General features: G+C 69.8%; 197 protein-coding genes and 2 pseudogenes (1 of these 199 cut by a window edge). 86 read left to right on the top strand and 113 right to left on the bottom strand.

What is annotated here, in order from left to right; genetic code table 11:
* A protein-coding gene (locus tag BLS95_RS19360; protein ID WP_245765155.1) for a TetR/AcrR family transcriptional regulator crosses the window boundary here: on the top strand, nt 1-44 show its 3' portion. The gene continues 538 nt to the left of window position 1, outside the view; the window shows 44 of its 582 coding nt (coding positions 539-582); the start codon falls outside the window, past its left edge; the stop codon is at nt 42-44.
* Nucleotides 4-216: pseudogene (locus BLS95_RS59835) on the top strand (hypothetical protein); the annotation flags it as partial. The gene BLS95_RS19360 and the pseudogene BLS95_RS59835, both read left to right, overlap by 41 nt.
* 369 nt (nt 217-585) lie before the next feature.
* On the opposite strand, the gene BLS95_RS19350 reads toward BLS95_RS59835, so the two are convergent.
* Both BLS95_RS19350 and BLS95_RS19345 read right to left on the bottom strand, forming a co-directional pair.
* Nucleotides 586-939 (bottom strand): DoxX family protein, encoded by a 354-nt coding sequence (locus BLS95_RS19350; RefSeq protein ID WP_090933137.1) that lies wholly within the window; start codon nt 937-939, stop codon nt 586-588.
* Nucleotides 936-1,496 (bottom strand): cupin domain-containing protein, encoded by a 561-nt coding sequence (locus tag BLS95_RS19345; protein ID WP_218135852.1) that lies wholly within the window; start codon nt 1,494-1,496, stop codon nt 936-938. The genes BLS95_RS19350 and BLS95_RS19345 overlap by 4 nt, the downstream gene beginning before the upstream one ends.
* Nucleotides 1,497-1,575: 79 nt before the next feature.
* Here BLS95_RS19345 and BLS95_RS19340 point away from each other — a divergent pair, with 79 nt between their 5' ends.
* Nucleotides 1,576-2,085 (top strand): MarR family winged helix-turn-helix transcriptional regulator, encoded by a 510-nt coding sequence (locus tag BLS95_RS19340; protein ID WP_090933135.1) that lies wholly within the window; start codon nt 1,576-1,578, stop codon nt 2,083-2,085.
* Between the two features lie 47 nt (nt 2,086-2,132).
* Here BLS95_RS19340 and BLS95_RS57975 read toward each other — a convergent pair whose 3' ends face one another.
* The 3 genes from BLS95_RS57975 to BLS95_RS19330 form a co-directional block, all read right to left on the bottom strand.
* On the bottom strand, nt 2,133-2,369 hold the full coding sequence (locus tag BLS95_RS57975) for an alpha/beta hydrolase family protein (RefSeq protein WP_245765154.1): 237 nt from the start codon (nt 2,367-2,369) through the stop codon (nt 2,133-2,135).
* Nucleotides 2,363-3,946 (bottom strand): S9 family peptidase, encoded by a 1,584-nt coding sequence (locus BLS95_RS19335; protein ID WP_245765153.1) that lies wholly within the window; start codon nt 3,944-3,946, stop codon nt 2,363-2,365. Before BLS95_RS19335 ends, BLS95_RS57975 begins: the two co-directional genes overlap by 7 nt.
* A gap of 103 nt (nt 3,947-4,049) precedes the next feature.
* Nucleotides 4,050-4,931, bottom strand: coding sequence for a helix-turn-helix transcriptional regulator (locus BLS95_RS19330; protein WP_090933449.1), 882 nt, complete (start codon nt 4,929-4,931; stop codon nt 4,050-4,052).
* Between the two features lie 141 nt (nt 4,932-5,072).
* On the opposite strand from BLS95_RS19330, the gene BLS95_RS19325 reads away from it, so the two are divergent.
* Both BLS95_RS19325 and BLS95_RS19320 read left to right on the top strand, forming a co-directional pair.
* Nucleotides 5,073-6,089: an aldo/keto reductase gene (locus tag BLS95_RS19325; RefSeq protein ID WP_090933133.1), complete on the top strand. Its 1,017-nt coding sequence runs from the start codon at nt 5,073-5,075 to the stop codon at nt 6,087-6,089.
* An 81-nt stretch (nt 6,090-6,170) separates the two neighbouring features.
* Nucleotides 6,171-6,737, top strand: coding sequence for an NUDIX hydrolase (locus BLS95_RS19320; RefSeq protein ID WP_090933447.1), 567 nt, complete (start codon nt 6,171-6,173; stop codon nt 6,735-6,737).
* 25 nt (nt 6,738-6,762) lie between these two features.
* Here BLS95_RS19320 and BLS95_RS19315 read toward each other — a convergent pair whose 3' ends face one another.
* Genes BLS95_RS19315 through BLS95_RS19290 form a run of 6 tightly spaced genes read right to left on the bottom strand, consistent with a single transcriptional unit; the run spans nt 6,763 to nt 17,795 of the window.
* A complete protein-coding gene (locus BLS95_RS19315) occupies nt 6,763-9,534 on the bottom strand; it encodes a glycosyl hydrolase family 95 catalytic domain-containing protein (RefSeq protein ID WP_090933131.1) in 2,772 nt (923 codons plus the stop codon).
* 53 nt (nt 9,535-9,587) lie between these two features.
* Nucleotides 9,588-10,352, bottom strand: a complete 765-nt coding sequence (locus tag BLS95_RS19310) for a DUF7158 domain-containing protein (protein ID WP_090933129.1) — start codon at nt 10,350-10,352, stop codon at nt 9,588-9,590.
* Nucleotides 10,349-14,620: a glycoside hydrolase family 38 N-terminal domain-containing protein gene (locus BLS95_RS19305; RefSeq protein ID WP_218135851.1), complete on the bottom strand. Its 4,272-nt coding sequence runs from the start codon at nt 14,618-14,620 to the stop codon at nt 10,349-10,351. The genes BLS95_RS19310 and BLS95_RS19305 overlap by 4 nt, the downstream gene beginning before the upstream one ends.
* Before the next feature lie 46 nt (nt 14,621-14,666).
* Nucleotides 14,667-15,500: a carbohydrate ABC transporter permease gene (locus BLS95_RS19300; RefSeq protein ID WP_218135850.1), complete on the bottom strand. Its 834-nt coding sequence runs from the start codon at nt 15,498-15,500 to the stop codon at nt 14,667-14,669.
* Nucleotides 15,501-15,537: 37 nt separating this feature from the next.
* Complete coding sequence (locus tag BLS95_RS19295) at nt 15,538-16,500, bottom strand: carbohydrate ABC transporter permease (RefSeq protein WP_090933127.1); 963 nt, start codon at nt 16,498-16,500, stop codon at nt 15,538-15,540.
* Between the two features lie 8 nt (nt 16,501-16,508).
* Nucleotides 16,509-17,795: an ABC transporter substrate-binding protein gene (locus BLS95_RS19290; RefSeq protein WP_090933125.1), complete on the bottom strand. Its 1,287-nt coding sequence runs from the start codon at nt 17,793-17,795 to the stop codon at nt 16,509-16,511.
* A gap of 186 nt (nt 17,796-17,981) precedes the next feature.
* Between BLS95_RS19290 and BLS95_RS19285 the strand changes: the two genes are divergently transcribed.
* Complete coding sequence (locus BLS95_RS19285) at nt 17,982-18,998, top strand: LacI family DNA-binding transcriptional regulator (RefSeq protein ID WP_218135849.1); 1,017 nt, start codon at nt 17,982-17,984, stop codon at nt 18,996-18,998.
* Nucleotides 18,999-19,230: 232 nt separating this feature from the next.
* Here BLS95_RS19285 and BLS95_RS54275 read toward each other — a convergent pair whose 3' ends face one another.
* The 3 genes from BLS95_RS54275 to wrbA are packed head-to-tail and all read right to left on the bottom strand — an operon-like array spanning nt 19,231 to nt 20,676.
* The gene (locus tag BLS95_RS54275; RefSeq protein ID WP_143043793.1) at nt 19,231-19,584 is read right to left on the bottom strand and encodes a hypothetical protein; all 354 of its coding nucleotides are present in this window, start codon (nt 19,582-19,584) and stop codon (nt 19,231-19,233) included.
* A 32-nt stretch (nt 19,585-19,616) separates the two neighbouring features.
* A complete protein-coding gene (locus BLS95_RS19280) occupies nt 19,617-20,033 on the bottom strand; it encodes a YybH family protein (RefSeq protein ID WP_090933123.1) in 417 nt (138 codons plus the stop codon).
* 1 nt (nt 20,034) lies between these two features.
* Nucleotides 20,035-20,676: an NAD(P)H:quinone oxidoreductase gene (gene wrbA / locus BLS95_RS19275; protein WP_218135848.1), complete on the bottom strand. Its 642-nt coding sequence runs from the start codon at nt 20,674-20,676 to the stop codon at nt 20,035-20,037.
* A gap of 141 nt (nt 20,677-20,817) precedes the next feature.
* On the opposite strand from wrbA, the gene sigJ reads away from it, so the two are divergent.
* Nucleotides 20,818-21,732, top strand: a complete 915-nt coding sequence (sigJ, locus tag BLS95_RS19270; protein WP_090933118.1) for an RNA polymerase sigma factor SigJ — start codon at nt 20,818-20,820, stop codon at nt 21,730-21,732.
* Nucleotides 21,733-21,780: 48 nt separating this feature from the next.
* Here sigJ and BLS95_RS19265 read toward each other — a convergent pair whose 3' ends face one another.
* Both BLS95_RS19265 and BLS95_RS19260 read right to left on the bottom strand, forming a co-directional pair.
* The gene (locus tag BLS95_RS19265; protein WP_090933439.1) at nt 21,781-22,728 is read right to left on the bottom strand and encodes an ornithine cyclodeaminase family protein; all 948 of its coding nucleotides are present in this window, start codon (nt 22,726-22,728) and stop codon (nt 21,781-21,783) included.
* A gap of 78 nt (nt 22,729-22,806) precedes the next feature.
* Nucleotides 22,807-23,775 carry a GlxA family transcriptional regulator gene (locus BLS95_RS19260; RefSeq protein WP_090933116.1) on the bottom strand — a complete coding sequence of 323 codons (969 nt, stop codon included), beginning with the start codon at nt 23,773-23,775 and terminating at the stop codon, nt 22,807-22,809.
* 100 nt (nt 23,776-23,875) lie between these two features.
* On the opposite strand from BLS95_RS19260, the gene BLS95_RS19255 reads away from it, so the two are divergent.
* The gene (locus BLS95_RS19255; RefSeq protein WP_218135847.1) at nt 23,876-24,475 is read left to right on the top strand and encodes a DJ-1/PfpI family protein; all 600 of its coding nucleotides are present in this window, start codon (nt 23,876-23,878) and stop codon (nt 24,473-24,475) included.
* Nucleotides 24,476-24,505: 30 nt separating this feature from the next.
* Here the strand turns inward: BLS95_RS19255 and BLS95_RS19250 are convergent, their stop codons facing one another.
* Nucleotides 24,506-25,096, bottom strand: coding sequence for a TetR/AcrR family transcriptional regulator (locus BLS95_RS19250; protein WP_245765152.1), 591 nt, complete (start codon nt 25,094-25,096; stop codon nt 24,506-24,508).
* 117 nt (nt 25,097-25,213) lie between these two features.
* On the opposite strand from BLS95_RS19250, the gene BLS95_RS19245 reads away from it, so the two are divergent.
* Nucleotides 25,214-26,128, top strand: a complete 915-nt coding sequence (locus BLS95_RS19245) for an NmrA/HSCARG family protein (protein ID WP_218135846.1) — start codon at nt 25,214-25,216, stop codon at nt 26,126-26,128.
* Nucleotides 26,125-26,991: a TIGR03620 family F420-dependent LLM class oxidoreductase gene (locus BLS95_RS19240; protein ID WP_090933110.1), complete on the top strand. Its 867-nt coding sequence runs from the start codon at nt 26,125-26,127 to the stop codon at nt 26,989-26,991. The genes BLS95_RS19245 and BLS95_RS19240 overlap by 4 nt, the downstream gene beginning before the upstream one ends.
* Here BLS95_RS19240 and BLS95_RS19235 read toward each other — a convergent pair.
* Nucleotides 26,983-28,752 carry an alpha/beta fold hydrolase gene (locus BLS95_RS19235; RefSeq protein ID WP_090933108.1) on the bottom strand — a complete coding sequence of 590 codons (1,770 nt, stop codon included), beginning with the start codon at nt 28,750-28,752 and terminating at the stop codon, nt 26,983-26,985. The two genes, BLS95_RS19240 and BLS95_RS19235, sit on opposite strands and share 9 nt — an antisense overlap.
* Before the next feature lie 106 nt (nt 28,753-28,858).
* Complete coding sequence (locus BLS95_RS19230) at nt 28,859-29,929, bottom strand: hypothetical protein (protein WP_143043792.1); 1,071 nt, start codon at nt 29,927-29,929, stop codon at nt 28,859-28,861.
* 162 nt (nt 29,930-30,091) lie between these two features.
* Here BLS95_RS19230 and BLS95_RS19225 point away from each other — a divergent pair, with 162 nt between their 5' ends.
* Together BLS95_RS19225 and BLS95_RS19220 are read left to right on the top strand one after the other, a co-directional pair.
* Nucleotides 30,092-31,282 (top strand): sensor histidine kinase, encoded by a 1,191-nt coding sequence (locus BLS95_RS19225; protein WP_090933104.1) that lies wholly within the window; start codon nt 30,092-30,094, stop codon nt 31,280-31,282.
* A gap of 1 nt (nt 31,283) precedes the next feature.
* Nucleotides 31,284-31,964 (top strand): response regulator, encoded by a 681-nt coding sequence (locus tag BLS95_RS19220; RefSeq protein ID WP_090933102.1) that lies wholly within the window; start codon nt 31,284-31,286, stop codon nt 31,962-31,964.
* 72 nt (nt 31,965-32,036) lie between these two features.
* Here the strand turns inward: BLS95_RS19220 and BLS95_RS19215 are convergent, their stop codons facing one another.
* Nucleotides 32,037-32,615 (bottom strand): TetR/AcrR family transcriptional regulator, encoded by a 579-nt coding sequence (locus tag BLS95_RS19215; protein WP_090933100.1) that lies wholly within the window; start codon nt 32,613-32,615, stop codon nt 32,037-32,039.
* Between the two features lie 91 nt (nt 32,616-32,706).
* Between BLS95_RS19215 and BLS95_RS19210 the strand changes: the two genes are divergently transcribed.
* Nucleotides 32,707-34,116: an MFS transporter gene (locus tag BLS95_RS19210; RefSeq protein ID WP_090933098.1), complete on the top strand. Its 1,410-nt coding sequence runs from the start codon at nt 32,707-32,709 to the stop codon at nt 34,114-34,116.
* Between the two features lie 120 nt (nt 34,117-34,236).
* Here BLS95_RS19210 and BLS95_RS19205 read toward each other — a convergent pair whose 3' ends face one another.
* From BLS95_RS19205 to BLS95_RS19195, 3 genes are read right to left on the bottom strand one after another with little or no spacing between them, the layout of a single operon-like run.
* Nucleotides 34,237-34,773: a GerMN domain-containing protein gene (locus BLS95_RS19205; RefSeq protein ID WP_176993270.1), complete on the bottom strand. Its 537-nt coding sequence runs from the start codon at nt 34,771-34,773 to the stop codon at nt 34,237-34,239.
* Complete coding sequence (locus tag BLS95_RS19200; protein ID WP_090933096.1) at nt 34,770-36,242, bottom strand: sensor histidine kinase; 1,473 nt, start codon at nt 36,240-36,242, stop codon at nt 34,770-34,772. The genes BLS95_RS19205 and BLS95_RS19200 overlap by 4 nt, the downstream gene beginning before the upstream one ends.
* Nucleotides 36,243-36,249: 7 nt before the next feature.
* Nucleotides 36,250-36,924 (bottom strand): response regulator transcription factor, encoded by a 675-nt coding sequence (locus BLS95_RS19195; protein WP_176993269.1) that lies wholly within the window; start codon nt 36,922-36,924, stop codon nt 36,250-36,252.
* A 190-nt stretch (nt 36,925-37,114) separates the two neighbouring features.
* On the opposite strand from BLS95_RS19195, the gene vanY-N reads away from it, so the two are divergent.
* Nucleotides 37,115-37,687 (top strand): D,D-peptidase/D,D-carboxypeptidase VanY-N, encoded by a 573-nt coding sequence (gene vanY-N / locus BLS95_RS19190; RefSeq protein WP_090933092.1) that lies wholly within the window; start codon nt 37,115-37,117, stop codon nt 37,685-37,687.
* A gap of 35 nt (nt 37,688-37,722) precedes the next feature.
* Entirely contained in the window at nt 37,723-39,768 is a 2,046-nt protein-coding gene (locus tag BLS95_RS19185) for an ATP-binding protein (protein ID WP_090933090.1), read from the top strand.
* Nucleotides 39,769-39,867: 99 nt separating this feature from the next.
* Here the strand turns inward: BLS95_RS19185 and BLS95_RS19180 are convergent, their stop codons facing one another.
* The 6 genes from BLS95_RS19180 to BLS95_RS19155 all read right to left on the bottom strand — a co-directional run bounded on the left by BLS95_RS19180 (nt 39,868) and on the right by BLS95_RS19155 (nt 47,265).
* Nucleotides 39,868-40,560, bottom strand: a complete 693-nt coding sequence (locus BLS95_RS19180) for an aspartate/glutamate racemase family protein (protein WP_090933088.1) — start codon at nt 40,558-40,560, stop codon at nt 39,868-39,870.
* A gap of 27 nt (nt 40,561-40,587) precedes the next feature.
* Complete coding sequence (locus tag BLS95_RS19175) at nt 40,588-41,982, bottom strand: UDP-N-acetylmuramoyl-tripeptide--D-alanyl-D-alanine ligase (RefSeq protein ID WP_090933086.1); 1,395 nt, start codon at nt 41,980-41,982, stop codon at nt 40,588-40,590.
* Nucleotides 41,979-42,935, bottom strand: coding sequence for a D-alanine--D-alanine ligase family protein (locus BLS95_RS19170; RefSeq protein ID WP_090933084.1), 957 nt, complete (start codon nt 42,933-42,935; stop codon nt 41,979-41,981). The genes BLS95_RS19175 and BLS95_RS19170 overlap by 4 nt, the downstream gene beginning before the upstream one ends.
* A 260-nt stretch (nt 42,936-43,195) precedes the next feature.
* Nucleotides 43,196-44,308 (bottom strand): AAA family ATPase, encoded by a 1,113-nt coding sequence (locus BLS95_RS19165; protein WP_090933082.1) that lies wholly within the window; start codon nt 44,306-44,308, stop codon nt 43,196-43,198.
* Nucleotides 44,305-44,898 carry a nicotinamide riboside transporter PnuC gene (gene pnuC, locus BLS95_RS19160; RefSeq protein WP_245765151.1) on the bottom strand — a complete coding sequence of 198 codons (594 nt, stop codon included), beginning with the start codon at nt 44,896-44,898 and terminating at the stop codon, nt 44,305-44,307. Before pnuC ends, BLS95_RS19165 begins: the two co-directional genes overlap by 4 nt.
* Before the next feature lie 51 nt (nt 44,899-44,949).
* Entirely contained in the window at nt 44,950-47,265 is a 2,316-nt protein-coding gene (locus tag BLS95_RS19155) for a KOW domain-containing RNA-binding protein (protein ID WP_090933078.1), read from the bottom strand.
* A gap of 203 nt (nt 47,266-47,468) precedes the next feature.
* On the opposite strand from BLS95_RS19155, the gene BLS95_RS19150 reads away from it, so the two are divergent.
* Together BLS95_RS19150 and BLS95_RS19145 are read left to right on the top strand one after the other, a co-directional pair.
* Nucleotides 47,469-48,599, top strand: coding sequence for a HupE/UreJ family protein (locus tag BLS95_RS19150; RefSeq protein ID WP_090933076.1), 1,131 nt, complete (start codon nt 47,469-47,471; stop codon nt 48,597-48,599).
* Nucleotides 48,600-48,630: 31 nt separating this feature from the next.
* Nucleotides 48,631-53,361, top strand: a complete 4,731-nt coding sequence (locus BLS95_RS19145) for an outer membrane protein assembly factor BamB family protein (RefSeq protein ID WP_090933074.1) — start codon at nt 48,631-48,633, stop codon at nt 53,359-53,361.
* Nucleotides 53,362-53,422: 61 nt separating this feature from the next.
* Here the strand turns inward: BLS95_RS19145 and BLS95_RS19140 are convergent, their stop codons facing one another.
* Nucleotides 53,423-54,070, bottom strand: coding sequence for a TetR/AcrR family transcriptional regulator (locus BLS95_RS19140; protein WP_090933072.1), 648 nt, complete (start codon nt 54,068-54,070; stop codon nt 53,423-53,425).
* A gap of 113 nt (nt 54,071-54,183) precedes the next feature.
* On the opposite strand from BLS95_RS19140, the gene BLS95_RS19135 reads away from it, so the two are divergent.
* The 3 genes from BLS95_RS19135 to BLS95_RS19125 all read left to right on the top strand — a co-directional run bounded on the left by BLS95_RS19135 (nt 54,184) and on the right by BLS95_RS19125 (nt 56,523).
* Entirely contained in the window at nt 54,184-54,999 is an 816-nt protein-coding gene (locus BLS95_RS19135; protein ID WP_090933070.1) for an SDR family NAD(P)-dependent oxidoreductase, read from the top strand.
* A gap of 154 nt (nt 55,000-55,153) precedes the next feature.
* Nucleotides 55,154-55,900 (top strand): ErmE/ErmH/ErmO/ErmR family 23S rRNA (adenine(2058)-N(6))-methyltransferase, encoded by a 747-nt coding sequence (gene erm / locus BLS95_RS19130; protein ID WP_425434743.1) that lies wholly within the window; start codon nt 55,154-55,156, stop codon nt 55,898-55,900.
* Nucleotides 55,901-56,037: 137 nt separating this feature from the next.
* A complete protein-coding gene (locus tag BLS95_RS19125; RefSeq protein WP_176993268.1) occupies nt 56,038-56,523 on the top strand; it encodes a nuclear transport factor 2 family protein in 486 nt (161 codons plus the stop codon).
* Between the two features lie 24 nt (nt 56,524-56,547).
* On the opposite strand, the gene BLS95_RS19120 is transcribed toward BLS95_RS19125, so the two are convergent.
* From BLS95_RS19120 to BLS95_RS19100, 5 genes are all read right to left on the bottom strand, one after another.
* Nucleotides 56,548-57,117, bottom strand: coding sequence for a CGNR zinc finger domain-containing protein (locus BLS95_RS19120; RefSeq protein ID WP_090933065.1), 570 nt, complete (start codon nt 57,115-57,117; stop codon nt 56,548-56,550).
* Nucleotides 57,114-57,692: a hypothetical protein gene (locus tag BLS95_RS19115; RefSeq protein WP_090933063.1), complete on the bottom strand. Its 579-nt coding sequence runs from the start codon at nt 57,690-57,692 to the stop codon at nt 57,114-57,116. The genes BLS95_RS19120 and BLS95_RS19115 overlap by 4 nt, the downstream gene beginning before the upstream one ends.
* A complete protein-coding gene (locus tag BLS95_RS19110; RefSeq protein ID WP_090933061.1) occupies nt 57,689-58,585 on the bottom strand; it encodes an alpha/beta fold hydrolase in 897 nt (298 codons plus the stop codon). The genes BLS95_RS19115 and BLS95_RS19110 overlap by 4 nt, the downstream gene beginning before the upstream one ends.
* 68 nt (nt 58,586-58,653) lie before the next feature.
* The gene (locus BLS95_RS55760; RefSeq protein ID WP_176993267.1) at nt 58,654-58,839 is read right to left on the bottom strand and encodes a hypothetical protein; all 186 of its coding nucleotides are present in this window, start codon (nt 58,837-58,839) and stop codon (nt 58,654-58,656) included.
* Between the two features lie 270 nt (nt 58,840-59,109).
* Nucleotides 59,110-59,517: a MerR family transcriptional regulator gene (locus BLS95_RS19100; protein ID WP_090933435.1), complete on the bottom strand. Its 408-nt coding sequence runs from the start codon at nt 59,515-59,517 to the stop codon at nt 59,110-59,112.
* Between the two features lie 59 nt (nt 59,518-59,576).
* On the opposite strand from BLS95_RS19100, the gene BLS95_RS19095 reads away from it, so the two are divergent.
* Nucleotides 59,577-60,284: an SDR family oxidoreductase gene (locus tag BLS95_RS19095; RefSeq protein ID WP_090933057.1), complete on the top strand. Its 708-nt coding sequence runs from the start codon at nt 59,577-59,579 to the stop codon at nt 60,282-60,284.
* A gap of 139 nt (nt 60,285-60,423) precedes the next feature.
* On the top strand, nt 60,424-61,551 hold the full coding sequence (locus BLS95_RS19090; protein ID WP_090933055.1) for a DUF3466 family protein: 1,128 nt from the start codon (nt 60,424-60,426) through the stop codon (nt 61,549-61,551).
* 43 nt (nt 61,552-61,594) lie between these two features.
* Here the strand turns inward: BLS95_RS19090 and BLS95_RS19085 are convergent, their stop codons facing one another.
* From BLS95_RS19085 to BLS95_RS19070, 4 genes are read right to left on the bottom strand one after another with little or no spacing between them, the layout of a single operon-like run.
* Entirely contained in the window at nt 61,595-62,260 is a 666-nt protein-coding gene (locus tag BLS95_RS19085) for a response regulator (protein ID WP_090933053.1), read from the bottom strand.
* Nucleotides 62,257-63,561 (bottom strand): sensor histidine kinase, encoded by a 1,305-nt coding sequence (locus BLS95_RS19080; RefSeq protein WP_245765150.1) that lies wholly within the window; start codon nt 63,559-63,561, stop codon nt 62,257-62,259. Before BLS95_RS19080 ends, BLS95_RS19085 begins: the two co-directional genes overlap by 4 nt.
* 22 nt (nt 63,562-63,583) lie before the next feature.
* Nucleotides 63,584-64,360, bottom strand: a complete 777-nt coding sequence (locus BLS95_RS19075) for an ABC transporter permease (RefSeq protein ID WP_245765149.1) — start codon at nt 64,358-64,360, stop codon at nt 63,584-63,586.
* A 46-nt stretch (nt 64,361-64,406) separates the two neighbouring features.
* Nucleotides 64,407-65,333: an ABC transporter ATP-binding protein gene (locus tag BLS95_RS19070; RefSeq protein ID WP_090933051.1), complete on the bottom strand. Its 927-nt coding sequence runs from the start codon at nt 65,331-65,333 to the stop codon at nt 64,407-64,409.
* A 234-nt stretch (nt 65,334-65,567) separates the two neighbouring features.
* Between BLS95_RS19070 and BLS95_RS19065 the strand changes: the two genes are divergently transcribed.
* Complete coding sequence (locus tag BLS95_RS19065) at nt 65,568-66,107, top strand: MauE/DoxX family redox-associated membrane protein (protein ID WP_090933049.1); 540 nt, start codon at nt 65,568-65,570, stop codon at nt 66,105-66,107.
* A gap of 17 nt (nt 66,108-66,124) precedes the next feature.
* Here the strand turns inward: BLS95_RS19065 and BLS95_RS19060 are convergent, their stop codons facing one another.
* From BLS95_RS19060 to BLS95_RS19045, 4 genes are all read right to left on the bottom strand, one after another.
* Entirely contained in the window at nt 66,125-66,592 is a 468-nt protein-coding gene (locus BLS95_RS19060) for a S26 family signal peptidase (protein ID WP_090933429.1), read from the bottom strand.
* A gap of 2 nt (nt 66,593-66,594) precedes the next feature.
* Nucleotides 66,595-68,415: an ABC transporter ATP-binding protein gene (locus tag BLS95_RS19055; protein ID WP_245765148.1), complete on the bottom strand. Its 1,821-nt coding sequence runs from the start codon at nt 68,413-68,415 to the stop codon at nt 66,595-66,597.
* A gap of 11 nt (nt 68,416-68,426) precedes the next feature.
* Nucleotides 68,427-68,999 (bottom strand): TlpA disulfide reductase family protein, encoded by a 573-nt coding sequence (locus BLS95_RS19050; RefSeq protein ID WP_090933047.1) that lies wholly within the window; start codon nt 68,997-68,999, stop codon nt 68,427-68,429.
* A gap of 94 nt (nt 69,000-69,093) precedes the next feature.
* Nucleotides 69,094-69,294, bottom strand: a complete 201-nt coding sequence (locus BLS95_RS19045) for a hypothetical protein (RefSeq protein WP_090933045.1) — start codon at nt 69,292-69,294, stop codon at nt 69,094-69,096.
* A 145-nt stretch (nt 69,295-69,439) separates the two neighbouring features.
* Here BLS95_RS19045 and BLS95_RS19040 point away from each other — a divergent pair, with 145 nt between their 5' ends.
* Complete coding sequence (locus BLS95_RS19040) at nt 69,440-72,274, top strand: AfsR/SARP family transcriptional regulator (RefSeq protein ID WP_090933043.1); 2,835 nt, start codon at nt 69,440-69,442, stop codon at nt 72,272-72,274.
* Nucleotides 72,275-72,328: 54 nt separating this feature from the next.
* Here the strand turns inward: BLS95_RS19040 and BLS95_RS19035 are convergent, their stop codons facing one another.
* On the bottom strand, nt 72,329-75,169 hold the full coding sequence (locus BLS95_RS19035; protein ID WP_176993266.1) for an AfsR/SARP family transcriptional regulator: 2,841 nt from the start codon (nt 75,167-75,169) through the stop codon (nt 72,329-72,331).
* A gap of 363 nt (nt 75,170-75,532) precedes the next feature.
* On the opposite strand from BLS95_RS19035, the gene BLS95_RS19030 reads away from it, so the two are divergent.
* Together BLS95_RS19030 and BLS95_RS19025 are read left to right on the top strand one after the other, a co-directional pair.
* Nucleotides 75,533-76,933: a M23 family metallopeptidase gene (locus tag BLS95_RS19030; protein WP_090933039.1), complete on the top strand. Its 1,401-nt coding sequence runs from the start codon at nt 75,533-75,535 to the stop codon at nt 76,931-76,933.
* Nucleotides 76,934-77,019: 86 nt separating this feature from the next.
* Nucleotides 77,020-78,459: a hypothetical protein gene (locus tag BLS95_RS19025; protein WP_143043789.1), complete on the top strand. Its 1,440-nt coding sequence runs from the start codon at nt 77,020-77,022 to the stop codon at nt 78,457-78,459.
* 548 nt (nt 78,460-79,007) lie between these two features.
* Here the strand turns inward: BLS95_RS19025 and BLS95_RS19020 are convergent.
* From BLS95_RS19020 to BLS95_RS19010, 3 genes are all read right to left on the bottom strand, one after another.
* Nucleotides 79,008-79,238 (bottom strand): DUF6289 family protein, encoded by a 231-nt coding sequence (locus BLS95_RS19020; RefSeq protein WP_090933034.1) that lies wholly within the window; start codon nt 79,236-79,238, stop codon nt 79,008-79,010.
* A 129-nt stretch (nt 79,239-79,367) separates the two neighbouring features.
* Nucleotides 79,368-79,730: a hypothetical protein gene (locus BLS95_RS19015; RefSeq protein WP_090933032.1), complete on the bottom strand. Its 363-nt coding sequence runs from the start codon at nt 79,728-79,730 to the stop codon at nt 79,368-79,370.
* A gap of 58 nt (nt 79,731-79,788) precedes the next feature.
* Nucleotides 79,789-81,315, bottom strand: coding sequence for an alkaline phosphatase D family protein (locus tag BLS95_RS19010; protein WP_176993265.1), 1,527 nt, complete (start codon nt 81,313-81,315; stop codon nt 79,789-79,791).
* 251 nt (nt 81,316-81,566) lie between these two features.
* On the opposite strand from BLS95_RS19010, the gene BLS95_RS19005 reads away from it, so the two are divergent.
* Nucleotides 81,567-83,117, top strand: a complete 1,551-nt coding sequence (locus BLS95_RS19005; RefSeq protein ID WP_090933028.1) for a M4 family metallopeptidase — start codon at nt 81,567-81,569, stop codon at nt 83,115-83,117.
* Between the two features lie 248 nt (nt 83,118-83,365).
* Here BLS95_RS19005 and BLS95_RS19000 read toward each other — a convergent pair whose 3' ends face one another.
* Both BLS95_RS19000 and BLS95_RS18995 read right to left on the bottom strand, forming a co-directional pair.
* Nucleotides 83,366-84,634 carry an MFS transporter gene (locus tag BLS95_RS19000; protein WP_143043788.1) on the bottom strand — a complete coding sequence of 423 codons (1,269 nt, stop codon included), beginning with the start codon at nt 84,632-84,634 and terminating at the stop codon, nt 83,366-83,368.
* Between the two features lie 123 nt (nt 84,635-84,757).
* A complete protein-coding gene (locus BLS95_RS18995; RefSeq protein ID WP_090933026.1) occupies nt 84,758-85,546 on the bottom strand; it encodes an MBL fold metallo-hydrolase in 789 nt (262 codons plus the stop codon).
* A gap of 86 nt (nt 85,547-85,632) precedes the next feature.
* Between BLS95_RS18995 and BLS95_RS18990 the strand changes: the two genes are divergently transcribed.
* The 4 genes from BLS95_RS18990 (at nt 85,633) to BLS95_RS18975 (ending at nt 88,672) form a co-directional block, all read left to right on the top strand.
* Nucleotides 85,633-86,232: a CGNR zinc finger domain-containing protein gene (locus BLS95_RS18990; protein WP_090933024.1), complete on the top strand. Its 600-nt coding sequence runs from the start codon at nt 85,633-85,635 to the stop codon at nt 86,230-86,232.
* A gap of 90 nt (nt 86,233-86,322) precedes the next feature.
* Nucleotides 86,323-86,655 carry a PadR family transcriptional regulator gene (locus tag BLS95_RS18985; RefSeq protein WP_245765147.1) on the top strand — a complete coding sequence of 111 codons (333 nt, stop codon included), beginning with the start codon at nt 86,323-86,325 and terminating at the stop codon, nt 86,653-86,655.
* Entirely contained in the window at nt 86,652-87,575 is a 924-nt protein-coding gene (locus BLS95_RS18980; RefSeq protein ID WP_090933020.1) for a hypothetical protein, read from the top strand. The genes BLS95_RS18985 and BLS95_RS18980 overlap by 4 nt, the downstream gene beginning before the upstream one ends.
* Before the next feature lie 104 nt (nt 87,576-87,679).
* Nucleotides 87,680-88,672 carry a DUF5937 family protein gene (locus BLS95_RS18975; protein ID WP_090933018.1) on the top strand — a complete coding sequence of 331 codons (993 nt, stop codon included), beginning with the start codon at nt 87,680-87,682 and terminating at the stop codon, nt 88,670-88,672.
* A 4-nt stretch (nt 88,673-88,676) separates the two neighbouring features.
* Here BLS95_RS18975 and BLS95_RS18970 read toward each other — a convergent pair whose 3' ends face one another.
* Nucleotides 88,677-89,060: a RidA family protein gene (locus tag BLS95_RS18970; protein WP_090933016.1), complete on the bottom strand. Its 384-nt coding sequence runs from the start codon at nt 89,058-89,060 to the stop codon at nt 88,677-88,679.
* 356 nt (nt 89,061-89,416) lie between these two features.
* On the opposite strand from BLS95_RS18970, the gene BLS95_RS18965 reads away from it, so the two are divergent.
* Nucleotides 89,417-90,400 (top strand): serine hydrolase domain-containing protein, encoded by a 984-nt coding sequence (locus BLS95_RS18965; RefSeq protein ID WP_176993264.1) that lies wholly within the window; start codon nt 89,417-89,419, stop codon nt 90,398-90,400.
* 97 nt (nt 90,401-90,497) lie between these two features.
* On the opposite strand, the gene BLS95_RS18960 is transcribed toward BLS95_RS18965, so the two are convergent.
* Nucleotides 90,498-91,379, bottom strand: coding sequence for an SDR family oxidoreductase (locus tag BLS95_RS18960; protein WP_090933012.1), 882 nt, complete (start codon nt 91,377-91,379; stop codon nt 90,498-90,500).
* Between the two features lie 125 nt (nt 91,380-91,504).
* Here BLS95_RS18960 and BLS95_RS18955 point away from each other — a divergent pair, with 125 nt between their 5' ends.
* Entirely contained in the window at nt 91,505-92,044 is a 540-nt protein-coding gene (locus BLS95_RS18955; protein WP_218135844.1) for a TetR/AcrR family transcriptional regulator, read from the top strand.
* A gap of 62 nt (nt 92,045-92,106) precedes the next feature.
* On the opposite strand, the gene BLS95_RS18950 is transcribed toward BLS95_RS18955, so the two are convergent.
* Nucleotides 92,107-93,072 carry a zinc-dependent alcohol dehydrogenase family protein gene (locus BLS95_RS18950; RefSeq protein WP_090933007.1) on the bottom strand — a complete coding sequence of 322 codons (966 nt, stop codon included), beginning with the start codon at nt 93,070-93,072 and terminating at the stop codon, nt 92,107-92,109.
* 146 nt (nt 93,073-93,218) lie between these two features.
* On the opposite strand from BLS95_RS18950, the gene BLS95_RS18945 reads away from it, so the two are divergent.
* The 4 genes from BLS95_RS18945 to BLS95_RS18930 all read left to right on the top strand — a co-directional run bounded on the left by BLS95_RS18945 (nt 93,219) and on the right by BLS95_RS18930 (nt 96,747).
* Nucleotides 93,219-93,860 carry a TetR/AcrR family transcriptional regulator gene (locus BLS95_RS18945; RefSeq protein WP_176993263.1) on the top strand — a complete coding sequence of 214 codons (642 nt, stop codon included), beginning with the start codon at nt 93,219-93,221 and terminating at the stop codon, nt 93,858-93,860.
* 81 nt (nt 93,861-93,941) lie between these two features.
* The gene (locus BLS95_RS18940) at nt 93,942-94,811 is read left to right on the top strand and encodes a helix-turn-helix transcriptional regulator (protein WP_090933006.1); all 870 of its coding nucleotides are present in this window, start codon (nt 93,942-93,944) and stop codon (nt 94,809-94,811) included.
* A gap of 26 nt (nt 94,812-94,837) precedes the next feature.
* A complete protein-coding gene (locus tag BLS95_RS18935) occupies nt 94,838-95,590 on the top strand; it encodes an SDR family NAD(P)-dependent oxidoreductase (RefSeq protein ID WP_090933004.1) in 753 nt (250 codons plus the stop codon).
* Between the two features lie 152 nt (nt 95,591-95,742).
* Complete coding sequence (locus BLS95_RS18930) at nt 95,743-96,747, top strand: coiled-coil domain-containing protein (protein ID WP_090933002.1); 1,005 nt, start codon at nt 95,743-95,745, stop codon at nt 96,745-96,747.
* Between the two features lie 94 nt (nt 96,748-96,841).
* Here the strand turns inward: BLS95_RS18930 and mltG are convergent, their stop codons facing one another.
* The 3 genes from mltG to BLS95_RS18915 all read right to left on the bottom strand — a co-directional run bounded on the left by mltG (nt 96,842) and on the right by BLS95_RS18915 (nt 99,669).
* The gene (mltG, locus tag BLS95_RS18925) at nt 96,842-97,792 is read right to left on the bottom strand and encodes an endolytic transglycosylase MltG (protein ID WP_090933000.1); all 951 of its coding nucleotides are present in this window, start codon (nt 97,790-97,792) and stop codon (nt 96,842-96,844) included.
* Nucleotides 97,789-98,301 carry a SigE family RNA polymerase sigma factor gene (locus tag BLS95_RS18920; protein ID WP_090932998.1) on the bottom strand — a complete coding sequence of 171 codons (513 nt, stop codon included), beginning with the start codon at nt 98,299-98,301 and terminating at the stop codon, nt 97,789-97,791. Before BLS95_RS18920 ends, mltG begins: the two co-directional genes overlap by 4 nt.
* 84 nt (nt 98,302-98,385) lie before the next feature.
* Entirely contained in the window at nt 98,386-99,669 is a 1,284-nt protein-coding gene (locus BLS95_RS18915) for an MATE family efflux transporter (RefSeq protein ID WP_090932996.1), read from the bottom strand.
* A 258-nt stretch (nt 99,670-99,927) separates the two neighbouring features.
* Between BLS95_RS18915 and BLS95_RS18910 the strand changes: the two genes are divergently transcribed.
* The gene (locus BLS95_RS18910) at nt 99,928-100,425 is read left to right on the top strand and encodes a SigE family RNA polymerase sigma factor (protein ID WP_245765146.1); all 498 of its coding nucleotides are present in this window, start codon (nt 99,928-99,930) and stop codon (nt 100,423-100,425) included.
* Nucleotides 100,422-101,468: a hypothetical protein gene (locus tag BLS95_RS18905; protein ID WP_090932991.1), complete on the top strand. Its 1,047-nt coding sequence runs from the start codon at nt 100,422-100,424 to the stop codon at nt 101,466-101,468. Before BLS95_RS18910 ends, BLS95_RS18905 begins: the two co-directional genes overlap by 4 nt.
* A 133-nt stretch (nt 101,469-101,601) precedes the next feature.
* Here BLS95_RS18905 and BLS95_RS18900 read toward each other — a convergent pair whose 3' ends face one another.
* Nucleotides 101,602-102,516, bottom strand: a complete 915-nt coding sequence (locus BLS95_RS18900) for a hypothetical protein (protein ID WP_143043786.1) — start codon at nt 102,514-102,516, stop codon at nt 101,602-101,604.
* 345 nt (nt 102,517-102,861) lie between these two features.
* On the opposite strand from BLS95_RS18900, the gene BLS95_RS18895 reads away from it, so the two are divergent.
* From BLS95_RS18895 to BLS95_RS18880, 4 genes and pseudogenes are all read left to right on the top strand, one after another.
* A complete protein-coding gene (locus BLS95_RS18895; RefSeq protein WP_245765145.1) occupies nt 102,862-103,908 on the top strand; it encodes a trypsin-like serine peptidase in 1,047 nt (348 codons plus the stop codon).
* A 103-nt stretch (nt 103,909-104,011) separates the two neighbouring features.
* A complete protein-coding gene (locus tag BLS95_RS18890) occupies nt 104,012-104,203 on the top strand; it encodes a hypothetical protein (RefSeq protein WP_090932988.1) in 192 nt (63 codons plus the stop codon).
* Nucleotides 104,200-104,478 (top strand): hypothetical protein, encoded by a 279-nt coding sequence (locus BLS95_RS57970; protein WP_143043785.1) that lies wholly within the window; start codon nt 104,200-104,202, stop codon nt 104,476-104,478. Before BLS95_RS18890 ends, BLS95_RS57970 begins: the two co-directional genes overlap by 4 nt.
* Nucleotides 104,418-104,813, top strand: a pseudogene (locus tag BLS95_RS18880) (5'-nucleotidase C-terminal domain-containing protein); the annotation flags it as partial. The gene BLS95_RS57970 and the pseudogene BLS95_RS18880, both read left to right, overlap by 61 nt.
* Nucleotides 104,814-105,145: 332 nt before the next feature.
* On the opposite strand, the gene BLS95_RS18875 reads toward BLS95_RS18880, so the two are convergent.
* A complete protein-coding gene (locus tag BLS95_RS18875) occupies nt 105,146-106,006 on the bottom strand; it encodes a hypothetical protein (RefSeq protein ID WP_143043784.1) in 861 nt (286 codons plus the stop codon).
* A gap of 363 nt (nt 106,007-106,369) precedes the next feature.
* Between BLS95_RS18875 and BLS95_RS18870 the strand changes: the two genes are divergently transcribed.
* Entirely contained in the window at nt 106,370-106,564 is a 195-nt protein-coding gene (locus BLS95_RS18870) for a hypothetical protein (RefSeq protein ID WP_090932981.1), read from the top strand.
* On the opposite strand, the gene BLS95_RS18865 is transcribed toward BLS95_RS18870, so the two are convergent.
* Together BLS95_RS18865 and BLS95_RS18860 are read right to left on the bottom strand one after the other, a co-directional pair.
* Nucleotides 106,543-107,403, bottom strand: a complete 861-nt coding sequence (locus BLS95_RS18865) for a hypothetical protein (RefSeq protein WP_143043783.1) — start codon at nt 107,401-107,403, stop codon at nt 106,543-106,545. The two genes, BLS95_RS18870 and BLS95_RS18865, sit on opposite strands and share 22 nt — an antisense overlap.
* Nucleotides 107,404-107,718: 315 nt before the next feature.
* Complete coding sequence (locus tag BLS95_RS18860; protein WP_218135843.1) at nt 107,719-108,930, bottom strand: ROK family transcriptional regulator; 1,212 nt, start codon at nt 108,928-108,930, stop codon at nt 107,719-107,721.
* Nucleotides 108,931-109,014: 84 nt separating this feature from the next.
* Between BLS95_RS18860 and BLS95_RS18855 the strand changes: the two genes are divergently transcribed.
* From BLS95_RS18855 to BLS95_RS18830, 6 genes are all read left to right on the top strand, one after another.
* A complete protein-coding gene (locus tag BLS95_RS18855) occupies nt 109,015-109,866 on the top strand; it encodes a LacI family DNA-binding transcriptional regulator (RefSeq protein ID WP_218135842.1) in 852 nt (283 codons plus the stop codon).
* 138 nt (nt 109,867-110,004) lie between these two features.
* On the top strand, nt 110,005-111,321 hold the full coding sequence (locus BLS95_RS18850; protein ID WP_090932976.1) for an ABC transporter substrate-binding protein: 1,317 nt from the start codon (nt 110,005-110,007) through the stop codon (nt 111,319-111,321).
* Between the two features lie 72 nt (nt 111,322-111,393).
* Nucleotides 111,394-112,260 carry a carbohydrate ABC transporter permease gene (locus BLS95_RS18845; protein WP_090932974.1) on the top strand — a complete coding sequence of 289 codons (867 nt, stop codon included), beginning with the start codon at nt 111,394-111,396 and terminating at the stop codon, nt 112,258-112,260.
* On the top strand, nt 112,257-113,072 hold the full coding sequence (locus tag BLS95_RS18840; RefSeq protein WP_090932972.1) for a carbohydrate ABC transporter permease: 816 nt from the start codon (nt 112,257-112,259) through the stop codon (nt 113,070-113,072). The genes BLS95_RS18845 and BLS95_RS18840 overlap by 4 nt, the downstream gene beginning before the upstream one ends.
* 26 nt (nt 113,073-113,098) lie before the next feature.
* Nucleotides 113,099-115,639, top strand: a complete 2,541-nt coding sequence (locus BLS95_RS18835; RefSeq protein WP_090932970.1) for a glycoside hydrolase family 2 protein — start codon at nt 113,099-113,101, stop codon at nt 115,637-115,639.
* 13 nt (nt 115,640-115,652) lie between these two features.
* A complete protein-coding gene (locus BLS95_RS18830) occupies nt 115,653-122,267 on the top strand; it encodes a discoidin domain-containing protein (RefSeq protein ID WP_218135841.1) in 6,615 nt (2,204 codons plus the stop codon).
* Between the two features lie 159 nt (nt 122,268-122,426).
* Here BLS95_RS18830 and BLS95_RS18825 read toward each other — a convergent pair whose 3' ends face one another.
* Genes BLS95_RS18825 through BLS95_RS18815 form a run of 3 tightly spaced genes read right to left on the bottom strand, consistent with a single transcriptional unit; the run spans nt 122,427 to nt 124,695 of the window.
* Nucleotides 122,427-123,278 (bottom strand): 5-oxoprolinase subunit C family protein, encoded by an 852-nt coding sequence (locus BLS95_RS18825; protein ID WP_090932966.1) that lies wholly within the window; start codon nt 123,276-123,278, stop codon nt 122,427-122,429.
* Nucleotides 123,275-123,883 carry a carboxyltransferase domain-containing protein gene (locus BLS95_RS18820; RefSeq protein WP_176993287.1) on the bottom strand — a complete coding sequence of 203 codons (609 nt, stop codon included), beginning with the start codon at nt 123,881-123,883 and terminating at the stop codon, nt 123,275-123,277. Before BLS95_RS18820 ends, BLS95_RS18825 begins: the two co-directional genes overlap by 4 nt.
* A gap of 5 nt (nt 123,884-123,888) precedes the next feature.
* Nucleotides 123,889-124,695 (bottom strand): LamB/YcsF family protein, encoded by an 807-nt coding sequence (locus tag BLS95_RS18815; RefSeq protein ID WP_176993262.1) that lies wholly within the window; start codon nt 124,693-124,695, stop codon nt 123,889-123,891.
* A 130-nt stretch (nt 124,696-124,825) separates the two neighbouring features.
* Between BLS95_RS18815 and BLS95_RS18810 the strand changes: the two genes are divergently transcribed.
* The 4 genes from BLS95_RS18810 (at nt 124,826) to BLS95_RS18795 (ending at nt 128,207) form a co-directional block, all read left to right on the top strand.
* Complete coding sequence (locus BLS95_RS18810; protein ID WP_090932960.1) at nt 124,826-125,524, top strand: DUF969 domain-containing protein; 699 nt, start codon at nt 124,826-124,828, stop codon at nt 125,522-125,524.
* Nucleotides 125,521-126,489 (top strand): DUF979 domain-containing protein, encoded by a 969-nt coding sequence (locus tag BLS95_RS18805; RefSeq protein WP_090932958.1) that lies wholly within the window; start codon nt 125,521-125,523, stop codon nt 126,487-126,489. The genes BLS95_RS18810 and BLS95_RS18805 overlap by 4 nt, the downstream gene beginning before the upstream one ends.
* A gap of 64 nt (nt 126,490-126,553) precedes the next feature.
* Entirely contained in the window at nt 126,554-127,198 is a 645-nt protein-coding gene (gene pcp, locus BLS95_RS18800; protein ID WP_090932956.1) for a pyroglutamyl-peptidase I, read from the top strand.
* Nucleotides 127,182-128,207: a DUF2891 domain-containing protein gene (locus BLS95_RS18795; protein WP_218135840.1), complete on the top strand. Its 1,026-nt coding sequence runs from the start codon at nt 127,182-127,184 to the stop codon at nt 128,205-128,207. The genes pcp and BLS95_RS18795 overlap by 17 nt, the downstream gene beginning before the upstream one ends.
* A 31-nt stretch (nt 128,208-128,238) precedes the next feature.
* On the opposite strand, the gene BLS95_RS18790 is transcribed toward BLS95_RS18795, so the two are convergent.
* From BLS95_RS18790 to BLS95_RS55755, 11 genes are all read right to left on the bottom strand, one after another.
* Entirely contained in the window at nt 128,239-129,456 is a 1,218-nt protein-coding gene (locus BLS95_RS18790; RefSeq protein ID WP_090932954.1) for an ROK family transcriptional regulator, read from the bottom strand.
* A 19-nt stretch (nt 129,457-129,475) separates the two neighbouring features.
* A complete protein-coding gene (locus BLS95_RS18785) occupies nt 129,476-131,308 on the bottom strand; it encodes a glycoside hydrolase family 9 protein (RefSeq protein WP_090932952.1) in 1,833 nt (610 codons plus the stop codon).
* Nucleotides 131,305-132,273: an N-acetylglucosamine kinase gene (locus tag BLS95_RS18780; RefSeq protein WP_090932950.1), complete on the bottom strand. Its 969-nt coding sequence runs from the start codon at nt 132,271-132,273 to the stop codon at nt 131,305-131,307. Before BLS95_RS18780 ends, BLS95_RS18785 begins: the two co-directional genes overlap by 4 nt.
* A complete protein-coding gene (locus BLS95_RS18775) occupies nt 132,270-133,532 on the bottom strand; it encodes a 6-phospho-beta-glucosidase (protein ID WP_090932947.1) in 1,263 nt (420 codons plus the stop codon). The genes BLS95_RS18780 and BLS95_RS18775 overlap by 4 nt, the downstream gene beginning before the upstream one ends.
* On the bottom strand, nt 133,529-134,410 hold the full coding sequence (locus BLS95_RS18770) for a carbohydrate ABC transporter permease (RefSeq protein WP_245765144.1): 882 nt from the start codon (nt 134,408-134,410) through the stop codon (nt 133,529-133,531). Before BLS95_RS18770 ends, BLS95_RS18775 begins: the two co-directional genes overlap by 4 nt.
* Nucleotides 134,407-135,348 (bottom strand): carbohydrate ABC transporter permease, encoded by a 942-nt coding sequence (locus BLS95_RS18765; RefSeq protein ID WP_245765143.1) that lies wholly within the window; start codon nt 135,346-135,348, stop codon nt 134,407-134,409. Before BLS95_RS18765 ends, BLS95_RS18770 begins: the two co-directional genes overlap by 4 nt.
* Entirely contained in the window at nt 135,348-136,694 is a 1,347-nt protein-coding gene (locus tag BLS95_RS18760; RefSeq protein ID WP_090932943.1) for an extracellular solute-binding protein, read from the bottom strand. Before BLS95_RS18760 ends, BLS95_RS18765 begins: the two co-directional genes overlap by 1 nt.
* Before the next feature lie 248 nt (nt 136,695-136,942).
* Nucleotides 136,943-138,406 (bottom strand): cellulase family glycosylhydrolase, encoded by a 1,464-nt coding sequence (locus BLS95_RS59535; RefSeq protein WP_342742730.1) that lies wholly within the window; start codon nt 138,404-138,406, stop codon nt 136,943-136,945.
* Between the two features lie 205 nt (nt 138,407-138,611).
* Nucleotides 138,612-141,353 (bottom strand): glycosyl hydrolase family 95 catalytic domain-containing protein, encoded by a 2,742-nt coding sequence (locus BLS95_RS18750; protein WP_218135839.1) that lies wholly within the window; start codon nt 141,351-141,353, stop codon nt 138,612-138,614.
* 451 nt (nt 141,354-141,804) lie between these two features.
* Nucleotides 141,805-142,824, bottom strand: a complete 1,020-nt coding sequence (locus BLS95_RS18745; RefSeq protein WP_090932940.1) for a DUF4331 family protein — start codon at nt 142,822-142,824, stop codon at nt 141,805-141,807.
* 239 nt (nt 142,825-143,063) lie between these two features.
* A complete protein-coding gene (locus BLS95_RS55755) occupies nt 143,064-143,363 on the bottom strand; it encodes a TOBE domain-containing protein (protein WP_176993261.1) in 300 nt (99 codons plus the stop codon).
* Nucleotides 143,364-143,906: 543 nt separating this feature from the next.
* Between BLS95_RS55755 and BLS95_RS18735 the strand changes: the two genes are divergently transcribed.
* Nucleotides 143,907-144,887 (top strand): AraC-like ligand-binding domain-containing protein, encoded by a 981-nt coding sequence (locus tag BLS95_RS18735; protein ID WP_143043782.1) that lies wholly within the window; start codon nt 143,907-143,909, stop codon nt 144,885-144,887.
* Between the two features lie 336 nt (nt 144,888-145,223).
* Complete coding sequence (locus BLS95_RS18730; RefSeq protein ID WP_090932934.1) at nt 145,224-146,489, top strand: right-handed parallel beta-helix repeat-containing protein; 1,266 nt, start codon at nt 145,224-145,226, stop codon at nt 146,487-146,489.
* Nucleotides 146,490-146,686: 197 nt separating this feature from the next.
* Here BLS95_RS18730 and BLS95_RS18725 read toward each other — a convergent pair whose 3' ends face one another.
* Both BLS95_RS18725 and BLS95_RS18720 read right to left on the bottom strand, forming a co-directional pair.
* Nucleotides 146,687-147,298: a class I SAM-dependent methyltransferase gene (locus tag BLS95_RS18725; RefSeq protein WP_090932932.1), complete on the bottom strand. Its 612-nt coding sequence runs from the start codon at nt 147,296-147,298 to the stop codon at nt 146,687-146,689.
* Nucleotides 147,299-147,393: 95 nt separating this feature from the next.
* Nucleotides 147,394-147,945, bottom strand: a complete 552-nt coding sequence (locus BLS95_RS18720) for a helix-turn-helix transcriptional regulator (RefSeq protein ID WP_218135838.1) — start codon at nt 147,943-147,945, stop codon at nt 147,394-147,396.
* Between the two features lie 295 nt (nt 147,946-148,240).
* Between BLS95_RS18720 and BLS95_RS18710 the strand changes: the two genes are divergently transcribed.
* Nucleotides 148,241-149,221 carry a hypothetical protein gene (locus BLS95_RS18710; protein ID WP_143043781.1) on the top strand — a complete coding sequence of 327 codons (981 nt, stop codon included), beginning with the start codon at nt 148,241-148,243 and terminating at the stop codon, nt 149,219-149,221.
* A gap of 69 nt (nt 149,222-149,290) precedes the next feature.
* Here BLS95_RS18710 and BLS95_RS18705 read toward each other — a convergent pair whose 3' ends face one another.
* The 3 genes from BLS95_RS18705 to BLS95_RS18695 all read right to left on the bottom strand — a co-directional run bounded on the left by BLS95_RS18705 (nt 149,291) and on the right by BLS95_RS18695 (nt 152,343).
* On the bottom strand, nt 149,291-150,277 hold the full coding sequence (locus tag BLS95_RS18705; protein WP_143043780.1) for a hypothetical protein: 987 nt from the start codon (nt 150,275-150,277) through the stop codon (nt 149,291-149,293).
* Between the two features lie 50 nt (nt 150,278-150,327).
* Nucleotides 150,328-151,053, bottom strand: a complete 726-nt coding sequence (locus BLS95_RS18700; RefSeq protein ID WP_143043779.1) for a hypothetical protein — start codon at nt 151,051-151,053, stop codon at nt 150,328-150,330.
* 408 nt (nt 151,054-151,461) lie between these two features.
* The gene (locus tag BLS95_RS18695) at nt 151,462-152,343 is read right to left on the bottom strand and encodes an arginase family protein (protein WP_090932921.1); all 882 of its coding nucleotides are present in this window, start codon (nt 152,341-152,343) and stop codon (nt 151,462-151,464) included.
* Nucleotides 152,344-152,371: 28 nt separating this feature from the next.
* Between BLS95_RS18695 and BLS95_RS18690 the strand changes: the two genes are divergently transcribed.
* Entirely contained in the window at nt 152,372-152,923 is a 552-nt protein-coding gene (locus tag BLS95_RS18690; protein WP_090932919.1) for a CGNR zinc finger domain-containing protein, read from the top strand.
* A 51-nt stretch (nt 152,924-152,974) separates the two neighbouring features.
* Here BLS95_RS18690 and BLS95_RS18685 read toward each other — a convergent pair whose 3' ends face one another.
* A complete protein-coding gene (locus tag BLS95_RS18685) occupies nt 152,975-153,562 on the bottom strand; it encodes a TetR/AcrR family transcriptional regulator (RefSeq protein ID WP_090932917.1) in 588 nt (195 codons plus the stop codon).
* A 285-nt stretch (nt 153,563-153,847) separates the two neighbouring features.
* Nucleotides 153,848-154,321 carry a hypothetical protein gene (locus BLS95_RS18680; RefSeq protein WP_090932915.1) on the bottom strand — a complete coding sequence of 158 codons (474 nt, stop codon included), beginning with the start codon at nt 154,319-154,321 and terminating at the stop codon, nt 153,848-153,850.
* 126 nt (nt 154,322-154,447) lie between these two features.
* Between BLS95_RS18680 and BLS95_RS18675 the strand changes: the two genes are divergently transcribed.
* A complete protein-coding gene (locus BLS95_RS18675) occupies nt 154,448-154,651 on the top strand; it encodes a hypothetical protein (RefSeq protein ID WP_090932913.1) in 204 nt (67 codons plus the stop codon).
* A 192-nt stretch (nt 154,652-154,843) separates the two neighbouring features.
* On the opposite strand, the gene BLS95_RS18670 is transcribed toward BLS95_RS18675, so the two are convergent.
* Entirely contained in the window at nt 154,844-156,175 is a 1,332-nt protein-coding gene (locus BLS95_RS18670) for a hemolysin family protein (protein ID WP_090932911.1), read from the bottom strand.
* A 431-nt stretch (nt 156,176-156,606) separates the two neighbouring features.
* Here BLS95_RS18670 and BLS95_RS18665 point away from each other — a divergent pair, with 431 nt between their 5' ends.
* Nucleotides 156,607-157,155, top strand: coding sequence for a DUF6939 family protein (locus tag BLS95_RS18665; protein WP_090932909.1), 549 nt, complete (start codon nt 156,607-156,609; stop codon nt 157,153-157,155).
* On the opposite strand, the gene BLS95_RS55750 is transcribed toward BLS95_RS18665, so the two are convergent.
* The 3 genes from BLS95_RS55750 to BLS95_RS18655 all read right to left on the bottom strand — a co-directional run bounded on the left by BLS95_RS55750 (nt 157,149) and on the right by BLS95_RS18655 (nt 159,564).
* On the bottom strand, nt 157,149-157,313 hold the full coding sequence (locus BLS95_RS55750; protein WP_176993260.1) for a hypothetical protein: 165 nt from the start codon (nt 157,311-157,313) through the stop codon (nt 157,149-157,151). The two genes, BLS95_RS18665 and BLS95_RS55750, sit on opposite strands and share 7 nt — an antisense overlap.
* A 452-nt stretch (nt 157,314-157,765) precedes the next feature.
* Complete coding sequence (locus BLS95_RS18660) at nt 157,766-158,980, bottom strand: NAD(P)-binding domain-containing protein (protein ID WP_218135868.1); 1,215 nt, start codon at nt 158,978-158,980, stop codon at nt 157,766-157,768.
* A gap of 35 nt (nt 158,981-159,015) precedes the next feature.
* The gene (locus BLS95_RS18655) at nt 159,016-159,564 is read right to left on the bottom strand and encodes an OsmC family protein (RefSeq protein ID WP_090932905.1); all 549 of its coding nucleotides are present in this window, start codon (nt 159,562-159,564) and stop codon (nt 159,016-159,018) included.
* Nucleotides 159,565-160,011: 447 nt separating this feature from the next.
* Between BLS95_RS18655 and BLS95_RS18650 the strand changes: the two genes are divergently transcribed.
* From BLS95_RS18650 to rox, 3 genes are all read left to right on the top strand, one after another.
* Nucleotides 160,012-163,164 carry an amidohydrolase family protein gene (locus BLS95_RS18650; RefSeq protein WP_176993259.1) on the top strand — a complete coding sequence of 1,051 codons (3,153 nt, stop codon included), beginning with the start codon at nt 160,012-160,014 and terminating at the stop codon, nt 163,162-163,164.
* A gap of 118 nt (nt 163,165-163,282) precedes the next feature.
* Nucleotides 163,283-164,224, top strand: coding sequence for a hypothetical protein (locus BLS95_RS18645; RefSeq protein WP_090932902.1), 942 nt, complete (start codon nt 163,283-163,285; stop codon nt 164,222-164,224).
* Between the two features lie 380 nt (nt 164,225-164,604).
* Nucleotides 164,605-166,035, top strand: a complete 1,431-nt coding sequence (gene rox / locus BLS95_RS18640; RefSeq protein ID WP_218135867.1) for a rifampin monooxygenase — start codon at nt 164,605-164,607, stop codon at nt 166,033-166,035.
* Between the two features lie 546 nt (nt 166,036-166,581).
* On the opposite strand, the gene BLS95_RS18635 is transcribed toward rox, so the two are convergent.
* Nucleotides 166,582-167,376 (bottom strand): class I SAM-dependent methyltransferase, encoded by a 795-nt coding sequence (locus BLS95_RS18635; RefSeq protein WP_176993258.1) that lies wholly within the window; start codon nt 167,374-167,376, stop codon nt 166,582-166,584.
* A 358-nt stretch (nt 167,377-167,734) separates the two neighbouring features.
* Here BLS95_RS18635 and BLS95_RS18630 point away from each other — a divergent pair, with 358 nt between their 5' ends.
* The 7 genes from BLS95_RS18630 to BLS95_RS18600 all read left to right on the top strand — a co-directional run bounded on the left by BLS95_RS18630 (nt 167,735) and on the right by BLS95_RS18600 (nt 179,061).
* Entirely contained in the window at nt 167,735-169,108 is a 1,374-nt protein-coding gene (locus tag BLS95_RS18630) for an FAD-binding oxidoreductase (RefSeq protein ID WP_090932896.1), read from the top strand.
* Nucleotides 169,109-169,233: 125 nt separating this feature from the next.
* Nucleotides 169,234-172,140, top strand: coding sequence for a hypothetical protein (locus tag BLS95_RS18625; RefSeq protein WP_143043778.1), 2,907 nt, complete (start codon nt 169,234-169,236; stop codon nt 172,138-172,140).
* 187 nt (nt 172,141-172,327) lie between these two features.
* A complete protein-coding gene (locus BLS95_RS18620) occupies nt 172,328-175,138 on the top strand; it encodes an AfsR/SARP family transcriptional regulator (protein ID WP_090932892.1) in 2,811 nt (936 codons plus the stop codon).
* A 357-nt stretch (nt 175,139-175,495) separates the two neighbouring features.
* Nucleotides 175,496-176,449 carry an AraC-like ligand-binding domain-containing protein gene (locus BLS95_RS18615; protein ID WP_090932890.1) on the top strand — a complete coding sequence of 318 codons (954 nt, stop codon included), beginning with the start codon at nt 175,496-175,498 and terminating at the stop codon, nt 176,447-176,449.
* 382 nt (nt 176,450-176,831) lie between these two features.
* A complete protein-coding gene (locus BLS95_RS18610) occupies nt 176,832-177,458 on the top strand; it encodes a dihydrofolate reductase family protein (RefSeq protein ID WP_090932888.1) in 627 nt (208 codons plus the stop codon).
* Between the two features lie 44 nt (nt 177,459-177,502).
* Complete coding sequence (locus BLS95_RS18605) at nt 177,503-177,826, top strand: YciI family protein (RefSeq protein ID WP_090932886.1); 324 nt, start codon at nt 177,503-177,505, stop codon at nt 177,824-177,826.
* On the top strand, nt 177,823-179,061 hold the full coding sequence (locus BLS95_RS18600) for an RNA polymerase sigma factor (protein WP_090932884.1): 1,239 nt from the start codon (nt 177,823-177,825) through the stop codon (nt 179,059-179,061). Before BLS95_RS18605 ends, BLS95_RS18600 begins: the two co-directional genes overlap by 4 nt.
* Before the next feature lie 350 nt (nt 179,062-179,411).
* On the opposite strand, the gene BLS95_RS18595 is transcribed toward BLS95_RS18600, so the two are convergent.
* Nucleotides 179,412-180,032, bottom strand: a complete 621-nt coding sequence (locus tag BLS95_RS18595) for a TetR/AcrR family transcriptional regulator (RefSeq protein ID WP_143043777.1) — start codon at nt 180,030-180,032, stop codon at nt 179,412-179,414.
* Nucleotides 180,033-180,148: 116 nt separating this feature from the next.
* Between BLS95_RS18595 and BLS95_RS57955 the strand changes: the two genes are divergently transcribed.
* The 3 genes from BLS95_RS57955 (at nt 180,149) to BLS95_RS18585 (ending at nt 182,265) form a co-directional block, all read left to right on the top strand.
* Nucleotides 180,149-180,343: a hypothetical protein gene (locus BLS95_RS57955; RefSeq protein WP_245765141.1), complete on the top strand. Its 195-nt coding sequence runs from the start codon at nt 180,149-180,151 to the stop codon at nt 180,341-180,343.
* Entirely contained in the window at nt 180,340-181,905 is a 1,566-nt protein-coding gene (locus BLS95_RS18590; protein WP_245765140.1) for a carboxylesterase/lipase family protein, read from the top strand. Before BLS95_RS57955 ends, BLS95_RS18590 begins: the two co-directional genes overlap by 4 nt.
* 153 nt (nt 181,906-182,058) lie before the next feature.
* Nucleotides 182,059-182,265 (top strand): YciI family protein, encoded by a 207-nt coding sequence (locus BLS95_RS18585; protein ID WP_143043776.1) that lies wholly within the window; start codon nt 182,059-182,061, stop codon nt 182,263-182,265.
* Between the two features lie 117 nt (nt 182,266-182,382).
* Here the strand turns inward: BLS95_RS18585 and BLS95_RS18580 are convergent, their stop codons facing one another.
* The 4 genes from BLS95_RS18580 to BLS95_RS18565 all read right to left on the bottom strand — a co-directional run bounded on the left by BLS95_RS18580 (nt 182,383) and on the right by BLS95_RS18565 (nt 185,244).
* Nucleotides 182,383-183,003 carry a dihydrofolate reductase family protein gene (locus tag BLS95_RS18580; RefSeq protein ID WP_090932876.1) on the bottom strand — a complete coding sequence of 207 codons (621 nt, stop codon included), beginning with the start codon at nt 183,001-183,003 and terminating at the stop codon, nt 182,383-182,385.
* On the bottom strand, nt 183,003-183,509 hold the full coding sequence (locus BLS95_RS18575; RefSeq protein ID WP_090932874.1) for an SRPBCC family protein: 507 nt from the start codon (nt 183,507-183,509) through the stop codon (nt 183,003-183,005). Before BLS95_RS18575 ends, BLS95_RS18580 begins: the two co-directional genes overlap by 1 nt.
* Nucleotides 183,509-183,856, bottom strand: coding sequence for an ArsR/SmtB family transcription factor (locus BLS95_RS18570; protein WP_090932872.1), 348 nt, complete (start codon nt 183,854-183,856; stop codon nt 183,509-183,511). The genes BLS95_RS18575 and BLS95_RS18570 overlap by 1 nt, the downstream gene beginning before the upstream one ends.
* A gap of 575 nt (nt 183,857-184,431) precedes the next feature.
* Nucleotides 184,432-185,244, bottom strand: a complete 813-nt coding sequence (locus BLS95_RS18565) for a YwqG family protein (protein WP_090932870.1) — start codon at nt 185,242-185,244, stop codon at nt 184,432-184,434.
* A gap of 244 nt (nt 185,245-185,488) precedes the next feature.
* Here BLS95_RS18565 and BLS95_RS18560 point away from each other — a divergent pair, with 244 nt between their 5' ends.
* On the top strand, nt 185,489-186,619 hold the full coding sequence (locus BLS95_RS18560; protein WP_143043775.1) for a hypothetical protein: 1,131 nt from the start codon (nt 185,489-185,491) through the stop codon (nt 186,617-186,619).
* 258 nt (nt 186,620-186,877) lie between these two features.
* On the opposite strand, the gene BLS95_RS55745 is transcribed toward BLS95_RS18560, so the two are convergent.
* From BLS95_RS55745 to BLS95_RS18540, 4 genes are all read right to left on the bottom strand, one after another.
* The gene (locus tag BLS95_RS55745) at nt 186,878-187,207 is read right to left on the bottom strand and encodes a hypothetical protein (RefSeq protein WP_176993257.1); all 330 of its coding nucleotides are present in this window, start codon (nt 187,205-187,207) and stop codon (nt 186,878-186,880) included.
* 464 nt (nt 187,208-187,671) lie between these two features.
* On the bottom strand, nt 187,672-187,947 hold the full coding sequence (locus BLS95_RS55740) for a hypothetical protein (protein WP_176993256.1): 276 nt from the start codon (nt 187,945-187,947) through the stop codon (nt 187,672-187,674).
* A gap of 384 nt (nt 187,948-188,331) precedes the next feature.
* The gene (locus tag BLS95_RS57950) at nt 188,332-188,601 is read right to left on the bottom strand and encodes a hypothetical protein (RefSeq protein WP_245765139.1); all 270 of its coding nucleotides are present in this window, start codon (nt 188,599-188,601) and stop codon (nt 188,332-188,334) included.
* 1,118 nt (nt 188,602-189,719) lie between these two features.
* Nucleotides 189,720-190,718, bottom strand: a complete 999-nt coding sequence (locus BLS95_RS18540) for an IS481 family transposase (protein WP_090932862.1) — start codon at nt 190,716-190,718, stop codon at nt 189,720-189,722.
* A 1,219-nt stretch (nt 190,719-191,937) separates the two neighbouring features.
* On the opposite strand from BLS95_RS18540, the gene BLS95_RS54255 reads away from it, so the two are divergent.
* Nucleotides 191,938-192,288 carry a hypothetical protein gene (locus BLS95_RS54255; RefSeq protein WP_143043774.1) on the top strand — a complete coding sequence of 117 codons (351 nt, stop codon included), beginning with the start codon at nt 191,938-191,940 and terminating at the stop codon, nt 192,286-192,288.
* Nucleotides 192,289-192,521: 233 nt separating this feature from the next.
* Here the strand turns inward: BLS95_RS54255 and BLS95_RS18530 are convergent, their stop codons facing one another.
* The 5 genes from BLS95_RS18530 to BLS95_RS18510 form a co-directional block, all read right to left on the bottom strand.
* Nucleotides 192,522-193,010 (bottom strand): VOC family protein, encoded by a 489-nt coding sequence (locus BLS95_RS18530; RefSeq protein WP_090932858.1) that lies wholly within the window; start codon nt 193,008-193,010, stop codon nt 192,522-192,524.
* Between the two features lie 70 nt (nt 193,011-193,080).
* Entirely contained in the window at nt 193,081-194,034 is a 954-nt protein-coding gene (locus BLS95_RS18525; protein ID WP_090932856.1) for a helix-turn-helix transcriptional regulator, read from the bottom strand.
* Nucleotides 194,035-194,581: 547 nt separating this feature from the next.
* Nucleotides 194,582-194,806 carry a hypothetical protein gene (locus BLS95_RS18520; protein WP_090932854.1) on the bottom strand — a complete coding sequence of 75 codons (225 nt, stop codon included), beginning with the start codon at nt 194,804-194,806 and terminating at the stop codon, nt 194,582-194,584.
* Nucleotides 194,807-195,119: 313 nt separating this feature from the next.
* Complete coding sequence (locus BLS95_RS59040) at nt 195,120-195,719, bottom strand: STM3941 family protein (RefSeq protein WP_281250016.1); 600 nt, start codon at nt 195,717-195,719, stop codon at nt 195,120-195,122.
* A 206-nt stretch (nt 195,720-195,925) separates the two neighbouring features.
* Nucleotides 195,926-196,519 (bottom strand): TIGR03086 family metal-binding protein, encoded by a 594-nt coding sequence (locus tag BLS95_RS18510; protein ID WP_090932850.1) that lies wholly within the window; start codon nt 196,517-196,519, stop codon nt 195,926-195,928.
* A 128-nt stretch (nt 196,520-196,647) separates the two neighbouring features.
* Here BLS95_RS18510 and BLS95_RS56870 point away from each other — a divergent pair, with 128 nt between their 5' ends.
* The gene (locus BLS95_RS56870) at nt 196,648-196,911 is read left to right on the top strand and encodes a S1C family serine protease (RefSeq protein WP_218135837.1); all 264 of its coding nucleotides are present in this window, start codon (nt 196,648-196,650) and stop codon (nt 196,909-196,911) included.
* 136 nt (nt 196,912-197,047) lie between these two features.
* Here the strand turns inward: BLS95_RS56870 and BLS95_RS18500 are convergent, their stop codons facing one another.
* Nucleotides 197,048-198,037 carry a helix-turn-helix transcriptional regulator gene (locus tag BLS95_RS18500; protein WP_090932846.1) on the bottom strand — a complete coding sequence of 330 codons (990 nt, stop codon included), beginning with the start codon at nt 198,035-198,037 and terminating at the stop codon, nt 197,048-197,050.
* Between the two features lie 92 nt (nt 198,038-198,129).
* Here BLS95_RS18500 and BLS95_RS18495 point away from each other — a divergent pair, with 92 nt between their 5' ends.
* Together BLS95_RS18495 and BLS95_RS18490 are read left to right on the top strand one after the other, a co-directional pair.
* Nucleotides 198,130-198,528, top strand: coding sequence for a VOC family protein (locus BLS95_RS18495; protein WP_090932844.1), 399 nt, complete (start codon nt 198,130-198,132; stop codon nt 198,526-198,528).
* A 147-nt stretch (nt 198,529-198,675) separates the two neighbouring features.
* Entirely contained in the window at nt 198,676-198,861 is a 186-nt protein-coding gene (locus tag BLS95_RS18490) for a hypothetical protein (protein ID WP_090932842.1), read from the top strand.
* Nucleotides 198,862-198,966: 105 nt separating this feature from the next.
* On the opposite strand, the gene BLS95_RS18485 is transcribed toward BLS95_RS18490, so the two are convergent.
* The 4 genes from BLS95_RS18485 to BLS95_RS18470 all read right to left on the bottom strand — a co-directional run bounded on the left by BLS95_RS18485 (nt 198,967) and on the right by BLS95_RS18470 (nt 206,417).
* On the bottom strand, nt 198,967-199,281 hold the full coding sequence (locus tag BLS95_RS18485) for a hypothetical protein (protein ID WP_090932840.1): 315 nt from the start codon (nt 199,279-199,281) through the stop codon (nt 198,967-198,969).
* A gap of 272 nt (nt 199,282-199,553) precedes the next feature.
* The gene (locus BLS95_RS18480) at nt 199,554-201,188 is read right to left on the bottom strand and encodes an OmpL47-type beta-barrel domain-containing protein (protein ID WP_090932838.1); all 1,635 of its coding nucleotides are present in this window, start codon (nt 201,186-201,188) and stop codon (nt 199,554-199,556) included.
* An 83-nt stretch (nt 201,189-201,271) separates the two neighbouring features.
* The gene (locus tag BLS95_RS18475; protein WP_218135836.1) at nt 201,272-205,228 is read right to left on the bottom strand and encodes a ThuA domain-containing protein; all 3,957 of its coding nucleotides are present in this window, start codon (nt 205,226-205,228) and stop codon (nt 201,272-201,274) included.
* 199 nt (nt 205,229-205,427) lie between these two features.
* Complete coding sequence (locus BLS95_RS18470; protein ID WP_218135835.1) at nt 205,428-206,417, bottom strand: multicopper oxidase domain-containing protein; 990 nt, start codon at nt 206,415-206,417, stop codon at nt 205,428-205,430.
* Nucleotides 206,418-207,326: 909 nt separating this feature from the next.
* Here BLS95_RS18470 and BLS95_RS18465 point away from each other — a divergent pair.
* From BLS95_RS18465 to BLS95_RS18450, 4 genes are read left to right on the top strand one after another with little or no spacing between them, the layout of a single operon-like run.
* Complete coding sequence (locus BLS95_RS18465) at nt 207,327-208,247, top strand: ABC transporter ATP-binding protein (protein WP_090932834.1); 921 nt, start codon at nt 207,327-207,329, stop codon at nt 208,245-208,247.
* Nucleotides 208,244-208,948: an ABC transporter permease gene (locus tag BLS95_RS18460; RefSeq protein ID WP_090932832.1), complete on the top strand. Its 705-nt coding sequence runs from the start codon at nt 208,244-208,246 to the stop codon at nt 208,946-208,948. The genes BLS95_RS18465 and BLS95_RS18460 overlap by 4 nt, the downstream gene beginning before the upstream one ends.
* A gap of 7 nt (nt 208,949-208,955) precedes the next feature.
* Nucleotides 208,956-210,200: a sensor histidine kinase gene (locus BLS95_RS18455; RefSeq protein ID WP_090932830.1), complete on the top strand. Its 1,245-nt coding sequence runs from the start codon at nt 208,956-208,958 to the stop codon at nt 210,198-210,200.
* On the top strand, nt 210,197-210,832 hold the full coding sequence (locus tag BLS95_RS18450) for a response regulator (protein WP_090932828.1): 636 nt from the start codon (nt 210,197-210,199) through the stop codon (nt 210,830-210,832). The genes BLS95_RS18455 and BLS95_RS18450 overlap by 4 nt, the downstream gene beginning before the upstream one ends.
* A 112-nt stretch (nt 210,833-210,944) precedes the next feature.
* Here BLS95_RS18450 and BLS95_RS18445 read toward each other — a convergent pair whose 3' ends face one another.
* From BLS95_RS18445 to dnaE, 4 genes are all read right to left on the bottom strand, one after another.
* Nucleotides 210,945-211,739, bottom strand: a complete 795-nt coding sequence (locus tag BLS95_RS18445; protein ID WP_143043772.1) for a hypothetical protein — start codon at nt 211,737-211,739, stop codon at nt 210,945-210,947.
* Nucleotides 211,740-212,034: 295 nt separating this feature from the next.
* A complete protein-coding gene (locus BLS95_RS18440) occupies nt 212,035-212,568 on the bottom strand; it encodes a mismatch-specific DNA-glycosylase (protein ID WP_090932824.1) in 534 nt (177 codons plus the stop codon).
* A gap of 95 nt (nt 212,569-212,663) precedes the next feature.
* Complete coding sequence (locus tag BLS95_RS18435) at nt 212,664-213,194, bottom strand: anthrone oxygenase family protein (protein ID WP_090932822.1); 531 nt, start codon at nt 213,192-213,194, stop codon at nt 212,664-212,666.
* 195 nt (nt 213,195-213,389) lie between these two features.
* The gene (dnaE, locus tag BLS95_RS18430) at nt 213,390-216,935 is read right to left on the bottom strand and encodes a DNA polymerase III subunit alpha (protein WP_176993285.1); all 3,546 of its coding nucleotides are present in this window, start codon (nt 216,933-216,935) and stop codon (nt 213,390-213,392) included.
* 109 nt (nt 216,936-217,044) lie between these two features.
* Here dnaE and BLS95_RS18425 point away from each other — a divergent pair, with 109 nt between their 5' ends.
* Entirely contained in the window at nt 217,045-218,037 is a 993-nt protein-coding gene (locus BLS95_RS18425) for a LysR family transcriptional regulator (RefSeq protein ID WP_218135834.1), read from the top strand.
* An 18-nt stretch (nt 218,038-218,055) separates the two neighbouring features.
* On the opposite strand, the gene BLS95_RS18420 is transcribed toward BLS95_RS18425, so the two are convergent.
* On the bottom strand, nt 218,056-220,104 hold the full coding sequence (locus tag BLS95_RS18420) for a heavy metal translocating P-type ATPase (protein WP_425434740.1): 2,049 nt from the start codon (nt 220,102-220,104) through the stop codon (nt 218,056-218,058).
* A gap of 66 nt (nt 220,105-220,170) precedes the next feature.
* Here BLS95_RS18420 and BLS95_RS18415 point away from each other — a divergent pair, with 66 nt between their 5' ends.
* A complete protein-coding gene (locus BLS95_RS18415; protein ID WP_090932816.1) occupies nt 220,171-220,554 on the top strand; it encodes an ArsR/SmtB family transcription factor in 384 nt (127 codons plus the stop codon).
* A gap of 140 nt (nt 220,555-220,694) precedes the next feature.
* Here the strand turns inward: BLS95_RS18415 and BLS95_RS18410 are convergent, their stop codons facing one another.
* Nucleotides 220,695-221,324, bottom strand: a complete 630-nt coding sequence (locus BLS95_RS18410; protein WP_218135833.1) for a TetR/AcrR family transcriptional regulator — start codon at nt 221,322-221,324, stop codon at nt 220,695-220,697.
* An 84-nt stretch (nt 221,325-221,408) separates the two neighbouring features.
* Between BLS95_RS18410 and BLS95_RS18405 the strand changes: the two genes are divergently transcribed.
* A complete protein-coding gene (locus BLS95_RS18405) occupies nt 221,409-222,182 on the top strand; it encodes an SDR family oxidoreductase (RefSeq protein ID WP_090932812.1) in 774 nt (257 codons plus the stop codon).
* A gap of 417 nt (nt 222,183-222,599) precedes the next feature.
* On the opposite strand, the gene BLS95_RS18400 is transcribed toward BLS95_RS18405, so the two are convergent.
* Both BLS95_RS18400 and BLS95_RS18395 read right to left on the bottom strand, forming a co-directional pair.
* Complete coding sequence (locus BLS95_RS18400) at nt 222,600-223,211, bottom strand: hypothetical protein (RefSeq protein ID WP_090932810.1); 612 nt, start codon at nt 223,209-223,211, stop codon at nt 222,600-222,602.
* A 71-nt stretch (nt 223,212-223,282) separates the two neighbouring features.
* Entirely contained in the window at nt 223,283-229,153 is a 5,871-nt protein-coding gene (locus BLS95_RS18395) for an Ig-like domain-containing protein (RefSeq protein WP_143043771.1), read from the bottom strand.
* 467 nt (nt 229,154-229,620) lie between these two features.
* On the opposite strand from BLS95_RS18395, the gene BLS95_RS18390 reads away from it, so the two are divergent.
* Nucleotides 229,621-230,049 (top strand): hypothetical protein, encoded by a 429-nt coding sequence (locus BLS95_RS18390; protein WP_143043770.1) that lies wholly within the window; start codon nt 229,621-229,623, stop codon nt 230,047-230,049.
* Nucleotides 230,050-230,348: 299 nt separating this feature from the next.
* On the opposite strand, the gene BLS95_RS18385 is transcribed toward BLS95_RS18390, so the two are convergent.
* On the bottom strand, nt 230,349-230,686 hold a 338-nt coding region (locus tag BLS95_RS18385; protein WP_143043769.1), incomplete at its 5' end, for a transposase family protein.

Here is a 230,686-nt window from a genome sequence, read left to right as displayed (position 1 = left end):
CCCTTGCCAATCCGCCAGACCTTGGGCCCAACCTACACCGGTGATCCCTTGCGGGGGCGGCCTGTCGGGTGGCCCCCCACGCATCCCAACCCGGGCTTCCGCAGAACTGCCGACGCGGGCGGCACACTGATCGACGCGGCGAACTGCTACGCGTTCTGGTCCGATCCGGATGGCGCTGGCGGGCACAGCGAACGGGTGATCGGCGCATGGCTGGCCGGGCGTCCCGGTATGCGCGACCGCGTGCGTCTCAGCGCAAAGGCGGGCGCCCAGCCGGTCGGCGGCGGCGAGTGGCCGGCCAACCGGGAAGGGCTCTCGGACCCGGCGATCAAGACGGCAGCCAGCGCGTATCCGATGGCCAAGCTATACCGCATTGCAGCTACGACACTCGTATCTCAGCCCGCGCCCCGGCGCGTCTGTTCCTGGCCACGCTCTTCTACCGGGGCACGCATTCCCCCGCGTGCTGGGAACGAAAGTTCCACCGCTCCCTGCCCATGCTCCTCAGTTCCGTGCGCCGCTGACGGCGCCCGACCCTCGTCCTTCCCGCACACCTCGCCCGGTGTCGCCGTCCGGGCGAGGTGTGGGCCGTCAGGCGGCGGCGGTCTGGATGAGGGCGGTGATGATCGCCAGGCAGGCGACGGCGATCGGCGCGGCGGTCTTGGCCGGCGCATCTCCGGCCCTGAGGTGTACGGCCACCGCACCGGCCATCAGGCAGACCAGGCCGGCGGCCGCGGCGATGCCGATCGGCCATCGGGCCAGGCCGGCGAGGAGACCTGCGGCGGCCAGCGCCTCGCTGAGGCCGATGAGCCGGTAGGCGGAATAGGACAGGCCGAACCGCCTCGCGTCCTCGCGCATGGAGCGGGCCCCCGCGAGTTTGGCGGCGCCGCCTGCCAGCGACGCGCCCGCCAGCACGATGGACAGGATGACGGCCGTCACGTTCACCGTGCGTCTCCTTCCCTGGCAGGGGGCGCGTCGTCACTCGGCGGCAGGACGAGGAGACGGCTCCCGGCTTCAGTGCCGCGGAAGTGGCGCCAGACCACGCTGTCGTGGAAGTGGTTGTCGTAGAGGTCCTGGGCGTCGAGGATCTCCTTCGGACTCGCCTCGCCCCGGCGGACGCGGTCTCCCAGCCGGAAGTAGCCGAAGCGCTCGGCGCCCGGCTTGAAGATCAGCATGTCCACGCCTGTGTACTCCGGAGTGCTGAACGCGTGCGGGGTCTGCGGCGGCACGAGCAGGAAGTCGCCCGTCCCCACGGTGACGACGTGCTCGCCGGTCAGGACGTGCAGGCCGCCGTCGATGATGTAGAAGATCTCGGCCGCCTCGTTGTGGTAGTGCGGCGGCGGCCCGTCGGTGTTCTTACCGATCTTGCTGCGGATCGCGCTGACCCGTCCGCCTGTGGTCTCGGCGTCCGCCAGCAGTTCCATCATGTTCGGGGGCTCGCCGAGGATCTCGGCCTCGCCCGCCCGCACCAGCACCGCTTGGGTGTCATGGGGATCGATCACAGTCAATGCCACTCCCTAGGTAGTTCGTGGCACGATAGTACGACGTCTAACTATCTCTTGTCGAATAGAATCTGGCGACATGACGGCAGAAGCAGACCCGGAACCCAGAGACGCGATCGACGCGATCCTTGAACAGTGGCGGCACGAACGCCCCGACCTGGACCTTTCGGCCATGGGTGTCCTCGGCCGCCTGTCGTTGCTCACCCGCGCTGTGGAGGCGCAGGTGGAGGGCGTGCTCGGGCGTCACGGCCTCGGTCGCGGGGAGTTCGACGTGCTCGCCGCCCTCCGCCGCTCGGGCCCGCCGTACACCCTGACCCCCTCGGAGCTGTCGGCGACCCTGATGATGTCGCGCGCGGGCATGACCAGCCGACTGGACCGCCTGGAAGCCGTCGGCCTGGTGGAGCGCAGCCTCGACCCGGCCGACCGCCGCAGCTTCCGCGTCACGCTGACCGACGCGGGCAGGGCGATCATCGACGCCACGCTCACCGACCACGCGGCCACCCTCAAGCGCCTGACCTCTGGCCTCGCCTCCGAGGACATCGCCACGATGACGCGCATCCTCCGCACCATGCTGGACACCGTCACCTGACCGTACAGTTGATCGTCGTACCGGTTCGGTGACGGCACCCGTGTGCGTCAGTACGTGGCGGCGCGGGTGTGGGCTTCCAGCGAAGGGTCGGCGAGCCAGCGGTCGAACCACGCGCGGGTGCGCCGCAGCACGTCGATCTGGTGGCCGCGCTCCTGGATCGAGTGGCCTTCACGCGGATAGACGACGAACTCGTGCTCGACACCAAAGTGTCGCAAGGCGCGATGGAAGTACGTGGCCTGGCCGACCGGCACGTTCGTGTCGTCCTCGCCATGCAGGATCAGCACCGGCGTGCGGATCTTCGAGGCGTGGGAGATGGGGCTGAGCCGGTCGTGGTCATGCGGGCCGGTTCCTTCCCAGCCGCAGCTCCCGCTGAGACCTGGTCCGGATCGGCGACGCCATCGGCGATCAGCAGGTCGATGCCGCTGACGATGTCCGTCCATTCGTCCATGCCGACCGCGCCGGCCACGGTCGCCGCGAATTCATGGCCGTGGCCCTCGCCGCCCCGTGGATTGGGCAGGAAGACCGCATATCCCGCGGTCGCAAGCCATTGCCCCGACGGCATCACGCCAAGCATGAACCGGTCGGCGTACCTGTCGTACGGGCCGCCGTGCACCAGCGTGATGAGCGGAAACGGGCCGTCGCGACGGCTCCTGCCGACCGGCAGGATCAGCAACCCGTCAAGGTCGAGCCCGTCGGCCGCCTTGTAGGAGAGGCGTTCCTGCCTTCCCCACCTGATCCCGCGCAGTTCCGGCCTGGTGTCGCTGAGCCGCACGAGCCGATCGGCAGGCGGCCCGGCGTGGACGTTCATCGGCTCATACGCCGTGCTCGCCACCGCGGCGACCACCTCGCCAGACTGACTCGCGGTGAGCCAGGCGGCCAAGCCCTCCAGGGAACACATCGGTTGGAACCGCTGTGTTTCCGGATCGAGCCGGTAGATCGCGGTGTCGAGCCCGTCGGCGAACAGTGCCAGCGGCGGCCCGTCCGCGACCTCCGCCAGGCCGGACGGGCAGACGGTCATGCCGCTGGTCAGGTTGCGATGCTCTCCTGCTGCGCCGGTCCCGGGCACGGCCAGGTCGAAGACGGCCCGCCCCCCGACCGGCCCGGGCAGGGTCGTCGCCAGGTAGCACAGGTGCCAGTTGCCGTCTGTGTTCCACCAGGTGGGCGAGGACGCCTCCAACGCGGCCCGGCCGAGCGGCTGGACCCTGCCGGTCTCCAGGTCGACCGCATGCACCTCGCAGGACGAGCAGCCAGGGTCGAGCTCCGAGGTCGCCCAGCTGAGCACTGCGAGGGGACCGCCATCCGGACGTTGCGCCAGTTCGACGACATGCCTGTCGCCGAGCCCGTTCACCACGAGCGCCCGGCCGGAATTCAGTTCGAGCAACCACAATCGGCCGTAGGGCGCCTGTTCTCCCCACACCTTGGCGTCGTCGCGCCCGGCCGTCCTGCGCTCGCCCTCATCGGCCGGCGGCTCCGTGGCCACTAGCGCGATCCGCCGGCCGTCGGCGAGTGGAAGATAGTCGGAGATTCCTCCTTGCCAGGTGGTCAGCGTCTCCGCCTCGCCGCCCTCAACGGATATCCGATACACCTGGATGGTGCCTCGTCGCGCCCGGTCCGATCCGAAGAAGAGCGAGGTCGAATCCGGCGCCCAGCGTGGGATGAAGTCTTTCGCCGTTCCCGCGGTCAGCTTCCTGGGTGATGAGCTTTGGTCGGTCGCGGCGATCCAGATCGCACTGCCCGGATGGTCCTCTGCCCGTCCGACCGGGGCGACCGTGTAGGCGACCCAGCGACCGTCCGGGGAGATCACCGGGTGCAGCGGTAGGGCACCATCCACGACCAGTTGCGGCGTGACCTTGCTCAGCAAACCTGTCCTCCAGCGTCAAGGCGATGACCGGCACGACAACGATCATGCTGCAATCTCGCGCTGCTCGACGCACATCCACGACCACAGGATCGTGCCGGATGGCTCAGGCCCGCGGTGTGCGAGTTCCGGCTACCGACTTCTGCTCCGTGGGGCCGGTCCAGCTGGCGAGCAGTTTCAGGCGTTCCGCGGAGGGCGAGCCGGGTTCGACCGTGGAAACGCCCAGGGTCTGCTCCGGGTCGTCGGCCGCGGTGAACGCCTCGTAGCCCAGGACGAGCTCGCCGACGAGGGGATGGTGGTAGCGCTTGGTGCCGTGCGTGCGCTCGAAGACGTCGTGGTCGGCCCACCAGCCGCGGAAGTCGGCGTCGCGGATGGAGAGTTCGCCGACCAGCTCGGCCAGGGCGGGGTCATGCGGGTGGCGTCCGGCGTACAGGCGCAGGGAGGAGACGACGCCGCGGGCGGCGTCGTCCCAGTCGGCGTAGAGCGACCGGAAGGAGTCGTCGAGGAAGATCAGGCGGGCGACGTTGCGGTCGCGGGCGGGCAGGGCTTCGAAGTCGGTGTACAGGGCCCGGCCCAGGCGGTTGCTGGCCAGTATGTCCATGCGCCGGCCCAGCACGATGGCCGGGACCTCGGTCAGGCTGTCCAGCAGAAGCCGCAGGCCAGGGCGGACGCGTTGCGGCGGCAGCGTACGCGGCCGCCTGCGGGTCGGCCGGGCGAGCCGGAACAGGTGCGCCCGCTCCAGCTCGTTGAGCCGCAGGGCACGCGCGATCGCGTCCAGGACCGATTCGGAGACGTTCACATGGCGGCCGCGCTCCAGCCGGACGTAGTAGTCGACGCTGACGCCGGCGAGCTGGGCGACCTCCTCACGCCGCAGCCCCGGAACACGCCGGGCGCCGGGCTGCGGCGCCAGGCCCGCCTCCGCCGGGGTGATCTTGGCGCGGCGGGTGTGGAGGAAATCCCGCAGCTCCGTGTTCGGTTCCGTGCCCATGACACCACGGTAGACCAGCACTTACGCGACACCGGCCGCCAGAGGGGGTCTGCCGGACCCCCGGTCCCACCGAGCCTCCCACCCCGGCCACGAGCGGTGCTTGACTGCCCGCACAGCCATCAAGCACCAGGAAGAAGACGGATGAAGCACAGGATTCTCGGCGGGACCGGCCTGTCGGTAAGCGAATACGCGCTCGGCGCGATGATGTTCGGCGCGATGGGCAACACCGACCACGACGAGTCGATCCGCATGATCTACACGGCGCTGGACGCCGGTATCAACCTCATCGACACCGCCGACGTGTACTCCGGCGGCGAGTCGGAGACGATCGTGGGCAAGGCGCTCAAAGGCCGCCGGGACGACGTCGTGCTGGCCACCAAGTTCGGGCTGCCGATGGGCGAGGACCCCAACCGCCGCGGAGGCTCGGCACGCTGGATCCGCCAGGCGGTCGAGGACAGCCTGCGCCGCCTGGACACCGACCACATCGACCTGTACCAGATGCACCGGCCGGATCCGCGCACCGACGTCGACGAGACCCTCGGCGCCCTGTCCGACCTGATCCGCGCCGGGAAGGTCCGCGCCATCGGCGGCTCGTTCTTCGCTCCCGAGGAGATCGTGGCGGCGCAGTGGACGGCCGAGCGCCGCGGACATCACCGCTTCCGCACCGAGCAGCCGCCGTACTCGCTGCTCACCCGCGGGGTGGAGGATCGCGTGCTGCCCACCGCCCAGCGGTACGGCATGGGCGTGCTGACCTTCAGCCCCCTCAACGCCGGCTGGCTGTCCGGCCGCGCCGACCCCACCGCGGGGCACCGCAACGCCGGACTGGGCGCGAGGGTGTTCGACCTCTCGCAGCCCGGCGTACGGGCCAAGGCCGCCGCCGTACAGAAACTCAACGCCCTGGCCGACGAGGCCGGCCTGCCGCTCTCGCACCTGGCGACCGCTTTCGTCCGCGCCCACCCCGCGGTCACCGCGGTGCTGATCGGCCCCCGCCGCCCCGAGCACCTCGACGATCTCCTCGCCGGCGCCGAGGTGGAGCTCGGTGACGACCTCCTCGACCGGATCGACGACATCGTGCCTCCTGGCGTCGACGTCAACCCGGGGGACCTCTACATCGATCCCACCCCTGCCATCACCGACAAGCGCCTGCGCCGCCGCTGACGATAGCCATCATGGCCCTGACCCGGCGGGGCAGGGTAGTCATACAGTGACTGGCCTGGGAGGCTGGTGTGGGGGTGGCCCGTGGCGATCAGTGATGTGGACATCTCGAGCGCGCTGTCCGCCTACCTTGAGCGTCACCCGGGCGAGGCCGGGCCGCTGTCTGAGCCCGTGCAGCTGCTGTCTCAGGGATCCGATTTCGCATCGCGGCGGAATTTTCCGATGCACGTGACTGTCAGCGCGCTGCTGGTCCGCGGTGCCGAGATCCTGCTGGTGGAGCACCGCGCGTACGGGATCCTGTTGCAGCCGGGAGGTCACCTGGAGCCGACCGATGCCACGCTGATCGGCGCGTCAGTGCGCGAGCTGGCGGAGGAGACCGGTGTCGACCCCGGCAAGGTCTTCCCAGCGTCGCCGATCCCCGTCTACATCGAGTACGGCAGGGTTCCGGCTCGGCCTGCGAAGGACGAGCCGGATCACTACCACCTGGACATCGGGTTCGCTTTCGTGACAGATGCGGACGTGGGGCGCATCCAGGAGTCCGAGGTGAGGGGTGCCGCCTGGTACCCGCTCGCCGAGGCCGAGCGCCTTGTCGGGCGCCGCATCGGGCGAGCGGTCAGCGCACCGGCCCGCGGCGCGCTGTGGGGTCAGTGAGGCGCGGGGCGGGGCGTTGGGGTGGTCAGCCGGGGGTGATCGTGTAGGTGGCTCCCTGCTGGGTGGGGAACGACACGACGTCGCCGCTCACCGTGGGCGTGACGGTGCCGCCGCCGACCCTCGTGACCACGACCGGTCGTCCGGGCCATGGGTTGGCCAGCCGTACGGTCCGGCCGGCCTCGCTGGTGACGTCGACGTAGCCGACCTGGCCGCCGGTGCGGGCGCTGGAGACCACCAGGCCGTCCTTGGCGCGCAGCTTGACGAACGACGCGTCCCTGCCCGCGGGCCACACCGGGAAGACCCGCATGACGCCCCCGTCGGTCTGCAGCAGCAGATCGTTGACGGCCTCGACCGCCCCGGCCTTCTCCAGGCCGTGATGGGGGTCGATGATCCGCAGGTTGCCCGCCAGCCTGGTGGAGATCTGGCCCTTCAGCCGGTCGATCAGGCTCTGCGCCGGGTAGCCGACCCTGGCCGCCTGGGTGAACACCTTCGGGAAACTGTTGTCCTGTCCCCAGGAGTTCATCACGTCGAGCGTGGCGACGGCGGCCTGCCGGTCGGCGGCGGGGGAGCCGAGCCCGAGCACCTCACCGGGGTGGACGAACTCCAGGTTGACCGTGTTGTCACCGGGACGGATCGCCCGGCCGTCGCTGATCGTGCCGGGGTCGCCCAGCGCATAGACGGACCGGCCGTCGACCGTGGTCCTGGGCTGCGGGGCCAGGCGGTCGAGCATGCCCTGCCAGGTCGCGCGGTCCGCGGCGTCGGCGCCCAGCTCCACGCTCGCCGAGATTGTGGCCGACAGCAGCCGCCTGAGCAGCCCCAGGTCGGGGCTGGAGTTACGGGCCCACGTCCCCTCGTGCGGCCCCGACCACAGGTTGTAGCGCTGCGAGCCGGCGTCCCACTCCAGCCAGTACCTGAAGAACGTGGCCACCTCCTTCATCAGCGGGTACGCCGTGCCCGACAGGAACGCCCGGTCCCGCGTGTACTCGTAGAAGGAGATGTACTGGGTGGCCGTGAACAGCGAGTTGGCCACCTGCTGGTGGTAGTTGTCGTCGGCGGTCGCGCCGAAGGGAGCGATCCCCACGGGGAACAGCACGCCGCCCGGCAGCCCCCCGCTCGGGAACCGCGCGGAGACGTAGTCGGGCTTGACCCGGGCGAGGTCCTGCCTGGCCCGTCGCCTGGCCTCCGGCAGGTAGGCCGCCACCAGGTCGAAGTACGGCAGCGCCAGCTCCGGCCGGTTGCTGGAGTAGACACCGTAGAAGTTGGCCATCCAGTTGTAGTTCAGGTGCATGTCGCCGTTGAACTGCGGATGGTCGGTCGTGGCCCAGATCCCGTACAGGCCGGGGGCCGTCTTCCCGGCCCGCGACGCCGAGCCCAGCAGGTAGAGCGAGCCGTAGTAGTAGCGCTGGAGCACGTCGTCGCCCAGGTCGACGTACGACTTCAGCCAGTAGCGCTTCCACCAGTCCACGTGCGCGGCGTAGAGCGAGTCGAGCGACGCGGAGGTCTGGGCGGCGGCCAGCGAGCGGGCGGCGGGACCGGGATCGGCGGGGTTCTGGCCGCCTCCCGCGACGGCCGTCACGATCGTCGCGGTCTGCCCGGCGGGCAGGTCGAAGACGATCCGCCCGGCGGCCCCTCCCGAGGTGGGCGAGCCGACCGGGGTGCCGCCGAGCACGCGGGTGGCCAGCGACGCCCGCGACACCCACCGGGACCCGGAGGCGGTCTGGCGGGTGGCCCACACGGTGCCGCCGTCGACTCCGGAGGTGCTGGTGAAGCCGGGGCGCGGGTCGGGCGCGCCGGTGGAGGTCTGCGCCTGGAGCCGTACGGACGCCGAGCCGAGCGACTGGATCCGGGTCACCAGCAGGTTGCTGTCGGCGGCGGTCCAGGTGCGCATGGACACGGGGGTGCCGCCGATGGTCATCGAGGTGTCGATGTCGCCCTTGAGGATGTTCTGCTCCTCGGCGAACGGTCCGGAGGGCTGCGTCGGGCCGTTGCCCGAGTACAGCTCGATCTGGCCGATGCGGGCGCGCGGGTTGGCGATCGTGTCGGGGTTGCTGCCCTGGGTTGGCTCGGTGATGTTCAGCCGTACGTAGCGGGCGGTGACCTGGGCGAAGCTCCGGTCGGTGACGTTCGCGGCGTTGCCGGCGACGGTGTCGACCGTGCGCCAGGCCGAGCCGTCGGAGCTGACCGAGAGGGTGAAGTCACGGGTGTTGTGGGCCGTCTCGGCGGGCCGGGCCGCGCCGTCGTGCCGCACGACGTACCGGTCGAAGGTCTTGGCGGCGCGCAGGTCGAGGGTGAGTGACTGGACCTTGCCGACGGCCGAGACCCAGCCCTCGTAACCGGGTCCCCACTGGCCGCTGACCGCCCGGGCGGGCGGGAAGGACCCGTCGGAGCTGGAGGCCGTGGCCGTGGCGCCGAGGGCCAGGTTGGCCTGGCCGGTCCCGGAAACGGGGGTGATCGTCACCGCGCCGAGCGAGACGAGCGACGGGTTGGGGTTGCCGGTCCAGAAGTTGCCCTTGGAGACGTAGAAGGTCTTGTAGCCCTCGCCGCCTCCGGAGGTGACGCCGATGTCGCCGTTGCCGAGCAGGGCGGTGTCGGGCATCGTGTTGCTCACCGCGTTGGTGTACGCCTGGGTGGTCCAGCGGCCCTTGATGCCGCCGACGATCTGCTGGATCCGGGTCCACTGCTGGTCCGGGGTCGGGGTGTCGGCGCCGGCCGCTCTGGCAGGGGCGGATCCGAGCAGGGCGGCGACGAGGGCGGCGGTGAGAGTGGCGGCCAGGAGGCCGCCGGGGGGTCGTTTCACAGGGGGTGCCTTTCAGGTGGGGGGTTTCCTGTGGCTCTGTGGTGGGACGGGGGTCAGTGCCGGTGGGTGTGGTCGGGGTGGCGGATGTCTCCTGGATGCTCGAAGCCCGGCGTCAGTACGGCCTGCGCGCAGCGGGCGTCGGCCCAGAGGGCGAACCGGCGGCGCCGCCGGGCGTCGAGCAACGCGGCCCTGATCGCGGGGGCGGCGTGCTCGAAGGGGGCGCCGTGCTCGCGCAGCGGGCCGACGTCGAACGTGTGACCGTCGATCGGCCCGACCCGGGCGCCCTCGGCGGCGCCGAACACGGCATGCCGTACGGGTTCGGCGAGTTCGGCGGCCGAGACCGGGTAGCGCCTGCCGCCGTTGACCGGCCGGCCGTGGTGCCAGTGCACGACCAGCCGGGTCCGCCGGGTCCGGTACCTGTCCTGGTTGGCCCGGTAGTAGCGGCGTACCTCGTCGTCGCCGACCGTGATGTCGCGGGTCAGGTGCCGGTAGAGCGCCCGGGCCGGCGGGTAGCCGGTCAGCACGGCCGCGACGACGCTGCCGAGCTCCAGCCGGGCGGTGGCGTCGAGGTCGAGGGGCGGGTCGAGGGATGGGTCGAGGGGCGGGTCGTCGGCGGGGGAGAGCCCGCGGGCGACGGCCTCGGCGGCGACGACCCGTTCGGCGATGAGGACCTGGACGGTCCAGCGCCTGAGCTGGCGGCCCTCGGCCGTGTCGGGGGCGGGCAGCAGCTCGCCGCGCGGTCCGCGGCGCAGCACCGCGAGGCGCTCCTCCGCCTCGGCCAGTGTGACGGGCGTCCCGCCGACGAGCGCGACGATCATCCCGCCTCCCCGGTCCGTGGGAGCGCGGACGGTGCTTCCCCGGTCCGCGCGGGTGCGGCCTCCGCGATCCGCAGGGGTACGGCCGGAGAGTAGGACACCTGGCCGAACCACATGCACTTGACCAGTGCCCACCACTCGCCCGGCCGCGCGTCCGGCGGGACGTCCAGGGCGACGGCCAGCTCCGCCTCCCCGCCCGGGGGCACCTCGATCGCGTGGACGGCGGTGTCCACCACGTTCCAGGTGCCCCACGGGCTGATCACCTGGGCCTCGCCCCTGATGCCGAATCCCGCGAGATTGCGCAGCCGTACGGTCCAGGTGGTGCGGTCGCCGGGGGACAGGGTCAGGCCCTCCGCGGGCACGTCGACGGCGAGGAGGCCGGGGTCGCAGCCGGCGGCCGGGCGGCCCTGGCCGTCGACGAAGACGACGTCCTCGTGGGAGTTCCCGGCCGTCTCCAGCCGTACGGCGACCGGCCAGGGACCGGGATCCGCGTCCGGCGGGGGAGCGAGGTCGACGTCGAAGGCCGTCCAGCCGCCGGGGCCGAGCCGTACCGGCCGGTCGGAGGGGGAGGCGTCCCAACCGGGGGGTGCGATCACCCGGATCTCGCCCTCGGCGTCGGCGTCGGTCAGGTCGGACGCCAGCGTGACGCGCAGCCGCCCGTCCCCTTCGTGGCCGGCGAACACGCTCAGCGGCTGGTAGCCGATCGGCGCCGAGCCCCGGTTGTGCAGCCAGAACCGCGAGTACACCGGCTGGGCGGGCTCGGCGGCACGGGCCAGCGGCATGCCGGGCTCACCGGCCCCTGCCAGGTCACCGTCCTCCCGGGGCCGCAGGACGAACGTGGCGATCTCGCTGGGCGCCAGCTCGGCGTGCAGGACGCCGTCGCGGATCTTCGCCTCGGGGCCGGCCACCTCCAGGACGTCGGCGACGGCCGCCTCGCCGAAGGGGACGGCGGCCGAGACCCGGACCGAGACCTCCTCGCCGTGCGGCTCGTAGAGGCGGGCGGTCACCCCCTGGCGCGGGTCGGAAGGCCGGGTACGGCCGTGCGCGATCGGGTTCCCGGCCGCCTTGAACGCCGCCAGCACCGCGGCGCCCGCCGGCTCGACGGTCACCAGCGACGCCGTGGCCGGCAGCGGCCCGTCGTGGGGCCCCTGGACCACCGCGCGCAACGGATGGTTGTAGTCGTGCGCGCGGGCCACGATCCCGGCCCGCCGCCAGTCGCCCTCACCGGCGGCCAGCGCGTAGTCGAAGGTGTGGCTCCAGTGCTGGAGCTGGAAGGCGCTGCCGTCGGGCGCGGTCCGCCTGGGCGGGTCGATCCACATCCCGGACGGCCAGCTCGTGCAGGACCGCATGAGCGACAGGTGCATCCGGCCCTCGGCGTCGACGGCGAAGCCGGGCACGCCGCGGTTCAGCACCGCCACCGTCCGGTCGGCCAGGCCGGGCTCCCGGCCGGTCACCTCGGCGACGTGCTCGATGACATGGTCGCCGAGGTCGGCCACCACGGCGGCCACCGCCTCGCGCAGGTCGGCCCCGGCGATCACCAGGACCGGCAGGTCGCCGGGGCCGCGCAGGTCGGCGTCCGGGTGGAAGGTCTCGGCCGCCGGCCGCCCGGCGGGCACCCACAGCAGCGCGGGGCCGCCCGCGGCGAGCGCCCTGTCCAGCTCCCGCCGGTGGCGCGGGTCCGCGCCCTCCAGCAGGGCCGCGGTGAACGCGTTGTCGTCCGGGCCGCCCACCGCGATCCGCACGTCGGGCAGGTTGGAGTCGAACGCCAGCAGGCCGTACCGGTTGCCCTCGGCGTGCGTGCAGGTCGCGGTCACGCCCGAGCGGGCCAGCCGCACGGCCAGGTCGCGGCCCAGCGGGGCGGTGTCCTGCTCGGCCGGGACGACGATCTCCGCCACGCCGATGGCGTGCTGGACCGTGCCGCCGTCCGGAGTGCGCAGCGCCACCCTGGCCGCCGAGCTGAGCCCGAACCACTGGTGGGCCGGGTTGTCGAGGGTCCAGGGATGGCGGGCGGTGTCGACGTCGGGGAAGGCGAACGACCGGCCGACCACGGCGTGCCCCACCTCGGAGACCGGCCTGGCCCCCGGCACCGCGCACGGCCAGCGCAGCCGTACCAGCTTGTCGGCCCCGTCGAAGCGGTCCACGTGGGTGGCGCAGTCGACCCGGTCCACGCCGCGCCACAGCGTGATGACCTGGGTGTAGGCAAGCGGGCCGACGGACCCGGTGACGGTGACCCGCTCGCCCAGCGGCGAGCGCTCGACGGCGACGGAGGTCGCGGGGGCCGCCGCCGACCCGGCCGAGGTCCCGGTCGGCAGCAGGTGCCAGGGGCCCTCCCGGTACGTTGGATGCTCGGGGTACTCGTCGTAGACCACGATCTCGTTGCCGATCTCGCCCGGGGTGATCAGCTCCTCCCCGGTGGCCAGGTCGACCAGGCTCGCCACGGCCCCGCCGCGCGCCGGATCGACGGTGAGCCGGTAACGGTCGTTGGCGATGGCCGTGCCCTCGCCCTGCCGCCACCCCTCGCATCGCCCCTCGGGGGCCAGGCGGTAGGCGCGGTGGCCCACCGACGGCACGTCCCCGGCCAGGAACGCGATCCGCACCCGGCCCCCGCGCTCGCCCTCCACCACCGCGGGCACCGCGTCGCCGTTCTCGTCGAGCAGCCCGTGGAACGGCGCGGCCACCTCGGCCCTGACGACGTCGGTGCGCGGCCAGGCCAGCGCGTTGAACACGACCACGGCGCCGTGCTCCCCGGTCGGCACCCGGGCCGCGAGATGCCGGAGCGCGCCCTCGTGCACCTCCCTGGCCAGGTCGAACGCCTCCCGCCAGCCTGCCAGCAGGTCGACGTACACCTGGTCGGACTCGGTCCCGGTGAGCGCGTCGTGGTGGGCGCCGAACACGAGCTGCCGCCACGCCTTGTCGAGGGCGGCCTCCGGGTAGGCCGCGTCCCCTGCCAGGCAGGCGAGGGCGGCGAACCGCTCGGCGTCGAGCAGTTCGTTCTCGGCCGCCCGGTGGGCCTGCTTGGTGTCGATGTAGGAGACGTCCTTGCCGGTGTAGACCGGGTTCATGTCCCTGGTCTGCGGCGACAGCCGGGCTCCTGAGGCGGTCAGCTCGGCGGCGACGGCCGCGAAGAAGTCGCGTGGCAGCGCGCACACGAACCGCGGCCACAGGTAGCGGGAGTTCCAGTCGCGGTGGATCTCGGTCAGCCACTTGTTGGGCGGGCTGTAGTCGGTGCCCACCGGGACCAGCACGTTGCGGGTCGCGGCGACCTTCCTCATCCGCAGGAACAGCCCGTACACCGACTCCTCGGCGGCCTCCAGCGACTGCGCCGAGTCCATCGACCAGCCGGCGCTGTAGTGGGCCGCCATGTAGTGGGTGAGCAGCCCCCGGCCGGACGGCGAGATCCACTCGAACTCGCTGCGGAACTGCATCCCCGACGGATCGCCGTGCGGGGTGTCGTAGGTGCCCATGGACAGCGACGGACCCCACTGGTGGAAGGGGCCGCGCGCCCAGGCGCTGGAGGTCAGCCCGGCGTCCGCCATCAGCCCGGGGAACTGCGGGTCGTGCCCGAAGGCGTCGAGCTGCCAGGCGGTGGCCGGCTCGCCGCCGAGGACGTCGCGCTGGAACCCCACCCCGTGCACGGCGTTGCGGATCGTCGTCTCGGCGCCGGTCAGGTTGGTGTTCGGCTCGTTGTAGGTGCCGCCCATGATCTCCAGGCGGCCCTCCGCGACGAGCGTACGGATGATCTCCCGGTTCTCCGGAACGGCGTCCCAGTAGGGCTTGAGGTAGTCCACCTCGGCCAGGACGAACCGGTAGTCCGGGTCGCGCCTGGCCAGCTCCAGATGGGCGTCGATCAGCTGGAAGGCGGTGAACTGGAAGCTCATCCGCACCTCCTGGGCCTCCGGCTGGGCGTCCCACTGGCTGGCGTAACCGGCCTGGGTGTTCCACCACACCGGGTCGTAGTGGAAGTGCGAGACCAGGTGCACGGTCCAGCCGGGCTCGGCTACGACCAGGGTGGCGGTGGCGCTCGCCGTACCGGAGGGGCCGGTGGCCCGGACCGTCACGCCGAGCGCGGTGCCGGGCGTGGCGGCCGCCGAGACCGGCACCTCGTGCACGCCGGTGCCGGGCACGCCGGAGACGGAGCCGTGCGCGCCTCCGGAGACGGTCACCTCGATCGGGCCCTCCGGCGCGCTCGTGGTGACCCGGAGGATCTGCAGGGGCGCGTCGTCGTGCCCGACGAAGAGCTCGGTGGACTCGACGGCGTCGATGGTCAGCATGAGGGGCCTTTGCGGGGAGAGGGTGCGGAGGTTCGCGGGCGGGCCGTCATCCCTTGACGGCCCCTCCCGTCAGGCCCTTCACGAAGTTCTTCTGCAGGGCGAGGTAGAACACGAGGATCGGCAGCGTGGCGAGGAACATGAAGGCGAACACCGCGCCGAAGTCCGACTGGTGCTGGCCGATCGCCCGGTAGACGCCTACGGTGACGGTGGTGCCGCTGTCGGGGCCGAGGACGATGAGCGGGGTGAGGAAGTCGTTCCAGATCCACACGCCGAGGAAGATCAGCACGCTGGCCGAGGCGGGCCGCAGCAGGGGGAAGACCACCTGCCAGAAGACCCGGGCCTTGCCGGCGCCGTCGAGCTCGGCCGCCTCCTCCAGCTCCCGCGGCACGGCCTTGACGAACCCCGAGAACAGCAGCACGCCGAAGGGCACGTAGTAGCCGACGTTGACCAGCACGAGCCCCTGGAGGGTGGTCATCAGGCCGAGCGTCTTGAGCACGCTGGTCACCGGAGCCAGGATCACCGGCGCCGGGATCATCAGCCCGCACAGCAGCACCACCATGGCGACCTTCGCCAGCACCCGCCGTGACCTGGCCAGATAGTGGCCGAGCATCGCCGACACGACGGTCAGGATGGTGATCGACAGCGCGGTCACCGCGATGCTGTTGACCAGCCCGAAGGTGAACAGGTGGTCCGGCCGCGACAGCACCGCCTCGATGTTGGCCAGGGTCGGCGGCAGCGGCAGCCCCGCCGGATCCGGGACGATGTCGGCGCCCGGCTTGAACACGTTGACCAGCACGAGATACAGCGGCAGGAAGAACACCACGCCGACGAACAGCGCCACCAGGGGCCGCAGCCAGGAGTGCGTACGCTCGTCGATCACAGCCCCGCCTCCTGACGCCGGAGCATCCGCGGATTGTTCACTGCTCCACCTCCCGTCGCTGCAGCACGCGCAGGACGATCACCGAGACGGTCGCGACCACGGCGAGCATCACCGCCGCCATGGCCGAGGAGTAACCGATCCGGTTGCCGGTGAAGGCGGTCTGCACGACCTGGAACGCCATGGTGGCGGTGGCGCCCGTGCCCGGCCCGCCGTTCGTGATCACCTGGATCTGGTCGTACGCCTTGAACCCGGTGATGAGCAGCATGACCGTGTTGATCGTCAACGCCGGGGCCAGCATCGGCCAGGTGACGTTGCGGAACCTCTCGACCGGCCCGGCGCCGTCGATCGAGGCCGCCTCCCTGAGCTCGCGCGGCACGCCCTGCAGCCCCGCCAGGTAGACCACCACGCAGAAGCCGAGCATCTGCCAGGTGATGATCCAGGCGATCGAGTAGAGCGCGATGCCGGGATCGGACAGCCAGCCGGGCGGATCCGACACCCCGACCGCGCGCAGCAGCGAGTTGAGCAGCCCGTCGTCGGTGAGGATGGCCTGCCAGATGACGCTGATCACGACCGAGCTCAGCACCACAGGCGTGAAGAACACGCCGCGCAGGGCCAGGTAGAGCTTGGTCGGCCGGTCGAGCAGCGTCGCGATGACAAGGCCGCCCACGTTGGCCAGCACGGTCACGATGGCCGTGATGATCACCGTGTTGCCCAGGGCCTTGAGGAACTCGGGGTCGCCGAGCAGCTCGCCGTAGTTGCGCAGGCCCACGAACCGGGTGGGCGGGTTGAACGGGTTGCGGTTGGTCAGGCTGTAGTACGCGGTCATGCCGATCGGCACCAGCACGAACAGCCCGTACGCCAGCAGCCCGGGCAGGGCGAACAGTGCCGCCCGGCCCAGCTTCGCCGGCAGTCTGGATCGGTTGGAGGGCCGGCGCCGGCTGGCCGGATCGCGGTCGGCGCGCGGCGGCACGGTCCGGATCACCTGGTCGATGTCTGCCATGTACAGTCCTACTGGGTGGCCTTGGCCCACTGGTCGTCGAGATAGGCGCCGAACTGCGCTGCCGTCTTCTTGCCGGTGATCAGGTCCTGGACGGCGAGCGCCGCCTTGTCGGCCAGACCGGGGGGCAGCGAGCCGTCGCCGGTCTCCTGGGAGAAGGCGTTGACGATCGAGTTGTCCTTCATGCCCTGCTGGTAGATGTCGACGGTCGCCTTGTAGACCGGGCCCATGTCGGCGGGCGGGGTGTAGCCCTTGATCGCCGGGATGGAGCCGTCGGCCTTGACGAAGGCGTCGTTGTTCGCCTTGTCCTCGTCGAAGGCGAGCGCCCACTTCTTGGCCAGCTCGACGTTCTCGGCCGTGGCGCTGACCGAGGTGCCGCCGCCGGTGAAGGTCGGGGTCACCGGGGAGCCGTCGTCGGAGGGCCAGGGGAAGGCGCCGACCTCGAAGCCCGGCTTGTCGTTGTCGGCCGAGGTGGCGAACCACGACCCCATCGGATACATCGCGCCCTTGCCGTCGCGGAACGCCTGCTCGGTGTCGGCATACGACCGGCTCAGCCCGGCCGGGTCGATGTAGCCCTTCGCGGCCAGGTCGGCGACCTTCTGCACGGCCTTGGTGAAGTCGGGGTCGGTGAACTTGACCTTGCCGGCGGCACGCTGACTGAGCCAGTCGGGCGTCCTGCTGTAGACGTCGGTGGCGACGGTGCCGGTCAGCGGATACATGTCGGCCCAGGTGTCGGCGCCGCCGCCGCCCAGGACGAACGGCGTGACGTCCTTCGCCTTCAGCTTGGCGCAGACGTCGAGCAGTTCCTGGTAGGTCTTGGGGGTCTCGGTGATGCCGGCCTTCTCGAAGGCGTCCTTGTTGTAGTAGACGACCGGGATGACCTGGGTGTTGTAGGGAAGCTGGTAGACCTTTCCGTCGATGGCGCCGGCCTTGGGCGCGATGAAGCCCGAGAGCTCCTGGTCGGTGAACGCGGCGAACTTGCCCGCCTGGGCGAAGCCGGCCGGGTTGACCGACTGGAGGATGTCGGGGAGGTCGCCCGACGCGTCCAGCTGCTTGGCGTAGCCGGTCCGGTCGACATTGGGGGTCACCAGCTTCTTGATGGTCACCCCGGGCACCTTGGCCGAGGCTCGCGCGATCGCGGCGTCCCAGAACGCGGCGTCGAGATTCGGCGTCTCGAACACGAGGAAGGTGAGCTCGACCTTGCCGCCGCTCGCCTGCGTGCCCGCCTGCTGGGCGCCCACCCCGCACCCGGTCACCGACAGCAGCGTGACCAGGCCGAATACCAGGGATCTGCGCACTGCACAGCCCTCCTTGCTCCGATTTCGGCTCCCCGAAGCCGGATGGGATAACGTTATCCCGTAACCGTAGAGCCTTCCCGATGGGTTGCAAGACAGGCGTGGGCAACAAATTGGTCACGGCGGCGAAACACAGATTCGCGTAGCCCCGGCGTGGCGAAGAGTGCCGATCATGCCCATGATGTCCACATGGAGGAGAAGTTGAACAGCAGGCGACCACGCCGGCCGACCATGATCGACGTCGCCCGCGAGGCCGGCGTGGCGCTGCGCACCGTCTCGCGGGTGGTCAACCGCGACTCCACGGTGGGGGCGGAGCTCGCCGAGCGCGTCAACGCCGCCATCGCCGCCCTCGACTACCGCCCCGACGAGCGTGCCCGCCAGCTCCGCCTCGGCACCACCGGCACCCTCGGCGCGGCCGTCCGGCAGCTCTCCCACGTCAACCCGGTCCTGCGGGCCGTCGAACGGGCCGCCAGGGCCGCCGACCTGATGGTCCTGGCCGCCTCCACCGACGACGACGAGCAGCTCGAACGCCAGGTCGTCGAATCGATGTGCCGGCGCCGCTTCGACGGCATCATCCTCGAACCGATCGGCACCGACCACGGCTACCTCGTCCCCGAACTCGCCGCCGGGCTCTCCCTCGTCGCCGTCGACCGGCCCGTCCTCGGGCTCGACGTCGACTGCGTGATCTCCGACAACGAGGCCGGCATCCGCACCGCCTACGCCCACCTCGCCGCCCACGGCCACGAACGTGTCGTCTACGTCGGCGACGACGAGCGCATCTACACCGCCCAGCAGCGGGCCACCGCCTTCCGCGACTGCGTCGCCGGGCGCGGCGCTCCCGCCGAAGGCACCGCCTACACCGGCCCGATCGACCCCGCCCGCATCCGCGCCGCCGTACAGGCCGCGCTCGACGGTCCCACCCCGGCGACCGCGATCATCACCGGCAACGCCACCATCAGCGTCGAGGTCCTGCGCTGCCTGGGCCCCGACTCCGCCAAGGTCGCCATCGTCGGCTTCGACGACTCCGAACTCGCCACCCTCCTGCGCCCGGACCTCACCGTCATCGCCCAGGACGACGCGGCCATCGGCGGCACCGCCATCGACCTCCTCCGAGCCCGCATCGCCGACCCCTCCCGCCCCATCCACCGCGTCACCGTCCCCGTCAAACTCATCCCCCGAGGCTCCGGCGAGACGGCCCCGTCCTGATCTCCGCCGTGCCGGAACCCCGGCCTCGGGCCGGCCGGTCATCGAGTCCTCGTCCCACGGGTCGTCCGGGCTCGAGCCGAACTCCATCGCCACCGCCCCGGTGTTGATCACGGTGAAGCCGTCCGGGCCACCACCGGCCGTGCGCACCCGCGCCGACCAGTCCCGGCGGTACGGCGACCAGGGGGTGTGCCCGCTCAGGGAGATGACGTTGGGGTAGCGGCCGATGATCTGCTCAAGCTCGTGGTTGCCGATCGCGGGCAGCAGGGTCGGCAGGCGCTCGTGGGCGGCGAAGATCGCGCTGACCTCGTCGCACTCCTGGACCTGCTGTTCCTGGTCGTTCTCGTGCGGGCCGCTGATGCTGGTCGCCGGCGACCAGCATCGCCCCGGCCTTGGGGGCCTCGCGGTCCAGCAGGTCGAGGGCGTCGTCCAGGTACGGCAGGCCCTCGCCCTGGATGTCGCTGAACACCTGGAGCGCCGTCGCCTTCGCCCTGCCCGGCAGCGGGGCCAGCGGGGTACGGACCACCACGTCGTCGACGGCCCAGTAGATGATCAACCTTCGGATGAGCGCCGCGCTCCCGCTCGCCATCGACGCGATGAGGTTCGGTCGTTAGCGTCCCCTCACGCTTCTGAGCCGTCGAGGGGCCAGGTGCCGGGCATGGAGATGTGTTCGTGCGTGATCGACCACTTGCCGCCTGACCGTCGGCAGCAAACGGTTGATCGTATCCATACCGCGCCGTCGATTCCGTTCGTGCGCGTTCCGCTGTCCAGATGAAGCATGTGAACGAAGGCGACATCACCGCTCACCGCGATGTTCAGGTCGTGTGTCTCCAGGCCGATCGGACCGTCGTACTCGTCGAACCACCGCAGGAAATTGCGGCGGACCTCGGCGGATCCGGTGAACTGGAGAGGGGGTACGACATCGAAATAGACAATGTCGGGGGAGTAGAGCGACATGAGTTGGTCGATGTCCTTCTTCTGGCAGGCGTCGACCCGGCCGGCCAGAAGCGCCCTGATCTCGGAATCGTTCGACGTCATTTCAGCCTCCGTTCGAGAAGATTCGAGCGCGCCCCTCTGAGGGTCGGCCGGCCTTGAGGGCGACCGCCGTGGTGACGGCGCGGCGAGCCTGGTGGCGGGCTGCTTCCAGGACCACCTCAGAGGGAGGGCCGTCGCCGGTCACGTGGGAGGCGCCGTAGGGATTGCCGGACTGGAACAGGACGGGGTCGGTGTAACCGGGAGGAACGATGATGCCTCCCCAGTGGTAGAAGACGTTCCCCAGGGCCAGGAGGGTGGATTCCTGGCCGCCGTGGGCGGTATTGGAGGCGGTGAAGGCCGAGTACACCTTGTCGGCCAGCCCGCCCTGCGCCCACAGTGGGCCGACGCTGTCGATGAACTGCTTGAGTTGGCTGGATGGCGTGCCGAAACGGGTGGGGGTGCCGAACAGGACCACGTCCGCCCAGGCCAGGTCGTCGACGGTGGCCTCGGCGACGTCGATGGTGTCCTGTTGGTGCCGGGCCCAGGCCGGGTTGGCGTTGATCGCCTCCGGTGGGGCCAGTTCGGCGACCTTGCGCAGGCGCACGTGTGCCCCGGCCTTTTCCGCGCCCTCGGCGGCGGCCTGAGCCAAGGTATGCACGGTGCCGGTGGCACTGTAGTAAATGATCGCGACGTTAACGGATTCCACGATTGATTTCCTTCCTCAGGTCCTACCAGTACGACAACGCAACTCCCGGAAATGTCAGGCTGAGGCGTTGACCTCACAGTTCGGGGTCCTGTCCTGTCGTACTGATGAGGGCTGGACGCGACCGAAGGAACGGACGACACCATGACCACCCCATCCGATCCGAGCCTGAACGCGATCATGAGCGAGAGGTCTCAGCTGATCAATCTCGCGTACCGGCTGCTCGGCTCCCTGGCCGATGCCGAAGATGCCGTCCAGGAGACCTACACCCGCTGGTTCGCCATGTCCCGGCGGGAACGGGAGGCCATCGAATCTCCCGGTGCGTGGGTGACCAGGGTCGCCGGCCGGGTCTGCCTCAACCTGCTCGACTCCGCACGGGCCAGGCGAGAGAGGTACGTCGGCGAGTGGCTGCCCGAGCCGCTGCCCGATCGTACGGAATGGATCAGCCTGCCCTCGGGCGGCGCCACGGCCGACCCGGCCGACCGGGTCACCCTCGACGAGTCGGTGAACATGGCCTTCCTCGTCGTGCTCGACTCGATGACACCGGCCGAACGCGTCGCGTTCATCCTGCACGACGTCTTCCGCTACCCCTTCGCCGAGGTGGCCGAGATCGTCGGCCGGACCCCGGCGGCGTGCCGCCAACTGGCCTCCTCGGCCCGCCGCCGCGTCCGCGAATCGCGGCCTTCCACCACCCCGGCGAGCCGGGAGGCCGGCATCGTCAGGGACTTCAAACGGGCGTGGGAAGCCCGTGACATCGACGCCCTCATCGGCCTCCTCGCCCCCGACGCCACGGCGACCGGCGACGGCGGTGGCCGGGCCAGCGCCGAACTCCACCCCGTGGAAGGCGCTGAGCACGTGGCGCGCTTCTTCGCGGTTCGGGCTGGCGCGGCGCCCGGCCTGACGATTCTGGAGCGCACCGTCAACGGCCGGCCCGGTCTGGTGGCGCGGCAGGACGGCGTCACCGTGACGGTTTACGCATTCGAGGTCTCAGGCGACCGGATCAGGCACATCTGGGCGGTACGAAACCCGGACAAACTCCGGCCATGGACGGCCGGCTGAAGCGCCGCCACGCCGCCACGCCGCCTCGCCGAAGGGCGATGGTCGCGGTCAGGGCGTGGACAGGAAGTCGATCGTGGTGCCGAGGTCACGCCGTTCGGACTCGCGGTAGGCGAGCCAGCTGAGAACGAGATCCTGCCAGGGAAGGCCCACCGGGCCGTACACCGTGATCTGGTCGGGATGGGTGCGGCCCGGATGGTCGGCGCGCAGGATCTCCCCCAGGGTGGCATGGGCGTCCTCCGCGGGAAGGCCGGCCGCGGCCAGCATGCCCATGGCGGCGGCCAGCGGGCGGTGGTCGACTGCGAGCACCGCGGCGGCCTTCAAGACCGAGCGCGACAGTTCCTGTTTGCCGGGCTCGTCGGCGCCCAGGGTGGTCAGGTGGTGGCCGGCGCGGACGTCGGGCAGGTCCAGGAGCGGGATGCGGGACCAGGTGGCGAGGACGACGATGTCGGCCTGAGCGGCGACCTCGGCGGCCGAGCCTGCGATGCTGCCACCATGACGGTCACAGAAGGCCGAGGCCCGCTCCGGGGACAGGTCGTGGACGATCAGGTCGCTCAGAGGACGTAGTCGCCGTAGGCCCGTGACCACCAGGTCGGCCTGAGCGCCCGCGCCGATGACGCCTACGACGGCGTCCTGCTGTGGGGCCAGAGCATGGGTGCCGAGAGCCGCTGCCAGCCCCGTACGCCAGGCCGTGACGGTGGCCGAATCCAGCAGCGCGAGGACTTCGCCGTCCAGGCCGCTGTGCAGGCAGATGATCCCCCGCAGCGCCGGGCCGGCCGCCGGGAACTTGGCGTTGACCTTCACCGTGTACGCGTCGATCCCGGGGACGAGCCCGGGGATCAAGGCGGTGGCCGTGCCGGGGAACGGCAGATCCGTCCGTACTCTCTGTCCCGCGATCGCCCCGCTGTCGGCGTGCATGAAGCCGTGGCGCAGAGCTTCAAGGCAGGCGTCCACGTCGAGCAGGGCGAGCAGGTCACTGCGGGTAAGAAGGCGGGTCACGCAGATCATGGTTTCAGATCGGGTCAGGGGTGTGTCGGCGGGTGCCGTTCGTCACCGTCGGTGGCCGACCCGGCTCGCTCACCGGCCGGCTTCGTGGACGCCGCGGAAGGTGTGGCGGTAGGTCTGTGGAGTGGTGCCCGCGTGGCGGGTGAAATGCCTTCTGAGCACGGCGCCGGAAGCGAAGCCGACACGTTCGGCGATGACCTCGACCGGCAGGCCGGTAGTCTCCAGCAGCTCCTGCGCCCGCTCGACGCGGGCCCGCAGCAGCCACTGCAGGGGACTCGTCCCGACCTGCTCCTGGAACTGGCGGTTGAGGCTTCGTGTGCTGTAGCCGGCGTGTTCGGCGATGTCACGCAGGGTGAGCGGGGCGTCGAGGTTGCGGTGCAGCCATGCGAGAGTGGACTGCAGCCGGCCTTCCCGCTCTTCCGGGCTGGGGTGTTTGATGTACTGCGCCTGCCCGCCGTGGCGCTGGGGCGGAGTGACGGTGTAGCGGGCGGTGTCGCCGGCGACGGTGGCGCCGTGGTCGCGGCGCACCAGATGCAGGCACAGGTCGAGGCCGGCGGCGATGCCCGCGGAGGTGAGCAGGGCGCCATTGTCGACGTAGAGGACGGAGGCATCGACAACGATCGTCGGATGCCTGCGCTGAAGCTCGCCGGCATAGTGCCAGTGCGTGGTGGCCCTCATGCCGTCGAGCAGTCCGGTCGCCGCCAGGATGAACGCTCCGGTGCAGATGGACGCGATACGCGTACCTCGCGCCGCTGCTTCCCGCAGCAGGTCCACAGTCTCGGCGGGCGGGGGTTCGAGGCAGTTCGCATGGCCGGGGATGACGATCGTGTGGGCCTGAACCAGCGACTCCAGGCCCCAGGGGGTCTCCAGGCGGAAGCAGTCGGCCCCTCGCGCGGTGGTCCGCGCTCCCGGAACGGCGCACACACGGACCTCGTACGGGACGCGCCCGTCAGGCAGGCGTGCCCCCGCGAAGATCTGGCACGGCGCCGCCAGATCGAATGCCACAACCTGATCGAGCGCCAGAACGGCCACCACGTGCATGGCCAGAATAGTACGTACCTTGTCATTCCCGCCGCTGTCGGCGAACGGCCCGGAGAACCAGGCTGGAGGGCGAAGCAACCGGTCAGGAAGGGTGTTCGTGGTGCGCACGCAGATCGTGATGTTCGACGGAGTGGAGGAACTGGACGCCTTGGCGCCGCTTGAGGTGCTGGGCTGCGCGGCCACGCTCGGCCACGAGATCGAAGCCGGCCTGGTGACGCTCTCCCCGGGACGGGTCGTCGCCCGCTACGGAACCGAGGTGGAGGTCGATCGGGTACTGTCCCCAGCGGACGCCGACGTCGTGATCGTGCCGGGCGGCGGGTATGCCAACCGGGCGCCGCGGGGCACCTGGGCGCAGATCCAGCAGGGCACCCTGCCGGCTGTGCTGCGCGACGCGGTACGGCCGGGTCTCACGCTCGCCTCGGTGTGCAGCGGGACGATGCTGCTCGCCGCCGCCGGACTCACCGAGGGCCGGCCGTGCACGACCCATCGCACGGCCCGAGATGATCTCATCGCCGCCGGTGGACAGTGGATCGAGGCCAGAGTCGTCGACGACGGGGACCTGGTCTCATGCGGCGGCGTCACCTCCGGCCTCGATCTGGCGCTGTGGCTCCTCGAACGTCATCTCGGCCCCGCGGCGGCCTGCGACGTCGAACGATTTCTGGAGTACGAACGCCGCGGCACCGTCTGGAGGTCGGCGTGACGGCCTCCCGCCAGGTCCCCCGCGACACTTCTACTTGGGGTGCACTCCGGTCAGCGCGAGGGTGAGCAGCCGGTCGGCCTGGGCCGCGCTGTCGGGTTCCTGCTCGACGGCCAGGCAGATGGCGTTGACGAGCTTGAGCAGGTCCGTGATGGTGACGTCGGGTCGTACGGCGTTCGAGCGGTGGGCGCGGGCCAGCAGGTCCGATCCGGCATTGATGATCATCGTGTGGCAGGTGGCGCCGAGGGTGGGATCGCCGTCGTGGGCCCCCCGCATCAGCGAGGCGGCCAGGCCCCGGTTGGAGACGGCGTGCCTGGCGACGGCTCCCAGCCAGGTCGCCAGCGCGTCTCCGGGATCGGGGGCGGCGGCCAGGTCGGTCGCGGCGGCGCACAGGGTCTCGACCTTGTCGCGGAAGACGGCCTCCAGCAGGCGCTGCCGTGAGGGGAAGTGCCGGTGCAGCGTGGCCGAGCCGACGCCGGCACGCCGCGCGATCTCCTCCAGGGACGCCTCGGCCCCGTACTCGGCAATGGCCTCGGCGGCCGCGGCCAGGATGCGGTCGTAGTTGCGGCGCGCGTCCGCGCGCATGGGCCGCGCGGGCGAGGTCGTACGGCTGTCTGGCGGCATGTGATCTCCGGCGGGCTTGCAAAACGGGGTGGCCCTCCATATTGTACTCACACAGAACCGGAGGGCCACCCCAGTTATGCGGGTGGCCTCCGCATGCCTACCGTCTGGAGAAATATCGTGAAGACCATCGTGGTGATGGGGGCGACCGGCCTGCAGGGCAGGGCCGTGACAGCGCAACTGCTCGCCGAGGGCTGGCGGGTGCGAGCGGTGACGCGCGATCCTGACGCCCCAGCGGCCCGGACCTTGGCGCAGGCGGGCGCCGAGCTCGTTCGCGCCGAGATGGACGACGTCGCCTCGCTCGTCGCCGCGGCCGAAGGGGCCTACGGACTGTTCAGTGTGCAGCCGACCGTCGGTTCACCGGGCACCCCGCCGGGCTTCTCCGCCGAGGACGAGGTCCGCTGGGGACGCAACATCGCCGACGCGGCACACGCCGCCGGTGTGCGGCACCTGGTCTACGCCTCCCTCGCCGGCGCCGGCCGCCACAACACCGAGAAGCTGCCGGTGAACGCGATCAACAAGTGGCGGATTGAACAGCACATCACCCGGCTGGGCCTGCCCGCGACCTTCCTGCGCCCGGTCTCCTTCATGGAGAACTACACCGGCGCCTACCACCTGCACGACGGCGCCGTGGCCACCGGGTTCGCCCCCGACGTGCCGCAGCAGATCATGGCCGTCGACGACGTCGGCGCCTTCGCCGCACTGGCGTTCGCCCACCCGGGCGAGTGGATCGGCCGCGCGGTGGACCTGGCCGGGGACGAAGTGACCCCACGCCAGATCGCCGCGGCCATCTCCGAGGCCATCGACCGGCCGCTGCCTTACCTCCAGATCCCGATCGAGGCGATCGCGCAGATCGGCGAGGACTTCGCCTTCGCCTACACCTGGCTCAACGAACGCGGCTATCGCGCCGACGTCGCCTTCACCCGCGCGCTGCATCCCGGCCTGATGGACCTGAGCACCTGGCTGCGGCGGACCGGAGCGGCCCAGATCGCCGGCTTCCTGACCGCCCAGGAGACCGCCGAGCAGGACCAATGAACGCCCTCGACCTCGGACGGGTCGGCATCTGGGCGGGGAATATGGACCTCTATCCCGCCCCGGTCCTACGCCGGGCGGCCGCCGCCGTCGAGGACCTCGGCTACCCGGCCCTGTGGTTCCCCGAGATGACCGGCCGCGAGGCCATGGCCCAGGCCGCCCTGCTGCTGTCGGCCACCCGGCAGACGGTCATCGCCACCGGCGCCGCCGGCATCTACGCCCGCGACGCGATCACTGCCGCGGCCGCGCAGCGCACCCTGGCCGAGGCGTTCCCCGGGCGGTTCCTGCTCGGTCTCGGCGTCAGCCACCCCGCCCTGGTCACCGACGTGCGCGGTCACCGCTTCGGCCCGCCGGTGGCGACCATGCGCGCCTACCTGGACGCGATGGACACCGCCCCGTTCGGCCCGGCGATCCCCGCAGCGGCCCGGGTCCTGGCCGCGCTGGGCCCGAAGATGCTCCGGCTCGCCGCCGAGCGGGCCTGGGGCGCCCACCCTCTGGGCATGCCGGTCGAGCACACCCGCCAGGCCAGAAGCCTGATCGGGCCACAGGCGATGCTGGCGGTCACCCAGCTCGTCGTCCTGGACCCATCATGCCCCCGTGCGGCCGAACTGGCCCGCGCCCACGCGGCCGCCGCCCTGCCCAACCGGCTCACGCTGCTGCGCGACCTGGGATTCGACGATGCAGAATCCCTCGACGACCGGCTGGTCGACGCCCTGGTGGCCACCGGCGGGCCCGAGGACGTCGCCCGGCGGGTCGAGGAGCATCTCCACGCCGGTGCGGATCATGTCAGCCTGCACGTGCTGACGGCCACACCGGACGAGCCGCCACTGCGTCAATGGCGGCAGCTCGCCGCACAGTTACTTTGAGCGGTCGAAGGGGATGCCGTCGAAGGTGCCCGACAGGGAAGGCCGGGTGGAGAATGCCGTCCAGGCCAGCGTTACCTCGTGGGCGCGCCCGCCGGTCTCGGCCCGGAGCGTGGCGGTGGCACGACCGTCGGGCGTGAGGTTGATCGTGCCGCTGACCCGCAGGTCGCGTACGAACCGTACCTCGTCGAGGGTGATGTCCCGGCCGAAGGTGACCTGGCCGCCGCGCAGCCCTGGCTCGTTCTGGAGTCGTGGATAGAGGTTGCCGTTGGGGTTGCGGCGGGCGGTGGCGTCCGCGGCGGTGGCGAAGGTGGCCGCGAGCACCCGCCGCTGGGCGACGCTCAGCTCGCGGACCGGAGAGGGTGGCACGGCCCCGACCGTCCGGGGGAAGGCGCCGAGGGCGCGATAGTTCTCGCCGGTGCAGTGCCGGTCGGTCACCTGCTTGGTGGTCAGGAAAGTACGCAGCATGCCGCGTACGCACTCACCTATGGGCGATGCGGGATAGGTCAGCGCGTGCGGCCCGAACGGGACCCGCACCACGGTCGCGTTCGGAAAGGCCCCCAGCGATCGGGCCACCTCGGTGGGGCTGTTCAGGTCGAGTTCGCCCGCCATCACCAGGACGGGCACGGCGGGCAGTGCCTGTCCGGTCGGGCGCGGCGGGCTGTGACGCGGAGTCGGCCAGTCAATGCACGGCTCCACGCTGCCGATCCCAGAGAAGATGTCGCTGATCTGGTACGGCGCCAGCGGACGCACCCGCTCGTGGTAGTGCTCGGCCTGGGCCTGCCGTTCGGCCGCCGACGCCAGCCGGTCGAAGGGGAAGGTGCCGTCGCCGCAGCGAAACCCCAGATACCCGGCGAAATTCGGATCCGTGGCCGGTGGAAGCGTCGCGGGTATCAGCCGGGCCAGGCGGTGCAGCGGAGCCGGGTCGCCGCGCAGGTAGGCGTCCGCGGCCGCGGTGACCTCCCGGCCGAACACCGGCTCGGACACCTGGCTGAGAGCCAAGGTCTGGAACACCGACACCTTCGCATCGGGCCGCTCCCGCAGCCGGTCGACCAGCCGGGTCCAGGTGCCGGAGGCGCTGCCCGGCAGCGCGTCGCACGCCGCCGACCGTCCGCAGACGAGGTCGAGTTGGCGGAGCCTGGACCAGTGGTTCTTCCAGCTCGCGTACCCGTCGCGGTTCACGATCACAGAGCTGTCCAGGAAGATCGCGTCCAGGCTTTCCGGATACCGGGCGGCGTACGCCTGGGCGTACAAGGTGCCGTAGGAGTTGCCGTAGAAACCGACCTTGCCCAGCCCGAGCGCCCTCCGGATCGCGTCAAGATCGTGCGAGGCTTGGTCAGCGGTGAAGTACGCGCCCCGCGGCCCCACGCTCCTGGCGCAGGGGGCGATGGTCTCGGGCTTGTCGAGGCCGGCTCCCGGGCAGAGCAGGGGCGAGGACTTCCCCATCCCGCGCGGATCCATGACCAGGAGGTTCTTGCGTTCGAGCACAGGTCCGAAAATTCGCTGTATCTCGGGTACGGCCGGCAGAGCCGGCAGTGGCCCGCCGAGATTGGCCACCACGGTCCCGTCGGGGACCTTGGCCGGAATCCAGGTGAAGGCCACGGAAATGCGTTCGGAGGAGGGGTCGTCCCAATCGAGGGGGACAGCGATGCTGCCGTCGCAGCGTGTGGTCGCGCTCGCGCACTCGTGGAGGTCGGTCGGAGCGGTGGGGGTGACGGGCAACAGGGTCGCGGCCAGTGCTGATCCCAAGGCTTTTGTGATCATGCCGATAGCCTCGTCTCCCGTGCTACCGATTTCTTCGGCCTCGTGAAGGATTCTCGGCTGGGAGCCTGCTCCCAGAGCCGCCAGTGACCCTGGGAGGATCTCGGCGCTACCGCTCGCTTGTCGCCTCCTGGGTTCGCCGGACTCGGCGGCCGAGCAGCGCCAGCAGACCTACCATGACCAGCCCCAGGGCGGACAGTCCCAGCTTGTCGGCGAGGGTGACGGCGTTGGCCACCACCCCGAACACGGTGTGCCCCACCAACGCCCCACCGGCCAGGTAGAGGCTGTGCCGGTCGGTCCACCCTCCGCTCGCCGTCCACCGGCGTAGCAGCCACCCGGCCAGCACCGCGACCACCGCCGCGCCCAGCATCGGCGCCGCCACCCAGCCGCCGTGAGTGAAGGCGGGCTGACCGGCGCCGCCGAACGGGAACAGCAGCGCCAGATACCCGAACCCCGCCAACACCCCGAAAACCCCCACCACCCGGGGTCCGGGAAGCGCCCCCACCGGCGTATCGTCCACCGTCGCCCGGGAGGCGGCGGACGCTTCGGCTGCGCGTGAAGCGGAAGTCACGGGCGCGGTGGGCGGAAGGACACGTAGGGCCACCACCGCCAGCAGTGCTACGGCGGCCACGCATCCTGCCAGCACCGCGACCGGTGCCTGGTAGCCAGGGTCGATTGAGGTCGCCACGGTCACCCGCAGCAGCAGCCCGCCCAGCACGAACACCACTCCGGCCACCACGACCCCCGTCCGCTTCAGATACGGCCGGTCGCGCAGCGACGGGAACGCCACGTCGGCCAGGAGGATCGGCAACGCCACGCTGAACACGGCGTGGTAGGGCAGGTTGAGCTCGGCATAGGCGCTGTTCAGCCCGAGGAACCTCGGCGCCCACCCCGCCACCCCGTACATGGTGGGGCTGCTGAGCGCCTGCAACACCAGTCCCTCCTCGACGATGCCGTACGCCAGTCCGAGCAGCAGGATCGACGGCCAGCCCCCGCGGCGCCGTCGTACCAGCTCCCGGATCAGCACCGTGCCGGCGCCGTAGATCGGGATCCACAGGAGCATCAGCCAGATCTGGCTGAGCGGCGGGTTGCCGAGGGTGAGCTCGGCGATGACCGGGGTGATCACCGCGAGCAGCAACGCGGCGCGTCGGCCGCCCTTGGGTAGGTCGGGTGCGTTCACGAGGCCAGCGTGCCGGGCGGCGGGAGCCTGCCGCTGCTGGCGGACGGCCGGAACGTGGCAGCCCAGGTTGCTTCCGCGAGACACTTTTGCTGACTTTGGTTGCGGTCCACGGTGGACTTCGGTTGCCAGGCGAGGCTCCGGGGCGGGCTACGATCGGCGGTTGTGACCCTGACCAGCGCGGATGAGGTGCGGATCGGCCGGCTGCGGTCGCGGCGCGGCTGGGTCGTGGGCCTGGCCGGGTTCGTGCCCGCGCTCGCCGGAGCGGTGGCGGTGGTCCTGGGGGATCTGGCGGGCGGTCCTGGCTGGCACCTGGTCGCCGACCTGGTGGGTGGCGCGCTGGCCTGCGCGGGTGTGTTGCTGTGCAGGAGATGGCCCGTGTCCGCGGGGCTGGCGGTGATCGCGCTGTCGGTGCCCGCCGCCTCGGCGTCGGTGGCGGCGGGGATCGCCGCGCTGATGGCGGCCCTGTATCGGCGGCCGCGCGTGGCGATCGCGGTGGGGGCTGCGGGGGTGGGGGCGACGCTGGTCAGGTTCGCGTTGCGGCCGCCCGGGCTGGCGCCTTATGCGGTGTGGGCGCTGGTCGGGGTGCTGTTCGGGGTGGCGGTGACCGCGTGGGGGCTGCTGGCGCGTACCCGCCGGGAGCTGTTGCTGTCGCTGGCCGAACGGGCTCGCCGGGCGGAGGCCGAGCAGCGGCTGCGCGCCGAGGAGGCCCGCCGCGCCGAACGGCTCGGGATCGCCCGGGAGATGCATGACGTGCTCGCTCACCGGTTGTCGTTGCTGGCGGTGCACGCGGGGGCGCTGGAGTTCAACGCGGACGCGACGCCGGGCGAGGTCGCGGAGGCGGCCGGGGTGATCCGGTCGAGCGCCCGCCTGGCGCTGGAGGAGCTGCGGAGCGTCATCTCGGTCCTCCGCGATCAGGAACCACCGCCATCGCCCGGCACCGGGTCGCCGCCCGGCGGCGGGGTGGATCTCGGGGCGCTCGTGGAGGAGTCGCGGCAGGCAGGGATGCGGGTCGAGGTGCGCGATCATGGCGTGCGTCTGTCCGAGGTGCCGGATGGGGTGGGGCGCGCCGCGTACAGGATCGTGCAGGAGGGGCTCACGAACGCGCGCAAGCACGCGCCCGGTCAGCCCGTCACGGTGCTCGTGTCGGGCACGAGGGGGGCTGAGCTGGTGGTCGAGGTACGCAACCCGCTGCACAGCGGCCCGGCACCCGCGACGACCGGGGCGGGGGCGGGGCTTGCCGGGCTGGCGGAACGGGCGTCGCTGGCCGGTGGCCGGTTGGAGTGCGGGGAGACGGCGGACGGCGGGTTCCGGCTGGTGGCCCGGCTGCCGTGGCCGCGGTGCGGGCCTGGCTAGCATGGCCCGGGTGAGAGCCGATGGGAGCGCGCCGATCCGGGTGCTGATCGTGGACGACGACGCCCTCGTACGCGCCGGTCTGACGTTGATGCTCAAAGGCGCTCCCGACCTGCACATCGTCGGCGCGGTGGCCGACGGCGGCGAGGTGGAGAGCGCCGTGGCGGAGCACGGTCCTGACGTGGTGCTCATGGACATCCGGATGAACGGCCTCGACGGCATCGAGGCGACCCGGCGGCTGCGGGCTCGATCGGGGGCGCCCGAGGTGGTGGTGCTCACCACGTTCGACGCCGACGAGCTGGTGTTCAGGGCGCTGCGGTCGGGGGCGAGCGGGTTCCTGCTCAAGGACACCCCGCCGGAGGGCATCGTGGACGCCGTGCGGAAGGTCGTGGCGGGGGAGCCGATCCTGTCGCCGAGCGTCACGCGCAAGCTGATCGCCCACCTGGTGCCCGAGGAGGAGAGCCGACGGCGTACCGACGCCCGTCAGGTGCTCGCGCGGCTGAGTGAGCGGGAGCGCGAAGTGGCTCTGGCGGTCGGCCAGGGGAAGCCGAACGCGGTGATCGCGGGGGAGCTGCACATGAGCGTGGGGACCGTGAAAGGGTACATCTCCCGCATTCTCACCAAGGCGGGCCTGGACAACCGGGTCCAGCTAGCCCTCATCGTCCACGACGCCGGGCTGGGTTAAGAGGCGCGGAGGACGGGGTATTGCCTGCACAAGTATGTATTTACTTTGTAAAGGCGCTCGGGTCGCAAAAGCCTAACTCGACAAGGCCGCCTGGATGGACTTCGTCACCACGTCGGCGGCGTCCTGCGCCGGCAGGCGTCCTACGCGTACCTCGTTGGTCGCGCCGTGCAGGATGTAGTGGGTGAGGCTGACCAGCCAGGTGGTGGGCAGGTCGGTGCGGAAGACGCCTTGTTCCTGGCCGCGGTGGATGAGCTCGGTCATGCGCTGAACGGGTTCGGCGTGCAGTTCTCGTACCCGTCCTGCCGGGAGGACTCCTTCGGCGGCGGCCAGCAGGGCCCCGGATTCGGCCAGGAGCTCCCAGCTTGACGCCAGCAGGCGGGTCATGGCCTCGCGGGCATCTCCGGTCAGGTCGATGGAGGCCAGGGTTTCCTCGCCGGCGCGCAGCGCGTCCGTGAGCGCGGCCTCGATGAGGTCCGCCCGGGTGCGGAAGTGCCCGTAGAGGGTCATCCGTCCGACGCCGGCGGCCTGGGCGATGTCGTCGGTGGTCGCGTTCGGGTCCGAGCTCATCAGTTCGCGTGCCGCGGAGACGATGCGGGCGATGCTGCGCTCGGCATCGGCGCGGCGTCTGGAGCGCGCGGAAGGTGCGGCCATGCTCGCCACTCTATCGCGTATGTGCGTGTACGACTTATAGTGGGCGGACAAACTCGTATATGGATGTACGAGTTACTGTCTGGAGGATTCGATGTCCCGACCCACAGTGCGACCGACGGCGCCCCATGAGCCGCATCCGGCGCGGTGGCGCGTTCTCGGCTTTCTCGGCGTGGCGCAACTCATGCTGATCCTCGACGTCACCGTCGTGGCCATCGCGTTGCCTCACATGGAGACGGATCTCGGCCTCAGTCGTGAGGCACTGACCTGGACGGTCAGCGCCTACACGCTCACCTTCGGCGGGCTGATGCTGCTCGGCGGGCGCATCACGGACTTGGTGGGCGCCAAGCGGGTCGTGATCGCTGGGCTGTTGTTGTTCACCCTGGCGTCGCTGGTCACGGGGCTGGCCGGATCAGCGGGCATGCTGCTGGGTGGTCGCGTGGCGCAGGGGGTCGGGGCCGCGCTGTTGTCGCCCGCGGCTCTGTCGCTGGTGGTGGCCCTGTTCGACGGGGAGGAGCGTAACAAGGCTCTGGGCGTGTGGTCCGCGCTCGGCGGTGGCGGTGCCGCGCTCGGCGTTCTCCTCGGTGGCCTGCTCACCGCCGGGCCCGGGTGGCCGTGGGTGTTCCATGTCAACGTGCCCATCGGGCTGCTGATCGTCGTGGTGCTCGCCGTACTGCTTCCGGCACGGGTGCCTACCTCCGCCGACCGGCCCCGGCTCGACGTTCTCGGCGCGATCCTGGTGACGTCCGCCAGCGGGTCGTTGATCTATGCGCTCATCGCCGCCGGTGAGCGGGGGTGGCTCAGCGCGCTCACCGGATGGCTCGTGCCGGCGGCTGCCGTGGGTTACGTGCTGTTCGTGCTGTGGCAGCGGCGGGCGCGCTCGCCCCTGATGGATGTGCGACTGCTGGCCCGGCGGCCCGTGGCGATCGGCGCCTTTCTCATCCTGATGGCGACGGCGCTGATGATCGCGGTGTTCTTCCTGGGGACGTTCTACTTCCAGCACGCTCTGAAGTACGGCGCGTTGCAGGCCGGGCTGTTGTTCCTGCCGGTGGCGCTGGCGACGATGCTCGGCGCCAACCTGACCGGACGCCTGCTCGGCCGATGGGGCGGGCGTGGCCTGGCCGTCGCGGGCCTGACGGTCGCGGCGCTCGGCATGGCCGTGCCGGCCGTGTCGATGAACCCGGTCAGCGTCGTGATAGGCGTGGCCGTCGCGGCGGCGGGCACGGGGGCGATGTTCGTCATCGCCTCGGCGACGGCGCTCGGTCAGGTGGCGCCGCATGAGGCCGGGATCGCCTCCGGTATCGTGAGCACTTTTCATGAGTTCGGCGCCTCCATCGGAGCCGCCGTCATTTCCAGTGTCGCGGCCGCGAGCCTGGCCGGGGACACGTTGAGCGGGTTCACCAGCGGGTTCACCGTGGCCGCTGTCGCGTCGGCGGTCGGCGCCGTCATCGCCGCGCTGGTGACGCCCGGCCGCTCAACGGCACCGGGGCACGCCACCTCGTAGGGAGCGGTGCGGCGGCCAAGTGGGTCCCGACGGACATCGGCGTCGCATCCAGCCGGGCGGCCACGGTCGAGAGCGCCGAGGACCGGAGTGGGCTGAAGCCGCCGAGCGACACGCTCCCCCTCAATCTGACGAGGGCGACGGAGGTATGTCCAAGGGAGGGGGCACGTCGCCACCGGTACCCGGGCAGTTCCGGAGGCTGACGCTCCGCCCGGCACCGACGACGGAGACCTGGGCGGGGGTTACCGGCGTCGCGGCGGCGGCCGTGCACCCGATCTGCTCGACGGCCAGTTTCGACAGGTCACCGGCCGGAGTGGACGGGTTCACCACCAAGCGGCCGGCCGGCCGGACGGTCACCGAGAACGGGCCGGCGTCGGGCGGGACGTCGGTGGTGAGTCCGTGCGCCTGTTCTGTCGCGGTGGGTCCGGCCGCCAGCAGCGCGAGCGTGTCCGCTGGGGACGGTCCGGGACCGGGCCGCGTCACCGGGCTGAGCCGGCCGGCTTTCACCAGGTAGATGGTGATCTTCCGGGTCGGTTGGACGAATCCGCTCGGCGGGTCGCCGGCGGGGATGGCGTCGCTGGGTCGCACGCCGCAGCCGGCCACGGCGAGGAGCGACACGAGGCCCGCGGCGAGCGCGCGGCGGGGGAGCGCGGTCCTCATTCGGGGCCTCCGTCCGGATCGGGTGCCCGGCGTGGCAGGCGCAGCGTGAACACGGCGCCGCCGTCCGGGGCGTTGGTGACGGTGAGGTCGCCTCGGTGCAGGCGCGCGTTCTCCCGGGCGATGGCGAGTCCGAGGCCGCTCCCCTCGGACCTGGCCCTGGATGCGCTGGCCTTGTAGAACCGGTCGAACACGTGCGGCAGCACCGCCTCGTCCAGCCCCGGTCCGTGGTCGCGGACCTCGAGGGCGATCCAGTGCGGGTCGGCGGAAAGCCGTACCGACACCGGTGGCTCGCCGTGCCGCAGGGCGTTGCCGACCAGGTTGGCGAGGATGACGTCCACGCGGCGTGGGTCCAGCCGTGCCGTCACCCCGGGGGGAAGCTCGGTGTGCACCGGCTCCGTCCAGCCCCGGGTACGCAGGGTCGCGCGCACCAGCTCGGCCACGTCGATCTCGTTCAGGGCGAGGGCGGCGACGCCGGAGTCGAACCTGCTGATCTCGATGAGGTCGTTGACCAGGCCGGTGAGGTTGAGCGTCTCCTGGCTGACCAGCCTGGCGGCCCTGCCGGCGGGCTCGGGCAGCCGGGTCGCCTCCTCGTCGAGGATGTCGGCGACCGCCGCGAGCGCGGCCAGCGGGGTGCGCAGTTCGTGGGACACGTCGGCCACGAACCGGCGGGCGTCGGCCTCCATCTCGCGCAGCTGCCTGACGTGCCGTTCCAGCTCCGCGGCGGTGGTGTTGAACGTGCGTGCCACGTCGGCCAGCTCGTCGGAGCCGCGGACCTCGATCCTGGTCCGCATCTCGCCCTTGCCCAGCAGGCGTGCCGCCCGGCCGAGCTCGCGCACCGGGCGGAGCACGCCGCGGGTGGCCAGCAACGCCAGGACGACCGCGAACGCCAGGGCGGCCCCGCCGGTGAGCCAGGCGAACGCGGCGAGCCGGTCGATGCTGTGCTGTTCGGGGAGCAGGTTGCGTGCGGTGTAGATCTCGATGCCGGACACCCGCGTCGTGCGGTCCGGCTCGGCGATCAGCAACGGCGAGCCGATGATCAGGATGGGTTGGCCCTGCCACACCACGCGTTGCCAGGCCATGTCACCGCCGGCCACCACGCGCCGCAGCCCCGAGGGAATCACCTCGGGAGTCAGGATGGGCCCGCCACCGGGCGGCCTCCGCCCCCCTGGCGGCGGGCGGGTCACCGAGTGCGCCTCGTGGTAGACGGCGACCACGGGGCCGTTGCCGTCCGTCACGATGCGGACGATGTCGTCGAGCTCGGCCGGGCCCGGAGTCGCGGTCTCCAACGGGAAGAGCGCCTCCATGCGGGTCCTCATCGCCTGCACCGCGGCGTCCTGGGCCCGCTGCAGGATGGCGTTGCGTGCCTCGACGTAGATCGCGCCGGCCACCGCCGCCGCGGTGACCACGCACAGCAGTGCGAACGCGAACAACAGCCGGGCACGCAGCCCCAGGACCGGCCGAGGCGTCATCGGCGACTCACACCGGCCCGAACCGGTAGCCGAACCCCCGCACCGTCTGCACGTAGACGGGCGCCGTCGAGTCGTCCTCGATCTTCGCGCGCAACCGCTGGACGCACGCGTCCACCAGACGCGAGTCGCCGAAGTATCCGTGGTCCCACACCGACTCCAGCAGTTGCTGGCGGCTGTGCACCCGGCCGGGCGTGGCGGACAGTTCGAGCAGCAGGCGCAGTTCGGTCGGGGCGAGGCTGACCGGCACGCCGTGGTTGGCGACCACCAGCCCGGCCCGATCGATGGTCAGCTCCCCGTGCCGCTCCAGCTCCGCCTGGTCCCGGCCGATCCGCCGGAGCACCGCGCGAATGCGGGCGTCGAGCACCCTGGGCTGCACCGGCTTGATCACGTAGTCGTCGGCGCCCGCCTCCAACCCGGCCACCACGTCCATGTCGTCGCCGCGCGCGGTCAGCATGATGATCGGTACGTCTCCGGTGGCCCGGATGCGGCGGCAGACCTCGAATCCGTCCATGCCGGGCAACATCAGGTCGAGCACGACGACGTCGGGAAGGTCCGCACGCAGCCGGTCGAGCCCCTGCTCGCCGGACTCCACCGCGCGCACCCGGTGCCCGTGCCGGGTCAGGGCCAGCTCAAGGCCCTCCCGCACGGCCGGGTCGTCCTCGATCAACAACACTCGCGACACGCCGCCGACCATCACAGCACGCTCCGTAACTTCCCCGCCGGTCAACTCCTCCACTGTCGTCCGGCTGTGTCCCCGCCTCGTCCGCGCCATGTCATGGTTGTGTCACGGCCGCGCGGACGGTGACAGCCGTCGAGAAACGGTGACATGCGGCGGACGACGCGCGCACATTCGGCGCCAATCGTAGTTCGTCATGGACGAACCACGTACCATTCCACCCCGGCCCCGAGATCGGCTGTATGCCGTGGTCACGCTGGTGATCGCCGTGCTCCTGCTGCCCGCGGCGTTCGTCCGCCGGCCCGGCCGCGCCCGAGAACTGGCCTGCTGCTGGGCGTTGTGGATGCGATTCCCCGCCGAGGACCTCACCGGGCTCTCCGACGGCGCCAGGGCGGCGTTCACCGCGGCGCGTACCGAGGCGCTGTGGCGTCACGGCCAGCTCATCGGCCTCACCTCGGGATATCGCGATCCCCTTGTCCAGCAGCGGATGTTCGAGGAGGAGGTGCGCCGCTCCGGCTCCCCGGCCTTGGCGCGCATGCTCGTGCTGCCACCGGCGGAATCCAGCCACGTCAAGGGCATCGCGCTGGACGTGCGCCCGCACGAGGGCGCTCGCTGGCTTGAGGAACACGGCGCTCGTTACGACCTGTACCGCCTGTACGACAACGAGTGGTGGCATTTCGAGTACCGCCCGGACTGCGGCGGCACGCCGCCACGCCGACGGCCCCACCCCGGCGTGGGCTACGTGAGCGAGAACGGGGACCAGCTGTAGCCCGGGTCCGGGCGTTCGGAGAGGGAGTCAGGAGTATGTCATCGGGGAGCGACATCAGGTCCGGATCGCTGGGACGGCGCCTGCAGGCAGCGCGCGAGACGGCGTTCGTGGGGCGGGAGGAGGAGCTCGCGGTTTTCAGCGCGGCGTTGCACGGCGGCGGCTGCAGCGTCCTGTACGTGCACGGTCCCGGCGGCATCGGGAAGTCGGCCCTGTTACGGCGGTTCGCTCAGGAGGCCGCGGCGGCCGGGCGGCCGGTGTCCCTGCTGGACGGGCGCATGCTGGAGCCGGCGGCGTCCAAGGCCGAGCCGGTGATCCGCGACGCGGACGCGGTGCTGCTGGTCGACGACTTCGAACCCCTTCAGGGCCAGGAGGGATGGCTGCGCGAGCGGTTCCTGCCACGGCTGCCCATGGGGGCGCTGGTGGTGATCGCCGGGCGAAACCCGCCGGACATGCGGTGGCGGGCGGACCCGGGATGGGCGGGGGCGCTGGAGGTGCTGCCGCTGCGCGGCCTGCGGGCCGGAGAAGCCCGGGCCCTGATGGACTCCACCGGGGTGCCGGCCGAGGCGCGCGAGCCGCTGCTGGCCTTCGCCGGTGGTCATCCGCTGGCGCTGCTGCTGGGGGCGGCCGTGGCGGTGAAGGACGGCGGGGCCGGCAGACGGTGGACGCCGCATCAGGACGTGGTGGCCACGTTGCTGGATCAGCTGGTGGGCGAGGCGCCTTCGGCGGCGCACCGGCATGCTCTGGAGATCTGCGCGCATGCGTACAGGACGACGGAGGACCTGCTGAGGGCGGTCCTGCCGGAGGAGGCCGGGACGTTGTTCCGGTGGTTGCGGCGGTTGCCGTTCGTGGAGTCGAGCGGTCTCGGGCTGTTTCCGCATGACGTGGTGCGGGAGGTGCTGGAGGCGGACCTGCGCTGGCGCGATCCCGAGGGGTACGCGGTGATGCGCGACCGCATTCACGCGCATCTGGCGGCGAGGGTGCGTACGGCGAGCGATGCGGACGTGCCCGGCGCGGTGGCGGCACTGCTCTACCCGCATCGCGGCGACAGGGCGCCGGCCGGTTTCCACGGCCGCCACGACGAGGGCGAATTCCAGGAAGAGGTGCCACGGGAGGAGGACGTCGGCACGTTGCTCCGCCTAGCGGCGGAGGGTACGGCGTCCGCGGCCTGCGCCGCCTTCTGGGCGGAACGTCAGCCGGAGGCGTTCCGGCTGTATCGGCGGGCAGAGACCGGCGAGCCCGTGGCCTTCTCCGCGTGGTTGCGGCTGGCGGAGCTCGATGAGGAGGAGCTGACCGCCGATCCCCTCGTGGCCGAGGCGTGGGCGCATGCGCGTGCCACCACGCCGTTGCGCGCCGGTGAACACGTGGCGGTCAGCCGGGTATGGGCGCTGCCGCCCTGTCGCGGGAGCTCGCCGGTGATGGACGTGATCCAGTGGCGAGTGATCGGCGACTGTCTGCGGTCCGAGCGCATGGCATGGTCATATATCGAGGTACGGCATCCGAACCACGTATGGGCGGAGCGGTTACGGCATTACGGGATGCGTGACATCGCCGAGCAGCCGCGGCCGGGGGAGGAGGCGTACAGCCTGTTCGCTCACGACTGGCGCGCGGTGCCGGCGTGGGCGTGGCTGGAGCGGATGAACCGGCCGCTCGTCGCCGGGCCTGCCGGCGGCCCGGGCGCCGCGACGGCGCACCTGGCGGTGCTGTCCCGGGCGGAGTTCGCCCAGGCGGTGCGCAAGGCGTTGCGCCAGCTGCCGCGGCCGGACGCGCTGGCCGCCTCCCCGCTGACGCGCACCAGGCTGATCGCCGAGCGGGCCGGGCAGAACCCGGCCACGGCACTGGGTGACCTGCTGCGCCAGGCGATCGACGACCTGCGTGAGGATCCGCGCTCGGCCAAGTCCCACCGGGCGCTGTCGGTCACGTTCCTGCGCGGCACGCCCACCCAGGAGCTGGCCGCGGAACGACTCGGCCTGCCTTTCACCACCTACCGCCGCCACCTGGCGGCCGGCATCGAACGCCTCTGCGCCGACCTGTGGCACCGGGAACTGTACGGCACCACCGCACCGGCCCACCGACCCACCTGAGCCGCCGCCTCGTGCCGGCGCGGGCGCGCGGGCCCCGGCCTCGTGCCGGCGCGAGTGCGCGGCCTCACCGCCGTGGACGAACCCGACCGAGGGCGCGCGTCAGTCGGCAAGCGCGAAGCCGGCCGCCGCCTTCGCGTGCAGCCGAGCGCTCGGCAGCACCGGGATGGCGCTGTCCTTCTCACCGATCAGCAGCTCGATCTCCGTGCAGCCGAGGATGACGCCTTCAGCTCCGTCGCCGGCGACATCCTCGATGATCCGGGCGTAGGCGTCCCTGGACGATTCCCTGAGCACCCCGCGCACCAGCTCGTCGAAGATCACGCGGTGGACCAGTTCCCGCTGCTCGCGCCGCGGGACGACCACGTCGAGGCCGTGGGCGGCCAGCCGATCGCGGTAGAAGGGCTGCTCCATGGTGAAGCGCGTGCCCAGCAGGCCGACCTTGCGCATGCCCCTGGCCCGGATCTCGGCGCCCAGGGCGTCGGCGATGTGCAGCACGGGCACGCTCACGGCCCGCTCCACGTCGTCGCTCACCCGGCTGAAGGTGTTGCTGCAGACGAGCAGGAGATCGGCGCCGAGCTCCTCCAGTTTCCTGCCCGCACCGGTGAGCAACGTGCTCACCTCGTCCCAGCGGCCGGCGAAGATGAGGTTCTCGACGGTCGTGTAGTCGACCGACCAGATGAGGCTGTTGGCGGAATGGCTGCCGCCGAGTCGCTCGCGTACCCGCTGGTTGATGATCTGGTAGTAGATCACCGTAGATTCCCAGCTCAACCCGCCGATGAGACCGATCGTGCGCATGGAACTCCGTTTCGCTGGTTCTGTTGTTCACTGGGCCTTCGGCGACGCGTCGGCCAGCGCGCGGGCGCAGGCGCCGAGCCCGATCTCGCTGGAGGCCTTGACGAACACCACGTCTCCCGGTTCGACCAGCGCGGTGGCCAGGCTGAGGGCCCCGGCCACGTCCTCGACGGCATGGACGGCCACGCCCTGGTTCGAGCACTCCGCCGCCCACGCCATCGCCAGCGGATCCCCTGCTCCGACCGTGATCAGCACGTCGAAGCGGAGGTCGGCGACGAGCCGGCCCATCTCCGCGTGCCGGGCGCGGGAGGCGTCCGCCTGCTGCCCCATCGCGCCGAGCACGGCGACGGTACGGCGGCTGCCGGCCAGGGCCTTCACCGCCCGCAGCCCGGCCCGCATGGATTCGGGGTTGGCGTTGTAGGCGTCGTTGACGATGGTGACGCCGTCAGGTCGTTCGACGATCTCCAGCCGGCCCGCGGAGCGCCGCCGTGCCGCGTTCAGCCCATCGGCGATCTCGGCGACGCCCAGGCCGAGCACGGTGGCGACGGCTGCGGCGGCCAGGGCGTTGCTCACCTGGTGCTCACCGATGAGGTCGAGCCCGACCGGGGCGCGGCCGGAGGGCGTCACCAGCTCGAACGAGGTTCGCGCCCGGTCGTCCATCCGCACGGCTTCGGCTCGCACCTGCGCCTGCGGCGACCTGCCGTACAGCACGATGTGGGCCCTGGTGCGGCCTGCCATGCCCATGACGTACGGGTCGTCGGCGTTGAGCAGGGCGAACCCGTCCGCCGGGAGCGCCTCGACCAGCTCCCCTTTGGCCTCGGCCACGTCGGCCGGGCCGCCTCCCATCCGCTCCACATGCGCGGTGCCGACATTGAGCACCAGCCCGACCTGGAGCGGTGCGAGCCCGGTCAGGTACGTCAGGTCGCCCTTCCTGCCCGCACCCATCTCCAGCACCAGGTACCGGGTGGTGGCATCGGCGCGCAGCACGGTGAGCGGCAGCCCGAGCTCGTTGTTGAACGACCTGTCGGTGGCGACCGTCGCGGCGTGCCGTTCGAGCACCTGGGCCAGCAGGTCCTTGGTCGTGGTCTTGCCCACCGAGCCGGTCAGGCCGATCACGGTCGGGCTGAGGTGTTCGAGCAGGTGCCTGGCCAGCAGGCCGATCGCGAGCTGGACGTCCCCGACCACGAGGGCTGGCACGCCGACGGGCCTTGAGGCCAGCACGGCGACGGCGCCGCCCGCGATGGCGCCGGCCGCGTAGTCGTGACCGTCCACGCGGGCGCCTACCGTCGCGGCGAACAGGCCGCCGGGCACCACCTCGCGGGAGTCGACCGCCGAGGGCGCCGTCACCAGCGCCCGCGGGTCGGGCACGTCATCCAGGGTCGCGCCGACGACCTGCGCGATCTCGTGCAGCGTCATGGGGATCATGAGCCGCTCCTGGCGAACGCGAGATCGATGAGGCGGCGCAGCAGGTCCGGGTACGGGACACCGCTTGCCTCCCACGCCCTGGCGTAGACGGAACGGGAGGTGAAACCGGGCATGGTGTTGATCTCCAGTACGTACAGGCGTCCTGTGTCCTCCTCATAGAGGAAGTCGACACGGGACAGGCCGTAGCCGCCGATCGCCCGGAAGGCGCGCAGGGACAGCTCGCGCACGTTCTCGGTCACCCGTTCCGGGAGCACGGCGGGGATGACGGCGATCTCGGCCTGGCTGAGGTACTTGGCCGCGTAGTCGAGCCAGTCGCCGGGCACGATGAGCTCGCCGGGCACCGAGGCGTCCGGAGTGTCATGGCCGCCGAGCACGCCGCAGATGAGCTCGCGCGCGGTCACGGCCTGCTCGACGATGATCACCCGGTCGTGGGCCAGCGCCAGCTCCACACCCGCGCGCAGCTCCTCCATGGAGGTGACCCGGGAGATGCCGATGGAGGAGCCCATGCCGGCCGGTTTGACGTACATCGGCCAGTCGAGCGACTTCACCAGGCCCCAGTGGTCGGTGGTGGTGCGCCATTCGTGCTCGGTGAACCACACATGTGGGGTGACCGGAATGTCCTCCGCCAGGAACATGCGCCGCATCGCGACCTTGTTCATGGCCACGGCGGAGGCCATGACGCCGCAGCCCACGTACGGGATGCCCAGCGTCTCCAGGTGCCCCTGGACGACGCCGTCCTCGCCGAACGGCCCGTGCAGCACGGGGAAGACCACGTCCGGCGGATCGCGTCGCAGGTCCACCGGCCACCTGCCCCGCCGGTCGATGATGACGGCGACGGGTTCGTACAGCTCCCTCGGCAGCGCGTCGAGCACAGCCTGCGCCGACTGCAGCGACACCTCATGCTCGGCGGACGGCCCACCCGCCAGCACAGCCACGCGTACGCGTTCGGTCACGATCGATCAGCCTTCCTCAGCGGAGACAGCACCGCCGGCGACACGGTGTTCGCCGCCGCGGGACCAGCCCGCCGAGTGTCGGCTCCTCGCCTGACCAGTTCCCAGGCCATTCGCTGTCCAGTTCCCGGCCGAAGCCCGCCTGCGACTGCGCAGCTCTGCCACGGATGGAAGCCGTTGTCCTCCGCATGGGAGCTCCATGAGCACACGAGACGCCCGACAGCGGCGGATGAGAGCCACGACAAGGCCGCGGCCCGGTGACGCTAGGAATGTCCCGACGGTCGCGGGCCGCCGGAGCGCCGTTCGGGGAGCGGGTCGGCGAGGTCCCAGCCCTTGGCCAGCAGCGCGTCGACGGCGGCGACGGCCGCCGTCAACCGCTGCTCATGGGAGCCGCGGAGCCTGACGTGGGGACGTCCGGTGCGTTCAAGTTCCTCCTGGAAGCGTGCGGTCATCCAGGGGCGGAGGTGTTCCCCGTCGCGCAACCCGTCGTCCTCGAACGGCACGCCCTCGTGGTCGGTCAGCAGCCACAGATGCTGCCGTCCGCGGCCGGCGATCCGGGCGACCTCCGGATGGCTCCCGCCCACGTAGCGCTCGTGCCAGATGGTGGTGGCGAACGCGTCGGTGTCGCAGAACAGGACCGGGCTCCCCGACCGGGCGGCGGCGTCCTCCTCGCGCTCCTGACGCCGGGCGATGTGCGGGAAGTCGTCGGAGGCGAGGATGACGTCGGCCCACCGCGAGCCGGGCCGGACGGCCCTCAGCGCCGCCAGCCGCTCCGCGCAGAACGTCCGCCCGTACTCCGGCACCCACGTCGTGGCGGCCCACGGGCCGCCGCGCCGGCGGTAGTGCTCGGCGAGCGCGCGCGTCATGGTGGTGGTGCCGGAGGACTCCGCGCCCAGGACGACCACGCGGCGAGCGAGGCCCGCCCGTACCGCGGGGGCGAGGAAGTGCCAGGTGCCGGCTGGGTCGCGGCGCACCGCGGTGCCGGACACCGGCTGGGCGAGGCGCTCCGGGTCCACGCACACCGCGGTGGCGCCGAACCTCCTGCCGAGTTCCTCTCCGTAGTCCTCAGAGGTGAAGACCGCGTCGACCGGCTCGGGGACGGCCTGCCGGAAGACAGCCATGTGCGCGTCCCAGACGGCCGGGTCGCCGGTGTCCACGGGGTGGTCGTCCACGGCGCCGACGACCCTGACCCCGGGGTGGATGTCCCGCATCCAGCCGACCCGGTCGCCGAGCGGGATCGACTCGACGGTGGCCGCGCACACCAGGACGGTGAGCCGTTCGCAGCGGGCCGCGGCGGTCCTCACGAGGTGGTGGTGGCCCGCGTGCGGCGGGTAGAACTTGCCGAGCACCAGGCCGTGGCCGAACCGCCGGGTCACCTGACCGCCCCGGCCGGGGCGCTCACGTCGGGCGCCATGTCACGCCGCCAGCCGCGCAGGCCGAGGACGCACAACGTCAGGAAGCCGACGTACAGGATCGCGGTGAGGTAGAGCTCCTTGTACGCGTAGAGCGGTATGTAGACCAGGTCGGCGGCTATCCAGAACCACCAGGACTCCAGCCGCTTGCGGCACTGGCCGTAGGTGGCGGCCAGTGACAGGCACGTGGTGAGGGCGTCCCAGAAGGGCACGGTGGAGTCGGTCGCCCGGGCGAGGAACACGGTCAGGACGGCGACACCGGCGGCAACGGAGACGAGCAGCCAGATCCACTCGGCGCGGCTGGTGCGGCGCACCGGGAGCACCTGGCCGGGGCCGCCGCCGCGGGCCCAGGTCCACCAGCCGAAGCAGGCCAGGGCGATGAAGACGATCTGCAGGCCGGCGTCGGCGTACAGCCCGGTCCGGGTGAACAGGACGATGAAGAAGATGTTGTTGGCGATGCCGATGGGCCAGTTGGCGATGTGCTGGCGTGCCACGAGCCAGACGCACAGCGCCCCGGTGGCGAACCCGAGGATCTCGGTCCATGTGAGGTTCACACCCCACCCCCTTATGGTCAAAGTGACTATAAGAGCTGGGGCGGGGTCGCGTCACGGGCCGAAGATGAGGTCGGTGCCCGTGCTGTCGAGCCAGTCCCAGAACTGCTTGTGGCCGCCGACCTCCCACTCCTTGAACGCCCAGGTGGCGACCACGGGATTGCCGGCGCCGTCCAGCACGTCGAGGTCGAGGACGTAGTCGTCGTAGTCGGCCCGGCCGACGGAGTGGATGAACCGGTCCGGTGGCAGCCCGCCGAGCCGCTTGGCCGCCATGCTCCAGGTGTCGTCCTGGAAGAACTCCAGGGTGTTCCTGGCCAGCGCGCCGCCGACGCTGTCGCCATGGGCCGGCTTCAGTACGTGGTGGATCGCCCAGAAGTCACGGATCGGCCGGGGCACCGGCCCGGCCAGCAGCGGCACCCTGGCGGTCGGGTCGGCGTGGTGCGGTGCGGCTCCGACGACGACGGACAGGTGGTAGTCGATGGCCGGGTCGGCGAACCGGTCAAGGCTGTCCGGTGCGGGGATGAGCGCTCCGCTGCCGTCGTCGTCGCGGTACCAGGCCAGGTAGCCGAGCGCGGTCGTGCCGTCGTCCCGGCTGAGCAGGGCCAGGGCGAGAGTGCGATCCCGGACGGCCGCGACGAACCGCGGCGCGAGCTCGGCGACCGGCGCCCAGACCCGCGTGAGCGCCGCGGGGAGCCCGTCGTCGGCCGGGATGTCCCACGGGTTGTCCGGGAACGGCACGTCGCCGATGCCGTCGCGCAGGAACAGCCCTGCCACCGTCGTGCCGTCCTTGACGATCGGCTGAACCAGGTCGAGACGGCGCCCGGCGAGCATCGCCCGCTCAAGCCGTCCCTTTCTGCGCCAGTCGTCCCCGGCGGCGTGGAACTCGGCGAGGAGCGCGGCCGCCGGCTCGTCGGCCAGCGGACCTGCCGTGGTCGCCGCGGTACTGGGGTCGAAAGGGGCAGGAGCCAGTTCGCCGACGCCTTCGAAGGTGACCCCGGGCACCCGCTCCGGGAGGTCGCCGAGGTCGGCGATCCCCGTGTGCCTGAGGTTGACGAAATGCAGCGCGGGCAGGGTGGTGACCACCGACAGGTCCCGTACCGGGCAGGCGACCAGTCCCAGCACCTGCAGCGTTTCCATACCGGCCAGCGGGGACAGGTCACGTACCCGGGTCCGATACACGAACAGCCGGGTCAGGCGAAGCCCGGCCAGCGGGGTCAGGTCCTCGAGCGGACCGTCGCACACGGACAGATCACGCAGGTGCGTCGCGGCGGCCAGGGGCGACAGGTCGGTGACCAGGGTGCCGTCCAGCGTGAGGTTGGCGACCTGGGTCAGCCGGGCGAGCGGGCCGAGGTCGTCGACCGGGGCCTCGACCGTCAGGTCGCGCAGGTTTCGCATCGGGGCGAGGATCGACGCGAGCGCCGCCACGTCGATCGCGACGGCCGAGTGCAGCGCCAGCCACCGCAGGTTCGGCAGCTGCGCGAGCGGGGACAGATCGGCCGGCCGGTACAGGTCCAGCCGGAGCCCGTCCACCGCCGTGAGCGCGTCCGGCGGGATCGGGCCGTCGCTGATCCCGGTGGTGGAACGGATCGCCAGCTCGACACCGCGCTCCTCGGGCAGGCTGACGTCGGCATGGGCCGCTCGCGCGTAGGCGTACCGGCTGGGGTTGCCGCGCGACGGGCCGGCCCGGCGCTCCTCCTCGGACCGGGCGGCCTCCCACCGCTCGTAGTCCCGGTCCTCAGCCGCCATGCGCGCCCGTTCGAGACGTTCGCCGGCCCGGTCGACCGGTGAGCCCTCCTCTGCCGCTGAGCCTTCCGCGGCCGCTTCGCCGAGGATGGCGGCGAGCAGGCGCTGCTCGGCGTCGGGCTCCGGGGCACGTTCCCGCTGCTCGGCGGCGGCTGCGCGCCCCGGCAGCCAGTACGCGGGGTCGGTGTCGACCACCCGGCGGGCCTCGTCGGCCGGGAGGCCGGCGAGCTCGCGGCCGAACCGCTCCAGCGCGGCCTGCTTGCGTGCCTCGGCCCGCGCCCGGACCTCGTCGCGATGGGCGACGTAGCCGTCCCACTCGGCGGCCGGATCGCACTCGGGCGTGCCGACGCGGTCGAGGAAGAACCTGAACGCCTCCGTCTCGGCGAGCCGGTCGTGCTCGACGGCGATCCGGTCGCGCAGCGCCGCGTGCGAGCCGGTGACGATGTCCACGTCCCGCGGCCGCGAGGTGGTCCCGGCGATGCGCACCTGGCCGGGGTGCAGCTCCAGCGGGACCTGCCGGCCGAACACGATGACGTGGACCAGCACCCGGTCACCCTCGTGCGACGTGAGCAGCGCCTCGAATCCGGTGAAGGGGCCGTCGATCACGGTGACCCGGATGTCGTCCATACCGGATCTTGACACAACCCCGGGACTTCGCCGTCCCGTGGCACCGCGGGACACAGGCGGCCTCTTCGGAACCCGGCTTCAGGCCGGGCGGTGACCGGTAGCGGAAGGGTCGGTGAATTGGGCCGTAGCCGGTTGCCGGGTGTGGAGCGAGCACTGCAGGGTTGGGGAACGACCGCCGTTCCCCCACGACGGAAGTGCCTGCTGTGCGTCTACTGGCGTTCCTCGCCGCCCTTGTTGCCGTGTTCCTTCCCGCCGCTCCGGCGCAGGCGCACATCCGCGCGACCTCGGTCGCGGTCGACCTGCGCGGCCAGGGCGACGGCGTCGCCGCCGTCGTCGACGTGGAGTACGACGTCCTCGCCCGGCTGCTGGGCCTCGACGGAGCCCTGAGCCCGGACGCGGTGGGCGTGGACGGCGCGCCCGCCGAGGTGCCGACCGAGGTGCGGCGCGGTTCGCTGGACGCGCACGCGAGCGACGTGGCGGCGTACGTCGGCGGGCGGCTGCGGCTGAGCCGCGCCCTGATCGGATGCACCGCTGAGGACGGCGCCCGCGTCGAACTCGCCGACTCCGGCACGGTGCAGGTCGCGCTCGCCTACGACTGCCCGGCCTCCGGCGCGCTCACCGTCCGCAGCGACATCTTCCGCGCCTCCGACGGCGTCGTCGACGAGACCACCACGATGGTGGCCTACGACATCGATGGCCGCCGCGGTTCGACGTTGCTCGACGCCGCCCGCACCAGCGTCACGGTGGGGCACACCGACCTGCTCAGCGAGATCCCGCGGTTCGTCCGGCTCGGGGCGGAGCACCTGCTCTTCGGGCTCGACCACGTGCTGTTCCTGCTGGCGCTGCTGCTGGGCGCGAAGCGGCTGCGCGACGTCGTCGAGGTCGCCACGGCCTTCACGGCCGCGCACTCGGTGACCCTGGTGCTGGCCGCGATCGGCTGGGTCAGCGTGCCCGGGTGGATCGTCGAGCCGCTCATCGCGCTGTCGATCGCCTTCGTCGCGCTCGACAACCTGCTCGCGCCGCGGATGAGCCACCGGCTGCCCGTGGTCTTCGGCTTCGGGCTGCTGCACGGGCTCGGCTTCGCGGACGCGCTCACCGTCGACGGGCCGCTGTCGGCCTCGACGCTGGCCGGCCTGGTCTCCTTCAACGTCGGCATCGAGCTCGTCCAGCTGACGATCATCGCGCTCGCTTTCCCGGCGCTGCTGTTCCTGCGCAGGGTCGCGACCACGCCGGTCGCCGCTCGCGCCCTCACGCTCGGCACCGTCGCGGCGACCGTCGCCGTCGCCGGTGCCGGTCTGGTCTGGTTCGTGGAACGCTCCCCGCTCCTTGCCTGACACCCTCCCTCCCTCCTCCCGAAGGATCCCGATGTCCGCGTTAACCTGGACACGCGCGCGCCTGCGCGTCGTCCTGTACACCACCACGCTGGCGCTCGCCGCCAGTGTCGTGGCGGGCCCGCTCACGTCGTACGCGGCGAACGCCATCGACCCGCCGGAGGCCATCGTCAGCGGCGCCGTGTACGTCGACGCCAACGGCGACGGCCGGCGCAGCCCCGACGAGGCCGGCCTGGCCGGCGTGCGCGTCTCCGACGGCAAGGTCGCCACCACGACCGCCGCCGACGGCTCCTACTCGCTGACGATCTCCACCGACCGCCGCAAGACGGACATCGTGTGGGCCGGCCAGCCGCGGGGCTACCGGTTCGGCCTGGACCAGTACAAGGAGCCGAGATTCTGGGCCAACCTCGGCGAGCTCGCCGACGACGCCACGCCGACCGCGGACTTCGCGCTCGTCCGTGACGAGCCGTCCGACGGCGACACCTTCTCCTGGGCCAACATCGCCGACCCGCACGTCAACGCACAGCTGCCCGACCAGATCCGCGAGATCAACTCCACCGGCACCGACCTGCGCTTCATCGCGGTCAGCGGCGACCTCACCAACGACGCCAGCCAGGCGCAGTTCGACACCTACCGCCGCGGCACCCAGCAGTCGGCCGTCGGCGTGTGGCCGGCCGTCGGCAACCACGAGTACGCGGCCGGGTCGGCGTACGCGGACAAGATCGACAACTACCGCAAGAACGTCGGTCCGGAGTGGTACTCGTTCAACTACGGCAACCGGCACTTCGTGGTGCTCGAGAACAACGGCTCGGCGCCGTTCGACGAGGAGCTCGCCTGGCTCAAGGACGACCTCGCCGCGAGCGTTCCGCTCGACGACGACCCGAGAAACGACATCGAGGTCGTCGTCCTCACCCACCAGCCGATGAACGTCCCCTTCGGCTCGCCCTCGGAGTACGACGCCTTCGGTGACGTGCTGGAGACGTACCAGGCGCAGCTGATCCTGGTCGGCCACGAGCACTCCAACCACGTCGAGAACGACTCGGCGTTCGCCTCGACCGCCAAGCACATCCAGACCGTGTCGAGCTCGTACACGATCGACAACGCGCCCCGCGGCTTCCGCTACATCCACATGGCGGGCCCGGGCTTCGACAACCCGTTCCGGATGTACGGCGAGAACGAGCACCTCACCATCGTCAGCCCCGCGCCCGGCTCGACGGTGCCGGCCGCGGACTTCCCGGGCATCCAGATCAACGCCTACGACACCGGCGACGAGGTCGTCTCGGCGCGCTACCGGATCGCCGGCGACAAGAACTGGATGCCGCTGCACCACAGCGGCGAGTTCACCTGGCAGGGCAACCTGCCCAACAGCCGGCAGAAGCCCGGTAAGTACAGCATCGACGTGCAGGTGGTCGACGCGGCGGGCAAGACCTGGACCAAGTCGGCGGACTTCACTTTCACCCGCGAGCCGGCGCTCAAGCCGGTCGCCGCGGGTGACTGGGACCAGCACCACGGCAACATGGCCCACTCCGGTGTCGCGCCGGCGCAGGAGGCCGGCCGCCGCCTGGCCTGGAGCTTCCGCACCGACGGCACCTTCCTCACCGGGTCGCCGGTCATCCACGACGGCGTCGTCTACGCGGGCACCCGCGACGAGAACGGCGACGGCGACAGCCGGATCCACGCCGTCCAGCTCAAGAACGGCAAGGAGCTGTGGAACGTCAAGGTGCCGCAGTCGATCCACGGCAGCCTCGCTTACGGTGACGGCCTGATCTTCGCGCCGACCCTCGGCTCGGAGCTCTACGCCGTCGACGCCGAGAGCGGCAGGCTGCGCTGGAAGGCCGTGCCCGAGCAGGCGCCGGCCCCGAACAACCAGCGCACCTACGGCTATTACTCGCCGGCCGTCTCCGGCCACACGGTGCTCTGGCCGTACCAGACCCGCTTCGGCATCGGCAGCCAGGGCGTCCTCAAGGCGCTCGACACCCGCACCGGGCGGCAGATCTGGGCCTCCCCCATGTCCGGCGCGACCATGAGCGACGGCACGCCCGCCGTCATGGACGGCACCGTGTACGTCGGCAACGAGACCGCCGACCGCGTGCTCGCCTACGACCTGGCCACCGGCGCCCGCAAGTGGACCGGAACCGAGTCGCTCGGCAGTTGGCAGGACGGCGTGCCGACCGCGGCCGAGGGAAAGGTCTTCATCGGCGCCAACAACGGCATCGTCGCGCGTGACGCCAAGACCGGCGCGACGCTGTGGACGTACAAGAGCTCGCGCTCCTCGCTCGTCTCCAGCGGCTCGACCCCGAGCGCCGCGGCCGTCGAGCAGGGCGTCGTCTACATGGGCTTCCCGAGCGGCGCCGTCGTCGCCCTCGACGCCCAGACCGGCGACGTCCGCTGGGAGCGGGCGCTGCCCGGCGACATCTACCACGGTGGCGTCATGTCCAGCCCGGTCGTGGCCGGCGACACGCTCTTCGTCGGCGCCAACAACGGCAGGTTCTACGCGCTGGCCTCCGACACCGGCCAGATCCTGTGGAGCCACGAGATCGGCACCTGGGTGGGCGCCGGCCCGGCCGTCAGCGGCAACACCGTCGTGGCGGGCGCCTGGGACGGCAACCTCTACGCCTACGTGCCCGGCGGCGAGTCCGCGAAGCGCTGGGCGACCGTGACCGGCACGGTCAGCGACCCGGAGACGGGCGCCCCGATCGCCGGCGCGAAGGTCACCGCCGTCGCCGACGGCCAGGACACCGCGGTGACCACCACCGACGCCCGGGGCCGCTACCGGATCGGCCTGCCGGCGTCGACCTGGACCGTCACGGCGGCCAAGCGCGGCCTGATCGCCGACGGCCGCTCGACCGCCACCGCCACGGTCGGCGCCACCGGCGACACGACGGCCGACCTGAAGCTCATCAAGGTGGTCCACCCGACCGCCGGCAAGTCGACGTACGCGCCGGACTACGGCAGCGGCAGCACGCGCACGGACGTGGTCACCGGCAAGGAGTACTACTACCTGGCCAACGACAAGATCCGGGCGTCCGTGACGCCGTACGCCGCCGGTGACAACGGCGTCGGCGGTAACAACCTCGCCGGTGGCCTGGGCCAGGGCGCGCTGACGGACGTCATGCTCAACGACGCCAACGGCGCCGAGACCCTCGACTGGGGCGAAATGCTGCTGCGTCCGAGTCTCACGCCGCCCGACTCGTGGGACCGGCCGAACGACCAGCTCGACCTGCCCGACCTCGCGGTCGACGGCGCCGCCGTGGTCGGCAACGGTCAGTATCGGGCGGACCCGGCCATCAAGGCGCAGGTCCGCTACGAGACCCTGCCCGATTCTCCGATCGTGAAGATGACGGTCAAGCTGACCAACACCGGCACGACGGGTTACCAGGGCTACTTCACCTACATGATCGACCCCGACAGCTCGGCCGACAACGGCCGGATCCCCGGGTTCAGCGGCGTCAACCCGGGTCTGAAGACCTCGGGCTGGACCGGGAACTACGTCTACGTGGGTGCTGACGCGGCCACCACGAACGGCCAGGCCGCCCACGGTCTCGCGTGGGCGCTGGACACGCCGACGGCGGTCGGCGCGTACGGCTACATCGAGGGTCTCTACTACGACGCCACGATGGCGCCCGGTGCCACCAAGCAGTTCAGCTTCTACCACCTGACCGACTACGCGACCGCCGGCGGCGACCCCACCGGCAACATCGCGAAGTGGGCCGACGAGATCGACCTGCACGACGCGGCCGTCCCGGACGCCGCCCGCGCGGCCGGCACGATCACCGCGGGCGGCGCCGCCGTCGCCGGTGCTCGCGTCGCCCTGGAGCAGGCCGGCAGGGCGGTCGCGAGCACGGGCACCGACGCCCAGGGCAGGTACCTCCTCAAGGCCCCGGCCGGTCAGTACGACGTCCGGGTGTCCAAGCTGGGCTACCAGACGGCCACCGGCACGGCCACCGGCACGGTCACCGTGCCGGTGGCCGGCAGCGGCGTCGCCGACGTCGCGCTGAGCCCGGTCAAGGTTGAGGCGGGCTACGGCAAGCAGATCGGCTCGGGTCTGGTCGAGGCGGGCTACGGCGACATCATGATCGAGAACGACAAGCTCTCGATGGCGATCGCCGACGCCTACAACGACTCGCAGCTCTCCGGTGGCACCCGCGGCAAGCCGGTCGACCTGGCCGTCCGCGGCATGGCCGACCAGTTCGACTGGATCAACCTGCCCTACGTCTCGGCGACCCAGCCGACGGGCGGTAGCGCGTGGGACATCCGGACGGTGGCGGCGACCGACGTCCAGATCGTCCAGGCGAGCGGCGACAAGGCCGTCGTCCGGGTATCGGGGCCGGTCAAGGGCATCACGGGCCTGACGGCGGCGACGACGTACACGCTGAAGCCGGGCGACGACTTCGCCACGGTCTCGACGGAGCTGAGCAACTCCGGCTCGGCCCCGCTCAGCGTGTGGACCGGTGACGCGATGGACCATGACGCGGCCGGGCAGGCCAGTGTCATCCCGGGGCCCGGCATCGTGACGCCGGGCGCGACGGCGGCCTACACCCCGACCAAGCCGTACATCGGCATGACCGGGACCGACCCGCAGGTCTTCGGTCTCGTCTACGGCACGCCGGCCAGTGCCTTCGACGTCTACGCCGCGGGCAACTGGGTGATGAGCCGGTTCAACGTCGACGTGCCGGCGGGCGGCTCCTACACCCTCACCCGCAAGCTCGTCGTCACCCGGGGCACCGACGCGGTGAGCATCCTCGACGGCGTCCCCGCGCCGTAACCACCACACCACACAGGGCCGGCCCGGATTCCAACCGAGCCGGCCCTGTGTGCGTGGAATTTCATCCGCTCTTCTCCAGCTTGGCAGAGTCCTGGGCGTCCGTGAGTTGGTCGACGTCCGGCCGCATGGCCTTGAGAAAGACCTCGACGAGGGCGTCGGCGTATGCAGGGGTGAGCGGTCCTGAGCGGAACAGCCAGCGCTGGTAGAGGGGCGCGTACAGCAGTTCGAGGGCCAGGTCGAGGTCGGCGTCGGCGGCGAGCTGCCCGGCTCGCTGCGCGCTGCGGAGCCGGGCCCTCTTGGCCTCCTCCACGGGGCCCGCCAGCCTGGCCCGGTATTGAGCGGCCAGGGCGGGGTCGTTGATGATCTCGGTGTTGAGTGCGCGGATCGGGCCCTCGAACGCGGGGTCGGCGAACTCGGCCACCGTCGCCCGCATCACCACCTTGAGGTCGGCCTCCAGGTCGCCGGTGTCGGGCAGCGTCATGCTGTCCTCCGGCCCGCTCTCACTGAGCGCCAGGAACGCGTCCAGGACCACCGCGCCCTTGGAGGGCCACCAGCGGTAGATGGTCTGTTTGCCCACGCCGGCCCGGGCCGCGATGGCCTCGATGGACAGCTTGGCGTATCCCACCTCGGAGACCAGCTCGCGGGCCGCGGTGAGGATGGCCTGCCGGGAGCGCTCGCTGCGGCGGGCGGGGTTGGGCTGTTTGACCATGTCCCGGATTGTACCACGACCACGAGACGAGACGTTCCGTCTTGACACTGTCGCGAGGCGAGACGTACCGTCTTGTCTCGTCACAACGGATCCGAGCAAGGGGAGGTGGAGCCATGAGCCGGGTGTGGTTCATCACGGGCGCGTCACGAGGACTGGGCCGGGCGTTCACAGAGGCGGCGCTGCAGGCGGGCGACCGGGTGGTCGGGGCCGCCCGCAACGTCGAACCGCTCGCCGACCTCGCCCAGCGCCATCCCGGCGACCTGGTACGGCTACCGCTCGACGTCACCGACCGAGCGGCCGTGTTCGCGGCGGCGGAGCAGGCGGCCGCGGCCTTCGGCAGGCTCGACATCGTGGTCAACAACGCCGGCGCCATGCTCCTGGGCATGCTGGAGGAGGCGACGGAGGAGCAGATCAGAGCCCACTTCGACGTCAACCTGTTCGGCGCGATCTGGGTCACCCAGGCCGTGCTGCCGTACCTGCGCGCCCAGGGCGGCGGGCACATCCTGCAGATCACCACGATGGGCACCGGCGGCGGCTTCCCCATGGTCGGCCTGTACGGGGCCGGCAAGTCGGCGCTCGACTCGGTGAGCGACGCCGTGGCGATGGAGGCCGAGCAGTTCGGCGTCAAGCTCACCATCGTCCAGATGGGCGGCTACGACACCGGCCTGTTCACCACGGGCACCACGATGACCACGCCCGACCCGCACTACCAGGAGCTGCGCGACAAGCTGATCGAGATGTGGGGCGACGAACCCGGGCCCGCCCCGGACACCGCCGCTTCCGTGATCATGGAGCTGGTGGACCTGCCGGAGCCGCCGCGGCGTCTCATCGTCGGCGCCGCGTCCTACGACATGGTCCAGCAGGACCTTCAGGACCGGGTGGAGAAATACCGCGCCTGGGAGCACCTCAGCCGCAAGGCGCCCGGATGACGTTCACGCGGGACGAACGGTCGGGCGGCGGGCCTCACCGCCGTGACCCCCTGTCGAAGCCTCTCGGAAAGGCGGCAGTGTGACGCGCGGTCACGCCTTCGCCGGCCGCCCGCACGCCAGGAACCCGAGCACGACCGTCGGCGCCCGCACCTCGGTGGACCGGGCACGGCGCACGCTCTCGCAGAACTTCCTGACCGACCGCCACGCCATCGAGCTCGTCATCAGCGCAGCCGACCCGACCGGCCTGGTGCTGGAGCCGGGTGCGGGCACCGGAGCGCTCACCCTGGCACTGGCCAGGACGGGCGCGCACGTCGTCGGCTACGAGATCGACCCGCGCCTGGCCCGGCGGCTGGCCGCACGCACGCGCGGCGCCGCCCGCATCGAAGTGGTGCAGGGTGACTTCACCGCCGCGCGGGCCCCCGGTCGGCCGTTCGCGGTCGTGGGGAACATCCCGTACTCGGTGACGTCGAAGATCGTGAACTGGTGCCTGCGGGCGCCGTCCCTGACCTCGGCCACGCTGCTCACCCAGCGCGAGTACGCCCGCAAACGCGCGGGCGGCTACGGCCGCTGGAGCCGCGTCACGGTGCAGTCGTGGCCATGGTTCCACTGGCGGCTCGGCCACACGGTGGGCCGGGAGTGCTTCCGGCCGATACCGTCGGTCGACTCGGCGATCCGGCGGATCGAGCGCAGGCCCGAACCCCTGGTGCACGGCCGCTGGACCTACCAGGAACTGGTCGAGCTGGGCTTCAGCGGAATCGGCGGCTCGGTGCGCGCCTCGCTGAAGACCCGCCACCGAGGAGTGGACGCCGCCCTGGCGGCGGCCGGCGTGGCCCGCGACGCCGTCGTCGGGTACGTCCACCCCGACCAGTGGATCACGCTGTGGCAGCGCCTGTGCCGATGACCTGACCCGGACCGCCGGCCTAGTCATCGCCGGCACCCGTGACGGGAACCGTCGATCCGGGCATAACCATCGGTTATCGCCATGGGTCTTGGACGGCAGGGGTGGCTCCGGCGGAGCATGAACGCATGATGATCAGAATGCGTGGCGATCTGTTGGCATGTGCGGCGGCACTGGCGCTGGGGACGACGGCGGGGTGCGCGGGGGAGGAGCGCCCCACGGCAGCCACCGCGTCCACGTCGGCCGCGGCCTCGCCGACGGCGGCTTCTCCGGGGGAGACCGCCGCAGCCGCGGAGCCCGGGCACCGGGAGCTCGTCGAGCGGTTCGTGGCCGCGATCAACGCGGGTGACGAGGCGGGCGTGCGCGACACGTTCGCCCCCGAGGCCAGGTTCGACAGCGTGGGCCGCATCTACGACGGGCGGGACGAGATCATGGACCGCTTCCTCGTTCCCGAGGTGATCGAGGCGAAGGGACAGTACCGGCTGCTCTCCCTGACCCCGGGCCAGGGAGAGCGGGTCGTGGCGGAGTACGACTTCAGCACCGGCGGCGGATCCCGCGAACACTTCACCTACGACTGCTCCGTACGCGCCGACCGCTTCGCCGACTGCGTCGGCCGCTACGTGTGAGCGGCCGACGCACGGGCATGCTCGTCAGCGGTGGGCGGAGCGGTAGCGGGCCGCCTTGCTCTGGTTTCCGCAGGTTTTCATGCTGCACCAGCGACGACGGCGGCCACGGGAGGTGTCGACGAAGAACCAGCCGCAGCCGTCGCAGGCGCGTACTCGCTGGGACGGCGGGCTCAGCGCGAGCTTGATCCCCCGCAGCGCGAGCGTCGCGCACGCGCCTTCGGCGGTCAGCGGGATGATGGAACCGTCGGAGTTCACGGCGACGCCGCGGGCACCGCGACGAGCGATGTCGAGGAGGCCGGCCAGAGCCTGCGCGGGTAGCTCGCGACCGTTCCGCTGAGCGTCGAAGATCGCCCAGAGCAGTTCGCGTAGCGTGCGTGCCTGGCGCAGGGCGGCATCGGGGTCGTGGAGGATGTCGCGTGGCTCGCCGGTCGTCGGCAGCAGTCCCGCCCTGGCGAGCCACGTGGCGAGGGCGCCGGCGTCGCCGAGCAGATCGGGTCCGGGTTCGGGTGTGCGGCGGTAGACGGTGTTCGCGAAGTCGAGCGCGACGTCGCCGGCGATGAAGTGGTCGTCCGTCCAGGTGGTGACCGTGTTCATCGTAGTGAGTACCGCATCACGGGGCGATCGGTCCGAGGTCGCGCGACCTCGGTGAATCCGGCGGCGAGGAACGCGCTGGCGATACCGGTCATGGCGTTGTCCGGCCCTGCTCTGCGTCCTTCGACCGGCTCGACCGGGTATGCCTCAATGGTGCCTGTCTCGCAGGTTTCGCCCAGGTAGTCGCACACGGCGGCGATCAGTTGCGCGGACCGTCCTTCGCCGCGGTGGCCCTTCTTGATGAGCAGGCAGGTCAGTGAGATGACCGGCTCGTCATCGACGGGCTTCAGCAGCGCCGAGCGCTGCATGCGGGGAAAGTCCGAGCGGTCCCCGAACCCGCACCAGGCGATGGGATCGTCATCGAGATAACCCACGACTCCCGGCGGTGTCTTACGTGCGGCGAGTTTCCGCATCGCGGCCTTGTTTCCGGCGCCCTTGCCCTCCATCCACTCCTGCATGCTCAGCCGCCAGTGCATGCACCAGCAGCCGCGGGCTCCGCCGTTGGCGCCCATGACCGTCTCGAAGTCGTCCCAGGTTTCCCTGCTCAGCGGTTTGACCGTAAGTTCCGCCGTGCTCATGAGCGCGCTCCCGAGCGGTCGAGGACGTCGTCGAGGAAGGTGACGAGGGCTGCGGCGACTTCGGCGGCGTGGGTCTCCAGCAGAAAGTGCCCGGCGTCGTAGAGGTGGGCGTCGAGGGTGGTCATGTCCTGGTGGTAGGCCAGCACCTCGGCGATGTCGTAAAACGTGTCGTGCCGGCCCCAGAGCACCAGGCACGGAGGCTGATGCTCCTTGTGATAGGCCGCGATCTCCGGGAAGCGCGCCACGTGGTTCCGGTAGTCGTAGAAGAGCTGGAACTGGATGTCGAGGTTGCCGGGCAGGGAGAGCCGTTCCCAGTCGAGATGCCACGACTCGCGCGGGTGCAGGTCCCGCAGTTCCTGCCGCAGTCCGCTGAGGTACTGATCCCGGGTGCCCGAGAAGTTCAACCAGTCCGGCAGCGCGGCCCTGTTCTCCTCGCTGGGCTCCGCCCAGAACCGGCGCGGCGCGTCCCAGCCCTCGTGCAGCCCCGCCTCGTGGGTGTTGCCGTTCTGCACGACCAGGCCCAGCACGCGCTCCGGATGACGCATCGCCATGCGGTACCCGACGGGCGTACCGAAGTCCGTCACGAAGAGCACGTAGCGCTCCACCCCGAGGTCATCCAGCAGGGCCTCGATCACATGTGACAGGCGTTCGAAGGTGTACTCGTACTCATCGAGCGGCGGTGCGTCCGAGAACCCGAAGCCCGGAAGGTCCGGCGCGATCGCGTAGACGTGCTCGCCCAGGGCCGGGAGCACATCGCGGAACGAGTACGAAGAACTGGGAAAGCCGTGGAGCAGGAGAACCGCGGTCGATGACGGCACCCCCGCTTCGCGGTAGTGCACCTTGACGCCGTCCAGCTCCCGGTACAGATGCCTGGTCTTGGCTGCGCGTTTCACAGTGCTCCCTTCGATGGCAGGGGCCGTCGATGCCTCCTAGTAACCCTATAACCGGGATTTATCGGTTATCACGCGCCATCGGATAAGGGATGCCCTGCGACCGTCAACGCTCCCACCTCGGTGCGAATACGGACCGAATAGCCGGGGCCACGGCGGATGTTCCGTCCTGTGGCGAGGGCCAGGCGGACGACCTCGTCCCCAGCGATGCGCAGGATGTCGGCGAGCCGTCCGGGCACGCCGAGCGCCACGTCCACCTGTCGAGCGAGCGCTTCCTCCAGCTCACCGGGGCGCCCCATGGTTTTCCGGCGGCCTCGGGTGCCAACGGGCTGTCGGTGCGGCACAGCGCGCTGGCGATCAGTAGGGACGCGGGCGGTGACACGCCGGAGACGCTACGCGTCCGCTTGGTAGGCCGAATGCGGCACGGTCGGCTCGGCACCCGGTGGCAGGCGCCGCCCGGGTGATGGCTCGGTCAGTGCGCCACGACGTCGTGGTCTTGGCGGCGAGTCCGAACGGGGCCGCGGCGTTCACGATGTCACAGAGTGACCCGCCTCTGCGGCGACGTCCCGGTCCGGGACGTAGGTACAGCCGCTCTCCGGGCTTTCGGAGATCGCGATGACCGCGTCCAGGCGATCACGGGTCCGGGTCAGCGCGGCGATCTGGGCCTCGATGCGATCACGCTCGGCGGCGAGCCGGGCACGCGACTCCGGAGTATTGACCCTGGCCTCGACGCAGGGCAGCAGTTCGGCGATGGTCTTGCTCGACAGGCCCGCCGCGTAGAGCATCTGGATCAGCTGAACGCGGTCGGTCGCCGGCTCGGGGTAGTGGCGCTGTCCGGAGTAGCTCCGGGTCGCCTCCAGCAACCCCTGCTCCTCGTAGTAACGCAGGGCCCGCACGCTGACGCCCGACTTCGCCGCCAACTCACCGATACGCACTGTGGCCTCCGTCACCAGACTTGCCTCTGACGTCAACGTCAGGTTTTAGCGTATCCGGCATGCAGATCAATGGAGCACATGTGCTGGTGACCGGCGCCAACCGGGGCCTGGGCCGGCAGTTCGTCCTGTCCCTTCTCGAGCGTGGCGCCGGCAAGGTGTACGCCACCGCCCGCCGCCCGGACCTCATCGACGTACCAGGAGTCATCCCGCTGCGCCTCGACGTCACGGATCCGGCATCGGTGGCCGCCGCGGCCCTCGCGGCGCCCGACGTCAAGATTGTCATCAACAACGCGGGCATCGCCACCGGGGCGAACCTGGTCACCGGGGACTTGGACACGATCCGCCGCGAGATGGACACCCACTTCTACGGGACCCTCCACGTGGTCCGCGCCTTCGCGCCCCAGCTGGCCGATGGCGCGATCCTCAATGTTCTCTCGGCGCTCTCGTGGCTCGCCAACGACGGTGCGGGCGCCTATCACGCGGCGAAGGCCGCCGAGTGGGCGCTCACCAACAACGTACGTCTGGAGCTGGCCGGCCAGCGCACCCTCGTGACGGGTCTGCATCTGGGCGCCGCGGACACCGACATGATGGCCTGGTACACCGGCGACAAGAGCGCCCCCGAGGTGATCGTCGCGGAGGCCCTGGACGGCATCGAGGAGCACCGGTCCGAGGTGCTCGCCGACGACTGGAGCCGCCAGGTGAAGGCGTGGCTGTCGGACGACCCGAGCGTCATCTACCGGAAGGCGTCAGAAGCCCTCACGACCTGAGGATTTCCCCACGGTGCCCGCGAGTACGGCGAGTCGCGGGCACCCCGGCTCCGGGAACAGATAATCACCCCGTAAGAATCTTCGCCAAGAACGCCCGCAAAATCATGGTCACCCCTCATCCACCGAAAGGGACACCTTGATGCCAAGGCGAAGCGTGGCGTTCTCCTCGGTTGCACTCTGTCTGCTCGCGGGCTCGCTCGCCGGTCCACCAGCGGCGGCGGCCAATACCGCGTCCGGTCCGGCCACCTACACCTACGTCAACCTCGGCTGGCTCGGGAGCCTTCCCGTCGGCCGGCCATGGAGCGAGGCGTGGGACGTCAATGCCGCCCGGCAGGTGGTGGGATCGGGCTCCAACACCGTGAACCCGGCCGGCCATGCCTTCACCTGGCAGAACGGGCAACTGACGGCGCTGCCCGCGATCTACGCGCCCGGCGAGAATGTCGCGGCGTCCATCAACGACGCCGGGGACGTGGCCGGGCACACCCATGTCAATCGCACCGACCCTCCGCACGCGTTCATCCGCCGGAACGGGAGCACGATCGATCTGGGCACCGGATGGGGCAGCGGAAGCGGGAGCGCGGCCAAGGCCATCAACAATCAGGGTGTCGTGGTGGGGACACGTTTCCAGTACCAGGGCGGCCCGGTGCGGGCCGTACTGTGGTCCGCGAGCGGCCGGCTCCGCGACCTGGGAACGCTCGGCGGCAGCAGCGACCGTCCGTGGTCGACCGAGAGCGAGGCCCACGCCGTCAACGACAAGGGCCAGGTCGTGGGCACCGCCCTGGCGCGCAGCGGCCCTGCGCTCCATGGCTTCCTGTGGGAGGACGGCCGGATGACGGATCTCGGATCGCTCGGCGGCACCACGGAGGCCACCGTGGCGCGCGGCATCAACGAGAAGACCCAGATCACGGGTTCCTCGCAGAACGCCGCAGGGGAGATCCACGCGTTCATGTGGGACCTGGGCGTCATGCGTGACCTGGGCGTGCTGCCGGGAGGCACCAGCAGCTTCGCCTACGACATCAACGAATCCGGACACGTCGTGGGCACCTCCCGTACCAGTGCCGACTACTACGGCGCCCACGCCTTCGTCTGGGAGGGCGAGCGCATGGTCGACCTCAACACGGTGGTCACGAACCTTCCCTCGGACGTGGCACTGGAGCACGCGTTCGCGATCAATGACGATGGAGTGATCGTCGGCAGTACGTGTTACTACTGCGAGCCGGGCAAGACCGCTGACCAGCACGCGTACATGCTGATCCCCAACGGCTAGCCGCACCGCGCGTCCTTCCCCGGGTGGAGGATCGCCGGGGGAGTCAGGGCTGTTCGGGCGTTCGCGGGACGAGCAGCCTCCGGTTGAACGCCTCGGTGACGGCGGCGGCGCGGTCGTTCACCCCGAGCTTGGCGTAGATGTTCAGCAGGTGGCTCTTGACCGTGGCCTCGGTGATGAACAGGCGGGTGGCCGCCTCCTGGTTGGTGTTGCCGGCCGCCACGAGCTGAAGGACCTCCAGCTCCCGCGGGCTGAGCAGTTGCGGCGCGGGTGTCCTGACCCGGTTCATCAACCGTGCCGCCACCGAAGGCGACAGCACGCTCTCACCCCTGGCGGCGGCCCTCGCGCCCCGCAGCAGGTCCTCCCGAGGTGCGTCCTTGAGCAGGTAGCCGGTCGCGCCCGCCTCGATCGCCGGCAGCACGTGGGTGTCGGTGTCGTAGGTCGTCAGCACCAGCACCCGCGCGGTGACGCCGAGCCTGGTCAACTCGGTGATCGCGGTCAGCCCGTCCATGCCGGGCATGCGCAGGTCCATGAGGATCACGTCGGGCTGGAGCTCCTGGGCGAGCCGTACGGCCGCGGCCCCGTCCGCTGCCTCGCCCAGCACCTCGAATCCGGGCGCGGAGGCGAACATGCTGCTCAGCCCATCCCTGACGACGGGATGGTCATCCACGATCAGCAGCCGGATCAGGTCCTCGGCCGCGCGATCGGTCATGCGTGGCTCCCGGCCGGCAGGAAGGGGACGCAGGCCGAGATCCCGGTGCCGGCGCCGGGCGCGGACTCGATCCGCAGGCTCCCGGACAGCCCTTCGACGCGCTGACGCATGATGGACAGGCCGAACCCACCGCCGCGGGACGACGGCCCCGGACTGCCGTTCGCGGCCGTGCCGGCTTCGAGACTCACGGGATCGAAACCCCTGCCGTCGTCACGTACGTCCAACGCCACCTCGTGCTCCAGATAGGACAGCGTCACCCCGACCCTGGTCGCGTGCGCGTGCTTGGCCACGTTGGCCAGGGCCTCCTGTGCCGTGCGCAGCAGCGCGAACTCGACCTCGGGCGTCATGGCCCGCACCGTGCCGGTCGTCGTGACCTGGACGGCGAGCCCGTGCAGCTTCGACCACCGGTCGGCGACGTCGGCAAGGGCGTCGTTCAGGCGCGAGGTCTCCAGCGGCTCGGGCCGCAGCGCGTCGACCGAGCGCCGGGCCTCGGACAGGCTCTCCCTGGCCAGTCTCTTGACGGCGTCGAAGGGCCGGCGCCACTGTGCCGGGACGTCGTGCATCTGCTCGGCCGCCTGAAGCTGCGCGATGATCCCGGTGAGCCCTTGGGCCAGGGTGTCGTGGATCTCGCGGGCCATCCGCTGGCGCTCCTCGAGAACTCCCGCCTCCCGGGCGTGGGCGAGCAGCTGGGCGTGCAGGCCGGCGTTCTCGGCGAGCGTCGCCTCCAGCACCCGATTCGTCCGGCTCAGCTCGGCGAGGGCCTGCTCGCGCTGCTCCCTCTCCTGCTCGACGAGCCGCAGCACCCAGGCGGTGACGCCCATGAGGCCGACGTTGGCGACGACGATGGTCAGGTGCAGGGTCAGACCGAGCGCGGTCGTCACGTCGACGGTGGAGGCCTGCGCGATGCCGGCCAAGACCGCCACGGCGGCCACGCTCGGAAGCCGCCATGGCCAGGGCAGGACAGCGAAGGCGTAGATGTACGGCGCAGGGGTGAACAACCCGAACATGGGATCCCGTATAACCAGGATCGCCGTGATCACCAAGAGGCCGGTGAAGAACACCGCCATGATGCGTGGCCGCTCCCACCAGGCGGGACGCAGGGTGAACATGCCGAGCATCCACGCCGCGGCCAACCCGCACAGGCCGAGATCGACGAGCAGGGAGTCGTCCGCCGAGGGCCCTCTCATCACCTTGAAGCCGACAAGCGCGGCAAGCAACGTGTACGGCACCGCGGTGACCAGGAGGAACGGTGGCTGCTCTCGCGCCGCGGACCACTGCTCGGGCCGCCTCCACCTGCTCAAGATTCCCTCCTCCTCGCCGAGTCTATTCCCAGCGGAACCAGTGGACCGCGATGACCGCGCACCCGGCCGCGTACGCCGCCAGGATGACGAGGGGGAGCGCGGACGGGAAGTGGCCCAGGTAGGCGTCCTGGAACGCCTGCATGCCGGCGCCGAGTGGAGTGTAGTGGCTGATGGTCTGCAGCACCGGCGGCATTTGCGCGATCGGCACCCAGAGCCCGGCGAAGAACATCATCGGGAAGAACAACACCGTGCCGATCGCCGAGGCCGAGCTACGTCCGGGCACCAGTGCGGTGATCAGCAGGCCGATGGCGAGCAGCGCGGCGGCCGCGAGCAGCCAGGCCACGGCGAAGCCGATGAGGTGCCGCGGCAGGGCGACGCCGAAGCCGAGCCCGGCCACCGCGAGGAACAGGATCATCGCGACGAGCGCGATGGCGAGGTTGGCCACGAGCTGGGCGGTGAGCAGGCGGGCCGGGCCGACCGGCGTGGCCTGCATGCGTCGCAGTACGCCGTTCTCCCGGTAGCCCGCGAGCGTGGCCGGCAGCGCGGTCATGGCCAGGATGGCCAGGTTGAAGATGATCAGGACAGGGACGTACATGTCGAAGATGGTCAGGCCGCCGGCGGCCTCCAACGGTTTCCGCAGGACGGGGAGGCTGCCGAGAATGATCAACACGATCAGCGGGCAGCCGACGCCCCAGATCGGCGCGACCTTGTCGCGGAGGCACAGCTTGCTCTCGATTGTGACGAGCCTCCACGTGGCCGATCCGCGCGTGGCGGCGACCGGGGATGCGGCGGCGTTCATGGCTGACACCTGCATGTTTCCTCTCTCTGTGGTCTTCGTGGTCGCGCTAGTTGGGGTCGGAGACGGTGTCGAGACGTTTGCCGGTGAGCTCGACGAACGCGTCCTCCAGGCTCGTCTGCTCCACCCGCAGCCGTTCGGCCACGATCTGGTTGCGGGCCAGCAGGGCGGTGACGGCGTTGAGCGCGTTGTCGTTGCCCTTGACGAAGACCAGTTCGCCCCGGCGGGTGACGCTGGAGACGTCGGGCAGGCTCGCCAGCAGCCGGTCGTCCATCGGCCGGGACGGGCGGAACTGGATCCGCTGCTCGATGCGGGCCCGTTCGGTGAGGCCGGCCGGGGTGTCCACCGCGACGACGCGGCCCGCGTCGATCAGCGCCAGCCGGTCGCACAACCGCTCGGCCTCCTCCATGAAGTGGGTGACCAGCACGATCGTCACGCCGCGGGAGCGCACACCCTCGATCAGGTCCCAGGTGTCGCGGCGTGCCTGCGGGTCAAGGCCCGTCGTGAGCTCGTCGAGTATCGCCACCCGAGGGTTGCCGACCAGCGCCAGCGCGATCGACAGCCGTTGCTTCTGGCCGCCGGACAATTTGCCGTAACCGGTTTTCGCCTTGTCGGCCAGGCCGAGGCCGTTCATCAGCGCGCGCCAGTCGGCCGGCCTGGGATAGAAGGAGCTGTACAGTTCCAGGGCCTCGGCGACCTGCAGCCGGTCGGGGAGCTGGCCGGCCTGCAACTGGACGCCGAGCCGCCGGGTCATCTCGGCGCGGTCCCGGCGGGGGTCGAGCCCGAGCACCGTGATCTCGCCCCGGTCCGGCGTGCGGAGGCCCTCGATGCACTCCACGGTCGTGGTCTTGCCGGCGCCGTTCGGGCCGAGGATTCCGAAGATCTCACCCTCCTGCACGGTGAGCGAGACATCGTCGACCGCGACCTTGTCGTCATAGCGCTTGTGGAGGTTGCGTACCTCGATCACCGGTGGCATGCGACGTCCCTTTCGGGCTTGGCTCATGAGGCGGTTGGTTGCGTTCAGCCTGCTACGACGAGCACTTGGGCCAACACCGGCCAGTGGACGGGAGTTGGCTGCCGAATGGTGGGGCCGTCGAGTCGACCGAGCGGATGGTGGCGATCCACCGATCGGTGGATCGCCACCCGGACGATGAGGAGAAATAATGTTTCCGGCAGCCACCTCGACAGGCCGCGGTGATACAGAAGAAGCATGATGGATTACGTGATCCTGGGTTGTCGCCTGCTGTTAGTCGGGATATTCCTGACGTCCTTGGCCGGCAAGGTGCGCAGTCGTCAGGCGTTCCGTGAGTTCCTCACGGCGACCGCGACGTTGCTGGACGTCGCTCCCGAGCCGGCCCGAAGGCTCGGCATGCTCGCGATGGCGGCGGAGGCGGCGATCGTGGTGCTGGTCATCGTGCCGGCCACCGTGCCTTTCGGGTTCGCCCTGTCGGCCGTCACGCTCGGCGGCTTTGCCTACGCGCTCGTCCGTGCCCTGAAGCGCGGCAATGCGGCCCCCTGCCACTGCTTCGGCGCGTCCGCCGCGCCCGTCCGCAAGCTTCATGTGGTTCGCAACGTGGTGTTGATCGTGCTGGCCCTCATGGCGCTGGTGGCGACGTTCGGCGGGATGTCACACGCCGTCGAGATCCCGGGCGTCGTGATCACAGCGCTGGCCGCGTTGGTGTGCGTGATGCTCGTCGTACGCCTGGACGATCTCGCGGAGTTGTTCGGCCCCACCGCCGCGCGGCGCTGACGGCGGCCCGAGCACTCTCACCAAGATGGCGGCCGCACCGCGAGCTTGTCCCCTCCGAGCCGGCGGATCGCGATGCCGAGCACGCGCTCGGCCGGGACGGCGCCGAAATGCCGTGAGTCCCTGCTGACGGCATGATTGTCCCCGAGCACCAGCAGCATCCCGGACGCGACCACGCCGGTGCCCCGGGCCCACCGGGGAAGGAAGTCGGGCTCGGGATCGCCGGGCAGGGCGACCACCCGCTTGACGATCCATGGAATGCCGCGGGCACCGGTCGGGTCGCCCGGCCGGCAGGGGCCCGACTCCCGCACCACGACCACGTCACCCAGGCGTACGCCTGCGAGCGGCACCCGCCGCACCAGCAGCCGGTCGCCCGGGTGAAGCGTGGGTATCATGCTGGGCCCGCTGACCGACACGATGACCATCCGGCGCCGTATCCCGAGCACGGCGGCCACCAGCAGCACCGCACCGATGCCGATGAGGAGCATGGTCACGCCATGGCCTCCGGGGCGGACGAGCGATAGCCGGCCGCCTGGACCGAGAACAGCCGGGCGTACGCCCCGTCGAGCGCGATCAGGTCGTCATGGGTTCCCTCCTCGGCGATCCGCCCGTCCGAGAGCACGACGATGTGGTCCGCCTCACGGACCACGCCCATTCGGTGGGAGATCAGCAGGCTCGTCAATCCCTGGCGGTGCGCGCGCAGCCGGGCATGCACCTCGCTCTCCGCCTCGGCGTCCAGCGCGGAGCTGGGCTCGTCGAGAATGAGCAGGTCGGGGCGGTCGAGGACGAGGCCGCGGGCGATCGCCAGCCGTTGCCACTGCCCGCCGGACAGAACGACCCCGGTGCTGGGATCCTCACGGTCGGCCTCGGAGAAGAAGAGCCGGGTCAGCAGCGTCTCGTATCCCTGGGGCAGCGCCGCCAGAACGTCGTGGACGCCGGCGCGCCGCGCGGCCCCCTCTATCCGGCTCTGGTCGTGCAGCGCGGTGAGGTCGCCCATGGCGACGTTCTCCCGCGCCGTCAGGTCGAATGCCGTCGCGTCCTGGAAGACGGCGCGGATCCGGGTCCGCAGATCCGCCGGATCAAGGTCGCGCAGATCGACACCGTCCCAGAGCACGGCGCCCCGGACCGGGTCGTAGAGCCGGCACAGCAGCTTCACCAGCGTGGACTTGCCGGCGCCGTTGAGCCCCACGACGGCTGTGGAGGCCCCGGCCGCAAGCACCAGGTTCACTCCGCGAAGCACCCACGGCTGGTCGTCGGCGTACCGGAACCAGACGTCGCGCAACTCGATGCCCTGCCGCAAAGGCGGCGCCGGCCGCGGCTCGGCCCGAACGGGCAGGTCGGGTGCCGCGTCGACCACCAGCAGGTAGTGCCCGAACAGGAGCAGCGCCTGGTGCGCCACGACGATCTCGTTGACCAGGCCGGCGAGAGCCGCCTGAACCGCGCCGACGGCGGCCACCACGAGAGCGACGTCTCCGACGGTCAGCGCTCCGCTCACCGCCGAGCGCACCGTCCACAGCAGCAGCGCGCCGGCCACGACCGCGCCGAACGCGGCGAGCGCACCCTGAACGGCCACCTCACGCCGGTCGATGCGGCGGTGCGCCCGGTTGATGGTGCTGATCTCCTCTGCCATGCGGCGCCACAGGTACGGTCCCACGCCGAAGAGCCGCACCTCCTTGGCCGCGTCCGGGTCCGTGAGGAGACCCGCGTAGAAGAGCCCCCGCCGCTCCGCCTGACCGACCCGCGCCACCATCTCGGCCCGGCGCCGGCTCAAGGCCAGCTCGGCCAGGACCGCCGGCACCGCGCTCAGCAGCACCGCCACGGCGATCCAGGGACCGAGGAGCAGCAGGGTGCCCGCGAAGCCTGACACCAGGAGCAACGCCCTGACGACCCCGATCCCCGCGTCGACCACCGCTCCAGGACTGGTGACACCGGCGGACCGTGCGATCTGCACGTGGTCGAGAAACTCCGGGTCCTCGAAGCGGCGCAACCCGGCGAAACGGTCGACCGCGGCGTACAGGCGCGCCGTCGACTCCATGGTCACCAAGCGCTCGGTCTCCGCTCGCAGGTAACGGGCGGCGTGCGGGACCAGCGCGGTGACGACCCCGGCGACGCCCAGGGCGACGGTGAGCCCGAGGACGTCCGCCCACCGCATCACCCCGGCGGCAAGGTGATCGATGACGGCCTTCGTGAGCCAGGCGATGGCCAGGGGCGCGATCCCGCCGAGAGCCGCGAGTGCCAGGTATCCGGCGACATGGCCGGGTGCGGCACGCCGGGCGAGCTCCAGCGCGCGAGCGGCTGAGCGGAACTTCATGGGCGAGCGGATCAGCCGGCGGCCGGGAGGACCACGGCGTCGCGGGCGGAGATGGACGTCAACTCGTAGTCCGAGGCCCGAACCACGCCGTCCTCGACGAGCATGAACACCGGGAAACCGGTGACCTGGAACGCCTGCTGCACGGGGCCCTGATCGGGCTCGACCACGACGGTGGCCACCGGCAGGAGCTGTTCGACCAGGTCGGCTGCCGTTTCGGGCGTGCCGGTCACCACGGCGAGGATGGCGTCAGGGCCGGCGGGCCTGCTGGCCGCGTACTCGATGAACGCGGGAAGGCGCTCCTTGCACGGGCTGCAGCTCGGAGAGAAGAAGCCGATGAGGGGGTGATCGCCGAGCGTGTCCAGCGTGACCGGGCGGCCGTCGACGCTCTCGGCGGTGAAGGCGCCGGCCGGCGCTCCGGCGGCGAGCGCGATGTCGCCTGCGCCGCCGGGGAAACCGCTGCCGCCGCGCAGTTCCGCGAGCTCGGCGGTGTGCTCGCGAAGCCGGCGGATTATGCCCAGCGCGAGCAGCAGGTTGGCGATGGCCAGCACCGCTACCAGGGCGGTGGCCACGGTGAGATAGTGCATCGGGGCTCCTTCCGGTGGAGGACGAAGGGGGATGGCTCGTACGGGCCGGTCGCCCCCCGGATCGCTGGCGACCGGCCCGGCGCATGTGGTTCTCTCAGCAGCCGTTACCGACGAACCTGCAGACGTAGCACTCGTACTTGCCGTTCTGGTAGCAGCACTGCTTGGCGAAGTACCTGGCCCCTTGGCAGTAGCAGAAGACCTCTGAGCAGATCAGCGCGGCCGCCGCGGACGCGTGTGCCTTGGGTGCCACCATGCCGACCAGCCGATCGGCGAGCTTGTTGACGAGCCGGGTCATGAGTTCCTCCAGGAAATCGAGGCGTGCGTTGATCTGGAAGAAGCTTAGAAATGCCCGTTTATACATTGGCTTGTCGTGTGCTATGACTATCCTTCGCGGCTCGCTGAGCGTGCACTGCGTCACACCTGACGACCGGGGAGGTTGATTGCGGTTCGGCATCCTCGGGCCGGTCGAGGTGATGGGTCCGGGAGGCCCCACCGCGATCGGGCGTCCCAGGCACCGCGCCCTGCTGGCCTACCTCCTGCTGCACGCCGACAAGGTGGTGGCACGCGACCGGCTGATCGAGGCGATCTGGGGTGGCGCCGAGCCGGGCTCCGCGCGAGCCCAGATCCACGTGGCCGTATCCGAGTTACGCCGCGCCCTGCGGCAGCAGGGCCTGGAGAAAGTCATCGTCACCCAACCAGGCGGATACCAGTTCGTCCTGGCTGACGGTGACCTTGATCTGGACGTGTTCAATCGTCAGGTCAAGGCGGCTCATGACCTGGAAAAGCACGACCTGGAGGAATCGGCTCGCGGGCTGCGCGCGGCGCTGCGGTTGTGGCGGGGCGAGGCGCTGGCCGACATCACGGCGTCGTACGCCCGCCCGGCCCGGCAGGGGCTGCACGAGCAGTGGCTTCGCGCGCAGGAACTGCTGGCCGACGCCGAGCTCGCGCTGGGCCGTCACGACTCCCTGATCCCCGAGCTGACCCGGCTGTTCGAGGCCCACCCCGCGCGCGAGCGCCTGGCCCGCAAGCTGATGCTCGCCCAGTATCGCGCGGGCCTGCAAGCCGAGGCGCTGCGCACGGCCAGACGGCTACGCGCCCGGCTCGTCGAGGAGCAGGGGCTCGACCCGAGCGCACAGTTCTGGCTGCTGGAAAAGGCCGTACTCAACGCCGACCCCGCGCTGGACCCGGAGCCGGAGCCCCCCGTGCGTGCGGGCGCCGTCGCACCGGCCCAGCTTCCCTTCGACACGGGAGGCTTCACCGGCCGGGAGCGCGAGCTCGCGGAGCTGGACGTGCTGGCCGACGTGCGCGACAGGGCAGCGGTGGTGCTGATCGTGGGTACCGCGGGGGTGGGTAAGACCGCCCTCGCGGTGCGCTGGGCCCACCGCCACCGCGAGCGGTTCCCCGGCGGTCAGCTGTACGTGAACCTGCGCGGGTTCGACCCGGATCGGCCACCGCTGCGGCCCGGCGAGGTGCTGCGCCGCTTTCTGTCCTCGCTGGGGGTGGAGCAGGGGACCGTGCCCGATGACGTGGACGAGGCCGCCGCTCTGTTCCGGTCGGTGCTGGCGCGGCGGAGCGTACTGGTCGTCCTCGACAATGCGGCCGATGCCGAGCAGGTACGGCCGCTGCTGCCCGGCTCGGCGGGCAGCGCCGTCCTGGTGACCAGCCGCAACCGGCTGCGCAGGCTGGTGGCCGTTGAGGGCGCCGGCTCCCTGCACCTCGACCCGCTCACCGAGGAAGAGGCGGTCGGCCTGCTTCGTGGCACGCGGACGGACGCGACCGACGACGAGGAGTCGGTCCGGCAGGTGGCTCTGCGGTGCGCCTGCCTGCCGCTGGCGCTGCGGCTGGCGGCGGCGCAGATGGCGGGCCGGCAGGGGCTCACCTTCGCTGATTACGCCCGGGAGCTCGCCGCCGACGACGCACTGTCCGTACTCGACGAGCACGGGGACATGGGAGGCGCGGTCAGCGGCGCCTTCCGGCTCTCCTACCAGGCGCTCGCCCCGGCCTCGCGGCGTCTGTTCCGGCTGCTGAGCCTGGTGCCGGGGCCGGACTTCCCGCCCGTCACGGCGGCCGCCCTGCTCGGCGTCACCCCGTCCGGGGTACGCCGTCCCCTCGAAGAGCTGTGCATCGGTCATCTGGTCTCCGAACACGCGCCCGGCCGGTACACCATGCACGACCTGCTCCGCCGGTATGCCGCCGGCGCATGCGCGAATGACGAGCCGGAGTCCGGACGGGAGGAGGCGGCGCGGCGCCTGGTGGACTTCTACGCGGAGACCGCGTTCGAGGCGTACCCGCTGCTCCAGCCCCGCCGGCTGGAAGGCGACCGCGCGTTGACCTACCTCCCCCGGCAGCCGCTGCGCTTTGCCGACAGGGCCTCCGCCCTGGAGTGGCACGACCAGGAGCGCGAGAACCTCGTGGGAGCCATCGCCATGGCCGCCGAGCGCGGGTGGTACCGGACGGCATGGCAGCTGACGGCCGACCTGCTCGCCTACTTCGTCATCCGCCGCCGGTGGCCGGAGTGGCTGTCCGCGCTGCGAGCGGGGCGGCTCGCCGCCGGGCGGAGCGCCGACCCGGTGGCCGTGGCGCACATGGAGAACGCCCTCGGGATGGTCCACAAGCAGATGGGCAGGTACGCCGCCGCCCGTACGCACTACGCGCGTGCCATCGAGCTGGCCTCGGCCGCCGGCGACCGGCGCTCGGTCGCCAGATCCAACGCCAACCTGGGCGGGCTCTGCGTCACCGAGGGCGATCTCGAGGCCGGCGTGCGGCACCTGTGGACCGCCCTGGACATTCCCGAGTACGGGCAGCAGCCGCAGCATGCGGTCGCGGCCCACATCAACCTCGGATGCGCGCTCATCGACATGGAGAGGTATCCGGAGGCGACCGACGCGCTCGATCGTGCCCTCGCGTTCGCCGCCGAGATCGACGACGTGCAGCAGGCCGCCTACTGCCATCACAACCTGGCCGAGATCGCACTGCGCCGCGGCGACCAGGTCATCGCTCGTCGGCACGCCGACAGGCAGTTGCGGCTCGCGGAGGCGATCGGCGACCCCATGCGCCGGGCCGCCGCCCTGGACTGCCTCGCCTCGGCCCTGGCCGCCGAGGATCGAGCCGCCGCCCGGGAGCACTGGTCGGCCGCGCACCGGATCTACCAGGGCCTCGGCCACCACATCAGCACGGTGCTGGCGGAGTGGCTGCGGGTGTTCGACTCCCTCGATCCCGCCGAGTTGGCCGCCGCCGACGAGGCCCGCCGCCGCAGGTGCCGCCGCCTCATCTGACCAAGTGGCGAAAGCAGAAGACAGGGAGGCGTGGCTGCCGGCGGGCGTTGCGGATCACGAGGGCGGGGGCCGGTGGAGTTTGGGGCGGATCGCGTCGGCGGCGGGATGACGGAGCTCGTCGAGGATGTCCAGGGCCTGCCGCCAGTCACGGCGGGCGGCATCGTGATCGCCGACCCTGTGATGGGTGTCGCCGAGGTGGTCGAGGGTCTCAGCCTCGTAGAGGCGGTCACCGGAGATCCGGACCAGGCGAAGGGAGGTCTCGTAGCACGTGATGGCCTCCTCGTACCGGCCCAGGTGATGGTAGGCGAATCCCAGGCTGTCCCACGAAGCCGCCTGGCCGTTGTAGGCCCCGATCTCCTCATGCAGGCTGATCGCCTGCTGGAAATAGGCCAGGGCCTGGTCGTGGTGGCCCAGTTGGGCCAGGCACCAGCCGTAGGCGTTCAGGGAGTTGGCCCGCCCGTAGCGTTCTTCTGTGCCCTCATAGAGGTCGAGGGACCGCCGGGCATGAGGGAGCGCCTGCTCGTAGTCGCCGCGTACCAGGGACAGCCAGCAGAAGTGGTAGTGGGCGAGGGCCTGTCCTGGGACGTCGCCGAGCTCGTGCAGGAGGTCCAGTCCGCGCCGCAGATGGTGGACGGCCTCGTCGTGGCGGCCCAGATGGGTGTAGGCCACGCCGAGCCCGTGGTGGGCCAGAGCCTGCCCGGCCCGGTCGGCCAGCCGCTGGGCGGCGCTCAGGCCGGCGTGGTGGGTGGCGGCCTGGTCCTGCCAGTGCCCACGCCGCTGGAAGAAGGTGAACAGGGCCCAGGCCAGTTGCCAGACGTGCGTGTCGAACCCGGTAGCGGCGGCCTGTTCGATGACGGCGAGCAGCACGGAGTGCTCGGCGTTGAACCAGGTCATCGCCTGCTCGCGGTCGGCCAGTTCCTCCAGCACGACGCCCTTCCGCGCCGGAACGAGCGTGATGGGCTCGCGGTGGGGGTTGAGAAGCAGGGCGGCGGCATGCCCGGTGTGCAGGTAGTGGTCGAGCATGCGGTGCCTCGCGGCCTGCACGTCGTCCTGGTTCTCGGGTTCCTGGGCCTGCTCGGCGGCATAGGCGCAGAGCAGGTCGTGCAGGCCGTACCGGCCGGGATTGACCTCGTTGATCAGGTGGGCGCGGGAGAGCTCGGTCAGCAGCGCCCGCGTCTCTCTGAGCGGGAGCCCGGCGAGGCTGGCCGCGGCCGGTAACGGGATGTCCGGACCAGGGTGCAGGGAGAGCAGCCTGAACAGGCGGGCCGCCCCTTTGCCGAGGGTGTGGTACGACCACGAGAACACGGCCCGGACGTCGGTGGCGCTGTCTCCGTCGGCGAACGCGTCCAGCCCGCCCCTGGACTCCCTCAGCTCCCGGGCGAGCGCCGCGAGGGGGAAGGCGGGATACATGGCCGCGCGGGCGGCCACCACGGACAACGCCAGCGGCAGCCGGGCGCACCGGGTGATGATCTCCGCCACCGTTTCCGGTTCGGCGCCGACCCGCTCCTGTCCGAGGCGGGCGGCCATGAACTGGTATCCCTCGGACTCGGTGGGCAGGTCGAGGATCAGCGGCTGGGCGCCTTCGAGGGCCACCAGTCCGGAGAGCCGGTTGCGGCTGGTCACCACGACATGGCAGCCTGGCGCCCCCGGCAGCAGCGGCCGGACCTGTTCCGCGTCGCGCGCGTTGTCCAGCAGGATGAGCACGCGCTTGCCGGCGATCGAGCTGCGATAGAGCCCGATCTGGGCGTTCAGGTCGGTGGGGATCTGGGCATTGGCCACCCCCAGTCCATCCAGCAGGCAGCGAATCGCCTCGGACGGGGGCATGACGGACTCCGAAGGGCCGAAGCCCCGCAGGTTCACGTACAGTTGCCCGTCACTGAAGCGATCCCTCGTCCGATGCGCCCAGTGGACGGCCAGCGTCGTCTTGCCCACCCCGGCGGTGCCGGAGATCGCCGAGATCACCATGGCGGCCGGCTCGCGGGCGGTGTCGTCCGGCAGGTGTGTCTCCAGCTTTTCGAGGTGGGTCTCGCGACCGGTGAACTCGTTCAGATCGGGAGGGAGCTGCGCGGGCAGCAGATAGGAGGACGGGGGCTTCAGCTGCTGCGGGGGAGCGGCCGGCGCGGGCACCTCGTCCGGCTCCGCCGCCGGCCTGCGCGCGGCGGTGATCCGTTCTCGCGGGTCCGCGCCGCTCGCCGTGAGATCCAGTTTCTCGCTGCTGATCGTCATGAGGGTCTCGTCGTCCCGGAGCACGGCTTCGTGAACCCATCTCAGCAACGGGCCGGGTTCGACGCCGAGCTCGGTGTCGAGGGTCTGACGCGTCTCGCTGTGCACCTCCAGCGCTTCGGCGCGGCGTCCGGACCGATAGAGCGCGAGCATCAGGTACGCGCGCAGCCGCTCGTGGTACAGGTGGGTCCGGGTGATCTCGGGCAGGTCGACGGCGAGTTCGGCATGCCGGCCCAGGTCCAGTTGCACGGCCACGAGTTCCTCGTACGTCAGTACGCGCTGCGCCTCCAGATAGCGGGCCTGGGCGTCGATCAGCGGTATGTCGTCCAGGCCGCTGTAGGCCGGGCCCCGCCACAGTGCCAGTGCCTGTCGTAACGTCGTACCGGCCACTTCCAGGTCACCGCGGTGCCGCGCGGCCCGGCCCTCCGCGACGAGGCCGGTGAAACGCCGGGCGTCCATCTCCTCCGGCGCCATGACGATCGCGTAACCCGCGGCGCTGTGGACGATGCGGTCGCCGTCGCCGAGGGCGTGCCGCAGCCGGTGCACATAGAGCTGAGCGGTCTTCCGCGCGCTTCGCGGCTGGTGCTCGTGCCAGAGGGCGTCGATCAGGTCATCGATCGTCGTCACCTCGCCCGCCCTGCACAACAGGACCGCCAGCATGCGACGCCACATCTCCGCTCCCAGCATCACGGGAGCGCCCTGACGTCTTACCTGCAAGTCACCCAGAACGCGAAATTCCAGCGCGTGCAAACGCCCCCAGCCCTTCGTGATGAGAGGCCGACATGTATGCCCTCTTCACCACGTTGCCAAGCACGCTTTCTCTTGCAACAAGAAGAGTTTGCGAGATGTCCGGGTTTTTGTCCTGATTTGGTGCTGTGCTATCGGCACTGTACCCGAAACCCGGATGACAGTGGCGCGAAAACCACGCGAAAACGCGACTCAGCCAGTGGTCCGCATACTTCCGATCAAGAGCCTTGAAGGCACGAAGAAGCTGACCTGCTTCTTCTCGTACGCGCTGTCTCTGTGAGGACCCCGATGACGAGAACCACCATCCCTGCCCGGCTTCGCCGTACGGTCGCCGTGAGCACGCTCGCCCTGGCCGCGCTCGCGGTGGCCCCCGCCTTACCCGCGAACGCCGCCGTGCCCGCGTTCCAGCTGCCCTTCCCCTGTGGCCAGAAATGGCAGCTGAACAGCTGGGCACACGCTCCCGCGCTGGACATGGTCAAGGAGCCCGACCAGGTCGGCACCGAGGGCGCCCTGCTCGTGGCCCCGGCCGGCGGGACGGTCCGCCAGTCCTACTTCCACCAGAACGCCGGCAACATGATCCAGATCGATCATGGCGGCGGTCATTTCACCACCTACATCCACCTTCAGTCCCGGGCCGTCAACGTCGGCGCGCGGGTCCAGGAAGGACAGACCATCGGCCGGGTGGGCGCCACCGGCCCGACCTCCAACGGCCACCCCCACCTCCACTACGAGCAGGGCTTCGACGCCAACGGCGACGGCCGCGTGACGTGGGGAGCGGCGGGCACCGAGCGGGTCATCGCCACCTTCAACGGTGTCCAGTACGGCCAGAGCAACGGCCGCCAGTGGGACAACGTCACCAGCGCCAACAGCTGTCAGAGCGTGACGCCGGTGGACGGGCGGCTGTACCGCGAGCCGAGCGGGACGATCGCGGTGATCGCCGGTGGTGCCCCGGTGCGGTTCGCCAGCATGGACGAGCTCAGGGCCGCCGGGTACGGGAGTGCTCCGTTGATCGGGGTGCCGGCCGGTTGGCTGAACAGCCTGCCGCAGGAGCCGCGTGACGGGACCTTCTTGCGCGACGCCGCCAACGGTGCCATTTCGGTCATCGCGGGTGGCGCCAAGTACGGGCTGACCCTGGCCGAATGGGAGGCCATGGGCAGGCCGGGCTCGATCAACGTGCCCCTGCGGGTCATCAACGAGTACGGGCGGATTCCGGCGGACGGAACTCTGCTGCGTAACCACACCGACGGAGCCATCTCGGTCGTAGCCGGTGGCGCCAAGTACGGGCTGAGCCTGGCCCAGTGGGAGAGGCTCGGCAAGCCGGCCTCGGTCAACGTGCCGATCGGTTTCATCAACACCCTCGGAAGCGACCCGCGGCCCGGCACCCTGCTGCGTGACGTCGCCAACGGTTCCATCTACCTGACGATCGGCGGCGCCAAGTACGGGCTGACCTGGGCCGAGTACGAGCGCCTCGACAACCCGCCGTTCGCCAACGTGCCGATCGAGTGGATCAACACCTTCCGGGCGATCCCCCGCGACGGCAGCTACCTGCGCAACGTCGAGGACGGCACGATCTACGTGATGACCGGCGGCAAGAAGGACGCCCTCAGCTACGAGGAATGGGACCGCCTCGGCAAGCCCGCCTCGACCAACGTCCCCGTCGGCTTCCTCAACCAGATCCCCAGCGCCTGACCTTCCTGAACCTCCGGAGGGCCCTGGCACCCGACCCTGCGGGCGGGCCCTCCGGATCACGACCCCTCTTGACCTTGGAGTATGTCTTGAACCGACGATTTCTCTCGCGCGCCGCCGTGGCGGCGCTGGCCGTCATGGCCACCGGGCTGTTAGCCGCCCCCGTCCATGCCGCCACCGACCCGACCCCCACCCCGAAAGCACCCGGGAACGACCTGAGCATCGCCTGGGCCACGGTCGCCTGTGATCCCCGGGGCACCACCGCGGCGGACGCGGCCGCGGCCAGCCGGCTCAACGGCGTCCTGCAGGGCAGGCTGCGTGGCTACATGACGGCGTACCGGGTCTCCTGCGCGCGCATGGTGATCAAGGCCGTGCAGGACCGGGACCTGAACACGCGGGCCGCCACCATCGCCATCACGACGACGATCGTCGAAAGCAACATCGAGAACATCAGCGAGATGGTGGACCACACCAGCCTGGGCCTGTTCCAGCAGCAGGACAACTGGGGCTCCAGGGAACAGCGGCTCAACCCCGCCTGGGCCACCAACGCCTTCCTCGACAAGATGATCAGGAAGTACCCCGGCAACGCGTGGATGACCGCCCCGATCGGCGAGGTGTGCCAGGCGGTCCAGGTGTCGTCCTATCCCACCCGCTACCAGGAGCAGGCCGCCGACGGCCAGCGCATCGTCAACGAGGTCTGGCCCCTGGTCTCCGCGCCCGTCACGGCGGTGGAGGGCCGGTTGTACCGCGAGCCGAGCGGGACGATCGCGGTGATCGCCGGTGGTGCCCCGGTGCGGTTCGCCAGCATGGACGAGCTGGCGGCTACCGGGTATGGCAGTGCTCCGCTGACCGCGGTGCCGGCCGGTTGGCTGAACCGGCTGCCGCAGGAGCCGCGTGACGGGACGTTCTTGCGGGACGCGGCCAACGGTGCGATTTCGGTCATCGCGGGTGGTGCCAAGTACGGGCTGACCCTGGCCGAATGGGAGGCCATGGGCAGGCCGGGCTCGATCAACGTGCCCCTGCGAGTGATCAACGAGTACGGGCGGGTTCCGGCGGACGGGACTCTGCTGCGTAACCACACCGACGGGGCCATCTCGGTGGTGGCCGGTGGCGCGAAATACGGGCTGAGCCTGGCGCAGTGGGAGAGGCTCGGCAAGCCGGCCTCGGTCAACGTGCCGATCGGCTTCATCAACACCCTCGGGAGCGACCCGCGGCCGGGCACCTTCCTGCGTGACGTCGCCAACGGCTCGATCTACCTGACGATCGGCGGCGCGAAGTACGGGCTGACCTGGGCCGAGTACGAGCGCCTGGGCTACCCCGGGTTCGCGAACGTGCCGATCGAGTGGATCAACACCTTCCGGGCGATCCCCCGCGACGGCAGCTACCTGCGCAACGTCGAGGACGGCACGATCTACGTGATGACCGGCGGCAAGAAGGACGCTCTCACGTACGAGGAGTGGGACCGCCTCGGCAAGCCCGCCTCGACCAACGTCCCCGTCGGCTTCCTCAACCAGATCCCCAACGCCTGACCAGAACAAGAGGCGATGATCCGCCGCTGACTCCCGGCATGCCCGGGGTCGGCGGCGGACCTCTTTACGCCGGTTCGGTGGCGGCGAAGCCACGGGTATTGCCGTTTCCCCCCGACGGTAATCCGGCGGCCTACGGGGTGGCGCTGTCGCAAGTGCCTGGTCACGCTTGTGAATGGGGCACGCCTCATATGGCCCAGTTCAGGCCGGCTCATCTAGACGCGCTCCGAGGTGGCGGCCAATGATGGGAGTCAGCTTCGCCTCGTGCGAATGCGAATGGGAGAGGAGATGCCCATGTACGCAGGACTCATGATCGCTCTTCGACCTCCTCCTCGCCGCCGCCAACGCGAGCGCATGCGGAACCCCGAAAAGTACCGCTACCGGCGCCGCCGTCAGTTCCGTCAGCACCGTTAGTGAGGACCTAGGCTTCAGACCCTCACGACGAACTGACCGTGTCGATGGGCTCGGGGAAATCCGGGCCCATCGCTCGGATCAGGCCTCCTCGGCGCCGTCCCGAGGAGGCCGTCCCGAAACAGCCTGCGAAGCCGTCGTCAGCAGGGAATCTCCGTGAACTCGGGGTAGATGCTGCGGACCCCCCAGCTCTGAGCGTCGCCGGCGCAGCCCTCGTACTTCTGGCCTACGACACTGGTGTAGGCGCTGTCCGAGTAGTACGTGGTGACGCAGTAGTGGTCGGGGAAGCAGGGTCGCGCCTGCGCGGGCGCCGCGGTGACGGCGATGGTGGCGATGCCGAAGAACGTGGCCAGGAGGGCGCGGCGAATCATGTCGATCCTTCCGGTGGGGGCTGCTTTGATGATCGGTTGATTCGGCACCCGGCTCAAGATGAACTGCGGTCGTGGCCGTATCCGGACACCAGGAACCGGGCGCGCGGCCGCCTTCAGGGCAAGGACCTGTCAGTGCAGCGGAGCGTACGGCTCCCACAAGGCCGCGAGCGCCGCCACGGCCGCGAAGGCCGTGAGCTGCATGACCACGATGCCATGACGTCGGCGCCGCCAGGCGGCAACCACAGTGACGATCAAGATCAAGGCCATGACCGTGAAGGAGCCGTAGGCGACGGTGGAGCGAAAGGCCATCTCCGCCTGCCACTGCGCGGGGGAGGGGTCTTCGCCCGAGCAGAGCACAGTGGCGCCGTCGCACAGCACGCCCCGGTTGCGTGCCCGGTCGATGGCGAACCCTATCGCCATCAACAGAACCACGTCCCCAATCAGCACTGCGACAGCGGCGACACTGCGCCCGGTTAAGTCGTCCCTCTTCACAGGCAAAGCCTAGAGACCGCAGATCCGGCGCGCACCTTCGCCAACGGTCCGCGGGGTGTCAGAGCCGGCGCACCGATCCGACCTCGGCGCCGGCGTCCAGGAGCCAGCGGTCGGACACGCTCACGGCGCCGTTCGGCCGGTCCACCTGGTTGCCGAGCACGTACGCCGACGTCCAGGTCGAGGAGGTGAGCGCGCAGTCCAGGTAGCCGCGGTACGCGTTCAGCTCCCCGTTCTGGGCGTAGGCGTAGGAGGCGCGGTAGGCGCCGGTGTCGGCGTTCCTGTCGTAGTCGGTGGCGCTGTTGCTGCTCACCGGGGGGCCGACGAACTCGGTGGCGACGAGCGCGGACATCGTGTCGCGCTGCTGCCGCACGTGCGTGACGATCCCGCGGTGGGTGTCGCCGCTCAGCACCACGGGATTGAAGGCGCGGCGCCGGCGGGCCGCCAGCCGCTTGGCCAGGGCGTCCGTCAGCGCGCCGCGGTCGGCGTCGAAGCCGGACCAGCCGCCGCCCAAGTTCGGGAACCACGAGACCGGCTGGCTCGAACCGATGGCCGTCCAGGTGGCGTGCGAACCGGCGACCGTGTCGAGCAGCCAGTCCAGTTGCTCCCGCCCGAGGATCGTGCCCGGCGCCCGGTACTGCCGCCCGTCGGTGAGCAGCAGATCCAGGTTCGAGCCCCACTTGACGCGGCGATGGAGCGTCAGCTGCATCAGCCCGGACGCGGTGTCCAGCACCGGCGGGCCGCCGCGCAGCGGCATGTTCTCCCAGTACGCCTGCAACGCCACCGCAAGCTGGGCCCGCTCCCCGGGAGTCATGCCGGGGGCACGGCCCTGTACGTCGTTCCAGAACTCGTGGTCGTCGGGCACCGCGTAGGTGGGGAACCGCGCGTGCATGTCCAGCAGCGCCAGCCGCGACTTGTACTGCCCGTACCGGATCCGGTAGTCCGACAGTGACACGATCTGCCGGGGCGGGAGGTGGCCCGGCCGGCCGAAGTCGTAGATGTAGTCGCCGAGGTAGGCCACGAAGTCGATGTCGTCGCGGGTGGCGAGGTCGGCGATGCCGTTGAAGTAGAAGATGCCGCTGCCGGGCTTGGCCATGTTCTGGCAGCTGAGGATGGCGAAACGGACCGGGACGTCGGCCGAGGGCACCGGGGTGGTGTGGGTACGGCCGACCGGGCTGACCCAGTCACCGACGCGGAACCGGTAGTGATACGTGGTGTCCGGATGCAGGCCGGTGACGTCGACGTGTACGGCCCAGGCGTACTGCGGCTCGGCGACGAAGACACCGGTCGCGTGCGGACGGCTGTCGAGGGCCTCGGGCGTCTCCGCGACCGTCCACTCGACCGGGATCGGGCCCTGCCCGTCCATGCCCAGCCCGGGCTCGGTCGGCTGGGTGGTCAGACGCGTCCAGATCACGACGGCGCCCGGCAGCGCGTCACCGGAGGCGACGCCGACGGTGAACGGGGTGGACGGGAACGCGGCGGCGGAGGCCGGGGCCGCCTGCCACAGGGCGCCGACGGCCAGACCGCCGGCGGCGATCGCGGCACCTCGGGCGTTGACGAGGAACGTCCTGCGACTGAGCTCGGGCATGTTCGACCCGCTTTCTTGCATGAGGGTGAGAGCGGATCTACGAGTACGCGGGGCCGACGAATATCAGCCCAACCGCGCGTGGTCGCTCGACGAACTCCTCATGGCACAGCCGGCCCGGACACCCTCGTCATCCATACCACCGCGTTATGGGCAAACTGAGAGGTATCGCGTAGGTCACGCGCGATGCACTCTGAGTTCATCCCCAGCCGGCCGGGGCTCGTCCACTCCACCCCCCTGAGGAGCAACGAGCCGTGAACTCCAAGCTCAGGTTGGGCGCTGCCGCCACCCTCGCGTTAGCCCTGACCGTCACCGCACCGGTGGGCCTCACAAGCGCGAACGCCCAGGTGGCCGACCCGCCCTCACCGTCGGAGCGCCGCACCGCGGTGGCGACCGCGCAGAACGTCATCGCGTCCAGCAGGACGCAGCTCCTGGCCGCCGACCAGGACGCCTTCTCCCTGTCGTCGGCCATCGCCGGCGTCAACGGCATACAGCACCTCACGTACGCCCGTACGTACGCCGGCCTGCCCGTCTTCGGCGGCGAGGTGGTCGTCACGACCGACAAGGCAGGCCAGGCCGTCAGCACGATCGACACCGGTCAGCAGGCGAAGATCGCCCTGGACACCAAGCCGCGGATCGCCGCGCAGGCGGCGGCGGACACCGCCCGCAACGTGGCGCCCAAGGCCGCCTCGATCAGCACGCCGGCTCTCGTGGTGCACGCCGCCACGCCCACGCCGCGCCTGGCGTGGGAGGTCGTGGCCGCCACCGAGGACGAGTCCAGCATCGTGCACGTGTACGTGGACGCGCGTGACGGCCAGGTCATCGACCAGTGGGACCAGGTGGTCGACGGCACCGGCAACAGCTATTACAACGGCAACCCGGTCACCATCGACACGTCCCCGTCCTACGTGATGCGCGACCCCACGCGCACCGGCATCCAGTGCGGCGGCCAGAACGGCACGGCGTACACCAAGTCGACCGACAGCTGGGGCAACGGCAGCGGCACGAACCTGGAGACGGCCTGCGTCGACGCGCTCTTCGCGGCCCAGCGCGAGTGGGACATGCTCCGCGACTGGCTCGGTCGCAACGGCATCAACGGCTCGGGCCGCGGCTACCCCGCGAGGGTCGGGCTGAACCAGGCCAACGCCTTCTGGAACGGGTCGTACGCCTCCTTCGGCCGTAACTCGGCCGGCACCCAGCAGGCCACTTCGATGGACGTCGTCGGGCACGAGTTCGGCCACGGTATCTTCCAGTTCTCCGGCGGCAGCGGTGGCAGCGGCAACGAGTCCGGCGGCCTGAACGAGTCGACGGGTGACATCTTCGGCGCGCTGACCGAGGCGTACGTCAACGAGCCGGCCAGCCTCGACCCGCCCGACTACCTGGTCGGTGAGGAGGTCAACCTGTCGGGCCGCGGCGCGATCAGGAACATGTACAACCCGTCGGCGCTGGGGCACCCGAACTGCTACAGCTCCTCCATCCCGGGCACCGAGGTGCACGCGGCGGCCGGACCGCAGAACCACTGGTTCTACCTGCTGGCCGAGGGCACGAACCCGAGCGGCAAGCCGGCCAGCAGCCGGTGCGATGGTGGCCCCGCCATCACCGGCGTCGGCATCCGTAAGGCGGGCCAGATCTTCATGACCGGCCTGAACATGAAGACGGCGCCGTGGACGCACGCCAAGGCACGCGTGGCCACGCTGCGGGCGGCCAGGACGCTGTACACCGGCTGCGTCGAGTTCAACGTCATCAAGGCGGCCTGGAGCGGGGTGAACGTGCCTGCGCAGAGCGGCGAGCCGACCTGTCCCTGAGCATGATGGCGGCCCTGTTCAGCGCGGATCCGTACTCCGCCTGAACAGGGCGCCGCAGGTCCCTATGGCATACCCCCCACCATCGGCCCATCGAGGCCGCCCGCGACCGCTTCGACTCCTGAGGGCCGCGGACGGAAGGCGAGCCCGCGCAGCGCACCGGCAAGCACAAGGGTCACAACGCCCTTCCCTTGCCGGCGTCTACCGCGCCCTCGCAGAACACGACAAGACACAGGAAGCGGGGCCAGCGCTCACCGGCTGCGCGCTGCGGCGACGACCGCCGGCACGATGAGCAGCGCCAGGATGCCGCCGCCGAGGGCAAGCAGAGGGTAGCCCGCAACGGCGACGACGAGGCCCGAGGCCATACCGCCAGTGGCGCCGGCGATGGAGATGGAGACGTCGACCAGGCCCTGGGTTGTGGCGCGGGTGGCCGGCGGGACGGCGTCGGTGATGATCGCGGTGCCGGCTACGAGGCCGAAGTTCCAGCCCAGCCCCAGCAGCGCCAGGGCCACCGCGAACGCGGCGACGGAGTCATCGGGTGCGCCGGCGGCCACGATTCCGGCGGCCAGAAGGACCAGCCCGGAGGCGGCGGCTACCGTCAGGCGGCCGTAGCGGTCGACGAGCCAGCCGGTCAAGGGCGAGGGCAGGTACATCGCGCCGATGTGGATGGCGATGACGAGCCCGGATGCGGCCGTGCCGTGGCCGTGGTCGTGCATGTGGACGGGCGTCATCGTCATGATCGCGACCATGACGAGCTGGGTGAGCACCATGACCAGCGCACCGGCCGGCACGCCGGGGCGACGCCTTTCGGCCGCCGGACGCGGCCGGCCATCGGCATCGCCCGGCTGCGCGTACGGCGCGACGGTGCGTTCGGACTCCAGGGCGCGGGCCAGGAGCAGCGGGTCGGGGCGCAGCCAGATGGCCAGGACCGAAGCGGCCATCGCGTAGGCGGCGCCGGCGAGGAGGAACGGCCCGGCCAGGTAGGGGATGCCCAGGGCGTGAGCGAGGTCGCCGGTGGGTGCGGCGAGGTTGGGTCCGACCACGCCGCCCAGGGTGGTGGCGACCAGTACGGTGGACACGGCACGGGCTCGGTGCGCGGGGGCGGCCAGATCGGCTCCGGCGTAGCGGGCCAGCAGGGTGGTGGCGGAGCCGGCGCCGTACACGAACAGCGCGAGGAACAGCAGGACCGCGTTGCCGGCGACGGCGGCGGCGATGACGCCGGCGCTGCCGACGGCACCGGCCAGATACCCGGCGGCAAGGCCGGGGCGGCGGCCGGACGCTTGGGAAATGCGCCCGACGGCGACGGCCGCCAGCGCGGAACCGGCGGTGCCCACGGCACTGGGCAGGCCGGCGAGGCCGGTGGAGCCGAGCATGTCCTGCGCGAGCAGGGCGCCGACGGTCACGCCGGCCGCCAGTCCAACGCCGCTGAGGACTTGGGCGGCGACCAGGACGATCAGGGAGCGGCGCTGCGCCTGAAGGCGCGGGACGTCCCCGATCCGGGCAGGAACGTTAGTCGTCACGAGAGTTCTTTCGATCGGGGTGACCGGACCAGCCGCCGCCGGCAGCGCGGTTCCGACAGGTCAGGTCGGCGGGATCCGACACGGCGGGGCCCGGTGGAGCAGCGCATCGTCCTCGGCGCGCGCTCAGCCCCGGTCGCCCAGGTCCAGGCGGTCGGCCAACCCGGCGTCGGTGAAGGCGGCCACCAGTTCGTCACGGCCCTCGGTGAAGTGGGCCCAGCTGTCGTAGTGGACCGGAACCACCCGGCGGGCGCCGAGGATCTTGGCGGCCTCGGCGGCCTGCGCGCTGTCGATGACGATCAGCTTGCCGTCGAAGAGGTGGGGGAAGCGGGGGCCTCCGGCGAACAGGATGGCGGTGTCCACCGGGCCGAATCGGTCGGCGATCTGCCTGACCAGGTCGAGCGAGGCGTTGTCGCCGCTGACGTAGACCGTGGGCAGGCCCTCCCCGGTCAGGACGAATCCGACGACTTGGCCGGTGATGGGTTCGACCTCCTCGCGTGGGCCGGGTCCGTGAATGGCGGGCACGCCTGTGACGGTGATCGTGCCGCCGCCGGAGCGGTCCAGCTCGATCGACTCCCAGTCGGCCAGCCCCTTGACCCCATTCCCCAGGCGCTGCGCGCCCCCAGGCGTGGTGAGCGTGAGCGAAACGTCGGCAAGCAACGCCCGGCCGGAGTTGTCCAGGTTGTCGGGGTGCTCGTCATGGGAGAGCAGGACCACGTCGATACGGCCGAGGTCGGCCGGTACGGCGGAGGAGGGAGCCGTCTTGGTCAGCCGGCCGCCCGGTACCTGGTAGTCGCCGGGAGCGTCGAAGGTCGGGTCGGTCAGGAAGCGCAGGCCACCGTATTCGAAAAGGGCGGTTGGGCCGCCGAAGACGCGAACGGGGTTCTGCTCGGTGGTCGTACTGAAACTGGACATGCAGACACCTCACGGATGCGAGAAGGTTTATCCGTGACGAAGGTAGTGGTGTCTCACGGACTAATGCAAGCCGTACCATGAGAGCCATGAGCGAGACCCCCACCGCCGAGTCTGTGCTGCCGCCCGCGCCAGGGGCGGAGGACTACCTCGCCCTCGACTTCGTCAACAGCGCCATCGCGTTGCCGGGAGGGCAGTTCATCGATCTGCTCGGCACCCCCGAGGCGACTAATCGCTGGCTCGCCGAACGCGGCCTCGCTCCGGCCGACGCCGGGGTGCAGGAGATGTGCGCCACGCAACTGCGCTCGCTGCGCGAACACGTCCGGGCACTGTTCGCCGCCCGCGTTGGCGGGCTGCCCGCCCTGCCTTCGGCTCTGTCCGCCGTCAATGTCGCGCTGAGCAGGGTCCCGACGGCTGCCCTGTTGCAGTGGGACGAGAAGGGCGGCCCCTATCGCGCGGCGCCGTGCCCCGCCAACGAGATCCTCGACCACGCTCTCGCCACGCTTGCGGCCAACGCGGCGGACCTGCTCACCTGCCCCGACGCCGAACGCCTCACCGCCTGCGGATCCACCCCCTGCAACCGCTACCTGCTGCGCCACGGCCGCCGCCACTGGTGCTCCACCCGTTGCGGCGACCGCGCCCGCGCCGCCCGCGCCTACGCCCGGCGCGCCTCTTCGCAGCCCCGCTGACGTAACGGCAACCTGGGGCAGGGCGGCACCCCGTGAACGATCGTGACGGTCTCTCGTCTCATAGGCAGATGATCGGTATATATTGATCAAATGAGGCAAATGCAGGAGCCGACCTTCCTGATCCTGACCGCGCTGGCCAAAGGCCCACAACACGGCTACGGAGTGATCACGGATGTGGAGCGCATCTCCGACGGGCAGGTCCGCCTACGCGCCGGCACCTTGTACGCCGCCTTCGACCGCCTCCAGGACGAGGGTCTCATCGCCGAGGACCGAGAGGAGATCGTCGACGGCCGGGTGCGCCGCTACTACCGGCTGACCGGCGACGGTGCGGCGAGACTGGCGGCGGAGGCCGAGCGGATGCGCAGGCACGCCAAGGCGGCCACCGCACGCCTGCGCGCAATCGGTTCGGGAGGAACGGCATGAGCCCGCTCGAAGCCCGCTACCGCCGTCTCCTGGCCGCCTACCCGCGCGAGCACCGGGCGCGGCACGAGGAAGAGATGATCGGCGTGCTCCTCGCCGGGGCGCGGTCCGGCCAGACCCGTCCCCATCCGGCCGACGCGGCCGACTTACTGTGGGGCGCGCTGCGCGTCCATGGGCGGCGAGCCTTCGGCCCCGCCTCCGCGCCGGCCTGGCGCGACGGGCTGTCGCTCGCCATGGCGCTGTGGCCGTTCCTGATGCTGGCGGGCGCGCTGGCGACCGGGCTGCTCCATGGTGCCGAAACCATGCGGTACGTGGGGGTCGCCGCTGTGGAGCGCCCGAGCTGGATTCTGCACCTGGCCGAGCCGATCGTCGTCGCGGCCTTGCCGGTGCTGGCCGTACTGCTCGGCCGACGGTGGATCGCCGTGCTGGGCGTGGTCGCGTTCGTGCTGTATCAGGCCGGCCACCCCCGTCTCCTGGAGCTGGACACGCTGTTGTTCCCCAACCACGGCCCGGTCCTGCTGGCCCATCTCGCGACCGTCGTCATCGCCTTCGCGCCCGCGGCGTATCGTGCGATCACGGTCATTCCCCGGCGGGCCTTCCTGCTGTGGGGGCCGCTCGCCGTGGCGGGACTGACCGCCAGCAAGGCCATCGTGCGCTGGGTGGACGTGACCACCCACCACGACATCGTGACCTGGAAACCCGTGCCCTGGCTCGTCGTGGTCGGGCTGGCGGCCGGGTACGCGTGCCGGTCGGCGGTGGGGCGGAGGGCGGCGCTGCTGCTGTTCCTGCCCGCGGCGGCCTTGGGCGACCTCGGGGACCTGCCGTCGGTGCCCACCTCCACGGCCCTCGCCCAACTGGGGTGCGCGGCCCTGGCCTTCGCCGCGGCGGCTGCCTTGACCCGGAGACGAGCCCCGGCTTCTTGAAGAAACCGCCCAGCGGATCAACGACCCGGTCGAGGCCGGAGTGACCACCGGGCGATCCAGCATCACTTCATCGCCATGGGGAGCGTGCCGCTAACCTCCGGCGTATGCCGCGCTTGATGTTCTCCCACTCGGACCTCGGCCGTGTCCGATTCGCCATCCTGCCCTTCCAGGAAACGCTGAAAGCGGCGCGTGGCCTCGGACTGCCGAAACCGCCGCCCGGCCTGGCCTCGTGGCGTCACGTCAGTCGTGCAGCCCTGCCTGCGGTGGCTCGGCCGGTGGTGACACTGTGCTCGGCGCACACCTGGCACCTGCCGGACTTTCTGACGCCGCAGCCCTCTGCTGACCTGATGTCGTTCGAGGACGAACTCCACGCGGCGCTGGACGACCCTTCAGCGCCGGTACAGCGGGACACCGCCGCCTTCACCGGCGTGCTGAAGACCGTTCCGGTGGTCGTGGACACGCTGCTGCATCACCCCGACCGCGGTCGGCGAACGTTGAGGCAGGCTTTCACGGCGTTCCACCAAGCGGTGCTGGCCCCCGACTGGCCACGGTTGCACGCCCAGTTGGCGGCGGATGTGGCCTATCGTGCACGGCTCATGGCACAGCATGGCCTGGACGCCATGCTCGCCACTTTGTGCCCCCCACATGTGCGTTGGGAGTATCCGCATCTGACCGTAACCGGGCCGGGCGCGCCCGATTTCGCCCTCGGCGGCCGCGGGCTGGTTCTGGTGCCGAGCATGTTCCTGACGGATGGGGTGCACCGGCAGCTCAACGACCGGCAGCAGCCGATGCTCTTCTACCCGGCGCGCACGGCCGGGGCGTACTGGCGTGACGGCGGTGGACGCGGCTGGCCGGATGGGCGTTTGGCCGGGGCGATCGGTGAGCGTAAGGCGTCGGTACTGCGGGCACTTGCCGATCGCCCCGGGTGCGGCACCACGGACCTCGCCACGGCGTTGGGAGTCACGCCGGCCACCGCCTCGACACATGTGGCGAATCTGCGACGTGCCGGGCTGGTCGCGACCACCCGGGTGGCACGAACGGCTCGGCACGATCTGACTCCGCTGGGCCTGCACCTGCTGGACGCGCACATCGGCTGATCGCTCACTCCATGGCGATCGCCTCGATTTCCAGTAGCCATTCTTCGGAATAGATGTCGGTGATGATGATGGTGAGAGCCGGACGGTGGTCGCCGAGGATCTCGTTGCGGATGCGGCCGTTGGCTTCCCGGTACACGCGGTCGGACAGGTACGTCGTGACTTTGGCCAGGTTTCGTACTCCCATGTCGGCCTCGGCCAGAACGGTGAGCAGGTTGTGCCACGTCAAACGGCACTGGGAGTCGAAGTCTGCGGGAACCGTACCCTGTCGGACCCAGGGGACCTGGCCGCTGACGAACACAGTGCGGCGGGCACCGGCCACCAAGGTGCCATGCGTGTAGTTGCCCGTCGCATCCGGGAGCGTCGCGGGATCGAGAGCCGAAATTTCCATGGCGGCGACGATAGGTACGCGGCCACCCGAGTCACAAACACTTCGAGGATTCATCGAATCGTTCAGGGCGATCAACGGGTCAAAAGGTTCCAGCCGCCGCCAGAGCTGTGCTCTATATGGATGAGCGTTATCTTGTGCCGCTGATCGTTGCAGGGCGTTAGCCAGAGGCGCAGTTGGAGTTGGCAGGCGGGCCGGCCGACCGGGGGAAAGACGCGATCATGTCAGTCGCGGGTGGGACAGGTTCCTGGAATGGAGTCCGTCAGATTCCGCAGGACGGCTTCCACTCGGAGCGAGGCTTTCCACGCTGTGCTGTATCAACGGATCGGCAACGATCCAGGCGCTGGCAGGATCATGCCGTGTCCCAGCTACACCAACGAATAGCAGCCCTGATCTCCGAAGCCGGTTACCGCGATGACGAACCGATCGTGGTCGGGGTGCAGCAACGCGCCGCGCCGCCCGTCCTCCTCGCCCAAGGGCTGACATCCACCGGTGAGCCAGTTACCGCCACCACGCTCGCCTACGCGGCGTCACTGTCGAAGCAGATGACCGCGGCCTGCGCGGCGCTGCTCGCCCAGAAGGGCGTGCTGGACATGGAAGCGCCCCTGTCACGCTGGCTGCCCGAGCTACCGGCGTGGGCCGGCACCGTCCGCCTGCGGCACCTCGTCCATCACACCGCGGCCCTCCCCGCCGATTCCAAGGTCGATGCCATCACCGGCAACGCCGATAGGACCACGCCAGGCATCATTCAAGCCCTGACCCAGTTCCTGGCCCTGGACCGCCGGCCGGGCACCGAACACGTCTATTCCAACGCCGGATACGTCTGCCTGGCCGCGGTGGTGGAACGAGCAGCGGACCTGCCGCTGCCCGACTTCGCCCGGCGCCACCTGTTCGTTCCGCTGGCGATGGCAGACACTCGCTTCTGGCCCGGGCCCGGCCCCACGCCTCCGGGTGCCGCGCCGCTCGCCCGGCTTCATCCCGCCCCGCTGTCCCTGGGCGACGGAGGAATATGGACGACCCTCGGCGATCTGCTGCGCTGGGGCCAGGCGCTCAACGCCGACGAACTCGGCATCTCGGGGCTCCTACAGACCCCTGGACGCCTCGATGACGGAACGCCGATCGACTACGCCTGGGGTATCGGCGTCCGATCACACGCCGGGCACCGCGTCTATCGGCACGGAGGAGGCTGGATAGGCCTGCGTGCCCTACACGCCCGAGTACCCGACCTGGACCTAAGCGTGGCCCTTATCGCGATCAACGACCACACCGAACGCCGAGTCCGGCTCCTCAACAGCCTGCTCGATGTGGTAAACCTCCCACCCCTTCAAGAACAGCAGACATGATCGCTTCACACATCACGCCAGGGCGGGTGGCGATCCGGTGAGGATCAAGACGGTCGATCGCGAGTGACGTGGGGAGGGTCTGCCTGAGCGTGCCGGGTCAGGGCTGGATGTTCTCCAGGTCCTCCAGGAGGGGCGGGTGCTTCGGCTCCCAGCCGAGTGCCTGCCGGGTGTGGGTGCTGGAGGAGGGCTGGTCCATTGCGAAGATCGGGCCGAGAGGGCCGTACGTCTCCGATGGCACCGACTCGACCGGAAGGCTCAGTCGTCGGCCGATGACCGCGGCGATGTCACGCACCTTGTCGCCCTCGTCGGCCACGGCGTGCCAGGCGGTGCCGGCCGGTGCCTGCTCCAGGGCCAGCCGGAAGAGGACGGCCGCGTCGAGCGCGTGCACAGCCGGCCAACGCTGTGCGCCGTCGCCCGGGTAGCCGGACAATCCGGTCCGGCGTGCGATGTCGGTCAGCAAACCGGCGAACCCGCCCGTGCCCTGGTTGTGAACCGTACGCGGCAGGCGTACGGCCGTGGTCCGGACTCCGCGCGAGGCCAGCTCCAGGACGGCCATGACCGCCCGACCACGACCACCGACCGGACCGTCGGTCGGCAGCGGGTCGGCCTCGGTGGAGACGCGGCCCGGCACATAGGGCGTACCCGAGACGGTGACGAAGGGGCGGTCGCTGCCGACGAGCTCCTCGCCGAGGGTCGCGATGGCGGCGCTTTCCTCGGCGACCGCCTTTGCGACGGCCTCGGGGCTGCTGAAGTCGTTGGCGAATGCCAGGTGGATCACCCCGTCGGCCTGAGCGACGCCGGCGCGAAGGACGTCCAGATCGGCGAGACCTCCCCGGAGCGGCTCGGCACCGGCCGCCTCGGCGACCAGCGCGGACGCGTCGGAGCGGGCGAGCGCGAGGACGGTATGGCCGTTGCCGAGCAGTTCGGCGACGACGGCGGAACCGATCAGACCGGTGCCACCCGTGACAAAAACATGCATGGAACTCTCCCGTAAGTGATGGGACTCTTGTCCCGTCACTTTAGCAGGGTGATGGGACAAGAGTCCCATCGCGGTACGATGGATCTATGGGTCGGTGGGAACCAGGCGCACGCGAACGCCTCGTCGTGGCTGCGGTCGACCTGTTCACCGAGCAGGGTTACGACGCCACGACGGTCGCGCAGATCGCCGAGCGCGCCGGCGTCACCAAAAGCACGTTCTTCCGGCACTTTCCGGATAAGCGCGAGCTGCTGGTGGCCGGACAGGAGACGTTGAGCCGGCTGCTGGCCGAGGGGATCGTCGAGGCGCCCGATGACGCCAGCCCGCTCGAGGCGGTCGCCGCCGGTCTCGAGCGCGCGTCGAGCGCGATGGGCTCCATGAATCGCGATCTCGCCCCTCGCCTGAAGGCGGCCGTCGCCGCCAGCGCCGAGCTTCAAGAGCGTGACGCCCTCAAAAGCGTCAGCCTCGCGGCCGCGATGACAACCGCTCTGATCGCCCGCGGCGTACCCGACACGACCGCGGCGCTCGCGGGCGAGCTGGGCGTCCTCGCCTTCAAGCGGGGGTACGCCGAATGGTCCGAGGGCGAGCGTGACGGCAAGGACGAGCTCGCCGCGTACGTCCTGGCGGCCCTGGACGAGCTGCGTGCGGCGAGCGCATCGCTGGGCTGACCGGGACGACCTCATCGGCTACCCGCGGCCGATATCCGAGGCCACGGATGAGCCGTGCCTGTTCAGGGGGTCAGCACGATCCTGCCGAACACCTCGCCCGCATCCATCTTCCGGTGGGCCGGCACCGCCTGGTCCAGCGGCAGCACTTCGTGCACGACCGTGCGCAGGTCCCCGCGTACGGCCTCCGCGAACTGGGACGACCGTACGGCCTGCCTGTCGGGGGCGGGCACGGTGTCGGCGCTGAAGGTGGCGAACGACAGCGACTTGCGGAAGGCGTCCATCAGCCGCATGCCGAAGTCCGCCGGCGGCTGCCCGCCGACCACGCCGACGGCCATGAACCGCCCGTTGGGGTTCAACCTGTCCAGCCAGAGGGGAAGCTGGGGACCTCCCACCACATCGATCACCACGTCGAAGCCCGACGGCGCGTCCGAGCCGCCGCCCTCGCCGGAACGGTCGAGAACATGGGTCGCACCCAGGTCCCTCAGGCGGGCGCCGCGCTCCGCCGATGAGGTGGTGACCACCACCGCGCCAGCGCCGCCCCTGGCCGCGAGCTGGACCGCCGTGATCCCGATGCTGCCCGCCGCACCGCGCACGAGAACCGCCTCGCCGGGCGCGAAACGGGCGCGGTCGAGGGCGAAGTGGGCGACCACGCCCGAGCCGCCGAGGGCCACCGCGTCGGCGCCGGTCAGGCCGTCGGGCAGCGGAAGAACGTCCTGAACCGCGGCGACGGCCTGCTCGGCGTACCCACCGGACAGGCCGGTGAACGCCCACACCCGCCGACCCGTCCACGAGGGGTCCACGCCCTCTCCCACGGCGGTGACGCTTCCCGCGACCTCGCTGCCGAGGAGATGGCCTTCCCGGAAGCCGTAGGCGGCGAGCGTTCCCCGGCGGATCACGGCGTCCACGCCGCCCACCCCGATCGCCTCCGTGGCGATCCGCACCTGCCCGGCGGCAGGGACGGGCACGGGCAGGTCGACCACCTCCAGGCCGTCGGGGGTTCCGAACGTACTGATCACGACGGCTTTCATCTGGGCTCCTCGGGTCGGTGGATGGACAGGTCACGGCTGCGACGGCCGTGGGCGGCGAGCCGGCCGCACAGCCGAGGGACGGGGGCGGCGCCACTGCCATCGGACCGTAACGGACGCACCCGTCCGTTTGGCTAAAGTGAGAAGCGATGACCGCCCGTTTGCCTCACACCGTGCGCTCCGACGCCCGCGACAACCGAGCCCGCATCCTGGACGCCGCCCGCGCCGTGTTCGGCGAGGAGGGCCTGAGCGCCCCCATGCGTACGGTCGCCCGGCACGCGGGTGTCGGCCCCGCCACGCTCTACCGGCACTTCCCGACCAAGCGTGACCTGATCGTGGAAACCTTCGCCGAGCAACGGCGAGCCTGCCACGCCGTCGTCCGCGACGCCCTCGCGGACTCCGACCCGTGGCACGGGTTCGGGAGCCTGGTCGAGGGGATCTTCGAACTCCACGCCCACAGCCGGGGCTTCGCCGATGCCTTCATGACGGCCTTCCCCGAGGCCATGGATTTCACAGCCGACCGGGAGCGGACCTTGCGCGCGGTCGCCGAACTGGCCCGCCGCGCCAAGGAGACCGGCCAGTTGCGCCCCGGCTTCGTCATCGACGACCTGATGCTGATGCTCATGGCCCACCGGGGCGTCCAGGACGCGCCGCGTGCCGCCCGGCTCCCGGCTTCCCGCCGCTTCGCCGCCTACGTGATCGAGGCGTTCCGCGCCGTACCAGAGACGGGACCGCTGCCGCCGGCTCCACGCCTGCGGGCAGCGGAGCGCCAAGAATGGGGTGCGGTGTGATCGTGTCCATGACCGGGGAACGCCCAACGCGTGGATGCGCCGTACAGACGAGGTCTGTTAATCGCGACATAGCATGAGCTGATGGGCATTTCCCGGCTCCCCGCGGATGCGCGGCAGCGGCGCAGTTCCGAGATGCGCGCGTTCCTCCGGTCGCGGCGAGCGCGGGTGACGCCCGCTGACGTGGGCATGCCGGCAGGGGAGGGCCGCCGTACGCCAGGGCTGCGGCGGGAGGAGGTGGCGGTGCTCGCCGGCCTGGGAGTGTCCTGGTACACCTGGCTTGAGCAGGGACGCGACATCAACGTCTCCGCCGACGTCCTGGACGCCATCGCCAGGGTGCTGCGCCTGGAGCCCGCCGAGCGCGAGCACCTGTACCTCCTCGCCGGCCTCAATCCGCCGCAGGCGGCGCCGTCCGAAGGCCGGGTCCCCGAGGCCGTACGGCGGCTGCTGGAGGGCTGGCTGCCGCGACCCGCGTACGTCATCGACCGGCACTGGAACGTCCTCGCGATCAACCGCGCGGCGGAGATCGTGTTCCAGTGCAACGAGTACGACCACAACTGCCTGGTCAGCTTCTTCACCAACGCCCGCTACCGTGCGGCGGTCGTGGACTGGCACGACACGGCGCGAGCGATGGTCGGCCTGTTCCGGGCGGACGCCGCCCGCTACCCGGACGATCCCGAGTTCGGCCGCCTGGCCGCGGACCTGTGCGCCGCGAGCCCCGCCTTCGCCGAGATCTGGGCGGAACTCCCGGTCGGCGGTCCCACCCACGGCACCAAGGCCCTGGAGATTCCCGGCCTGGGGACGCTGACCTTCGAGGCCACCACCCTGCCGCTGCCCGAACTGCCCGGCCACCGCCTGTCGCTGCACACCCCCGCACCAGGGACGGGAACGGACGCCCTGCTGGAGCGCTTGGTGGTGGTGTCAGACCCAGGTTCGGCCGACACTGCCGCGTAGGCCCGCGCCGCTCGAGGATCGTCGTCATGAAGCGATTCACGAACAGAACGGTTCTGATCACCGGCGGGACCAGCGGCATCGGCTTCGCGACCGCGCGCAGACTCCTCGACGAGGGCGCGTACGTCGTCATCACCGGCCGCGACAAGGCCCGCCTCGACGTCGCGACAGAACGCCTGGACTCCGAGCGGGTCCTGCCCGTCCGCGCGGACGTCAGCGTCGACGCCGACCTCGATCTCCTCGTACGACGCATCGAGACCTGGCGCGGCGCTCTCGACGCGGTCTTCGCCAATGCCGGAATCGCGGACTTCAGGCCAGAATTCACCCCGAAGGACTTCGACCACACCGTCGGAATCAACTTCAAGGGAGTGTTCTTCACGATCCAGAAGGCGCTGCCGCTGATGGGCGACGGAGGCGCCGTCGTCATCAACGCCTCCTGGACCCTGCACCGCGGACTCCCGGTGGCCTCGATCTACGCCGCCAGCAAGGCGGCCGTGCACAATCTCGCCCGCACGCTCGGCACCGACCTCGCGCCGCGTGGCATCCGCGTCAACTCCGTCAGCCCCGGCTACATCGAGACCGAGATGTACCGGTCCGCCATCGACCCCGACGCGGAGACCCGCATCCTGGCGGAGGTGCCGCTCGGCTCGCTCGGCCACCCGGACGATGTCGCCGCCGCCGTCGCCTTCCTGGCCTCGGACGACGCGTCGTACATCACCGGTCAGGACCTCGTCATCGACGGCGGCCTCGTGGGAGCGGCGCCCCTCGGGCTGCGCCTCTGACAGCCGTACGACAGCCGCGGGGCCGAGTCCGCCTCGGCCTTCGGCTTCCGTACCCGCTCCCGCTACGTTGACTTCGATTCCGCGTCGTGACGCAACAGATCTGATTTTCTGAATTTGATTTTCTGGAAAATAGATAATGCTAGGCTGCCGGCGTGGCTGCTGAGAGCGGTGCCGTGACGCCCTGTAAGCACTGTGGATCGCCGATCGAGCAGCGGCGGGGACGAGGGCGGCCCAAGGCGTACTGTCCTGAGAAGGACTGTCAGGCCGCCGCCAAGCGCGAGCGTGAGCTGCGGCGTGCGACCCCCGGCCTGGAAGGGGCGCTGGCCAGGGCCGAGCAGCTGTACGACCGGATGGAGAGCGGGCTGGCGGCGGCCATCGAGCCGCTGGCGCGGGCGTTGGCCGACGAGCTGAGCCCCGCTGGGGTGGAGGCGAAGCTGAGCGCGGTGCAGGCCGAGGCGCACACGCGGGTCGCCATCGCCCGCACCGAGCGGGAGCAGGCCTTCGAGCAGGTACGGCTGGCGCGCGAGGCCGCGGAGCACGCCCGCAGGCAGACGGCCGAGATGCGGGAACGGCTCGAAGAGGCCGAGAACGAGCGGGAGACCGCGTTGGGCGACGCCGAGCGAGCCCGCGAACAGGCGCTGGCCGCCCTGCGGGAGGCCGCGAGCACCGAGCGGCAGGCGCTGCAGAAGGCCGACAAGGCGCGGCGGCAGGCGGAGCTGGCCGACAAACGGGCGCGGGAGGCGGAGCACCGGGTCGCGGCGGCGGAGCAGGCGCGGGACCAGGCCGTTCGGGAGATGGCCGAGCGGGTGGAGATGGCGGACAGGCGCGCCCGGGAGGCTGAGGGCCGGGCTGAGCAGGCCGCCGACGAGGCGCGGGCCATGGTCGAAAGGAACACCGCTGAGGCGCGGGAGCTGGTCGAGAAGAGCGCTGCCGAGGCGCGGGCGCTTGTCGTACAGGCGGAAGAGAGTCTTGCGCGGTCCCGGGAGGAGCGGGACCGGGCGCGGGAGGAATCGAGGTCGGAAAACGACCTGTTGCGGGCTGAGCTGAGGTTGGAGCGGGCGCGGCTGGAGGATTCACGGGCTGAGCTGGAGGCGGCCCGCGCCGAGGCGGCTCAGCTGCGGGAACGGGCCGTGGCAGCCGAGCTCCGGTTCACGTAGGCGTGCACCCTTGGGGGCGCGATGGCGTTCGGCGGCCTTACCGGCCCGGGCGTGCGGGCCGGGTCGCTGTGGTAGCGGGAGTGTCGTTCGTCGGCTATTCCACCAGCTTCCGTGCCTCTTGTCGCGCTTCGTCGACCAGTTTGGTGTAGTCCGCGTGGGAGGCGGCGAACTTCAGGATGCCCTTCCTCGGATCTGTCGCCACGTAGAAGAGCCAAGGGCCGGAGGCCGGCTTCAGCGCGGCCCTGATGGCGTCGTCCCCCGGATTGCCGATGGGAGTGGGCGGCAGGCCGGAACGCCTGTAGGTGTTGTACGGCGACGAGCTCTTGACGTCCTTGAGCGTCGCTTTCTTCCCGTACTTGTTCAGGCCGTAAAGGACCGGGCTGTCGATCTGCAGCGGCATGCGCCGGTCCAGCCGGTTGTAGATGACCCGGGCGATCTTGGGCATGTCCTCGAGCCGGCCCGCCTCGGCCTGGACGATGCTGGCGATGGTCAGGATCTCCAGCGGCGTTCTGCCGGCACGCCTGGCGCCGCCGACCAGGTCGGCGTTCTTGCTGAACCGGGCCATCATCGCCGTGAGGATCTCTCCCGGGCTCATGGTGGGGGAGAGCTTATAGGTGCCGGGGGAGAGGAATCCTTCGAGCCTTCCCTTGGCGTAGGACGGCAGGCCGAGCGCCGTACCGTCCCTGGCGGCCTTCTCGAACTCCGCCACCGGCCTGCCGGTGAACGACGACAGCGTCCTGAACACCTGTGAGAGCCGCATCCCCGCCGCCACGGTCACGGTGGCGGTCCGGGACTCGGAGGTCGGGCTCGAAGCGCGGGTCTGCCGCGCGGCGACATCGCCGGGGGCCTGCGATGAGACCGCCTGGACCACGACCGTGGATCCCACGGCCATCGCGGCGACCGCCGAAGCCGCCGCCACCAGAGTCAGGCCCCGCCGGCGAAGGGGGCGGTGCTCACGGTATTGGAGGAAGCGTTCCGGCGCCGGTGGCCGCTCCTCGTCGGCCATGTCGGAGAGCGTCTCACGCAGCAGGTTCTCGATGTTCATCCGAACTCCCTCACGACGGTCAGTTCAGGTGCCGCCTTCTTCAGCCGTTCCAGCGAGCGGTGAACCTGGCTGCGTACCGACCCCACACTGACGCCGAGCAGTCGCGCGATCTCGGTCTCGGAGAGGTCCTCGAAGTAGCGCAGCACGAGCATGGTCCGCTGCCGGGGTGTGAGCCGGGCGAGGGCCGCGCGCATCACCATGCGAAGGTCCACAACGTCGGCGTGCCCGTCACCGATCTGGTCAGGCAGCCATCCGGTGGACACCTCCGCGACGCGTGACCGCCGCCGCCACCGGCTCACCTGTTCGTGGTACATGACACGGCGGACGTATCCCTCGATGGCGCCCGGATCGCGCAGACTGCGCCACTTCGCGGCCGTCTTGACCAGGGCCGACTGCACCAGGTCCTCGGCGGCGTGCCGGTCACCGGTCAGCAGGTACGCGGTACGGAACAACGCCCCCGATCGGTCGACGACGAAGTGCCGGAAGGCCGCCTCAAATCCTGGATCCACCCAATCCTCCTCGCGATGTTCACAGGCAAGGACGCGGGCAGCGCGTCGATCTATGCCGACCCGATCGAGGTTTCTCGCTCGCCCCTATTCGGATGGCACCCACCGGGCGCCATGTCGTAGGAACCCGACACTCTGGACGAGGAGAATGGGCGCGCGGCTGGCGATCAACGCCACCCACAGACCGGTCAGCCCCCAGAGCGCCGTCACGGGCGTCATGGCCAGCGCGAGCAGCCCGTGCCCGACAACGGCCGATCCCAGGCTCCAGGTGGAGCGTTTGAGCCCCATCAGACTGGCGGACAGGACAATCCCGCAGTTGTCGGCCACGACGTAGGCCACCAGCAGCGGCAGCAGGCCGAGGGCCAGGGCAAGCACCCCGGCATCGGAGGTGAACAGCCCGAGCACGGCCTGTCCGAGGAGGAGCAGGACAAGCGCCCCCGCGAGCCCTCCGGCGGCCGTGACCGCCAGGGCCGCTCGGGTCACCCGGCGGGCCTCGCCCGGGGAGGCCGTTCTGGCGATCTCCGGCGGCACGGCCTGTCCGACGGCGGAGGCGGCCAGTCCGAGGAGTACGCCCAGCGCCACGAGGATGGCGTGGGCGGCGGCGCCCTGGACTCCCGTTCGCGCGGCGGCGTAGGTCACGCCGCCCATCACCGTGAACTTGACGACGATGGTGCCGGACATCGGGAGGCCGACGGTGGCCATGCGCCAGATCTGCCGTGGCCGGGGACGTTCCGGCCACAGAGTCCGCCCGGCCAGTTCGGGGACACGCAGGAGGAGAACGTTCGACATGGCGACCGTCAGGACGGTGGATGCCAGGGTCGCGATTCCGGCACCCTGGATGCCCATCCCGGGCACCAGCACGATCAGCAGGATCACCTGCGCTGCCGTGCCTGCCAGACTCGACCAGAGCACCCTCCGGGTGCGTCCCAGCGCGATCAGCGCCCCGTTGGCGCCTCCGGCTGCGGCGGCCAGCAGTACTTGGAGCGCGAGGAGCCGGGGCAACATGCCGAACTCCGCTGCCACCTGTCCAGGCACCCCGCCGATCCGGGCGATCAGGGGGACCCCGAGCATGACGCTCGCGCCGACCGTCCCGAGCCCGAGGGACAACCAGCGCGCGTCCTTCAGGATGGCGAGCGCCTCGGCGGGTCGGTCGCGGCAGGCCGCGATGAACGGAGACATGCCGCGCAGCCCGCCGGACACGGCTGCGCTGACCGGGGTGAACACCGCGTTAACGAGCGCGAAGGCCGCCAGTTGAACGGTCGCCTGGTGTCCCAGCAGGGAGGTGCTGAGGAGCTGGGCGACGACTCCGGCGCTCATGGACAGGAAGAGGGGAACCGCCGCGTTCAGGATCGCGCGATGAGGAGTGGACATGAAAAGCAAAATCCCGGGCGGTCACCCGCTCGGGATACAAGGTCATTATAGCCGACAAGCGTCCGGCGCCGGGCCGATGCGTTCGCACCGAACCACGGCCGCACTCTCGCCGGCAGCATCACCGCAGGTGTGAGCGGCTTCCACTTCGGCCAAGGATCCGGTCGGTGAGGGCCGGCAACCGTTCGCGGGCTCCAGCGGGTCATTAGGGGAGCCGGAATGATGGGAAGGGCGCGGTTAATGCGAGATAAGGCGGACTTTGTGGCATACGTCGAGGCTCGATCGCCACGATTGTTACGCACCGCGTACCTGCTCTGCCGCGACTGGGCGCAGGCGGAGGACCTGCTGCAGACCACGCTGGTGCGGGTGTGGCGGGCCTGGGGCAGGGTGGGGGAGCACCCGGACGCCTACGTGTCCCGGGTCCTGGTCAACACGCACCTGTCCTGGCGGAGCCGGTTCTGGCGGCGCGAGTTGCCCACGGAGGCGCCGCCCGAGACGGTCGCGCCGGATGACGAGATCGGCATGACCGACGAGCGGGCGGTGCTCTGGGCCGCGCTGGGGCGCCTGCCGCCACGCCAGCGGGCGGTGCTGGTCCTGCGCTTCTTCGAGGACCTGCCCGAATCCTCCGTGGCCGAGATCCTGAACTGCTCGATCGGCACCGTCAAGAGCCAGAGCAGCAAGGCGCTGGCCAAGTTGCGCATCGACCCCGAGATCATGCCGCCGACGGTGGCATCCCGTGTGGAAGGAGAGCTGCGATGACGTCCACCCTTCGTCAGCTGCGTGAGCTGTTCGATGACATGAGCGCCGACGCGCCGGTCGACCACGGGCGCATCACCCGGCTGGAGCAGCGCATCCGCAGGGACACGCGCCGCAGGGCCGTCGGCGCTGCCCTGGCCGGGGTGACCGCGCTCACCGCGGTCGGCGTCTTCGTCCCTGCTTTCCTCCTGCCCGACCCGGCCATGAAGCCGCGTGAGACGACGACGGCGGCCGTTCGGCCCGCGCCCGAGCTGCCGCGGCATTTCACCGCGGACGACGGCACCGAGTACCGCCGCCTGGCCACGGCCACGCTCATGGCGAAGTCGAAGAGTGAGCACAAGACGTCGATCACGGTCCCGGTTTCGGGGAAGCCGCTGGACGTGGCCGCGATATGCCCGAGCAATGTGAATCTGGCGGAGCGACCGAGGATCATCGTGAACGGCAAGCCCTCCGGTAGCTGGTTCAGGCAGTGCTACGAGGGGGCGGAGATGGGCCTGGCCTCGGTGAGCGTACCCAAGGGCGCCTCGAAGGTGACGATCACGTTCGACACGACGGCGTGGGGCTGCGGCAACAAGGAGGGCGAGCCGTGTCCGAGCATCACCCACTTGCGGCCCGCCAACTGGTCCATGGCGGTCTATGAGTGGACGCCGCCGGCCCGGCCGGTCGAACCGGAGCCGGTCAAGGCCCTTCCCCGCAGGCTGGGCACCATGAACGTGGTCGGACAGGACTCGGGGGTGTGGCCGCGGAAGTCCTCGTTCACGCTGACGGTCAGGAGCCCGGGCGGCGTCCTTGGCATCGAACACCTTTGTACGGGCGATCTGGTGGACCGGCTGTACATCTCCTACCAGATCGGCGACCGCGCCCCCTACGGGGGGAGCCCCTGTCGTTACCGGAAGGAGGGCCTGGACCCCAGATCGGACCCCATGGTGATGACCGAGATCCGGGTCCCCAAGGGGGAGAAGATCACCATCCGCGGCAATGCGAGGATGTGGGGAGGACACCCCAACCGCCAGGTCGCCTGGTCGGTCGGGGTGTATTCGAGATAGACGAGGTCGTGATCCGCGACTCCGCCTGACGGCCCGGCATCTCGGTGTCCGGAGCCCTCAGGGCAGTCGCGGCGAAAGAGGCCGCCCGCGGCATGGTCGGCCTCTCCGACATCTCGTCCCCAGGTGTCCCCATTCAAGTGGAACGCTTTTCCGTCCACGGCTCGTACGTGGTGTCCCCCGGGAGTACCCAGACCGGCACGTCGGGCCTGGTCATCGCCCGCAGCAGCGTCGTCTTGCCTGTTGTCTTCGAGACGCGGTAGATCGCCACCCCCGTCTTCGTCTTCGATCGCACGACCAGGCGTCCCGCCTGATCGAAGTCGAGGTCATCGATGTATTGCCCGCTCGGCAACCGCACGCTCACCGTGCGGCTCACGCGGCCGGTCCTCGCGTTGAACAGGCGCAGCTTGCGCTCCTTGTCCTCCGCGCCGATCGCCACCGCCGCCGTGGCGTAGTCATTCGCCAGCGCTTCCACCGGCTTTTTCAGGCGCACCCGGACACGTAGTTCCCGGTCGAACACCGCCGGCCCCTTTTCGTCCTCCAGCAGCAGTCCCTTGCTGTCCGGAGTGAATCCCATGAAGGACCACCAGTCCGTCACTCCGGCGCGACTCAATATCTTGCCTTTCCGCACGTCGGCGAAGACGCCCAATCCCGGCGCCGAAGTGCCCGTGATCACGAAACCGCCGTCGTTCGACACCCACGGCCACTCCTCGTTGATGGTGTTCGTCGTGAGGTCCCGTGCCACCACCCTTTCCTTGCTGCTCAGGGTCCGCTCGACGAACAGGCCATCCGATTTCCGGAAGTAGAGAAAGTGCTTCCCATCCCCACTGACCAGGAACGGCGCTCGCGAGCCGGCGTTGACCGTATCGGCAGGCGCCTTGGCGAGCGCCCCCGGCAGCTTGACCACCTTTCCATTGGTCAGCACCAGTTCCCAGCCCTGTGTTCGTTGCGCATACGCGATGGTGACCGGCGCGGTCGCCGCCACCGCAGGCTGTCCGACGAGAGTTACGGCGGTCAGGAGAAGTGCTCCGAGAGCAATACGGAAGTTCACGTTTCATGGGATGCAAGATCGTCTCAAAAGGTTGCGGGATAGCCGAAGGAGTTGTGAACGCCAACGGCACCGGGGTTGGAGGTGGTTGCGCGGCGGACCACCACGCCGCGCAGCCGGTCGCCGCCGCGCCCCCGCTTCGGACCTCGCGCGCCCGCCGTTACCGCCGAGCGCGTTGGAGGCAACATGCTACGAAGATCGGTGACTGCGCAAAGGAGCCCCTGACAATATTCGTAATTCAGTTCGAAAACAGTCTTCCCTGTGTGGGTCCTCGGCGTTTACGATCTTCCTGTTGCTCCGCGCGGGCCGTCACCGAGACGGCCCCATGAGGGAACGGGGATGATCGTCATGAGACGTAAGCTGCTCGCATGCGGCCTCGCGTTAGGCCTGCTGACCGCCATCGCTCCGACCGCGCCCGCCCACGCGGCGGACGTGGTGTCGGCCCCCCTGGTCTGGGGCGTGCCGGAGGCCCGGCAGGCCGTGGCGTACTGGCTGGCCGACGGGGGCGCCAACCTGAAGAACGCCACGGCGTTCATCCCGCCGTACGACGTCCAGGGGGAACGCACCTCCGGCACCATCGTGCCGCCCGGCAAACCTTTCCAGGTCGGCCCGGTCGCCCCACTGGCGGAGGGCGAACCACCCCGGACCACGGGCAAGGTGTTCTTCGTCGGCGGTGACCACGAGCCGCACTGGTGCTCGGGCGTCGCCCTGCAGAACGCGTACCGCAACCTCGTCGCCACGGCCGCGCACTGCGTGTACGACATGGTGAGCGGGCCCGCCACGAACTACCACTGGGTCTTCATCCCCGGCCCCGCCACCGACGGCACGCACCCGTACGGCATCTACGCCGGCAAGCAGGTGTTCACCCACTACGACTTCACGCAATACCGCGACCCCGACCGCGACGTCGCCTTCGTCAGCGTCTTCAGCGGCGTCGTCCCGTCCGCCGACGGCACGCTCACCACCAACGGTCGGCTGGGGGACATCGTCGGAGGGCAGGGCGTGACCTTCAACAAGACGATCGACGAGACGACGACCCCGGTGGACGTCTTCGGCTACCCCGTCGGCCCCCACCCCGACGGGACCCGGCCCTACACCGGCCAGAGCCTCGAACGCTCCACCGGGCAGGTGTCCACGACGCACCTGACCAGCCCGTCCGCCGACCAACTGGTCGGCGTCGAGTCCCCGTTCACCGGTGAGGGCTCGCTCGGGTCCCCCTGGCTGCAGGGTTATGAGGACGAACGCGGTCTCGGCTACCTCAACGGCATCACGGCCGGGGTCTCCGACACCGACGGCAACGGCCGCTACGACACGGGGATCTCCCCGTACTTCGACAGTCCGCTGGTCACCATCTACCGCACCGCAGCCGCCAACTGGACCGGCCGCCTCACCTGACGCGCCCGTCATGAGCCCCCCTCCCAGAGAGCCTGGGCCAGGAGAGGAGGCGGTAGCCAGCCTTCGGTCGCCTTTTCCCTACCAGCATTCTGAAAGGAAACCGTTGACCTTCCAGGTCCACGGTACTTTCGAGGGGCTCCCCAGCGGCTCGCAGGTCATCCAGTACCGCCTCGTCGGCGCCGAGAAGTGGAGGAAGCTCCTCGTGCCGGCCGACCACGGTCCCCGGTACACCACCGTGCTGGAGACGCTCGACTGGGACGACGAAACGCCACGACCTCGGTGCAGATCGAGGTGAGGCAAGCCGACGACCTCATGTCCAACCTCCTCAACATCTTCGAATGCAATTCGCCGGGCGAGGACGCGACGTTCGGTGAGACCGCTGAGAACATCGACCTGACCACGGGCGGCGGCCCCCTGCTCGAACTGACCGCCGACGCCTACCTCTACGCCGTCAGCCCTCCGGCGCGGACGTCGCTCGCGTCAGCCGGTACGGATTCCGCACCGGCCTCGACGCCGGCCCGGTCACATTCGGGGAACTGTGGAACACCCAGCCGTACGGGCTCGCCGTGAACGTGAACGCGATGACCGGCGCCCAACTCAAGAGCATCCTGGCGTATTCGAACCCTCAGGGCTGGATACTCACCCCCTCATCCTCCCTCCGTTACACCTTGGAGGGCGGCGCGGTGACCGAGCTCACCCTGAACGGCGTTCCGGTCGCCGATGACCAGGTCATCAAAATCGCGGCCAACAGTGTTTTGATGAGCGGCTATGGCGGATTCCCCCAATGGAAGGGAACCACCATCGTCTACCGCGGCGGGTTGGACGACAGAGCGACGCTGGCGTCCTATCTCATGAATAACTCACCGGTCAGCGCACCGCTGGGAGACCGCGTCACCATTCGATAAGTGATATTCAGCCGATCGCCGGGCGGATCGCAATTCCGTCCGGCGATCCGCTGACACTGGCGAGCTCGCGCACCCAACTGTCGCGACTCTTCCCGTAGTCCTTCCACCGGTCACCGTCAGCGCCTCCAGCAGGCTCCGCAAAGGAGCGAGCCTTGTGACCAGGGGACTCCGCTCGATGACGGCGTGTGACACGTCGGCCAACGGCAACCCTGGGTCGGGCCCATCCACGACGCGGCTGATATGGTCCGCCGTGAACTCGGCCGTGGCGCCGGGACTGGTGAAGGGTGCCTCGCGGCGGTCGTACGTTACCGGGGTGAACTGGGGCCGTTCGGTCAAGTCGAGACCTTCGCGTCGACGGCCGCCGTGAAGCGGGTCACCTCGGTCGGGGCGCTCCGGTCCGGAAACGTGGCCCGCACCTCAATGGTGGCTCGTACCCGCAGGTCAAGCCGGGTGACCTGGCCTGCGGCGATCCGTACCCGCACCGTCGTGGGCTCGGCGCCGTCGCAGCCCTGTCCCGTGGCGAGGCCAGGTGCCCGTACGACCACCGTCACCTCATGCTCGCCGGGGGGAAGTCGGTAACACCAGGTGCGCCAGCCGAACGGACGCCTCACACCGTCGATGGACAGTGCCGGCCACGGCAGCCACGCGTTCGGGTCGGTCGTCGGCTGCGCGGCGATCCGGGTCCCGTTCCACGTGTAATCCCGCGCTGCCGTGGCGGTGACGACGAGAAGCCCACGGCTTCCGTCGGCGGAGCCGGACGGAGCGACGCCGTCACCAAGGAACATCCCGACGTCCGAGGCCCGTGCGTCCGAGTCGGCCTCATAGGACACGGCGGCACGGTACCGACGGTCGATGCGACGCTTCATAAGACTCCACGACACGGTGGCCACCACCACGATCATCAGCAGGGCGACGAGGAGGGCCGCCGTCGGCTGGAGGCCGGCCGCATTGGCAAGCAGCGTTGCACCGGCCAAGGCCAGATAGGCGACCGCGATCCCGAAATGGCCCGCGCCCATACGGCGCCGGGCCGGCGCCCGAACGAGCACGCCGTCCGCGCCACCGATCGACGCCGGCGTCCAGTACTCCAGTTCCGTGATCTCCCCGGCGCGGGCGCGGACCAGCCGTGCCGTCTCCGCCGAGGATCGCCCACGCACCTCGACGAGATGCTCGCCGGATTCGGTCACGACGACCATCCGGCCGAGTCCATGCCACATCGGCTGGTCGTCGACTCCGACCGCCTTCCGCGCCACGAAAGTGATCGGATCCGTCGTCCTGGTCCGGATCCGGACCGAGATACCGGCCTTCCCGATGGGCAGTCCCGGCGCGGGCTCCCCTACGGGCCAGGCCACGACCGGCGCCCCAGGGTACGGCATGGCCGGTAACAGCCTCTCCCACCGGTTCATCGTTCAGAATCCAAGGCGTCGTCGATTTGCTTGTCCGGACATGTGCGGCAACCCGCCCCCTGGTAATCCCGATGCACGTATTGAAGTTGGAGAAGGGCCAGCGTAGTTCCCCGCGTCGGCGAGGACCGAACCGGCGATCTCGGCAAGGACAAGATGGCACTGGTGGTGAAGAACCGGACGACGTCCTCGCGTGGCCAGGCGCCCAGTTACCGGGGCCAGCAGGAAATCGTCTCAGCCACCAGGCGGCGCGCTTCCAGCGCGGCCCGCAGCGCCGCGGCGCTGGACGTGCCCGATCACTCGACCAAGATCGAAGTCATCGGTAGTGTTCACGGGCTGGGGCGGAGCTGATGTGCGGGAACGGTGCGCAGCTCCAACACCAGCGGTCGCCCCGTCACGAGGTCGGTCCCGGCGATCGTCAACCGGCCCGCGCCGAGCGAGTACGTCCCGGACAACAGTTGCTCACCCTTGCTGAGCCAGGTTCGCCAGAGCCTGATCGTGGTGGTGGCGGCATCAACCTCGAAGTGGTACGTCTGCCAGGTCTGGCCGCTGCGCAACACGGCCTGGAAGGCGCGATTGTGCTCGAAGTAGACGCGCTCGGCGGGGCCCGGCAGGCCCGGAGGCCGGAAGCTGCCCGCGGTCACGTCCCATGTCCCGTCGAGCGGCGTGGGCGCGCGGTTGTTGTAGTTGGCGGTGTAGAACGAGCACGAGGCCGCCAGCGCGAGCAGGAGCGCCAGGACTCCGGCGGGCACCCATCGGGGCCGCGTGCGCGGCGGCGGGGGAGCGGCGCCGTCCTGGCCGTTCTTCCAGAAAAGCGCGGTCAGTTCTCTCCGGTGCCGCCACAGCACGTACGCGGCACAGCCGGCGCCGATCAGGGCGATCAGCATGGCGTCGATGGCGATCCCGTACGAGAGGTTGAGCACGGCGATCCCCCCGAGCAACCGCACCGTGCCCGCGGCGCCGAGCAAGGCGGTACGGCGGAAGGCCAGCGCTATACCGAGGCCGATCTGCGCCAACGCGATCAGGGTGCCGAAGACCGGTGAATACCCGAAGTAATACCAGGTCAGCCAGAATCCGCTGACCGTGCCCATGGGTTTGTCCAGCTCGGAGTCCAGGATGGTGAACTGGGCGCCGAAGATCTTGGCGAAACCGTACTGCAGCAGGATCGCCACCGGGATCCACCGGAACACCACCTAGAGGACCCGCCCCTTGTCCCGCCCGCCCTTGCCGTCGTCGCGCCCGCCCGCCGAATCCCCCGTCACACTCGTCCATTCCCCGGTCAAACCGCCCTCCGTTCGAAGTCGGCGTGGGCTTCCCCGTACTGGCAAGTCTCGCCGGGTGGGCGGCCTTAATGCCGTGATGACACCACCTTGTGATGAACTCTCCCGAGGACTCGCGGAATGCTGCACCTGCTGATCGTCGACTACACAGGCTGAGAGGGAGACACCGCCCCCTTCGTCCGGGAGCACGTGAATATCTCGAACGACATTCGTCAGCCGTCGTCGTCAGGGCTGCGGTGCCGCGACCTGTGGTCCGTGTCCCGGTGCCACCGAGCCCTGCAGCACCAGCGCGGCCCCGCCGATCGCCGCCGAATCCCGGGGGTTGCTCGACAGGTCGACCTGCACCGCGTGGATTCGTCGCGAGAACGTACGCTCTCCGAGCCGGCGCCGGATCTCGCTCACGTACAACGAGCCCGCGACCGCGAAACCCGGCCCGGCGAGTACCAGCGTGTCCAGGTCCCACAGGTTCGCCAGGGTGAGCGCGCCGTCGGCCAGCAACGCCGCCGACTCCTCCACAAGGACCCGCGCCTGCTCGTCACCGTAGATCGCCGCGCGGGCGAGCACGTCGAAGGCCCGCGCGACCGGGTCGTTGGGGCGGATCCCCAGACGGTCGGCGAGACCGGCGATCGTGCGGGCGCGCGACACCAGCGCGGCCGGGGCCGCGTACAGCTCCAGGCAGCCGCGGTTCCCGCACCGGCATGGGTCCCCGTCGCGCACCACGGACACGTGCCCGATCTCGCCCGCGTTCGAGCTGGCCCCCCGCTGGAGCGCTCCGTCGAGGACGACCCCCGAGCTGATCCCGGAGTTCATGTAAAGGCACCCGAACGTACGGTCCCTGGAGACCTGCCGCCCCCAGAACTCACCCACGGCGGCGGCGGAGGCGTCGCCGTCGACGAGCACCGGCACCCCGAGCCGCGCGGACAGCGCCCGCCGCAGGTCCAGGTGCCCGAAACCGGGCAGCGCGAGGAAACGACCCCGCGCCACGTCGACCGGCCCCTGTGCGACGACGGCCAGGCCCGCCACGCTCTGCGGCGCCAGCCCGAGGCCGCCGGTCACGTGCAGGTAGAGGTCGCTGAGCTGGGTCACCACATCCTCGGTGGGCGAGACGGCGACGAGTTCGCGGCCGATGGTGCCGCCACGGGTGTCGGTCACCACGCACGTCAGCGTGTCGGCTCCGACGCGGATGCCGATGCCGTACGCCGAGCGGGAGTTGATCACGAGCATGGTGCGCGGCTTGCCACCGGTCGCCACCGTGTCGCCGGTCTCGCGGACGACGCCGTCGTCGAGCAGGCGGCGGACGATGTTGGAGATCGTCGGCTGGGTCAGGCCGGTCGCCTCGACGAGCTCGACCCGGCTGATCGGTCCGGAGGACCGGATGAGGTCGACGATGAGCGCACGGCTCCCGGGTCCCGCAGCCGCGGATTCTCGCCTCGCCAACGCTGGACCGCCTCTCGCCCCCTGCCGCCTTCGTGGCGGCACTACCGTTACGGGGCACGAGGTTAGTTCACGAGGAGGACACAGATGGCTGCGGAATCGGCGGGCCCACGCGCGGGTACGCCCGTGGGGCTCGCTCTCGTACGTGACGCCGAGGTCCTCGGGGCCGAGCCGTTCTTCCACGAGTTCATCGCGGGCATGGAACGTGTCCTGGTGCCGCTCGGCGTCCCGGTGCTCCTTCAGGTCGTCGCGACGGTCGCGCAGGCCGCCGCCCGCATGCGGGCCTGGGCCGAGGAAAGCCGGGTGCAGGGCGTGATCCTCATCGACCTGCTGCCGGGCGACGAGCGGGTGGCGCTCGTACGCGAACTGGGCATGCCCGCGGTCGTCATCGGCGACCCGGTGACCGCCGGAGGGCTGCCGGCCGTGTGGACGCAGGACGAGGTCGCCATGCGCGACGTCGTCGCCAAGCTCGTCGCGGGCGGCCACGGCCACCTCGGGCACGTGGCCGGGCCCGCCGAGATGGCGCACACGATCATCCGCCGCCGCACCTTCGACGCCGTGGCGGCCGAGCACGGCGTGCGGACGACGACGTTCGACGGCGACTACTCCGAGGCGGCCGGCGTGCGCGCCGTCACGACCCTCGCGGGCATCGACGACCGGCCGACCGCGCTCGTCTTCGACAACGACGTCATGGCGCTGGGAGCGCTGCACGAGGCCGCCCGGCTCGGGCTCGCCGTGCCGGCCGACCTGTCGCTCGTCGCGTGGGACGACTCGGCGTTGTGCCAGCTCGCGGAGCCGCCGCTGTCGGCCGTCAGCCACGACGTGCAGGCGCTCGGCGAGCTGGTGGGGGAGACGCTGGCCGAGGTGCTGTCGGGGGCCGCCGCGCGGGTCATCATGGCCGACCCGGCCACGCTCGTCGTTCGCGGCTCGAGCATTTAATAGATTACTAATCTTTGTTATTGACTTCGGGCTTCCTGTCCTGTTTTCTATGGTTCAGCACCCCTGGCAACACCCGTGTGACCCGTGAGTAACATCCGGGACACACGACACCCCCCGAACATGAAGCAAAGGAAGCCCATGCACCGCACCACGCCTCGGGCCGTACGCGGGGTGGCCGCGTTCGCCGTCGGAGTCCTCGTTCTCTCCCTCGCCGCGTGCGGCTCCGAGGAGCCGGCGGCGCCCGCCGGAGGCACGGCGTCCGCGCACGGGGGCGGCTCCCTCGACGTCGTCACCCGCTGGGCGGCCGGCAACTCGGCGGCGGCGGCCCAGAAGCGCGTATTCGACGCCTACACCAAGGAGACCGGCACCACGGTCAACGTCACCGAGGGCCTGGAGGCCATCGACGACCAGGTGGAGACCGCGATCGCGGCGGGCAAGTCGCCCGACCTGGTGATCGTCAACCTCTTCGACAAGACCGTCGGCTGGCTCGACGCGGGTGTCACCGTCCCCGTCGACCAGTACGTCAAGGACTGGGGCCTGGAAGCCAGGATGAAGCCCGAGGCGCTCGACGAGTGGCGGGTCGCCGGCGGCGAGCTCCAGGGCCTGCCGTTCTCCGGGTTCAGCTGGCCGTTCTGGTACAACACCGAGTTGCTCACCAAGGCCGGGGTGGCGTCCGTGCCGACGACCACCGACCAGCTCATCGACGCGGCCAGGAAGCTGCGCGCGGCCGGGATCGGCCCGGTCGCCGTCGGCGGCAAGGACTGGTCCGGGCAGAAGCTCTTCTACCAGATCGCCCAGTCGTTCACCGACGCCAAGACCATGCAGAAGGTCATGCAGGAGGGCGGCTACTGCTCGACGCCGACCGTGATGAACGGCATCAAGCTGTTCACCGACCTGCGCGACGCCAAGGTGTTCGTCGACAACGCCGCCGGGCTGTCGGCCGACGACATGTACGCCACGTACTACTCCGGCAAGGCCGCGATCATGTCGGCCGGCTCGTGGGCGTACACCGAGTCCAAGGCCTCCGGCACGGGCATCGAGACGCGGACCACCCTCGGCGGGTTCCCCGTGCCGAGCGGCGCCGTCTACGCCAAGCCGACGGCCTACCAGGGCTTCACCGGCGTCGGCTTCCTGATCACCAAGCAGGGCGCCTCGCCCGAGAAGATCGGCAGGATCAAGGCACTCATCACCAAGTTCTACGACCAGGCCACCGTCGGCGACTTCGTCAAGGACGCCGGCATCCTGCCCCCCGTCACCGGCGACTTCGCCTCGTACGCGACCGACCCGCTGACGGCCAAGTCACTGGACCTGGACGCCGAGGTCGACCACGCGGTGCTGCCCGACGTCTGGATCGGCTCCGCCTCCGACACGATCACCCAGGTCCTGACCGGGGCCTACGGCAACGCGACTCCGCAGGAGATCTGCGAGGGCCTCGACAACGCCACCAAAGGCTGAGAGACCACTCTCGACCGGGGGCCGCCGAGTTCCGCGGCGGCCCCTCTCCTGCCCGAAGGAAAACACCCTCCCATGACCAGATCCACCCGGGTCCTCTGGCTGACCGTCCCCTCCCTCGCCTGGTTCGCCGTCTTCTCCATCGGCCCGCTCGCCGCGATGTTCGTCATCGCCACACTGCGCTGGAAAGGGCTGCTGTACGAGCCCACGTACATCGGCCTGGAGAACGTCACCAAGGTGTTCGCCGACCCGACCTTCCACGCGGCGGTGCGCAACAGCCTGATCCAGGTGGCCGTCGCGATCCCGGTGATGATCCCGCTGGCCTTCATGCTGGGATACCACCTCAACACCAAGCCGCGGGGCTACCGGATCCTGTCGGTCCTCTACTTCTCGCCGGGACTCATCTCGATCTCCATGACCGGGATGATCTTCTACGGGGTGCTGTCGCCCAACGGCGGCGTCAACGGCCTGCTGCGCGGCCTCGGGCTCGACTCGCTGGCCACCGCGTGGCTCGCCGACCCGGCCACCGCGCTGCCGAGCCTCATCGCCATCGACCTGTGGCGCGGCGTCGGCTGGACGGCGGTGTTGTTCGCGGCCCGCCTCGCCAGCATGCCGGGCGAGGTGATCGAGGCCGCCCAGATCGACGGCGCCGGCAGGTTCCGTACGATGTGGCAGGTCGCCTACCCGATGGTGAAGGACTACGTCCGCACGCTGACGATGCTCCAGTTCCTCTGGACGCTCTTCACCTCGGCCGCGCTGATCCTGCTGCTCACCCAGGGCGGGCCCGGCACCTCCTCGACCACCCTGTCCTACCTCGTCTACGCCAAGGCCTTCTCGATGCGCGACCTCGGCTACAGCCAGGTCGTGGGCGTCGTGCTGCTCCTGCTCGGGATCGGCGGAATGGCACTGATCCGAGCCCTGCTGCGGGAGCGCACCCGATGAGGAAACATCCGCTCGCGACCGTCCTGAGCTGGCTGTACGCCCTGATCCTCGCGGCGCCGCTCTACTACCTCGCGGTCAGCGCACTGAAGACCAACATCGAGATCTTCACCCGGCCGTTCGCGCTACCCGCGGCGTGGCTGTGGGACAACTTCCGCACCGCCTGGGAGACCGCCCGGCTCGGGCAGGCGCTGCTCAACTCGGTGCTCATCTCGCTGGTCGCGATCGTGCTGACGCTGGCGCTGGCCGTACCGGCGGCGTACGCGCTGGCCCGCACCGACAACCGGGCGGCCCGGGTGATCACCGGCACGTTCTCGGCCGGGTTCCTCATCCCGCCCTTCGCGGCGCTGATCCCCACGGTCGTGCTGGCGATCGAGATGGGGCTCTTCGGCACCCGCGAGTTCCAGATGCTCTTCCTGCCCGCGAGCGCGCTGCCGCTGTCGGTGCTGCTGCTGACGCAGTTCATGCGCACCGTGCCGGCGGCGCTGGTGGAGTCGGCCGCACTCGACGGCGCCGGGCACTGGCGGCTGCTGACGCGGGTCTTCGTGCCCATCGCGATGCCGGGCGTGGTGAGCGTGACGATCCTCCAGCTGCTCACCTTCTGGAACGAGTACCTGTTCGCCCTGACCATCACCGGCACCGCGCCGGACGTGCGCACCGTCCAGGTCGCCCTGCCGGCGCTCGTCTCCGACGCGACCAACCTCGGCGTGCTCGCCGCCGGCACGGTGCTCACCGTGCTGCCGGTGTACGTCGCCTACTCACTCATGAATCGCCGGATGCAGGAAGCACTCACCGCGGGGGCGGTCAAAGGATGACACAGACCACACAGGCCACTACCTCCATGACCGCCACTCGCCTCGACCTCGGCGGCGAATGGGAGCTGACGTGGGCCGGAGGGCCGGACGACGCGCCGGAGGCCGTCCGCACGGCGGCGATCCCGGCGCGGGTGCCCGGCGAGGTGCACACCGCCCTCATGGCCGCCGGGCTCATCGCCGACCCCGACGTCGGGTGGGGCGAGCTGGAGCAGCGGTGGGTCGGCCACTCCCAGTGGGTCTACCGGCGCACGGTGCACTGGTCGCCGGTTCCCGGGGCGCGCACCGACCTGGTGGCCGACGGCCTCGACACGATCGCCGACGTGTACGTGAACGGCCGCCTCGTCGGCGCCGCCCGCGACCAGCACCTTGCCTACCGCTGGCCGGTCAACGACGTGCTGGTGCCCGGCGACAACCTCGTCGAGGTGCGGTTCGCCTCGGCGTGGGAGGCCGCCTACCAGCACGAACACGCCCACGGCCCGCTGCCCAGCCCGTACGACGAGCCCTACGCGCACGTACGCAAGGCCGCCGCCAACTTCGGCTGGGACTGGGGCCCTCACCACGTCACCGCCGGGATCTGGCGGGACATCCGGCTGGAGACCTACACGGGCCGGATCGACCACGTCCGCCCGCTCGTCACCCTCGACCCCGGCCACACCGCCGCCCACGTCATGGCGCACGTACGGGTGGACGCGCCGGACGGGTCCGAGGTGCGCGTGGAACTGGCCGACCCGACCGGACGGCCGGCGGGGTCGGCCTCGGGCACGGTCATCGGAAGTGACGAGGTCGTCGTCGCGCTGCGGGTGGACGACCCCGACCTCTGGTGGCCCGTCGGCCTCGGCGCGCAGCCGCTGTACCGCCTGCGCGTGGAGGTCGGCCACGCCGGGGTCGTGCTGGACGTGGCATCCGTACGGGTGGGACTGCGCAGCGTCGCGGTCGACGAGACCCCCGACGCGCTCGGCACCCGCTGGGCGCTCGTCGTCAACGGCACGCCGGTGCGGGCCCGGGGGTACAACTGGATCCCCGACGACACGTTCGCCGGCCGGGCCACGCCGGAGAGGGTGGCGCACCGGATCGACCAGGCGGTCGCCGGGAACGCCAACCTGCTGCGCGTCTGGGGCGGCGGGCACTTCGCCACGGAGGAGTTCCTCGACGCGTGCGACGAGCGCGGTGTCCTGGTGTGGCACGACTTCCTCTTCGCGTGCGCCGCGTACTGTGAGGACGAGGAGATGACCGCGCTGGTGACCGCCGAGGCGGAGCAGGCGGTCGCCCGGATGGCGGCGCACCCGAGCCTGGTGATCTGGTGCGGCGGCAACGAAACCGTGCTCGGCTGGCACCACTGGGGCTGGGCCGACCAGATCGGCACGCGCGGCTGGGGCGCGCGCTACTACCTCGACGTGCTGCCCGCGGTGCTGGAACGGCTCGACCCCACGCGGCCCTACGTGCCCAACTCGCCTTGGTCGGGCACGCTCGACCGGGACCCGGCGGCCGACACCCACGGCCTCAGCCACCTGTGGGACGCCTGGAACGAGCGCGACTACGCCCATTACCGCTACCACGACCCGTCGTTCGTGGCCGAGATGGGCTGGTGCGGCCCGCCCGCGTGGACGACGCTCGACCGCGTCGTCCCGGGTGAATCTCCCGGGCCCGACTCGCCGCAGACGCTTCACCACCTGCGCGCCATCGACGGCCTGCACAAGCTCACCCGGGGGCTCCAGCCCCATGTGCCGACGCCCAGGACCGACGCCGACTGGCACTTCGCGACGCAGGTCGTGCAGGCCCGCGCGGTCGCGGCGGGCGTCGAGTGGCTCAGGTCGCGCGAACGGTGCGCGGGCGCGGTGGTCTGGCAGCTCAACGACTGCTGGCCGGCGATCAGCTGGTCCGCCGTCGACAGCGCGGGCATCGAGAAGCCGCTCTGGTACGCGCTGCGTCGCTCGTTCGCTCCCCGCCTGGCAACCGTCCAGCCGGTCACCCCAGGGCCGACCCACGACCCGACCGGTCCCGACGGCCTGGTGGTCGTGCTGGTCAACGACTCGGCCACGGCCTGGACGGCCGACGTGCTGGTCCGCCGGGTGGCGCTCGACGGCCGGGAGCTCGCCCGGACCACCCTCAGTGCCGGGTGCCCGGCCGGCGGCCTGGTACGGCTGCCCGTCGACCCGGCCGTCGCGAACCCCGGCGATCCGCACGCCGAGATGCTCGTCGTCGAGGCCGGCGGGACGCGTACCACCTGGATCTACCGCCCCGAGCGTGAGCTGACCGCACCGCACCCGGAACGGCGGGTCGCCGTCGAGATCGCCGACGGCGTCCTGCGCGTCACGGTCACCGCCGTGACCACCCTGCGCGAGGTGTGCGTGGCCGCCGACCGGCTCGCCGCGCCACTCGGCCTCGAACCGTCCGCGCTCGCCGTGGACGACGCCCTCGTCACGCTCCTGCCGGGCGAGAGCCGTACCTTCCACATCACCCGGCGGGACGGCCGCGCCATCGCGCCGGCCGAGCTGCCCAGCACCCTCCTCAACGCCACGGTCCGGTCCTTTGGCGAGGTCACCGGCCCCAATGGGAATTCGCTCTGACCGAAGGAACCCCATGAGACTCCGAAGGATACTCAGCGCGTTAGCCGGCGCCGCCCTGGTCGTCGCGACACTGGCGGTGCCGTCGCCGGCGGCGGCCGCACGCCAGATCCACGTGGCCAAGACCGGGAACGACACGAACGCGGGCACGTCGGCCGCCCCGTACCTGACCATCAACAAGGCCGCCCAGGAGGCGCAGCCGGGCGACACGGTGGTCGTGCACGCCGGGCTCTACCGCGAGTGGGTCAGGCCCGCTCGCGGCGGAACCGGTGAGGACGCCCGCATCACCTACACCAGCGCCGGCGACGGCGAGGTCGTCATCAAGGGCTCGGAGGAGATCAACACCTGGACGCGGCACAGCGGCGACGTCTGGAAGGTCACCCTCCCCGACTCCTACTTCGGCGGCTTCAACCCGTACAGCACGGGCCAGCCGCAGGGCGGCGAGGGTGGCACCTTCCCCGGCTACACCGCCGGTGACGTCTACCTCAACGAGCAGGCCTACTACCAGAAGCCGTCGCTGAGCGCCGTCCAGTCGGCCGCGGGAACCTGGTTCGCCGAGGTCGGCGGCGGTAACACCACCATCTACGCCAATTTCGACGACGACCCGAACGCGAAGCTGGCCGAGATCAACGTACGCCGCCAGGTGTTCGCGCCGGAGGCGTGGGGGCTCGGCTACATCACCGTCCGCGGCTTCACGGTCAAGCACGCCGCGGGCACGTACTCGGACTTCCCGAGCAGCCCCTCGCGGCGGCAGGCGGGCGCGATCAGCGTCAACGGCGGCCTGAAGTGGATCATCGAGCAGAACACCGTCATCAACGCCCGCACCATCGCCATCGACATCGGTCTCGGGTGCGACGAGTGGGCCGGGAACCGTCCCGGCCAGACCCGGACGAACTTCCGCGACACCGCCAAGTACGGCTCGCACATCGTCCGCAACAACTACATCGCCAAGGCGGGCCAGTCCGGCATCGCCGGCGTGTTCTCCTGGAACTCCGACCTCCTGTACAACCGCATCGAGGACACGAACTACCGCGGCGAGTTCAGCGGCGCGGAGACGGCCCCGATCAAGGTCCACTACATGAACGAGGGCCTCATCAAGGGCAACTTCCTCAAGAACTCCAAGGGCGGCAACTCCGCCGGGATCTGGACCGACTGGGGCAACCAGAACGTCCGCGTGACCGGGAACATCGTGATGAACACCCCGTGGGGTTACTACGCGGAGGCCGTTCACGGGCCGATCCTCGTCGACAACAACGTGTTCATCGGCAACGCCGACCTCCGTATGCTCGACGCGACCGGCGTCGTCTACGCCAACAACCTGTTCGTCGACAACGGCCGCATCGCGGTCGACGGCGGCGGCCGGGACGCGTACTACTTCCAGCCGGGCACGATGAACGAGAGCACCGCGCTCACCAGCCCGCAGAAGTTCTTCTGGTACAACAACCTCGTCAACGGCTCGGCCCTGCCGGCCGACGCCACGGGCAAGACGCACGTCAAGGAGGGCAACGCCACCGGCGTCCTGTCGAACGTCAAGGTCAACGCGTCGACCACCGAGGTGAAGCTCGACTTCGACCTCAACGTCTCCGGCATCGGCGGTCTCACGCCGGTGACGAAGGCACGGGTCGGCGTCATCCCGCGCGCCAACGAGCCGATCGCCGCCGACGTCACGACCGACTTCTTCGGCAGGCCCTTCAGCGGAATGCCCGGGCCGTTCGCCGAGGCGAGGAACGGCGCCAACTCCTTCGCTCTGTGGCCCCCGGCGGGCCAGACGGTGCCGACGCCGCCCGCGCCCCCGGCGGACGTCCCGGTCAACCTGTCGCTCAACCCGGACGCGAAGGTCGTCGCCTCGTACGAGGACGGCAATCTCGTCGCGGGGAACGCCATCGACGGCAACGGCTCCTCGCGCTGGTCGAGCGACCACAGCAACGACCCCAACGCGTGGATCCAGGTCGACCTCGGCCGCGAGTACGACGTCTCCAAGGTGGTGCTGCAGTGGGAGGCGGCGTACGGGAGGTCGTACAAGATCCAGGTCTCCGGCGACGCCCAGCGCTGGGAGGACGTCTACTCGACCACGACCGGCGCGGGCGGCGTTGAGACGATCACGATCCGCAGGGACACCCGCTACGTCCGCATGCAGGGTGTGCAGCCGCAGACGCAGTACGGCTACTCGCTGTACGAGTTCGAGATCTACGGCACGCCGGTGCGGCCGCAGGTCCCGGTCAACATCGCGCAGAACCTGGCGCCGTCGGCGTACACCGCGTCGTCACAGTCGAACGACGGCAGCGGCCCCGTCAACAGCCAGCCGCAGAACGACCGGTCGGCGTTCCGCGCGTTCGACGGCAACACCGCCACCCGCTGGGGCTCCAACGGCGGCGACACCCAGTGGATCCAGGTCGACACCGGCAAGACGCACGTCATCGACAAGGTCACGCTGAAGTGGGAGGCGGCGTACGCGTCCCAGTACAAGATCCAGACTTCGGCCGACGGCGCGCGGTGGACCGACGTGCACACGCACGACAACGCCACCCCCACGGGCGACCACGCCGACGAGATCACACTGAATCCTCCGGTCTCCGGCCGTTACGTGCGGGTGCAGGGTGTCAGGGCCGCCACCCAGTGGGGCCTGTCGCTCTGGGAGTTCGAGGTGTACGGCACGGACGTGCCCGCCGACGCCGCCCCGCAGTGGCCGATGACCGCGCAGCTCCAGCTGAGCGAGGTGACCGGCACCGCGGCGAACGTCGCCTGGCCCGCCGCGACCGACAACCAGGGCGTGACCGGCTACAAGGTGTACCTCGGCCAGACCCTGAAGGGCACCCTGGGCGCCGACGCCCGTACCTTCGCCCTGACGGGCCTGGCCGCGGGCCGGACGTACACCGTGAAGATCACCGCGCTCGACGAGGGCGGCGAGAGCCAGGGCCTCACGAAGACCTTCACGGCCCCCGGCAACCCCGCGACGCGCGCGTTGTCCACCAGCTACCCGCGCACGTACGCCGACTGGGAGGAGGGCCTTCTCGCCGGCAACGGCAAGCAGGGCATCATCGTCTTCGGCAACCCCCGCGACGACACGGTCGTGTTCGACGACCGCGACTTCTTCATGGCGCGTACGGAGGCCCGGCCGCACCGGACCTTCAACACGGTCAGCCAGGACAACATCAAGAGGATCCGCGACCTGCTGATCGCCGGAAGGTACCAGGAGGCCAACCAGCTCGCGGCCGACGTGCAGGGCTACCAGGGCGGCGGCGAGGGCAGCAAGCACCCCGGCTTCAAGATGACCCTCCAGTTGCCCTCCAGCGGCGAGGTCACCGACTACGTCCGCTCGACCGACTACTCGGCCGGCGTCGTCTCGGTGAACTGGACCGACGACAAGGGTGACTGGCGGCGCGACGCGTTCGTGTCGCAGACCGACGGCGTGACCGTGCAGTATCTCCCGGCCCCCGCCGGGCAGAGGCTCGACGTCAAGCTCGGCCTGTCGATCGACCCCGGGATGAACCTGCTCAACAAGGGCCTCACGGCGGTCAACGCCTCGACCACCGACTTCCTCAACCTGCGGGTGAAGTACCCGGGCGGCACCTACAACGCCGGCTACGAGGGCGTCACCCGGATCGTGACCGACGGCACGAAGACGATGGCCGGCACCGACGTGCAGGTGACGAACGCGTCGTACGTCATGCTGCTGTCGCTCACCCAGCGCTACGACGGCACGTACGAGGGCGGCGTGCCCGCCGAGCAGGACTGGAACAAGAAGCTGCTGCAGGCCAAGCTCGCCGCGCTGCCGAGTGACTACACGACGCTGCGCGACCGCCACGTGGCCAAGCACAGCCAGATGTTCGACCGTGTCAAGATCGACTTCGGCGCGTCCGAGGCGGACCGCTCGAAGTCCAACGAGGAGCTGCTCGCCGAGCAGAAGACCGCGACGACGCCCAACCTGGCGCTGTTCGAGCGGCTGTTCAACTCGGGCCGCTACCACCTGATCGGGTCGAGCAGCCCGACCGCCCCGCCCGACCTGCTCGGCAACTGGACCGGCGACAGCAACGTCGGCTGGGACGGCTACTACCACCTCGACGCCAACCTCAACCTGCAGATCTCCGGCGGCAACATCGGCAACCTGCCCGAGGTCATGGCGGGCTACTGGTGGATCAACAAGAGCTGGCAGAAGGACTTCCGCATCAACGCCCAGAAGCTGCTGGGCACCCGCGGCATGCTGACGGGCGGCAACACGCCCAACGGCGAGGGCCTGATCTCCAACATCAACTTCGACTACCCGTACCAGTACGTCACGGGCGGCGAGTCGTGGCTGCTCTACCCGTTCTGGGAGTACTACCAGATCACGGGAGACCGGAAGTTCCTGGAGGAGCAGTACTATCCGCTGATCCGCGACATGGGCGACTTCTACCAGGACTTCCTCGTCCAGAAGGACGCGAACGGCAAGTACGTCTTCGCGGGGTCCATCTCCCCGGAGAACCGCCCGGCGGGTGGCGTGCCGCTCACGGTGAACTCGGTGTACGACATCTCCGGTGCCCGCTTCGCCCTGTCCACCTTGATCCAGACCAGCAGGACGCTGGGGAGGGACGCCGACAAGATCCCCCTCTGGCAGGAGAAACTGGACAACCTGCCGCCGTACATCGTCAACAACGACGGCGCCCTGGCCGAGTGGGCCTGGCCCGACCTGGCCAACAAGAACGCCTACCAGCACCGCCACTCCAGCGGTCTGATGCCCGTCTGGCCCTACCGCGAGGTGACGCCGGAGAAGAACAAGGCGCTGTACGACGCCGCGAAGGTCTTCCTCCAGAGGAAGGACGGCGGCAGCTACGAGAACGCCGGCCACGGCCTGCTGCACGGCGCGCTCATCGCCGCCAACCTCAACAACGCCGACAGCGTCAACGCCAAGCTGATGCGCTTCGCGAAAGATGACTATTACTACAGCAGCCTCGCCACGTCGCACTACAACAACAAGGGCGTGTTCGCGACCGACGTCGTGAACTCCGTCCCGACGATCATGATGGAGATGCTGGCCACCTCGGACCCCGGCACGCTGGAACTGCTGCCCGCGCTGCCCAAGGGCCTGAAGCACGGCTCGATCTCCGGCATGAAGGGCAAGAGCCGGTTCACCATCAACACCCTCGACTGGAACATGGACACCCACAAGGTGAAGGTGACGCTCACCTCGGACGTCGACCAGAATCTCACCCTGATCCAGCGGTCGGGCATCGAGCAGGTGACCGGCGCCCCGGTGCAGAACTCGCCGCTGGGCGCCATCGCCCGGGTCGTCCCCCTGAAGGCCGGCCAGCCGGTGACGCTGGAGCTGACCCTGCGGGACACGTCGCGGGTGAACCTGGCCCTGAACAAGCCGGCCACGGCGTCGTCGCAGTCGAACGCCGACCAGGGGCCTGCCAAGGCGTTCGACGGCGACCCGGGCTCCCGCTGGGCCGCCGGCCAGGACCCCGCGAGCTGGATCCAGGTCGACCTGGGCGGCATCTACTCCCTGTCAGAGGTGAACCTGGCCTGGGAGGCTTCGTACGCCAGGAGATACAGGCTCCAGGTGTCGATGGACGGCCAGAGCTGGAAGGACGTGTACGCGAAGGACGACTCCACCGGAGGAACGGAGCGGATCCCGGTCAGCGCGCTGGGCAGGTTCGTACGGATGCAGGGCGTGGAGAGGTCCGGCCAGTGGGGCTACTCGCTCTACGAGATGGAGGTGTACGGCGCCGAGGCGCCCAACATCGCCCTCGGCAAGACGGCGACCGCGTCGTCGGCCTCCAACGCCTCCCAAGGGGCCGCGGCGGCCTTCGACGGTGACGGCACGAGCCGCTGGAGCGCCGGCCAGGCGCCGGACAACTGGCTGCAGGTCGACCTCGGGGACACGTACACGGTCAACCGCGTGGCCATCGACTGGGAGGATTCCTACGCCAAGGGCTACAAAGTCCAGACCTCGCCCGACGGCCGTACGTGGACGGACCGTTTCACCGAGACGAACGGCAATGGCGGAACCGACCTGATCGACCTGAACGCCGACGCCCGCTTCGTCCGGATGCAGGGCACGCAGTTGTCGGGCCAGTGGGGCTACTCGATCTACGAGATGAAGGTGTACGGCTCCCTGCCCGACACCGCGACGACCATCGCCATCTCCGGCGTCACGGAGGGCGCGTCGTACGGTGACAGCGAGAACCTGACGATCGGCTGGGAGGTCGCGGGTTCGGGTGTCAAGTCCGTGACCGGAACCCTGGACGGCCGGCCTTTCACCTCCGGTTCGGTCGCCGAGCTGTACCGGCTGCCGCTCGGGAAGCACACGCTGACGGTCACCATCGAGAACCAGTCCGGCGGGCGGGCCGACCAGTCGGTGACATTCTCGACCGCGACCTCGACCGACGAGATCTCCGTCCTGATCGAGCGGTTCGCGACCGATGGTGAATTGAGCGCCTCGGGGGCGGCCAAGCTCGACGACAGGATTTCCAAGGTCATGGTGTCGGAGGACAAGGGCCGCGAACGCGACAAGAAGAAAATCGTGAAGAAGCTCGAACGCTTCGTCGACACGGTCAACGATCCCAAGATCGTGCTGAACCCGCTGGTGAAGGCGACATTCCTCCGCGACGCCAACCACCTGATCGCAGCCAACAACGGCAAACCCGTCTGACACCCGTCCGGTGCCGGCGGCACCGGCGCGTCGGCGACCTGCTCAAGACCGCGTCTTCAACGCTGAGCAGTTCGTCGACGCGGTGCGGCGGGTCGCAACAGGGGCCTTTGGGCCACGTTCGTGGGGGAGCGGTTGCGACGGGCAGCCGAGCGGGACCGTTCAGCGGATCGGTACGAAGCGGACCGATGCTCCGGGGCGGGCCTGGGCTGCGGCGGCGAGGTCGGCGACGGGGACGACCCCGATCACCGGATATCCGCCGGTGGTCGGATGGTCGGCCAGGAACACCAGGGGGCGGCCGTCGGGCGGCACCTGCACGCTGCCGAGCACCATCCCCTCGCTCGGCAACTCCCGATGGACGGCACGTTCCAGGGCGTGCCCCTCGGTGCGCAACGCGATCCGGTTGCTGGCGGTGGCCACCTGGAAGCGGGCCTTGGGCAGGCCCGCCAGCGCGGCCTCGGTGAACCAGTCGTGCCGGGGGCCGAGCACCAGCCGGAGCACCAGGTCGTGCGCCGGGGCCGACAGCGGGGCCGCGTCGATCGGAGCGGGGCGAGCGGTGGGGGTGCCGAGCGGCAGCAGGTCGCCGCCGGACAGCGGCGCCGGCCCGAGCCCGGCGAGCAGGTCGGTGGAGCGGCTGCCGAGAACGGGGGTGACCTCGACGCCGCCGGAGAAGGCGACATAGCTGCGCAGCCCATGGGTGGCCGTCCCCACATCGAGAACCGAGCCCGCGGGCACATGGACGGCGGCACCCCAGGCGGCCGGACGGCCGTCGAGCCGTACCGGGGCGGGGGCTCCCGTCACCGCGACGGTGGCCGTCGCGTGCAGCCGCACCGCGATGCCGGTGAGCGTCGTCTCCAGGGTGGCGGCCGACTCCGGGTTGCCGACCAACCGGTTGGCGAACCGGTGCGCCGGTTCGTCGAGCGCGCCCGAGCGTGGCACGCCGAGCTGCGCCAGGCCGTGTCGTCCGAGGTCCTGAACGGTGGTCAGCGCCCCGGCCCGGACCACCTCGATCATCGGTCCACGGGCACGAAACGTACCCGCGTGCCCGGCGTGAACAGCGAGGCCGGCTCCCGCGCCGGATCCCACAGCACCAGATCGGTACGGCCGATGAGCCGCCAGCCGCCCGGTGACGAGCGCGGATAGACGCCGGTGTACATTCCGGCCAGCGCGACCGACCCCGCGGGCACCGCTGGGCGCGGCGTGGCGAGGCGGGGCATACCGTAGCGTTCCGGCAGCCCGGTCAGGTAACCGAATCCGGGGGCGAACCCGCAGAAGGCCACCCGGAACTCGACGGAGGAGTGGACCTTGACCACCTCGGCCGCCGGCACCCGCCAATGCGCGGCGACGTCCGCGAGGTCGGCCCCGTCGTACCGGGTGGGCACCTCGACCAGGGCACCGTCGTCCGCGGCCTGCTCGGGGATGTGCCAGCCGGCGAGGTCCCGGGCGAGCGCGCCCGGATCGTCGAGGCCGTCGAGGAGGACGGTGCGGGCGGCCGGGACGACCTCACCGACGGGGGGCATCGCGCCGGTGGCCCGCCGCCGGATCACCTCGGCATGCAGGGCCTGCACCTCGCCGTCGGAGCCGACCTCCACCAGCAGGGCGCGCGTGCCCACCCTCATCACTCTCACGCGAAGGGCTCCACCGTGACACCGGCCTCGGACAGCGCCGCGCGGATCCGGCGCGCCAGGCGGGCCGCCGAGGGCGTGTCACCGTGGACGCAGAGCGAGCGGGCGTCGACCGGTACGAGTTCACCGGTGATCGCGACCACCAGCCGCTCACCCGCCATCCGTACCGAACGCGCCACGACCTCCTCCTCGTCGTGACGGACGGCCCCAGGCTCACGGCGTGACACCAGGGTTCCCGCGGCCGTGTAGGCGCGGTCCGCGAACGCCTCCTTGACGGTCGGTGACCCGACGGCCTCGGCGGCGCGGTGCAGCGCGGACCCGGGCAGGCCCAGGACCGGCAGCGACGGGTCGGCCCGGCGGATCCCCTCGATGACGGCGGCGGCCTGCTCCTCGTCGGCGACCACGCGGTTGTACAGGGCTCCGTGCGGCTTGACATAGGTCACCCGGGAGCCGGCCGCGCGGGCGAACACCTCGAGTGCGCCGATCTGGTACGTCACCTCGTCGGCAAGCTCGTCCGGCGCCATGTCCATCGCCCGGCGCCCGAATCCGGCAAGGTCGCGGTAGGAGACCTGCGCGCCGATGCGCACCCCGCGCTCGGCCGCGAGGGAGCAGACCTTCCTCATGATCGAGGGGTCGCCGGCGTGGAAGCCGCAGGCGACGTTGGCGCTCGTCACGACATCGAGCAGGGCCTCGTCATCGGTGAGGGTCCACCGGCCGAAGCCCTCTCCGAGATCGGCGTTGAGGTCGATCACGGTCGGCCGCGCGTCGCGGTCACCTTGCTCCGTGACATCGGTACCGGTTGGCATGCTGCGTCCCCGAACTTCATATCTCTGGCACATTGCCCCCTTGTGGGGTTGTTGAACAATACCTTAACCTCTCCGAGAACTTCCCTCCACCCATATCGGACAGGACACCAGTACTAAAAGGGGCGTCCGTATGATCGTTCTCCTCGGCGTGGCCGTCGTCATCCTCGGTTTCGCCCTGAAACAAAATCCGCTGCTGGTCGTGGCGGTCGCCGGGATCGTCACCGGTCTGCTCGGCGGGCTCTCGCCACAGGCGGTGATCGCCGCCTTCGGTGACGGCTTCGCCTCCAGCCGGTCGGTGACGATTTTCGTGATCACGCTGCCGGTGATCGGCCTCCTGGAGCGTTACGGCCTCCAGCAGCAGGCCCGCAACCTCATCGGCAAGCTCACCGGCCTCACCACAGGGCGCTTTCTCACGCTGTACCTCTTCATCCGGCAGGTCACCGCCGCCCTCGGACTGACCAACATCGGCGGCCCCGCGCAGTCGATCCGCCCCCTGGTCGCGCCGATGGCCGAGGGGGCGGCCGAGCGCCGCTACGGGCCGCTGCCCGAACGGGTCCGCGAGAAGGTCAAGTCGTACTCCGCCAGCGCCGACACGGTCGGCGTGTTCTTCGGCGAGGACATCTTCATCGCCATCGGGTCGATCCTGCTCATCACGGGCTTCGTGAACACGACCTACGGCACGCAGCTGGAGCCGCTGAGCCTGGCCATCTGGGCGATTCCCACCGCTATCTGTGCCTTCATCATTCACGGGTACCGGATGATCGCCCTCGACCGCTGGCTGGCGCGTGAGCTGGATGCGGCGATCGCCAAGAGGGAGACGGTCAAGTGATCAAGTCCGAATGGTTCTACTGGCTGATCGGCGCGATCTTCCTGGTCATGGCCGTACAGATGCTGCTGGACCGCACCAATCCCAAGCGGTACGGCACGGCCGCTTTCTGGGGGCTGCTGGGCCTCGGCTTCATCTACGGGACCTGGGTCGTCCAGGACAAGGCCCCGCCCGAGCCGCTCGGCGTCGCGGTGCTCGTCATGGCGGTCCTGGGCGGCTTCAAGCTGACCGGTAAGGGCGAGCGCAACACGACGACGCCCGCGGAACGGGACGCGTCGGCCCGGCGGCTGGGCAGCCGGCTGTTCATTCCGGCCCTGACCATCCCCGTGGTGGCGGTGCTGTGCGCGACCCTCCTCAAGGGTCAGTCCCTCGGCGGTGAGCTGATCCTGGAGAAGGGCAGCGAGACCATTCTCGGGCTCGGCTTCGGTGCCATCGTGGCCCTCGTCATCGGCATGTTCATTCTTCGTGAACGCCGCATCGCCACCCCGATCAACGAGGGACGTTCGCTGCTGGAGGCGATGGGCTGGGCCATGCTGCTGCCGCAGATGCTCGCCACGCTGGGCAGCCTGTTCGCCACGGCCGGCGTCGGCGAGCAGGTCGGCCGGATCACCGAGAACGTGCTGCCGAGCGGGCAGACGTACGTCGCGGTCGCGGTCTACTGCATCGGGATGGCGGTGTTCACGTTCGTCATGGGCAACGCCTTCGCCGCGTTCCCCGTCATGACGGCGGCGATCGGCTGGCCCGTACTGATCCAGGGCGCGGGCGGTGACCCGCACGTCGTGCTCGCCGTCGGCATGCTCGCCGGCTTCTGCGGCACCCTCACCACACCGATGGCGGCCAACTTCAACATCGTCCCGGCCACCCTCCTGGAGCTCAAGGACCAGTACGGGCCGATCAAGGCGCAGATCCCGACGGCGATCCCGCTGCTCGCCTGCAACATCGTGATCATGGCGATCTTCGCCTTCTGAGCACCACCCCTGGCCTGGACCTCGCCGGCACTGGAACATCGCGGAAGAACTTGAGAGGAGACCCATGACCCACGTGCTGCTCACCGGATTCGAGCCGTTCGACGGCTCCGGCGTCAATCCGTCGTGGCAGGCGGTGCGACTGGCCGCGACCACGTCGCCGGAAGGGGTGTCGCTGACGACGGTGATGCTGCCGGTGGTCTTCCACGACGCCATCGAGCGGCTGCGCACGGCCGTCGAGGAGTCCGGCGCCGACGTCGTCGTCTGTGTCGGGCAGGCGGGCGGGAGGCCGGGCATCACGGTGGAGCGCGTCGCCATCAACCTGGACGACGCTCGCATCCCCGACAACCAGGGCGCCCAGCCCGTCGACGAGCCCGTCGTCGTGGGCGGCCCGGCCGCGTACTTCTCCACCCTCCCGGTGAAGGCGTGCGTGGCCGCCGTCCGCGAGGCCGGCCTGCCGGCGTCGGTCTCGCACACGGCGGGCACGTTCCTGTGCAACCACGTCTTCTACGGGCTGATGCATCTCCTCGCATCCGGCCGGCCCGGCGTGCGCGGCGGCTTCGTGCACGTGCCCTACCTTCCCGAACAGGTCCCGGGCGGCGACCAGCCGTCGATGTCCGTCCAGGCGATCGCCGACGCCCTGACGGCGATCGTGTCCACGGCGGTCACCACGACCGCAGATCTGAAGGAGACCGGTGGCGCCCTCCACTGATCCACTGCCGACCGTTGCCGAGCTCGCCCCCCGCCTGGCCGGCCTCGCCCTGGAGAACGTGACCCGGGAGTTCCCGAACGCTCCCCAGCACCTCCTCACGGGTCCGGGCGACCTCGTGCCGCCCCGCGTCCACCATCCGGCCTTCTACGGCTCCTATGACTGGCACTCCGCGGTGCACATGCACTGGCTGCTGGTCCGGCTGCTGCGGCGCCACCGGGCCGAGATCGACGAGGCCGCCGTTCGCGAGTTGCTGGACCGGCACCTGACGCCCGAGCACCTGATGGCCGAGGCCGCCTACCTGCGGGCCAACCCGACGTTCGAGCGGCCCTACGGCTGGGGCTGGCTGCTCGCGCTGGCGGCCGAATGCGAAAAGGCCGGCGACGACGGTGCCCGGTGGGCGGCCGCGCTGCGGCCGGCGGTGACGACTGTCGCCGAACTCGTCGAGGGGTGGCTGGCCAAGGCCACCTATCCGGTCCGCCATGGCGTTCACGCCAACAGCGCGTTCGCGCTGGGACTGGTACTGGACTCGGCCGGGCCGGCGGCACTCGCGGATGTCGTCACCGAGGCCGCCCGGCGCTGGTTCGGCGCCGATCGCGACTATCCGGCGGCCTGGGAACCGTCTGGCCAGGACTTCGTGTCGCCGGCCCTCACCGAGGCCGATCTGATGCGGCGGGTTCTGACGCCCGAGGAGTTCGCGGTGTGGTTGTCGGCGTTCCTGCCGGGGCTGGAGCACGGTGAGCCGCGGGCTCTGCTGGAGCCGCCGATCGTGTCCGATGGCCGCGATCCGCAGATCGGGCACCTGATCGGGCTCGCGCTCAGCCGCGCGGCGGCGCTGTGGTCCATCGCCGCCGCGCTCCCGGCCGGCGACGGGCGGCGTCCGCGGCTCACCGCCGCCGCCGAGGAGCAGCTGAGGGCCGCTCTGCCCCAGGTGATCGCCGGTGACTTCGTCAGCGATCACTGGCTCGCCACGTTCGCCGTGCTCGCCCTGGACGCCGCCGAGTCGGTGTGACGCCTGCCTGGCGTGGTCCGTCGCGTTCGGGTCAGCGGGGCGCGGTGAGGCCGTCGCGGACGACGCTGCCGAAGACCTCGTCGCGGACGGTGGCCAGCGCGAGGTCCATCGCGCCGGCCAGCACCGGGTTGCCCGCGAGGGCCGACAGGCGTACCTGGGGGTGGGAGTGGGTGAGGGCGTGCAGCTCGCGCTCGATCAGGTCGCGGAGGTATTCGCCGCCCGCGGACATCAGCCCGCCGGCCAGCACGATGAGGCCGGGATCGACGACCGACGCGATGGCCGCCAGGCCCACGGCGACCCGGGCGGCCACCAGGCGGAGCCCCACGCCCGCCTCCTCGGCCGCCCGCCCGGCGCCCTGCCCGGCGAGGGCGGCCGCGGCCGTCACCGCCTGCCGGAAGTCGGGCGCGTCCACCCCGTAGGTGCGCAGCAGGTCGCGCACCGCGGGGCCGCCGACCAGGGCCTGGTAGCCGTGGCGGCCGAACCGGCCCACGTCGCGGGCCGTGGCCGCGCCCGGGGCGGGCATGTAGCCGACCTCGCCCGCGCCGCCGAAGAAGCCCCGGTGCAGCCGCCCGCCGATCACCAGGGCCGACCCCAGCCCTTCGTCGGCCCAGAGCAGCACGAAGTCGGGGCAGTCGGCCGCCGCGCCGCGCGCCTGCTCGGCCAGGGCGACCAGGTTGACGTCGTTCTCCACGGCGACGGCCGTGCCGAGCCCCGCGCTCAGCGTGGGCAGCAGGTCGGGGATCCGCCAGCCGGGCAGGTCCTCGTCGGTGGCGTAGCACAGGGCGCCGGTGGTGGGATCGATGGCGCCCTGCACGCCGATCACCACCCGGCGCAGCGGTCCCGGCGCCCCGGCCCCGGCGATGGCCGCCCGGAGCCGGTCGATCAGCGGGCCGGGCGGGCCGCCGGGGGAGGGGAGCGTGTGCTCGCCGCGGATCTCGCCGGTGATGTCGGCCACCTGCACGCCGATCCGGTCCTGCGTGACGTCGAGGGCGGCGACGTACGCGGCGGCCGGGTTGATCCGGTAGGTCTCCGCCGTGCGGCCCGGCTGTCCCGCCCTGACCCCGTCGCCGACCACCAGGCCCGCCTCCTGGAGGCGGGCCAGCAGCTGGAACGCCGTCGGCTTGGACAGGCCGGTCAGCTCGCCGATCTCGGGACGCGTCAGCGGGCCCCGCTCCAGCAGGACCCGGAGGGCGGTGCGATCGTTGATCGCCCGCATCAGGCTCGGCGTCCCGTGAAGGGGGGTCTTCATGTCACCTCCACGACAGCGCTCACCGCGACATCAACGTCAGAGCGTACAGTGCGACGGCCGCGAAATCGTCGGCCGGCTCGGACGCCTGCCAGGAGCGGACGTCGTCCACGAACCGGCTGCCCCGCCCGGTGAACTCCTCGTATCGGTCCACCTCGTCGGGCGGGCACGCCGGCATCTCGTCGAAGCGCCCGCCGAGGCCGTCCTCGAACAGCTCGGCGCTGTTGGGGCCGTTCACCACCGCGCCCGTGGCGGGCCTGCCGGTGATGTTGGCGACCTGGTGGTGCGGGCAGGCGATCGAGTTCTCGCCGACCTCGGCGACGAACGACACGCCCCACGGGTTCGCGCCCAGCGCCCAGCTCCGCTGGCCGGTGCCGAAGGCGTCGTAGGAGCGGTCGCCGGTCACCGACCGGTACAGCCGCGAGGTGGCGGCCAGGCCGAAGGCGTGCGGCACCGAGTCGAACTCGTCGTATCTTGCCCCGGCGCGGAAGGGGTCGGCGGCGGCGCGCCGGGCGCCGATCTCCAGCTGCACGCGCAGCCCGGCGACCAGGTCGGCCTCGGACACGGCCAGGCCGCTCGCCCTGGCCCGGCGTATCGCCCTGACGAGGTCGGCGTGGGCGAGGGCGCTCACGTCGTACAGGTTGAGCGTGTCGCCGGTCTCCTCGCGGAGGTATTCGGCGGCCCAGTGCGCGGCCTGGGCCAGCCATCGGCCGGCGCGCGGGTCGCCGAGGCGCTGCGCGGCCAGGGCGAGCTGCGCGCCGCCCAGCTCCATGTCGTCGCGCCAGACGCTCTCGGGGTAGAAGGCGTGCGGGAGCGAGGTCACGAGCTGCCCGACGCCGGTGGTCTTCGCCATGGCGTAGACGGAGGCGGCCTTGTCCAGCAGTTCCTTGGCCCGCTCGCGGGACGGCTCCAGTTGGGCGGCGAGCGCGAACGCGGCGGCGGTGCGGCCGGCGAGGTTCGGGCTGATCGGCTCGCCGGGGGCGGCGGCGCGGAACACCGGCCGGTGCCGGATGAACTGGCGCCCGTCGCCCGTGTCGCCGTCGTCGGCCTGCGGCAGCCGCCAGATGTCGTGGTCGCCGTCGAAGGTGCCCGCTTCGTTGCCCGCGCCGATGCCGACCTGGATGTAGAGCGTTTTGGTCTTCTCGTCCCACATCTTGTCGAGATACCCGAGTCCGTGGGCGGCCTCGGCGCGCAGGCGCGGGACGGGCGCGCCGTCCCGTTCGGCGGCCCACAGCAGGGTGTCCACGTACGACAGGATGTGGGTGAACTTGAGGTAGTCGCCCGCGTCGAACCAGCCGCCCTCGACGTCCACCGGGCCGCCGATCCTGGTCAGCCCGCCCTTGATCTGGTCGGTGTCCGGGCCGGTGAACTCCGGCCAGGCGTAGACCGAGGCGGCCCGGTCGTTCAGGTGGCTCGGCCCGCCCCTGGCTCCCACGCCGTCGCGCTGGAGGCCGAAGAAGTCCACCACCTTGCGGGCGGGGGCGTCGAGCAGCCCGGCGGGGGCCACCTCGAACTCCGGCGAGGTCACCGCGCCCGCCTTGATCCGGTAGCTGCCCGGCGTGCGCAGCCGGGTCAGGTCCAGGTCGTAGACGTGCGGGTAGCGGGTGTTCCAGGCGCCGAGGTCGCGGCCGGCCGTACCGGTGAGGACCTCCCGGCCACGGCGGTCGACCACGCTGAAGCGACCGGCGGCGCCGGACGTCATCAGGTAGGCGTGCTTGGTCTCGGCCGGCGCGAAGCCCACCTGGTCCACCCGGATGAAGGCGGAGGGGGCCGAGCCGGCGTGCGCGGGGGCGCCGGTCGCGAACCCGGTGGTGAGCGTCGCCAGCGCGAGGGCGGCGGGAATCAGCCTCTTCATCTGCTCCTCCTGAAATGGTCACGGACTCGGTGGCCGGCGCTCTCCGCCGCGCCGAGCAGGTCCAGGCCGGCCAGAGCGGCGCCCGCCACGGGAAGCAGGGCGGCGACGACCAGGTCGGCGCGCGGCGCGGCCGCGGCGAGGCCGGCTTCGATCCGGTCGAGCAACATGCGGTGCCCGGCGGTGAGCACCCCTCCGCCGAGAACGACCTCGACGGAGGTGTCCAGCAGGTCCAGGCGGCGCAGGCAGACCTCGGCCATCACGGCGACCTCCGTGGCCTGCCGTTCGACCAGCGCGATGGCGGCGGCGTCGCCGTCCGCGGCGACCGCGAACAGGCCCGGCACCAGCTCGTGCAGCCGGCCCCGGTCCATCTCGCCGAAGTGCAGGGCGAGCACCAGGTCCCTCACACTGGCCACGCCGAAGTGCGACATCACCAGGTCGGCCAGCGCGGTCGCCGGGCCGCGGCCGTCCTCGACCCGCACGGCGTGCCAGAGCACCTCCTCGGCCAGTTCCTCGCCGCCGCCCCAGTCGCCGCTCACCCTGCCGAGCGCGGGGAAGCGGGCGGTCTCACCAGTGGGCGAGACGCCGGCGGCGTTCATCCCCGCCCCGCACACCACGGCGACGCCCCACGGCCGGGAGGCGCCCGCGCGCAGCACGGCGAGGGTGTCGTTGGCCACGGTCACCTCCTTGGCACAGCCGCGCGCGGTGAACTCCGCGCGCAGCGCCGCCACCTCGGCGGGGAAGTCGGCCCCCGCCAGGTAGGCGCACATCACGTCGGCGTACGGCGGGGCCGCGCCGCCGAGCAGCTCCCGCGCGGCCCGTTCCACCACCTCGGCCGCCGCAGCGACCCCGACGCTGTGCGGCACGAACGGCCCGGTGCTGCCGGTGGCGAGCACCGTGCCGTCCTCTGCCACCAGGGCGAGGTCGGTCTTGCTGTTGCCCCCGTCCACCGCGAGTACGGTTCTCACTCCGCGGCCGCCCAGGGCAGGTGCGGGCGGTTGGCCTCGACGAGCAGGCCGGTGAGCTCCGCGGCGAGGTGCTCCTGGCCGACCAGGGGGTGCGCGAGCAGGGCGTCGCGGACCCGGTCCGCCCCGCCGTGCACGGCCGCCCGGAGCGCCAGCTCCTCGTAGGCCGACACGTGCGCGATCAGCCCGGCGTAGAGCGGCTCGACGGGCTCGACCGGCAGTGGCGCCGCCCCGGCCGCGGTGACCCGCGCGGGGACCTCGATGACCGCGTCGTCGGACAGGAACGGCAGGGTGCCGTCGTTGCGGGTGTTGACGATCTGGACGTCGCCGCGGTCGCCGGCCAGCGAGGCGATCAGCGCGACCGCCGCCTCGGAGTAGAAGGCGCCGCCGCGCCTGGCCAGCAGGTCGGGCTTGGTGTCCACCGCCGGGTCGGCGTAGAGCCCGAGCAGCTCGGTCTCCATCGCCGCGACCTCGGCCGCGCGGGACGGCGAGACCCGCTGCTCGGCCACGACCAGGTCATGGGCGTAGAAGTAGCGCAGGTAGTAGGACGGCACCGCGCCCAGCCGCTCGACCAGCTCGGGCGGCAGCCCGAGGCCGGTGGCCATCTCCTTGCCGTGCTCGGCGATCAGCCGGGGCAGCACGTCCACGCCGTCCAGGTGGACCGAACGCTCCCAGGTCAGGTGGTTGAGCCCGACGTGGCCGAGGGACACCCTCTCCGGCTCGACGCCGAGGTACGCGGCGAACCGGCGCTGGAAGCCGATCGCCACGTTGCACAGGCCGATCGCCCGGTGCCCGGCGTCGAGCAGCGCCCTGGTCACGATGCCCACCGGGTTGGTGAAGTCGACGATCCAGGCGTCGGGGGCGTGCCGCCGTACCGTGTCGGCGATCTCCAGGACCACCGGCACGGTCCGCAGCGCCTTGGCCAGCCCGCCGGCGCCCGTGGTCTCCTGGCCCACGCAGCCGCACCGCAGCGGCAGCGTCTCGTCCACCTCGCGGGCGGCCTGCCCGCCCACACGCAACTGGAGCAGGACAGCGTCCGCGCCCGCCACGCCCTCACGCAGGTCGGCGGTCGCGGTCACGGTCGCGGGATGCCCGGCCCTGGCGAGCATCCTGCGCGCCATGCCCGCGACCAGGGCCGTCCGCTCGGCGGCGGGGTCCACCAGCGCGATCTCGGTCAGCGGCAGCTCGTCCCGCAGCCGCGCGAACCCGTCGACCAGCTCAGGCGTGTACGTCGAGCCGCCCCCGATCACGGCGAGTTTCAACCCTTCACTCCCGTCAGAGTCACGCCCTCGATGAAGACCCGCTGGGCGAAGAAGAAAACGATGATCACCGGCGCGGTCACCAGCAGGGTGGCCGCCATGGTGAGGTTCCACTGCACGCTGTGCAGGGCCTTGAAGGTGGCCAGCCCGAGCGACAGCGTCCAGCCCTCCTGGTCGACCCCTGCGTAGAGCAGCGGGCCGTAGTAGTCGTTCCAGCAGTAGAAGAAGGAGAACAGCGCGACCGCCGCGATCGCCGGCCGGGCCATCGGGAGGATCACGGTGAACAGGATGCGCGTGTCGGAGCAGCCGTCCACGCGCGCCGCGTCGGTGTAGTCGCGCGGGATGGTGATCAGGAACTGGCGCAGCAGGAAGATCGAGAACGCGTCGCCGAAGAGCATCGGGATGATCAGCGGCCACAACGAGTCGGTGAGGTCGAGCCGGGCCCAGATCAGGTAGATCGGCACCGCGACGACCTGCGGCGGCAGCATCATGGTGCTGATCACCACCAGGAACGCGAGCTTCCTGCCACGGAACCGGAAGCGCGACAGGGCGTAGGCCGCCGGGACCGACGACACGAGCATGAACAGCGTTGAAAGCGAGGCGTACACGAACGTGTTGAACGTCCAGGCGAGCAGGTCCGACCGGGCGAAGACGACCTCGAAGTTGGCCCAGTTCCAGGTCTGCGGCCATAGTTGGCTGGTCAGCGCCTGCTCGTCGGTCATCAGGGCGGTCAGCGCCACGAAGGCGATCGGGCCGAGGAACATGATCGCCAGCGCGATGGCGATCGCGTGCTGGGCGATCCACATCAGGCCGCGCCGGCGCCGCCGTACGGCCGGCACGGTACGGGCGGGACGGGAGCCCGCGGTCACGGTGGCGGTCACGATTCCCCCTCCGCCCGGCTGAACTGCCGCAGCAGGATCAGCGTGAAGACCATCGACACGGCGAACAGCAGCAGCGCGTGCACGCAGGCCAGCCCCATCGACCAGTCGCGGAACCCGGTGTGGAACAGGTGCTGGGGCAGGGTGAGCAGCGAGCCGTCCGGGTAGCCGGGGGTGAAGGTGCTCCCTGCCGAGTCGGTCGCGCCGGAGGCCACCCGGGAGGCGATCATGGCCTGGGCGAAGTACTGCACGGCGTAGATCACCCCGGTGATCGCGGAGAACATCAGCACCGGCGAGATCGTCGGCAGCGTGACGTTGCGGAACTGCCGCCAGGCGCCCGCCCCGTCGATCGCGGCCGCCTCGTACAGGTGCCGGGGCACGTCCAGCAGCGCCGCCAGGAAGATCATCATGGTGTTGCCCACGCCCCAGACGGCGAGCAGGGTGAGGCTGGGCTTGGCCCAGGCCGCGCTGCCGAACCAGTCGGGGCCGGTGATCCCGACGAGGGCGAGGAGCTGGTTAACCGGTCCCGTCGCCGGGTTGAGCAGGTAGACGAAGGCGACCGTGCCCGCCACGGCCGGCACCAGCGAGGGCAGGTAGAAGATCGTCCGCAGCACGCCCGCGCCAGACTTGATCTTGGTGAGCAGCTGGGCCACGCCGAGCGCGAAGAGGAGCTGCGCCGGGACCATGAACACCACCAGCCACAGGGTGTTCCTGGCCGACTGGTACACCCGCTCGTCGGCGAAGGCGTACCGCCAGTTGTCCAGCCCGACGAACTCCAGGGTGAACAGGTCGTAGCGGTAGAAGGAGAAGTAGACCGTCGCCAGCAGCGGATAGCCGAAGAAGACCAGGACCCCGACGATCCACGGGGCGAGCCAGAGGAGGGCGCGGGCGCCCTCGCCGCGCCGCCACCGGGGCGGCACGGCGTGGGTGGAGGCCATCATCAGCCTCCGGAGAGCTTCAGCTTGTCGTTGATCCGCTTGTCCACGCCGGCCAGCCCGGCGTCGAGGTCCTTGACCGCCCCCTTCTCCCACTGGATGAGGAAGGTGGAGAAGGCGTCCTGGTTGAAGACGCTGTTGACGCTGGCCGGCAGGGTCGAGGTCTTCGGGTGGGCGAAGATGTCGAGGAAAGTGGCGAACTTGTCGTCCTTGGCCAGCTTCGGGGACTCCATGGCGGCCTTGGTGGTGGGCACGTTGCGCAGCGCGTTCGACAGCGTCACCAGCGAGTCGGTGTCGGTGGTGAGGTGCTTGATCAGCTCCCAGGCGTGCTGCGGGTGCTTGGCGCCCTTGGGCACTCCGATCACCGTGCCGGCGGTGAAGCCGCTGCCGTACAGGTCGGGCTTGTCGTCGGCGACGGGCAGCGGCGCGGTGCCGTAGTCCATCGACTTCGCCTCGGGGTCGGCGGCGATCATGGCGTTGCGCCACTCGCCGTCCACGGCCATCGCGACCTTGCCCTCGAAGAAGGGGTGCTCGGAGCCCCACTCGTCGCCCAGGCCCTTGCGGAACTTGTCAAGGTTGTCGTAGCCGTACCAGTCGACGAGTTCCTTCTGCCAGGTCAGCAGCTGCTTCCAGGCCGGGTCGGAGCCGATCGCCGAGGTGCCGTCCGGGTTGTACCACTTGGCGCCGACCATCGGGCCGAGGTGGGAGGGGGAGTTCTCGTAGTACTGGAAGCTGGGGATGAAGCCGGCGACCTTGATGGTGCCGTCCGGGTCGCGGACGGTGAGCTTCTTGGTCAGCTCGGTCAGCTCGCTCAGCGTCTTGGGCGGCTCGTTGCCCTTCATCAGAGCCTTGTTGTAATAGAGGCCGTAGGCGTCGGCCAGCAGCGGCATGGTGCACCGCTTGCCCTCGAACTCGGTGTAGGAGCGCGACGCCTCGGGCAGCACGCTCAGGTCGATGCCGTCCTGCTGGATGACCTGGGTGAGGTCCTGGAAGGCGCCCGACCTGCACCACTGGGCGACGTTGTCGGTGGTGAACGACGCGGCCACGTCGGGGGCCTTGCCGCCGCGGATGGCCGCGGTGATCTGGGCGTCCTGGACGGCCTTCTTCGCGGTCACCTTGATCTGCGGGTATTTCTTGGTGAAGCCCGCGATGGCCTCCTCGAACGCGGTGGTCTCGGCGTCCGTGGAGAAGCCGTGCCACAGCTCCAGCGTGGCGGGGGGCAGGGCGGCGGCCACCGGTCCGGTGCCGGTCGTGGTGGGCCGGGCGCCGAGCGAGGGCGCCTCCGTGCCCGCGGTACAGGCGGTCAGCGACAGGGCCAGCAACCCGGCCGCCGCGAGGGGAACGAAGCGCACGAGGTTTCTCCTATGACCAGGCGAGGTGGGGGGCAGTACGGTCATCGTGCACGCGGAAGTTAGTAAGTATTCCTAACTTTGAAGGGACCATAAAAGCTCATCCCGAGCCGGTCAAGAGGCGACATCAACTCGTGATCGGGGAGACACCGACGCGCGTCCGGCCGATTCGGGCAGGACTCCTGATTAACGGCGGGGGGCGCGGTCCCGCCCCGGGGCCGGCCGGGACGCGCGGCCCCCGCCTCGGCGGCTCAGAAGTCGTCGGCGGTGCGGATCCGGTCGCGGATCCAGACGCCGGCCTCCTTGAGCCTGCCGGTCCCGGCGAACGGGCCGTTCGGGCAGGTCCCCGTGGTGAAGACGGCCCCCGTCCGGAAGTCGTCGGAGAAGTTCCAGTTCACCCAGCTGATCTTCTTCTGCGCGAGCAGGTCGAGGTACTGCTGCGACCTGGAGAAGTTGTTCGCCCCGTCGCCGGAGGCGGTCTGGGTGCCGAACTCGGTGACGAAGATCGGCAGCAGGTCGGCCGCCCGGGACAGCGTGTTGAGGTACTGGGTGCCGTGCGAGGCGGCGTAGAAGTGGAACGTGTACATGATGTTCGTGCCGGTGACCGGGTTGGCGCGGATGGTGTCGGTCTGGTCGCCGGGGCCGGAGACGCCGAGCGACGACCACGCGGGGGTGCCGACCAGGATCGGCGCGTTCGCGTCGTACTGCCGGATCACCGGGACGAGCTGGTTGGCGTAGCCACGGATGACCGGCCAGGTGACGGAGTCGCCGTTCGGCTCGTTGGCGATCTCGTAGAGCACGTTCTCCTTGCCGTTGTGGCGCTGGGCGATCTCGGTGAAGAACGTCCTGGCCCGGGCGAGGTTGAAATTCGGGTCGCCGGGGGTGAGCATGTGCCAGTCCACGATCGCGTACATGCCGCGGGCGGTGGCCATCTCGATCAGGGAGTGCACCCGGTCGGTGAACAGCCGGGGGTTGGTCTCGTAGCCGCCCTCCTGGATGTACATGGAGATGCGCAGGACGTCGGCCTTCCAGTCGCCGGCCAGCGCGTCGAGCGAGGCGGCGTTCAGGCACTGGTTGTACCACTGGATCCCGTGGCTGCTCATGCCGCGGAGCTGGATCTGCTTGCCGTTCTCGTTGCAGAGCTTGGTGCCGCACACCCGCAGCCGGCCGTTGGCCTCGACGGGCGTGCCGGCGCCGCCGCCCGCGGGCACCCCGAAGACCTCCAGCTCCCACAGCGAGTAGCCGTACGGCGTGCCGCGCTGCGTGCCGTACACCCGCACGTACCGGCCGGTGCCGCTCACCGTGAGGTCGTCGGTGCCGCCGTCGCCGGCCGCGGTGGAGTGGACGTCGGTCCAGGCGGACCCGTCGGGCGAGGTCTGCACCCGGTACGCGGTGGCGTAGGCGGCCTCCCAGGTCAGGCGAACCCGCGAGACGGTGTGCGCGGACCCGAGGTCCACCCGGATCCACTGCGGGTCCACGCCCTCCGCGCTGGCCCACCGGGTGGTCGCGCTGCCGTCGACCGCCTTGGCCGCCTCCAGGCCGGCCGCCTCGGTCGAGGAGGCCGTCACCGCCTTGCCGCCCGACACGAGCGGGTCGGCCGCCGCCGCACCCGAGCCGGCCGCGACCGCTCCCTGCGGCACCAGGAACGGCACGAGTAAGGACAGCGCCAACGCGGCCACCGCCGCGAAGACCCTCGCACCTGCGCTTCGCTTCACTGACGACTCCCATCTTCGGGTGGTGCCGCGATGGTTAGGGAGGTTTCCTAACTCGGGTGGGAGCGTAGGTTGACCGGGCATCTGACACAAGGCCCAAAATCGCGGCAAAGGTGAACGCGCCGGTCCGGGGCGCGCAAGGGGAGCCAGGATCGCGGAAGGCCCGCGCCCCGACCGATCCGGGACGCGGGCCTTCCGGGCCGCGGGGCTACGGCAGGATGCGCAGGGCGTCGACCATGCCCACCGAGGTCGTCTTGTTGACGATCCTGATCGTGTGCCGGCCGCTGGGGAGGCCGGTCCTGCGGTAGACCACGACCTGGGCCTGGCGGGCGCCCGCCGCGTAGAGGTTCACGTTGGCCTGGAACACGTCGTCGATGTAGACGTCCACGTTGCCCATGTCGCCGTTGCGCTCGGAGAGGTACTCCACGCCCGTTCCGGTGAAGGTGTACTGGGCCGCCGAGCCCACCGTGGTGCTGTGATGGGTGTCGTCGTTGTAATCGCCGTACCCCCGGCTCGTCGTGTGGTACCAGTTGGCGCCGTAGGTCAGCTCGGTGTCGTTGACCAGGCCGCCGGGGTTGCCGGGCGTCGCACCCATGCCCAGCGACGAGGCCGTGTTGCTGAGCGTCTTGACGCCCTGGTTGGCCGTGCCGGTGAGCCGGGCCGAGGCGTACGAGCTCAGCGGCTTGGCGGTCCGCTCCACGACGTAGACCGTGCCGGCCGCCGTGGGGAAGGAGACCTCGGCCGCCGAGCTCGTGGCGACGACCGCGTTGTCGGAGGCCCGCCGTACCCTGATCTGCTGGGTCCCCCAGGGGTTCACCACCGTGGCCTGCTTGCCGTACTGGCTCCTGAGGCCGACATACTTGACCTCGCCGGCCTCGCGCTCGGAGCTGACCAGGAAGCCGTCCCTGGCCAGCAGGGTGAGCTTCCCGACGAAGGACGAGTCGCCGGGCACGGCCGGGAAGACGCGGATCTTGCCGTTGTAGCTCTGCATCAGCGACTCGTTCATCGCCGTCAGGTGCACGCCGAGATACTCGAAGACGCCGTTGGTGTTGCTGGTCATGCCGTTGGCGTAGTTCTGGTACTTCTGCAGCATCGTCTTCATGCCGTTGTACGCCTGGTCGCCGAGGCCGAGCCTGGCCGCCTGGACCGCGTCGTTGGCCCAGACGTTGCCGTAGGGGAACGGCCGCTGGTTCCACGTGTTCAGCGCGGTCTGGTAGTCGGGGTGGCCGATGCCCGTGAGGTCGTAGGGCCAGATCAGCTCGGCCGAGACGTTCTCGCCGTTCCTGGTCTGCGAGATCGGCGGCTGGTGCGGCTGCCACGCGCCGTTCTGCACGACGTACGGCGTGAGCCGGTTGAGGATGTTCTGCCAGCCCGCCCGCAGGCCGGAGTCGACGCCGAGTTCCTGGCTGACCTGGATCGTCAGCGGGAAGATGCTGCGCACCGCGGCCAGGTCGGTGATCGCGTTGCGGACGTTCCAGTAGGTCTCGTGGGCGTTGGAGTTGGCCATGTAGTAGGTGTTCGTCGCCGCGTCATGCGACAGCATGGCCGAGTAGAACTTCGCCGTCTCGCGCATGAAGGGGTAGGCGACGTCCCGCAGGTAGTTCGTGTCGTTGGTGTACCTCGCGCGCAGGTACATGCTGTAGGCGGCCTCGTAGCCCGTCGACAGGACGTTCTTGGTGTAGTCGCTGTTGACCGTGCCCCGTGCGTTGCCGTCCCATCCCATGGTCTCGGGGACCCAGATCCCGTCCACGCCGTATCGCGTCTGCGTGTACGCCTTCAGTGCGTTGTAGTTGCGGCTGTACAGGTTGTTGTGCCGGTCGATCAGGTCGGTGTGGTTGGAGGCGAAGAACGAGTAGTAGACGTCGCGCTGGTTCCAGTACCAGTAGGCGTTGCTCCACTTGCTCTGGTCCTGGGTGGCGCGGAAGACGCCGTTGATGAAGTGGGCCGGGTAGTTGCCGCGGCCGGCCGCCGCGATCATGTACGTGCTCAGGTAGTAGACGTTCTCCATGTAGTCGGCGTCGCGGTTGCCGTTGGAGTACTGGACGAACGACTTGGCCCAGAAGTCGTGCCAGAAGTTCTTGTAGCTCGTGAACGTGGCGGCGTACCCGGCGTTCTTGACCGAGGTGAGCTGGTTGCGGGCCTGGGTGACCGAGTCGCGGTTCGGCGCGTTGATCCGGCTGGCGGCCGTGAGCCAGATCGTGTAGCTGGAGGTCGGCGTGATGTTCAGCCGTACCTTGCGCCCGTCGACGACCTGGACCGAGTAGTTCGCGCCCTCGACGGTGGCGGCCAGGGTGTAGCCGAACCCGTTGGCGTCGGTCTGCCCCCGGCTCAGGCCGGCGACGCCGTTGCTCGCGAACGTGGAGATCGTCCGCCAGGTGTTCAGGTCGGGGACGTCGGCGATGTTCTGGACCGTGTTGGGGTCCCACATGCTCAGGTCCAGCGCGACGCTCGACACCCCGCCGCGCGAGTCGTCCACGTGGATGCCCATGACCTCGGAGTTCGGCGACCCCATGATGGTGACGGTCCGGTTGGAGTCCCATTTGGTGGTGAGCGTCCCGTCATACAGGGACAGCCGCTGCTGGTAGGACGAGTAGCCCGTGTCCATGCCGGGGTTGGAGTACAGGTTGACCAGGCCGGCCGCGTACGTGGACTGCTGCGACAGGTCCACGCCCGAGACCTGCATCGTCAGGCCGTTCTGGTTCCAGACCATCGCGCCGGTACGGCCGTTGCCGACCGTCATGCCGTACAGCGGGTTGGTGTTGGGCCGGTTGTAGACGATGTCGTGTTTGGACAGGTAGGCGGCGCGGTCCACGTTGAGCGCCCCCGCGGCCTGGTCGAACGCGGCGTCGGTGGGGGAGGCCGACGCGGGCAGGGTCGTGCCGGCCAGCACCAGGCAGACCGTGACCAGCGATGACAGTAACAGGCGCAGCGTTTTCTTCGACGTTCGCATGATCTTCCTCACTGGCCGCCAGCGGGGCGGCGCCGCGCGCATCCGACTCGGGGGACCGGACGCCGAGGCGGCCAGGTGCGCGCGCCGTGACGTCCGGAGAGGGGCGCTGGGACCGCCGCCGCCGGCGACCGGCGATCCCACTGCTCCAGGGGCATCACAGATCCGGTGCGCCCGCGGATCTCACCGCGTTCACATCGGATCTGTCAGGCGCAGTTAACATCGGATGTATTGATGACGTCAATAGCCGCACAGCCATCCATCGTCATCGCATAGGCCTGCTCGTCACTTCACCTGCCGGCGTGGTGCTCCGCGTTCAGCGCCATCGCCGCCTGGTCGAACGCGGAGTGCGCCCGATCACCGCGTTCACATCGGAGCTGTCAGGCGCGGTTAACATCGGACGTCTCGGCGATGCCAATACCGGCAGCCCTTGCCCACGAGTGTGTCCGCCCTGTCAGGAGGTGGCTGCCGGGTGCGGGTCGCCGAGGTACGGGAACCGGTCCAGAGTGTCGGTGTGCGGCGTGAGACCGGTGGGCGGGGCCTCGTTCTTGGTGAGGAACGCGACGCGGATGTCGATGACGTCTTCCGTGAAAGTCCGGCCATTAGGGTACGCGGCCGGCTTGGACGGGTCGAAGTGCAGCACGTCCGGCAGGAGGCCGTGCTCGTCGAGCGCGGTGATCGCCTCCTCACGCGAGTAGCCGCCCGTGTGGCCGAGCAAGTGGACGAATTGGTCCGTCCACTTCTCCCGGTCGTTGACCGGCTCGCTGGCGTTGTACTCCTCCTTCGTGTCGTCGGTGTTGAAGAAGCTGCTCATTGACGGGTGTCCGGCCCGGTCGGCGTGGACCAGTTCGCCGTCGCGCAGGACGCTGCATCGGCCCCAGATGTGCAACTCGGGCTTGGGCGCCAACTCCGCGGTCGGCAGTTCAATGGCCATGGAGAAAACGTTCGCCGTGCTGTTGGAGTCGACGCCGGTCCACGGGGACTTCCCGCCCACATGCGGTGCGGTGAAATTCCGGTTGCCGCTGGTGTCGAACAGGTCCTTGATTCCGTCGAAGTCGAAGAAAAAGGCGTCACTGCGGCTACCAGCGGCCACCTTGTAGTCGCCGCTATCGACCACGTTGGCATGAGGGCCGAAGGAGACGGCGGCATCCGACACGATCGCGGTGCCGGCCGCCTCGGGCCTGCGGGACTCCGCACCGGTTGCCATGAACACGCTGTAGGTCTGGGAGCCGTCGGATGCCGGCGGGCTGAAGACCCAGCTGAAGGCGACGTCAGTCAGGTAGTCGCCGTCGTTGTCAATGTTCAGGCGGTATACGGCGTCGGGATGCAGGGCATCCGCGTTGGGATTGGCGTTGAGGATGAGAACGGTCCTGCTGGGATCGCCGGGTGCCCCGAAGGCGTACAGGTCGCACAGATCGAGGCGCTGGTCTCCGAGTGGTGGCCCGAGGCTGAGGCCGGTGAAGTGGTTGGACATATCAGGCCCTTTCATTGAAGGCGGGTCCACGTCAGCCGTGACTTTGGAGCCGGGCCTCGCCCGTCGATGGTTGCCGATCCGTCAGGCCGCGTCGTCGTCCTGGCCCTGGTCCTCCGTGCCCCATGGTGGGTGACTGGTCACATGTCCGGCCTACCCGCGCTTGGTCAGCGACGGGGCAGGCCGAAGCAACCCGAACGTCAAGGATGCGCGGGGCTCGCTATGCGGCGTTCGCGGAGGGCTCACGACTTGACCAGCACGTACGCCTGCGCGGGGTCGATCACGACGCTCACGTTGGTGCCCTCGGCCAGCAGGCCCTGCGGATGGGGCCCCGGCACGGTCACCGTAAGGGTGCCCGAGCCGGTCTCAACCTCGTAGTCCACGCTGTGCCCGTGGAAGGTGGCCCGCAGCACCGAGCCGGTCTCGACCTCGGGAGCGGCGGCCAGCGTGAGTGTCTTCGGCCGGCGCGGCGCCCGCGACACGACCCGGCGCGCCAGACGGTACGGCCAGTCCGAGACCACCTCTGCTGCCGTCCGCGTCACCTGCCTCGGGAAAAAGCATGACGCGCCGGTGGGCGTCGCGAGAAGCCCTTGGAGCGGGTTCCGGCGCATTCGTGACGGCAGGGCGGGACGACGGCCTTCCGGTCGTGCGCGGATGATCGCGACAACGGCCATGTCCTGCACGTCGGCGGTCCGCCCCTGCCCAGGAGACGACACGCGGCCGGCTCTCCCGCTGGCGGCGCCTTCGGTTCGGCTGATCAAGGGCTGCGGGGCCATGCTCCGCCGTACAGCCCAGCCGCGTGAACACGACGGGCCCACCGGCACTGGTCACTAAGATCATGTCCATGATGTCCGGTAGCCCCGACGACGACGATGCCCTCCCCAGGGCTTCCCCGGTCCGCTCCGTGACGCGCTGGTCACGGCGATCCTCGACGGCCGTGAGGGGCCGCCCATGAGGAGTTCTGGCAAAGCCCGGAAGCCGTTCTGCCGGTGAACAACCCGCGCGGGCGAAGCCGGACTCGCAGGTCAGGCCAGGTTTCGTTCGCTTTGAGCCATCGGGCTTCCGCGGGTTCGCGAGGAGACAGATTGCCGCATCACTTCCACACCGACCAGGTCGCGGCCGGTGACCGCTTCGACTACTGGTGGTCGGCGGTGGCGCAGTCCGTGGTGCCCGTGCGCGGTTACAGCGAGCACGCGGCGGCCTTCTGGGCCGAGATGCGGTCGATCGACCTCGGGGACGTGCGAATCTCCCGGATACGGTCCGCGCCGTTCCAGGCCCGCCGTACGCCGGAGCTGATCGCCGCGTCCGACCCGGGCCTCTACCAGCTCAGCCTGACGCTGAGCGGCAGCTCCGGCCTGCGGCAGGGGCACCGGGAGGCCGCTCTCGGCCCCGCGGACATGGCCGTCTACGACACCTCGCAGCCCTTCTGGGCCTGGTCGGGGTCCGACACCTGGACGGGGCCGGGGCCGGGCACGTCGGACGGGATAATCCTCCAGTTCGATCGCAAGGCCCTGCCGGTGCCGGCCCCCATGGTCGAGCGGCTGCTCGCCACGCGGCTGTCCGGCCGTACCGGCGTGGGCGGTGTGCTCGCGCTGGTCCTGCGGCGGCTGGCGAGGCAGGAGCCGTCGCCCGCGGACGGCGCCAGGCTGTCGGGGCTCGTCCTCGACCTGGTCACCGACCTGATCACCCATGAGCTCGACGAGAGCACGCGGGTCCGCGGCGAGCGTACGGCGGCGCTGTTCCTGCGGGTCCAGGCATTCGTCGAGCAGCACCTCGATCGCGCCGACCTCACCCCGTCGCTCATCGCCGCCGGGCACCACATCTCCACGAGATACCTGCACCGGCTCTTCCAGCGGCAGGGGCTGACCGTCAGGGGGTGGATCCAGCAGCGCCGGCTGGAACGATGCCGGCACGACCTGGCCGATCCGGGGCTGGACGGCCGGCCGGTCAGCCAGATAGCCGCCCGCTGGGGCTGGACCGACAGCTCACACTTCAACCGCGCCTTCCGCGCCGCCTACGGCATGCCGCCCGCGGCCTACCGGCGCGACCTGCGGCGACCGGAGTAGTGGTGCTGCTGTGACCGGTAGGGCGGAAGTGAATGTGCGCTGACAGTCAATGACGGCGGCGGCGGCGCGTGGCAAGATCGTTCGCGGCTGGTTCACGCCAGAGGCGCAACCCCTGCTCGGCATCGTCACCAGCGCGGCCCGTCGCCCGACCACGCGCCGCGGAGCTGAGCGCATCACACAACCTCATATGTCGCGTCAGGTCGTGACCGCCACGAACCCGCAGCGAGGCCCCGCCACGACGTGAGGCCGCACGCCGCGGGTTCGCCCGTGATCGGTGATCCGGTGCCGACCGTTCCGCCGTGCGGCGGAACGCAGCCCGGTCAGAGAGGACTCCGCATGGACCACTTACTGAGGACGCCGTCCCTGGCTTATCGGCTCCTTGTCGCCGGCGTGGCCGGTTTGCTGTCCCTGGGCTCCGTACTCGCCTTCCAGGGCTCCACCGCCGCGGCCGCGGCAGCGCCGCCGGCGGACTTCCGCTTCATGATCAGCTCGAACGCCGACCGCTCGGACGCCGTCCCGCTGACGACCAACTACGCCGTCTCCGGCAAGGTCGCGGTCTTCCTGCAGGCCGACAAGCCGCTCACCTCGGTCGACTTCCACCTCGACGACGCGACCCGCAAGAAGGCGCCGACGAGGGTCGACACGGCCGCGCCGTTCGACTTCACCGGCGAGGTGACCGGCGGTGAGGCCAAGCTCCTGGACTCCGCCACGCTGGCGAACGGCAGGCACGTGTTCACCGCGTACGTCGTGCGCAAGGACGGCACCAAGAAGCTGCTCAACGCGACGGTGAAGGTCGTGAACGGCGGTACTCCCAAGCCGAGCCCGACGCCCACCGCCAGCCCCAAGCCCACGACCAGCCCCACCGGCTCGCCGCCCCCCGCCACCGGGTTCCCGAACGAGAAGAACACCGGTGTACCCAGCGGGGTCACGCTCAAGCCCTCGGGCAGCATCACCGTCACCACGGCCGGCACGGTCATCGACGCCATGAACATCACCGGCACGGTGAACATCAAGGCCGCCAACGTGACGATCAAGCGGTCCCGCATCTCCGCCGGCACCGGCCTCTACCCGATCCGGGTCACCAGCGGCAACGTCGTCGTCGAGGACACCGAGATCAGCGGCGGCACGAGCGCGGCGGTCTGCTGCGGCAACTACACGCTCCGCCGGGTCAACATCCACGACGTGTTCGAGGGGCCGCGTGTCGGCAACAACACGACGATCGAGAAGTCCTACCTGCACCACCTGAAGCGCTGCTCGGGCTGCCACATCGACGCCGTCCAGAGCACCGGCGGCACCAACATCACCCTCAAGGGCAACAACATCCAGGCGTACAACCCCACGCTGAAGGACCCGATGAACGCCGCCTTCCAGTTCGGCGAGGAGAACGCTCCCGTCCGCAACTGCGTGGTCGACGGCAACCTGATGAACGGCGGCAACTACACCGTCAACGGCGGCGGCGGCAAGACGACCGGCGCCCAGTGCACGTTCACCAACAACAAGTTCCAGCGTGACTTCCGGTACGGCGCCACCGGCAACCTCCACTCCGGGGTCAAGTGGGCCGCGAGCAACGTCTGGTTCGACACCGGAGCTCCCATCAGGTAGCTCCCTCCCGGTCACCTGACCCTCCAGGAAAACCGCCCCTTGAGCCGGGGAAGTCCCCGACGGCCTCCTCCCGCCGGGGCAGCTCAAGGGGCGGTTTCGCTAGGAGACGAGTATCAGGGGCACCATCACCACGGCGAAGGGCGCGAGCAGCTTGAGCGAACACACGTCGCCCAGGCACAGGCAGCGGCACAACTGGTTCACACCTCGCGGCGGATCGCGAGCACGTTGAGCCACGTGCGGTGGGTGGTGGTCTCGGCGTGCTCGCGTACCTCGAAGCCGATCTCGGTCAGCGCCGCGAGCAGCGTACGCGGCTCGCGGTGCACGAACCAGCGCAGAAGCCCTTCGTCGTGCGGGACCGGCTCCCAGACCTCGCCGTCGCCGATCGACGTGCTCAGCCCGAGCACGCCCCCGGGGCGCAGAGCCGCGTGCCAGGCGCGCAGTGTCGCGGCGGTCTCGGCGGCCGGAACGTGCAGGAGTGCCGCGACCGACCACAACCCGTCCAGCGAGCCGGGAGCCAGCGGCGGGTGGCGCAGGTCGCCCAGAGCCACGGGAACGCCGCGGTCGGCGGCCAGTACGCCCATCGCGGCCGAGCGATCCACCCCCACCGGGACGAGCCCCTGCTCGCGGAACCAGGCCGCGTCCCTTCCCGGGCCGCATCCCAGGTCGGCGACGCGCCCCCCGGCGGGCAGCGCGGCGGCGAAGCGCGCGCGGAAGGCGCGGAAGGCGGCGTCGGGGTTCTCGGAGCGGGAGGCGAAGGCGGGGGCGATGCGGTCGTAGGTGGCGGTGGTCCGCGCGATGGGATCTTCCATCCTGCGGATATTGCCATGTGCTTTGGGTGGGTACGGCTCATCGCCGTCCGATGCGGGAGCCCGGTGGGGGCGGGGCGATGAGGACCGAGGCACGTTCAGCGGATGATGGGGGGAAGGAGGTCGAGGGCTCGGGCCTTTCGTAGCGCACTCACGCGGTCGCGAACGCCGAGCTTGCGATAAAGATTCTCCTTGTGCTTGTTCACGGTCGCCTCCTTGATGCTGAGGCGGCGACCAATGGCATACGCGGTCAGGCCTTCGTCCAGAAGCGCCAACACCGCCATTTCGCGGGGAGTTAGTTTGTGCTCCGCCGGATCAGCGAGTTTCGGCGACGTGAACATTTCCGCTTCATGGGCGGCGACCATATCGAGAGGAGGCCGGGCCAAATCCGCGTACTCGAGGTCCCGGTCGCTGTAACCGATGTTGTCGCGGCTCATGATGACGCCTCGGATCTGTCCGGGCCGGGACTCAAGCGGGATGGCGAGCTGACGGTCAATGCCGATGGCCTCCTTACCGGCTCGGTATGCTTCGCTCTTCCACCAGCTGCCAGTGGCGACGTTGTCCAAGGCCAGCGGCGTCCGGCTCGCGGTCTGTGCGTAGTGCCGTAGAAGCGGATGCTCCCGCATGTGCGAATGGATCAACGCGTCCAACGGTGCCTCGTGCAGCCAGTCGGGCGATCCGGTGAGCGCGTGCCCCGTTCCAGCCGTCCAATCCAAGTCAATGAGGACCGCCAAATCTCCGGGAAGATCCGCGGTCAGACGTCATGGACGCATTGTGCAGGACTGAGTACCAGATCGTCTGGCGATTCGGAAGTACGCAGTTCTTCGTATTTACCGGCCCCCTGGCTGACGGGATCGTGTGATGACTACACCCACGAACGGAGCCCACATGAACCATAGGGTTCTACGGTCCTCATCGCGCCTGGCGGCAGTCGCCCTGCTCGTGATGACCACACTGACAGTCGCCCTGCCCCGTCCCGCCACCGCCGACACGGCCGATGCCAGGGTCCGATGCGGCCTGGGCCTGGTCCCCGACCATGAAGTGCAACGCGTACTCGTCTGGGGCAACGGTGGCGGAGGTGTACCGGCCGGGCATAACCCACCCAATATCATCGAGCCGGGTGACGTGTTCCGGGTCATCCCCGACTTCAACTCTCGCGTCGATCCCGACGAGTGGCTGGGAGGAACGCTCGGCCCGAACGGCAACGGCGAGGTGGCTCCGGACGGTTGGCCCTTCCCGGGGCTGGCCAAGTACTCGGCCGTCCTGCGCTTCAACAACGCCCCCACCGGCTGGACCAGCGGGCCGGCACAGGCAACCCATTTCAACCATTGCATTGTCTTTCAGGACCACGCCCCTGCGAGGTTCTCCTTCGGCGTCAACGATGTGAAAACGTCGGACAATGGCGGCGCCTGGAGCTTCCACGTACAGATCTGGAGGGCATCGGCCCCGACTCCGGCGAATGGCCCCGTGAACAGGTGCGCCAACAACGAAAACGGGGATCGTGCCGATAGGTTCATCGAAGTCGCTGGAGACGGCAGCCGCGGCAGCTTCCCTGAGGGCGCAAACCCAGAGAACTTTCTCCGGCAGGGCGACGTCCTACGCGTCGACCCGGACTGGAACAGCAAGGCGCGCATGGACTACGGCTTCGCCGACCATTACCCCAATGGCACCAGCAGACCCGCTCCCGCGGGGTGGCCGTACCCGGATCAGTTCGAGTTCTCGCCCATAGTGCGCTTCAATCACAACCCGACAGGCTGGGTGGGGCCCATCGTCCAGGCGACTGCGCTGAGCGGGTGTCTGTTCTGGTCGGACAGCCGTCCTGTCCGGTTGTTGTTCGGCGTCAACGATCCTGACTTGTCCGACAATTCGCAAGCGTGGCGCTTCCGCGTCCGCGTGTACAACCGCTGCGACAGAACGCCGTGTTGATGATGACCGGGCTCACATGCCGGGCTGGGCATCTCGGCGCCGAAGTCCGACGTGAGACCGCGTTTCCTGTCACCCGTTCTTGGTGTCGCCGGTGGGGTCGCCCGCACCTCCGTCAGGTGTTCCGCTCGATGCGGCCGTACGCCGCTGCCAGAGGTCAGCCGCCAGTCCCTCCTGGCGGATGCGTACGTCGATGTAGAGCAGGACGAGGACGGTGACCTGCCAGGCGATGAACGCGGCGATCATGAGGTCGAACGGCCAGGACATCACTTCCTGCGCCCACGAGGGAAGGTCTGCGGTGGCCACCGAGAAGATGCTCCCGATCAACACCAGCGGCACGAACAAGGGCAGGATGATCGGCAGCGCGATCAGCAAATTAAGGAGGATGATCCCCACGATCCGCCACAGATTGTTGCCGACCAGCAGCATGGAGCGGCGTACCGCGCCGCCGAAACGCAGTGGTTCCAGCGCCGCGGTGATCGGCGCGAACAGGAGTGCCAACGCCATCACCACCCATACCAGAGACAGCAGCGCGAAGGTCGGCACCACAATCACCGCGACGGCTATGAGAGCCTCAGATGGGGAGGGCGGCACGGAATCCAGGACGGGGTCGCCTCCGGTGGCCAGGAACGCGTCCAACTCCGAGGACAGCCACTGCCAGATGAATACCGACAGGACCGCGATCAGCGCGAGGAGGACGAGTTGCGGGACCACGGTCAGGAGCGCAGTCACCCCGAGTACCGCTCGTATCCGGGGAGCCAGCAGCCGTAACGCCGCGCGGATGGTCACGGGTCGCCCCACGATCGTCTGTACGACGAGCACCGCCTGCAGGGCGCCCGTCAACGCGAAGACCGTCAGGAAGACAGCCAGCGACAGCAGCAGCGACAGCGTCCCCAACTGAGCAAGTTGCGCCGGCTCAGGATCGGACTCGTCCACCAGAGTCGTGACCACCCACCCCCACGCCGACTCGATGAGGCTGCCCGCAACGGTGAGGACCAGCGCGGAGATCACGAACTGGAATGGATGACGCCGCAGCAACAAGACGGCGTCCGCCCACATCTCGAGTATGTTCCGCGGCGCGATCGCAAGAGGAGGGTGCGCAGCCGTCATCAGAGTGCCTCCTTCGAGGTGGTTTCGCGGCCGAGTCGCTCGTCCTGGTCAGCGAACTGGAGTACGGCGAGCATCGCCGCCGTCGCGAGGACACAGGTGAGAACGGCCCATTTGACGGCGAAGCGCACGCTCCACTCGATCGGCCCATCAGCGGAGTCGCCGGCAACGCCCAGTCGCAAGAGCACCGCCGCGCCCAGCACTCCGCCGAAACCTTCCAGGAGCACCCGCAGCGCGCAGCGCGGACCGAGGATCTTGAAGAACTGGCCACGGGTCAGCCGCCGGGACATCTTGACAGCCTCCCAAGCGCGCAGCCCCTTCAGCGTGATCCCGGGCGCGGCGAAGGCGAAGCGGATCTCCACGGCGCCGACCATGATGAGAGCGGCCAGGAAGAACAACAAGCCGGCGCCAGGGACCTCGGAAACCAGCGTATCCCGGGAGCGGGCGAGCGGGATGAGGGCGTACATGGACAGCCCCAGAGCGCTCAGCAAGAAGGTGAGCCCGCACAGCCGACCCAGGCCGCGCAGCCTGCCCGGCCATGACGTCCCGCCGGTGACCGCCGGAGCCAGCAGACCGCTGAGCACGACGATCGCGGCGCTGTTCACGGTGAGGATCGCGATCGTGCTCAAGGCGTCGGAGAACCTCGTCCACAGGAACGCGTAATCTTCCCAGATCTTCGGCCGCTCGATCACCCGGGCCAGCAGCATCTGCGCGACGAGGGCAGGCACGGCCACCGCCGCGGCCCGCCACAGGACGGCGCAGGGATGTCGCCGTACCGTCCTGAACGCCTCGACGACTTGCTCCTCGGCAGGTTTCCACAGCGGTGGCGGCGGTGGCTCCTCACCCGGGGGGAGGGGCAGTGCGGATAACGGCGCTGGTTCTGCGGGCTCTCGGCTCCAGACCACAAATCCATTCAACCCCGAAGCGTGGCGAACCGTTGCGGAGGAACACGAGATGTTCCGCCGTGGTTACCACCTACCCCGAGTCCTGCCGGCACGGGCCGGCAGCCGTGTGGAGCCGCTCCTGGCACTCGACGTGCGGCGCACTTCGCTTCGCCTGCCAGGGGCTACTCCCCAAGGCGCAGGGACGCAGGGGACACGCCGCAGGCGTGGAGTCAGCGGGGCAGGGTTCCGATGTCAGGTCAGTGCCGCCACGATGACGTCCGCCAGCAGAGCGGCCTGGCTGCCGTCCTCATCCAGGTCGGGATCGAGGATCGTCACCTCCAGCCCGGCGGCTCCCGGCAGCCCGAGCAGCCCGCGGAGCAGTTCGGTGAGCTGTGCCGCGTCGAGCCCACCAGGGGTGGGGGAGTCGACTGCGGGCAGCACGGACGGGTCCAGCACGTCGGCGTCCACGTGGATCCAGAAGCCGTCGAGCTCGTCGCGTACCAATACCTTCGCGGCGGCGTCCAGCGAGAGATCGGTTCCCGGGAGGAACGCCAGCCCGCTCTCCGCGATGTCGCGCAGGTCCTCATCGTCCCGTACGCCGAGCACGATCACGTCTTCGTCCCGCACGTACGGTCGCAGGCCGTCGATGTCCACCAGGTAGTCATGGCCGCGCCCGGTGACCAGCGCCAGGTCCTCGCCGGCCGCTGACCCGACGTGCGGGGAGTTGCCGGGGTGGCGGAAGTCGGCGTGCGCGTCCACGTACGCCAGCCCGTACCGCCCGGCCTTGCGCAGGGCCAGGGCGGGACCGAGCAGGATCGAGCAGTCGCCGCCCAGTACGACCGGAAACCCGCCCGATTCTCTGATGCCGGTGATCCGGTCGGACAGCTTGCGGGCATAGGCGGCGATGGCCTGCCCGTTGCGGACGCCATCTCCTGCCTTCCAGGTGGCGACGTAACGCGGCGGGACGAGAACTCCCCCGTCCGTCGCCCCGATCCGCTCGACCAGCCCGGCGCTTCGCAGCGCCCAGGGTGCCTTGTAGCAGCCGGGGAAGGTGCCGGGTGCGGGCGGGCGCAGACCGAGGTTGGATGGGGCGTCGAGTACGGTCAGCTTCCTGTCAGGGGTTAAACTAGTCATACTCGTGACGGTAACAGGAGGAAAGCGGATGCGCCAGTTCGCTGAGACAGGACTCGTGGCGATCGATCTGGCCAACACGTGGGACGAGTGGCTGGACGACCCCGAACGATTGCCGGACGTGGCGGCGCTGCACCGGTTCTGCGCCGAACTGAACGAACCCTTCCGCATCGGCACCCCAACCGCGGAACTGCCCGACCTGGGTGATCTTGAGGAGGTTCGGGAGGTGCGCGAGCGGTTGCGCGCGATGCTCGCCTGCGACCCTCCCGAGCGAACCCGTGCGCTGGCCCGATGGGTGGACGAGCTCCCGTTGCGGGCGCTCGTGCAGGACTCGTCCGGGACACCCCGCCTGCGGCTGGCCGCCCAGGACGGGACGGGACTGGCCGACCGGATCGCCGTACGCGCCGTTGCCGAGCTCCTGGACATCGCCGCGTCGGGCGATTGGGAACGGCTCCGCCTCTGCGCGGCGGGCTCGTGCGAGGACGTGTTCGTGGACCGGAGCCGCCCGGGAAGGCGCCAGTTCTGCTCGACCCGCTGCGCCAACCGCGCCCACGCGGCGGCCTCCCGCGCCCGCCATCGATGACATACGGGAACCGTGCTCCCTACCGCCCTCCGGCCCGCGGACCTGATCGATCTATCGACTGGCGAGTCGCTGCTCGAATCCGGTGACCATGGCGAGCAGCCCGGCCATGAACCACTCGTCGTAGAACGGCTCCTCGGGCGCGGCCGGTGCCGGATCGGCTCCGGGGGGCGTGCCGACCTGCGCCAAGGCGTGTCCGAGCACGTACACGCCGACTGACTGCACGGCCGTCAGCGCGTCGGCCTGTGCGACCCCGCCCGCTTCAAAGGCGGACAGCAGTTCCGTGAGCAATCGCAGGCCCAGCTCGACGTCCACGGGGTGGGTGGCCAGGAGCGGCACCGCGTTGGGATGGGCCAGCAGCACCTGCCGGTACGAGACGCCGAACGCCGCCAGCGCCTCGGGCCAGGACGCCTGCTCAGGACGTCCGGCCACCGACTCGGCGAAGATGCGGTTGACCACCTCGGCCAGGAGCGCGTCCCGGCCGGGCACGTGACGGTAGAGGGACATGGCCGCGACTCCGAGCCGGGTCCCGAGGCGGCGCATGGTGAGGGCGTCGAGCCCTTCAGTGTCGAGGATCTCGACCGCCGCGCCCACGATACGATCCGGGGTCAGAACCGCGGGCCGCCCCGGACGTCCTTTCATGGAGCCAGCATAACGGCGGGCGTGGTACCCAGCATGATCAGGGCAAGCCTGCGGTGCTGAAGATCGATGACCACGTTCTGCCCTCCGTCGGAAGTTCTTGAGCGTGCCGGGCGGAGTCGCGGCGGTAGGTCTCGCGCTGCGCGGCCGTGCCGACCCCGAAGTGCGGTAGGGCTGCCTCCTCTTCTGCCCGCCACCCGGCCGCGCCTCGCGGGAGGTCGGACAACGCCGGCCGGCCTTCAGATGCACCCGTCACGGTCGGGGGCCGTGCGGTCAATGGCGCGTTCATCACGGTGCGGGGGTTACGGGGTTGGTTTTCGGGAGCCTGCCGGTTGACCTGATGGCGAAGACGATGGTGGCGGCCAGCATGGCCAGGGTGAGCAATGCGACCACGGTGTGCTGGACGTCGATGACCACGTCATGGCCCGCGGTGGGCAGGAACCGGAGGGTCTCGGTGTAGTACTTCTGGTAGTCCGCGCGCTGGGCCGCGGTGGCGGGGCCGAAGTACGGGATCCACCAGCTCATGAGATGTCCGGCCAGGCACAGCGTGCTCAGCACGATCGCGGTGATCCGAGTCCAGGTTCGGTCGAGCGCCACGGCGCCGGCGATCAGCAGCGGGATCGGATAGTTGGCTAACGCCGCGAGCGCCCGGTCCTCGGCGCTGATCGCGGCGAGGTCGTTCAGGGGGAACATCGGCACCCAGTCGATCAGGACGAGCCAGCCGAGCCAGACCAGCGGGGCGAGCATGGCGATCTTCTTCATGGAGTCCCTCCTTGTGGTTTGCTTACTCTGTAAGCTTACGACGTAAGCAAAATAATTCGCAGAAGGGCCTCCTGTCAACGGCGCAGGATTGCCGCCCGGTCGGCTGCGGTGCGGGAGGATTCGTTGATGGCGTCATCGCGCCTGTGGCGGGTGTTCGGCGTCGTGGCCGCCGGTTGGGTGCCCGGCGTGGAGCCCGTTGCGGCGATCGAGGCCGCGCGGGAACGCCGTGTCGACGCGATCGCCGATCCCGATATCCCGCTGAACATGCGCGGCGGCCTGCTGGCGGGCTCTGCCACGATCGGTTCTCGGCGGTCACCGTCCGCGGGATGACCACGTCATGCGATCACCCCGCGTCCGCAAATCGGGGCCGACGACAAGGTGTCATGCGGGCGCAGGGCGCCATGCTTCCGGCCACGCCAACAGCCGCTATCTGCGCATCTGCACCAACCCGCCCGACGACGTCGCCGCCGGCTTGTACTAGGGACCCTTCGAGATCCCTAGTCCTTCGTCCTGTGAGAGTGGTTAGGACGGTTGCTCGGACTCCCGTGCCTGGCCGATTGCCGCGGTGGCGGGGACGGTGCTGACGCGCACCTGGGTGATGGCGTGGCGGTCGATGGCCGCGACCTGCAGCCGCCAGTCGCCGGTGGTGACGGTCTCGCCCGGGGCGGTGGGTACGTGGCCGAGCAGGGCCAGGACGAGGCCGGCGATGGTGGTGTAGTCGCCGTCGGGGCGGGTTTCGAGGTGTACGTCGAGATCGGGCAGGTCGTGGATGGGGAAGCCGCCGGGCAGCAGCAGGCTGCCGTCCGCGTCGGGCCGGATGTCGATGCTGTCGCGGTCGGTCTCGTCGTAGATCTCGCCGACGACCTCTTCGAGCAGGTCTTCCAGGGTGACGATGCCGTCGATGACGCCGTGCTCGTCGATGACGAGGGCGAACTGCTGGCGTTCTGCCATGAAGCGGCGCAACGCGTCGGCGACGGGCAGGCTGTCAGGCAGCAGGAACGCCGGGCGCGCGACGTCGGCGGCGGTGGCCCCGGTCTTCTCGTCGGTGTGGTCGTGCGTGATGAGGTCGCGCAGGTTGCAGATGCCGACGACGTCGTCGAGGGCGTTGTTCCGGATGATGGGGGCGCGGGAGTGACCGGAGGCGGCCAGTGATAGACGTGCCTCGTCGATGGGGGTGTCGGCGTCCAGCGTGAAGACGTCGCGGCGGGAGACGAGGACCTCGCGTAGCACGCGTTCGCTGATCTCGACGGCGCCGGAGATGATCAGGCGTTGCTCGTGGGTGAAGCCGCGGTGGGTGGCGACCAGGTCGCGGACCTCCTCCGGGCTGATCTCCTCGCGGTGCAGGTCAGGGTCGCCGCCCATGAGGCGGACGGCCAGGTCGGTGGATTTGGCCAGGGCCCACACGACGGGACGCGAGATGGTGGCGATGAAGCTCAGCGGCCTGGCGGCCAGCAGCGCCCACGTCTCGGCGCGCTGCATGGCCACCCGCTTGGGCGCGAGCTCGCCGAAGACCAGAGTGAGGAAGGTGAGCACGATGGTCACCAGCACGATGGCCACCGGGCCGGCGGCGCCGCCGAGGAAGCCGAGCAGCGGCACCAACGGTTCGGACAGGGTGACGGCGGCGGTGGCCGAAGCCAGGAACCCGGACAGCGTGATGACCAGCTGGATGGTGGCCAGGAACCGGTTGGGGTCGCGGGCCAGGCGAACCAGGACTTTCCCGCCGGCGCTCTGCTTCTCCAGTCGGCGTAACTGACCCTCCCTCAACGAGATCAGCGCCATCTCGCTCCCGGCGAAGATCGCGTTGACGATGACCAGGACCAGGACCAGGGCGAGCTGAAACGCGTAGCCGTCCACGGCAGAAGTGCTCCTTGAAGCGGGTGAACACCGGCTCAGGGCCGGCGAAGGGGAAGGCGATCAGCCGACGCGAGTGGTCGGCGACGCAGGAACGGCGCGCCTCGTCCCCGCCGTCGGCGGGAAGGGGCGCGTACTGTGCCATGCGGGACGCAGGCGGGCAGGCCAGCCGGTGCGAAGACGCTGGTGGAAGACAACAAGCCGGGCCGATGCCCGGCCTGGTACTGCACTCTTCCACTTACCTCGCGACTCCGCTCTTTCAGTCCCAGCAGCACAGGTCATGGCGGATAACGTGCGAAGTCAGGGCAAAGTTCCCGACCCGTCCGGCCGCAGCGGCAGGCGCGCCGAGCGGGACGTCGGGCGGGCAGTAGACGGTCAGCGTGGGAAATGCGACTTCGAGCGAAACTGTCACACCCGCGTGGCAACCTCCCTCCATGCCTGTTCACGTCGCGAGCCGCCGTCGTACCACTCTCCGGCGGGATTTCCCTGACGCGCTGATTCTCGATGTGACATCCCGGGCGGACGAGCCGTGGATCCGCCTCAGCCCGTTCTACCCGCATGGCGGCATCCCGGTGCCCGGCCATCCGGGTCGAACCTCACAGTCCGTCGAAGGCGTCTGGCAGGCGTTGAAGGTGTTCACCACCGAGCAGGAGGACTTCACCAAGCTGGACATCACCACGATGAAGGGCATCAAGCGAACGGTCCGACGACTCGGCCCGCCGCTCGGTCATCGGCTCGACGGCCGTCTGCTCGGCTACGAGGAGGCCAGGCGTGTGGTGTACGTTCCGACCTATCACTGGGTGCTCGACCACCGAACCTGCGAACTCATCGACGAGCTCCGCGAGCTGAGCAGCCACCGAACCGTTGTACTGCTCGACTACACGACCAACGGGGACATAGCAGACCTCTCGACGCCCCTGTCACACGCGGCGCTCATCGCGCAACGGCTGACCGGGCAGGCGCGCCCATTGCCGCCTTACTGAGGCAGCGGCGCGCCGATGACGGCGTCCAGATCGGACGGCAGCCGGGGGAGGCGGCGCAGCTCTCCGGAGGTGGAGCCGAAGAGGAACCACCCGAGATGGTCACCGCCTTCGACGCTCCTCATGTAGAGCAGGATCTCGTCGTCGCCGCGCCAGTCCATGACGAACGTCTCGGTGGCACCGCCGAGGCCGGGCAGCGGGTGACGCTTGATGACCCGGCCGGTCCTGGCATCGCGGATTTCCAGGGTGCCGTTCGCTGACCGGCGTTGGCCAGGATCCGCGTGTTGGTCATCTCGCCGGGGGTCAGGACGGGGGACAGGTGGTGTTTGACCGTTCACCCCGTTCGGTGCTCGGCTTTCCGGTCAGGTGGAGCCGCCAGCCGGGGCATTGGACCGTGCCCGCAGGGGGCCACGAGGAGGATCCTTTGTCGCATGGGCCGTCGTTGGCAAGGGCGTACTGCCGGCGCATGTCGGTGCTCCGCTGACGGGGAAGACCAGGGTAGCGATCTTTGAACTGGGGCACCAGATCGGCCAGGATTGGGTCATGGTGAGGGACGACGAGCCCGCTGGGGCGATCGTTACCGTCCGACGGAAACCGCCCGCGGGGGTCGGAATTACCGGCGTACGGCCAGTTGCCGCGCGAGGTGTTCGACCACCTCGCGCGCGTCGGCCTCGACACCATGGATGAACGAGGACCTGCGCCGCCGCAGCACGGGCAGCCCCAGCGCGTACAGTCCCGGGCTGTCGACCACGCCGCCCTCGTGGCGCAGCCGGCCCTTCGCGTCGATCACGGGCACGTCGAGCCATCCGTAGTCAGGCCGGAACCCCGTCGCCCATATGATCGCGATGACCTCGCCGCTTCGCAGGTCAAGCTGTAGCCGTGCGGCCTCGGGCACACGAGTCGGCGCGAAGCGCTCAGGGGGCTCCACCTCGGCGTCACGACCGTGCGTTTTCGCCCATTCGTCGAACGTGTCCAGCAAGCGCTCCATCTTGAGGTCCGCGAGCGAGAACACGTTGCGCAGGCCGCCGGAGAACAGCGCACGGCCGTCACGGACAGCCGCCCAGCGGCCCACCATCTCGACCCCCATCGAGGCGAGTGTGTTGAGATCGAGCGTCGTCCGCTCGGGGGTCCCCACGAGCTGAGGTGAAGGCAGTCGCCGGGCCCGCGAGAGATCGTCGATCTCATCGAATCGCTCGTCCCACACGCCCGAGGCGTCCATCCACCACAACACATCGCGTCCGCGGTACGTGCGGGGCATCCGCACATGCTCCCCCACCGAGAGAATCACCGGCCGCCCGGACCGCCGCAGCTCCGCAGCCAGCTGCACGCCGGTGGCCGAGGCCCCCACCACGAGCACGCCGCCGTCGGGGAGCTGGCCGGGGCCACGGTAGTCGAACGGTGTCAGCTGTTCGACGGAGTCCGGCACCGCGTCAGCGAACTCCGGCAACGCCGGAAGGTTGCAGGCGCCGCTCGCGATGACGATGGTCCGGCAGCGGATCTCGCCGCGGCTCGTCGTCACCTGGTATCCGTCGTCGGTACGTCGTACCGATGTGACATTGGTTCCGGTCCGGACGGGAGCACGGGAGAGCGTGGCGAAGCGCTCGATGAACTCGGTCACTTCCCCCATCGTCATGTAGCCATCGGGATCGGGGCCTTCGTAGCGATGGCCCGGCAGGCGGCTCTGCCAGTTGGGGGTGAGCAGCCGGAAGGAGTCCCAGCGTTCGCGTCGCCACGAGTTCGCCACCTCGCCACGCTCCAGCACGACGTGATCGATCGAACGTTCGCTGAGGAAATGGCTTGCCGCGAGGCCCGCGTGCCCCGCGCCGATGACGACTGTCGTGACGGACTCGATGGCTCGGCTCCTCAGGCGACTTCGACGGTGACGTTCGTCGGGTTGGTGAGAGCGTCGAACACGGCGGAGCGCTTCTGGGACTGGGCCACCAGAGCCTCGATGTCCTGCTTCGATGCGTCCGCGTCGATGTTGAACGTCACCTTGATGTCGTTGAAACCGTTACGGACGTCGCCGTCGACGCCGAGGATCCCGCGGATGTCGTGCTTGCCTTCGAGCGTCGCCTCGACCGAGCGCAACTGGATGCCGCGGTTCTGCGCGACGGAGGCCACCCCGGCCGTCAGGCAGCTCGCCAGGCCGACGAGGAGGTACTCGATCGGCGTGATGCCGTTGTCCTCCGCCGCGAAGACCTCGGGATGGTCGGCGTCGAAGACCGCTTCGCGCTTGTGACTCTGCTCCTGCCCGAGACCGAAGAACTCCTTGACCGTCGTGGTGCTGTGGACGCCGTTCTGCCATCTGGAGGACGCCCGCCAGACGAACTGCGCGGCCTCGGGCGCGCCCTTCAGCACCTCGCGTGCGTCCAGCAGTGCCTGAACGTTCACTCCGTTGGTGACCGCGGTCATGTCCCGCCCTTTCACATGCTTCCGACACTTCCGATAGGTATTTGACCACATACCCCGCGTGGCGGGCTACCGTAGCCCACTGCCGACGGCCGGATCGCACATCGACTCGCCCGGCCGTCCGGTCCGATAGAGACCCACGATGCGAACCCGTCCCACCGGCTCCTCTTGACCAAATCTGTTGACCGACGTATGCACATTCCTATGCAGGTACTTTGGCCAAGCAGGTCCCAGTGCTCTCAATGAGCGCAGCAGCCCGCCTCTGCTCGATGAGTCGTCGGCAGGCAGGTGGTGGCGATGTTCAACCGGATGGGCTCCAGGCCGATAACGCATTTCGCCTCGGGCCATGAATCGCGCGTCATAACGTCCAGCCGTTCGCTGACGCCTGTTTCCAAGCCGTCAGCTCGATGACTATCTGACCATGCGTGAATAGTGGAGTGGAAATCCCCGATGTCTGACGCGTTCACCTCCACCTCCGGATCGATGTCCCGCCGGGCCGTCCTGGCGGGCGGTGGTGCCGCCCTCGCCGCCGTGCTCACCCCGGCCTTACCGGCGAAAGCCGGCATTGCAGGGAACGCCGGTAAGACCACCGTCGCCTCCGGCACCGACTTCGCCGTCGCGCCCTCGCCCGACGGCCGCCTGCTCGCCCTCGACCTGCTCGGCGTCCTGTGGGTCTGCTCCGCCTCCGGGGGCACCGCCCGCAGGCTCACCAGCGACCTGTACGACATCGCCCAGCCCGACTGGTCCCCGGACGGCCGCGCCATCGTGTTCCAGTCGTACCGCGACGGTGTCTTCAACCTGTGGACGATCCGGCCCGACGGGTCCGCGATCAGGCAGTTGACCACCGGCCCGTTCGATCATCGCGAGCCCCGCTACAGCCCGGACGGGCGTACCATCGCCTACTCCTCCGACGCCGGGGGCAGCTACGGGATCCACCTGCTCGATGTCGCCACCGGAGCGACCCGCGTCCTGACCGACACCTCCGCCGAGGAGTACGAGCCGGCCTGGTCACCCGACGGGAGCAAGATCGCGTTCGTCGTCGCCGACACCAGGATCGACGTCGTCGAGGTCGCCACCGGCACGCGCAGCAACGCGGTCACGGTCCCCACCGGTCAGGTCATTCACCAGCCGTCCTGGCTGCCGAACGGCACCGACCTCGCCTACCACCTCTTCCACTCCGGCGCCAATGATCTGGCCGGCACCGCGGGCACCCTCGTCAGCGGCGAGGAGGTCTTCCCGTTCCGTGCCCGGTTCGCCCCGGACGGACGCTACTTCTACACCTCCGCGGGCACCATCAAGGTCCGCCGCCTCAACTCCGCGTCCGTCGGCACCATCGGCTTCACCGCCGCGCTGACGGCGACGACTCCGAAGTACAAGAAGAAGGTCCGCGTCTTCGACGAGCCCGGGTCGTTCCCCGTCGTCGGAATCGGCAGCCCGGCCGTGTCCCCGGACGAGTCCGCCATCGCCTTCCGCGCGCTCAACGACATCTATCTGATGCGTATCGGCGGCACGCCGGAACCGCTTTTCCGTGACCGCTGGTGGAAAGCCGACCCGGACTTCTCCCCGGACGGGCGGCAACTGGCATTCGTCACCGACCGCACCGGCACCCTCAATATCTGGGTCCGTGACCTGAGCACCGGGGCCGACCGGCAGCTGACCCGGTTGTCCGGCTCCGCCGCCCTGTCGGTCCGGTGGTCACCCGACGGGAGGGAGATCGCCTACCTGGACCAGGACGGAGCCCTGTGGGTGGTGGACGTCTCCACCGGCGACATCCAGAAGATCTTCGACGCCACCTTCGAACCGGGCCGCCCGACCTGGTCACCCGACGGCAGAACCCTGGCGCTGGCCGCGGTGGTGCCGTACTCGCGACGCTACCGTGAGGGACTGTCCAAGATCCTGCTCGTCGACCGGGCCACGGGCGCCGGTACGTACATCGACCCCGCGCCACACCGATCCTTGCAGACGCGGGGTGACGACGGCCCTGTCTGGTCACCCGACGGCACCATGCTCGCCTTCGCCATGGAATCGCTCCTGTGGGTCCTGCCCGTCGACCGGACCGGACGGCCCACCGGCAGCGCCCGTCAGGTCACCCACGAGGTCTCCGACTCGCCTGTCTGGGCAGGCGGCTCGGCCACCCTCCTCTACCTGAACGAGGGACGTCTCAAGAGCGTGTGCCTCGACGGCAAGCCCGCCCGGTCGATCCCGATGCGGCTGACCTGGCGCAACGACCCCGGCCCCGATCAGGTCGTCATCCACGCGGGCCGCATGTGGGACGGCGTCTCCGACAGGGTCGTCCGCGACGTCGACATCATCGTACGAGGCCAGCGCATCACCGCGATCGAGCCGCACCGGGAAGGAAGACCCGGCGCCCGGATCGACGCCCGCGACAGGTTCGTCATGCCCGGCCTGATCGACATCCACCATCACCGTGAAATGCAGGGGTACGCCTACGGATCACGGCAGGGTCCGCTCTGGCTCGCCCTGGGCGTCACCACGACGCGCTCACCCGGCTCACCGGCGTACCACATGGTGGAGGAGCGCGAGTCGGTGCAGTCCGGCGCCCGGCTCGCACCGCGCTACCTGGGCACGGGCGAGGCCATCGACGGGCCGCGCATCTACTACAACTTCATGCGCCCGACGTACTCCCACGACCAGCTCCGGCTCGAACTGCGGCGGGCCGCCGCCCTCGACTACGACATGATGAAGTGCTACGTGCGGCTCCCGGTCGCCTGGCACAAGGAGGTCATCGACTGGGCCCATCGCCAGGGCAAGCCGGTGAGCTCGCATTACCACTACCCGGCGATCGCCATGGGCGGCGACCAGACCGAGCACATCGGCGCCACCAACCGGTTCGGCTACTCACGTACCGTCACGAACGTCGGCTCCGCCTACTCGGACGTCATCTCCATGTTCAACGCCTCGAAAATGGCCAGAACCCCCACCCTGTTCAACTCCTCGACCCTCTACAGGGACGACACCTCGCTGGTCACCGACGAACGAGTGCGCCGGCTCTACCCGAACTGGCGGATGGCGGCCCTCCAGGCGACGGTCACCGCGGCGCAGACCGCCGACCCGACAGCGGTCCGGGTGATCCGGACGAACCTCGCCAACCAGGTCGCGCAGATCGCGGCGATGATCCGCGGCGGCGGCGTGGTCACCGTCGGCACCGACGCGCCGATCGACCACCTCGGGCTCAGCCTGCACATGAACCTGCGCGCCATGGTCAAGTACGGCCTGACCCCGCGGGAAACGCTCACCGCCGCGACCAGCACGTCCGCGACCTACCTCGGCCTGCCGCTGGGCAGGATCGCCAAGGGCATGTACGCCGACCTGGCCATCATCGACGGCGACCCGCTGTCCCGCATCGAGGACGCCGCCAACGTCACCGCCGTCGTCGTCGGCGGGAGACACCACACCGTCGAGCAGCTCCTCGCGCCTTACCCCTCCTCCTCCACCACCAACCAGGCGACACCCGCGGCCTCCGCTCCTTCCGGCAAGGTCAAGGACCGCGTCCCCGTCCACCCGAGCGCAGCGAGCCACTGGTGGAACGACCCCACCGAACTTGAGGGAGCCCGAGTCGCCTGCTGCCACGACGGATGCTGAGACCCCGCTGAAGACCGGGCCATGCCACCTGCGGTGAGCGTGTTGCCGGCCCGGCGATCGCTGCGCAAGGCCGGCCGGCCTTGCGGAACGTCCGGTCCGGCTCGTTCGTCATCATTGCGTGACGCTTTCCCCGGAACTTGACGAACGGCTGCACGAGGCGTCCGCCAGGATGCACCGCGCCGAGCACGTCCGGCGTCTGCGCGAGACCACCGCGCAGCAGATCGCGGACGTCCGCAGCACCCTGGAGGACCTGGAGGTCGAGCTGGCCCAGGAGGAGCGTGACGTCGCCCGGCTGGAAGGCGGGCTGTCCGCCGTTCTGGCCCGCATGCTGGGCAACCGCGAGGAGCGGCTGGAGCGCGAGCGTGCCGAGGCGGTGGTGGCCAGGGAGCGCGTGGACGGTCACCGGGCCCGGCTCGCGCAGCTCGAAGCCGACGCGGCGGCGGCCGACGCCGAGCTGGCCGTGCTCGAGCCCGCGTCCCGGGAGTACGCCCGGCTGCTGGCCGAGAAGGAGCAGCAGCTCATCCGGAGCGGCGATCCGCGCGCGCGTGAGCTGGCCGACCTCGGTGCCGCGCTCGACCGGTTGAGCGCCCATGTGCGCGAGTGCGATGAGGCCCACCAGGCGGGGCGGGGCGCGCACGAGGCGCTCGGCGTCGTGCTGGGCTTCCTCAACTCGGCCAGGAACGCCTCGACCTTCGACATGTTCGGCGGCGGCCTGCTCGCCGACGCCTACGAACATGACAAGCTGACCAGCGCCGACGAGGCCGCCTGGCATGCCCAGCGGGCTCTGGACGTCTTCTCCCGCGAGCTGGCCGACATCGGGGTCGCGGCCCGGCCGGTCATGCCCAAGGTGGACACGCGGTGGTTTGTGGACGCCTTCTTCGACAACATCATCAGCGATGTGCTCAAGCATCAGCGCATCGAGAAGACCAGGGCCGAGGTGAAGAAGCTGGCGCAGTGGGTGGCCGACACCGGGGCGCACCTGCAGGCGCGCCGCGCCCAGTTGCTGGCCGAGCGCGCCCGACTGCTGACCAGGCGCGAGGAGCTTCTGCGCCCCGCCTAGCCACTCGCCGAGAGCCTCTTCGACGGGAACGCCCTCGGCCGCCGACGAGTGCATCACGAAGATCAACGACAGCCGTGATCATGTGGCTGGTAAAGGATTGGACGGGATGATGCCCGGGCTTGTAGCTTGCAGTCGACCGTGACACCGCCCGAGGAGGTGAGACCCATGAACGCTGTATCGATGTGGGTGCTCCCTCTTCGCGTCACGGTCGGGCGATTGACGTAGGTGTCGCCGGGAGCGCCTCGCCAACAAGGCACTCCCGAAAGGCAACACCAATGCACTCTCAGCAGGTCACCGCCGAGCCGCCGTCCAACGACACGGTGGGCGAGGTCCCCCGAGTTCTCTGGTCGCCGGCCTCCGGCGCCGATCGCGCGCCCCTCATCTTCGATGTGATCATTGCCGGCTGCGGGCCGACCGGTGCGATGCTGGCCGCCGAACTGCGGCTGCACAATGTGCGGGTACTCGTTCTGGAGAAGGAAACCGAGCCCAAGTCGTTCGTCCGCATAGTCGGTCTGCATATTCGCAGTCTCGAGCTGATGGCCATGCGCGGACTGCTGGATCGCATTCGCCAACACGGAAGACAGCGTCCGGCCGGCGGCTTCTTCGCCGCCATCCCCAAACCCGCGCCCAAGGACCTGGATTCCGCGTACGCCTATCTGCTGGGCATCCCGCAGCCGGTCATCGAACAGCTGCTGGAAGAACATGCCATCGAACTGGGCGCGCAGGTCCGGCGCGGTTGCGCGGTCGCCGGTTTCGAGCAGGACGACGAGGGTGTGACCGTCGAGCTGGCCGACGGGGAACAGCTGCGTTCGCGCTATCTCGTCGGCTGTGACGGCGGGCGCAGTACGGTGCGTAAACTGCTCGGTGTCGGCTTCCCCGGCGAGCCCTCACGGACCGAGACGCTGATGGGCGAGATGGAAGTGGGCGTTCCGCAGGAGGAGATCGCCGCCAAGGTGGCCGAAATCCGCGAGACCCATCAGCCATTCTGGCTCCGGCCCTTCGACGAAGGTGTCTACAGCGTCGTAGTCCCCGCCGCGGGAGTCAGCGATCGCGCGGAACCGCCCACCCTCGAGGATTTCCAACAACAGCTGCGCACCATCGCCGGAACCGATTTCGGCGTGCACTCCCCGCGCTGGTTGTCCCGCTTCGGGGACACCACCCGGCTGGCCGAACGTTATCGGGTCGGGCGGGTGCTGCTGGCCGGCGATGCGGCACACATCCATCCACCCATCGGCGGACAGGGCCTCAACCTGGGCGTTCAGGACGCATTCAACCTCGGCTGGAAACTGGCCGCACAGATCCGCGGCTGGGCGCCGGAAACACTGCTGGACACCTACCAGGCCGAACGCCGTCCGGTCGCCGAGGACGTGCTGGACAACACCCGCGCCCAGATGGAACTGCTGTCCACCGAACCGGGCCCGCAGGCCGTGCGCAGGCTGCTCACCGAACTGATGGACTTCGACGAGGTGAACCGCCATCTGATCGAGAAGATCACCGCGATCGGCATCCGCTACGACTTCGGCGAAGGCCCCGATCTGCTCGGCCGCCGCCTGCCCGACATCGACGTGAAACAGGGCAACCTCTACGGTCTGCTGCATCACGGCCGCGGCCTGCTGCTGGACCGTACCGAACGCCTGACCGTCGGCGGCTGGTCAGACCGGGTCGATTACCTCGCGGATCCCACTGCGACACTGGATGTTCCGTGCGTCCTGCTACGCCCCGACGGCCACGTCGCCTGGATCGGCGACGATCAGCAGGACCTGAACGACCACCTCTCCCGCTGGTTCGGCAAGCCCGCCAACCGCCCATGAGGATGATCGGAACGGCCAGTAGCGACTGACCATCGCAAGGCTGGAGGCAGCATCAACCGCGGGGTGAATCGGCGCAGGCGTCCGCGCGTCCGTATAACGGTCGTTTGACGACCGGAAGTCGGTCCGCTGTGGCGCTCATCGGCAGTCAAGGGTGCTGGAGGGCATAGCGGCCGGCGAGCACAACGAACGCTCTTTGAGCCTGGATCTGCCCCGGGCCTTGTCGGAGGACCGGCCAGCGTACGTTGTCGAGCGTGCAGACGAGCCATCGACCGTTCGCAGCCACCGTCTGGTTGAAGGTCCGGTCGCAGCCGTCCTGGTGCCGCCGGCAGAACAGGCTTTTCGGGGCGCCATCGTGCGCGCGGGCGCGGCGCCGCTGCCAGGCCTTCAGCCAGACGTGCGCACCACTTCCGAGCCTGGCTGTCGCAGATAAGCCCGGCAACCAGCGGCTCCGCGAGTGGTTCCGTAGGAGGGCGTCGGTGCTATCGCAGATAGTGGCTCACTATCTGCGATAGCTCGGGTGCCGGTTCCGATCTCGTCCACCGACGGTCAACAGGAAGGCAGCGCGCCTCTTCGTCTGGCCACCAGGACGTCAGTCATCAGTTTCTGCTCCCACCGGCCTGTCGGACTGTCGGCCAGCAGCGCCTTCCGCAGCGCCTCAACGAAGGCGTGCAGTCGATCGCCGAGTACGGCGGGTGAGCTGTAAGAGTAGGAGAGCTGTAGCCCGACCAATCCCTCTACGTCCCACACCAGCCGCCGCCTGAACGTGCGGCATTCCAGATCGCTGAACGGTGAGGTGGCCAGGATGTCGTGGTGATGTTCTTCGGTGGCGTGGTAGCAGTTGGCCGCCGCACTGATCTCGAGGTCGAAGTCCTCACATACCCTCCGCTCGACCGGCTGCCACGGCTGCGCGCTCGGCTGCCATGGTTCTCCCGACAGCCGGGCCGGGCCGACCAGTGCCACCACACCGCCAGGCGGCAGCAGCTCATCCAGCTCCGCCAGCACCGTCCTGCGGTCCATCCAGTGAAATGACCTGCCCATCACCGCGTGGTCGAACGGCGGCAGCGCGCGCAGCATCGTCGAGTCGCCTCGTATCCACATAATGTTGGGGATGTCGGCGGCCAGGCGCCGGCCCTCGGCCAGCATCTCTTCTGCCGGGTCCATGGCGAGCACCATCTTCACCCGACCGGCAAGCGGGATCGCGATCGTTCCAGGACCACAGCCCAGGTCCAGCACCCGGCTGTCCGCGCCGAGCGCTCTGGCCAAGTGCTCGATCACTGCTTGCCCGTACGTGGGACGGTATCTGGCGTAGTACGGCGCAGCGCTGCCGAACAAGTCCTCCACGCACAAGGACTTTAACCCGCTGGCGGCGCCAGCATGTCCATCCGCCGTCGGCGGAGGCAGTGGGGTCCCGCAAGGGGTGCAGCCCGGCCCCGGCCAAGAGCGAGGTGAAGGTGTAGCGGCCGAACATATTGATGCGGGCATCAACCGCCCCGTGACTACCGCCGCTCCAGTCGCCTCTCCTCCGCTGGAACGGTCTGATCGAGCAGCCCTGTGCTGCGGCGACATCCCGTCTGCCGACGCATGATCTGGGCAGGGGTGAGCTTCGCCGCGCTTCGTACGGGCATGGCCCGCGCCGGCACTGGTCAGGACGTCTGATTCGTACAAGACCGCCACTTCCTGCACGGGCACGATGGCCTGCATGAACGTGTCTCCAAGCCAGATCTTCGGACCCGGTGAGCATGAGTATGACGTCGGACGGATGGGGCTCAACCGAGCTGTGGAGTCGCGGCCCGCGTACGTGGTCGGCGCGGCCGGCGAGCAGGACGTGGTGGCCGCCGTGCGGATGGCGGCGGCGCAGGGCCGGGCCGTCGGCGTGCTGGCCAGTGGCCACAGCCCGACGGTGGCGGCGGACGGCGCCGTGCTGATCAACACCGCGCGGATGAACGGTGTCGAGGTGAACCCGGAAACCAGGTTCGCCTGGGTCGAGGCGGGTACGCGGTGGCGACAGGTCGTGGACGTGGCCGCCGCGCACGGCCTGGCCCCGCTCAACGGTTCCAGTCCGAATGTGGGCGCGGTGGGCTACACGACCGGGGGAGGCGCGGGACTGCTCGGCCGCCGCTACGGGTTCGCCGCGGATCACGTACGGCGGCTGCGGATGGTCACCGCCGACGGCCGTCTGCGCGAGGTCACCCCCGGCAGCGACCCCGACCTGTTCTGGGCGGTTCGCGGCGGCAAGGACAACTTCGGCGTCGTCACCGGCATGGAGATCGAGCTGTTCCCGGTGTCCCGGCTGTACGGCGGCGGCCTGTACTTCCCCGCCGAGGCCACCTCCGACGTGCTCCACGTCTACGCCGAATGGAGCCGTTCGCTGCCGCGCGAGATGGCCTCCTCGGTGCTCCTGGCCCAGAACCCCGACCTGCCCATGGTGCCCGCGCCGCTGCGCGGCAGGTTCGTCGCCCATGTGCGGATCGCCTTCAGCGGCGCCGAAGGCGGTGCGGAACTGGTGCGGCCACTGCGCGAGATCGGCCCCACTCTGATGGACACGCTGCGGGACATGCCCTACGCCGAGGTCGGCACCATCCACCACGAGCCCACCGACGCCCCGTACGAGGCCTATGACCGCAACGTGCTCCTGCACGAGATCGACAAGAAGGCGGTCGACACGCTCGTGGCCCACGCGGGCCCGGACGCGCAGCCGCCGTTCATCGCCGAGCTGCGGCATTTCGGCGGCGCGTACGCCGGCCCGCCCGAGGTTCCCAACTGCGTCGGCGGCCGGGACGCGGCCTTCTCGCTGTTCGCCGGCGCGCCGCCCGCCCCAGGGAGCCGCGAGCGGCGCGACCGCATGCTGGCGGACATGCGTCCCTGGAGCACCGGCGGCATGAACCTCAACTTCGCCGGTGTGGAGGACATCGCTCCGGCCGTCGTCCGCACCGCCTACCGGCCCGGCGACCACACCCGCCTGACCGAGCTCAAGGCCGTCTACGACCCCGGCAACATGTTCCGGATCAACTTCAACATCCCGCCGAAGGGGACGCCGGCATGCGCATGGCCCGGCTCAGGTCGGGACAAATGAGATCGACCGGCTGGGGTACGACAATCGGGATCCGCCGGCCGTTGCCGCGCTCAGGTTGTCGCGGAGGGAAGATTGACAAGGCGTTCGGGGTTGCTCGGGTCCGGAGCTGAGTTGACCATTCGGGAATGGCCCCTACGCCGCCCGAGCGCGCATCCGGTCGCCGCGCAGTCCTCGCGCTCCTCTTCGTGATCCTGCTCGGCGGCGTGTGGCTGATCACAACGGTCGAGCTTCCCACGGCACCCGAGGAGACGCCCGCCACCGATTCAGCGGAGCCCGCCCGGGTCCGTGTCACACTCGACCCTCCGGACGTGCCGGTCGGGACGAAGAGCGTACGGGTGACCGCCCATTGCGCGCACACCGACAGCGGCGCCATCGCCGGTTCCGCTGCTTTCTCCGACACCTCGACCCTCGACGAGTCCTCGCCCGGCGGAGACGGCGTTCAGGCCGATGTCGAACTCGGCAAAGGGTTGAGGGCAGGTGCCTACGAGGTGACCGTTCTCTGTTACGGAGATTCCCGGCTCGGCACCGCGACGCTGACGGTCATCGGCAGCGCGGCCACGCCTTCGCCGTCCAAGCCCCAGCGCACCGCCACCACGACGATCGTGCTCGCCGAGGCCCGGCCGGGCGCCTGGCGACGACACCCCGACGCGGACTTCGCCATCATCGACCGAACCCCCGACCTCGGCGGGCAGGTTTTCCAGCTCACGGTCACGCACGAGCTGCGGCTGCCCGATGACGACCCGGTCGTGACCGCGCTGCGCGCGGGCGCCGCCGGTTACTCAGCCACCACGTTCGTCGAGAACAGGTTGGGCTCCGTCGGGGCTGATGCGAACAGCAGAGTCCTTTCGACCGTTTTCACCACACCGACCATCAGGGTGGAACGCGGCTCGGGGCAGGCCGTGGTGACCTTCACCGGCGTCGAGTACGGCAACTACCACAGCGGTGACGACTCCTACGTCGGCATCGAATTTTCGCCCCCCGCCGACGAGGGCGTACCTCCCTTGTCGGCACACGAGATCGTCATCTCCGCCGCCGGCTGGATGGTCGCGGGCGTGCACGGGTCGCCACCCCTGACCCAAGACCGGCACTACCTGCGGCTGGACGGCGACCGTCCGATCCGGGCGGCCTTCGTCAGAGAGGGGCGCACCGCCGCCGTGGCGGAGTACCTCATCGGCGACCAGCAGCTCGGCGAGCGTATGGAGGAGGGCAGGGACGACGCGCCACAGGAGGAGCCCATCGTCCGGGCCGACTACGAGTTCCTGGGACGGGCGGGCAGCGCGCTCGAATCGACCGCCTGGATGGCGGTCTCGCTGGCGGTCGTCTACTGCCTGGCTCGCGCACTCGGTGGCCAGTGGTGGCGCCGCCCGCGGAACTGGCTCCTGCTCGCCATACCGGTGGCGGTGTTCTTCCTGATAAGTCAGCTCACGGAATGGGCGTCCTGGACCGCTTTCGGGCTGCTGGGGGTCGGGCTTCCCCTCCTGTCGCTACTGTCGGCCGCGCGGGCGGTGAACAGCAAGAGCCCGCTCGTGGCCGGCGCGGTGGCGATGGCGATGGCAGGCGTGACGCTCTCGATCTGGGGGCTGGTGGTCGTGTCCGGACAGGCGGCTGCCGCCTGGTGGTTGGCCGCCGCGGCGGGCCTCACCGCCGTGGCCGCCGCGGTTCCCTGGTGGCGGCGGGCGCTGCCCGCCGTGGCGTTCCTGGTGCTGGGGTCCGGCGTCCTGCTGGCAGCACGGGCCCTTCTCACCGGAATCGCTCCCGGCATTGCCGTGTGGCAGCTGTTACTGGCCGTGGCCGGAGCCACCCTGGCCTTCGGCTGGGGCGTCGAAGCGAACCATGGATGGACGCCGAGGACGGGGATCTGGTGCGTGGCGGTCGTACCAGTGAGCCTGGGCGTCCTGATGTACGCGATGTGGCCGGAGGAATGGATCCTGGGGGCCTGGGTCTGGCACGATACCGGCTCCTTCGACTACGACAACACCATCGTCAGCGGCCTGTTCTACGGCGTGATACTGCTGGCGTTCGCGATGCTGATCGTCCGCGTGCAGCGGATCGGCCGGACCGCGGCCGCCCTGACGACCGCGACAGCCTGGTACACCGCCGTGCTCTACCTCATGGTGCTCCACTGGCCGCTGGCCGGCGACATCTCGTTCCACCTCGTGATGCCTCTCGTCGCGTGGGCCGCCCTCGCCTGGCTCCTGTCCGGTACGGCCCCGCCCACGCAGGTCTCCCAGGCCGAGCACCGGATTCTCGTCCGGGACCTGCTCAGGCGACGCCACATCCGCGCCACCTTGACAGACCTGTTACGGCAACGGCAGGAAACGTCACTGTCCGCCTTCAAGGAGCAGCGCACGTCGCTGGAACGCGCAGCCGACGAGAGCGCCGGTCCTGTCGACTCGGATTTCGCGCTCTCCACCCTGGCCGGACGCACACCCTGGCAGAACGGGCTGGTGGCGCTGGCGGCGGGCACGCTGCTCTCGCTGCCGTACTCGACGGTGCGGGTCGCCGAGTCGGCCGAAACCTGGCGGGGAGACGGACTGCAGTTCGTGGGCGGGATATTCACGCTGCTGTCCCTGCCCGCGCTGTGCATGGTGTTCGGCTACTTCTATTCCCGGGTACGCGGCGCCGGCCCCATCACGAAAAGCCTTGCCCTGCTGGTCGCGGCCCTTCTTACCGAGCTACCGCTTTATGTCAGGACACTCGCGATGGCCATGACCGAGGATCCGAACCTGGCCGAGACGCCACCGCCCACATCCGAGGAGGCGCTGATAGGCGTACTCGTGGGAGCGGGCAACATCGCGGTCGTCACCATCGGGCTGGGGCTGTGGTGGGAGTGGCGGCTGATGGCGTTGGCCGGGGAGCCCTGGGTGCGCATCAGGAACATCCGCTCGATCCGAGCCCTGGCCGCCCCGCTGGCCACAGTCGCCATCGCCATCGCGACGACCGCCACGACAGTGCTGGTGAACAACGTCATCACGCCACTACCGGCGGTTCAGGCCCCCACCCCGAGCACTGAGAGGACCCCAAGCCCATGAGAAGCGCGGTGGGCTCCCGTCGCCGTAGGACTCAAGGCTCCTGGCTCGCGCTCACAACGCGATGGGGCGATGGCTGAGGGCGGCTTCGACAATCTTCTCGGGCTGCACGGCCACGGAGGCAGGCACTTACCGGGGCGATGCCGAGCGAGGGCGAGTACACGCCGTGGATCCGTGAGAATGGTGATCCATGATGTACGGGTTGCTGGGTCCGGTGGAGGTACGAACGGACCATGGCGAACTGGCCCTGGGTGGCGAACGCACGCGCTGTGTGCTGGCGGTTCTGCTCCTCAACGCGAACCGGGTGGTGTCCACCCAGCAATTGATCGAGGCGACGTGGGGAGACCACGCGCCGGCGACCGCGCGGGCCCAGGCGCAGAACCGTGCGTCGAGCTTGCGGCGCCTGCTGCGTGCGGCGGGCGATGGAGACGATCCGCTGGTGCCGAAGGGGTCAGGCTACCTGATGAGTGTGGCCGACGGGCAGCTTGATCTCCAACGTATGGACAGCATGGTGACACAGGCCGAGGTGCTGGCTGGTTCCGGCCGCCCGGAGGAGGCCGGTGTGCTGCTTAGGCAAGCTCTTGGGCTGTGGCGCGGCCCGGCGCTGGACGGTCTGGACTCGCTGCACCTGCGGACCGTCGCCGATCACCTGGAGGAGCGGCGGCTGGCCATCCTGGAGCGGCGCATCGAGTTGGACCTGGCCCTCGACCGGCACGCCGATGTGGTCTCCGAACTTGAGGGCCTGGTGATCGCACAGCCCTTCCGTGAGCGGCTGCGGGGCTTGCTGATGATGGCTCTGCATGGGAGTGGACGGCATGCGGAGGCGCTGGACGTGTTCCGGCGCACGCGACGTCAGCTCATCGAGCAGCTCGGGGTGGAGCCCGGGGCCGAACTGCAGCGGCTGCACGAAAGATTGCTTCGCGGTGGCGGCGCCGGTGACGAGTTGTCGCGTCAGCGGCGGGCCAGTCTGTCTGAGGAGTCCGTACCGGCGATCACCGCCATCAAGCCGGCCCAACTGCCCGTCGCCCCGAGCCTGTTCGTCGGCAGAGCGAGTCATTTCCGGCAGCTCGACAGCATACTGCCCAAGTCACGCGATGGCGCGTCGCCGTACGTCTGCCTGATCTGGGGTGCGCCCGGCGTCGGCAAGACGGCCCTGGCGCTGCACTGGGCGCACAAGTCCCGCGACCACTTTCCTGACGGCCAGCTCTACACGAACCTGCGCGGCTTCGACCCGGCCGGTACGCCCGTGTCACCCGCCGAAGCGCTGCGTGGATTTCTGGAAGCGCTGCATGTTCCCGCGCGGCACATCCCGATGGACCTGGACGGCCGGATGGCCCTGTATCGCAGCATCGTGGTCGATCGGCGCATCCTGGTGATCCTCGACAACGCACGGGATGCCGAGCAGGTCCGGCCGCTGCTGCCGGGTTCGGCCGGCTGCCGTGCCGTGGTCACCAGCCGTCGCCAACTCGACGGGCTACTCGCCACCCATGGCGCGAAGCCGGTGATGCTGGACGTGTTCACCGAGGGCGAGGCCGTCGACTTCCTCACGGCACGGCTGGGCGCCGAGCGAGCTGATCGCGACCAGGACACGGTGGAGGCCGTGGCCGGCGCCTGCGCCCGATTGCCCCTCGCCTTGGCGATCGTGGCTGGGCGTGCGGCGGCGCACCCGCGGTTCTCCATCGCCGAGGTGCACCGCGAACTGCTGGAGGGCCGCGATCGGCTGGACGCCTTGGCGGTGGACGACCCGGTAAGTGACCCGCGCGCCGTGTTCTCCTGGTCGTACGGCGCTCTGGACGCATCGGCGGCGCGCCTGTTCCGGTTACTGGGGACCGCTCCCGGCCCTGACATCTCCGCCACGGCCGCGGCCAGCCTCGCCGGGCTCCCGTTGCGGACCACGCAGTCGCTCTTGGGCGAGCTCACCCGTGCGAGCCTTCTCGTGGAGCACGTACCTGGCCGATACACCTTCCATGATCTGCTGCGGGCCTATGCTGGTGAGCAGGCCCGCGTCCTCGACTCAGAATCCGATCTCCGGGAGGCGCGGCACCGGCTGCTGGACCATTACGTGCACCTCGCCTGTGCGGCGGCGTTGAAGCTGGACCCCCAGCGGGAGCCGATCGCACTGGACCCACCGCGCGCCGGGGTGGTCCTGATCCCATCCCCGGACCGTTCGGAGGCGTTCGACTGGTTCGTGACGGAATACCAGGGGCTACTGGCGGCGGTCCTCACGGCTGGAGACGGCTTCGAAGTCGCCGCCTGGCGATTGGCGTGGGCGCTGGCGACGTTCTGCACCCGGCAGGGGCTGTTGCAGGACCAGATCGCGATGCAGGAGACCGTCCTGGAGCAGGCCGCCCGGGCGGGCGACCTCGTCCGTCAGGCCCTGTCCCATCGGCTGTGCGCCCGGGCATGCACCATGGTGGGCGACCAGGAACAGGCGGCCCACCACTACGAGCAGGCGATCGCCATGTACGACGGCATCGGGGACCGTGGCGGCGCGGCCGTCGTCCGGCTCGGGCTGGCACGGGTATACGAGTTCCAGAAGCAGTACGAACTCGCCATCGAACAGGCGTCGCTGAGCCTGGAACTCTTCCGGCAGAGAGAGGACGGGCGCGGCCAGGCCATGGCGCTCAACGCGGTCGGCTGGAACCACGGGCTCCTCGGCCGGTACGAAGAGGCCCTTTCTCACTGCGATCAGGCGCTGGTGCTCTGCCAGCGGCTGGGAGACGCCTACGCGGAAGCCGGCATTCGGGACAGCCTCGGCTTCGCCTACCACAACCTGGGACGGTACGGCGAAGCGGTGGAGTCCTACGAACACGGCCTTCGCCTGTTCCAACAGGCCGGTGATCGCTACAACGAGGCAGATGTGCTCACCCACCTCGGTGACACGCACCAGGCTGCCGGTTCGCCCTCATTGGCACAGGCCGCCTGGCGCGCGGCGATCGCCATCCTGGATGACCTGCGGCACCCGGACGCCGACCGGATTCGCGGCCGGCTGACCGGCTGACGATCCCGCCCCCGCGACGAGGGCCGACGCCGCAGGTGGCCACGGCGTCCGATGCCGACCCGACCAGGCACCGTCTCCTCGTCACCTGATGGCGAACCTGTGAGGAATCTGTGGCGGTGCGCCGCAGCATATCGATGTCCCGCGACATCCAGCCCCGGCTGTCGCGTCCGGCGAACGACCGCCCCAAGCACCAAAGACACGGGGAGCGCCATGACACGCTGGCTGCGTTCACATAGAACAGAGCTACCCCACGGGATCTGCTCGCCGAGGCACCTGGTAGTGCCACCCTTACCCCGGCCACAAGCGGGGGCGGAGCCCGCTCCCCGTCCAGGGACGGACAGGTAAGTGGCGATAGTGATGTCCACCGATGATCTGCCGGTGGCGGAGCGTTTCGAGCGCTGGCTTGAGCACGTGTCGCGAACGGTCGCACCCGTGAGGGCCACCTGTGACGACCGTGCCCGCTTCCGCGCGGTAGTCGACGTCATGGATCTGGGTGCCGTGCATCTGTCCACGCAGGCGGTCTCCGCCTGCAGGGGGCGGCGGACGGCGGCGATGATCCGCCAGTCCGACCCGGAGATGTTCCACTTGCTGGTCAACACATACGGGCACTCCGCCATTGAGCAGAACGGAAGGCGTGCTGTGCTACGGCCGTCGGATCTGGTGCTGTATCACACCTCCAGACCCTTCCACTTCGAAACCGGTCTGAACCCCACGGAGAACTCGCGCGGGCTGATGTTGACCTTCCCCGGAACGCTGCTGCCGATCGCCCACCGGAAGGTGGAGCAGCTGGCGGCCACCGCGTTCTCCGGCCGCGAGGGGATCGGCTCACTCCTGTCGGGTTTCCTGCTCACCCTGAGCAGGAGCACGCAGTCATACGGCCAGGCCGATCTGGGCCGGCTCGGCACCGTCCTGACGGACCTGATCACCGCGTTCCTGGCGCACCAGCTCGATGAGGTGACGACCATATCCGAGGAGGCCGGACGGCAGTCCATGCTGCTCCGGATCTACGCCTACATCCAGGCGCACCTGGCCGACCCCGCGCTCTCCCCGGCGGGAATCGCCGCCGCCCACCACATGTCCCTCCGCACCCTGCACCGGTTGTTCGAGTCCGAGGAGGACACCGTCGCCGGGCGCATCCGGGCGTGGCGGCTGGACCGCTGCCGGCGTGATCTCTTGGACCCCGCGCTCGCGGGGCGTCCGATCCGCGCCACGGCCCTCCGCTGGGGCTTTCGCGACGTGACCGGCTTCTCCCGTGCCTTCCGCGCGACGTACGGCCTCAACCCCAAGGACTACCGGCAGCGGCATCGCTGACGATGCGCCAGAACGACACCGATGCCGACAGCTGTTCCACGTGGCGCCCGGCCTGGTCAGGTGGCTCCCGCTCTGATCTTCCAGCGCCGGTGACGGCGGCTCAGGTCGGTGAGGTCGCCTCGCGCCCGAGGCTTTCGACGCCCGCCACCGCTGGTCAGGATCTTCGCGATCGATCTCGTCCACGAGCTCGTCCGCTGGGCGCGCTTGAGGAAGTGGAGCGCGGTCGCCGCGAAACTGTCGCGTTGCCGGATCGCTGACGACCGGCGTCCCGGAAAGTTCTTCAAAGAAATCCGGGAGGGGGTGTCGGATCGGGGCGGTGGTGTTCGTAGCAGGGGTGAGGCCGCCCGTAAGGGGGCGGCGCCGAGGTTGAGGAATCGCGATCATGAAGCTGACGACCATGACTCAGGTCACCATCGATGGAGTCATGCAGGGAAACGGCGGCGCGTCGGATGAGGACCGCAGGAACGGATTCGAGCGCGGCGGCTGGGCCCTGGGCAAGGGCGACAACGAGATCCACGCGTTCATCAACCAGACCTACCAGCGCGCCGACGCGTTCCTGCTCGGCCGGCGGACCTACGAGCTGTTCGCCGGCTCGTGGGGGTCCTGGACGGTCCAGGATGCCCCTGGCTGGGAGCCCGTCGTGCGGGCGTTGAACACCCGGCCCAAGTACGTGGCATCGACCACACTCGCCGATCCTGCGTGGTCGGGCACCACCGTCCTGTCCGACGACCTCGCGACCGCCATCGCGGACCTGAAGGCCAAGCCAGGGGGTGAGTTGCAGGTGCACGGCAGCGGCACCCTGACCCGGTGGCTGCTGGAGAACGATCTGGTCGACGAGATGACTCTGATAGTGGTCCCGGTGATTCTCGGCCAGGGCGCGCGATTGTTCCCGGAGACCGGCCCGGATCTTGCGCTCGACCTGGTCGAGTCGCGAATCGACTCGAAGGGCGTGACGATCCAGGTCTACCGGCCTGCCGGGCGCCCGCAGTACGCGCCGACTGAAGCCTGACCGGCACACCACACTGTCTTGACACCACAGGAGATGATCCTCAGATGCAGTACCTGATTTCCGTGATCCACGACCAGGCCGGCCTCGCCACTCCGGACGAGGACGCCGCGATCGACGTGTTCAATGACCGGCTCCAGACCGATGGCCACTGGGTCTTCGCCGGCGGCCTCGCCTCGCCCGACACGGCCACCGTCATCGACAACCGGGCTGGGGAGGCGATGGTCACCGACGGGCCCTTTCTGGAGTCCAAGGAGTACCTCGCCGGCTTCTGGATCATCGAGGCAGCCGACCTCGACGTGGCGCTCAAGCTGGCAGCCGAGGGGTCGAAGGCCTGCAACCGGAAGGTCGAGGTGCGGCCGTTCCGGTGAACAGGATCGACGTCCATGAGGCGATCGCCCAGGCCCACCGTGAGGAGTGGGCCCGGGTGGTCGCCTCCCTGACCAGGCGCTTCGGTGACCTCGACATCGCCGAGGAGGCGGCGGCCGAGGCGTTCGCGACCGCCGTCCAGCGGTGGCCGGCCGACGGCGTGCCCCCGAACCCGGGTGCCTGGCTGACCACCACCGCCAACCGCCAGGCCATCGACCGGATCAGGCGCGAGAACAAGCGCGACGACAAGCACAGGAAGGCTCAGATGTCATACGACGACCCGCCCGAGCCTCTCGGCGCCATCGACGACGACCGGCTTCGGCTGATCTTCACCTGCTGTCACCCGGCGCTGGCGATGGAGGCTCGCGTGGCGCTGACGCTGCGCATGGTCGCCGGCCTGACCATGCCCGAGATCGCCCGCGCCTTCCTGGTGGCCGAGAGCGCCATGGGGCAGCGGATCACCCGTGCGAAGGCCAAGATCAAGGCGGCCCGCATCCCCTATCGGGTGCCTTCGGCGGAGGATCTGCCGGCGCGGGTCTCCGGCGTCCTCGCCGTTCTCTACCTGGTCTTCAACGAGGGCTACCTGGCTACCGGCCCCGACACCGATCCCGTACGGCACGAGCTGACCGCCGAGGCGATCCGGCTCACTCGCCTGATCCGTGCCCTCCTGCCGGACGACGGTGAGGCGGCCGGGCTGCTGGCGCTGATGCTCCTCACCGAGGCCCGCCGCCCCGCCCGGGTCTCGGCCGGCGGCGAACTGGTCGCTCTCGACGAGCAGGACCGTGGGGCCTGGGACGCGGCGCTGATCGCCGAGGGTCACCGGCTGGTGCGCGAGCGCCTCGCCGCTGCCGCCGCCGGGGTGGCTCCGGGTCGCTACCAGATTCTCGCGGCGATCAACGCCGTGCACACCTCCGCCCGCGACATGCGCGACACCGACTGGTCGCAGGTCCTCGCCCTCTACGACCAGCTCGTCCGCCTCGACCCCTCGCCGATCATCGCCCTCAACCGGGCCATCGCGGTCGCAGAGCTCGACGGCCCGGAGGTGGCACTGGCGGCCGTCGACCGTCTTGAGCCCAGGTTGGCCGGCTATCACGCCTACCACGCCACCCGCGCCGACCTGCTGCGCCGGCTGGGCCGAGGCCGGGAGTCGCGCGCGGCCTACGACAAAGCCATCGACCTGGCGGGCAACACCGCCGAGACCGCCGCCCTGACACGCCGCCGCGACCAACTGCGGTAGCGCCCACGGCTCCCGACCGAAATCCCGCCTGCACCGGCGGCCGACCCCGGAGCGCCCTGCGGATGCATTCCGCAACCTGTCGCGCCAGCGACGGGGCTCACTTCGTCCGAGCTTGGAATGCCAGGCCGCGAGTCCTCACCGAATTCAGACATCTGGCGAATCGTCCGTCGTGCCCGGCCTGGCTGCGCGGTCCTGTCCCCTTTGACTGATCTTTCCAGGGATGCGCAGATGGCGGAAGGGATGCCCCGGCGTGGGGCGAGGTCGTCGACGACCTGGACGATGAGGACGGCGGAATCCAGCAGCTCGTCACCGACCTGATGGATGACTGCGATGTCGGCATCCGCAAGGGCTCAGGGCGTGGTGGAGAAGAGCCGGTCGAGGTGCTCGTCCAGAACGGCCAGTGCCGTCTCCGGGCTGCCGTGCCCGATGAGGACATGCGTGCCGAGGCCATCGGCCAGCGCGAACAGCGCTGCCGCCGCCTGTTCGGGATCCAGGTCGGCGGATACCTCGCCGGCGTCTTGGGCGTGACGGATGAGCAGGACGAGCACTTCGTATAGGGCGTCGTAGCCCGCGCGCAGGTGTTCGGCCAGTTTCGGGCTTACCAGCGAGCGGGCGGTGAACGCGGTTGCGATGCGCAGTTCGGCGCGGCGCTGGTCGTCGGTGGGCACCAGTTCGGCCAGGATGTCGCGCAGCACGGCGCGCGGCGGCTTCCCTCCCAGGCCGAGGCTCTGCTGTACCCTCTCGGTTCCGCGCTCGCTGATGTAGTCCAGGGCGAACAGCAGCATCTCGTCCTTGCTGCGGAAATAGTGCTGTACGGCCCCCAGCGAGACCTCCGCCTCGGCCGCGACGTCACGCAGGCTCACCGCGTCGAGTCCGTGGCGGTTGATGATCGTCAGCAGCGCCTCCGCGATCTGCCGCCTCCGATCCTCATGCCGGGCACCCAAACCTCGCCTGCGAATGCCCTTGCCCACAACACTCTCCAATATTTCAGTACGAACGACTTGCTTTGCTTACGCTCATGATACTACCGTACAAGTGTATTGATTTACTATCTCGGGTGTTCTGGGAGATCGGAGGATGCGACGTCATGATGATCGCGGGTGTGCTGTTGATGATCCAGGGCTTCGGCAACGCCCTGACCAGATGGCTCTGGGGGACGGATTGGGGACTGGTGTCGGTGGCCGAGCGCACGACCGACCTGCCTCCGTGGACCGGCGCGGCCGTGGGGCTGCTGGGCCTCGCGCTAGCCGCTGCGGCCGGGCTGAAGGGCCGACGCGCGTGAACGGGCGATGGTGGGTGGTGCTGGCCGCCTGTGTCGCGCAACTGATCTCGGCCGCACCCGCCGTGGCCGCCGTCCATGAGGGCGCACTGGTGCGCACGGATCTCGGCTGGGTGAAAGGCGCACAGGGCAACGACCATCGCGTGTTTCAGGGCATTCCCTACGCCGCCGCTCCCACCGGCAACCGGCGCTGGCGCTCGCCCGCGCCCGCCCGGCCGTGGCCCGGTGTCCGAAACGCCATCAAACCGGGCCCGCGCTGCGTCCAGCGCGCGACCCCGGGACAGCCGACCGGCACGTCGGAAGACTGCCTCTACCTCAATGTCACCGTCCCTCGCAGTCCCGGCGGGCGCAAACCGGTGATGGTATGGCTGCACGGCGGAGGATTCATCGAGGGCGCCGGCAGCGACTTCGACGCCCACCGCCTGGCCACGACCGGGAACGTCATCGTCGTCACCGTCAACTACCGGCTGGGCGTCTTCGGACTGTTCGCCCACCCCGGCCTGGCCGGCTCCGGCGGCTTCGCCCTGGAAGACCAGCAGGCCGCCCTGCGCTGGGTACGCCGCAACGCCGTCGCGTTCGGCGGCGACCCCGGCAACATCACGCTGTTCGGGGAGTCCGCGGGAGGCAAGAGCGTCTGCGCCCACCTGGCGTCACCGCGAGCAGCCGGCCTCTTCCAGCGCGCGATCATGCAGAGCGCTCCCTGCACCGGCACGGTGCCGGCCGGGACCATGTTCCCCGGCGTGCCGGCCTTTCGCCAGTGGCCGTCCGTCGCCGACCGGCAGGCTGATGGCGCTCGCCTCGCCGCCGGGCTCGGCTGCGCCGATCCGGCGACAGCTCTCGCCTGCCTGCGCCGGCTGCCCACCGAGCGCCTGCTGCCCCTGCACGACCAGTTCATCACCCCCGCGGTCGGCAGCCCGGTGCTTCCGCGGGATCCCGAACGTGCCCTGGCCGCCGGCATGTTCCACCGCGTCCCGGTCATCTCCGGCGCCACCCGTGACGAGATGCGCTACATGGTCGCCCTCTTCTACGAGCTGCCCGGCACGCCGATCACCGGGCGGACCTACGCTCGGCTGCTGCGGCGCGCGTTCGGCGAGCAGGCCGACCGCGTCGCCCGCCGCTACCCCCTCGCCCAGTACGCCTCTCCGGGACTGGCCTGGGCGACGCTGACCACCGACGTGGTGTTCGCCTGCCCGACGTACGAGCGGAACCGGAGCCTTGCCCAGCGGGTTCGCACATACGCGTTCGAGTTCGCCGGGGACGACGTCATGACCGAGATCCCGGGCTCGGACTTCCCGCTGGGGTCCGCACACGGCGCGGAACTGGCGTACCTTTTCCCCACCCCCGGCCTCGACGACCGCCGGCGGCAGCTGTCCACCACCATGATCGAATATTGGACGGCGTTCGCCCGCACCGGCGACCCCAATGCGCCCGGCCTGCCCCGCTGGCGGACCTTCGACCCGGCCCGCCCCAGCACGCAGTCGCTGGCGGTCCCGCCCGACCCGACGGGGCCGACCGACCTCGCCGCCGCCCACCGGTGCGCGTTCTGGGCCGGGCAGTTCGGTTGAGCAACCCCACCAGTGCAGCTCCGCGAGCAGCCGGTCCGCCCGTGCGCAGGCGCGTCCGCCGGAGCCTGGGCCAGAGCCGTGGTGTCGATTTCGCTGCGGCCCGATTGTCTTGGAAACGACCCTCACGCAACGGACGGGGACACGATGAAGTACATGCTGCTGATCACCCACGGCGACCCGAAGGCGTGGGACGACCGCCTGTCGCAGGACGAGCAGCAGGCGATCCCCGCCGAATACCAGGCGATCGAGCAAACTCCGGGTGTCATTCCCGGGCGATGGATGCGACCGCCGGAGACGGCCACCACAGTGCGGGTGCAGGATGGCAAGACGCTGACGACCGACGGCCGTTCGTGGAGATGAAGGAGGCGCGCGGCGGCTGGGAACACGTTCGGGAGTGGGGGAGGGCCCTGACGCTCAGAGCGTCGAGGATCTGACCGCGCTCCTGACCTCGGCGGGGGAGTGCTGAGGTCGAGACGGTTACCGCGCCCGGACCGCGTAGGTGAGGTGGGTCACCCGCTGCGTCGGCTCCGCGCGGACCGGCTCCAGCGCGACCCTGGACGCGTCCACGCCGTCGAACAGGCGGATTCCGGAGCCGAACAGCACGGGTGAGAGCGCGATCGAGAACTCGTCGACCAGGCCGGCGTTCACGTACTCCAGGATCGTCGCGCCGCCGCCCGCGATGCGGACGTCGCGGTCGCCGGCGGCCTCGCGGGCCTGGTCGAGCGCGGTTTCGATGCCGTCGTTGACGAAATGGAAGGTGGTCCCACCCGGCCGCTCCCAGGGGTCACGCTTCTCGTGCGTCACGACGAAGACCGGCGTGTGGAACGGCGCCTCCTCCGGCCACATCTGCTCCCCGGCGTCGAACATGCGCTTGCCCATCACGCTCGCGCCGGTGCGCTCGAACGTCTCCCGCGCGATGTCGTTGTCGCGCCCTTCCTTGCCGCCCGCGCCCAGCTTCAGGTTCTCCCGGAAGAACCGCAGCGGGAACATCCACCGCTGCAGTTCCACCCACTGCCGCCCCATCAAATCGTCGAGGGACTCGGGTGCGATGAAACCGTCCAGCGACATCGACACGCTGAAGAACACCTTCCCGGCCATCAGCCCTCGGCTCCCTTCCGAACGATCTCACTGACGTAGGCAGCCAGGTTGCTGAGGGTCTGCTGGCCGCCCTCGATCGCGTGGTATTTCTCGACGGCCTCGTCGCGCAGTTCCTTGGTGGGGAACACTGTGCGCATCTCGATCCGGGTCGCCGCGCCGTCGGGCGCGAACGTGAGGACCGACTCGAAGGCGTTCAAGTCGCCGCGGGACTCACCGTGCAGCAGCGCGATCCGCTCCGGCGGGACGATCTCGGTCCAGGTGATCCACTCCTGGTAGTCCGTCCTGTCCGGCCCGTGCATCACGAAGTCCCACTCCCCGCCGACGCGGAACTCGAAGGACCGCGTGGTGGTGGTGAACCCCTCCGGCCCCCACCAGCGCGACAGGTGCCGCACCTCGGTGAACGCCTCGAACACCAGCTCCCGCGGGGCGTCGATGACCCGGGAGATCACGATCTCGCGGTCGGCCAGCGCGGACTGTGCCGGCGTTCCTTGTCCTGTCTTGCTCATCAGTTGCTTCCTTCCTGTCTTGCCTGCTTGAGGTCCTGCACGTACGCGTCCAGCCGGTCGAAGCTCTCGTTCCAGAACCGCTCGAACCCGCCGGTCCACTCGTGGACCGGTCGCAGCCCGCGGGCGTCCAGGCCGTACAGGCGCTGCTTGCCCGCCTCGCGGACCCGCACCAGCCCCACCTCCCGGAGCACCCGCAGGTGCTTGGACGCCCCCGGCTGGGTCATCCCCAGCTCCTGGGCCAACTCGGTCACCGGCCGCTCACCCGTCCGCAGCAGTATCAGGATCTCCCGGCGCTGCGGCTCGGCGATGGCGTTGAAGACGTCCGACGTCGTCGCTGCTCGTGCCATGCGCCTCATCATATGCCGATATCGGCATGCGTCAAACCGGAGGGATCAGGCGGGTCTTGTCAGATGGCGATCGTGACCCCTGTCGGCGGCTACGTAAACGCGTATCCCGGAGACGGCACGTGCGACGGCGGCGGGCGGGGAGAGCGATGGGTGAGTGACCAGCACCGATCGCGCCAGTAGAACCACCAGGTGCGAAGGCCGGCGACAGCAGCAGCCGAGCCCGGTCGGAGGCGTGCGACTGCACCATCGTCCACGCGATGGTGCCGATGATCACGATCAGCCCGCTGGCTGGTTGATCTACAATGTAAAGGGCGTGGCTTCAGGCGAGATCCCAACACAAAGGAACCTGAGGAACGGGCTTCGCCCGTACATCCTCCAACAACCCAAAAGCCCCCTGCCGAGGCGCTTACCATCTGGTCGGGTCTTCGACGCCCGCCCTCGGCCACGCGCCGCATCCGCCGAGGATTGTCACCAGCATCCATGAACGCTACCGGTCACCTCGCCACCTACGCCGGGCTGCCGACGGTGCACCCTTGACACCGGATCGCGGACGCCGGTTTCCCCAGGTCGCTGAGTCAGTGTCCTTGGACGTAAGGGAAGATCTGGCTGAAGTCGCGGGCGGCGAGCCGGTCCCGGCGGATTCCGAAGATCAGGACGCCTCCGTCTCCGAAGATCATCCCATTGTCCTCGTCGAGCTGGAGCAGGTTGACCCACTGGGAGGCCTCCGCCGCGAACCCGGGATCCCTCGGGTTCAGTCCGGCCGCGGACGCGGCCTTGGCTTCGATCGGCCATTGCAAGGCGTCGGAGTAGCCGCCGACCTGGTGCCTACGGCCCCCCTCGGCGTCGGCGAAGTCCGTGAGCAGGTCGGCGAACACCTCCCAAGGTTCCTCTCCCACGGGGTGGTCCCAGAACTCATCGCCGAGTTCGACCAGGTCGTCGTGGCTGCGCGTCGGCCAGGTGGCCACGGTCTCGGCGGCCAGGGGAGCTTCGGGGAACAGCCGCGCGTCTCCGGAGACAGGCGCCTCACGCTCGGGTACACGTACGACCCCCGGGGGCAGGTGGATCACCTGCGCGGCCCGGCTGTCCCAGGTGGCGAAGAACAACAGTGCGCCCTCGGCAGGCAGGCCGATGTCAGACTCGTACGCGGTGAGCGCCGCGCAGTCCAGTTCGGCGAGGAACTGCATCGCGGAGCCGCCGTCGCCGACGCGCGGCCACGGCACCTCCTCAGGCAGGCGGGGCAGGCCACCTAGCCGGCCGACAACCGTCTCACCTTCCCCGGCGATCGACAGCCGGATGGCCGGACGGGCGAGGGCGATGAACGGTTCGGCGAGTTCCCCTGGTAACAGCTCCCGGACGTACTCGGCGAAATCAACCATCCAGTCCTGCATGCCGCCGGTCCTTCCCGGATCCGATCTCGAACAGAGACGGTGCACGAGCTGCGGCACAGCCCTGCTGCTCTCAGCCGGCCCTCGAAGTGCCCCGTTCCGCGCAGGCACGTCCACCCCGTCGGCCGGCGCGCGCAAGGCCGTCCTGGCTGAGGATTATGCACCACCAAGATCGGATCCGAAGGCAAAATCCGACAACACGCCGTCGGCATCTTAGTCGAACCTGAAAGAGGGCTAATGTCGGCATGTGCCAGCGGATTTTGTTCTGGAAGAGGCGTTGCTCCGGGTCGACTGGGACGAGCTCGACCATGCGTACGGGGCCGCCTCAGACGCGCCGTTCCACCTGCTGGCGCTGGTCGTCGGCGAGGACGCCGGCGCACGCGGCGCGGCGGTCGGGTACCTGGACGCGGCGATGCTGCACCAGGGGAGTGTGTACTCGGCGAGCGGACCGTTCATCCGCATCGTTGCGGGGCTGCTGGCGGACCACCGGACGGCCGGGATCGTCGATAATGTCCTGCCGTGGGACGCCGGGCCCAGGCCGTTGCGTACGGCGTTGCTCGATCACATCGCCGTGTTCGCGGAAGCCTGTAGGTTCGATGTGCCGGATGACGTGCTCCGCGCCGAGGCATGTCCGGCCGGGCGCGGGGAGGCCGATCTCCAGCGGATCAGCGCGGCGGCACGCGCGGCTGACTGGCGGCTCGATCCGGATCCAGCGACGCGGAAACCGCCGCCACCTGAGTTGGTCGAGGCGTATGAGGACGAGGAGTTCGGCAGGGCCATGGCGGCACGGGACCTGCTGGCCTGCCGGGCGGTCGTACCGGACATCTTCCAGGATGTGCTGCCGCTGACCGGAGACCCTGAGCCGTCCGTACGGATCTCGGCTCTGACGGCGGCCGTTCACCTGGTGGCGCATCCCGCGCTACGAGAGCAACGGCCCACCGTGATCGGGCGGCTGGAAAGGGCCGCCGCGGCACCCGAGCCGAGGGCACGGGCGGCCGTGGCGCGGCTGCTCGGCATGCTCGGCGCAGCGCCGGAGAGACTGCTGCGTGACGAGCATCCGGGCGTACGGGCGTGCGCTGCGCTCGGCCAGGAGGGATGGCTCCGCTGCGATCTGGCGCAGGTCCTGGTCGCGCGCGTCGACACGATCGAGGCCGTGCTGCCGGCGGCGCTCGGACTGGCCGCGATGACCGACGGCCGGACCTACGACAGGGACCTGGGGCTGTTCGTCCGGCTCGCGTTCCCCGAACCCCTCACCGAGGACACGGAGCTGACGAACGCGCAGCGGACCTTCCTCGCCGCCCTCATCGCCCACGGTCACGTTCGGCGCGAGCAGACAAGGCTCATCCCGACAGGTGAAGCGTCCGACAGACAAAGTTGATCAGACGGGTGCCTGCCCGTGGGAGCTGCGAGACACACGGTTGGACATGTCCCACGGTGAGCGACGGCCACTTCGGCAACATCCTCTTCCTGGGCGACCATGAACGACTTCTACTGGGACCTGTTCGCGCCAGCAGGACAACCCCGTATCCGCACGAGCGGATCGAACACGTCACGAGCACAAGGCGCTGACCCGTCGGACCCGATAGCCCGGACACCAGGCCGCAGATCTGCAAGCCACCCGCACCAAGGCGCCGCGCTATTCACCATCGGCCGATAGCGGGTACGGAATCGGGACTGGCGCGCGCTGTTCAGCCCTCCGAGGCGGCATCAGACTGTTGCCCAGAACAGAGGGGGAATTCGCCATGACAGACCAGCCGACCGAAAGCAGCACTTCCTCCAGCAGCTCATCATCATTACAGAGCTCCTCCAGCAATTCATCGTCATCCCAGAGCAGCAGCAGTTCATCGAGCAGTTCGTCAAGCAGTTCGTCGAGTGGTTCATGGTCATCGCAGAGCAGCAGCGCATCTGGCGGCCCCGGTGCGAAGTGCGCCTTGGCGGTCAGAGCCTTGGTCGGGGTCGAATCCATCCAATGGGGCAGCACAGGTTCCTGGCGCCGAACGTCCGGGTTCCCCGACCATGAGACGGCGCCCATTGAGCTGCTGTGCTACGAACTTCTCCCGTACGCCCTGGTAAAGGCCGGGCACATAACCAAGGGAACGTTCCTGGCCGGGGTGCAGAACCAGTCGAAGATGGCCGGCACCATGGGCGGCTCGCGCGCGTGGGCGGGTTTCCTGGGCGAGCCGACATCACAGGGTCCCGTCTCGGAGGACGCCCTTGACACCCTGCGAGTCTCACCGGGCGACATCATCGTCATCTACGAATATACCGGCGAGGAAGGGATCCACACGGTGATCGCATCGGGTGGCACCTCCAAGGGGAGCCCGCTGGTCTACTCGCTGGCATCAAAGCCTGAATTGCATCCCATCGAGATTTCCCTCGCGAAGATCGTCGGCATTTTTGCGGGCGATGACCTGCTGAGTGTGAGGGCGTTCACCGTGAAATCAAGTCTCCTGGGTGGACCTGCGGAACCGGGGGAGAGGGCCCCATTCCAGGGAGGAGGGGGAGCCCACCGGGGCGCACGAGCAGAATGTCGCGCTCCAGCTCCAGCACCCGGATCCCGGCCTTGACCTGCATGTTCTCCTCTTCCAGCACGTCGTCGTACGATAGCGTCCCGCTCGCGGGCTTCTTGGCCGGGCCCGCCTGCTTCGCCCCGGCGGTGCCGTTCGCGCGGGCCCGTTTCACCCAGGTGCAGGCGGCGGCCGCCACTCACCAGTTGTCCGGCCACGGCCAACAGCCGCAGGCGTTTGGGACCGTAAACGGGGGGCTTGCCTCTGGCTGAGCAGCGCAACGACCTGAACCGAAACGTTCCTGCCTCGCCGACGTACTCCTCGCGGCGCCACCGCAACCACGCTGACGATCGACACAGAACCCGAGGGCCTGCACGCTGCGTCCTCAGCGCACTGCAGGACTGGCGAGCAATGAGCATGCCCGCCTCGATGCCCGTTGGCCCCTCTACCAGAGGCAGACGAGACAAGTAGGCCACCAGCGTTGATCCGGCCCGGCCGGATGGCGTGGCCCACTTCAGAACGTACGTGCCTGCACGCACTCCCGCACCGGAGAGCCCGTGTGGCCCTGGTCGGCCTGGAGGAGTCACCCGACCTGGGCCGCCCGCTGGGAATCGGTGTGCAGGATGAGGCCGCCGCCGGTGGCGGGCCGGAACCCCAGCCCCGCAAGGGCGGCATCGTCGATCTCGGTCACCACGCGCAGAACGCCGGCTTCGCCCGCCATGATGACCAGGAGACGCACCAGCGCATGGCGTACCTCTGGTGGAATGCCGGGCAGGACGTGCACCAGTTCGAGACGGACAGTGGTGCGCTGCTCGTCCTCCCAGGACGTGGCCACCTGACCGACGAAGCCCATGTCGTCGCCATCGCCCTTCTCGGCGTAGACCTGCAGCCAGTAGGCGAGCCTGCCCCTGGCGAGCAGTTCCCTGGGACGATCACGTCCAGCCCCGCGACGACCAGCGGGAAATCGGCCTCGGTCGCATGCGGAGGAACCGCCTTGATGAAGTAGCCGGCGGGGATGATGTCCGGGGCGTCGCGAGGGTCCAGCAGAACGTACCCGTTGCGGACACTCCGCCGGGCGCGACGGACCAGCCCGGTCCAGAGCTCCTCGTTGAGCCAGTCCCCGATATCCGCGGCCCATTCCAACGCCGAGCGCACCGACAGGCCGGTCCACCGGCTCCGTGGCTCCGTCGGATACTCGAGCGCGACGGCGTACAGGTTCGGGTCCCGTCACCAGCGGAAGATCACCAACATGCCGTCGACTCCGGCCTGACCTCGACGAAAGAGTAGCCTTCCGGCACGCTGCTCTTACCTGACAGGCACGTCCTGACCGCTGCAAGGACCTCCTGCCGGGACCGATCTCCACGTGTCCAGGCTCCCACAGGTCCGCACCCGCCCCGGTCGCGGCCGACCCCCCGCCCGCTCCCGAATCCTCTCCGTGGTGCCACCCGGCCCGGCGGCGGACGATCAAGGACTCAAGATCGCCGTACGCCGACCAGGCGCCGCGCCAGCTTGCGCAGCGGGAACCCCACGACGGCGCACAGCGGCCTCCTCACCGCCGCCCGCGACGATCTCGACGGGCGCAGCTGGGTACAGCTCGTCCATGCCGAACGGCTCGCCGCCTGGACGTGCTCCGCTGGGTAAGCCCGGTCCCGCCTGACCCGCCAGCTCGCTTCCGTCCTCGCCCTGTCTGGCCGTCATCCCGGACGGCGCCGAGAAGATCCTCGTGCCCTTTCAATGGCTGCTGGGCATAGCTCAGAGCAGGGTATCCCGCTCACCGTCAATCACACCCTGGCCCGGTCGGCGCTCACCGAAGGATGGCGGCGGTTCGGTTGGTCGTCCGCCCCCCACAGGACTGCGTCAGGAACGCGACAGCTACGAGGCCCCGTTCCTGCGAAGTGCTGAAGGATCAAGCCGGTCTGTCATGAGATTGGTGAGCGGACGTTCGAGCGGCACCGAACGGGAGCGGGAACGCTAGCTGTTCTGTCCCGTGAGGTTGGGTACGCGGCTGGCGGGTGGCAGGCCGTTCAGTGCGGTGTGGCCGCGGTGGTGATTGTAGGTGTGTAGCCAGGCTGGCAGGGCGGCTCGGCGGTCGGTTTCGGAGTGGTAGGGCTGGGCGTAGGCCCATTCATCGAGCAGGGTGCGGTTGTAGCGTTCGGCTTTGCCGTTGGTCTGCGGCCGGTAGGGGCGGGTGCGTTTGTGGGTGATGCCGGCTGCGTGCAAGGTGTCGCGCCACAGGTGAGAGCGATAGCAGGAGCCGTTGTCGGTGAGTACCCGGCGCACTGTGATGCCGCAGCTGGTGAAGTAGGCCTGGGCGCGTTGCCAGAAGGCGGCGGCGCTTTCCTTGGTTTCGTCGGGCAGGATCTCGGTGTAGGCCAGGCGGGAGTGGTCGTCGATGGCGTTGTGCAGGTAGCCGTAGCCGAGGTTGGGCCGGCCGTGATGGTGACGCGGCCGGTCCGGGTCGCGGTGGGCGGAGCTGTTTCGCCCGCCTGCCGCCCGGCCATGCACGCGGTGGCCACCGCCGTCGGGGATATTGCCCAGCTTCTTGATGTCGACGTGGACCAGGTCGCCGGGCGCGGCGTGCTCGTAGCGGCGGATGGTGCGGCCGGTGGCCCGGTCCAGGTGGGCCAGGCGGACGAGCCGGTAGCGGGTCAGCACGCGGTGGACGGTCGAGGGGTGCAGGCCGAGTAGGTAGGCGATGCGGGCCGGTCCCCACCTGCGCAGGAGCCGGACTTTGATGATGCGCCGTTTGGTCCGGGTCGAGGTGCGGCGCGGGCTGTGGTGCGGTCGGTTGGAGCGGTCACTCATGCCGGCGGCGCCGCATTCGCGGTAGCGCTGCGCCCAGCGGTGGGCTGTGGTCACGGCAACTTGGAAGCGTTCGGCGGCGCGGCGCAGCGGCCAGCCGTCCTCGACGACACAGCGGGCCAGGCGCAGGCGTCCGAGTTCGGTCAGCGGCGCGTTACGGTGGGGCATGAGGGCCTTTCTGGTTGGCGTGTAGATGTCGCAATCCACACCAAACCGAAGGCCCTCACCCATTCACAAGATCATCGACCCCGTGTCGTCCTCGTACCTAACCTCTGTGGGCAGTACAGCTAGCCGACCGGGGTCGAGGAAGATCGCCGGCGGAGATTTCACTACCTGACACTGCCAACCAAACCCCGGACGAGATGGAACAGCGCCTGGCCACCTAGGCTGCGCTTCCTCGTCGAACCCGGCAGCGAGGTGCACTGCATCGTCCACAACTCATCCTTGACCACGGATCCTCGATCAGGCCTCACAGCATGGTGACGCGGCGATCAGGAGAACTCTCCTCCGGGGCGGTGCGCGAATCCGAGCCGAGTCGCGCCGCTCTTAAAGCTCATCGCACGAATCCGAGCGGAGGACCGAGCAGGAGATCGGAGCGGCCAAGTAAGCGCTTGCAGGCAACCTGGTGCTGGCCGGCGCACGGGACCGAGTCCGGCGAGATCGGGCCGAACGTGAGCAACGTGGCTCAGGGCCATCCACACGGCTGCGACGGCCGCACCCGCGATCGCCATACCAGCGGCCAGTCCCGCCCCACGGCCCTGCAGCGCCGCCGACGTCGGCTCCCACGCCGACGCTGGCTCTTCGGGCCGATGCTGGCACTGCCGCGGCCCATGGTGCTGTATTCGCTTACGCGCCTGTCCGCGCGCGCAGGAACGCCGTCCAGGCGGAACAAGGACTTCCTTGGGCCGCGCCGGAGGCCCAGTCCAGCGGGAGCCCCAGGCTGTTTCCGCCAGCCACGTCCCGGCAGACTCAAGCAGGCCAAGGCCAGGCTTATTCTCCATCAAATAGCAGCCCAAGGTCAGTCCGAAGAGCCGAACGTAGCCGGTTCTTGCAGATCCATACGTTGTGAATCGCAACTGTAAGCTCGTCGCCAGGCTCGGCTTTCATGGCAGCCCTGACCTCCTGTCGCAGGCGCAGCAACGCTTCGTGTCCCTCAGGTGAGAGCAGCAGTCCAAGCTCCCCAGCGTGTAGTTCATCGACCGCTGCGACTGCTGTTCGAAGGTGAGCTTTGACGTCAGGGGCGTTTGCCATCTTCGATTGTCGAAATGCCCCGGTAGCGGCGAAGAGCGCAGGATAAACCGCAACACGTCGGTCGTAAAGCCGATTCGTCATGGCCCGTCGGAACTCAGTTTGTTGGCGTTCACGGTCCCGCCGGAGTGTCGCACGCGTGGTCGAGATGCTTACTGTCACAGTCGCGACCGCCACAACTAACGAGACGGCACCGGCAATCAGGGCTGTTAATAGCTCGCTGGGCACTACCACAGCGTACGTACCGGGCCGGGTACTGAACCCTGTGGCAGGCCGCCGGAAGGACTGGCCGATCGATGCCATCATGTGGACCACGAGCACCGACATCGACCTCATGCACATCATCTCGGCGGACGCCGTGGAGCTCGCGGACATCCTTGGAGAAGATCCCCGCTTGACCGACCTGGTCGAGCCGCTGCATGACCGCCTGGCTCGGCATTTTCCGGAGGGCTTGCGTGGCCTGATCAGAGCCTGTCGGGAAACCTTCTAATCCCGACACCCTCCGAAATGGTGCGACCCTACCCGGTTGCTGGGACCCGCTGAGGAGTGGAGGTGGGGCCTGCCTTGCCACTGCGCTGGACGGGCCAGTGTGCGGATTCCCTTGGCCCGGCTGCAGCGGCCGCTGTGCCACTTCCTCCCGAGCGGGATCGACAGCGCTGGAAGAGATAGCCAGGTGAAGTTTGTGGACCACGGCGGTGCGACCTACCTCCAGGTCGCTCGAGGTCAGCTTCGGGGGAAGATCTCGGTCTCGGGGCGCTGCATGTACTCCATCGCCGCGGTGAACTCCGGGTCGCCGAAGCGTCGCTTCATCTCTTCGGGCGTCACGTCCTCGATGTGGGTCTGGATCCACCACACGTTGCCGAACGGGTCGCGCACCCGCCCGACCAGGTCGCCGAAAGCCAGGTGGGTGACCTCCGAGATGGAGACGCCACCCGCCTCGACCGCCTGGCGGTGCACGGCGCGGGCGTCCTCGACGTACAGCCGGAGGAACGCGGGCGTCGCGGGCCAACTCGGGTCGCCGTCGAACAGCATCACGATCGCGTCGCCGATGCGGACCTCTGCGTGCCCGATCAGCCCGCGGGTATCGATCACTCGGCCCAGTTCCTCGGCGCCGAACGCCTTGCGGATGTAGTCGATGACCGCGGCCGTGTCGCGGGAGATGATCCATGGCGTGACGGTCGTGTAACCCTCGGGGATCGCCTTGACAGACATATCGGGTGGCTCCTCTGCATGCGGGAATCTGTGCTGGAGACACTAACCCTCGTGTAGGTCAATGTCTGTCCTACACGGCGCGGAGCGTCCTGGCGGCCATCTCTCGCAGGTAGTCGACCAGCTCAGGCGGCTCGTGCACGTCGAACTCACAGCCGAGCATGACCAGCCGGAATGCCAGCCACTCCAGGGTGTCGCTCTGCCCGGACAGCCGACAGGTGCCGGCGTCGATCGGCTCCAGCTCGCCCGCAGCGTCGCCGAGGCGGGCCGCCACCCACTCGGCCGAAGCGTGCAGGGTGGCGACGGCGCGGTAGGTGGGGGCCGTCGAGTACAGCCTGGCGGTGACGAAGGCTGTGGCGTCCTCGGCCGGGGGCGTCCTCGGTGGCACCCGCACCCCCGTCGGGCGGGGCGCGCTCACGCGGTCTACGCGAAAGATCCGCCAGTCGTCCCTGTCGTTGTCGAAGGCCACCAAGTACCAGCGCCTGCCCACGGTGACCAGGCGGTAGGGCTCGACCAGCCGCCTGCTTGCGGTGCCGTCGCCCGCCTCATAGGTGAAGCGCAGCCGCTCGTGGCCGGCCGCAGCCCCGGCGATCACGGTGAGGATTTCCGGGTCGATGTCCGGGCCGGAGAAAGGAGAAGGAGCCTCGGTCGCGGCGTTCAGCGCGCCGACCCGGTGCCGCAGACGGGACGGCAACACCTGCTGGAGCTTGGCCATCGCGCGGATGGACGCCTGGTCGATGCCCGCGACGGGATGCCTGGCCACCGTACGCAGGCCGACGGCAATGGCTACGGCCTCCTCATCGTCGAGCAACAGCGGCGGCATGGCGGTGCCCGCCACCAGGCGATAGCCGCCCTCGCCGCCCATAGTCGCACGTACCGGGTAGCCGAGGTCGCGCAGCCGCTCGACGTCGCGGCGGATGGTGCGCGGGCTGACCTCCAGGCGTGCCGCGAGTTCGCTGCCCGGCCAGTCGCGCGGAGCCTGGAGCAAGGACAACAGGTTCAGCAGTCGTGCCGAGGTGCCGGACATGTCACCAAGGATGCCAGGAGGTCAGCGGGCTACGACCAGCGTGACGAACACAACGCGGCGCACCATGACCGCCGAGATCTCTTCGGCGCCGACGTCGAGCTCGCGCCCACCGGGGCCGGTCCGTGAGCGGGGCCGTTTCCGTACTTCCCGGACGGCGTGCGTGTGCGCGCATGAGCGGACCAACGAGGGGAGGTCCGGAGTCCGTGAGGTTCGGGAGACCTTCGCGCGGGCGTGCGAGGGCGGACCGGCGGAACGGGGGAGTTCTACGAGCGCCGTTCGGACAGGACCAGCGGACCGTGCGTTCGCGTGCTGCCACGAGCGACAGCCGACACGCACTCGGACCGACCGGCCAGGGCACACCTTCCGGTAGGTGCGCGGCTCCGCCCAGTCACCCGACCACCGGCTGGTCATCCTGAGCGATCGACAGCTGGAATCATCGGACGTAGCAGCGCGAGAGCCGGGTCGGCGGTGAGCCCCGCTACACCCCGCGTCCATGGTTACCCAGAGCTACTCCGGGGCTCATGGCGACGGACCCGAGTGGAGGGCACTACGGATGCAACGGCGGGAGAACACCCCACCCCCGCAAAAGCGCCACGACCACCGTCGCGGCAATGCCCACCACGAGCGCGGCGAGGCGCACACGCTGGTAAAGACGGACACGCTCGCGGACTTTGCGCTGTTCCCGCTCCCGGGCCCGCTGAATCCGCAGTTGAGCGATCTGGTGTCGGCTGGTCACTTTCAACCGGCTGCGATCTATCTCCTGCCGCGTCATAACTCAAGTCTGTCCCTTGAGGCCTTACCTGGGGCCGACGGTATGCCCAACGCAGACCGGAGAACCATCGGACCGACGGGCTATTGGGCGGTCATGGCCAGCGGGCGCTCCCGGCGCTGGCCGCGGGCGGGCGGCGGCCAGGCCCTCGCGGGTACCTTCCACGATGAGCTCACGGAAGGGACGCCAACTCGCGTAACGCCCGCTCAGATGTCAAGCGGGTACGGGGCCGCGCCGCCGCTGGGCGGCGTAGCGGTCGCACCAGGCGACTGATCACCAGCGGGCCGGCCCGACGCTACGGCCGCACTTCGGGGCACTACTGCCTCGGGCGCAGGCGATGGATCGCGAAGCGCAGATCCTCGACAGACGGCTGGAGACCGGACGCCGAAATGGTGGGCATTCCATTGAGTCGCGAACCCAGCTTCGCGCTTGGCAGGAGAAAGTGCTCCTTGTCGGCCGGCGACATATCGAGCGTCAGGTAGCTGACGTTCGACTGCCGCATGACACTCACGCCCCGGATGTGCTGCCAGGGAATCGGTTCGCGCGAAAGCCGCGTGTCGTGAATTCCCTTGTCGTCGATCCGGATGACGACCTGCTTCCCGCGCAGCAGCCTGCGTGCCCACACGACCAGAGCCAGTAGGAAGAACAGCGCGGCCACCCACCCGATGATCCTCGCCACCAGGGGGTCGTAGCCTTTGACCTCGATGATTCCCAGGCCTAGGGCGCCCCCGAAGACCGCAAACAAAGGCTGCCCAGCGCCAGCCAGATGGTTTGGGATAACGACTGACGCCCCTCGAAGATTTCCCCCATGCAATTGACACTGAACCTTCCCCGGCGCTAAGGCAAGAAGCGCGCCGCTCTCAGGCCGGATACGGGGTGGCGTCGCGAAGGCCCCGTGAGTGTCGATAAGCGCCACGCCAGGGCCAACAGGAGTGTGCGCGCGAGTTCCCAGGTTCGGATTGCTCCGGCGTACCCCGTTGCTGACCAGCACGCTCGATGGGACAGGGGTCGTTCCTTGGAAGAACGTTGTGTTGCCTGGAGGCAATGCCCGGCCACCACGACGCACGCCATGCCGCTGTGCGGAGGCCGCGGTGACTCGGTCGTGGCACCCCTTGTGGCCCGTCAGGGGCGGCGGCCGGTGAAGCAGAGGAACGCCGTCTGCGGGTCGGCGTCGGCCGGCGCCGCGATCTTCGGCCGGAAGGCGTCGGTCGCCTGGAGACCGTCGTAGTGGTGGCGCAGGGCGTTATGAGTGCGTACGACGGCCTCCAGGTCCAGGATCTCGTCGCCGCCGACGGCGCGGGCCAGATCCCAGGTGTGTACGAGCAACTCCAGCGCGCCCACCACGTCGGCCGCCCGCTCCACGGGCACGGGGCCGATCGGGCTGAACGGCAGCGGGGTGGCGGCCAGGCCGGGATCGGTGAGCAGAGTTCGCATACCTGCTCTGGCTTCGGCGTACGCGGCAACGAGGTCGGCGCCTGGCTCGACCTTCGGGGCGTCGTCCATGCCGGACACACCCACCCTGTGCGAGGGCTGTGGCGGGGTTCCGCGCACCGCCGCGATGATGCCGCGGTGCCCGTTGATGACGTGGGCGACGACGTCCCGGGCCGTCCAACCCTCGCAGGGGCTGACGCGATCCCAGCGGTCGGCGGGCGTGGCCTCGATCCGGGCCTGGAAGGCGCCCGCGAGCCGGTCGAACCGCTCGGCGATTTCAGACATAGGTGGTCCAATCTTGGCTGTCGCTAGGGTGGGGGCGGCATGGCGCCGCTTCGGGGACCACTATATATAGGAAAATTCCTACATGTCAGGTTGATCTGAAGCGCCGGATCCTGACGGCGCACCACGTCGTGAAAGGTACCGAGGACATCACCGTGACGTTCGCCGACGGCACCACGTCGAAGGCCGTCGTCGTGTCGGGCCTGGACCGGATGGCCGAGGACGGTGACCTGAGCGGGCTCATCCAGTTCGACGCCTCCGTTAACCCGGGCAGCTCCGGCGGTCCCTCTTCGCGTCACCCGATGCCGCCGCTGCGGCGGCCGCGTTCGAGGCCGAGGTCCCGGGGCATCGCCACGCCGTGGTGGCGGATCGTACCGTCGCAGTACGCGCGGTGAAGGCGCGCGCCAACGCATACGCGTGGTCGATGTCGCGGCTCTGTGCCGGAGCTTCGAGCCGGTGGAAGCCGCAAAGACATGTCCCCGCCTCGTGCGCGCAGCCGTCCACCCCTGAGGCTACGTTGGTTCCTCGCTGTCAGGCTTGGCGGGCGTAGGACGCGAGGCGATCGGCGAGCGCGATGACGATGTCGCGCAGTTCATCGGGGCGCTCGATGACGAACGGCCGGTCGAGTGAGGCGAGTACCGGAGGCAACCAGTCGAGCCGTTGCGCTCGTAGCTCGACGCGCAGCCAGCGCTCGGCCGCCTGGTCCTGGCCTGCCGCGGGCTCGTGCTCCTCCAGGCTCGCGATGCTGGCGGGAAGGCGTGCGCGGATCTGCTCAACTGTCCCGTGGATCCGCAAGGTCACCTCATGCTGGTACGCGGCCGTGGCGAACCCTGACAACACGCGCTGCGCCGGACCGGGACCCACGGGCGCTTCGAAAGAGCCGGGCAGGGTCCTCGCGTCCGCGATGCGATCGAGCCGGAAGGTTCGGTCCTCGCCGATCTGGGCGTCCTCGCCCGTGACGTACCACCGGCCCGAATGGGCGACGATCCCGTACGCGTGCAGCGTGCGTTCGCTGTGCCGTCCGTCGCGGTCGGTGTAGCGGATCGAGACCGGTCGGCGGTGGCGCACCGCATCGGCGATGGCGAGCAGGACCCCAGCGTCTGGAGTGTCGAACTCGCCGGGCTGATCCGTGAAGGCGAGAGCCTCCAGGAGTGTGTCGAGCCGACGGGCGATGTGCTTGGGCAGCACCCGCCGGATCTTCGCCGACGCGGTCTCGTTCGCCGTGCGCTCCGCCGTCGTCAACCCGGCTCGGCGGCCGGCGACCAGGCCGAGCAGCACGGCCAGCGCCTCGTCGTCGCTGAGCATGAGGGGAGGCAAGCGGTATCCGGGGGCGAGCCGGTATCCGCCGTAGCGGCCGCGTACCGATTCCACGGGCACGTCCAGGTCGATCAGCTGGTCCACATATCGCCGCACGGTGCGCCTTTCGACGCCGAGCCGGTCGGCGAGTTCGGCCATAGTCCGGGTACCGCCCGACTGCAGCAGCTCCAGGAGTGTCAGTACGCGGCCAGTGGGTCGAGACATGTGCACAACTTAACGCGAATACAAGACCGATTCTGTCCACTATTTCTCCTAGCCTGCGATGTGCACGCCTCCAGCAGAGCCAAGGAGATCCCATGGACTTCGTCTCCATCCGCATCATCACCAGCGACGTAGCGCGCCTCGTCGAGTTCTACGAGCGAGCCACAGGGGCGCGGGCGACGTGGGCCACCGAAGACTTCGCCGAACTCAAGACCGCGGGCGCAACCCTCGCGATCGCCGGCACCCGCACCGTCCCGCTGTTCGCCCCGGGCTCTGCCCGTCCGGCGGACAACCACAGCGTGATCACCGAGTTCCTCGTCGACGACGTGGACCGCGTTCACCAGAACCTGACGGGCTTCGTCACCGACTTCGTCACCGAGCCCACCACGATGCCCTGGGGCAACCGGTCGCTGCTGTTCCGCGACCCCGACGGTAACCTCGTCAACTTCTTCACCCCCGTCACCCCGGCGGCCATCGAGAAGTTCGCACGTTGACGCCACGCACAGCCGCTCGCGCGGGAGCCCTGAGATCCCACGGCCTTCTACCTGCCGCGCCGCGGCATGGCTGGTCATGAGCCTGTCCATTGCCTGGACCACCGGCTACGGCCTGCTCATCCCGCAGGCCTACAAAAGGGGCTGTCCGTGGTCACCGACCTGGTCATCATGGGCGTGGCCCCGGTCGCGGTCGGCCATGCCCTGCGCCTGCACGGCGAGCGGGCCGCGCAACTGGAAGAGATCGAGGACCTGAAGCTCAGGCTGCACACTCGGGTGCGCGCCGTCATCCATGCCTACGAGCACGGGCCGGCCCCGCGCGACTCAGAGATCTGACCCTCAACGAAGGGCTTCTGGCATCCGCCGAGACGCCCCCTCAATCGGCACTGGCCTGCAGGACGGACAGGTGCTGATCGGCCTGACCGCGCCGTGCTGCGATGCTCACTTGAAGCAATCCGGGTAGCGCTTCGCCAGTTCGTCCAATGCCCGCCTGATCTCGAAGAGCGCAACCCAATTATCGGAATGGACGCCGCTCCTCAATTGCTCCACAAGAACATCGTGAAGGTTGCCCAAAAGGGCGCACTTTCGACCCGCGTTGATCTGGTCCACCCAAAGGCAATTCAGATCGAGGGCGACTTGACACACCTGCTGGTCAATCGGATCCGAGGACCGCTCGAGGAGATCGTTTATGACGTACTCAAAGGTCATGCTTCGCATAGAGATGTCGCCAACCTCGAAGGCGAACATCGCAGACATTGCTTACTCCCGGCCTATTGAGGATCCTGACCCATCAATAATGATGAGGCGCGCCTGCGTCATAGCATCGAGAGTCCTGTAGTAGCTCATGACCTTACCGGGTCGCCGCCCTGGGGAGCCTCGCCGACGAGATCGCCGAGTTGCGCCTGGCCGAGGTGCTCCTCGTGCACGCGGCCTGACGCGTGAGCGGCCCCCGTCCTTGGACGGAGGCCGCTCACCGGCTGACGAGCTCGCCTCTCGGGGTGGCCGTCACCCCTGCCCGGCGGCGGGCGCTACGCGCCGGCGGCTTCCACGATCATGAACTTGGCCGTGCCCACCGACATGTTCCCGGCCTTGTCCGTGGCCCGGTACGACAGGGTGTGCGCGCCGGGCTGGTTGACCGACAGCGGCTTCGTGTACGCCGCGAACGGCTGGCCGTCGAGCGAGTACTCCACGGTGTCCAGCCCGGAGCCGACGTCGCTCGCCGTCAGCTTCACCGTCGCCGAGCCGACGTAGTTCCAGGCCCAGTCCTGGGTGCCGGTGATCGCGGCCGACACCTGCGGCAGCGTGGTGTCGTCCTCCGGAGCCACCACGGTGAACCTCAGGGTCGCCACCGGCGAGGTGTTCCCGGCCTTGTCGGTGGCCCGGTACGACAGGGTGTGCGCGCCCGCCTGGGTGACCGACACGGGGGACGGGTACTCGGCGTAGGGCCCGCCGTCGAGCGAGTACTCCAGCGTGGCGACCCCCGACTCGGTGTCGCTCACCGAGAGCATCACGGTCGCCGAGCCGACGTAGTTGCCCGCCGAGTCCTGCTGGCCCGACAGCTGCGCCGAGACCTGCGGGGGAGTGGTGTCCTCCTCCTGCGAGGCCGCCACCGTGAACTCCACCGAGTCCACGGGCGAGGTGTTGCCCGCCTTGTCGGTGGCCCGGAAGGTCACCGTGTGCGCGCCGGGCTGGTTGACCGACAGCGGCTGCGTGTACGCCGCGAACGGCTGGCCGTCGAGCGAGTACTCCACGGTGTCGACCCCGGAGCCGGCGTCGCTCGCCGTGATCGTCACCGTCGCCGCGCCCACGTAGTCGCCGTCCGCGTCCTGGTCACCGGTCACCTTCCCGGTGACCTCGGGCGGAGTGGTGTCCTCCTCCTGCGGAGCCACCACCGTGAACTCCACCGAGCCCACCGGCGAGGTGTTGCCCGCCTTGTCGGTGGCCCGGTACGACAGGGTGTGCGCGCCCACCTGGTTGACCGACACCGGGGCCGAGTAGGCCGCGAACTCTCCGCCGTCGAGCGCGTACTCCACGGTGTCCACCCCGGACTCGGTGTCGCTCGCCGAGACCGTGACCGTCGCCGCGCCCACGTAGTTGCCGTCCGCGTCCTGGTCGCCCGCCACCTGCGCGGAGACCTGCGGTGCGGTCGTGTCCTCGCCCCCGCCTTCGGTGACGACGAGTTCGCCGGTCATCTGGCCGTGACCGGGGATCACGCAGTGGAAGCGGTACTTGCCGGGGGTGAGGTTCACCTGGGCGATGTGCCGGCCGCCGTTGGCGTCGAAGGGGCTGGCGATGATGTTGAGGCTGACGTCGTGGTTGTAGCCGGGGGTGGAGGTGTCGAACGTCAGCGTGTGCGTCATGCCGGTGGTGTTGCCGGTGGCCGCGCTGTTCTCGAAGACGATGGTGGCGGGACCCGCCGTCGCCGATTCCGGCACCGACTTGTAGGCGGTCATGCTGTCGTCGGCGGTCCAGGTGAGCACCTGTTCCGCCGCCTGCGCGGCGGTGAGCTGCGTACGGGGCTGCGCGGCGGCCTGGACCGACGACAGGAAGAGCGCGGGAAGCGCCACGGCGAGCAGCAGCACGGCGAGGCGCGGCGCCGTCACCGCTCCGGACGCCCGCCGTAAGGCTCTGATCACGAGAGAGGGGAGAGATCCGACATGCATGTGTCGATGCACCTTTCCGAGCTAGGGTGGAGTGCCGGGCACGGGGAACGCTCCCCGGCCCGGCACCCGGCCGGCGTACCGTCCTAGAGTTCGCGCACGCGGATGTTGCGGAAGTCGATCACGTCGTTGTTGCCGTGGTTCTGCAACCCGACGAACCCGCTGATGAACTGGCGCAGGTCCGTGGGCGGGTCACCGGCGCGCGACGACGCCTTGCCCGGCGTGTTGTCGAACTCGCTGATCACCGTGCCGTTGCGGATGATCGTGTAGTGCTGGCCGACCACCCGGACCTCGTAGTCGTTCCACTGGCCCTTCGGGGTCGCCCCTGCCCGGTTCAGGCCGTTGGGCGAGAAGTTGTAGACCGAGCCCGTCTTCTGCGGCTCGCCCGTGTCGCCGTCGTAGATCTGGATCTCGTGGCCACAGAAGATCGCGACCCACGCGGGTGACGTGCGCGCCGCGCCGACCGTGCCGCAGCTTCCGGCGGGACGCTGCTCCAGCGGGGTCCTCGGGTCCGGGAACCGGACGAAGACGCCGCTGTTGGCGCGAGTCGGGTCGGGCGAGCTGTCACGGAACTGCAGCCGGACCGAGAAGTCCGCGTACGCCTTGTCGGAGTACCACAGCATGCCCAGACCGCCGGAGCTGCGGATCGTGCCGTCCGGCTGGAGGGCGAACCGCCCGGACGGGGCCTGGCTCCAGCCCAGCAGCGACGACGCCGTGCCGTCGAAGATGGGCTGGTACCCGCTCACCCTCCCGACCTCCGACTTGGCGCCGGCGGTGCGCAGCGCCTCCGCCTCCTGGGCGGTGATGACGCCGTCCTTGAGGAGCTGCTTCACGACGGTGTCGAGGTGCTGGACGAACTGGTTGCGGTTCTTCCAGTCGCGCTCGTCGTCGATCAGGTCGTTGATCGTGCAGCCGCCGCCGGCCGCCTTGTTCCGCACGCCGGTGAAGGCGTCGAGCAGCTGCACCGTCGGCCGGGCGTCGGGCGCGGCGCAGCCGACCGTGACAGGGATCTTCCCGGTGGCCTGCTCGCCGTCGGCGTAGGTGACCTTCAGCGTCGCCTCGTAGGTGCCGAAGCCGGCGTAGGTGTGCGTCGGGGAGGCCTCCTTCGACGGCGCGCTGCCGTCGCCGAAGTCCCACTCCCACGCCACGCCGCCGGCCTTGGCGCTGGAGAACGTCATCGTCCTGGGCTCGGCGTTCTGCCGGGCGGGACGCGCCACGGCGGCGTCCGGGTTCGGCGTCGCCGGGCCGCCCTTGTAGGTGACGCGGACCAGCTTCTGGTTCGCGTGCAGGCTGAAGAAGCCGCTGCCGTAGTCGAGCATGTAGAGCGCGCCGTCGGGCCCGAACTTCGCGTCCATCCACGACTGGAGCTGGTTGGCGCCGCCGCCGCCCGGGATGATGTTCCGCAGGTCCTCGGCGAACGCCGGCCGGCCCGCGTCCCGGGCGGTCTCCGGGTTCACGGTCACGGCGATGCGGTTGTTGCCGTTGGACTGGTCACCGATGAACCACTTGTTGTCCCAGTACTCCGGCCACGCGACCCCGCTGTCGGTGTCGGTCTGGGAGCGGTGGTAGGTCGGGCCCGACATGACCGCCTGGCCGCCGCCCTTGAGGTAGGGCATGGTGAAGGTCTCCTCGCCCTGCTTGTACGTCGGGAGACCGCTGCCGTCCTGCCGCTTCGGGTAGACCGGGCCGCCGCCCTGCGGCGAGTACCAGATCATGTTGTCGCGCGCCGGCGGAATGTCGACGAGGCCGGTGTTGCGCGGCGAGGTGTTCTTCAGGTTGTCGCAGTCGTACCACTCGGCGGGCTGGGTGGCGTCGCTGTTGCTGCGGTCGCGGTAGGGCTGCTTGTTGCCCATGCAGTACGGCCAGCCCTGGTTGCCGGCGGAGGTGAGAACCGTCACGGTCTCGTACTTCGCCGGTCCCCACGTCTCGCTCGGGCCGCCGGCGTCCGGACCGACCCAGCCGGCCGTGAGCCAGTCGTTCTCCTTGTCCCACTGCAGCCGCGCGATGTTGCGGACGCCCATCACCCAGATCTCCGCGCGGGTCTTGCCGCCGCCCTCTTCCTCGCCGGTGAACAGGTTGCCCTCGGGGATCGTGTAGGTGCCGTCGGGCTCCGGGTGGATGCGGAGGATCTTGCCGTTGAGGTCGTTGGTGTTGCCGGAGGTACGGCGGGCGTCCTGGAACGAGGTGCCCTTGTAGTCCTGGGTCCAGTTGTTCCCGGAGTAACCGCCGGATCCGCCGGAGGAGTTGCTGTCACCGGTGCCGATGTAGAGGTTGCCGTCCTCGTCGAAGGTCATGCCTCCGCCCGCGTGGCAGCAGCTGTGGATCTGGGTGTCCCACTGCAGGAGGTCCTTGCGGCTGCTCTGGTCGATCGTCTGGGTCCGCGAGTCGTAGTCGAACCGGGAGACCGTCCGCTTGCCGATGCGCCTGTCCCGGTCGATCGACGCGTGCGGCATCCAGTACGTGTAGATCCAGCCGTTCTCCGCGAAGTCCGGGTCGAGGGTGATGCCGACCAGGCCCTCCTCGTTCTTGACCAGCTCGTCGCCGCTGCCGCGGTTGCCCATGACGGGCAGCGTGGTCAGCAGTTTGACCTGCTTGGTCCTCGGGTCCCACTGGTGGATGGTGCCGCAGCCGAGGCCCACCTTCGGGTCGCTCCAGTCGCGGATCGGGCCGGTGGCGCAGGCCGCCTTGCCGATGTAGAACACCTTGCCGTTCGGTGCGATGGTCAGGCCGTGCGGTTCGCCGATCTGGTCGAGCTGGCCCTGCGTGTTCGGCGCGGTCAGCCGTTCCGTGGTGTAGTTGGCCGCGATGGTCGCCTGGCAGTCGCCCCGGACGATGCCGGTCGCCCACCGGATGGCGCCGGCGAGGTGCGTGCGGAACTGCTTGTCGCTGGTGTAGCTCGCCGCGGTGCCGCCCATGCCGGTGTAGAAGGACCGGCCGCCGTCGTAGTCACGGCACCAGGAGACCGGATGGAACGGGCCGTTGCCGTTCATGCTCGGGTTGTAGGTCCACTCCTCGACCTGCGCGATCGTGTGGACCTTGCCCACCGGATTGGGGTTCCAGCTCAGCCACTTGTCGGTCCGCGACAGGGTGAGCGGAAGTCCCTCGTTCGCCGGATGCCGGCGGTCGAGGATGTCCACGACGGCCTTCTGCTCCTTCGGCGCGGGGGGAGGCGCGGAGTCGGGCCCGAACAGCCGCAGCTCGGCGAGCTGGGTCAGGGGCTCACCGCTGTTCGCGGTGATGTTGAGCCGGTAGTACTGGTACGCCGTGGTGTTCTCGAACTTGTATTCCTTGGTCTGGAACCGCTGGGGGAAGGTCTCCCCGGTGCGCTTGTCGAGATCCGTCCAGGTGGTCCCGTTCTGCGAGCCCTGGAGGGTCCAGTCCTTCGGGTCCCGGCCGGCGGAGTCGTTGGCCGACGTCAGCGCGTAGTGCGCCACCGCGACGGGCTTGTCCAGCTTGCCCTGCACCCACGCGGTCGGCGTACGGGCCAGCCACTTGGTGTCGTTGTCCCCGTCGAAAGCCTTGTCCTTGGTCTCGTTCGGCGGGTTCTCCGCGCTCGCCGCGGCCTCGGTCACCTTCTCCGCGATGGGGAGGGCGCCGACGGGACGGGTGCCGATCAGTTCGGTGAACCAGGCCGAGTCCACCTGCGCGCGGGCGGCGTCACGGATGCCGACGAACCCGCCGCCGCCCCTGATGTACGCCTGGAAGGCGGCGAGCTGCGATTCGTCCAGGCTCACGCCGTTGGCGGACAGGAACACCACGCCGCGGAACCGCGCCAGGTTGTCGGCGGTGAAGACCGCCGGATCCTGGGCCTCCTCGACGGAGAACCCGTTCTTCTTGCTCAGCTCCCTGATCGCCGTCGCGGCCGCCCGCACCGGGTCGTCCTGCTGCGCGGCCTGACCGCTGAAGACCAGCACGTTGACGGCGGGCTTCTTGGCGGCCGGGGCGGGGGCCTGTGCCTGTAACTGGGCCTGTAACCGGGCCTCTGCCTGGGCCGGCACGGCGGCCGGGGCGGCCAGTCCGAGCACCAGGACGGCACTCGACATCGTCATCAGCACGCGTCGCCAGGCGGATGGCCGGGACGGTAAATTGCCTGTTCGACCCATCATTGCTCCTTGGGATCGAGGGTGGTTCGGGACCATGTGCGGACGAGTTCGGGGGTCGGCCGCGGTCCGGGGTGTCGACGTCTGCATGGGGCCGTGCTCGTACGGCAGGGGGGCGACCGGATCCGGTCTCGGGGGGCCGTCAGTGGCCCGCGTGGTCACCGCCTGAGTGACCGCCGCCCGGATGACCCGGCACGTTCCCGTCCGCGTCCGTCACCGTGAAGATGCCGGCCATCCCCATGTCGGAGTGGCTCTGGACGTGGCAGTGGTACATCCACGCCCCCGGGCCGACGCGCTCGCCCGCGATCAGCTGGAAGCCGAACGACTCGGCGGGCCCGGTGATCTTGGTGTCGATGATCCGGCTCTGGTCCTCGAGGCTCTCCAGCATGCCGGTGCGGTTGTCGGCCCAGCGGTGCCCGTGGATGTGGAACGTGTGGTAGAACTCGCCGTGGGTGATCACGATCCACTCCACCCGCTCGCCGACCTTGGCGACGAACTCCGGCGCCTCGTGCGCGCGGCGATTGTTGATCATCATGTCGTTGAAGACGACGGTGAACGTCTTGTCCGGCCTGACGTCCTTCTTCCGCCGGACCACCAGCGGGCCGTACAGCCCCTGCCGGATGCCGCCCGTGCCGTGATCGGTCCCCACCACGTGGTCGTGGTAGTGCCAGTAACCCGCGCTGCCGGGCTCGATGCCCGCGCCGCCCCCGCGCCTGCCCTGCGCGTGGGTGCGCCAGATGTAGGTGCGCCGGCCCCCGGGCTCGACCACGCTGTCGTTCAGTCTCGTACCGTCGCTGGCCACGTCGTAGTCCACCCCGTGGACGTGCAGACTCGCCGTCACGTCCAGGTTGTTGACCATCTCGATCTCAAGCGTGTCGCCCTCGACCATCTCGATGAGCGGCCCGGGAATCGTGGCCTTGCCGGGCTCCAGGCCGTAGCCCAGTTGGCCGTCCTCCAGCCGCTCGGCGTACAGGGTGATGCGGCGGACCGCGCCCGTGGTCGTACCGGCGTGGGTCGACGCCGCGGTCTGGTTCGCTGTGATCAGTGGTGCTAATGCGGCAGCCGCCGCGGACGTGGTGAAGGCACGCCGGGAGAGCAGGCTTTCCGGCATGCCTCTGCCTACCTCGGTCATGGTTCCCCAATCGGTGACGCTTGCGTGAGGGTGACTTGCGGGGTGCTCGGGACCTGGACCGGTCGCGTCGTGATCGGTGATGCTGTGGGGGGTAGTGAGATCGACATTCGATCGAAGTACGCGCCATTTTCGGCGAAATGTCAAGAACTAGCGCTGGAGGAGTCAGAACTTCCGCTTATGTCTGGCCAAAGGTGGATGCGGCTGTTACGGTGACCCCAAGATCGAGCTTGCCCGCATCCCCCACGCCCGCGCCCCCCACCCCATAACCCCTGCCGCCGCCCGCCCCTCCCGGCGATCCGCATGGTGAATCCGCATGGTGAATCCGCCCGTGCCCGCACCGACTCGGCCACACGCCGCCGTCCTGCCGCCGCCTCTCGCCGGCCCTCCAGCTGACGGCCCGTCACCGCCTGTGCCGGCCATCGGCTCGTCCTCCGCCGTCACGCCGCCCCCCGCCACCTGGCGCGCTCACCGGCTGCGACTCATGCGCCCCGGCCTTCGGGCGGATAGCGTGACGATGCCGAGGACCCGCAGGGGCCGAACACAGCGCCCAGCCGCTCCGATCCCGTGGTGCAGCGATTCAGGGCTTATGCCGAAGCTCATGCAAAAGATGCCGGGGATCGCGACGGAAGTGGCCATCACGGCCCACAGAATGCCGGCGGGGGCGTTACGAGGAGATCACCCACCGCTGGAGCGTGCGCCGCCGGCTGTTCGTCAACCGCGACAACCTGCGCGCCGCGACCCGCACCGTGGTCAACAAGACGCTGGAGGTGCCGTCCGCCCGGGCGATGTACTGGAGTCCTCGGGGGACCGCATCAACCGATCGGTGGATTCCGGGCTCAGCCGCATCAGCGGCGGACCATGGCCGGGCGGGCGATTCGGGCGAGAGGAGGTCCGGCCGAAGGTTGGTGCATGGCGGTTATCGAGGTGAACGACCTCGTCAAGACGTACGGCAGGCTCCCGGTGGTGAACGAGGTGTCCTTCTCCGTGGAGCAGGGCGAGATCTTCGGCATCCTCGGGCCCAATGGCGCGGGTAAGACGACCACCGTGGAGTGCGCCGAGGGATTGCGGCGGCCCGACTCGGGATCGATCAGGGTGCTCGGGCTCGACCCGGTCAGGGATGGGCGGGAGCTGAGCCACCAGGTCGGCGTACAACTGCAGGAGTCGCTCCTGCCGGAGAACATCAAGGTGTGGGAGGCGCTCGACCTGTACGCCTCCTTCTACCGCGCCCCCAAGGACTGGCGCGAACTGCTGGAGGAGTGGGGGCTGGCCGACAAGCGTCAGGCCAGGTTCGCCACCCTGTCCGGCGGGCAGAAGCAGCGCCTGTTCATTGCCCTGGCACTGGTGGGCGACCCGAAGGTGGCCTTCCTGGACGAGCTGACCACGGGGCTGGATCCGGCTGCCCGCCGGGTCACCTGGGAGCTGATCAAGCGGATTCGGACGGGGGGTGTGACGGTCGTCCTGGTCAGCCACTACATGGACGAGGTGGAGGAACTGTGCGACCGGGTCGCGGTGTTCGACCGGGGGCGGATCGTCGCGTTGGACACCCCCTCGAACCTGATCTCGGCTGTGGACGCCGACCAGCATCTGCGCTTCCGGCCGCTGGCGCCTTTCGACGACGCGCTGCTGATGGGGTTGCCGGGGGTGGTGTCGGTGACCCGCTCCGGCGACCGGGTGATCGTCACGGGCCGAGGCGACTTCGCCGGCGCGGTGACCTCCGCGCTAGCGCGTGGCCATGTCCCAGTGGCCGAGTTGCGGGTCGGGCGGCACACGCTGGACGACGCCTTCGTCGCCCTGACCGGCCGTGCCTTCGGCACCCAGGAGACCCGATGACCGGCTTCTCCAAACTCGCCAAGGTCGAGTCCAAGCTGCTGCTGCGCGATCCCAGTGCGATCTTCAGCATGGCCGTCCCGCTCTTCATCCTGGTGATCTTCAGCGGCGGGACCAGCCCGGGGGACACCGCGTTGCCCTCGATGTCGATGACGATCGCGGTCGGGTTGGTGGGGCTCTACATGGTGCCCACCACCCTGGCCACTTATCGGGAGCGGGGCATCCTGCGCAGGCTGTCCACCACGCCGGTCAGCCCAGGCGCCCTGCTGAGCGTGCAGCTGATCCTCCAGCTCGTGTTCGCGTTGCTCGCCTCGGCGGTGCTCGTCACGGTCTCGGTGGTGATCTTCCAGGCGGCCCTGCCCGCCCGCGCCGTGGCCATGGTGACAGCCTTTCTGCTCGGCACCTCGGCGATCTTCGCGGTCGGTCTGCTCATCGCCGCGACCGCGGCGAGCGGGCGCGCCGCCAACGGTATCGGAGTGCTGCTCTATTTCCCGCTGGCCTTCCTTGGCGGACTGATGCAGCCCAAGGAGGCCATGCCCGAGCTGCTGGCCACGATCGGCGAGTTCACCCCGCTCGGCCTGTTCAGGCAGGCCGTCCACGACGCCTGGAGCGGGGCCGCGACACAGCCTCTGCTTCTGGCGATAATGGCGGTGTATGCACTGCTCATCGGTTTGGTCGCGGCCCGCTTCTTCCGCTGGGAGTGAGGCGGAGATGACGCCGTCCGACCCGCTCGACACCGCGCAAGAGCAGTGGGCCACCGGTCTGGCTGTCCTCCCGTACGCGCTGCTGGCCGTCTCGGCAGGGCTCGCGCTGCTCACCGGGGACGGCACCTCGTGGGACCATCGGCTCGGCGTTCTGGGGCTGAGCGCGCTCGCCGCAGCATGGACGCTCTGGATGGTCACGCTGCACCCTGCCTGGATGGCGAACGGCAAGGCGGCAGGCCTCTACATCGCCGGGCTGGTGGTGTTCGTCGCGGCGCTGGGCCTGCTCAGCCCGTGGTTCGCCGGCTTCTTCGCCTTCACCGGCTACGTCCACTCCTGGCATCTGCTGCGTGGGCGATGGCGGATCGCCGGCGTTGCCGCGACGGCGGCGGCCGCGGTCACCGGCTACTTCGGCGGCCTGCCCGGCCCTGATCCGGCCATCATCTCCTCCTACGTGCTGGTCATCGTCGCCATCGTGATCCTGGTCGTCGTGATCAGCCTCTTCGGCGATATGACCGCCGACCAGAGCGTCCGGAGAAAGAAGATGGTCGAACAGCTTGCCGAGACCAACGCCAGGCTGGAGGACACGATGCGGGAGAACGCCGGGCTCCAGGCCCAGCTCCTCCTGCACGCCCGCGAGGCAGGCGCGACCGACGAGCGCCAGCGCATGGCACGGGAGATCCACGACACGCTGGCTCAGGGGCTGGCCGGGATCATCACCCAGGTCCAGGCGGCCGCCAAGGCCAAGGACGACCCCGCCGAGTGGCAGCGCCACCTCGACAACGCCGCCAGACTGGCCAGGGACAGCCTGGCCGAGGCCCGCCGGTCAGTGCACGCGGTGGGTCCGGCCGAGCTGGAGTCTGTCCGTCTGCCGGAGGCGCTGGCGGAGGTGGCCAGACGGTGGGAGGGCATCCACGGAGTGCGAACCGAGTTCGCCACGACCGGCACGGCCCGGCCGCTGCACCCCGAGGTGGAGGTGACCCTGCTGCGAGTGGCGCAGGAGGCCCTGGCCAACGTGGGCAAGCACGCGGGTGCCGCGCGGGTCGGTGTCACCGTGTCGTACATGGATGAAGTGGTCACGCTGGACGTGCGTGACGACGGCGCTGGGTTCATCCCGGGCGCTCACAGCGGCGGCTTCGGCATGACGTCCATGCGGCAACGCGTGGCCAGGCTGGCGGGCAGCCTGGAGATCGAGTCGGAGCCCGGCGCGGGCACCGCCGTCTCGGCCACGGTCCCGGTTCGGGAGCCCCGATGAGCGAGCTCCCGATCCGGCTGATCGTCGTCGACGACCATCCCATCGTCCGCGACGGGCTGTGCGGCATGTTCACCGGCGAGCCGGGCTTCGAGGTGGTCGGGGTGGCGGGTGATGGCGCCCGGGCGGTCAGCCTCGCCGAGGAGTTGCGGCCCGACGTGATCCTGATGGACCTGCGGATGCCGGGCACTGACGGGGTCACCGCGATCAGGCGGCTGGCTGAGCGCGGCAGTACGGCCAGGATCCTCGTGCTGACGACCTACGACACCGACAGCGACGTGCTGCCGGCCATCGAGGCGGGCGCGACCGGCTACCTGCTGAAGGACGCGATGCCCGAGGAACTGGTCCGCGCCGTGCGGGCCGCCGCGCGCGGCGAGGCGGTCCTGTCTCCCTCAGTGGCCACCCGGCTGCTCAGCCAGGTACGCGCGCCGTCCGATCCGCTGAGCGCGCGAGAGCTGGAGGTGCTCGCGCTGATCGCCCGCGGCTCCACCAACCGCGAGGCGGCCTCCCGCCTGTTCATCAGCGAGGCCACCGTGAAGAGCCACCTGCTGCACATCTACGCCAAGCTCGGCGTCAACGACCGCGCCGCCGCCGTCGCGGTGGCCTTCGAGCGGGGGCTGTTCAACCGGTCCTGATGAGGCTCAGCGGCGGCGGCCACACTGGGGCAGAGCATGCAGCCATGTCCCTGGACCGCTCCCCGGAAGGGCCCGCCGCTCGGCGTACGGGCCTCCCGGGGAGGTCGGCAACTCAGATGTGCCGCGTTCGCACACCGGAGAATTCGAAGTCATAGACCTTGTTGTTGACCTGAAGCCCGTCGACGGCGCCCACGAACGCGTTGTCCCTGCCTTTCGAGATCCCCAGGCTGAGGCTGACCACCGCGTCCGGCAGTCGGGTCTGGAGCTCGGCGAACGAGCACGGCGTGGCCTGGGTGCAGCCGATGAGGGTCCCCGTGGCGCCCGTCGCGTACCACCTGCTTCCGGTTGCGGATGCATCGTACTGCTGCCAGACGTTGGGGGTGCGAGTCGCCGGAGCGGACGGGCTGGTAGAGGAGTCGGGCAGGTAGACGAGGCTCGTGTACTCGGCGGTGCCCACATTGGGGTCGGCCTCGATGGTGATGTTCGGCAGGCTGACCCCGGCCAGGGAGTCGACACCCGCGAACACCCAGTACTTCAGCGTGCGGATGGTGGAGAGCCGATCGCCCGCGAAGATCGTCTCGTTGCCGAACGCGATCTTGTCGTTGCCGCTGCCGACGATGATGCCGAGGCTGCCTTGGCCGTAGGGCGGCTCCTGGGTGGCCGCGAACGCGGTGCCCGTACGCCCGTAGGGGCCCTCGCGCAGGACCGCGTTCGGCCCGCCCAGGGTGTTACGGCCGATGATGCCCCACCGGTCGCCGGAGGCGAGGCCCGGCAAGGTTGCCTGGCCCGCCGTGGTGCCGGCATCGGCCTGTACCGGCTCCACGTCGCCGTGCGCCGCCAGAGGGGCGACTGTCAACGTGGCCGCGCCCATGACGATGAGGCCCGACAGCATTTTAGATGTGCTCACAAATCCCCCATGAAAGGAATATGCCACTTATATTTCGCATAATCGGACATATGATTGTTAGGTCCGATGAAGATCGCGGGCGATGTCATATCCTGCGGGAAAGTCGGCTAAGCGCGATGGATGCCGATTTGATGAGGACTTTAGTGAGCGTGGCAGCCCAGGCCGTCAGCGGAGGGCGCCTTCGACCCCGCAGGCGCCAGCGGTGCGCAGGGTCGAGCCGTTGGGCCAGATGAAGGCGTTGAAGTGCAGCGATGATGCGTTCATGCTCTCGCCTTTCGGATGAGAGCCGGCGTTGTCACTCAGGTGTAGATCGGTCGGGCAGTCGTGCGTGTCGGCGCAGGCGGGTGAACTCTGCCGCGAGGGCGGCGGGAGGGTAGTGGGCGTTGCGGCCGCTGGGATTGGGCAGCACCCACACCTTGGCCCCGCCGACTGTGCCGGGTTGCAGGCCGGGGTGGGCCTGGGGTGCGTCGAATGCGGCCCGATATCCACTCACGCCGAGGAACGCCGCCCAGGAGGAACGGATACCGGCAAGTCGCTTCGCCAGGTCGCGTCCGCCGTCGGCGAGTTCCTGCCGTGTCAGCTGGGCGGCTTGGGAGGTTGGCCGACGCACGATGCTGGTGATGCCCAGTCCGAACGACAGCAGGTCCCGTTCCTGTTGCGGCCGCATCAGGGTCGGGGTGAACCCGGAGGCGTGCAGTGCGGGCCAGAACCGGTTGCCTGGGGTCGCGAAGCTGTGCCCGATCGCCACGGAGGCCGGCGCGGGGTTGATCCCGATGAACACCACCGTCAGTCCGTCGGCGAGTACGTCCGCGAGTCCTTCGACGCTCATTGTTCCTGCCTCCCACGCTCACCGGCCCATCGCCTCGTTGACCCACAAGACCACGGAACGAGCGAGCCGATCCATCTACACCCCATTGTGCAGCGCTACGAGGGGAAGCTGAGTCTCTGAGCTTCTCGCCCGGGTCTTAGCGGCCGGCGGGACTCCGGTTTCCCGAGTCCCACGACGCCGATGGCGACGATCAAGATGAACGCCGCCAGGCCGGTCAGGGTCCGCAAGGTGTGAAAGGTCTCCCACCGCTGCAGGATCTCGGCATGCCCGGTCGGGGCCGAGGTCGCTGCCGCCCACTGCCGGATCAAGGCGTGCAGCGGGACGTTCCCGAACACGGTGATCAGCAGTGAGGCCAGCGCCAGCGCGCCGGCGCCGCCCGCCAGCCACCGGACCCGCCCGCGACCGGCGATCGCCAGGCCGAACGTGGACAGGATCGCCAGTGCCATCGCGGTCTGCATGACCGGCTCGTTGATCTCCATCATGGCGGTGTGGAAGGTCAGGCGCACATCCAGCGGGACGGCGTTGAAGGTGGGGACCACGTTGGCGGCACCGTACCCGAATGCGCCCGCGAGCAGGCCGGTGGCCGTCAACGCCACTCCATGGAGCAGTTTGGTGGGGGTTGTCATGAGTCGCCATCGTGGCCCAGCCCACGGGCTACGGGCGTCCGGCGTGGGGAGTGTCCGGACCTACCACTCAGAGATGAGGATCGGCGGATGTACGACGGCGGGAGTAGGACCGCTCCCGGGCCCCGGACCGGGTTGATGGCCGAGGCAGAGGCGCGATGGGTGGGGGTCGGCGACGCGGACACGCCCACCCGCCGGTCATGCGCCGCCGACCACGCCGGCGCCGAGCAGCGCTTTGAGGTCGCCGTAGAACGCGGGCCCCGGAGTGACCTGGAAGGGTACGAGGTTCAGTAGCACACTCCTGGCGCCCCGGCGGTGCAGGCACACGTGGACGGGCGCCCGGCCGGGATAGGTGGTCAGGATCTGTTTCAGTTCCCGCACGACCCGCAGGTTCAGCTGTGCCTCCTGGACCGAGATCACCACCGGTGGATGGGTGTCCGCCTGGGAGACGTCCAGGATCGCGATCTCCTCGCCGTAGACGCTCATCGTCTCATCGCGGACGTTGATCCGGCCGCGAACAGAGATGACGCGGTCCTCGGCCAGCGTCTCGCCGTACAAGGTGTAGGTCTTGGGGAAGATGAGGCACTCCACGGAGGCGTCGTGGTCTTCGAGGGTGACGATCGCCCATGGGCTGCCCTGTCTGGTGACCTTGCGTTGCAAGCCGGAGACAATGCCGCTGATCCGGGTCACGCCGTCCTGACGTCCCGAGGTGAGCAGGTCGGCGATGGTGGTGTCGCGGTTGGCGGACAGAACGCCTTCCGCGCCGTCGAGCGGGTGGCTGGAGACGTAGAGGCCCAGCATCTCGCGTTCGAAGGCGAGCAGGATGGCCTTGTCCCACTCGCCTTCGGGGATCGCGACCGAGAAGGCACTGCTCTGGCCGGGCTCGCCGAACAACGAGTCCTGGCCGTGCGCCTCGTTCCTCTTGACGTCCACGACCCCGTCCACCGCGGTTTCGTGCACTGCGACCAGGGCTTTTCTATGGTGGCCCAGGCTGTCGAAGGCGCCGGCCTTGGCCAGCGACTCGACGACGCGCTTGTTGCAGACGACCGCCGGAACCTTGGCGAGGAAGTCGTTGAAGTCGGTGTACGCGCCGCGGGTCTCGCGGGTGGCGACAATCGCCTCGACGACGCCCGCTCCGATGTTCCGCACCGCGCCCAGGCCGAAGCGGATCTCGGACCCGACGGCGGTGAAGTCCAGCCGGCTGGCGTTGACGTCCGGAGGCAGCACCTTGATGCCCAGGCGTCGGCAGTCCGACAGGTAGACGGCCATCTTGTCCTTGTCGTCGCCGACGGAGGTGAGCAGCGCGGCCAGGTACTCACATGGGTGGTTGGCCTTGAGGTACGCCGTCCAGTAGGAGACCAGGCCGTAGCCGGCGGTGTGCGACTTGTTGAAGCCGTAGCCGCTGAAGGGGACCAGGACGTCCCATACCGCCTTGACGGCCTCCTCGGAGAAGCCGCGCCCGCGCATGCCCGCCGAGAAGCGGTCCCATTCGGCGTCCAGGACCTCCTTCTTCTTCTTGCCCATGGCCCGGCGCAGCATGTCGGCGGCGCCGAGGGAGTAGCCGGCGAGCTGCTGGGCGATGGCCATCACCTGCTCCTGGAAGACCACCAGGTGATAGGTGTCGCCGAGGATGGATTCCAGCGCCTCCTCCAGCTCGGGGTGGATCGGCTCGACCGGTTGCCTGCCGGTCTTGCGCAGGGCGTAGTTGGTGTGGGCGTTCATCTCCATCGGGCCGGGCCGGTACAGCGCGTTCACCGCGGCGATGTCGGTGAACGTGGTCGGCTGCATCAGCTTCAGCAGCACCCGCATTCCGCCACTGTCCAGCTGGAAGACGCCGAGCGTGTCGCCGCGCGCCAGCAGCTCGTACGTCGCGGCGTCGTCGAGCGGGATCTCCAGAACGTCGATGTCGATGCCCTTGTTGGCGCGGACGTTCGCGATGGCGTCGCCGATGACGGTGAGGTTGCGCAGGCCGAGGAAGTCCATCTTCAGCAGGCCCATGTCCTCGGCCTGGGTGAAGGGGAAGCCGGTGATGACAGGTCCGTCCGTCTTGGGCTTGACCAGGGGGATCACGTCGATGAGCGGCTCGCTGGAGAGGATCACGCCGGCGGCGTGGATGCCGGTTCCCCGGGTGAGGCCCTCGATGCCGGTGGCGGTGTCGATCACCGTTTTGACGTCGGGGTCCTGCTCGTACATCTGGCGCAGCTCGGCCGCCTCGCCGTAGCGGGGATGGCCGGTGTCGTGGATGGCGGCCAGCGGGATCTCCTTGCCTCCGTCCGCCGCGGGGAACGCCTTGGTGATGCGGTCGCCCAGGGCGTACGGCAGGCCCAGCACCCGGCAGGAGTCCTTGATGGCGGCCTTGGCCTTGATGGTGCCGAACGTGACGATCTGGCAGACCCGGTCATCGCCGTATTTGCGGGTGACGTAGTCGATCATCTCGTCCCGTCGGCGGTCGTCGAAGTCGAGGTCGACGTCCGGCATGGAGATGCGCTCGGGGTTGAGGAAGCGTTCGAAGATCAATTTGTGTTCGATCGGGTCCAGCTGGGTGATGCCCGTGCAGTAGGCGACCATCGACCCGGTGGCCGAGCCGCGGCCGGGGCCCAGGCCGATGCCGTGCTCGCGGGCGTACCGGCAGATGTCGGCGACCACCAGGAAGTAGCCGGGGAAGCCCATCGTGTCGATGACCGACAGCTCGTAGTCGATGCGGTCCAGCACCTCCTGCGACGGTCGGCCGCCGTAGCGGCGGCGCGCCCCCTCCAGGGTCTCCTTGCGCAACCAGCTCGACTCGCTCTCCCCTCCTGGTACGGGGAACCGCGGCGTCAGGTCCCGATGCGCGAACACCTCCCCGTAGTCGCCGACCCGCTCGGCGACCAGCAGCGTGTTGTCGCAGGCGCCCGGCACCTCGACGTCCCACAACGCGCGCATCTCCGCGGCGGACTTGACGTAGTAGCCGCTGCCGCTGAACCGGAAGCGGTCGGTGTCGGCAAGCCGTTTGCCGGTGCCGACGCACAGCAACGCGTCGTGGGCCTGGGCCTGGCCCTCCGTGACGTAGTGGGAGTCGTTGGTGGCCAGCGGCGGCAGGTCGAGCTCCTTGCCGAGTCTGAGCAGGTCGTCACGGACCCGGCGCTCGATGGCGAGGCCGTGGTCCATCAGCTCCAGGAAGTAGTTGTCCGGGCCGAAGATGTCGCGGTATCGGGCGGCGGCCTCGACGGCTTGGTCGTACTGGCCGAGCCGGAGCCGGGTCTGCACCTCGCCGGACGGGCAGCCGGTCGTGGCGATGATGCCCTGGCCGTGCTCGGCGAGCAACTCATCATCCATGCGCGGATATTTCTGGACATGCCCTTCGAGCCAGGCCCGGGACTGCAGCCGGAAGAGATTACGCAGGCCCTGATCGCCGGCCGCCCACATCGTCATATGCGTGTACAGACCGCGCCCGGAGACGTCCCCGCCCTCGCCGGTGTCGTCGTCGGAGCGGCGCAACGAGAGGTCGTCGCTGTAGTACACCGGCTTGCGGTGGTGCCTGGAGGCGGGGGCGACGTACGCCTCGATGCCGATGATCGGCTTGATCCCCGTCTTGCGCGCCTTCTGGTAGAACTCGTACGCCCCATGCACATTGCCGTGGTCGCTCATCGCCACGGCCGGCATGCCCAGTCGCGCCACCTCCTCCATCAGCAGGCCGACCTTGGCGGCGCCGTCGAGCATGCTGTATTCGGTGTGCACGTGGAGGTGCACGAAGGATCCCACCAGAAACCACGCCCTTGGTTGTAGGGTCGGCCGCGAACCTGAGCATTCGACCCGAGAGCAGGCGTGGTTGTCCAACAATCGACACACCGATACTTCACAACCAGAAGTTGTCTTGCAGGCTCCGCTGGACCTGGATCTCGGCGCGGTTCGGGCCTTCGTGGCCATCACCGAGGACCGGTACTTCAGCGAGGCCGCGATCCGGCTGGCGATCAGCCAGCAGGCCATCTCCAAGCGCATCGCGAAGCTGGAGTCCGACCTCGGCGTCCGGCTGTTCTTCCGCACCCGTGCCGGGGCCGATCTCACCGAGGACGGCAGGGCGTTCCTCCATCACGCGCGCTCCCTCGTCGGCCTCGCCGACCAGGCGGTCGAACTGTTGCGCTCCCGGCGCCGCCCACTCCGGGTCGACGTCTTGGACACCCGGCTACGGACCGTCGATCTGCTCCAGGCGTTCCACCAGACCGTCGAGGACGTGGACATCGAGATCCTCACATCGAACGGGCTCAGATCCGCGCACGACGCCCTCACCCACGGATCCGTCGACGCGTTCTTCTGCCGCGTCAGGGGGACGCTGGACGAGGAGCTCCGGCACATCCCCGCCTACCTGGAACCGGTGCATCTTCTCGTCAGCCGCGACCACCCCCTCGCCGGTCGGCAGCACGTCGAGATGGAACGCCTGTCCGGATCGACCGTGTGGATGCCTGGCAACGCCCCCGGCAGCGAGTGGGCCGACTTCTACAGCTCCCTTGGCAGCACGTTCGACATCCGGATCGACACCTCGGGGCCCGACTTCGGCTGGCAGTATTTCGTGGAGCGGATAGGCTCCGGGGAGCACATCGGTTTCGGTGGTGAAGGGCTGCGGTTGCCGTGGCATCCCCGCACCGTCCAGATCCCGCTCGTTGATCCCGCGCCCGTCTATCCGTGTTCGCTGCTGTATCACCGGCAGAACCACCACCCGGTGCTAACCCTGCTCACCCGCTTCCTCGAGAGCGGCTTCCGGCCGTTCGACCCGGCCCGCCAATGGCTCCCGGCCCCCGACCGCGCCGCCTTCGTCGTGCCCCCGGCTTCGGAGAACAGTCGAACAGCCAATAGCGGTAAGCGGTTTTGACGACACCGGGATCTGCCGTCATCGGGGTGTGCTTGCTGTCGGGGGAGAGGTGGCGGCGCGTCGCCAGGCGGCGTCGCGCAGCAGGCGCAGCCCATTGAGGCCGACGATGACGGTGGAGCCCTCGTGCCCGGCCACGCCGAGCGGTAGCGGCAGGTCTCCGAGCAGGTCCCAGGCCACCAGTACGGCGATGAAGGTGCCGGCGATGACCAGGTTGGCCACCACCAGGCGGCGGGCGCGCCGGGCCAGGGCGAGCACGGCGGGGACGGTGGACAGCTCGTCGCGGGTGATGACCGCGTCGGCGGTGTCGAGGGTGAGGTCGGCGCCGGCACGGCCCATGGCGATCCCGGCGTGGGCGGTGGCCAGGGCGGGGGCGTCGTTGACGCCGTCGCCGACCAACGCCACTTGCGCGTGCTGCTGCAGTTCGCGTACCGCGTTCACCTTGTCCTCGGGCAGCAGGCCGGCCCGTACGTCGGTGATGCCGACCTGGCCGGCCACCCGGGCCGCCGCGCGCGGATTGTCGCCGGTCAGCAGGACGGGGGTGGTGCCGGTCAGGCCGGCCAGATGCGTGACCGCCTGCGCCGCGTCGCCGCGCAGGCGGTCGGCCAGGCCGAGCACCGCGGCGGGGCGGCCGTCCAGGAGCATCAGCACGGTGCTGTGCCCGTCGCCTTCGAGCTCGGCCACCACCGCGCGGGCCGACGCCGCCTCATGGGACGACGCCTCATGGGACGCTGTCGGGTCCAGCAGGTGGGCGGGGCTGCCGATCTCGACCAGGTGGCCGTCGACGTGGGCGCGCACGCCTCGCCCCGGCAGGGCGGCGAAGGCGGTGGCCGCGGGCAGGAGCAGGCCCTGGTGGTGGGCTGCGGCGACGATGGCGCGGCCCAGCGGGTGTTCCGAGCCCTGTTCGGCCGCGGCCGCGAGCGTGAGCAGCCGGTCGGCCTGCGTTCCTGCCTGGTCCTCGGGGCCGTTCCTGGAATCGTCCGCCGGGTCGGGCAGGATGCGCAGGTGGGCCAGGTGCGGGCGGCCTTCGGTCAGGGTGCCGGTCTTGTCGAAGGCCACCTGGGTGACGTCGGCCAGATGTTCCATCACCACGGCGGACTTGACCAGCACACCGTGGCGGCCGGCGGTGGCGATGGCGGCCAGCAGCGGCGGCATGGTGGCCAGCACCACCGCGCACGGCGAGGCCACGATCATGAACGTCATCGCCCGCAACAGGCTGTCCTGCAGATCCTGCCCCAAGGCCAAGGGAATGACGAACAACGCGATGGTGGCGGCGACCATCGCCACGGAGTAGCGCTGCTCGACCTTCTCGATGAACAGCTGAGTGCGCGCCTTTGTCGCGCTGGCCTGCTCGACCATCGCCACGATGCGGGCGATCACCGTCTCCGACGCCGGCCGGGTGACGTGCACGCGCAGCACGCCGGTGCCGTTCACCGTACCGGCGAACACCTCATCGCCGGTCTGCTTGTCCACCGGCAGGCTCTCGCCGGTGATGGAGGCCTGGTCGACGTCGCTAGCCCCGGCGATCACCTGGCCGTCGGCGCCGATGCGTTCGCCCGGCCGGACCAGGATGACGTCCCCGACCCGCAGATCGGCGGCGGCCACGACCTCCTCGGTGCCGCTGTCGTCGACGCGGGTGGCCTGGTCGGCGGCCAGGTCCAGCAGGCCGCGTACGGAGTCCTCGGTGCGTTTGGTGGCCACGGCCTCCAGCGCGCCGGAGGTGGCGAAGATGACGATCAGCAGCGCACCGTCGAAGACCTGCCCGATCGCCGCCGCGCCGATCGCCGCGGCGACCATCAGCAGATCGACGTCCAGCGTGCGCCCGCGCAGCGCTTTCAGCCCGGCCAGGCCCGGTTCCCAGCCTCCGGCGGCGTAACAGGCCAGATACAGCGTCCACCACAGCCACGGCGGCCCGCTGGCCAGCTGGGCGGCGCCGCCGGCGGCGAACAGCGCGGTGGCCGCGATGGCCCAGCGCACCTCCATCAGCGAGCCGGCACCGGACCGCCACCAGGCGGACGGCCGGGACTTCGCTGCGGGCGGCGGGGCAGCCGTTCTCAGATCTGTTATCACCGAAGCATCGTATATGCGTATACACGCAGGTATGCAAATAGTGAGGTTCGGAGATATGATGAGTGCATGCACACCTCGCTGACCGATTTCGACATGCCGAACGAGGAGCAGGTGCACCTGGCCGCCGAGTCGTTCCGGCTGCTGTCCGATCCCACCCGCATCAAGATCCTGTGGGCGTTGCTGCAAGGCGAGTCCAACGTCGCCTGCCTGGCCGAACTCGCCGACGCCGCCCCCACCACGGTCAGCCAGCACCTGGCCAAGCTGCGCCTGGCCGGGCTGGTCAAGGGCCGCCGCGAGGGCACCTTCGTCTACTACAGCGCGGCCGACGAGCACGTGCGCCGCCTGCTCGCCGAAGGCCTCTACCACGCCGACCACATCGACAGCGACGGCCAGACCGACCATCAGGCCGGCGATCAGGCCTCCGCCGTGACCGTAAGCACCGCCTCCTGACCTGGATCCCCACGGGACGCCTCGGAGCCGATGCGGCCGAGCTCCTCAACCGCAGGGCAGTCGCATGCTTGATCATCTGACGTAGTGAGCAGCGAGCACGTACGGCTTGGTGGACGACCTTGGACACTTGAGGTTGTGCGTCAGCTTGGTGGACCTGGCTCGCGTTTCGGCCAGGCGGTCAGGGCCAGTTCGGCGATCTCGGCGAGTTCGGTCGCGTCAGCTCCGTCCCGGGCACGCTGCGACATTCCTTGGATGACGACGGCGAAGTAGCCGGCCAGCGCACGGGGATCGGCGTGTGGGGGAAGTTCGCCGTCCTGCTGAGCGGTGCGCAGGTGGTCCTGGAGGACCACGAGGTTGGCGTTGCGCAGATCACGCAGGAACGCCGCTATCTCGGCGTCCTGGACGGTGACGTTGGTGGCGGCGCTGATGGTCAGGCAGCCGGCGGGGTGGGAGGGGTCGGGGTAGATCGTCGCGGCCTCGCGCAGGATGCGAGCGAAAGCCTGGTACGCCGTGGGCTCCTCGCGGAGGGCGACGCCGATGAACGCGCCGACGGGGGAGCGAGCGTAGGCGTGCACGACCTCCTTGAACAGCGCCTTCTTGTCGCCGAAGGCGGCGTACAGGCTGCCCGGTCGGATGCCCATCGCCTCGGTGAGCTCGTTGAGCGAGGTGGCCTCGTAGCCGCGCTCCCAGAACAGCCGCGTGGCCGCGGCGAGCGCCGCGTCACGGTCGAACGTGCGCGGACGGCCGCGTGCCGTGCCTGCCTGACCCATGCCCCACATTCTAGAGCGTCCACTCAAAAAGTCGTGCTACCGTACTTCTTGAGCAATCACTCAAGAAATGAGAGGCGGGACATCATGGGCGGACGCGTGCTGGACGGCAAGGTGGCGCTGGTCACCGGCGGCAGCAGGGGGATCGGGCGGGCCATCGCCGAGCGGCTCGGCCGGGACGGCGCCGTCGTGGCCGTCGCCTTCGCCCGCGATCAGACCGCGGCGGACGAGGTCGTCGAACGAATCGGCAAGGATGGCGGCCGGGCGTTCGCGATCCGGGCCGAGCTGGGCAGGCACGGCGACGCGGCCGCGCTGTGGGCCGCCTTCGACGCCCAGATCCAGCGGCACTCGCTCCGGGCGGGCGTCGACATCATCGTCAACAACGCCGGCATCGGCCGCAGCTCAGGCCTTGCCTCGCTCACCGAAGAACAGTTCGACGAGGTCTTCGCCGTGAACGTCCGGGCACCGTTCTTCATCGTGCAGCAGGGGCTCAGCCGGCTCCGCGACGGCGGGCGGATCATCAACATCTCCAGCGGCGCAGCCCGCCTGGCCATGCCGGAGATCATCGCCTACGGCTCCACCAAGGGCGCCCTGGACACCTTTACTCTCAACCTGGCCAAGCAACTGGGCCCGCGCGGCATCACGGCGAACTCGGTGGCCCCCGGGATCGTGGATACCGACGTCAACGCGGGATGGCTGCGCGGCAACCCGGAAGCCGAGGCCCACGCCGCGTCGCTGGCCGCGCTGGGCCGGGTCGGGCAGCCCGAGGACATCGCCGACATCGTGGCATTCCTTGCCTCCGACGACGCTCGCTGGGTGACGGGCAGGGTGATCGACGCGACCGGCGGCGCCGGATTGTGACCTCTTCTCGGGTGGGGCCCACCGCGCCCACAGCGCTGCTGCTGGAAGCCAAGGACAACTTGCAGCGCATGCTCGCCGCCGTCCCCCTTCACCGACGAACGTGCCGCAGTTGACGACGGCCGGGCTGCCCTGGACCGGCTACCCGGCCACCGCGAAGAGCGTCGCATTGCCGACGAGCAGGATCCCGGCCAGGACCGCGAAAGGACCGCACCGGAGCATCGGACGCTCCGTGCCGGGGGAGGAAGGCATCCGCACGTTGCACAAATCCCGATCACCCCCATGCCGCTCGCCCTACGGGTTCGCCTGCCCGCCCGCGCCGGATCGAGTTGCCTGGTGTGGCCCGCGGACATCCATACGAGCCGGGCGGTCGGGAGGCCCGTAAGCGTCAGAGAAGACCTGGTGGTCATGGTGCCGGTGTCATGGGGTTTCCCATGACGTGTCGGGGATGCGGTAGAAGGTGCGCGTCGTCGTCCACCATTCCCGGTCGGTGAAGCGGCCGGTGATGCGGCCCACCATGCACGCCATCAAATGCATGTCCCGCTTGAGGTTTCTTGTCTCGCCGAGCTCCAGTCCAGGCGTGTGCGGCATGTACTCGGGGAGGTCCATATCGCCGCCTTCGTTGTACGGCGGGGTGACGTCTCCGAGTTGTTCTCCGTTGTAGTAGAGGTTCAGGGGTTCGAGCTCGCCCAGCTCTTCGCGGCAGAAGATCTCGAAGACACGTCGCTTTCCGAGGTTCAGGATGGCGGGATGGTACGGGTGCAGCCCGAAGGCGAGAACATGTGTCCAGCCGGGGGAGTGCGGGCCGATCCACACGGCGGCCCGCTCTTGTATGCGTCCGTACACCTCTATGGCGGATTCGAGATCGCACTCCAGGCGTGAGTCCGGATCCGCCTGGAGCAGCCGGGACAGCTCTTCAGGATCATCGCTCTCGACCCAGAGACCGTGGAATCCGTTCTGGAGACCGTGCCCGTGCTCGACCAGCAGATCCCATTGGTTCTCCGCGGGGAGAGCCTGCCCGGGGTGCGTCATTTCCACGTCCTCACATCGCGGGGGTCCGGGGTTGCCGGGCTTTTCGCTCCGGCAACCCCGGGCTGCGCCGCTTACTCTACAATCTGCACCCAGAACGGGCTGTCGCTGACCTTGGTGATGGTGTTGACAGGATCGTACGTGAGAAGGCGGTATTGGCTGTAGAACGCCTGGAGCGCTTCTCCGTGTTTCGCGTTGTAGCTTGTGAAGACGGCCTGGACCGAGTAATTAATCTTGTCCTTGGCCGCTCCTTCCTGAGTGGAGGCGAAGGGATATTCGTCGCACCGAAGCGCTCCATTGCCATGCTGTTGGTAGAGGTCCTGGTTGTAGTACTTGCAGTAGTTCGATCCGTAGCTGTTCCCCATATGGAACTCTTCCGACCATCCCGTGTGCACCCAGAACTCATGCCCCGAGAAGACCGCCCGGTTCTTGTCGTAGGCGCCGTCGGCGCCTCGCCACAGCGGAGCTCCCTCGGTGGTGTTCGGTGCCGCCCTGTAGTTGCCCGGGATGGCCTTCGGCAGTTCGGTGCCCGTCTTGTATTTATGGGGCGGATATTTGACATCTCGGTTGCTCGTTGTGTCTCCCGGTCGGAACGGCGGGTTGGTGTCGGCGTTCGTGCTCCTGCTCAGAGCTTTCTCGATGTGGTTGATCACACCGATGAAGTTGCTGTCCGCGCTCTTGGACATCGTGAAGACCCGGTCGGCTCTGATGTAGATGCAGCCGCCGGTGTTCTTCTCCTCGTTCTTGCCGAATCCGAGCTGCTTCCAGTCGCAGCGATAACTGGGTGAATACAGGCTGTTGCTGGGGATGCCCTGTCCCCATCGCACCACACCGAGCCGCTTGCCCTCGTCGCCGAGGAGTTCCTGGTCCCACAGGGGAAGCCGGCCCTTGTTCTCCTTGTACTGGGTGAGGGCGGGCATGATGGAACAGACTTCCCTGTCATGTGCCGCCGGCTTGGGCGTGTTGATCAGGTACTGGAGATACGGCGTCGAGCGCCAGGCCGCGATCGTCTTGAGCTGGGTGGGATTTCCCTGCTGAACTTGGCATCCCTGCGTGGCGAGGTCGAACTCGATCTGGACGTCGTTCAGATCGTCGTCCAACTCCGTACGCTTGACGCCTCTGTTCCAGACGCCGAAGTCCGTCAGCTTCACGAAGAACTTGATGTTCTGCGGCTTCAGGCCGGCGCCGCCGGTGCCACCCTTGAAGACGGCGTTACCGGTGTGATCACCGATGTAGGTGTGCGCCACCCAGGTCGCCCGGAAGGTGAACACATCGTCGTCGGTCACCTTGTCCAGCACCGCCGCCGGAATCCGCAACGGGCCCGGGAACAGCCGTACCCACCAGGCCGTCCTGTTCTTGCGCTTCTTGACGCCGTTGTCGTCGTACTCCTCCCATCCTCCGTGTCCGATCCAGGAGGTCCAGCATGCCGAGTGCGGGCGCTCCTGCATCCGCGAGTACGCGTCGGTGAACCTGGGCGCCCTGGTGGTGGCGTAGCAGTCCTCCAACGACGGGTGCTTGTACTGGAAGTTGGCGGCTGCGGCCGGGGCCTGGGAGGCTCTGGCCGATGCGGGCGGTTGATCACCCGGCCGGACATCGCCGACCTTGAACGTCTGCCATTCCGACCAGACACCGGATGTGCCGGGGACCGTCGCGCGGGCCCTCCATCGCATCCATTGGCCCTTCTTGAGCTTGCCGGAGGGCACCCGCAGCGTGTGCCGCGGCGAGCCGGCCTTCCCGGTCACCGTGCCCGACCAGGTCAGCCCCTTGGCCGCCGTCCCTCCGGACTTCGACAACCTGGGCTTCGACGACCTGGCCGGCTCCGGAGCGACCTCCACCTGCACCGTCGCCGGACGGCCCTGCGGGTCTGTCACCCAGGCGGTGAACGTCGGAGTGGTGCCCTTGTCGTCAGAGATCTCCAGTTTCGCGATGGCCGGGGTGGTGCCGGTGGACGCGGCGCGCCGTGCGACCGGGACGGCGCCGACGGGGGAGTTCATGTCGGCCTGGATCTCGGCCGCGCTCTGGACGCGGTTGTAGACGCGCACCTCGTCGATCAGACCACGGTAGAACTCGTTCCAGAAGGAGTTGCCGCCGATCCGCAGGACGCCGCCGTCGTCGAGGATATCGCCGGTCATCAGCGCCTGCGCGACCTGCGTGCCGTTGACGTACAGGGTGGCCATGCCGCCGTCGTAGGACAAGGCCAGGTGACTCCACTGGTTCAGCGGTAGAGGGCCGTCGTCCGTGAGTGCGCCTCCGTCCTCGGCGGACTGCAGCCAGCCCGCCGGGGCGGTGTACTCCGAGGAGGCGTACAGGCCGTAGACGCCGCCCACCTCGGCGTGCTCCTTCATCAGCACGCTGCGCCAGACATTGCCCAGCGCCGAGGGACGTACCCAGGCCGAGAGCGTCAGTGTGTCGGTCAGGCGCAGTGACGTGGCGTGCGGGACGGTGACCCAGCTGGAGGTGCCGTTGAACGACAGCGCCGTGCCGTGCCTGCCCGTGGCCCAGGTAGTGTCCCGAGCGGCTCCGGTGTTGTGCTGGCCGGAGGAGTCGCCCACGGTCGTCCCGGCTCCCTCGTTCATGCCGTAGGCCGCCACGAGCCCCGTCGGTGGTTTCACCCCGGTGGTGAACGACCAGGTGTACGGCCCGGCCATGGCGTTGCCCGCGGCGTCCTTGGCTCCGGACACCTCAGCGGTGTACGCGGTGGCCTCGGCCAGTGGCTGGGCGGGGGTGAATGTGAGCATCCGGCCGGTGGCGTCCATCGCCGTCGTTCCGGCGACCGCCACACCGGCCGGGTTCTTCAGCGTGAACTGGGCGTTGGTGACCGCTTCGCTGAACGTCGCCGTGACCGGAGTGGTGACCGGAACGTCCGTGGCCTGGGCCGCCGGGGTGACCGCCGTGACGGTCGGTGGCGTCGTGTCGGGGTTGGGGGTACCGGAGCCGACGGGGGTGTTCATGTCGGCCTGGATCTGGACCGCGGTCAGGGCGCGGTCGTAGACGCGCACCTCGTCGATGAGGCCGCTGAAGTACTCGCCCCACATGGAGTTGCCGCCGATCCGCAGCGGGCTTCCGTCATCGTGGAGGCTGCCGGTCAGCGGCGTCTGCATGACCCGCTGGCCGTTGACGAACAACCGCAGGTACGTGCCGTTGTAGGTGAGGGCCAGGTGGCTCCAGGCGTTGACCGGCAGCGGCTCGAAGCCATCGATGGTGGTGGGCTCCTCGGGAGCGGTCTCCACCCAGCCGGACGGGACCGAACCGCTGTTGGCGGCGTACAGGAGGTAGGAGGCGCCGCGGGTGGCGCTCAGTTCCTTGCCCAGCACGCTGCTCCAGTCGGCCACCGAGGCCGGGTTCACCCAGGCCGACAGCGTCATCCCGGTCGTCAGGCGGAGTGAGGCGGCATCCTGGACGGTGACCCAGCTGGAGGAGCCGTTGAACGACAGCGCCTTGCCGTATTTACCGTCCGCCCAGCCGGTGTCGGTGGATGCTCCGGTGTTGCTCTGCCCGGAGGAGTCGGCCACGCTCGTGCCCGAGCCCTCGTTCATGCCGTAGGCCGCCACCAGCCCCGGGACCGGCGGCGGCGTGTCCGCGGCCGTGGTGAACGACCAGGTGTACGGCCCGGCCATGGCGTTGCCCGCGGCGTCCTTGGCTCCGGACACCTCGCCGGTGTACGCCGTGGCCGCGGCCAGCGGCTGGGCGGGGGTGAACGTGAGCACTCGCTGGGTGGCGTCCATTGCCGTGGTGCCGGCGACCGCCGTACCGGCCGGGTTCTTCAGCGTGAACTGGGCGTCGGTGACCGCTTCGCTGAACGTCGCCGTGACCGGGGTGGTGACGGGAACGTTCGTGGCTCCGGAGGTGGGGTTGGTCGCCGTCACCGTCGGCGCCGTCGTGTCCGGACCGCCGGTGGTGAACGACCACGAATACGGATCCATGGTGTTCTCCGCTGGATCGATCGCGCCCGAGACCACTGCGGTATACGTGGTTTCCGGCTTCAGCGCCTGCGTCGGTGTGACGGTCACCGTCGTGTTGGTGCTGTCGGATGCCATTGTCGCCGTGACTTCGGCCCCGCCGGCATCCTTGAGCACCACGGCGGCCTCGTTGACCGGTTCGGAGAAGGTGACCTTCAGCTTCGCGTCAAGGGGTACGTCGACGGCGCCGTTCGCGGGTTCGACCGCGGTCACTTGCGGCGCCGTGGTGTCCACACCGTTCCCGCCATCGCCGTCACTGCCATCGGCGGGGAGATCAAGCTCGGCTGGCTTTACCTCGAAGGCTTCCCCGTCGCGCTGTCCCGCGATCCGACCGGCGAACTCACTGTCGATGCGCGTTCGCTCGCCGCCCGTCGGCTCATAGATCGACCTGGCGCGGGCTTCCTCCCAGGTGGGAAGGCTCGTGATGGGGTCGGGCGAGGTGAAGGTGAAGCCGTCGACGACGGGAGGAGGCGCGGGCGTGTAGTCGATGATGAGGGCGGGTGGATGGCGGTAGCCCGGGTAAGGATCGCCGCCGCCGAACTGGCTGGAGTAGTACTGGCGCCAGTTGATCGCCGCGGTCTCGCTGGCGGCCTTCAGCACGATCCCGTGGTTGGCCGCGCCTTGTTGGATCCAGGCGCGGGTCATGGCGGTGACCTCGTAGAAGAGCTCCTCGTCCTTGGCGCACCAGCTGGCGGGGTCGGCGTCGTAGTTGTAGCCGGCCCGGTTCACCTCCTCGGGGGCCGTGCTCGGGGGCTGGTTGTACCAGTCCAGGCTGTCGATCGTGCCGTCGAGTGTCCATTCGGAGGTGACGCGCGCGGCCCGGATGCCCGTGCCCATCGTCTCCCCGCACAGCTGTCCGTTGGGCCCGCCGGACTTGTAGTTCCAGATCCGCAGGTCCGCGTCGTTGACGGTGGCGCCCTGCAGCACCGGGTCGGAGGTGTTGAACTTCAAGTACACGCGGGCGACGTCCGCGCTGGTCGAAGTGGTGCCCGCGCGCAGGTACCCGGCCGCGGCGTTGTTGTTGTAGGGGTCGTTCCTGCTGATCCAGGCGTCGTCGGGGGCGCCGCCGCCGAACCAGATGGAGGACGCGGCGACGGTCACCGGATAGGTCACCGCGGGGTCGGCCAGAAACGTCTCATCCGGGGAGAACACCAGCTCCGACGTCTTCCCGGTGGTCTCGACCCGCGCCTTGACGGAGGAGGTCCTGCCCTGTTCGGGGGCGGCCTCCACCTTGGCGTCCGTCGCGGTCAGCACGATCGGCGCGGCCTTGGCCTCGCCCTTGTCGCCCTTGAGCTGCGGCAGCCCCTGTGGCGTCTTACCGAACGTGGTGCCCTCGGGCAGGGTGAGCGGCAGCCGTACGGTCACCGGGCCGGTCGGCCGCTGCCGGAAGACCACCTGGGAGGTGAAGCCATCGGCCTCGGCCAGCACCACCAGGTCCGCGCCCGGTGCCACGGCGTCGGGGTAGGTGACCGCGTTGCCGACGACCTTGGGTTCCGGCAGCGCCCGGGTCACGCCCAAGCCGATCTCGCCATGCTTACCGGCCGCCGACACCAGGTGCTTGGCGCCGCGTCCGCCGAAGGTCAGCGGGGACTTGACGCGGGCGGCCTGGAGCTTGCCGTCGCGGGTGACGATGCGGGTGTCGATGGGTTCCCAGGCCCCGCTGTCCAGGTTCTTGAGCTGGATGGGCCGGGTGTGCAGCTCGGCTCGCAGGTTCTTGCCGTCGGGGTTCGCCCAGACCTTCATGGTCTCGGTGAACTGGGAGGGGAGCTCGACGGGTTTGCCGGATTTGGCGGCCTTGCCCCAGGCGGTCTTGAGCGCTGAGTCCGGGGCGGCATCTGGCGGTGTCGCAGGGATGGCGGATGGCGTGGGGCCATCGGCGATCGCGGGCGCGCTCATGAGCGAGAGCGGCAGCGTCAGGGCCGCGATCAGGGCAGCGCGGCGGCGCGTCCAGGCGGACCGGCCGGACGCTAATCGGTGTCTGTTCACTCACAACCTTTCGAACGACTGTTCCCAAACGGGCCGATCATGACATAAGGCCGCAATAAAAGTAAAGATCGTTTTCAGTAACGGGAAGTACGCCGTCCGCTAGGGCGGAGAACCGCGCCCGGCCCCCACTGGGAAGCGTCAGTGATCTCCTTCACTCCCGGCAGGTTCCCGGTCTCTCGCTTCCGGCGACGGGATCCTTCATGTTCGTCTGCTGGAATCCGGGCGCGAACACATGACGGCGTTCCTCGCACGACGGCTGATCAGCGAATACCCCGTGCCGGCCGAGCCCGGAGGCGAGAGCCGGAACCTGGCTCAGGAACTGATGGCGGAGAACAGGTGGTCGAGGTTCAGAAGGTCGGCGGGATGGCGGGAGGCGGCTACACCTGGGATGACAAGCCGGGCGAAAGGGGAGTGAAAGGCGGGGATGGAAGGGTCGTCACGCCGGCACAATGATCGGGAGGCATCTCATGGCGGTCCGCACACCCGCGCCAACTGGCACCCGCGACCAGGCCGGGCGCTGGCTGAGACGGCTTGGCCTGCTGGCGACCGGCCTGGTCGCAGGCGTCGTGCTGTGCGCGGGGGCGATGATCGCGCTGAACTGGCCCACCCGGCAGACCCTCTACACCGACCGGCAGCCGGTCACCGTCGCCTACAACGACGAGTCCTCGCACGTGGTGGCGTTCATCCGCTACCACTCGCTGCTGGAGGACACCTACCGCCTGTACGCGGGACGCGATCCGTCGCTTCACTACGGCCACTTCATCGAGGTGAACTTCGCCGACGCCGCCGACCAGCCGGTTACCTCCACCCAGTGGACCAGGGAAGGCGTACGGGTGCGGTTCGGCACCGGGCACGACCTGTTCATCCCCGCCGCGGCCTTCGTCGGCGGCCGGTGACCCCTCACCCTCTCGGGCGTCTGCCGCGCGTAGAAGGTACGCCAGGCCGGTGTCGGGGCGGGCATCATGCCGGGGAACTCTTCGTGCCACTTGCCGACCTCATCTCTGAGGACATCGAGCACGTCGTCGCCGACGGGAGCCCGGCTGGCGAGGTGGGTTTTGAGGACGAACTCCGGGCATGGTGGCATGGCTGAGTCAGCGCCGCACGCTGGGAGCGCGCGGCGTACGGCGCGGTCGCCGCCGCGGCGGATAGCTGCTGATGCACGCGACGCTGCATATGGCGTCGCAATGACGTGATCTCAGCGAATTGTCGGTAGGTAGTTGTGCTCGAAATGGGTGAGCACAAGGGCGGCGCGGGCGATGTCGCCGATTGTGCTGGGGCTGGCGGTAATGTGCTGGAGGATCCGCCAGCGGCCTTTGAGCAGGGCGAATCCGCGTTCGCCGAGACATCGCAGGGCGCGTAGGAGCCGGTTGTAGGTGCGGTTGTCCGGGCTGAGAACCTGGTTGCCTTCGGGCTGTTTGATCGGCGTATGAATGCCGATCCCGGCGCCGTCGTAGCCGCTGTCGGCGAGGGTGGGCAGGCCGGCTGCGGCTGCGGCGTACAACGCGCCCAGCACATGCGCGCGAGCGGCGGTCA

Source organism: Nonomuraea jiangxiensis (assembly GCF_900099965.1).
Lineage (GTDB): Bacteria > Actinomycetota > Actinomycetes > Streptosporangiales > Streptosporangiaceae > Nonomuraea > Nonomuraea jiangxiensis.
This window is presented reverse-complemented; position numbering and strand designations above follow the sequence as displayed.

What these genes read in the sequence shown, in the direction of transcription:
- BLS95_RS19340 (WP_090933135.1), top strand. Translation starts at nt 1,576, where the DNA reads ATGACGGCAGAAGCAGACCCGGAACCCAGAGACGCGATCGACGCGATC.
- BLS95_RS19330 (WP_090933449.1), bottom strand. Translation starts at nt 4,931, where the DNA reads ATGGGCACGGAACCGAACACGGAGCTGCGGGATTTCCTCCACACCCGC.
- BLS95_RS19325 (WP_090933133.1), top strand. Translation starts at nt 5,073, where the DNA reads ATGAAGCACAGGATTCTCGGCGGGACCGGCCTGTCGGTAAGCGAATAC.
- BLS95_RS19310 (WP_090933129.1), bottom strand. Translation starts at nt 10,352, where the DNA reads ATGATCGTCGCGCTCGTCGGCGGGACGCCCGTCACACTGGCCGAGGCG.
- BLS95_RS19305 (WP_218135851.1), bottom strand. Translation starts at nt 14,620, where the DNA reads ATGCTGACCATCGACGCCGTCGAGTCCACCGAGCTCTTCGTCGGGCAC.
- BLS95_RS19295 (WP_090933127.1), bottom strand. Translation starts at nt 16,500, where the DNA reads ATGGCAGACATCGACCAGGTGATCCGGACCGTGCCGCCGCGCGCCGAC.
- BLS95_RS19285 (WP_218135849.1), top strand. Translation starts at nt 17,982, where the DNA reads ATGGAGGAGAAGTTGAACAGCAGGCGACCACGCCGGCCGACCATGATC.
- BLS95_RS54275 (WP_143043793.1), bottom strand. Translation starts at nt 19,584, where the DNA reads ATGGCGAGCGGGAGCGCGGCGCTCATCCGAAGGTTGATCATCTACTGG.
- BLS95_RS19280 (WP_090933123.1), bottom strand. Translation starts at nt 20,033, where the DNA reads ATGACGTCGAACGATTCCGAGATCAGGGCGCTTCTGGCCGGCCGGGTC.
- sigJ (WP_090933118.1), top strand. Translation starts at nt 20,818, where the DNA reads ATGACCACCCCATCCGATCCGAGCCTGAACGCGATCATGAGCGAGAGG.
- BLS95_RS19260 (WP_090933116.1), bottom strand. Translation starts at nt 23,775, where the DNA reads ATGCACGTGGTGGCCGTTCTGGCGCTCGATCAGGTTGTGGCATTCGAT.
- BLS95_RS19250 (WP_245765152.1), bottom strand. Translation starts at nt 25,096, where the DNA reads ATGCCGCCAGACAGCCGTACGACCTCGCCCGCGCGGCCCATGCGCGCG.
- BLS95_RS19240 (WP_090933110.1), top strand. Translation starts at nt 26,125, where the DNA reads ATGAACGCCCTCGACCTCGGACGGGTCGGCATCTGGGCGGGGAATATG.
- BLS95_RS19235 (WP_090933108.1), bottom strand. Translation starts at nt 28,752, where the DNA reads ATGATCACAAAAGCCTTGGGATCAGCACTGGCCGCGACCCTGTTGCCC.
- BLS95_RS19220 (WP_090933102.1), top strand. Translation starts at nt 31,284, where the DNA reads ATGGCCCGGGTGAGAGCCGATGGGAGCGCGCCGATCCGGGTGCTGATC.
- BLS95_RS19215 (WP_090933100.1), bottom strand. Translation starts at nt 32,615, where the DNA reads ATGGCCGCACCTTCCGCGCGCTCCAGACGCCGCGCCGATGCCGAGCGC.
- BLS95_RS19210 (WP_090933098.1), top strand. Translation starts at nt 32,707, where the DNA reads ATGTCCCGACCCACAGTGCGACCGACGGCGCCCCATGAGCCGCATCCG.
- BLS95_RS19205 (WP_176993270.1), bottom strand. Translation starts at nt 34,773, where the DNA reads ATGAGGACCGCGCTCCCCCGCCGCGCGCTCGCCGCGGGCCTCGTGTCG.
- BLS95_RS19200 (WP_090933096.1), bottom strand. Translation starts at nt 36,242, where the DNA reads ATGACGCCTCGGCCGGTCCTGGGGCTGCGTGCCCGGCTGTTGTTCGCG.
- vanY-N (WP_090933092.1), top strand. Translation starts at nt 37,115, where the DNA reads ATGGACGAACCACGTACCATTCCACCCCGGCCCCGAGATCGGCTGTAT.
- BLS95_RS19185 (WP_090933090.1), top strand. Translation starts at nt 37,723, where the DNA reads ATGTCATCGGGGAGCGACATCAGGTCCGGATCGCTGGGACGGCGCCTG.
- BLS95_RS19180 (WP_090933088.1), bottom strand. Translation starts at nt 40,560, where the DNA reads ATGCGCACGATCGGTCTCATCGGCGGGTTGAGCTGGGAATCTACGGTG.
- BLS95_RS19175 (WP_090933086.1), bottom strand. Translation starts at nt 41,982, where the DNA reads ATGATCCCCATGACGCTGCACGAGATCGCGCAGGTCGTCGGCGCGACC.
- BLS95_RS19155 (WP_090933078.1), bottom strand. Translation starts at nt 47,265, where the DNA reads ATGGACGACATCCGGGTCACCGTGATCGACGGCCCCTTCACCGGATTC.
- BLS95_RS19145 (WP_090933074.1), top strand. Translation starts at nt 48,631, where the DNA reads ATGTCCGCGTTAACCTGGACACGCGCGCGCCTGCGCGTCGTCCTGTAC.
- BLS95_RS19140 (WP_090933072.1), bottom strand. Translation starts at nt 54,070, where the DNA reads ATGGTCAAACAGCCCAACCCCGCCCGCCGCAGCGAGCGCTCCCGGCAG.
- BLS95_RS19135 (WP_090933070.1), top strand. Translation starts at nt 54,184, where the DNA reads ATGAGCCGGGTGTGGTTCATCACGGGCGCGTCACGAGGACTGGGCCGG.
- BLS95_RS19125 (WP_176993268.1), top strand. Translation starts at nt 56,038, where the DNA reads ATGCGTGGCGATCTGTTGGCATGTGCGGCGGCACTGGCGCTGGGGACG.
- BLS95_RS19120 (WP_090933065.1), bottom strand. Translation starts at nt 57,117, where the DNA reads ATGAACACGGTCACCACCTGGACGGACGACCACTTCATCGCCGGCGAC.
- BLS95_RS19115 (WP_090933063.1), bottom strand. Translation starts at nt 57,692, where the DNA reads ATGAGCACGGCGGAACTTACGGTCAAACCGCTGAGCAGGGAAACCTGG.
- BLS95_RS19095 (WP_090933057.1), top strand. Translation starts at nt 59,577, where the DNA reads ATGCAGATCAATGGAGCACATGTGCTGGTGACCGGCGCCAACCGGGGC.
- BLS95_RS19090 (WP_090933055.1), top strand. Translation starts at nt 60,424, where the DNA reads ATGCCAAGGCGAAGCGTGGCGTTCTCCTCGGTTGCACTCTGTCTGCTC.
- BLS95_RS19085 (WP_090933053.1), bottom strand. Translation starts at nt 62,260, where the DNA reads ATGACCGATCGCGCGGCCGAGGACCTGATCCGGCTGCTGATCGTGGAT.
- BLS95_RS19075 (WP_245765149.1), bottom strand. Translation starts at nt 64,360, where the DNA reads ATGAACGCCGCCGCATCCCCGGTCGCCGCCACGCGCGGATCGGCCACG.
- BLS95_RS19070 (WP_090933051.1), bottom strand. Translation starts at nt 65,333, where the DNA reads ATGCCACCGGTGATCGAGGTACGCAACCTCCACAAGCGCTATGACGAC.
- BLS95_RS19065 (WP_090933049.1), top strand. Translation starts at nt 65,568, where the DNA reads ATGATGGATTACGTGATCCTGGGTTGTCGCCTGCTGTTAGTCGGGATA.
- BLS95_RS19060 (WP_090933429.1), bottom strand. Translation starts at nt 66,592, where the DNA reads ATGCTCCTCATCGGCATCGGTGCGGTGCTGCTGGTGGCCGCCGTGCTC.
- BLS95_RS19055 (WP_245765148.1), bottom strand. Translation starts at nt 68,415, where the DNA reads ATGAAGTTCCGCTCAGCCGCTCGCGCGCTGGAGCTCGCCCGGCGTGCC.
- BLS95_RS19050 (WP_090933047.1), bottom strand. Translation starts at nt 68,999, where the DNA reads ATGCACTATCTCACCGTGGCCACCGCCCTGGTAGCGGTGCTGGCCATC.
- BLS95_RS19045 (WP_090933045.1), bottom strand. Translation starts at nt 69,294, where the DNA reads ATGACCCGGCTCGTCAACAAGCTCGCCGATCGGCTGGTCGGCATGGTG.
- BLS95_RS19035 (WP_176993266.1), bottom strand. Translation starts at nt 75,169, where the DNA reads ATGTGGCGTCGCATGCTGGCGGTCCTGTTGTGCAGGGCGGGCGAGGTG.
- BLS95_RS19030 (WP_090933039.1), top strand. Translation starts at nt 75,533, where the DNA reads ATGACGAGAACCACCATCCCTGCCCGGCTTCGCCGTACGGTCGCCGTG.
- BLS95_RS19020 (WP_090933034.1), bottom strand. Translation starts at nt 79,238, where the DNA reads ATGATTCGCCGCGCCCTCCTGGCCACGTTCTTCGGCATCGCCACCATC.
- BLS95_RS19010 (WP_176993265.1), bottom strand. Translation starts at nt 81,315, where the DNA reads ATGCCCGAGCTCAGTCGCAGGACGTTCCTCGTCAACGCCCGAGGTGCC.
- BLS95_RS18995 (WP_090933026.1), bottom strand. Translation starts at nt 85,546, where the DNA reads ATGTCCAGTTTCAGTACGACCACCGAGCAGAACCCCGTTCGCGTCTTC.
- BLS95_RS18990 (WP_090933024.1), top strand. Translation starts at nt 85,633, where the DNA reads ATGAGCGAGACCCCCACCGCCGAGTCTGTGCTGCCGCCCGCGCCAGGG.
- BLS95_RS18985 (WP_245765147.1), top strand. Translation starts at nt 86,323, where the DNA reads ATGAGGCAAATGCAGGAGCCGACCTTCCTGATCCTGACCGCGCTGGCC.
- BLS95_RS18980 (WP_090933020.1), top strand. Translation starts at nt 86,652, where the DNA reads ATGAGCCCGCTCGAAGCCCGCTACCGCCGTCTCCTGGCCGCCTACCCG.
- BLS95_RS18975 (WP_090933018.1), top strand. Translation starts at nt 87,680, where the DNA reads ATGCCGCGCTTGATGTTCTCCCACTCGGACCTCGGCCGTGTCCGATTC.
- BLS95_RS18970 (WP_090933016.1), bottom strand. Translation starts at nt 89,060, where the DNA reads ATGGAAATTTCGGCTCTCGATCCCGCGACGCTCCCGGATGCGACGGGC.
- BLS95_RS18960 (WP_090933012.1), bottom strand. Translation starts at nt 91,379, where the DNA reads ATGCATGTTTTTGTCACGGGTGGCACCGGTCTGATCGGTTCCGCCGTC.
- BLS95_RS18950 (WP_090933007.1), bottom strand. Translation starts at nt 93,072, where the DNA reads ATGAAAGCCGTCGTGATCAGTACGTTCGGAACCCCCGACGGCCTGGAG.
- BLS95_RS18945 (WP_176993263.1), top strand. Translation starts at nt 93,219, where the DNA reads ATGACCGCCCGTTTGCCTCACACCGTGCGCTCCGACGCCCGCGACAAC.
- BLS95_RS18940 (WP_090933006.1), top strand. Translation starts at nt 93,942, where the DNA reads ATGGGCATTTCCCGGCTCCCCGCGGATGCGCGGCAGCGGCGCAGTTCC.
- BLS95_RS18935 (WP_090933004.1), top strand. Translation starts at nt 94,838, where the DNA reads ATGAAGCGATTCACGAACAGAACGGTTCTGATCACCGGCGGGACCAGC.
- mltG (WP_090933000.1), bottom strand. Translation starts at nt 97,792, where the DNA reads ATGAACATCGAGAACCTGCTGCGTGAGACGCTCTCCGACATGGCCGAC.
- BLS95_RS18915 (WP_090932996.1), bottom strand. Translation starts at nt 99,669, where the DNA reads ATGTCCACTCCTCATCGCGCGATCCTGAACGCGGCGGTTCCCCTCTTC.
- BLS95_RS18905 (WP_090932991.1), top strand. Translation starts at nt 100,422, where the DNA reads ATGACGTCCACCCTTCGTCAGCTGCGTGAGCTGTTCGATGACATGAGC.
- BLS95_RS18895 (WP_245765145.1), top strand. Translation starts at nt 102,862, where the DNA reads ATGAGACGTAAGCTGCTCGCATGCGGCCTCGCGTTAGGCCTGCTGACC.
- BLS95_RS18875 (WP_143043784.1), bottom strand. Translation starts at nt 106,006, where the DNA reads ATGGTCGTCGTGACCGAATCCGGCGAGCATCTCGTCGAGGTGCGTGGG.
- BLS95_RS18870 (WP_090932981.1), top strand. Translation starts at nt 106,370, where the DNA reads ATGGCACTGGTGGTGAAGAACCGGACGACGTCCTCGCGTGGCCAGGCG.
- BLS95_RS18855 (WP_218135842.1), top strand. Translation starts at nt 109,015, where the DNA reads ATGGCTGCGGAATCGGCGGGCCCACGCGCGGGTACGCCCGTGGGGCTC.
- BLS95_RS18850 (WP_090932976.1), top strand. Translation starts at nt 110,005, where the DNA reads ATGCACCGCACCACGCCTCGGGCCGTACGCGGGGTGGCCGCGTTCGCC.
- BLS95_RS18845 (WP_090932974.1), top strand. Translation starts at nt 111,394, where the DNA reads ATGACCAGATCCACCCGGGTCCTCTGGCTGACCGTCCCCTCCCTCGCC.
- BLS95_RS18840 (WP_090932972.1), top strand. Translation starts at nt 112,257, where the DNA reads ATGAGGAAACATCCGCTCGCGACCGTCCTGAGCTGGCTGTACGCCCTG.
- BLS95_RS18835 (WP_090932970.1), top strand. Translation starts at nt 113,099, where the DNA reads ATGACCGCCACTCGCCTCGACCTCGGCGGCGAATGGGAGCTGACGTGG.
- BLS95_RS18830 (WP_218135841.1), top strand. Translation starts at nt 115,653, where the DNA reads ATGAGACTCCGAAGGATACTCAGCGCGTTAGCCGGCGCCGCCCTGGTC.
- BLS95_RS18825 (WP_090932966.1), bottom strand. Translation starts at nt 123,278, where the DNA reads ATGATCGAGGTGGTCCGGGCCGGGGCGCTGACCACCGTTCAGGACCTC.
- BLS95_RS18820 (WP_176993287.1), bottom strand. Translation starts at nt 123,883, where the DNA reads ATGAGGGTGGGCACGCGCGCCCTGCTGGTGGAGGTCGGCTCCGACGGC.
- BLS95_RS18815 (WP_176993262.1), bottom strand. Translation starts at nt 124,695, where the DNA reads ATGCCAACCGGTACCGATGTCACGGAGCAAGGTGACCGCGACGCGCGG.
- BLS95_RS18810 (WP_090932960.1), top strand. Translation starts at nt 124,826, where the DNA reads ATGATCGTTCTCCTCGGCGTGGCCGTCGTCATCCTCGGTTTCGCCCTG.
- pcp (WP_090932956.1), top strand. Translation starts at nt 126,554, where the DNA reads ATGACCCACGTGCTGCTCACCGGATTCGAGCCGTTCGACGGCTCCGGC.
- BLS95_RS18790 (WP_090932954.1), bottom strand. Translation starts at nt 129,456, where the DNA reads ATGAAGACCCCCCTTCACGGGACGCCGAGCCTGATGCGGGCGATCAAC.
- BLS95_RS18785 (WP_090932952.1), bottom strand. Translation starts at nt 131,308, where the DNA reads ATGAAGAGGCTGATTCCCGCCGCCCTCGCGCTGGCGACGCTCACCACC.
- BLS95_RS18765 (WP_245765143.1), bottom strand. Translation starts at nt 135,348, where the DNA reads ATGATGGCCTCCACCCACGCCGTGCCGCCCCGGTGGCGGCGCGGCGAG.
- BLS95_RS18750 (WP_218135839.1), bottom strand. Translation starts at nt 141,353, where the DNA reads ATGCGAACGTCGAAGAAAACGCTGCGCCTGTTACTGTCATCGCTGGTC.
- BLS95_RS18745 (WP_090932940.1), bottom strand. Translation starts at nt 142,824, where the DNA reads ATGTCCAACCACTTCACCGGCCTCAGCCTCGGGCCACCACTCGGAGAC.
- BLS95_RS18730 (WP_090932934.1), top strand. Translation starts at nt 145,224, where the DNA reads ATGGACCACTTACTGAGGACGCCGTCCCTGGCTTATCGGCTCCTTGTC.
- BLS95_RS18725 (WP_090932932.1), bottom strand. Translation starts at nt 147,298, where the DNA reads ATGGAAGATCCCATCGCGCGGACCACCGCCACCTACGACCGCATCGCC.
- BLS95_RS18710 (WP_143043781.1), top strand. Translation starts at nt 148,241, where the DNA reads ATGACCACACTGACAGTCGCCCTGCCCCGTCCCGCCACCGCCGACACG.
- BLS95_RS18705 (WP_143043780.1), bottom strand. Translation starts at nt 150,277, where the DNA reads ATGTGGGCGGACGCCGTCTTGTTGCTGCGGCGTCATCCATTCCAGTTC.
- BLS95_RS18695 (WP_090932921.1), bottom strand. Translation starts at nt 152,343, where the DNA reads ATGACTAGTTTAACCCCTGACAGGAAGCTGACCGTACTCGACGCCCCA.
- BLS95_RS18690 (WP_090932919.1), top strand. Translation starts at nt 152,372, where the DNA reads ATGCGCCAGTTCGCTGAGACAGGACTCGTGGCGATCGATCTGGCCAAC.
- BLS95_RS18685 (WP_090932917.1), bottom strand. Translation starts at nt 153,562, where the DNA reads ATGAAAGGACGTCCGGGGCGGCCCGCGGTTCTGACCCCGGATCGTATC.
- BLS95_RS18680 (WP_090932915.1), bottom strand. Translation starts at nt 154,321, where the DNA reads ATGAAGAAGATCGCCATGCTCGCCCCGCTGGTCTGGCTCGGCTGGCTC.
- BLS95_RS18675 (WP_090932913.1), top strand. Translation starts at nt 154,448, where the DNA reads ATGGCGTCATCGCGCCTGTGGCGGGTGTTCGGCGTCGTGGCCGCCGGT.
- BLS95_RS18665 (WP_090932909.1), top strand. Translation starts at nt 156,607, where the DNA reads ATGCCTGTTCACGTCGCGAGCCGCCGTCGTACCACTCTCCGGCGGGAT.
- BLS95_RS55750 (WP_176993260.1), bottom strand. Translation starts at nt 157,313, where the DNA reads ATGGACTGGCGCGGCGACGACGAGATCCTGCTCTACATGAGGAGCGTC.
- BLS95_RS18655 (WP_090932905.1), bottom strand. Translation starts at nt 159,564, where the DNA reads ATGACCGCGGTCACCAACGGAGTGAACGTTCAGGCACTGCTGGACGCA.
- BLS95_RS18650 (WP_176993259.1), top strand. Translation starts at nt 160,012, where the DNA reads ATGTCTGACGCGTTCACCTCCACCTCCGGATCGATGTCCCGCCGGGCC.
- BLS95_RS18630 (WP_090932896.1), top strand. Translation starts at nt 167,735, where the DNA reads ATGAACGTGTCTCCAAGCCAGATCTTCGGACCCGGTGAGCATGAGTAT.
- BLS95_RS18625 (WP_143043778.1), top strand. Translation starts at nt 169,234, where the DNA reads ATGGCCCCTACGCCGCCCGAGCGCGCATCCGGTCGCCGCGCAGTCCTC.
- BLS95_RS18620 (WP_090932892.1), top strand. Translation starts at nt 172,328, where the DNA reads ATGATGTACGGGTTGCTGGGTCCGGTGGAGGTACGAACGGACCATGGC.
- BLS95_RS18615 (WP_090932890.1), top strand. Translation starts at nt 175,496, where the DNA reads ATGTCCACCGATGATCTGCCGGTGGCGGAGCGTTTCGAGCGCTGGCTT.
- BLS95_RS18610 (WP_090932888.1), top strand. Translation starts at nt 176,832, where the DNA reads ATGAAGCTGACGACCATGACTCAGGTCACCATCGATGGAGTCATGCAG.
- BLS95_RS18605 (WP_090932886.1), top strand. Translation starts at nt 177,503, where the DNA reads ATGCAGTACCTGATTTCCGTGATCCACGACCAGGCCGGCCTCGCCACT.
- BLS95_RS57955 (WP_245765141.1), top strand. Translation starts at nt 180,149, where the DNA reads ATGATGATCGCGGGTGTGCTGTTGATGATCCAGGGCTTCGGCAACGCC.
- BLS95_RS18585 (WP_143043776.1), top strand. Translation starts at nt 182,059, where the DNA reads ATGCTGCTGATCACCCACGGCGACCCGAAGGCGTGGGACGACCGCCTG.
- BLS95_RS18580 (WP_090932876.1), bottom strand. Translation starts at nt 183,003, where the DNA reads ATGGCCGGGAAGGTGTTCTTCAGCGTGTCGATGTCGCTGGACGGTTTC.
- BLS95_RS18575 (WP_090932874.1), bottom strand. Translation starts at nt 183,509, where the DNA reads ATGAGCAAGACAGGACAAGGAACGCCGGCACAGTCCGCGCTGGCCGAC.
- BLS95_RS18570 (WP_090932872.1), bottom strand. Translation starts at nt 183,856, where the DNA reads ATGGCACGAGCAGCGACGACGTCGGACGTCTTCAACGCCATCGCCGAG.
- BLS95_RS18565 (WP_090932870.1), bottom strand. Translation starts at nt 185,244, where the DNA reads ATGCAGGACTGGATGGTTGATTTCGCCGAGTACGTCCGGGAGCTGTTA.
- BLS95_RS55745 (WP_176993257.1), bottom strand. Translation starts at nt 187,207, where the DNA reads ATGGATTCGACCCCGACCAAGGCTCTGACCGCCAAGGCGCACTTCGCA.
- BLS95_RS57950 (WP_245765139.1), bottom strand. Translation starts at nt 188,601, where the DNA reads ATGGGCTTCGTCGGTCAGGTGGCCACGTCCTGGGAGGACGAGCAGCGC.
- BLS95_RS18540 (WP_090932862.1), bottom strand. Translation starts at nt 190,718, where the DNA reads ATGCCCCACCGTAACGCGCCGCTGACCGAACTCGGACGCCTGCGCCTG.
- BLS95_RS18530 (WP_090932858.1), bottom strand. Translation starts at nt 193,010, where the DNA reads ATGTCTGTCAAGGCGATCCCCGAGGGTTACACGACCGTCACGCCATGG.
- BLS95_RS18525 (WP_090932856.1), bottom strand. Translation starts at nt 194,034, where the DNA reads ATGTCCGGCACCTCGGCACGACTGCTGAACCTGTTGTCCTTGCTCCAG.
- BLS95_RS18520 (WP_090932854.1), bottom strand. Translation starts at nt 194,806, where the DNA reads ATGACGCGGCAGGAGATAGATCGCAGCCGGTTGAAAGTGACCAGCCGA.
- BLS95_RS18510 (WP_090932850.1), bottom strand. Translation starts at nt 196,519, where the DNA reads ATGTCTGAAATCGCCGAGCGGTTCGACCGGCTCGCGGGCGCCTTCCAG.
- BLS95_RS18500 (WP_090932846.1), bottom strand. Translation starts at nt 198,037, where the DNA reads ATGTCTCGACCCACTGGCCGCGTACTGACACTCCTGGAGCTGCTGCAG.
- BLS95_RS18495 (WP_090932844.1), top strand. Translation starts at nt 198,130, where the DNA reads ATGGACTTCGTCTCCATCCGCATCATCACCAGCGACGTAGCGCGCCTC.
- BLS95_RS18485 (WP_090932840.1), bottom strand. Translation starts at nt 199,281, where the DNA reads ATGTCTGCGATGTTCGCCTTCGAGGTTGGCGACATCTCTATGCGAAGC.
- BLS95_RS18480 (WP_090932838.1), bottom strand. Translation starts at nt 201,188, where the DNA reads ATGCATGTCGGATCTCTCCCCTCTCTCGTGATCAGAGCCTTACGGCGG.
- BLS95_RS18475 (WP_218135836.1), bottom strand. Translation starts at nt 205,228, where the DNA reads ATGTCGAGTGCCGTCCTGGTGCTCGGACTGGCCGCCCCGGCCGCCGTG.
- BLS95_RS18470 (WP_218135835.1), bottom strand. Translation starts at nt 206,417, where the DNA reads ATGACCGAGGTAGGCAGAGGCATGCCGGAAAGCCTGCTCTCCCGGCGT.
- BLS95_RS18465 (WP_090932834.1), top strand. Translation starts at nt 207,327, where the DNA reads ATGGCGGTTATCGAGGTGAACGACCTCGTCAAGACGTACGGCAGGCTC.
- BLS95_RS18460 (WP_090932832.1), top strand. Translation starts at nt 208,244, where the DNA reads ATGACCGGCTTCTCCAAACTCGCCAAGGTCGAGTCCAAGCTGCTGCTG.
- BLS95_RS18455 (WP_090932830.1), top strand. Translation starts at nt 208,956, where the DNA reads ATGACGCCGTCCGACCCGCTCGACACCGCGCAAGAGCAGTGGGCCACC.
- BLS95_RS18450 (WP_090932828.1), top strand. Translation starts at nt 210,197, where the DNA reads ATGAGCGAGCTCCCGATCCGGCTGATCGTCGTCGACGACCATCCCATC.
- BLS95_RS18440 (WP_090932824.1), bottom strand. Translation starts at nt 212,568, where the DNA reads ATGAGCGTCGAAGGACTCGCGGACGTACTCGCCGACGGACTGACGGTG.
- BLS95_RS18435 (WP_090932822.1), bottom strand. Translation starts at nt 213,194, where the DNA reads ATGACAACCCCCACCAAACTGCTCCATGGAGTGGCGTTGACGGCCACC.
- BLS95_RS18415 (WP_090932816.1), top strand. Translation starts at nt 220,171, where the DNA reads ATGCACACCTCGCTGACCGATTTCGACATGCCGAACGAGGAGCAGGTG.
- BLS95_RS18410 (WP_218135833.1), bottom strand. Translation starts at nt 221,324, where the DNA reads ATGGGTCAGGCAGGCACGGCACGCGGCCGTCCGCGCACGTTCGACCGT.
- BLS95_RS18405 (WP_090932812.1), top strand. Translation starts at nt 221,409, where the DNA reads ATGGGCGGACGCGTGCTGGACGGCAAGGTGGCGCTGGTCACCGGCGGC.
- BLS95_RS18400 (WP_090932810.1), bottom strand. Translation starts at nt 223,211, where the DNA reads ATGACGCACCCCGGGCAGGCTCTCCCCGCGGAGAACCAATGGGATCTG.
- BLS95_RS18390 (WP_143043770.1), top strand. Translation starts at nt 229,621, where the DNA reads ATGGCGGTCCGCACACCCGCGCCAACTGGCACCCGCGACCAGGCCGGG.